A 228,086-nucleotide genomic window follows, 5' to 3' on the forward strand; every position below is an offset into this window, starting at 1 on the left:
CCGGCGGCGCGCCAGAAGCGCGACGGCATGTTCATGATCGGGCAGGTGGCGACGCTGCGCGACGAGGTGGTGTCGGTCGCCGACATCCATCACGCGGTCAGCGAGGGCGCCCACGCGCTGCTGGAAGGCGCGCCGGTGCGCGCCTCGGTCACCGAGCGGGCGAAGCCGAAGCCGGTCGACATCGCCATCATCGGCCTCGGCGGCGTGTTCCCCAAGGCGGGGAGCGTGCGCGACTACTGGGAGAACATCCTCGAGCGCGTCGACGCCATCACCGAGATTCCGCCGCACCGCTGGGATTGGCGGCTCTATTTCGACGAGGATCGCAGCGCGCCGGACAAGATCTATTCGCGCTGGGGCGGCTTCCTCGACGACGTCCTGTTCGATCCGATGCGCTACGGCATCCCGCCCAAGGCGATCACCTCGCTCGACCCGCTCCAGCTCATGACGCTGGAGGTGGTGCGCGCCTGCCTGAACGACGCGGGACTTGAGGGCATCGACGCCTCGCGCGAGCGCGTCTCGCTGATCCTCGGCGCCTCGGGCGGCGCCGGCGACGTCGGCGCTCAATATGCGGTGCGCTCGGAGATGCCGCGCTTCCTCGGCGAGCTCGACGGCGACGCGGCCGCGCGCCTGCCGAGCTGGACCGAGGACACCTTCGCCGGCATCCTGCTCAACGTCGCCGCCGGCCGCGCGGCGAACCGCTTCGACATGGGCGGCGTCAACTTCACCGTGGACGCCGCCTGCGCTTCGTCGCTCGCCGCCGTCTATCAGGCGGTGCTGGAGCTGGAGACCGGCCGCTCCGACCTCGTGCTGGCCGGCGGCGTCGACACCGTGCAGGGGCCGTTCGGCTATCTCTGCTTCTCCAAGACGCAGGCGCTCTCCCCGCGCGGGCGCTGCTCGACCTTCGATACCTCAGCGGACGGCATCGTCATCTCCGAGGGCATCGCCATGGTGGCGCTGAAGCGCCTTGCCGATGCCGAGCGCGACGGCGACCGCGTCTATGCGGTGCTCAAGGGCGCCGGCGGGTCGAGCGACGGCCATGCCCGCTCAATGACCGCCCCGCACCCGGACGGCCAGATCCGCGCCATGCGCCGCGCCTATGAGATGGCCGGCTATTCGCCCGCCACCGTCGGCCTGTTCGAGGCGCACGGCACCGGCACGGTGGCCGGCGACGCCGCCGAGCTCGAGACCGTCACCCGGCTGCTCGGCGAGGCAGGCGGCGGCCCGCGCCAGAGCGCCATCGGCTCGGTGAAGACGCTGATCGGCCACACCAAGGCGTGCGCCGGCGTCGCCGGCCTCATCAAGGCGACGCTCGCCACCCATTACGGCGTGCTGCCGCCGCATGGCCGGGTGAAAACGCCGAACGCCAAGTTCACCGACCCGAACTCGCCGCTCTATCTGCTCAGCGAGCCCGAGCCGTGGGTCACTCAAGGAGAGACCCCGCGCCGCGCTTCGGTGAGCGCCTTCGGCTTCGGCGGCACCAATTTCCACCTGACGCTGGAAGCCTATGACGAGGCGCCGCAGGAGGCCGCGCAGCAGCGCTGGCCGCACGAGCTGCTCGTCTGGCGCGGCGCCGACCGCGCGGCACTCGCGGGCGCCATCCGCGCCACCGCCGAGAAGCTCGCGGCAGGCGACGCGCCCGAGCTGCGCGACCTCGCCTTCACGCTGGCCGAGAGCGCGCCGGCGCAGGGCATCGCCGCGACGCTGGTGGTCTCGCGCGCCGATCAGGTGGCCGAGCGCGTCGCCGCATTGGCCGCGCATGTGGAAGGCGCCGGCGCGCTGCCGCCCGGCGCCGCCTTCTCGCCCGAGCCGCTGCTGGCCGGCGGGGGCAAGCTCGCCTTCGTCTTCCCCGGCCAGGGCTCGCAATATCCCGGCATGCTGCGCCAGACCGCGATGATCTTCCCGGAGATGCGCGACGTTCTCGGCCATGCCGACACGCTGCTCGCCGCCGAGATGGGCGCGGCGGGCGTTCCGGCCGGCCGCATCACCCGCGCCATCTTCCCGGCCGGCGCCTATGACGAGGCGGCTCAGGCGGCCGCGCTGAAGGAGCTGACCCGCACCGACATCGCCCAGCCGGCGCTCGGCGCGGTGGAGGCCGGCCTGCTGCGCGTCCTGCAGGGCTTCGGCGTGAGGCCCGACATGGCCGCCGGCCATTCCTATGGCGAGTTGGTGGCGCTCCACGCCGCCGGCGCCTTCGATCTCGACGGCCTCCTGAAGGCGTCGGCCGCGCGCGGGCGCTGCATGGTCGAGGCCGCCGCCGGCGGCGATCTCGGTACCATGCTGGCGGTGCGCGACGAGCGCGGGCGCACCGAGGCGGCGGTCGCCGGCATTGCCGATCTCGTGGTCGCCAACCACAACGCGCCGCAGCAGACCATCCTCTCCGGCACCCGCGAGGCGATCGCGGCGGCGCATGCGAAGCTCGACGAGGCCGGCATAAAGAACCAGCCGATCGCGGTCGGCGCCGCCTTCCACTCGCCCATCGTCGCCCCGGCGCGCGACGGGCTGGCGGCCTTCCTCGAAACCGTGCCCTTCGCCGCGCCCGGCCTGCCGGTCTTCGCCAATTCCACCGCCGGGCAATATCCGGACGATGTTGCGGCAGCTAAAGGCGTGCTGGCCGAGCAGCTTGTGCGCAGCGTCGAGTTCGTCGCCGAGGTCGAGGCGATGTATGCGGAAGGCGCGCGCGTCTTCCTCACCGTCGGACCGAAGGGCGTGCACGCCACCATGGTGCGCCAGATCCTCGACGGCCGCCCGCACCGGGCCATCGCGACCGACGACGAGGCCGGCGGCCTGCAGGGCCTGCTGATGGCGCTCGGCGGCCTGATCGCCGAGGGCGCCGCCCTCGATCTCGCCCGCCTCTGGGAAGGGCGCGATGCCCGCCGGCTCGACGCGAAGACGCTGGCGCCCGCCGCCCGCGCGCCCGAACCGGGCAAGCACATGTGGTGGCTGAACGGCTCCGGCGTCCGCCGGGTCGGCCAGCCCCTCGCCAAGCCTCTGACGGTCGAGGACGTCGCTGCCCGCGCCGCCGCCCCCGCCGTCCTGTACGAGCCGTCGGCACTCATGCCGGCGCCCGCCTCACCGCCGCAGGCCGCCGTGAATGGCGACGCGCGGCGGCCAACCATGGGACCCCGCAAGATGGATACGGGAGGACGAAGGACCGTGAGCGACGCCGATACACCTCCAGGAGAGGGCTATCACGAGGTGCCGGCGAACGGCGACGTGATGAGCGAATTCCAGATCACCATGCAGCGCTTCCTGCAGACGCAGGAAAGCGTGCTGCTGGCCTATCTCGGTGCCGGAGCCCCGGCGCAGGCCCGCGCCGCGCGCCCCGCCCCGGTGCTGGTGCCGGCCCGCGCCCCGGCGCCGCTGCCGCGCCCGCTCGCGCGTCCGGCGCCGGCGCCCGCCCGGCCCGAAGTAAACGGCTCGGCGCCGATCACCGTGCCGGCCTCGGTGGTGGCGCCGCCCGCGCCGGTACCGGCACCGGTCGCCGCCAAGGGCAACGGCAACGGCCACGCCGTGACCGCCGCCCCGGCCCCGGCTCCCGCTCCCGCGCCGGCTGCAGCCGTTCCCACGCTCGGCCGCGAGGCGCTGCTCGACATGCTGCTCGGCATGGTGGAGGAGCGCACCGGCTATCCCCGCGACATGCTCGGCCTCGACCAGAAGCTCGAAGCCGATCTCGGCATCGACTCGATCAAGCGGGTCGAGATCGTCGGCGCGCTGGTGAAGACGCTGCCGGCCGGCGCCGTCGCCTCGACCGACGGCCTCGGCGAGAAGCTCAACGCCTGCAAGACGCTGAGCGGGATGATCGAGTGCCTCGAAGGCGCGGTCCTTGCCAATGGCGCGCCGGCATCGGGCGCCGAGGGGAGCGCGCCGCGCCCTTTTGATCGTGCCGGGACGGACACCAGCGCCACCAATGTGGCAAGCGCCCGTCCGCCCCGGTTCGTCGTCAAGGCGCATGCTGAAGAACTCGGGGCCGTGCCGGCTGATCTGCCGGCCGGCCTCTATCTGATAACGAAGGACGGCACCGGCCTCGCCGAAGTGCTTGCCGCGCGCATTGCGGCGGCTGGCGGCGAGCCGGCCCTCATCGACCCCGCCGCCGGCGCCGATGCGCCGGTGCCGGAGGGCAAGCCGGTGCGCGGCCTTGTCCATCTCGCTCCGCTTGCCAGCCCGGTATTGCCGGCCGGCGAGGCGCTGGCCCGCTGGCGCGATGAGATCGCCCGCAACGAGGCGCTGCCGCACCGCCTGCTGAAGCGCTTCGGCGCCGAGCTTTCCGACGGCGGCCGGGTGCTGATCGTCTCCGGCCTTGGCGGCGCTTTCGGGCGCGGCGCTTCCCAAGGCACCGCAACTCTCGGAATCGCGCTGCAGGGCGGCGGTCCCGGCCTCGCCAAGTCGGCGCAGGAGGAATGGCCCGCCGCCATGGTGAAGGCGGTCGACCTCGATCCGGCGCTGGCAACTGAAGTGAACGCCACGCTGCTGTTCGGCGAGCTCGCCGCCAATGCCGGACGCCGCGAGGTCGGCTATCCGGCCGGCCGCCGCACCGTGTTCCGCACCGAGGCGGTCGAGCTGTCCGGCCCGTCGCTTCGCCCGATCGAGGACGGGGCCGTCATCCTCGCCACTGGCGGGGCGCGCGGCATCACCGCCGAGACGCTGCGCCCGCTGGCGAAGCCCGGCGTGACACTGGTGCTGGTCGGCCGCACGCCGCTGCCCGGCCCGGAGGACGCCGCCTTTGCGGGCGCGAAGACCCCGGCCGAGCTGCGCGGCGTCTTGATCGCCCGCGCCCGTGCGGCGGGCACCCTGCCCAGGCCCGCCGAGCTGGAGCGCGAGGTGCAGGCGCTGCTGCGCGACCGCGAGATCCGCGCCAACCTTTCGGACCTGACCGCCGCCGGCGCCAAGGTCTCCTACCGCATCTGCGACGTCAGCGATCCGAAGGCCGCCGGCGATCTGGTCTCGGGCCTCCTCAAGGAGTTCGGCCGGCTCGACGGCGTGCTGCACGGCGCCGGCGTCATCGAGGACAAGCTGATCGTCGACAAGGATCCGGCGAGCTGGAACCGCGTGGTCGAGACCAAGGCGCTGAGCGCCCTCGCGCTGGCCGCCGCGCTCGATCCGGACAAGCTGCGCTTCTTCGTGCTGTTCGGCTCGGTCGCCGGCCGCTACGGCAATTCCGGCCAGAGCGACTACGCCGCCGCCAATGAATTACTGAACCGCCTCGCCGCCCAGCTCCGCGCGCTGTGGCCGGCCTCGGTGAAGCTCGCCGTGCTGAACTGGGGCCCCTGGCTCGGCACCCGGCACGGACCGGGCATGGTCTCCGAGGAGACCCGCCGCAAGTTCGAGGCGAAGGGCGTCGGGCTGGTGCCGCCGGAAGGCGGCGCGCTCGCCTGCGCCGCCGAGATCCTGAAAGGTCCGCTGGGCGACGTCGAGATCGTCATCGGCGAGGGGCCGTGGGAGCGCCACGAGCAGGATATGGCCCGGCAGCAGGTCGCCCGGCAGCAGGTCGCGCCTGCAACGCCGGTTGCAACAGCCGATGCAACGAAGTCAAAAAACTTTACCAGCGCCCCGATCGACCTCGCCGGCCCGTTGGCGCATCTGGCTTTGCTGGCCGGGGCAAGCATGGGCGCCGGCGAGCGCGGTGGCCGGCTGTTCCGCCGCACCCTCTCTGTCGCGCATGATCTCTATCTCGACCAGCACCGCATCGACGGCGTGCCGGTGCTGCCCGCCGCCGTGGCGCTGGAGATCGCCGCCGAGGCCGCGGCCGCCACCTGGCCGGGCTGGCAGGTCGCCGAGGTTTCCGAGCTGCGCCTGCTCTCCGGGCTGAAATTCGAGGACGACGCGGCGCGCGACCTCGAGATCCACGTGCTCGGCAGCGAGCATGGCGACGCCGCCGGGTTCCAGGCTTCCGTCGAGCTGCGCTCGCCGAACGGCCGCCCGCATTACCGCGTCGCGCTCAAGATCGCCGACGCCCTGCCCGCCGCCGAGCCGCTCGGCTGGTCGCTGACGCCTGCGACCGCTGCGATCGGCGCCCGCGAGGCCTACCGCGACCTCTTGTTCCACGGCCCCTGCTTCCAGGCGATGACGGTGCTGGCCGGGCTCGACGGCAGCGGCATCCTCGCCGACATCCGCGGCAGCGCGCCGGCCGATTTCGTCGCAGGTGCCGCGCCGGGCGCGCAATGGCTGTTCGACCCGGCCCTCGTCGACACCGCCGCCCAGCTCGCCTGGGTGTGGTCCTGCGTCGCCCGCGATGCCGCCGCTTTGCCGAACCGCTTCGGCCGGGTGCGTCGCTTCAGCGGCGCCGGCGCCCCCCGGCGGATGCTGTTCGCCCTGCAGCCGGACCTGCCCGAGCATCAGGTCGCCGCCGATGTCGCGGTGCTGGATGCCGACGGCCTGCCGCTGTTCGTCATCGAGGAGCTGGAGAGCACCGCCAATGCGGCGCTGAACCGGCTGCGCGGCTATGCCGGCGAGATCCGGCTCTGAACGGACGACTTCCATGCTGATGCAACCGCCGAAATCGGACCGCGAACCGGATGCCGGGGACATCGCCATCGTCGGCGTCGCCTGCGCCTTTCCGGGCTCCGAGGGGCCGGACGCCTTCTTCCGCGCGATCCTCGCCGGTGAGGAGAAAATCCGCCAGCCTGAGGCCGACTGGGATGCCGCGCGCTATCTCGCCAGCGCCGGCACCACCCGCATCACCACCGCCGCCGGCGGCTATCTCGGCGACCTGTTCCGCTTCGATCCGGCCGAGCTCGGCCTCATGCCGTCCTCGGTGGATGGCAGCGAGCCGGACCAGTTCCTAGCGCTGAAGGCGGCGCGCGACGCGCTCGCCGATGCCGGCTATCTCGGCGAGGGGCATGATCATACCAATAGCGGCATCATCCTCGGCCACTCGACCTATCTGCACCGCGGCAACGCCAATGTCGTGCAGCACGGCATCGTCGTCGACCAGACGCTGGCGCTCATCCGCGAGCTGATCCCGGAAGCCGGCGACGCGGCGGTCGAGACGCTGAAGCAGGCGCTGCTGGCGAAACTGCCGCCCTTCAACGCCGACATCGCGCCCGGCCTCGTGCCCAACGTGATGACCGGGCGCATCGCCAACAAGCTCGATCTGCGCGGGCCGAACTACATCATCGACGCCGCCTGCGCCTCGTCCCTGCTCGCGGTGAACATCGCCATGGAGGAGCTGCGTTCGGGCCGTTCCGACCTGATGCTGGCCGGCGGCGTGAACGCCTCGATCCCGGCCGAGGTGTACATGGTGTTCACCCAGCTCGGCGCCCTGTCGAAGCGCTCGCACGTGCGTACCTTCGACGCCGAGGCCGACGGCACGCTGCTCGGCGAGGGCCTCGGCATCGTCGTGCTGAAGCGGCTGTCCGACGCGCTCGCCTCCGGCGACAAGATCTATGCGGTGATCAAGGCGGTCGGCCAGTCCAGCGACGGCAAGGGCTCGGGCCTGCTGGCGCCGCGCCTCGAAGGCGAGATCCTCGCCATCCGTCGCGCGCTGGAGGATGCAGGCGTGGCGCCGTCCACCATCGGCCTCGTCGAGGCGCACGGCACCGGAATACCACTCGGCGACCGCACCGAGATCTCGGCGCTGCGCGAGGTGTTCGGCGCCCGCCTCGAAGGCCTGCCGCGCACCGCGCTCGGCGCGGTTAAGTCGATGATCGGCCATTGCATTCCGGCGGCCGGCATGGCCGGGCTGATCAAGACGGCGATGGCGCTGCGCCACAAGGTGCTGCCGCCGACCCTGTGCAAGAACGTCAATCCCGAGCTCGGCATCGAGACCACCCGGCTCTACGTGAATACCGCCGCCCGGCCGTGGATCCAGCCGATGGGCACGCCGCGCCGCGCCGCTGTGAACGCCTTCGGCTTCGGTGGCATCAACTCGCACGCCATCCTTGAAGAGGCGCCGGCCACCGGCCCCGCGCCGCGTCCGCATCATTTGCCGGCTGAGCTCATCGTGCTCGCCGCCGACACCACCGCCGCGCTGGCCGGCGCGATCGATGCGCTGCTCGCCGGCCTCGAAGGCCCGCTGGCGGATGCCTCGCTCGCCTCCATCGGCGCGGCGCTTGCCGAGCGCGCGGTCGGCGCCGGTCCGGCGCGACTTGCCCTCGTCGCCGCCGACAAGGCGGAGCTGCGCGATCGCCTGAGCAAGGCCCGCGATCGCATCGCGAGCGGGCGCGTCAGCCTCAACGGCCGCTCCGGCTATTTCTCGGCCGATGCGCCGGTGGAGGGCAAGCTCGCCTTCGTCTTCCCCGGCGAGGGCGCGCAATATCAGGGCATGCTCGCCGAGGCGCTGGCCGCCTTCCCCGAGGCGCGCGAATGGTTCGACTTCTGGGACGGGCTGTTCGGCGATGCGCGCGGCTTCCGGCCGAGCGACTGCGTGTTCCCGCCGCCGACCACGCTCGACCCCGCCTGGTCCGAGCGGCTGCGCCACGAGCTCTTCGGTATCGAGCTCGGCTCGGAATCGGTTTTCCTCGCCAGCCAGGCGATGTTCGACGTCACCCGCCTCCTCGGGCTGGAGCCCGACGCCATGCTCGGCCATTCCAGCGGCGAGCACAGTGCCCTGCGCGCGGCCGGCGTGCTCGGGGCCGGGGGCTGGCTGGAGCTCGAACACAACATCCGCGACCTGAACCGCCTCTACAAGGAAATGGCCGGGGCGGGCGACATTGAGGGCGGCGCGCTGCTCACCGTCGGGGCGGTGCCGCGTGAGCGCACGCTGGCGCTGGCGGATGGCGAGGCGGTGCATCTCGCGCTCGACAATTGCCACCAGCAGACCGTGCTCTATGGCGAGCGTCCGAAGCTGGAGGCGATCGCCGGGGAGCTCGGCCGCGAGGGTGGGCTGTGCGCCTTCCTGCCCTTCGACCGGCCCTATCATACCCCGCTGTTCGGCCCGGTCGCCGAGGTGGTGGAGAACGCCTATCAGGGCATGGAGTTCAAGCCGGCGAGCGTGCCGCTCTATTCCTGCGCCACCGCCGCGCCGATGCCGGAGACGCCCGAGGCGATCCGTGCGCTCGCCGCCGAGCAGTGGCGCTCGCGGGTGCGCTTCACCGAGACCATCGAGCGCATGTATGCGGACGGCTTCCGCATCTTCGTGGAGGTCGGCCCGTCGGCGAACCTCACCGGCTTCATCGACAACATCCTACAGGGCATGCCGGACAAGGGCGCGAGCGCCATGGCGGTCGCGCTCGACAGCCGGCGCCGCCCACATCTGTCCACCATGCTCGGCGCCTTCGGCCGGCTCTGGGCGGCGGGCCGCGGCATCGATATCGGCGCGCTCTATGCCCGGCGCGGCATCATGCCGGCCGATCTCGACGCCGCCCGCGCCCCGGCGAAGCGCCAGCGGGTGTTCCCCAACACGCTGGCGATGATCCGCTTTTCGCCCGAGGAGGCGGCGGATCTGCGCGCTGCGCTGCGCCCCGGCGGGGGTGTGCCTGAGGCACTGAAGGATACAGCGCCCGGAGCCGTCGCGCCGGAACCCGTTCCCGCCGCTCCGACCCATGCCGTTGTCGAAGCCGAGGTTCCGCCCGTCGCCACGCCGGCCGAATCTGTGCCGTCGGCCGATGTCGACGCGGTGATGTTCAATCACTTCGCGCTGATGCAGCAGTTCCTCGATACGCAGGCGCAGGTGATGTCCGCCGTCGCCGGAGGTTCGCCTGCGGGCGCTGCGCAGTTCGGCCCCACTTCAGCGACCTATGCGGAGCCGTCGGCGCCGCAGCCCTTCCCCTTCCTGCACCATGTGCTCTCCGAGGAGCCGGGACGGCTGATCGCCGGCTGCGATCTCGACGCCGCGCAGGACATCTTCCTGCAGCACCACATCCTCTATTCGCCGCACGTCTCCGATCTCGACCCGGAGCTCACCGCTCTGCCGGTGGTCCCGCTGGCGGTGAGCCTCGAAATGCTGGCCGAGGTCGCCGCCGCGCTCGACGGCGCCGGCGCCGTCCCGGTGCGGCTCGAAAAGGTGCGTGCGCACAACTGGATAGCGCTCGACGACGGCGTCCGCAGCCTCGTCATGACCGCGACGGCGTTGCCGGACGCCGAGCCCGGCGAGCGCCGCTATGCCGCCAGCGTCGCCGATCCCGATGGTGCGCCGCTGATCGACGCGGAGGTGATCTTCGCCGACGCGCCCGCCGCCATCGCCGGCCTCGCGCCGCTGGTCGAGCGTCGCGTGCCGAGCCGGCGCGACGACGAGCTCTACGCCACCGGCATGTTCCATGGTCCGCTCTTCCAGAGCATGAGCGGGCTTCTCGCCTGGGACGACAGCGGCATCGACGCCCGCCTTGCCGGAACGCCGCTGCACGGCTTCTTCCGTGAGGGCGAGCCCTCCGGGCTGCTGATCAACCCGGTGCTGCTGGACGCCATCGGCCAGCTCACCGCCTATTGGATCGACCAGGGGCCGGGCAGCGACTTCTCGTCCTTCCCCTCGCGCATCGAGCGCATCGATCTCGTCGACGCCGGCTGCGAGGATACGGAAGGCGGGCGCATCAGCGGCCGGCTCGCCTTCGAGCCGGGCGAGGGCGGCACCCGCTATCTCACCGGCGATTTCGTCGCCTATGGACCGGATGGAGCGCCGCTGTTCCGCGCCACCGGCTGGCGCGACCGCTTCTTCGACGTGCCGCCGCGCTTCTATGTGGCGCGCTGGCAGCCGCGCGAGGTCTTCTACGGCGACGAGGTGAGCGGGCTGTTCGCGCCCGGTGCCCTACCGGAGGGCGCGGTGCTCTGGCATGTGCCGGCCTTTCCGGCAGGCTTCCTCGACGATGCCGGCGGCATATGGCGGCGTGTGCTCGCCTACACCGTGCTCTCCGCCGAGGAGCGGGAACACTTCGCCACCCTGCCGCCCAATCCGCGCCGCCGCGACGACTGGCTGGTCGGCCGCCTCGCGCTGAAGGAGGCGGTGCGTGCCTTCCTCGAACGCGAGACCGGCACGCTGCTGCTGCCGGCCGACATCGTCATCCGCACGACGGAGGACGGCCGTCCCTTCGTGGCGATGGAGGGACTGGAACTGTTCGGCGCGGCGCCGGAGGTCTCGCTCGCCCATGTCGCCGGCCGTGCACTCGCCATCGCCGCGCCGGCCGGCACCGCCGTGGGCGTCGATCTGGAGCTTGCCGGGCGCGTCGAGCCGGCCGATCTCGCCGCCGGTGGCTTCTCGCCGGGCGAGCGCGCGCTGTTGGCCGAGGGCGATCTGCTGCGCGCCTGGTGCGCCAAGGAGGCGGCTGCGAAATGCCTCGGCACCGGGCTCGATGGCGCGCCGCAAGCCTTCACCGTCACCGCCCTGTCGAACGGTGTCGCGCTGGTCGACGGTCCCGGCGCTGCCGGCGGCATGCCGGTCGCGCTGACGGAGATGGACGACGCGGTTCTGGCGGTGGCGTGCCTCTGATCGGGCAGGTGATTCCACCTGATCGGAAAGGGTTCTAGCGTGCGCCGAGCAGGACCTCGAACCCCCGGCGGTCCGGCAGGTCGAGCTTCCGGTCGCGCAGCCGCGCCATGATGGTCAGCAACTGCATCTGGTTGCAGGTCCCGAGCAGCAGGCCCTGCGAGGTCGAGACCAGCGTGCGCAGGCCGACATCGGCGGGATTGCCGCCGCCGTCCTCCAGCACCAGCGTCCACTGTTCGCCGTCCTCGCTCGCCCAGAGCTGATAGCCGCCGAAGATGTCCTCCGCGCCGATCTCGATCGCGCGGAACGCCTCCCACTGGTGCGTGCCGAGATAGAGCACGCCGTCATGGACGGCGAGGCTCCACACCATGGCGTTGAACGGATCGTCGAGGCCCGCCCCGAGCATGGAGAGCGGCACTTTCAGCCCCTGCGGGGTGAAGCGCGGCCGGCCGGCGACAAGATCCCAGCTTCCGTCTGGCCAGATGCGGATCAGTTCGCACGCGGCGGGACCGATGTCGTAGACGCGGTCGTGCCCGAAGCCGGTGACGCCGCAGCCGACATAGAGCGCGCCCTCGAACTCGGCCATGGCCGAGGCGGCGAGGTTCTGGTTGTAGCCATAGGCGCCATTGTCGACGACGCGGGTCCATTCGAACGGCGCCTCGCCTTCCGCTTTGGTGCGCCAGACTTCGAAGCCGCGCTCGGGATTGACGGTGCCGGCATAGAGATAGCCGTGCGCCGGGCAGAGCGTCGCGACTGCAACATTTGCAACATCGCCGAAACCCGGCAGCGCGGCGGGCGTCCATGTGCCGGAGGCTGGATCGTCCGACACATAGAGCGCCGCCTCGGGGGGCACGTTGCGGTCGATCGTGCCCTCGCTCACCCGGCCGGCGGCGGCCGCGAAGAGCCGCCCGCTATGTACGGTCAGCGCCTGGAAGGAATAGACCGCCGGGTTGCCCATGCCGGGCTCGGTCACGGGTGCGAAGCTCTCGCCGTCCTCCGAGCGCAGCACCGTGCCACCCGAGAGCGACATTGTCGCCACATAGAGCGCCGGCTCGGCGTCGCTCGCGCCCTGGAAGATGGCCATCGAGCGATAGCCGGTCTCCGTCGGCCGCGGCCCCGGAGCTTCCTCCTTCTCGCCGCCCCGCTTGAGCAGGCGCGCGAATTCCTGCGGGAACTGCACGTCGGTCGGTGCGCTGCCATCCCCGGCGGCGAGCGGCGATTCATGCACGACCCGCCATTCGCCGTCCTGCAGCCGCAGGACGCGCGGAGCATCATCGGGGCTACGCGCATTCGCGCTCGACGTGCCGAGATAGAGATGGCCGCGGAACTCGGCCATGGCATAGGCCATGTTGAGGCCGGGCCGGCCGAGCCCGCCGCGCGCGATGCGCCTGAAATTGCCGGCCTGAAGCATGGGCATGTTCAGGCGTATCCGAGCTGCTTGGCGAGCCGGATGGTCTTCGGCCGGAACCCGTCGCCGGTGCGCCAGGACAGTTCGCCCACCAGGCTCGGCTCCTTGAGCCGGGCGAGGCGGGCCATGTCGACCTTGGGGTCCTGCAGGAAGTTCGGATCATTGCCGCCCGGTGCGTTCGCCGGTCCCAGCCGGGCATAGGGCGAATCCTCGGGATGCATCATCGCCGCGATGGCCTCGGCGTCGCTCCGTATGCCGAGCCACTCGCAGAGCTGCGGCAGGAAAACGTCGAGCTGGGACATCATCAGCTCGCCCTTCACCCGCATGCACTGGCCGAGCGGCAGCGGGTCGGTGAGCGCCACCGCCATCTCATGGCTGTTCCGCCACATCCGCTCGGGGTCCAGCCGCTGGGCGTCGGTGACGAGCTGATCGAAGAATTTCAGGCTCTTGTCGGTCTTGCGCAGGGTGATCAGCGATTCCCCCATGCCGCGCGGATGCCGGATCAGATGCAGAATGTTGGCGTTCGGGTACACCCGCAGCAGCCGTTCGAGGTGATCCCGGCGGAACAGCGTGCTCGGGCTCTTGTCGATCAGGATGCGGTCGCCGACGAGCTCTTGGATGTGATCGAACAGCCGGCGCACCGGCCAGCTCGGCCGCGCGGTGATCCATTCCTTGGCAAGGATGACGGCCTCTTCCGTCTGCTCGCCGCTGTGGAGCTGCGCCAGCGTCCGGCAGATGCCGTGGAAGCCTGAGCTGCGGAAGAAGGTCGAGCCGTACCAGATCTCGCCGATCGTGTCGGCGAGGAACAGGTTCAGCTCCGGCAGCCCGTAGCATTGCGGGTGCTGGCCGAGCATGCCGCAGACGATGGAGGAATAGGACCGGGGCGGGCAGAGGATGAACAGCGGCTCCGGCATCGTCTCCCCCCGGCTGACGCGGTCGGCGGCAGCCCATCCGCAGCGTCGCGCGACGAACCCCGATCTCCGCATGAAGGGGGCCTTGCGTGGCGCGGCAGAATGCTTATCACCGCCCGCGCGGCAAGGACAATAGGTTGTCCCGCGCCGCCCTCACCACCGCGAGGGCTGTCCGGCGCGCGCTCTACACGCTGCGGATGTTGCACTGCATTGCGTTCGGTTATATTGCCCCGTTGGGCGGAAGAACACGGTACGAGCGGAATGAGCATCCCGATAGCGGTCGGGCCTGAGCTGTTGCGGTTGGCGGAGCTGTCGATCCGGGCCGGCGAGGTCATTCTCGACATATATGCCTCCGATTTTACCGTTACCCGCAAGGCGGACTGCTCGCCGGTGACGGAGGCCGACCAGCGGGCCGAAGCTATCATCCTCGAAGGGTTGCGCGAGATTGCGCCCGATCTGCCGGTGATCGCCGAGGAGGAGGCCGCCGCCGGGCGCCTCCCCGAGATCGGTTCGCGCTTCTTCCTCGTCGATCCACTCGACGGCACGCGGGAATTCCTCGCCCGCAACGGCGAGTTCACCGTCAACATCGCGCGGATCGAGGACGGCGTCGCGGTGGCGGGCGTGGTCTATGCCCCCGCCCTCGGCGTGCTCTATGCGGGCGCCGCCGGCACGGCCTTCAAGGCGCGGATCGCGGATGGGGCGCTAACGGATATCCGCCCGATTGCCGTGCGACACGCGCCGGAGGCGATCGTGGCCATAGGAAGCCGCTCGCACGGCTCCTCGGAAACCGCCGCGTGGCTCGCCCGCTACGGCGAGGTGTCCTTCACCTCGGCGGGCTCGTCGCTGAAGTTCTGCCTCGTCGCCGAGGGCGCCGCGGACATCTATCCGCGGCTCGGCCGCACGATGGAGTGGGACACGGCGGCGGGCGATGCGGTGCTGAGGGCGGCGGGTGGCATCGTCACCCGTCTCGACGGCCGCCCGCTCCTCTATGGAAAGAGCGTCCAGAGCGAGGACGCGCCCTTCGCCAATCCGCATTTCGTGGCGTTCGGCGATCGGCGCCTTCTCGCCGCGGCTTCCGGCGCGCTCAGCACGGCGCCGGCATGACCTTGCGGACCCCGAACTAGGAAATTACCTGCGAACGGCTTCTCCCGCCCCGCGGCGGGACGGAGCCGGGTGTTTCGCCGAGCAAGAGGTGACGGCGTGTCGGCTGATCGTATGACCCACTTAAGGCGGCTCGAGGCCGAGTCGATCCACATCATCCGCGAGGTCGCGGCGGAATTCTCCAAGCCGGTGATGCTCTATTCCATCGGCAAGGACTCGGCGGTGATGCTGCACCTCGCGGTGAAGGCGTTCTATCCGTCCAAGCCGCCCTTCCCGCTGATGCACATCGACACCACCTGGAAGTTCCGCGAGATGATCGCCTTCCGCGACCGGATGGCGAAGGACCTCGGCTTCGAGCTGCTGGTGCACACCAATCAGGCCGGCGTCGCGCAGGGCATCAACCCCTTCGACCACGGCTCCTCGCTCTACACCAACGTGATGAAGACCGAGGCTCTGAAGGAGGCGCTGACGCTGCACGGCTTCGATGCGGCGTTCGGCGGGGCGCGGCGCGACGAGGAAAAGAGCCGCGCCAAGGAGCGCGTCTTCTCCTTCCGCACGCAGAACCATGCCTGGGACCCGAAGAGCCAGCGCCCGGAGCTGTGGAACCTCTACAACACGCGGGTGAAGCCGGGCGAGTCGATCCGCGTCTTCCCGCTGTCCAACTGGACCGAGCTCGACATCTGGCAGTACATCCTCGCTGAGCGCATTCCCATCGTGCCGCTCTATTTCGCGGCGAAGCGCCCGGTGGTCTGGCGCGGCGGCCAGATGATCATGGTCGACGACGGGCGGCTGAAGCTGGAGCCGGGCGAGGTGCCGGAGGAGCGCATGGTGCGCTTTCGCACGCTCGGCTGCTATCCGCTCACCGCCGCCATCGACAGCGACGCCGATACGCTGGAAGCCATCGTGCGCGAGATGCTGATCGCCCGCACCTCCGAGCGCGCCGGCCGTCTCATCGACCATGACGAGGCCGCCTCGATGGAGAAGAAGAAGCGCGAGGGATATTTCTGATGACCATGCCCGCGGAAGCCGAAGCCTTCGCCGACTATCTCGTCGCGCATGAGCACAAGAGCCTGCTGCGCTTCCTCACCTGCGGCAGCGTCGACGACGGCAAGTCGACCCTGATCGGCCGGCTGCTCTACGACACCAAGCTCCTGTTCGAGGACCAGCTCGCCACGCTCTCGAACGATTCGCGCAAGCACGGCACGGTCGGTGACGATCTCGATTTCGCACTGCTGGTCGACGGCCTCGCTGCCGAGCGCGAGCAGGGCATCACCATCGACGTCGCCTATCGCTTCTTCGCCACCGACAAGCGCAAGTTCATCGTCGCCGACACGCCCGGCCACGAGCAGTACACGCGCAACATGGCGACCGGCGCCTCGAATTCCGATCTGGCCGTCATCCTCGTCGACGCCCGGCAAGGCATCCTGACTCAGACCCGCCGGCACTCCTTCATCGTCTCGCTGCTGGGCATCCGCCATGTGGTGCTGGCGGTGAACAAGATCGACCTCGTCGGCTATTCGCAGGAGCGTTTCGAAGAGATCGTCCGCGACTATCAGGCCTTCGCCAAGGATTTCGGCTTCGAGAGCTTCCTCGCCGTGCCGCTCTCCGCGCGCTATGGCGACAACGTGCTGGAGCCGAGCCCGCACACGCCGTGGTATGGCGGGCCGACGCTGGTCGAGTATCTGGAGAGCGTGCCGGTCGAGGACGACGCGCTGGCGCGCCCCTTCCGCATGCCGGTGCAGTGGGTGAACCGCCCCAACCTCGATTTCCGCGGCTTTGCCGGCACCATCGTGAGCGGCTCGGTGCGCCCCGGCGACATCGTCGCGGTGGCGAATTCCGGTCGCACCACCCGCGTCAAGGCGATCGTCACCAAGGACGGCAATCTGCGCGAGGCCGGCGCCGGCGAGGCGGTGACCCTGACCCTTGAGGACGAGGTCGACATCTCGCGCGGCGACATCCTCGCCGCCGCCGAAGCCCGCCCCGAGGTCTCCGACCAGTTCGCCGCGCATCTCATCTGGATGCATGACGATCACCTGTTGCCGGGCCGGCCCTATCTCATCAAGATCGGCACCCGCACGGTCAGCGCCAGCGTCACCGAGATCAAACACAAGGTCGACGTCAACAGCTTCCAGAAGCTGGCGGCCAAGCAGCTCGAGCTGAACGAGGTCGGCGTCGTCAACCTCGCCACCCAGCAGCCGATCGCCTTCGATCCGTTCGCGCAGGTGCCGCAGACCGGCGCCTTCATCGTCATCGACCGGATGAGCAACCTCACTGTCGGCGCCGGCATGATCGATTTCGGCCTGCGCCGCGCGACCAACGTGCACTGGCAGGCGCTGGAGGTGTCGAAGGCCTCGCGCGCCGCGATGAAGTTCCAGAAGCCGGTCATCCTGTGGTTCACCGGCCTGTCGGGCTCCGGCAAGTCGACCGTCGCCAATCTCGTTGAGAAGAAGCTCAACGCGACCGGCAAGCACACCTACATGCTGGACGGCGACAATGTGCGCCACGGCCTCAACAAGGACCTCGGCTTCACCGAGGCCGATCGCGTGGAGAACATCCGCCGCGTCGCCGAGACCGCCAAGCTGTTCGTCGATGCCGGGCTGATCGTGCTCACCTCTTTCATCTCGCCCTTCCGCGCCGAGCGGCGCCTTGCTCGCGAATTGATGGAGGACGGCGAATTCATCGAGGTGTTCGTCGACACGCCGCTGGAGATCGCCGAGCAGCGCGACCCGAAGGGGCTCTACAAGCGTGCCCGTGCCGGCCAGATCAAGAACTTCACCGGCATCGACAGCCCCTATGAGCCGCCGGAGCACGCCGAGATCCACCTCGACGCCGGTCATCGCGCGGCCGAGGAGCTGGCCGACGAAATCGTCGGCTATCTCTCGGCGCGCGGCTATCTCGGCTGAGCCGGGCGGGCCGGCGTCAGGCCGGCCCGAAGGTCCCGTCGGGCTTCAGGCGTTCCAGCACGCCGGTCGCCACCGCGAAATAGGCGCCGGCGAGTTCGAGGCGGCCGTCCTCGGTCCGCTCCCGGATCCACGGGAAGGTCTCGAGGTTCTTCAGCGACAGCTTCACGCAGCCATATTCGGCGATGCTGCGCTGCTCCTCGGGATCGTCGCTGAGGTTGCGGGCGATGCTGCGCACCGGATCGGCGAGATGGATCCAGTCGGCGAGGAAATCCTGCGCGGCGCTCGGTACGCCGTCGATCAGCGCGCGGGCGCCGCCGCACAGCGCGTGGCCCATGACCACGATCCGTTTCACCTCCAGCACCCGCACGGCGAATTCGATCGCCGCGCTGGTGCCGTGATGCGCGTGGTCCGGCGAGGTGTAGGGCGGCACGAGGTTGGCGACGTTGCGCACGACGAACAGCTCGCCGGGGCCGGCGTCGAAGATCATGGACGGATCGACGCGGCTGTCCGAGCAGGCGATGATGAGTGTCTGCGGCTTCTGTCCGCGCGCGGCGAGCTTCTCGAACAGCGCCTTGCGTTCCGGCCACGAGGTCTCGCGAAACCGGCGATAGCCGTCCAGCAACGTATCCATGTGTTCTCCCGGCACTCCCTTGAGCCGCAGAAGCGCTCCAACTCCTGCGGAACATGCTGGCGCAGCATTGCCTCGGGCAACGCTGCGCTGCAACCATGATCGGCTCGACGGCGCCGAACGGGTAGGCTAGAGCCCACCTATGGCCGACGACATTCCCTTCGACCGCCAGTTCGACGCGACCCCCGGCGTGGCCGAGCGGGTGAGGGCAGGGGTGCGCCGCGTGCTCGCGGACAATCCCGGCCCGTTCACCTTCACCGGCACCTGCAGCTACATACTCGGTGAAGGCGAGGTCGCCATCATCGATCCGGGCCCGGACGACGCGCGGCATGTCGCCGCTCTGCTTGATGCGGTGCGCGGCGAGACGGTGACCCACATCTTCGTCACCCATACCCACCGCGACCATGTCGGCGCGCTCGAAGCGCTGCGCGCGGCGACCGACGCGCCGGTCCATGCCGAAGGCCCGCACCGTCCGGCACGGCCGCTGCGCATGGGCGAGGTCAATCCGCTCGACGCCAGCGGCGATCGCGATTTCCGTCCCGATGTCCGTCTCGCCGACGGCGATGTGGTGGAGGGGCGTGGCTGGGCGCTGCGCGCGGTGGCGACGCCGGGCCACACCGCCAATCACATGGCCTTCGCCATCGAAGGCACCGACACGCTGTTCGTCGGCGATCACGTGATGGCCTGGTCGACCAGCATCGTCGCCCCGCCGGACGGTGCGATGAGCGACTACATGGACTCGCTGCGCAAGCTGCGCGCGCGCCCCGAGACGCTCTATCTGCCTGGCCACGGTGGGCCGGTGCGCGATGCCCACGCCTTCGTCGAGCGCTATCTGCGCCATCGCGAGGCGCGGGAGACGGCGATCCTGCGCGCCCTGTCGCGCGGGCCGATGCACATCCCGGAGATCGTGCGCTCGATCTATATCGGCCTCGACCCCCGCCTCGCCGGCGCGGCCGGCCTGTCGACGCTGGCGCATCTCGAGGACTTGGTGGCGCGGGGGGCGGTGGTGACGGAAGGCGGCGTGGCGGCGCTCGACGGCGAGTTCGCGCTGGGCTGAGGCGACGGGAGGGAGCTTAGCGCCGCGGCCGGCCGCGCTCCTCGGCGAGGTCGGCGAGCAGCGAGTCGATGCGCCGCGCATTCGAGCCGAAATCCCGCTCGCCATGCCGCGAGACCGAGCGCATGTCGACCCGCACGCCGCTCTCGGTCGGCCGCACGCGGATCACGATGTCCTCGCGCAGCCCGAAGGGCAGGCCGCGCGCCACCGCCTCGATGCGGCCCTCCCTCAGCCCGCCGCGCGGCGGCGTGGCGCCGATGACGTGCCATTTGCGGCGGGTGACCAGCGAGACCAGCGAGTTGTAGATCTCGTCCGGGGTCGCATCGAACTCGATCGGCTTGATGCCCGGATAGGCGTCCTGCTGCTGCCGGGTGACCTCGCCGCCGGCATAGTCGAGCGGGTTGGCCGCGCGCGAGCGGGCGAAGCCCAGCGCCCGGAAGGTGGGCGGGTCCTCGACGTCGGTGGTGACGTCATGGATGGCCGGCAGCCGCAGGCCGAGCGCCGCGATCGCCGCCGGCGGCGCCAGCATGAAGGCGGCGAGCACCGCCGCGCCGATCACCCGGCCGAGGCCCTTGAGCCCGACGTTCCAGATCACGATGAAGGCGGCCAGCGCCAGCAGCAGCGCCAGCGCGGAGAGCCCGAGCCCCGCCAGCACCGTGCGGATCGCCGCCTCGAAGTCGAGTGTCTCGGTCCAGTACAGCGCGACGCCGAGCACCGTCACGGGGATGGCGAAGACGGCTGTGCGCAGGCTCCACACCGCGAGCTGCGACATGCGCTCCTCGATATAGAGGCGGCGGCGTATCACGGCACCGCCTCCGTGTGTTCGGCGTCGATGACCAGCCGCGCCAGCGCCTCGACATCGTCGACCACGAGGTCGGCCTCGTCGATGAGATGGTCGATCGGAGCGACGCCCGTGCGCACCAGGATCGCCCTCGCCCCCGCCGCCCTGGCGCAGGCGAGGTCGTGGTCGGTGTCGCCGACCAGCCCGATCTCGCCGGGGGCAAAGCCCGTCTGCCGCGCGAAGGCCTCGACCATGCCGGGGCTGGGCTTCGGCCCATGGCCCGAGTCATAGCCGTAGATCGCGTCGAGAAACGGCGTGATTCCAAGTAGTTCGGCCTGCAGCCGGCCGTTCGCCTCGACATCGTTGGTGGCCATGCCGAGCCTCAGGCCACTCGCATGCAGCCGGGCCAGCGTCTGCGCCGGCCGGCCGATGGGGGTGAGGAAGCGCCTGCCCTCCTCAAGGAAAAGGAGGTCGATCTCGGCCAGCAGTTCGCCGTCCACCGGGCGGCCCAGCACCTCACCCCAGATCGGCGCATATTGCGCCGACGAGCCCGCAAGCAGCGGCGAGGTCGGCAGGAAACGCCGCTCCTCGCGCAGATAGTGGCAGGCCAGGTCCAGTCGCCGCTGCGCCTGCACGTCGCCCCGGCAGATGCGCCGGATAACCTCGCCCGCCGCCGGTCCCCATGTGCGGTCGAAATCGACGAGCGTGCCGTCCTTGTCGAACAGAAGGGCGCGAAGCGCGTTCACGATGGGGTCGGTCCGGGTTGGGAGCGGCGTCGAGGGCCTGATAGCATGAAATGAAGGGCGCTCCCATCGTCGCATTTATCGGCGTCGGAGAGGTGCCCGTCGGGGAGGAGCAAGCCTTTGGCAGGAAGGCATATTTCCGCGGCGTCGCGGATCGGTTCGAAAGCCTTTCCGGTACGGGTGATTCTCGCCTCGATGCTGGTTGCCGGCCTCCTATTGCCGCTACGGTCGATCCCGGCGTCGGCGCAGTCGGGCGCCGCGGGCGTGGCACGCCAGCTCGACAAGGCGGGCGAGGCGGTAAATAGGAACCTCAACGAGCTGTTCGGCACGACGCCGGCAAAGCCCGCCAAGCCGAAGACGAAACCGCGCACCCGATCGTCAGCCGCCAAGCCCGATCCGGCAAAGTCCGATCCGGCCAAACCCGATCCGGCCAAGCCGAAGGCGGCTTCCGCATCGACGCCCGTTCCGACCCCGCCGCCGCGCACGACTGATCAGGCTGATGTGGTGGACGATCAGGCCGGTCAGCCTGGTCACAGCGATGCCAAGGCCAACGCAGCGGCACCTCCGGCATCGCCCTCGTCTCCGCCCCTGCCGCCGCCGCGACCCGAACCCCGGCTGGCGGCGGTGCCCCCGCCGGCATCACCGGCAACCGGTGTGACTGCGGCCCCGGCCTCGCCCGAAGCCGCCGCCGAGCCCGAGGAGCCGGAAGCCGGGAACGATTCCGCCCCGGCGCCTCCCTCGGCACGGATGCCGGCACGGGCACCCGTGCCGCCGGCCTCGCCCTGGCGCGCGACCAAGCGGCCGGAGAAGCCCATGGAGATGACGGCGCCCCGCCTCGCTCTGGCGCCCAGCCCCGGCGCGGTCCCTCTCCCGCCGCCGCGTCCCGGCCCCGGCCAGTCCGCCGCGCTGACGCCTGGGTCGCGAGATGCCGCGCCCGCCGCCGGCGAAGAGCGGGAGGCGGCAATCGTGGCGACGGCGCCTCCACCGGCCTCCTCCGCTCCAGCATCACCGCCCGCGGGCGCGGCGCTCGGCGCCTGCCCGGCGCTGGCGGCCGGCGATCTTGCGGTGTTCGAGGCGGCGAGCGTGGAGGCGAAGGGCGGTTGCGGTATCGAGAATCCCGTTCGCCTCTCTGCCGTGCGCATGGCCAGCGGCCGGCTGGTGCCGCTGGAGCCGGCGGCCGTGCTCCGCTGCGACATGGCGGCGGCGGTGGTGCAATGGCTCCGCGAGGACATCGATCCGCTGGTGGCGACCCTCGGCTCGCCGCTCGACAAGGTGCTGGTCGCCGATTCCTATAGCTGCCGCCCGCGCAACCGCGTCGCCGGCGCCAAGCTGAGTGAGCACGGGCGCGGCAACGCCATCGACACGCGCGGCTACCGGCTGGAGAACGGGCGCGAATACGTCGTCGGCGGCAAGGGCGCGCAGGCGATGCCGGTGGCTTTCCAGGAGAAGCTGAAGACCAGCGCCTGCACCCACTTCACCACCATTCTCGGCCCCGGCTCGGACGGCTACCACGAGCTGCATCTGCATGTGGACCGCACGGTGCGGCGCACCAGCGCCGCACTCTGCCGCTGGACGGTGAAGGCGGCGACACCCTGACGCGGCAAAGGCCGCGCGTCCGACCAAGGGCCTGCTTCCGGCCCGGGCGCGTCCGCATTAGGCTGGGAGCGATCCTGGATCGCACCGGCCGCATCATGCCGCCGGTCGCCCTTTGCCGGAGCAGGCCATGCTGACGAATCTTCAGATGCGCGACGTCGAGACCGTGGTTCACCCCTACACGAATCTCGTGGCGATCCGCGAGGCGGGGCCGCTGATCCTCGAACGCGGACAGGGCGTGTGGGTGCACGACGTCGACGGCAAGCCCTATCTGGAGGGCATGGCCGGCCTGTGGTGCACGGCGCTCGGCTACGGCAACGAGGAACTGGTGGAGGCCGCGAGCGCGCAGATGCGCAAGCTGCCCTTCACCCACATCTTCGGCGGCAAGAGCCACGACCCGGCGATCGAGCTCGCCGAGAAGCTGAAGGAGATGGCCCCGGTGCCGATCTCCAAGGTGTTCTTCACCTGCTCCGGCTCCGAGGCCAACGACACCCAGATGAAGCTCGTCTGGTACATGAACAACGCGCTCGGCCGGCCGAACAAGAAGAAGATCATCTCGCGCATGCGCGCCTATCACGGCGTCACCATCGCCTCGGCCTCGCTCACGGGCCTGCCGGGCAACCACAACGATTTCGACCTGCCGATCGCGGGCGTGCGGCACACCACCTGCCCGCACTACTACCGGCTCGCGGAAGCCGGCGAGAGCGAGGAGGATTTCGCCTCCCGCCTCGCCGCCGATCTCGAGGCGCTGATCCTCGCCGAGGGGCCGGACACGGTCGCCGCCTTCATCGCCGAGCCTGTGCTGGGCGCCGGCGGCGTCATTGTGCCGCCGAACACCTATTACCCGAAGATCCAGGCGGTGCTGGAGAAGTACGACGTCTTCTTCATCGGCGACGAGGTCATCACCGGCTTCGGCCGCCTCGGCACGGCCTTCGGCTGCACCGCGCTGGACATGAAGCCGAACTCCATCTCCATCGCCAAGGCGCTGTCCTCCGCCTATCAGCCGATCGGCGGCGTGATGATCCCCGAGGACATGTATCAGGCGATGCTGGAGGAGAGCCGCAAGTTAGGCAGCTTCGGCCACGGCTACACCTATTCGGCCCATCCGGTGGCCGCCGCGGTGGCGTTGAAGACGCTGGAGATCTACGACCGCGAGAACGTGTTCGAGCGGGTGCGCGCCAAGATCCCGCAATTCGACGCCCGCCGCGCCGCGCTGGAGGACCACCCGCTGGTCGGCGAGGCGCGCGGCATGGGGCTGGTCGCCGGCATCGAGATCGTCGCCGACAAGAAGAGCAAGGCGCAGTTCGACCCGAAGCTCGGCGTCGCCGCCAAATGCGTCGCCTTCGCGCAGGCCGAGGGGCTGATCGTGCGCAACGTGTTCGGCGACGCGGTCACCATCTGCCCGCCGCTGGTCATCTCGCCGGCCGAGATCGACGAATTGTTCGACCGCCTGACCCGCGCGCTCGACAAGACGCTCGACTGGGCGACCCGCGAGAAGCTGCTGGCGGCGTGAGGGCGGCGCGAGCTGCTCCCATCCTGTGAAAGCCTCATCCCGGACGGCTGACAGGCCGATCCGGGAGCGTCGCGTGACATATGTGGTCCGGGGCCGCGAATCACCCTGAGCATCGTCATGTCTGGCTTCGGGGAGCAGATCGGCGCCCTCAACATGACGTAACGTCAATTCGCCGCCTTGAGAAAGTCATAGCGGTCGGTTCTTAAGCGGTTTCCCCGCTTGCCGGCCGTTGCGCGCCGGCTCCGCTCGCGACGAAAGGGCTGCCCTTCTCATGGCGCGTCTCTTGGCCCGGCCCATCAGCCGCCGCATGTTGCTCGCCGGCACCGTGACCACGCTGACCGGTGGCGCCGCGATGGCCGGCTATGCCGGCTTCGTCGAGCCGGCCGTCCGCCTTGTCGTCACCACCTATCGCCCGCGCCCGGCGACATGGCCGGCGGACTACCCGCTCTCCGTCGCGGTGATCACCGACCTGCATGTCGGCGAGCCGATCATGGGCCTCGGGCGGATCGAGGAGATCGTCGCGCGCACCAATGCGCTCGCCCCCGACCTCGTCGTGCTGCTCGGCGACTACACGCCGACCCAGCGCCTCGTCACGCGCCCCGTCCCGCTCGACGAGGCGGCCCGTGCTCTCGCCGCGCTGAAGGCGCCGCTCGGGGTGTGGAGCATCATGGGCAATCACGACTGGTGGGACGACCCGGTGGCGCAGGCGAACCGGCGCGGCCCCACCGCCTCGGCCCGGGCAATGGAGGCGGCGGGCATCCCGGTCCTCGAGAACAAGACGGTCAGGATCGCCCATGGCGGCCGCCATTTTTGGCTCGCCGGCCTCGGCGATACCATCGCCTTCCGCACCGGCGAGCACAATTCGTTCAAGGGCGTCGACGACCTGCCCGGCACGCTCGCCCAGATCGAAGACGATGCGCCGGCCATCCTGCTCGCCCACGAGCCCGACGTGTTCGTCGACGTGCCGGACCGCATCGCGCTCACCCTCAGCGGCCACACCCATGGCGGGCAGGTGCGCATCGCCGGCTGGTCGCCGATCGTGCCCTCGACCTACGGCAACCGATTCGCCTATGGCCATGTGGTCGAGGACGGGCGCCACCTCATCGTCTCGGGTGGGCTCGGCTGCACCAGCCTGCCGGTGCGGATCGGCGTGCCGCCGGAGGTGGTGCGGGTCGAGCTCGGCGGCGCGGTGGGCGCCTGAACAAAGTAAACGACAAGTAAAAAGGGCGCCGCCCGGCAGGCGACGCCCTTCTCAAATCGCGCGAGGCCGGTCAGGCGGTCAGAGGACCACCACTTCCGTGCCCTGCGGCACCCGGTTGTAGAGGTCGATCACGTCCTCGTTGAGCATGCGGATGCAGCCCGAGGAAATCGCCTGCCCGATATATTCCGGCTGGTTGGTGCCGTGGATGCGGAACAGCGTGTCCTTGTTGCCCTGGTAGAGGTAGAGCGCACGCGCGCCCATCGGGTTGTGCGGGCCGGGACCGACGAAGTTCGGCACGCCGGCGATGCGCTCCTTGATCTCCGGGGTGGGCGTCCAGGTGGGCCACTCGGTCTTGCGACCGACCTTGGCCTCGCCCTTGAAGGCCAGGCCTTCCTCGCCGACGGTCACGCCGTAGCGGATCGCCTTGCCGCCATCCTCGACGAAGTAGAGGAACTTCTTGTCGGTATCGACGACGATGGTGCCGGGCTTCTGCGCACCGGTGTAGTCCACGATATGCCGCTGATACATCTCCGGCGGCAGCACCTTCTGGTACGGCGCGTTGGCGAGCAGCTTCTTGTCGCGCGGCTTCATCGCGGCGTCCGAAGCCAACTCCTTGGTTGAGTTGACGCACGCACCCAGACACAGCGCCAGCAGCACTGCGCTCATAATCCGCAAGGTCATCGCCCGCTTCTCCAGAATCGTTCAAATGCGGCCATTTGCCCCCGGCCGCGAGGCTGTATCCTTCGATTAGCTCAACTCGGGTGCGCCTTGAAGAGGCCACATCGGCGCCAAATACGTGTCGCGGCAGTATGTTGCCGAAAAGCCGCACTCCTTACGTCAACTGAAAGCCGGCCCGGTTTTGCCTCAATCAGACCTTGGTAGGCCTTATACTCTTCCCCGGATTTGCTTATTTTTGTCGCAGTCGCTGCCCATCTGTATAGCAACCTGCCCAGTATGGCAGCGACTTTAATGGAGGAAGACATGTCTGCCGAGGAGTCCCGGGACGTCGAACCGGGGAGTGGACGTTGGGAGAGTTCCGAGCAACGCCAGCATTGGCGCGAGATCGGGATTTCGGCCGTTGCCGCGGCCGCCCGTTATGCCGTTGACAAGACGCCGGCCGCTGCCCCCGCCACGGGTGAGGCGCAGGCCGATGGAGCGAAAGTGGTAACCCTTCGCGACGCCGAGTATTTCGCGGTCTGATCCGCACGGGGCCTCCCTTGAAGGCCGCCGCGTCGCCTGCAGCACCCTGAAACCCGAGCGATCCGCCTGAAGACTGCGCGATGCGATCCGCATCGGCGCGGGGAAGGTTTCGTCGTCTCCGAGGACTCCGCCTAGACACCGGCGTCCTGACGGCGAAGGTCGGCTCGGCTGGAATGCGCAGGCAGAATGGCGCCGGTTTGTCCCGCCGCCCGCCGGAGCGTATAGGCTGGCTCGTCCAACGGAGGTCGGGTTCATGCTGTTCGCCTATCGCCTGCGCGAGGGCACGCTGGAGCGCAGCGAGGTGCCGCCCGGCGGGCCGGTGCCGGACGACGCGGTCTGGCTCGATCTGTTCGATCCCCGGCCCGGCGAGGACGCGCTGGTCGAGCGCGCGCTCGGCATCGCCGTCCCCACCCGGGAGGAGATGGTCGAGATCGAGCCGTCGAGCCGTCTCTACACCGAGAACGGCGCCACCTTCATGACCGGCAGCATCGTCTGCAACGCCGACAGCGAGCGTCCGACGCTCGCCGCGGTGTCCTTCATCCTCGCCGGGCGGCGGCTGGTCACCGTGCGCTATGACGAGCCGAAGCCGTTCCGCCTCGTCACCTTCAAATTGGGCAAGACCTGTTCCGCCCAGATCGCCGGCGACCAGCTCCTCATGGAGCTTCTCGACGCCATCATCGACCGCGCCGCCGACATCATCGAGCATCTCGGCGCCGAGATCGACGGCGTCTCCCAGCGCATTTTCGAGCGCAATGGCGGGCGCAGCGACCAGAACCAGCGCTACCGGGCGCTGCTGCGGATCATCGCGCGCAAGGGCGACCTCGCCTCCAAGGTGCGCGAGAGCCTCGTCTCCATGGCGCGGCTCGTAACCTTCCTCGCCGCCGAGAACGGCGAGAAGCGCGTCTCCAAGGAACAGCGCGCCACGCTGAAGAGCATGCAGCGCGACGTTTCCTCGCTGACCGACCACGTCAGCTATCTCGCCAACAAGATCACCTTCCTGCTCGACGCCACGCTCGGTATGGTGTCGATCGAGCAGAACAACATCATCAAGATCTTCGCGGTGCTCTCGGTGGTGCTGATGCCCCCCACCCTGATCGCCTCGATCTACGGCATGAACTTCCAGTACATGCCGGAGTTGGGGGATCGCCTGGGCTACCCGCTGGCGCTGCTCGCCATGCTGGTGGCGGCGATCCTGCCCTACTGGTTCTTCAAGTGGAAACGTTGGCTGTGAAGGCAGCAAGGCTGCCGGCACGTCATCCTGAGGTGCGAGCGCGGCGAGCCTCGAAGGATGCTCGCTCCACCGTTCGGCCGCGCGCCCTTACACGTGCTGGCCGCCATTGATGTGGATCTCGGCCCCGTTCAGGTAGGACGAGGTTTCCGTGCACAGCACGTAGATGATCTTCGCCACCTCGTCCGGCGTGCCGAGCCGGCGCATCGGGATCTGCTCGACCAGCTTCTCGGTGCCCGGTGAGAGGATCGAGGTGTCGATCTCGCCCGGCGCGATGGCGTTCACCCGGATGCCGAGCGGGCCGAAATCGGCGGCCATCTCGCGGGTCAGCCCCGCGAGCGCAGATTTCGAGGTGCCGTAGGCGGCGCCCGCGAAGGGATGCACCCGCGAGCCGGCGATGGAGGTGACGTTCACCACCGCGCCATGGGTGCGCTTGAGCTCGTCGAGCAGGCCGCGCGCCAGCAGGATGGGGGCGAAGAAGTTCACCTGGAACACGCGGTGCCAGTCTTCCTGGGGCGTGTTGATGGTGTTCAGCCGCGATCCTCCCGCTCCCTTGGGCGAGATGCCGGCATTGTTCACCAGCGCGTGCAGCTCGCCGTCGGGAAGCCGCAGCTTGATCTCCTCGACGGCGCGCAGCGTGTCGGCGGGATCGGAGAGGTCGACCTGGATGTGGTCCTCGGGCCCCATCTCCCACGGGCAGTTCTCCGGGAAGGCGTGGCGTGAGCAGGTGATCACCCGCCAGCCCGCCGCGGAGAAGCGCTTCACCGTGGCGTGGCCGATGCCACGCGAGGCGCCCGTCAGCAGCAGGATCCGGCGAGGCTGGTTCGTGGCCTGTGTCATGGGCTTCCAATAGCTCAGGGATGACGGCGTGTCAGGGGTAGAGGCGCGTCTTGGTCCAGCCGCCGCTGTCGGGGTCGGCGCGGCGGAACACGATGCGGTCGTGCAGCCGGAACGGCCGGTCGTGCCAGAACTCGATCTGCACCGGGCGGATACGGAAGCCGGTCCAGTGCGGCGGCCGCGGCACCTCGCCGAGCGCGTATTGCGCGGTCACTTTCGCCACCGCCGCCTCCAACGCGAAGCGCCCTTCGAGCGGGCGCGACTGCTGGCTCGCCCAGGAGCCGATCTGCGACAGGCGCGGGCGGGTGGCGAAATAGGCGTCCGCCTCGGCCTCGCTCACCCGCTGCACCGGCCCGCGCACCCGCACCTGGCGGCGCAGCGACTTCCAGTGGAACACCACCGCCGCCTTCGGATTGGCGGTGAGCTCTTCGCCCTTGGCGCTGCCGGTGTTGGTGAAGAAGGTGAAGCCGCGCTCGTCGCGGGCATTCAGCAGCACCATGCGCACGTCCGGCAGCCCGTCGGCGTCGACGGTAGCGAGCGCCATGGCGTTCGGATCGTTCGGTTCGCTCGTCTTCGCCTCGGCAAACCATTCCTCGAAAAGGCGAAATGGTTCGGAAGCCGCGGTGAAATCACCGGAAATTAACTGTTCTTGCTGTTCCATGGGTCATCGAAGCGTTCAGACCGGGGTGATCTCCCCGGCGGTGGTGCGGGCGGACGGCAGTGGCGGCGATATCTTCGGACAAGCGTTATCCGACCTCGCGGATTTCGGCCATGCCCGCACGGAACGAATCTGCCGCCGCGGCGAACTGTCCCTCACCATATAGGCGGCATGTGAGATTTCTGCTGTGGGGCTCGGCGCTCGGTGCCGGGTTGCTCTCGGGCGGCTGCGCGGGCCTGCCGCTGCCGGGCGACGTGGCGGTGACCGGCTCGATCGCGCCGCGTGCCGTCTCCGCGCAGGTCGGCGAGCCGGCCCCGGGCGGCGTCGCCTCGGAGGACTGGGCATTCGCCCGCCTCGCCCTCAACGAGGCACTATCGCAGAAGTCGGCGGCGCCGAGCGTGCCGTGGGAGAACCCGGTCAGCGCCACCCGCGGCACCGCGACCCCGGTCGGCGAGCCGGCTCCCCGCGAAGGCGCGAGCTGCCGCGAGTTCCTCGTCTCCTTCGTGCGGCCGGGCGGCGAGCAATGGCTGCAGGGCGAGGCCTGCCGCACCAGCACCACCGCCGCCTGGAAGGTCGATCAGGCCCGGCTGCTGCAGCGCACCTGAAAGGCTCGCGCGCCCGTTGCGTCCATGCAACACTGTCCCCACATGAGCGGGCAGAGCGTGTTCCGCGAAAGTTGAACGACTTTCGCGAAAGAAGACATGCTCCAAACGTGCCTCAAGTCCGGAACCGCCGGCCCGAGATGAACATCCATGCGCGACCCCTATGACGTGCTCGGCGTTGCCCGCACCGCCGATCAGAACGAGATCAAGCGTGCCTTCCGCAAGCTCGCCAAGAAGCTGCATCCGGACGCCAACAAGGCGGACCCGAAGGCGCAGGAGAAGTTCGCCGAGCTGAATTCCGCGCACGAGATCCTGTCGGACCCGGAGAAGCGCGGCCAGTTCGACCGCGGCGAGATCGACGCCGAGGGCAAGCCGCGCGGCTTTGAGGGCTTCGGGCCCGGCGGGCCGGGCGGCGGCGGTTTCGGTGGCTTCCGGCGCGGCGCGGGCGGCTTTCGCGGCGACCCGAACGACGAGACCATCTTCGAGAGCTTCTCCTTCGGCCCGGAGGGCATGCGCCGCGGGCGCGGCGGCGCCGGCCCGCAGGGCGGTGGCGGCGGCTTCGAGGACGTGATCTCCGACATCCTCGGCGGCGGCTTCCGGCGTGGCGGCTCGGCCGGTGCCGGCGCCCATCCCTCGCGCGGCAGCGACATCGAGCTCAAGGTGCCGGTGCCGCTGGAACGTGTCGTCGAGGGCGGCCCGGTCAAGGTGCACCTGCCCAACGGGCGCACCGTCGAAGTCAAGATTCCCGCCGACGTCGCCGAGGGCCATCGCCTGCGCCTCAAGGGGCAGGGCGAGGAGAGCCCGTTTGGCGGGGCGCCGGGCGACGCCTATGTCGTCGTCGCCTATGCGCCGCACCACCAGTTCCGCGTCGACGGCGCGGATCTGAGGCTCGACCTCCCGGTGCCGCTGGCCGACGCCGTGCTCGGCGCCAAGCTGCGTGTGCCGACGCTGTCGGGCGCGGTCGAGCTGTCGATTCCCGCCTGGACCAATTCGGGCCGCACCTTCCGCCTGCGCGGCAAAGGCCTGCCCAAGGGCGAGGGTGCGCGTGGCGACCTGCTCGCCACCGCGCGCGTCACCCTGCCGGATACGCCCGACCCCGAGCTCGAGGCGCTGATGCGCCAGCGCCGCGAGGCGGCTTCCTGAGCCGGGCTGCCCTGCGACGCTGCTCGCTTGAGCGCGTCATGCCGCTGTGCGATAGGAACGCGTCCCGAAGCGCGGGACGCGTATTTCGGCGACGGAGCAGGGCGTGACGGAGCAGGGCAAGGCATCGGCCGGTCTGATGAGCGGCAAGCGCGGCCTGGTGATGGGTGTGGCGAACAACCGATCCATCGCCTGGGGCATCGCCAAGGCGGCCCATGCCCAGGGCGCGCGCCTCGCCTTCACCTATCAGGGCGAGCCCTTGAAGAAGCGCGTCGAGCCGCTCGCCGCCGAGCTCGACGCGGCCCTCGTCGGCCATTGCGACGTAACCGAGCCGGCGACCATCGACGCCGTCTTCGCCGAGACCGAGCGCGCGCTCGGCGGCCTCGACTTCCTCGTCCACGCCATCGCCTTCTCCGACAAGAACGAGCTGGACGGCCGCTATCTCGACACCACGGTGGAGAACTTCAGCAAGACCATGCTGATCTCCTGCTACAGCTTCACCGCGGTTGCCCAGCGCGCCGAGAAGCTGATGACGAATGGCGGCTCGATGCTGACGCTGACCTATTACGGCGCCGAGAAATGGATGCCGCACTACAACGTCATGGGTGTCGCGAAAGCCGCGCTGGAGGCGAGCGTGCGCTATCTCGCCGCCGACCTCGGCCCGAAGAACATCCGCGTCAACGCCATCTCGGCGGGGCCCATCAAGACGCTCGCCGCTTCCGGCATCGGCGATTTCCGCTATATCCTGAAGTGGAACGAGCTGAACGCGCCGCTGCGTCGCACCGTCACCATCGACGAGGTCGGCGACACCGGCATGTATCTCTTGTCCGATCTCGGCCGTGGCGTGACGGGTGAGATCCACCACGTCGATGCCGGCTATCACATCGTCGGAATGAAGAATCCCGAAGCGCCGGACCTCACGCTCGAGCGCGAGTGAGGCCGTCGCATCGGCACCGGGAAAGCGGAGGGCTGGATGCGGGGAATGTGGAAGATGCCGGGCAAGGTCGCGTTGGCCTTCGGCTTCGGGGCGGCGGCGGTGCTGTGCATGCTGGCCGCGCCGGTTGAGGCGCAGGTGCCGGCCATCACCATCAATCCGCCGCCCGGCTCGGGCCTCGCGCCCCCGCCCGGCACCGGTCCCGGGCTCGATCGCGGCCCGCCGCCTACCTTCCAGCAATATCCGCTGGTGAACCGCATCTTCGGCTTCGGCGGCGCCATCTTCCCGAATTATGTGAGCCCCGACGACGGCAACCAGAGCGGCATGCCGGGCGGCCAGCTCGCCTATGTCACCGGCGGCGGCCAGGGCGCGATGCAGTTTGCCGCCGGCACCGTCGACAAGCTCTGCCAGATGGGGCAGGTGCCGGTCGTGACTGTGCTGCAGGGTCCCTCCGTCGGCCGCGTGAGCTTCGACATCGGCGGCTTCACCGCGACCGGCACCGATGCCGGCTCGCGCCGCTGCGTCGGCCAGCAGGTCGAGGGCGTGCGCATGTTCTACAAGGGCCGCCTGCCGCCCGGGGGAACCTCCGTGACGCTGCGCGTGAAATATCCGCTGAACGGGCCGAGCTACACGCACGTCGTGCAGATTCCCTGAAGGCGACGCGATCGTGCTGCTGTCCAGGCGCCGCATCTTCCTCGTCCGGCATGGCGAGACCGACTGGAATCTTGCCGGCCGTCTCCAGGGCGGGCAGGACATTCCGCTGAACGACCTCGGCCGCGAGCAGGCGGCGCGCGCGGCGCGCGTGGTCGAGCGGCTGAGCGGCAATCCGTCCGGGCTCGCCTATGTCGCGAGCCCGCTGGGGCGCACCACCCAGACCATGGGAATCCTGCGCGCGCAGCTCGGCCTGCCGCCGGACGATTTCCGCCGCGACGACCGGCTGAAGGAGATCACCTTCGGCCGCTGGGAAGGGTTCTCCTGGCCGGAACTGCGTCGGCGCGATCCGGTGGGCATGCTCACCCGCGATGCCGACCCGTGGCACTTCGTGCCGCCGGGCGGCGAGAACTACGTCATGCTCACCTCGCGGGTGATGGAGGCGGTCGGCGACATCGTCGAGGACAGCGTCGTGGTCACCCATGGCGGCGTGGTCCGGGCCATGCTGCACGCCTTCGCCGGCATGCCGCAGGCCGAGGCCGCCGACCTGCCAGTCCGGCAGGGCGCGGTCTACCTCATCGAGGACGGCGCGTTCGAGCTGGCGGTGGCCTGAGCGACCGATCGACAGTGGTGCGATCTTTATCCTGAGGCGCTCTGGTAGAGAGCGTTCCCGGTCAGGACTCGAAGCTAGTAATCCGCGCCGGGGAGGGCGGCGACTTGGTCGGCCGGCTGCGCCGGCGCATAGGCCTGCGCCTGCGTGGAGACCGGCAGGGGCTGCTCCGAAGCGAGGGCCGGATTCGGTCGCGCGGCGCTTCCCGCGACCGTCGTCGTGCCCTTCGGGGCGCTGGCGGCGAGCCGGCGCAGATTGTCGATGCTCGCCTGTGCCTCCGCCGGCGGCAGGTCGGCCCGGGCGAGCTTCTCGGCCTCGCCGAGGCGGCCCTGCAGGCTCAGCACCAGAGCGAGGTTCTGGCGCACCCGCGAATCCGCCTTCGGGTTCGCCGCCGCCTCGCGCAGCGTCGCCTCGGCGCGCGGCAGGTCCTTCGCGAAGGCATAGGACAGGCCGAGATTGGAGAGCACGGTCGGCTCGCCGGGGACGATCTTCAGGGCGGTGCGGTAATAGTCCTGCGCCTCGGTGTTGCGGCCCATCTGATCGAGAACCGCGCCCTGCACGTTGAGGACGCGCCAGTCCGGCCGGTCCGGCGTATGGGCGTGCGCCAGCACGTCGAAGGCCTGCTGCAACTGGCCGTTCTCGGCCAGCGCCCGGCCATAGGCGCCGGCGACCTGCGGGTTGCGCGGGTTGCGGATGGTCACCTGCTGCAGCACGGCGGTCGCCTGTGCGCGCTGGCCGGCGAGGCGCAGCGCATTGCCATAGGCGATGCCGGTGGCGGCGTCGGCGGGGTTCGTCTCATAGCGCTTCTGGAGATCCGCGAGCTTCGCGCGCGCCGCGTCCGGCGTCGCCGGGCTGGTGATCGCGGCCGTCACGTCCGGCCGGTTGCTGCCGGTCGTGCAGGCCCCGAGCCCGAGACTCCCGACCGCCACCAGCGCGATGTGAAGGGCATATCGTGGCGAGCAGCGGGTGGAGAACGGCGCGGCGGGCGGCAGGGAAGGCATGATGGTCTCCGGCGGCCCGCCTCGTCCTCGTGCGACGACGCATCGGCGTGACCTGTGCCTTGATTCATGTCCCATTAACCCTAACGGCCGGTTAAGATCGCGCCGCTTTCCCGCCCCCGCTCAGCATGCTAGGCGGCTTCTGTCGCCATCCGGAGCCGTCCCCCATGAATGACTGTCTTGTTCCGCCCGGCGAGGCCGGGAACGCCCGTCCTGTCTGGTGCGTCACGCGCGGCGCGTGGCACGAGACCGAGGGCCTTTCCCCCGCCATGCTGGCCTTCGGGCAGGCGAGCGGCTACCGCGCCGATCCGGGTGCGACGCTGGTGCTGCCGGATCCCGAGGGCGGCATCGCCGGCGCGCTGTTCGGGGTGGAGGAGAACGGCGGCGATCCGCTGCTGTTCGGTAAGCTCGCGACTGGCCTGCCGGCCGGCGACTGGCGCATCGCCCGCGCCCCAGCCGACAGCCGGCTCGCCGCCCTCGGCTTCCTGCTCGGCGCCTATCGCTTCGAGCGCTACAAGACGCGCGAGCACGTCGCGCGCCGCATCGTGGTGCCGGAGGGCGTGGACGGCGGCTGGCTCACCCGCACGGCGGAGGCGGTGTGGTCGACGCGCGACCTCGTCAACACGCCCTCGAACGATCTCGGCCCGGCCGAGCTGGAGGCCGCGGCACGCGCACTCGCCGCGCGCTTCGGGGCCGAGATCAGGGTGATCGCGGGCGCTGACCTGCTCGCCGCCAATTTCCCGCTGATCCACGCGGTGGGGCGCGCCAGCCCGCGCGCGCCGCGCCTCATCGATCTCACCTGGGGCGATCCCGCGGCGCCCAAGGTGACGCTGGTCGGCAAGGGCGTGTGCTTCGACACCGGCGGGCTCGACATCAAGCCGTCGAGCGGCATGTTGCTGATGAAGAAGGACATGGGCGGCGCGGCCAATGCGCTCGGCCTCGCCCATATGGTGATGGCGCGGGGGCTGCCCGTGCGGCTGCGCCTGCTGATCCCCGCGGTGGAGAATTCCATCGACGGTTCGGCCTTCCGTCCCGGCGACATCCTGCCCTCGCGCAAGGGGCTCACCGTCGAGATCGGCAACACCGACGCCGAGGGCCGGCTGATCCTCGCCGACGCGCTGGCGCTGGCCGACGAGGAGGTGCCCGAATTGCTGATCGACTTCGCGACGCTGACCGGCGCCGCCCGCGTCGCGCTCGGCCCGCAGCTTCCGCCGGCCTATACGGACGACGACGCGCTCGCCGCCGACCTCGCCCGCCACTCGGCCGCCGAGGCCGATCCGCTCTGGCGCCTGCCGCTCTGGAAGCCCTACGCCTCGATGCTCGACAGCCCGTTCGCCGACATCAACAATTCGCCCGGCAGCGGCTTCGCCGGCTCCATCACCGCCGCGCTGTTCCTGAAGCGCTTCGTGGCGAACGCGACGTCCTGGCTGCATCTCGACATCTATGCGTGGAACCCGTCGAACCGCCCCGCCCGGCCGGAAGGCGGCGAGGCCCAGACCATCCGCGCGATCGATGCGCTGCTGGCGGAGCGGTATGGCGGGTAGTCACGCCCGCCCTGCCCATATCAACGTCATCCTGAGGTTCTCGACCGCAGGTCGAGCCTCGAAGGATGCTCGCGCGGTGCACCCGGACGACCGTCCTTCGAGGCGCGCTGGCGCGCACCTCAGGATGACGGCGTCTTTGGAGGTGCCGTCACCTCGGGGCGGTTTTCGGTCAGCCGCATCGCAAAGCCTTAAGCCTGTCGCTTAAGGCTTTCTTGCCGGATCGCGGCCACAGTGGGAGAACAATACGCAACCGTAACGATCGGGTCGGAAGCCGCCCATGGCCGTCGAGATGCGCCCGTCCCAGGCGCTGCGCCTGCTCCACGAGCTGGCGCTGGCGCAGGTGCGCGACGACGCTCCCGATCTCTCCCAGCGCCAGCTCGCCATCCTGCTCACCGTCTATCTCGAATCCCCGCCCCACACCGTGCGCGGGCTTGCCGCCCGGCTCGGCGTCACCAAGCCGGTGATCACCCGCGCGCTCGACACCATGGGCGAGCTCGGCCTCGTCTCGCGCCGGCGCGACGAGGCGGACCGGCGCAACGTGATCATCCAGCGCACCGTCGAGGGTTCGCTGTATCTTGAGCGCCTGGCCGACCTGGTGGTCGCCAAGGCAAGGGAACTACCACGATGAGTTGCCACGATGAGGCGTGCGACGGGTTGTCCGCCGGGCTGTCCGATGATTGAGTTGCCGCGATGAGCTCGTTCGATCCCCGCCTCACCCCGGCCCGGCCGGATCTCGCCGCCGATTTCCTGCGCGGTAAGGTCGAGGCCGAGCGTTTCGTGCCCGGCACGCCGATGCGCGTGGTGGCGCCGAGCGCGCCGGTGCGCAAGATCCCGGCGCCGGACGCCAGCCTCGTTACCGAGGCGCTGTGCGGCGAGACGGTCACCATCTATGAGCGTACGCTGGAGGGCTGGTCCTGGGGCCAGCTCGACGCCGACGGCTATGTCGGCTGGCTGCCGGACGAGGCACTCGGCTTGCCGGCCGCCGCGCCGAACGCCCGCGTCGTCGCGCTGCGCACGCCGGTCTTCCCGGGCCCCAGCATCAAGCTGCCGGTGGCGGCGATGCTGTCGATGGGAAGCCGGCTCGCCATCGTCGATGAGCGCGAGGGCTTCGCCGTCACCGATGGCGGCGGCTTCGTCTTCGCCGGCCATCTCGCGGCGCTCGACGCCATCGAGCCCGATTTCGTTAAGGTGGCCGCGCGCTTCCTCGGCACGCCCTATGTGTGGGGCGGGCGCTCCAGCCTCGGGCTCGACTGCTCCGGCCTCGTGCAGGTGGCGCTCGCGGGTGCCGGCATCGCCGCGCCGCGCGACAGCGACATGCAGGAGGCGACGCTCGGCGAAAAAGTGCCGTTCGACGGCGACCTCGCGACGCTGCGCCATGGCGACCTCGTCTTCTGGCCCGGCCATGTCGGCATCGTCGAGATCGTCGGGAAAAGCGAGGTGCTGCTGCATGCCACCGCCGCCTATATGGCGGTGGTGCGCGAGCCTCTCGGCGCTGCGCTGGCGCGCATTGCGGCGGCCGGCGCGCCGGTGCGCACCGTCCGGCGGCTGAACCCCGCTCAGTAGCCGGTCGCGCGGTCGACCACGTTGGTGAGGCCGCGCCCGGCCTCGAAGGCGATCATCTGCTCGTGGATGTAGCGCGCCAGCGCCTGCGGATCGCTGTCGGCGGCGACATGCGAGGTGACGATCACCTTCTCATGGTCCCAGAACGGGCTGTCCTGCGGCAGCGGCTCGGTCACGAACACGTCGAGCGAGGCGCTCGCGAGCGTTCCGTCGTCGAGCGCCGAGAGGATGTCCGCCTCGTTCTGCAGCCCGCCGCGCCCGGCATTGATCAGCACCGGCCCGCCGAGCACGCCGTCCTGCGCCAAGCCGGCGAACAGGCTGCGGTTCAATATGCCCCGCGTCGCCGGAGTGAGGGGCAGCAGCACGACGAGGATGTCGGTGCGCGCGAGGAACGGCGCCAGCCCGTCCTCTCCGGCGAAGGTCTCGATGCCCGGCAGGCTGCGGGGTGAGCGGCTCCAGCCGGCGACTTGGAAGCCCATCATGCGCAGCTTCACCGCCGAATCCTGGCCGAGCTGGCCGATGCCCATGATGCCGACCCGCACCGAGGAGGCAGCCGGCTGGTCGTGCTGGAGCCAGCGATGCGCCCGCTGGTCGGCAAAGGCGCGCAGCATGCGCCGGTGATGCAGCAGCACGTTGAGCACGACGAATTCGGCCATCCGGGCGGTCATGTCGGGATCGACGATGCGCACCAGCGGCACGTTGGGCAGGTCGGGATCGCCGATCAGCGCATCGACGCCCGCGCCCAGCGAGAACAGCACCTTGAGATTATCCAGCCCCTTCAGCGCACCGGCCTTCGGCTTCCAGGCGCAGGCATAGGCGATATCGGCCGGGTTGCCGATATCCGGCCATATGCGCACCTCGCGCGTCGGGTCGAGCGCCCTGAAGCGTTCCGCCCAGGCGGCGGAGTCCATTCCGGTCATGGCGAGCAATATGGCGGTCATGCGGTCCTCAGGAAGTGCTCGGCGCGCGCCCGGTTGAGCGCGAACCATTGCAGGGCGGCGATCAGGAACAGGTTCTGCGCGGCGCCGCGCTCCAGCGCGCCGAGCGCCTCGTCGATGGGAATGGTGAAGGGCTCGGTCAGCTCGGTCTCCACCGCGGCGCCGGCCTTCGCCGGCACGCGGGCCGAATCGACGCGGCCGAGATAGACGGCGGCCTGCTCGTCGGTGACGCCCGGCGTCGGCATGAAGGAGAGGATCGGCATCAGCCGGTCCGGCGCGACGCCGATCTCCTCGACGCATTCGCGCCGCGCCGCCGCCTCGGGCTCTTCGCCCGCGTCGACGCAGCCGGCGACCAGCTCGACGATGTCGCCGCGCCCGGTGGCGAGATGAGCAGCGAGGCGGAACTGCCGGATCAGCACGAAGCAGCCCGCATTCGGATCGGCGGCGAGCACGCCGACTACCGGCCCGACCCGCAATATGTCGCGGCGCTGGTGGAGACGCGCGCCATGGGCGCCCCTCAGCTCGAGATCGAACCGGTGATAGGGGCGGAAGCCCTCGCCCAGCGGCTGCGGACCTTCAAGCGCCACATCCGCGGCGCGGTCGGCGATGACGCCGCGCCCGGCCGGCGCGAAACCCCCGCCGCTCACTGCGAAACCGCCCCGGCCGGCGTCGTCTCGAGATTGAAGGCGGCGGCGAACAGCGCGCGCGTGTAGTCGGTCTTCGGCGCCTTGAAGATCTCGGCGGCCTCGCCTTCCTCCACGACCCGCCCGTTCTTCATCACCAGGATGCGCGAGGCGAGCGCGGCGACGACGCGCAGATCGTGGCTGATGAACATGTAGGTGAGACCCCTGCGCTGCTGCAGGTCGCGCAGCAGGTCGACGATCTGCGCCTGCACGATCATGTCGAGCGCGCTGGTCGGCTCGTCCAGCACGATGAAGGAGGGCTCCAGCGCCACCGCGCGGGCGATGGCGACGCGCTGGCGCTGGCCGCCGGAGAATTCGTGCGGATAGCGGTGCGCGCTCGCCGGATCGAGCCCGACATCGACGAGCGCCGCCGTCACCTTTGCCTCGCGCTCGGCCGCGGAGAGATGCGGCTGGTGCACGCGCAGCCCTTCGCCGACGACGTCCATGATCGACATGCGCGGGGAGAGCGAGCCGAACGGGTCCTGAAACACCACCTGCATCTCGCTGCGCTGCGGGCGCATCGCCTTGAAGCCGAGCCCATCCACCGGCTTGCCCATGAAGATGATCGGCCCCTCGCTCGATATGAGGCGCAGCAAGGCGAGGCCGAGCGTGGTCTTGCCCGAGCCCGACTCGCCGACCACGCCGAGCGTCTCGCCGCGCCGGATCCCGACCGACACGCCGTCCACCGCCTTGATGTGGCCGACCACCCGGCGCAGCACGCCGCGCTTGATCGGGAACCACACCTTGAGGTCCTTGGATTCGATCACCACCGGCTGGTCCGGCCGGGCGGGGGCGGGGTTGCCCTTGGGCTGGGCGGCGATCAGCTCGCGCGTATAGGGATGCTGCGGCGCGCCGAACACCTCGCCGACCGTGCCCTGCTCGACGATGCGCCCGTGGTTCATCACGCAGACCCGATCGGCGATCTTGCGCACGATGCCGAGATCATGGGTGATGAACAGCATGGTCATGCCGAGCCGGGCCTGCAGCTCCTTCAAGAGCTTGAGGATCTGTGCCTGCACGGTGACGTCGAGCGCGGTGGTCGGCTCGTCGGCGATCAGCAGCTGCGGCTCGTTGGCGAGCGCCATGGCGATCATCACGCGCTGGCGCTGGCCGCCGGAGAGCTGGTGCGGGTAGCTGGCGAGCCGGGTCTCGGGCTCGGGGATGCCGACCTCGGCGAGCAGCTCGATCACCCTTTTGCGCGCCGGCGCGCCGGTAATGCCGCGATGCAGGCTCAAGATCTCGGCGACCTGCTGCTCCACCGTGTGCAGCGGGTTGAGCGAGGTCATCGGCTCCTGGAACACCATGGTGATGTCGTTGCCGCGCACCTTGCGCAACTGCGGCTCGCTCATGGCGGTGAGGTCCGCGCCCTTGAACAGCACCCGTCCGGAGGGGTGCGAGGCCGGCGGATAGGGCAGCAGCTTCAGCACAGAGAGGGCGGTGACCGACTTGCCCGAGCCGGACTCGCCGACCAGCGCCATGGTCTCCCCGCGCCGCACGTCGAAGGAGACGTGGTCCACCGCGACCGTCGTCCGATCGCCCTGGGTGAAAGCGACGGACAGGTCCTGGACCGAGAGGAGGGGGGCGTCCGTCATTGTGCTCACCGGAACGTCTTGCGCGGGTCGAAGGCGTCGCGCACGGCTTCGCCGATGAAGATGAGCAGGCTCAGCATGATGGCGACGGTGAAGAAGCCGGTCAGTCCGAGCCAGGGCGCCTGGATGTTGGCTTTGCCTTGAGCCAGCAACTCGCCGAGCGAGGGCGAGCCGGGCGGCAGGCCGAAGCCGAGGAAGTCCAGCGCCGTCAGCGTCATCACCGATGAGGAGACGATGAAGGGCAGCATGGTCAGCGTCGCCACCATCGCGTTGGGCAGCATGTGCCGCCACATGATCACCGGGTTGGAGACGCCGAGGGCGCGGGCCGCCTGCACATATTCGAAGTTGCGCGCGCGCAGGAACTCGGCGCGCACCAGCCCGACCAGCGACACCCAGGAGAACAGCAGCAAGATGCCGAGCAGCACCCAGAAGCCCGGCACCAGCACCGAGGAGATGATCAGCAGCAGATAGAGTGCCGGGATCGAGGTCCAGATCTCGATGAAGCGCTGGAAGATCAGGTCCGTCCACCCACCGAAATAGCCCTGCACCGCGCCGGCCGCGACGCCCACGACGGACGAGATGACAGTGAGGATCAGGCCGAACAGCACCGAGATGCGGAAGCCGTAGATGAGGCGGGCCAGCACGTCGCGCCCCTGGTCGTCGGTGCCGAGCCAGTTCCATTCGAGTGCGGCGCAGCCCGTCCCGCCCTTCTTCTCGGCAACCGGCTGGCACTGCGCGTCGGTGAGCATCCAGGTCGGCGGCGAGGGAGCCGGGGTGGGCAGGTCGAGATTGTGCGTGTCGTAGCTGTAGCGGATCGGCGGCCAGATCATCCAGCCGCCCGACTCAGTGATCAGCTTCTGCAGATAGGGATCGCGATAGTCCGCCTCGGTCTCGAAGTCGCCGCCGAAGGTGGTCTCGGGATAGCTGACCAGCCCCGGCCAGTAGTAGCCACCGTCATATTTGACGAGGAAGGGCTTGTCGTTGGCGATGAACTCGGCGCCGAGGCTGAGCACGAAGAGCACAAGGAAGATCCAGAAGCTCCAATAGCCGCGCCGGTTGTGCCGGAAATTGGCGAGCCGGCGCGCATTGATCGGCGACAGGCCGGAGGGTCGTACGTCGAGCGTCGCGGTGGGCAGCGGAGCCTCCACTCACACCTCCCGCGTCTCGAAGTCGATGCGCGGATCGACCCAGGTGTAGGTGAGGTCGGAGATGAGGTTCACCACGAGGCCGACCAGCGAGAATACGTAGAGCGTGCCGAACACCACCGGATAGTCGCGGTTGAGCACGCTCTCGAAGCCGAGCAGGCCGAGCCCGTCGAGCGAGAAGATGGTCTCGATCAGCAGCGAGCCGCCGAAGAAGGCGCCGACGAAGGCGCCCGGGAAGCCGGCGATGATGATCAGCATCGCGTTGCGGAACACGTGCCGGTAGAGCACCGCGTTCTCCGACAGCCCCTTCATCCGCGCGGTGACGACATACTGCTTCCTGATCTCGTCGAGGAACGAGTTCTTGGTCAGCAGCGCCATGGTGGCGAAGGCGCCGAGCGCCATCGAGGTGATCGGCAGCACCAGATGCCAGAAATAGTCGAGGATGCGCGCCGGCCAGGACATCTGCGCCCAGTTGTCGGAGGTCAGCCCGCGCAAGGGGAACCAGTCGAGGAAGGAGCCGCCGGCGAACAGCACGATCAATAGGATGGCGAACAGGAAGCCCGGCACCGCATAGCCGACGATGATCACCGCCGAGGTCCACATGTCGAAGCGCGAGCCGTCGCGCATTGCCTTGGCGATGCCGAGCGGGATGGAGATCATGTAGGTGATCAGCATCATCCACAGGCCAAGCGAGATCGACACCGGCATCTTCTCGATGATGAGGTCGACCACCGAGATGTCGCGGAAATAGGAGCGGCCGAAGTCGAACCGCGCATAGTTCCACATCATCAGCAGGAAGCGCTCATGCGCCGGCTTGTCGAAGCCGAACTGGCGCTCCAGCTCCTCGATGAACTTCGGGTCGAGCCCCTGCGCGCCGCGATATTTGGAGGCGGTGGGGTCGCCGCGCGGCGCGCCCTGCTGCATGCCGCCGAAGTCGCCGCCCGATCCGGAGATGCGCGCCGTCGCATCGGTGCCCTCGCCGGTGAGCTGGGCGATCACCCGCTCCACCGGGCCGCCGGGGGCGAACTGCACGACGACGAAGGATATGAGCATGATGCCGATCACGGTCGGCACCATCAGCAGCAGGCGTCGGACGATATAAGCGAGCATTCGGTCGGGCTTCCTCCCGAGGAGGTGACAAGGTGGCGGTGCCGGGCTGCGCCGTCAACTTAACGAGTGGTCAGGTCCAAACCGGTCGCCCGCCGTCACGTTCCCCTCGCCCACCAGGTGAGCGGTATGGCGCGGTCGTAGCGCGGCGCCGGCGCCTTGGGACGCTCGAACACATCCCAATAGGCGATGCGATGCGCGCCCGAATACCATTGCGGCACCCAGTAGCGCCCGGCGCGCAGCACCCGGTCGAGCACGCGGCAGGCGGTGCGCAGCTCGTCGCGGCTGCCCGCCGCGATCACCTCCTCGATCAGCGTGTCGACCGCCGGGCTCGCAATGCCGGAGAGGTTGTTCGAGCCGGGCGTGCGGGCGGCGCGCGAGCCGAAGAAGGCGCGCAGCGATTCGCCGGGCACCGTCGAGACCGAGAAGCGCCGCACCGTCGCGTCGAAATCGAAGTCGTTCAGCCGGCGCTGATATTGCGGCGGGTCGACGAGGCGGAACGAGGCGTCGATGCCGAGCACCTTCAGGTTCTTGATGAAAGGAGCGGTGTGCCGTTCGAGGCTGCCCTCGTCGTCGAGGAACTCGATGGTGAAGCGCTGGCCCTTGGCGTTGACGAGGCTACCGTCCTTGATCGTCCAGCCGGCCTCGCGCAGCAGCGCCGCCGCCTTGCGCAGCAGGGTGCGGTCCTGTCCCGAGCCGTCCGAGGCCGGCGGCGACCACGGCTCGCCCGTCAGCTCAGCCAGCGTCTCGGGGGTGAGGCGGCCCTTGATGCGTTCGATCAGCGCCAGCTCCTCGGGACCCGGGGGGCCTTCAGCCTTGAGATCGGAATTCTCGAAGAACGAGGTCGTCCGCTTATAGGCGTCGAACATCAGGTTCTTGTTGGTCCACTCGAAGTCGAAGGCGCAGGAGAGCGCCTCGCGCACGCGCGGATCGGAAAATTGCGGGCGGCGGATGTTGAGGAACCAGCCCTGCGCGCCGGAGGGATTGTCGTCCGGCGTGATCTCCTGCTTCACCCGGCCGTCCTTCAGCGCCGGGAAGTCGTACTGGGTCGCCCAGGTGCGCGAGGTGAACTCCTCGCGGAACAGATAGGTCCTGGCCTTGAACCCCTCGAAGCCGACCTCGCGGTCGCGGAAATATTCGAAGCGCACCACGTCGAAATTGTTGGTGCCGCGGTTCACCGGCAGGTCGGCGCCCCAATAGTCCGGCACCCGCTCATAGGCGATGTAGCGCCCCACCTCGAAGCGGCCGATCTTGTAGGGTCCCGAGCCGAGCGGCGGATCGAGCGAGCTCTCGTCGAAGGGCTTGGCCGTGTAATAGGCCTTGGAGAAGATCGGCAGCGACGCCGCGAACAGCGGCACGTCGCGCGCCCGCTTGGCGGCGAAGCGCAGCACCACCGCGTCCTCGCCCTCGGCGGTCACGCTGGTCATGTCGCGCAGATTCTGCGCGATGATCGGGTGGCCCTTGAGCTTGAGCATCAGCAGGCTGAAGGCGACGTCGGCGCTGGTGAGCTTCGAGCCGTCGTGGAAGCGCGCCTCCGGCCGCAGCCTGAAGCGGTAGAGCGTGCCGTCCTCGGAGACCGCGACGCTCTTCGCGACGAGCCCGTAGACCGCGTCCGGCTCGTCGAAGGCGCGCGTCATCAGCGCGTCGAAGATCAGGTCGACGCCCTGCGCGCCGTCTCCCTTCAATATGTAGCCGTTCAGCGAGTTGAAGGTCTGGAACGACTGGTTGTAGGCGGCGGTGGGGCCGATCTGCGAGAAGTCGCCGCCCTTCGGCGCCTGTGGGTCGACATAGTCGAAATGCGGGAAGTCGGCCGGATATTTGAGGTCGCCGAAGGTCGAGAGGCCATGGCGCTCCGGCCCGGTCGGCGGCGCCGGCGTCTGCGCGAAGGGCCGGCGCGGCAGCAAAGCGAGGCCGCCGGCACCGGCGGCGAGGGCGAGCAGGGTCCGCCGGGTGGTCGCGAAGCTCACGGCGCCTTCCCCGTGGCGCCGGCCTTCTCCGCATCCCACCACCAGATGGTGGGGAAGGAGCCGATCCCGTATTCGGGGAGCTTGTCGGGATGGCCGAAGCGGTTCCAGCGCGCGGTGCGGATGTTGGGGTAGTTCCAGCTCGGCACCACATAGTCGTGGGCGAGCAGCACGCGGTCGAGCGCCCGTGTGGCGGCGACGAGGTCCTCGCGGTTCTTGGCGTAGATCACCTTCTCGATCAGCGCGTCGATGCCGGGGTCCTTGATGCCCGCGTAGTTGGCCGAGCCCTCGCGGTCGGCGGCTTCCGAGCCCCAGAAGTTGCGCTGCTCGTTGCCCGGCGAGAGCGACTGCCCCCAGCCGGTGATGATGATGTCGAAGTCGCGCCCGCGTACGCGGTTGATGTATTGCGAGGTGTCGACCTGGCGCACGTTCACGGTGATGCCGAGCCGCTCCAGCGTCGGCTTGTAGAACAGCACCACGCGCTCGAAGGCCGGGTTGGCGATCAGGAACTCGATGGTGAAGGGCTCGCCCTTGGCGTTGACCAGCTTACCGCCCTTCACCTCGTAGCCCGCTTCCTTGAGGAGCCGCGCCGCCTCGCGCAGATTGGCGCGGCGCACGTCCTCGCCGCCGTCCGGCGGATTGGCATAAGCGGTGGTGAAGACGCTGGCGGGCACCTTGTCCTTCACACTCTCCAGAATCTCGAGCTCGCGGCCTTGTGGCAGGCCGGAGGAGGCGAGCTCGGTGTTCTGGAAGTAGCTCGCCGTGCGCTTGTACTGGCCGAAGAACAGCGTGCGGTTCATGCCATCGAAGTCGAGCGCGTAGTTCAGTGCGCGGCGCACCCGCTGGTCCTGGAACTTCTCGCGCCGCAGATTCGGGATGAAGGCCTGCATCGAGCCGGAGACGCGGTTGGCGAACTCCTCCAGCACCACCTTGCCCTGCTTGACCGCCGGGAAGTCGTAGGCGGTCGCCCAGTTCTTGGCCGAGGTCTCGACGCGATAGTCGTACTGGTCGCCCTTGAAGGCCTCGAGCTCGACCGTCTCGTCGCGGAAATACTCGTAGCGCTGCTCGTCGAAATTGTCGGTGCCGACATGCACCGGCAGGTCCTTGCCCCAGTAGTCCGGCACCCGCTCATAGGAGATGGAGCGGCCCGGCACCACCTGCTTGATCCGGTAGGCGCCCGAGCCGAGCGGCGGCTCCAGCGTGCCCTGGCCGACGTCGCGCGGCTTGCCGGATGGGTCGGTGCCGGTCCACCAGTGCTTCGGCATCACCCGCACCTGCCCGACGATCTGCGGCAGCTCGCGATTGCCCGACTGGTCGAAGGTGAAGGTCACCTCGCGCTCGCCGGTCTTCTCGGCCTTCTTCACATGGCTGTAGTAATAGGCCTGCTGCGGGCTGTTCTTGATCAGCGTCTCGAACGACCAGACGACGTCGTCGGCGGTGATCGGCTGGCCGTCGTGCCATTTCGCCTCCGGGCGCAGCCGGTAGGTGACGGAGGAGAAGTCCGCCGGATAGCGCACGGCCTCCGCGATCAGCCCGTATTCGCTCGCCACCTCGTCCTGCGACGCGCTCATCAGCGTGTCGTAGATCAGGCCGAGTCCGTCGGCCGGATTGCCGCGCGGGATGGTGTCGTTGAGCGAATCGAACGTTCCGGTGGAGGAGAGCCGCAGCAGCCCGCCCTTCGGCGCGTTCGGGTTCACATAGTCGAAATGTTTGAAGTCCGGCGGGTATTTGAGCTCGCCGAGCAGCGACAGCCCATGGCGCCATTCGCCGGCGGCAGCCCCGCCCGGCGCCTCGCTCTGCGCCAGCGCCGGGGCGAGGGGAGCGGCGAGCGCCAGAGCGAGGATCACGCCGGCCAGCGTGCGCCGGCCGCGCGGGCTTCGGGCCGTGACGACCGGGGCGCCTCGGTGGGCGTGGCGGCTGCTCATGCGGCATGCATCCTTGCGTTCGGTGGAGGCGGCACGCCGACGCGGCCCCCTCGCGGGCATTATGGCGCTTTACCTTCGGAAAAGAATAAGGCCGGGGCGCGAAGCGCCACCGGCCTGACGTGATCGTGAAACCTTGCCGCCGCATTATGGCGGCCGCGCTCCGGTCCGCTCAGGGGGCCGGCTTCGGCGCCTCGGCCGGCGGCGCACCAGCGGCCGGGGCCTCGCCGCCCGCGGGCGCGGCGCCGGGCTGCGGCAGCGGCTGCGGGCTGTGCGACAGCGTGTTCAGATAGACCAGCAGGTCGGCGCGGTCAGTTTCCTTGGCCAGGCCGGCGAAGCCCATGGCGGTGCCGGGGATGTCGGCCTTCGGGTTCTTGATGAAGTCGCTGAGGTCCTGGAAGGTCCAGGTGCCGCCATGCGCCTTCATCGCCGCCGAATAGGCGAAGCCCGGCGCGCTGGCAACTGCACGGCCGACGATGCCGTAGAGATCCGGGCCGACCTTGGCTCCAGCGCCCTCCTGGAAGTTGTGGCAGGCGGCGCACTTCTTGGCGACCGCCTCGCCCTTCTCGGCGCTGGCCTTGCCGAGCAGGTCGGCGATCGGCACGTCGGCGGCGGGCGCCTGCGCCTCACCGCCGCTAGCCGCTTCCTTCACCGCGATCTCGAAGCCGGGCTTGGCGGGCGGATTCTGGTGGAACAGCGCCTCGGCGAAAATGCTCAGACCGAGCGTGAAGGTGAGCGTGCCAAGGACCGCTCCCGCGATCTTGTTCACCTCGAAACTGTCCATCCGAACGGCCATCGAAAATCGGCTCCCTCGATTCAGTGCGGCGCAGGCGCCCGGCACGCCCGCGTGCAAATGCTAGCAGCCCTCCGGCAGGGCCGCCAACGGCGCGCGGGAACTAATCATTTTGACGGTTGGCGTGCAACCCGTATAAGCCGGCCGCGGATGCTACGTTTCGCCCCGGCGCGGTGCTGCGGCGTCCGCACGAAGGCTGCAAGACGGCAGGCAAATGCCCATCGACGACACGCTTATACTTGTTCCGGCGCGGATGAGCTCGACGCGTCTTCCCGGAAAGCCCCTCGCCGATGTCGGCGGCCGCCCGATGATCGTGGAAGTGGCGCGGCGTTCGGCCGCGGCCGGCATCGGCCGCGTGGTGGTGGCGACCGACGACGAAGGCGTTCGCGCGGCCGTGGCCGCGGCGGGATTCGACGTGGTGATGACACGGGCCGACCACCCCTCCGGCTCCGACCGCATCTTCGAGGCGCTGAACGTGGTCGATCCGGACCGCCGCGCGCGCCATGTGGTGAACGTTCAGGGCGACCTGCCGACCATCGACCCGGCGCTGATTCGCGCCAGCCTCGCTCTCCTCGACGACCCCCTCGTCGACATCGGCACGCTGGCCGCGCAGATCGTCGTCGAGGCCGAGCGCACCAATCCGAACGTGGTCAAGGCGGTGGGCAGCCCGATCACGCCGCGCCGCCTGCGCGCGCTCTACTTCACCCGCGCCACCGCCCCCTACGGCGAGGGGCCGCTCTACCATCACATCGGCCTCTACGCCTATCGCCGCGCCGCGCTGGAGCGCTTCGTCGGGCTGCCGCCGTCCGCGCTGGAGCAGCGCGAGAAGCTGGAGCAGTTGCGCGCGCTGGAGGCCGGCATGCGCATCGATGTCGCGGTGGTGGACACCGTGCCGCTCGGCGTCGATACCCCGCACGATCTTGAGAAGGCGCGGGCGATGCTCGCGCGTGAGGAAGGCAAGTCCTGATGACCAAGCGCAGCACCGTCGTGTTCCAGGGGGAACCGGGCGCCAATTCCCACATCGCCTGCCGCGAGGTCTTCCCGGACCACGAGGCGGTGCCCTGCGCGACCTTCGAGGACGCCTTCGCCGCCCTGCAGAACGGCGAGGCCGATCTCGGCATGATCCCGATCGAGAATTCGGTCGCCGGCCGCGTCGCCGACATCCATCACCTGATGCCGACCTCCGGGCTTACCATCGTCGGCGAGTTCTTCCTGCCGCTCAGCCACCAGCTCATGGCGGTGAAGGGGGCGAGCCTCGCCACCGTGAAGAGCGTGACCAGCCACGTCATGGCGCTCGGCCAGTGCCGCAACATCATCCGCAAGCTCGGCCTGAAGGCGGTGGTCGGCGCCGACACCGCCGGCGCGGCGCGCCACGTCGCCGAGGTCGGCGACCCGACGCAGGCGGCCATCGCTTCGCGGCTTGCGGCGGAGATCTACGGGCTCGACATCATCGCCGAGAATATCGAGGACGAGGCGCACAACACCACGCGCTTCATCATCCTCGCCCGCGAGGGCGAGTGGGCGCCGGCCGACAACGGGCCGACCGTGACCACCTTCGTGTTCCGCGTGCGCAACGTGCCGGCGGCGCTCTACAAGGCGCTGGGGGGCTTTGCCACCAACGGCGTGAACATGACGAAGCTGGAATCCTACCAGCTCGACGGCGAGTTCTTCGCCACCCAGTTCTACGCCGATGTCGACGGCCATCCAGACGACCGCGCGCTCAAGCTCGCCTTGGAGGAACTCGCCTTCTTCTCAAAGGAGCTGCGCATCCTCGGCGTCTATCCGGCGCATTCCTATCGCATCGCGCTCCGCGCCAAGGACTGAGGGGCGGGAGGGGCCGTCGCCGCCGGCTGAGGGGCGTCGCGGCCGCTATTCGGCGGCGGCCTCGCCGGCCTCCACCGCGTCCTCGATGGTCTTCAGCGCCTCGGGGTGCGGCATGGAGATGATGTTGTAGCCGGAATCGACGAAGTGCACTTCGCCGGTCACCCCGCTCGACAGTTCGGAGAGCAGATAGAGCGCGGAGCCTCCCACCTCGTCGATGGTGACGGTGCGGCGCAGCGGCGCGTGGCGCTTCTGGTAGTTGAACATCAGCCGCGCATCGGCGATGCCGGCTCCCGCCAGCGTGCGGATCGGGCCGGCCGAGATCGCGTTCACCCGCACGCCCTGCGGGCCGTAATCGGCCGCGAGGTAGCGCACGCTCGCTTCCAGCGCCGCCTTGGCGACGCCCATCACATTGTAGTTCGGCATCACCCGCGTCGAGCCGCCATAGGTCAGCGTCAGCAGCGAGCCGCCATTCGGCATCAGCGCCGCCGCGCGCTTGGCGATCTCGGTGAAGGAGAAGCAGGAGATCACCATGGTGCGGGTAAAGTTGGCCCGCGTGGTGTCGGCGTAGCGGCCCTTCAGCTCGTTCTTGTCGGAGAAGCCGATGGCGTGCACCACGAAATCGAGCGTGCCCCATTTGTCGGCGAGCGCCGCGAAGGCGGCATCGACCGAGGCGAGGTCCTCGACGTCGCAGGTGATGAGGGTGTCGGAGCCGAGGCTCTCAGCCAGCGGGCGCACCCGGCGGCCGAGAGCCTCGCCCTGATAGGCGAAGGCGAGCTCGGCGCCCTGCGCGGCCAGCGCCTTGGCGATGCCCCAGGCAATGGAATGGTCGTTCGCGACACCCATGATCAGGCCGCGCTTGCCCTGCATCAGGCCCATGACGTGGATTCCCTTGCCGCCGTTGCCGTCTGCTTACGCGTCCGGATGCTGGAGCACCAGCACCGCGTTCGTCCCGCCGAAGCCGAAGCCGTTCGAGACGATGCGGCCGAGATGTACGTTGTCGATCCGCTCGCGGGCGATCGGCATGTCGGCGAAGGCCGGGTCGAGCTCCTCGATATGCGCGCTGGCGGCGATGAAGCCGTTCTGCATCATAAGGATCGAGTAGATCGCCTCGTGCACGCCGGTGGCGCCCTGCGAGTGGCCGGTCAGCGACTTGGTCGCCGAGATCGGCGGGCACGCATCGCCGAACACCGCGCGGATCGCCTCGATCTCCTTGAGGTCGCCGATCGGCGTCGAGGTGGCGTGCGGGTTGATGTAGTCGATCGGCCCCTTCACGTCGGCGAGCGCGATCTTCATCGCCCGTGCCGCGCCTTCGCCCGAGGGGGCGACCATGTCGGCGCCGTCCGAGGAGGTGCCGTAGCCGACGATCTCGGCATAGATGCGCGCGCCGCGCGCCTTGGCGTGTTCCAGCTCTTCCAGCACCAATACGCCGGCGCCGCCGGAGATGACGAAGCCGTCGCGGTTCTTGTCATAGGGCCGCGAGGCCACCGCCGGGCGGTCATTGTAGTCCGACGACATGGCGCCCATCGCGTCGAACAGGCAGGACAGCGTCCAGTCGAGGTCCTCGCAACCGCCGGCGAACATGATGTCCTGCTTGCCGTACATGATCTGCTCGGCGGCGTTGCCGATGCAGATGTTGGTGGTGGCGCAGGCGGCCGAGATCGAATAGCTCGGCCCCTTGATCTTGAACCAGGTGGAGAGCGTCGCCGAGGCGGTGGAGCCCATCGCCTTGGGCACCGCGAACGGTCCGATCTTCTTCGGGCCTTTCTCGCGGGTGATGTCGGCGGCCTCGACGATGGTGCGGGTGGAGGAGCCGCCCGAGCCCATGATCAGGCCGGTGCGCTCGTTGGAGATCTCGTGCTCCTCGAGCCCGGCGTCGCGGATCGCCTGGTCCATCGCCACATGGTTCCAGGCGGTGCCGCCGCCGTGGAAGCGCATGGCGCGCCGGTCGACGATCTGGCTGGCGTCGAGCTGCGGGGCGCCGAACACCTGGCTGCGGAAGCCGAGCTGCGCATATTGGTCGGCGCGGACGATGCCGCTCTTCGATTCGTGCAGCGACGCCAGCACCTCCTGGGTGGAGTTGCCGATCGACGAGACGATGCCCATACCGGTAACGACGACGCGGCGCATAGGCTACCTTTCCTTGAACCTCGGTGCGGGCGAAATGGCGCTCGCGGCGCCCGCCCGCAACCCCCGCATGGGCCTCACGCCGTCTGGAACAGGCCGACCTTGAGGTCGCTGGCGCGATAGATGACCTCGCCGTCGGCTTCCAGCCAGCCATCGGCGACGCCGAGCACCAGCTTCGAGCGCATGACGCGCTTGAAGTCGATGCCGTAGACCACCTTCTTCATGGTCGGCAGCACCTGGCCGGAGAACTTCAGCTCGCCGAGGCCGAGCGCCCGCCCGCGCCCCGGTGCGCCGAGCCAGCCGAGATAGAAGCCGACAAGCTGCCACATGGCGTCGAGGCCGAGGCAGCCGGGCATCACCGGGTCGCCCTTGAAGTGGCAGGGGAAGAACCAGAGGTTCGGATGCACGTCGAGCTCGGCGCGCACCAGGCCCTTGCCGTTGGCGCCGCCCTCTTCCGAGATCTCGGTGATGCGATCGAACATCAGCATCGGCGGCAGCGGAAGCTGCGCATTGCCTTCGCCGAAAAGTTCGCCTCGCCCGCAGGCGAGAAGGTCCTCGTAATCAAAGCTCGTCCGACGTTCGACCATCGCGTCTGTATCACCGTCTATTTGTCCGTTCGGCCTTCCCGGGCGCCGCGCGGGCGGACCCGGCCTCCCAGCCGTTGGCCGCTTCCTAACACAGCGTCCACCGCGCTCAAAGCCGTCAGAGTACGGTGGCGCGCGACGGCGCAGAGGCAATGTGACACGCCGGTGAAGGTTTCGGCGCCGGTAATCGGGTCACAGTTTGGAACGGTTACTGTTTAGAATCGATCGCTTGCCGCTGATGGAATGCTCCTTGTATAATAAATTTCGATCAAGCTTGGAGCGGCCGGCGATCAGCCGCCGCCCGGCACTATGAACATAGGAGGATGTGACGTCGGCAGCGCCAAGCGATGTGCCGAGACGCGCCCATCCATGACCGACGTCGGAAGTTGAGAGAATGAGCGAGCCTATCCGCACGGTGCATATGGCGATGCCGCGCGTCGTCGTCGAAGACGGTGAGCCGGTGCTCCCGGTCGCGAAGCTGCGCGATTCCGCCTCGGCCAGCCGGACCGGCTGCCCCTTCCACGACGTGCGCCACATGCTGCGCGAGGTGGGGCTGCGGCCGACCCGGCAGCGCCTGGCGCTGGGCTGGCTGCTGTTCGCCAAGGGCGACCGCCACGTCTCCGCGGAAATCCTGCACGAGGAGGCGATCAAGGCGCGCTTCCCGGTCTCGCTCGCCACCGTCTACAACACGCTGCACCAGTTCACCGAGGTGGGGCTGCTGCGCGAGCTCGCGGTCGACGGCTCGAAGACCTATTTCGACACCAATCCGACCGACCATCATCACTTCTTCGTCGAGGGCGAGAACAACCTCGTCGACATTCCGAGCGCCTCGGTCGAGGTCGAGCGCGTGCCCGAACCGCCGGAAGGCTACGAGGTCGCCCGCATCGACGTGGTGGTGCGCCTGCGCCCCAAGCGGCGCTCCTGAGCGCCGTGGCCGCGGTGCGGCTTTCTTCAGGCTGAGCCGATGCCGAGCTGCGCGACGCCGCGCCTGATGTCCTCCGGCGTGACGTCGTCAAGCACCGCCGCCTCCACCACATAGCCGAGGATCAGCGCCAGCAGCGCCTTTGCGGCCGCCTGCTCGTCGAGGGTCGCGGGGAGCTTCCCCTCCTGCTTCCAGACGATTGTCGCCGCCGCCAGTTGCTCGCGGAAGGCACGGTAGAAGCCGGCCATGGTGCCGCGGACCGTCTCGTTGCGCTGTGATTCGCTCCAGCCCAGCAGGGCGATGCGCTTGAGGTCGAAACCCTCGCGTTCCGTGAAGGCCGCGATCTCCCCCAGCACCGCGCCGACCAGCTCGGCCGGCGCCGGCAGTGGGCGTGTCGTCACCAGCGGCACCAGCCGCTCGCGCAGGCCCGCCAGCGATGTGGTGAGCGCCGCAAGGATCAGATCGTCCTTGTTGCGGAAATAGCCATAGACCGCGCCGGCGGAGAGGCCGGAAGCGCGGATGATGTCGTCCATGGTGGTGACATGCAGTCCCTCGCGCGCAAAGCACCGCCACGCGGCGTCGAGGATCTGCTGGCGGCGGGCGAGGCGGCGTTCGTCGGATATCTTCGGCATGACTCCAAATAAAACGAACGACCGTTCTTTACAACCGTCGTGGCCTGCGTCATAAAAAGAACGATTATTCGTTTTTTATGGAGGCGAGCGTGATCCGCATCACCGCGATCGAAACCGGCAAGGCGCGGATGAAGACCGCCCAGCGCACCGGCGGCGACGGGCGCAGCGGTCTTCAGCGGAAGATCGACATCTTTCGCGACACCCATTGGGTCGAGCCTCTGCCGATCCTCTGCTTCCTGATCGAGCATCCCGAGGGCCGCTTCCTCGTCGATACCGGCGACACCTGGCGCAATTCGGTGCCGGGATATCTGCCGCGCTGGAACCCCTTCTTCACGCGGGAGGTGTCGATCCGCGTCGCGCCGCACGAGGAGGTCGGGTCGCGCCTGCTCGCCATGGGGCTCGATCCGGCCCGCGACATCGGCACGGTCATCCTCACCCATCTACATCACGACCACACCGGCGGCCTGGACCATTTCCCGTCCGCCCGCGTGCTGGTGCCGCGCGCCAACCTGCCGGTGTCGACCGGCCTCAGGGGCCGCCTGATGGGATGTCTGCCACAGCGCTGGCCGATCTGGTTCCGCCCGGAAGCGGTTGACATGGACGGGCCGGCGGTCGGGCCCTTCGCCGGCTCGCATCCCGTGACCCGTGACGGGCGCATCTTCCTGGTGCCGACGCCGGGGCATGTCGACGGCCACGTATCCGTGGTCGTCCGCGACGAGGGGATCACCTATTTCCTCGCCGGCGATGCCACCTATGACGAGGCCAATCTGCGGGCCGAGAAGGCCGACGGCGTGACCAACGACCCCGCACAGTCCATCGCGACGCTGCGTGCCATCAAGGCGTTCGCCGCCGGCGAACCGACGGTCATCCTGCCGGCGCACGACCCCGAAAGCGCCGAACGTCTCGCGGCGCGGCGGATATTCGTCTGAGCGCTCAGGCCGGCCCCGGCGCTACTCGAACTTCTCGTTCGGGTAGACGCCCCAGAGCTTCACCTGCTCGACGAAGCCGTCGAAGCCGTCGCCGAAGAAGCGGCACCAACTGCCGTCGCAATCCTTCACGCTGCCCAGCACGCCGGGCTCGATCCGTGCCTTGACCGCGGCCTCGCCGGAGCGCCCGGAATAGAGCGCGACGGGTCCGTCCTTCTTCAGCCAGGGCCCGACCAGCGCGGTACGGCGGCCGGAGAGCATGGAGTGGTAGACCCAGCCCTCGGCGCCCTCCGAATCACGGATGCGGCGCCATGTCTCGAACTCGGCGGTGATCTCGACGGGAAGGCCGGCGCGGGTGAATACCCAGGCGACCTGGTGGTCCTTGGTCGGGCCGGAGCGCACATTCACCTTGTCGGCCTTGAGGCTGACGAAGCGCGGCACCGGCAGCCCGCTCACCCGCCCGGTCGCCTCCGGCGACTGCGCCATGGCGGCGCCGTGGCCGAGCACCATCGCCAATGCCAGCGCGGCCCAAAACCTTGACGCACCAACCCTCGACGCCGCCTTCGCCAGCGCCGTCACCCACGTCGTCTCTCGCATGATCGCGAACACCATAGCTCCGTCCCGCCGGGCCGCGAAAGGAGACCCGCCGCGCCTGTCCCGTCAAGCCGGGCAAAACGACGCCGGGCGATTTCGGCTCGCGCCCACCCGGCTTTTGTCTTTCGCCCACCTGTCTGATAATGAACGCGCCACCCCGGCGACGCCCGCTTTCACGCCTGATTGTGAAGGCTTAGCGTTAACGGGAGTTTGATCGCCGACGGGGATGGAAATGGCCCGCAAGAAGCCGCTGGTCGTGGTCACGCGCAAGCTGCCGGACAAGATCGAAACGCGCATGCGCGAACTGTTCGACGCGCGGCTCAATATGGATGACAGGCCGAGGACGCAGGCCGAGCTGGTCGAGGCGGCGGCGAGCGCCGACGTGCTGGTGCCGACCATCACGGACCGCATCGATTCGGCCGTGCTCTCGCAGGCCGGGCCGAACCTCAAGCTGATCGCCAATTTCGGCAACGGCGTCGACCATATCGACGTCGCCACCGCCACCGCGCGCGGCATCACGGTCACCAACACCCCCGGCGTCCTCACCGAGGATACGGCGGACATGACCATGGCGCTCATCCTCGCGGTGCCGCGCCGGCTCACCGAAGGCGCCTCCGTGCTCACCGCCGAGGACGGCGTGTGGCCAGGCTGGTCGCCGACCTGGATGCTCGGCCACCGCATCTGGGGCAAGCGGCTCGGCATCATCGGCATGGGCCGCATCGGCCAGGCGGTGGCGCGCCGCGCCCGCGCCTTCGGCCTGCAGATCCACTACCACAACCGACGTCCGCTGCCGGCGGCGATCGAGGAGGAGCTCGAGGCGACCTATTGGGACAGCCTCGACCAGATGCTGGCGCGGATGGACATCCTCTCGGTCAACTGCCCGCACACCCCGGCGACCTATCACCTGCTCTCGGCGCGACGGCTGAAGCTGGTGCGGCGCGACGCCTACATCGTCAACACCGCGCGCGGCGAGGTGATCGACGAGAACGCGCTCGCCCGCATGATCGAGACCGGCGAGCTCGCCGGCGCCGGGCTTGACGTGTTCGAGCAGGAGCCGGCGGTGAGCCCGAAGCTGCTCAAGCTCGCCCGCCAGGGCAAGGTGGTGCTGCTGCCGCATATGGGCTCGGCCACCGTCGAGGCCCGCGTCGACACCGGCGAGAAGGTCATCGTCAACATCAAGACCTTCATGGACGGCCACCGTCCGCCGGACCGCGTCCTGCCCTCCATGCTCTGAGCGCCGCGCGGCTCACGAAGCGCCCCGCCTGTGGCGGCGGCGCCACGCCGCGCCTTGCCCATGCGTGCTAGCCTCCGCTCCACCTCGGCGCTGTTGGGGGGCGTGGGGTTCGATGCGTATGCCTGTGCTGTTCCGCGCCGCGCGCCTGTGCGGTGTCCTCCTCGCCCTTGCGCTGGCCGCCGGCTGCGCCACCCTGCCGCGCACGCCCTACACGGCGGCGGATGCCTCCATGGGCGCGCCGATGGGCATACCGGGCGTGCGCATCTGGGCGGATGCCTCGATCGCCGAGCTGATGCCGCTGCTGGCCCGCTTCCGGGCCGCGCGCGACAGGGCCCATTTCGAGCATTACAGCATCCTCGCCATCTCCGGCGGCGGTCAGGACGGGGCCTATGGCGCCGGCGTATTGAACGGCTGGAGCGAGACCGGCACGCGGCCCGAATTCTCGGTGGTCACCGGCGTGTCGACCGGGGCGCTGATCGCCCCTTTCGCCTTCCTCGGCCCCGCCTATGACGACCGGCTGCGGCGCGTCTACACCGAGACCTCGACCAGCGACATCGTCTCCGGCAACCCGATCGCCGGCCTCCTGCGCGACGGTGTGTTCAGCACCGATCCGCTGCGCGAAATGGTGGCGCGCTATGTCGATGCCGACATGCTGGCGGAGATCGCCGCCCAGCACCGTGCCGGGCGCCGGCTCTACGTGCTGACCACCAATCTCGACGCGCAGCGCCCGGTGATGTGGGACATGGGCGCTATCGCCGACAGCGGCAATCCGCGCGCCGTCGAGCTGTTCCGCGCCGTGCTGGTCGGCTCGGCCAGCATCCCCGGTGCCTTCCAGCCGATGATGATCGAGGCCGAGCAGGACGGGCGCCGCTTCGAGGAGATGCATGTGGACGGCGGCACCACCATGCAGGTGCTCGCCGTGCCGACCAAGGTCGCCGCCGCCTCCGGCGATTTCCTCACCAACGCCAGGCGCCGCAGCTTCTTCGTGCTGCTGAACAAGAAGTTCGAGCCGGACTTCGACATGACCAAGCGCTCGACCTTCGCCATCGCCGCGCGCGGCTTCGACACGCTGATGAAGAGCGACACCTATGGCACGGTGCTCGACACCTACCGCTTCGCGCAGAAGTTCAAATACGATTTCCGCCTCGCCTTCATTCCGGCGAGCTTCGACATGAAGCCGAACGCCGTGTTCGACCGGGCCTATATGAACGCGCTGTTCGCGCTCGGCCGCGAGGCCGGCCGGCGCGGCGACTGGTACAAGGTGCCGCCGGGCCTCTACAACTGATCGGCACGTCCTCGATGCGCATAGAAGGCCGTGCGATCGCCGGTCCATGTCATCGTCTCAGTCTCGCCGATGAGACGGCATGATTCGCGCAGCCCGCCCGCCGGCGGGCGCATTCCGGCCGGTTGACGCAGGGGATATGCGGTCCGGCGAGGCATCTGCCGCCGGCGAACACGGGTTGTCGGCGGGCGGCGCCAGCCGTGCAGCGCCGAAAATCGCTGGCATGGCGCTTGCCGATCCCTTCCCGGCACAACCGGGAGGGTCCAATGCCGTCATCCGTCTCTCTGCTGGGGCTCGGCTCCATGGGCAGCTCTCTGGCGCGTGCCCTGATTGCCGCGGGAATCCGGCCGACGCTCTGGAACCGGAGCCCCGCGCGTGCCGCGCCTTTCGCCGATACGGCCGACCTCGCCGGCAGTATCGTCGAGGCGGCCGGGCGCTCCGATCTCGTCATCGCCTGCCTCATCAACTACGCGGCGACATGGGAGAGCCTCGACCGCCCGGAGGTGATCGAGGCGCTGAAGGGCCGCACGCTGGTGCAACTCGCCACCGGGCTGCCGGCCGAGGCGACGGAGCTCGCCGCGTGGGCGGAGCGCCACGGCATCTTCTATCTCGATGGCCGCATCTGCTGCTTTCCCGCGACCATCGGGCGCCCCGACGCGGTCATCTATTACGGCGGCGACGCGGCGATCTTCGAAGCGCATCGCGACACGCTGGTCGCGCTGGCCGGCCAGTCGATCTATGCGGGGGCCGACGTCACCAACCCGACGAAGCTCGACAGCGCCTTCCTCAGCTACTGCTTCGCGGCGCCGATGGCCATGCTGTACGGGGCGGCGATCTGCGAGGCGGCGGGGCTCGATCCCGACCTGTTCTTCACCGCGCTGCCGTCCTTCTCCGGCGACGTGAACCGGCGCGCCGTGTCGTTCCGCGAAGCCATACGCGCGCGGGACTACACCAATGTGCAGTCGGCGCTGCAGACCGATCTGGCGGGTGCCCGGATGTGGCTCACCTGCGCCTCCGAGCTCGGGGTCGATCCGCGCTTCGCCCAGGCTCTGCTGGACCTCATGAAGGTGCCGGTCGACCAGGGCAAGGGGGCGCTCGACACCGCCTATCTGGTCGAGGTCTTCAAGGGCGCGAAGGCCGGCTGATCAGCCTTCGACCGGCGCGCGTCGGTGGTGCGACAGGTCGCGGATGGTCGGTGACTTGCCGGTGAGCGGGTTGTCCGGATCCCAGCCATAGGTCAGCGTCTCGAAGCGCATGGCGCGCGCGTCGATCATCAGCAAGCGACCCACCAGCCCCTCGCCGAAAGGCACCACGGCGCGGATCGCTTCCAGCGCCACCAGCGATCCGGCCACCCCGGCCAGCGCGCCGAGGATGCCGGCTTCGGCGCAGGTCGGCACCGTGCCGGGCGGCGGCGGCTCGGGGAACAGGCAGCGATAGGTCGGGTTCGGCTCGCCGTCCGGCCCCGTCTCGAACGGGCGCAGCGTCGTCACCGTGGCGTCGAAACGCCCGAGCGCCGCCGTCACCAGCGGCTTGCCCGCCAGCGCGCAGGCATCGGCGACCAGATAGCGGGTGGCGAAATTGTCCGAGCCGTCGACCACCACGTCGACCGCGCCGACGCGCTCCAGCGCGTTGTCGGGCGTGATGCGCTCATTGAGCCCGACGACCTCGACATGCGGGTTCAGCGCATGGATCGCCCGCGCCGCGCTCGTCGTCTTCGGCTCGCCGATCCCATCGGTGGTGTGCAGCACCTGCCGCTGCAGGTTCGACAGCGAGACCACGTCGTCGTCCATCACCACGAGCCGGCCGACGCCGGCGGCGGCGAGATAGAGCAGGGCCGGGGCGCCGAGCCCGCCGGCGCCGACGACGAGCATGCTCGCCTTCTTCAGCTTCTGCTGGCCGGGCCCGCCGATCTCGCTCAGCACAATGTGGCGGGCATAGCGCTCGACCTCGTCGGCCGAGAACACCGGCGTGCGGGTGGGGTTAAAGGTCGCGTCTGTGGCGTCGCTCGGCATGATGGCGTCTATATAGAGAAGCGTTTCGCCGGCCGCCATGGTTTGCGTCTGGAGCTGCGTTGAGGGCGCTCAAGGCCGCCGGCCTGGCGGCGGGCGAGGATGCGCACCACCGGAAGACGGCGGGAGAAGGGGAGGCGCGGTGTCGGGCGACGGGCGGAGCGAAGGCGGGGACCGCGACGGACAGGCCGGGACGCTGGCCTTCCTCGCGTCGACGCCGGATTTCGGTGAGGAGCCTGCGGGCGCGCCGATCCTCACCCATATCTCGGCGGTGCTGCTCCGCGGGAAACGCGCGATCAAGCTCAAGCGCGCGGTGCATCTGCCCTATGTCGACTTCTCGACGCCCGGGCGGCGCCTTGCCGCCTGCGAGCGCGAGCTCGAGCTCAATCGGCGCACCGCGCCGGCGCTCTACCGCGCGGTGCGCCGGGTGACGCGCCACGCCGATGGCGGGCTCGAACTGGACGGAGACGGTGCGCTGGTCGACGCGGTGGTCGAGATGCGCCGCTTTCCCGACGATGCGCTGTTCGACCGGCTGCCCAAGGCCGCGCTGACGCCGCCGGTGATGACGAGGCTCGCCCGCAACATCGCTGCCTTCCATCGCACCGCGCCGGTTGACCCGAGCACCGAAGGCGCGGCGCGCATGGCCGCCGTGCTCGACGGCAATCGCCGGGCGCTGGCGGACACGCTCGCGGGAGCCGGCATCGCGTCGCCGGCCGACGTCGCCCGCTATGCCGATGCGGCCGACGCCGCGCTCGAAGCCCATGCCGGGCTGATGGACGCCCGGGCGAGCGCCGGCAAGGTCCGCCGCTGCCATGGCGACCTGCATCTGCGCAACATCTGCCTGCTCGACGGCGAGCCGACGCTGTTCGACTGCCTGGAGTTCGACGAGGAGCTCGCCACCACCGATGTGCTCTACGACCTCGCCTTCCTGCTGATGGATCTGTGGCATCGGGGCCTGAGGCGGCAGGCCAACCTGGTGCTCAACCGCTATCTCGATGCGGCCGACGAGGCGGACGGCCTGCCGCTGCTGCCGCTCTTCATGTCGGTGCGGGCGGCGGTGCGCGCCCATGTCGCCGCCGCGCGGGGCGGGGACGCCGGCGAGGAGGCCGGCTCCTATTTCGCCCTCGCCGCCGCGCTGCTGGAGCCGCGCCCGGCGCGGCTGGTGGCGATCGGTGGCTTCTCCGGCTCCGGCAAGTCGACCGTGGCGGCGGCGGTGGCGCCCGTGCTCGGTCCCGCGCCCGGCGCCCGCATCCTCGCCAGCGACCGCATCCGCAAGGCGTCCTTCGGCGTCGCCGCCGAGACACGCCTGCCGCCAGAGGCCTACGAGGGCGCGGTGTCGCAGCGCGTCTATGCGCGCCTCGCGGCGCAGGCGGCGGCGATCGCCGGGGCCGGGCACGCCGTCGTCGCCGATGCGGTGTTCGACCGGGCGGAGGAGCGCGCCCGCATCGCGCAGGCGGCCTCGGAGGCCGATGTGCCGTTTGAAGGTCTCTGGCTCGACGTACCGCTCGAACGCCTCGTCGCCCGCGTCGCCGCGCGCCGTGGCGATGCCTCGGACGCCACGCCCGAGGTGGTGCGCGCTCAGGTCGCACATTCGCTGGAAGGGCTCGACTGGGCGCGGCTCCCGGCGGATCGCGGCCCGGAGGAAGTGAGCGCCGCCGCGCGCGCCCGGCTTGCCGGCGATGGCGGGCGCGACCAGCCTGCGCTACCGTTGCGTCCGGCGGGCGAGGCGCACGGGATGGCGCCGCCGGGGGAGACGTGATGGACGGCGAGACCCATGGCGACCGGCCGCTCGATGTGGCGTCGCATCGCGAGGTCGAGCTCAAGCTGCTCGCTCCGCCCGGTACGCTGGAGCAGATCCGCATGGCGCCGGCGGTGGCGCGCGACGCGCGCAGCCAGGGCGTCGTCCGGCGGCTGGAGACGGTCTATTACGACACGCCGGACCACCTGCTGTTCCGCCATCAGGCTTCGCTGCGGGTCCGCCGCATTGGCACGCGCTTCGTCGAGACGCTGAAGCTGCCCGCCGATGACGATCCGCTGAGCCGCCCCGAATTCGAGGCGCCGCTCGCCTCCGCGGCCCCCGACCTGACCGTGCTGCCGCTCGCCGGCGCGGCGCTGCCCTTCGAACTGCCGGACAGTGGCGCTCTGGTGCCGGTCTTCGCCGCCCGCATCCGCCGGCGCCTGGTGGTGATGGAGCGCCCCGACGCCCGCATCGAGCTGGCGCTGGACGAGGGCGAGATCGCCGCCGGCGCGGAGCGGACGCCGGTCTGCGAGATCGAGCTCGAGCTCAAATCCGGCGAGGCCGCCACGCTCTACGAGCTCGGCCTCGCCCTGCTCGACGTGGCGCCGCTGCGCTTCGGCACGCTGAGCAAGGCGGAGCGCGGCTATCGCCTCGCCTTCGCCGAGCCGCCGGTCGCGGAGAAGGCCGGTCCGCTCGCTCTCGGCGAGGACGCCGCGGTGGACGATGCGCTCGCCGCCATGCTGGCGAGCTGCCATCGCCAGCTCCTCGGCAATCTCGCCGCCGCCGAGGCCGGGCGGGCGGAGGGCGTCCACCAACTGCGCGTCGCGCTCAGGCGGCTGCGCTCCGCCCTCGCGCTCTTCGCCCATCTGCTGCCGTCGGCCGCCTTCCGCGCGCTGAACGCCGAGGCGCGGCTGATGGGGCGGGCGCTCGGTCCGGCGCGGGGCTGGGACGTGTTCGTCGGCGAGACGCTGGCCGGCATCGCCCGCACCGGTCTGGAGCCGGAAGGTTTCGCCCGCCTGCGCGAGGCCGCCGAGCCGCTGCGCCGCGCTGCCCACTCGGGCGTGCGCGACCAGCTCGCCGATCCGCGCACCACCCGCTTCCTGCTCGGCCTCGGCCATCTGATCGAGCGGCGGGGCTGGCGCAACGACGTATCGTCCGAGGCGCTCGGCTTCCTCGCCGAGCCGGCCGTCGCGCTGGCGCAGCGCATGCTCGATCGTGCCCGCCGGGGCGTGCTGAAGCGCGGCCGGCATTTCCGGGGCCTCGCGCCGGAGGAACGCCACGAGCTGCGCCTGAAGCTGAAGCGGCTGCGCTACACGGTGGATTTCGTCCTGCCGCTCTATCCCGGCGACGCCAGGGCCCAGACCTATCTGCGCCGCCTGTCGAAGCTGCAGGACGTGCTCGGCGCGGACAATGACGCCGCGACAACGGGCCCGCTGCTGCGCGAGCTGCAGGCGGCGGGCACAGCGCCCGCTTTGCACCGCGCCATCGGCATCATCGCCGGCTGGCAGGAGAGCGAGCGCCAGCACACCGCTCCCGCCATTCACGACAAATGGCGGCGGTTCCGTGATACCGAACCGTTCTGGGAGCGTTGAGCCTCGTTGCGGCGGGGTCATTTCCTCGCCATCCTTTATCGCTTATCCCTCACGAGCCGGGTCTTCATTGATCGGCTCGATCGCCCTTCCCGCTGTCAACTGTGAGACTGCCGATGTTCTCTTTGCCGCGCGCCGATCTCGTACCGAACACCTATGCCTATGAGACCGAGCCGCTGGTGAAGCCGACAGGTTTTCGCGAGTATGACGCGCGCTGGCTGTTCGGCACCGAGTTGAACCTCATGGGCGTCCAGGCGCTCGGCCTCGGCCTCGGCACGCTGATCCACGAGCTCGGCGTGCGCCCGGAGATCGTCACCGGCCATGATTTCCGCAGCTATTCCTCCTCGATCAAGCTGGCGCTGGCCAACGGCCTGATGGCGGCCGGCGTCACGGTGCACGATATCGGCCTCGCGCTCTCGCCCATGGCCTATTTCGCGCAGTTCGCGCTCGACCTGCCCTGCGTCGCCATGGTCACCGCCTCGCACAACGACAATGGCTGGACCGGCGTGAAGATGGGCGTGAACCGCCCGCTCACCTTCGGGCCGGACGAGATGAGTCGCCTCAAGGAGATCGTGCTCGGCGGCCTCGGCAAGGAGCGGCCCGGCGGCGGCTACCGCTTCGTGAAGGACTTCCCCGAGGTCTATATCCGCGACCTCACCGACCGGCCGAAGCTGAAGCACCCGGTCAAGGCGATCGTCGCCTGCGGCAACGGCACGGCGGGCGCCTTCGCCCCGCGCGTCCTGGAGGCGCTCGGCGTCGAGGTGGTGCCGCTCGATTGCGAGCTCGACCACTCCTTCCCGAAATACAACCCGAACCCCGAGGACATGGAGATGCTCCATGCCATGCGCGACGCTGTGCTCGCCCACAAGGCGGATGTCGCACTCGGCTTCGACGGCGACGGCGACCGCTGCGGCGTGGTGGACGACACCGGCGAGGAGATCTTCGCCGACAAGGTCGGCGTGATGCTGGCGCGCGACCTCTCGACGCTGCATCCCGGCGCCACCTTCGTGGTCGACGTGAAGTCCACCGGCCTGTTCATGACCGACCCGGTGCTGATCGCCAACGGCGTGAAGGCCGACTACTGGAAGACCGGCCACTCCTACATGAAGCGCCGGGTGAACGAGAGCGGCGCCCTCGTCGGCTTCGAGAAGTCCGGCCACTACTTCTTCAACGCGCCGGTCGGGCGCGGCTATGACGACGGCCTCGTCTCGGCCATCGCCGTGCTCGACATGCTCGACCGCAATCCCGGCCGCAAGCTCTCCGAACTCCGGGACGCGCTGCCCAAGACCTGGTCCTCGCCCACCATGTCGCCGCACTGCCCGGACGAGCAGAAATACGGCGTGGTCGGCGCGGTGGTGAAGCATTTCGAGGACCTCGCCGCGCGCGGCGAGAGCGTTGCCGGCCAGCCGATCCGCGATCTCGTCACGGTGAACGGCGTGCGCGTCACGGTGGAGGACGGCTCATGGGCGCTGGTGCGCGCCTCCTCCAACAAGCCCGAGCTGGTGGTGGTGGTCGAGAGCCCGGTCTCCAAAGAGCGCATGCACGACATGTTCGCGCTGGTGAACGAGGTACTCGGCAAGCACCCCGAGGTCGGCGCCTACAACCAGACGCTCTGAGGACTCGGAGCCCGTCTCACGGCCAGGTGTCAGGGTTCCTGGTGCGCGCGGGCGAAGGTGTAGAAGCGGTGGCCGAAATAGCTGGCCACCGCCGGCGCCATGACGCCGATGAAATGCGCGACGTCCTCGGCGTGCCAGGTGAAGCCGGCCGCCGGGAAGAACACGCGCGCGAGGAACACGCTGATGCACCACACCAGCACCAGCGAGAACAGGTTCACGATGGTGAAGCGCTTGAACTCCGAGCCGACCGAGCGTCCCGACCGATCGAACACGAAGGCCCTCGCCAGCACATAGGCGGTGACCATGCCGATGAGATAGGCGAGCGCCACCGCGATCTCGAAGCTCATCACCTCGTTGAGCAAGTAACGGCTGCCGAGATTGACCAGCGCGGCTATGCCGCCGGTCAGCAGGAATTTGAGGAACTGGCGGGACATTCAGTGTGCGCCCTTCCACACGGCGGGATCGTTCACCGCGCGGGCCATCAGCTCGCCATAGCGCACGCTTTCCGAGATACCGCGGTCTTCCGGGTAGTAGAAGCAGGTGTCGGCGATCTGCAGCCCGGCGATCTCGGTCGCGACCGGCGGGATCATCGCCGCAAATCCCGGCGGGCACACCGGCTGGGCATGGGCGAGGCGGCCGACGCGCGCGTCGATGCGGTCGGCGTCGGTCAGCGCCGGATTGACCATCTTGAGATAGGAGAACGCCTCGTCCAGCAGCTCGGCGTCCGGGCGCGCCCAGTTCCGGTTGGTGACCGGCATGTAATAGGGCACGTAGACGATGGTGTCGCCGGTCGGCCGCAGGTTCGAGAACTCGACGAAGCCCGGAATGCCCATGCGGGCATCCATCGTGTTCACCCAGAAATGCGGCGTCACCGAGCGCTTCAGCTTGAAGATGAGGCAGGCGACGCCGATGTTCTCGATCTTCGCGTAGGCCTCCCTGGCGGCGTCGGAGAAGCCGGGCACCAGCTTCGGGATCAGCGGCGTCGGCACGGTGGCGATCACCGCGTCATAGGGCTCGAACGCCCCGTTCGCCTTCACCCCGGTCACGCGCCCGCCTTCCGAGACGATCTCCTCCACCTTGGCGCCGAGCCGGATGTCGCCGCCCTTCGCGCGGATCGCCTTCGACAGCGCCTCGACGAGGGTGAGCGTGCCGCCGTCGATATAGCCGAGCTCCTCCTGCATCAGCGAGCGGCGCGAGGTGCCGATCCGCTTGATGCGGGTCCAGATCCAGGCCGCCGAGATGTTGTCGGCATATTCGTAGAACTTCAGGTCGAACAGCGGGCGCCACAGCCGCTGATAGACCGACGGTCCGCACCAGCTCTCGATCCATTCGCGGGCCGAGCGCTTTTCGAGGTCGCCCGCTTCGGCCCGCTTGGTGGAGAGGAACATCATCAGCCCGTAGCGCAGCTTCTCGACGAAGCTGAGCCCGGGGAATTTGAGCAGCGCCACCGGGTTGCCCCAGTCGTGCAGCCGGCCGTCGATGAAATAGCCCATCGAGGTCGGCACCCAGCGCATCTTGTCGCCGATGCCGAGCTCGTCCATCAGCGCGAAGGTCGGGCGGTCCGACTTGCAGACGAAATGGTAGTAGCGCTCGATCGACAGGCCGCCGAAATCGAAATGCGCCGCCATGCCGCCCGGCACGCTGTCGGCCTCGTAGACCGTCACCTCGTGTCCGGCCTTCAGCGCGTGATAGGCCGCCGCGAGACCCATGGCTCCGGCGCCGATGACTGCAACGCGCGCCATGATCAGAACTCCAGCACGACCTTGGAATAGACGGGATCCTGGAAGGTTTCCTTCAGCGCCTCCGGCAGCGGCGTCGCGCGCACCCCGAAGATGCCCGGCCAGTCGATGACCTCGAACACGTCCGGCGTCACCAGCGCCTTGAGCTGGCTGGTGGTGAAGGGCGGGTCGCGGTCGACGAGCGCGTAGGTCTTGAGCAGCGTCCAGAACAGCGCGTAGGGGATGCGCACGATGGGTGCCCTGGCGCCGGAGGCCGCCTTCACCTCGCGGATCAGGTCGATATAGTCGATCTTCGACTGCCCCGAGATGTTGAACGCCTCGCCGGGGCGCGGCGTCTCGATGCAGGCCATGATGACCCCGCAGAAATCGCCGACATAGAGCGGCTGGCGCAGATAGCGCCCGCTGCCCGGCACCGGGAACACCGGCGCGCGCTGCATGAAGCGGGCGAGCCAGCCGAGATGCTTGCGATCGAACCAGCCGAACATCAGCGTCGGGCGCAGCACCGTCACCGACAGGCCGCTGCCGACCACCAGCGCCTCCTGCGCCTTCTTTGTCTCGGTGTAGTAATCGTGGGCAAGAGAATTTACCACCGATGAGGAGATGTGCACGACATGCGGCACGGCGTGCTTTTTCGCCGCCGCCACGACCTGCTCGCTCGCGGTGATGTTGTTGTCGATGAAGGGCTTTTCCTCTAGCGCGCCGATCTGCGCGTGGTTCAGCACCAGCGTGTCGGCGCCGGCGAAGGCGTCGGCCCAGGCACCGGGAACGGCGAGGTCGGCCTCGATCACCATGATGTCGGGATGAAGCTCCCTCAGTATCTTCGTGTTGGCCGGGTGCTTGTCGATGGCGACAATCGGCCCGAAGCCCCGCGCCTTGAGGCGGGGGATGAGGTTCTGGCCGACCAGTCCGGCGGCGCCGGTGACGACGATCTTGGCGGGTGTCTGCACGAAGGATCCGTTCGGGTTCGAAGCCTGATGGTCAGAGCTTGGTCTTGTGGAAGATCGCGGCCGGCACGTTGCGCACGATCAGCATGATGAGCCGCCAGAAGCCGGGCGCGTAGACCACCGGCCGGCCCTTCTGCGCCGCCCGCGCGATGATGGCGCCGACTGCCTCGGGCTTCGCCCAGAGCGCGCCCTTGTTGGGGATGGCCGCCGTCATCGGCGTGTCGACGAAGCCCGGCTTGATCAGCACCGCCCGCGCGCCGGTCGGAGCAAGACGATGCGCGATGCCCTCGACGAGGGCCGCGAGGCCCGCTTTCGTCGCACCATAGATGAAGTTCGACTGCCGCCCGCGGTCGCCCGCCACCGAGCCGATCACCAGCAGCGCGCCGGATTTCTGCGCCTCGAAGCGGTTGGCGGCGGCGATGCACCAGGCGCTAGCGCTGGTGAAGTTGGTCTCGATCAGCGCCCGGGCCGCAGTGGGGTCGGTCTCCAGGGTCTTCTGGTCGCCGAGCGCGCCATAGGCGAGCAGCACGATGTCGAGCCCGCCGAGCTTCGCCACCATGGCGTCGAGCTCGGCCGCTGCGTCCGCCTTCGCGAGGTCGAGGGCCACCACATCGGCCTCTTCCGCCCCGCGCACCTTGAGGTCGGCAGCGATTGCCTCGGCGCGTGCGCCGTCACGCGCCACCAGCACCAGCCGGCCGCCCTGCGCCGCCCAGATGCGGGCGGTGGCTTCCGCGATGCCGGAGGTGGCACCGAGGATGATGATGCGTGTTCCACTGCCCTTGTCGGCGCTCATGCCGCCATCCTTCGCCAGAAATCGGAGTTCATCTTCGGGTCCTTCGCCTGCGCGAATTCCTCCCAGCGCGGGAAGGAGAGACGGAACATCTCACGGCTCATCCGCCCGTCCTTGGCGGGATAGAGCGCGCCGCCCGCCTCGCGGGTGATGGCATCGAGCCGGCCCATCAGCGCCAGCGTCTCCTCGCCACGATTAGGAAAGTCGAGCGCCAGCGTCGCACCGGGGCGCGGGAAGGACATCAGGCCGGGCGAGGCGATGTCGCCGAAGGTCTTTAGCACGGTGAGAAACGAGGCCTGCCCCGACTGCGCGATGGCCGCCATCAGCGCGTCCATGGCAGGGCGCGCCGAGGCCCACGGCACCACGCACTGGAACTGCAGCATGCCGCGCTTGCCGTAGAGCCGGTTCCAGTTGTGGATGGCGTCGAGTGGATAGAAGAACACCGAATAATGCTGGCGCACCCGCCCCGCCTTCCAGCGATGGGCACGGAAATAGAATTCGTTGAAGGCGCTGACCGACAGCTTGTTCAGCGTGAAGCCGGGCAGGTCCACCGGCATGTTCTTCCAGGCCCGGTCGCCATGCGCCTTGTAGTCGCCTTCATAGGTCCAGTTGGCGCGCGAGAACACGCCGCGCCCACGACCTGCTGGCATGCAGTCCGCCCAGGCGACGGTGTGCTCGAAGCGCTCCGTGCTCTCCTCGGCGAGCGCCCAGAACTCGTCGAGCGAGCCATAAGGGATGATCTCGACATCGAGGAAGGCGCTGCCGATCTTGGCGAGCTTCAGCTCGACCCATTCGATCACGCCGGTGAGCCCGAGCCCGCCTATGGTGGCGGCGAACAGTCCGGCATTCTCCTCCGGGCTCAGCTCCAGCCGCTCGCCGTCCCCGCGCAGCAGGCCGAGCCGCGTCACGTGGCAGCCCATGCTGCCGGCGCGGTGGTGGTTCTTGCCGTGCACGTCGTTGGCGACCGCGCCGCCCAGCGTCACGAAGCGCGTGCCCGGCGTGGTCGGCAGGAACCAGCCCTTGGGCACGACGAGCTGCAACACTTGCGAAAGGCTCACTCCCGCCTCGGCGCGCAGCAGGCCGGTCCCGGCGTCGAAGGCGATGAAATGGTCGAGCCCGGTCATGTCGATGACCGCGCCCTCGCTGTTGAGCCCGCTGTCGCCATAGGAACGGCGCAGGCCGATGGCGAGCAGGCTGTCGGTCGCCGCCGGATCGTCCAGTAAAGCGGGCAGCTCGTCCGCGAAATGCGGGCGCGCGAGACGCTGCGGGCGGCGCACCACGCGCCCCCACGACAGGACGTCGCCGCGCTCGACGAAGCGGGAGGCCGCGTTCATCCCGCTCACACGATCGCCGCGAGGAACAGCGCGACCATGATGCCGCCATAGGCGATGCTCATGCGGTCGCGGATCGCGAAGGCGACCGGGTCGTCGTCGAGCTCGCCGCGATGGCACAACAGCCAGATGCGCGCGAGGAACAGGAAGATGACGACCGGGAAGCCCCACAGGAAGTCCGGGCGGGTGTAGAGCCCGGTCGGGAAGGCGTCCTCGATCAGATAGAGCACCATGATCAGCACCGTCGCCATCATGGTGCCGACCCCGAGCGCCAGCACCAGCGGCGCGTCGCCGGCCCGGTAGCCGCGCCCGAGCGTGCGCTCGCGCCCGTGCTCGATCATGCGGATGATCTCGGTCTGGCGCTTGGCCAGCGAGAGGGAGAGGAACACGAACATCGAGAAGATGATCAGCCACGGCGAGAAGATCGCGCCGGTGACCACCATGCCGAGCGCCAGCCTTATGCTGAACAGCGTGGCGAGGAACAGCACGTCGATGATCGGCTCGCGCTTGAAGCGGAACGAATAGGAGAGCGAGACGAGGAGATAGAGCGTCAGCGTCTCCAGCGCGCCCGGCCCGAGGATGACGGCAAGCGCCAGAGCCAGCAGCCCTGCTATGGCGACGAGGCCGATGCCGGAGGCGATGGAGAGCCGGCCGCTGGCGAGCGGGCGGTTCTTCTTCGACCAGTGCTGGCGGTCCTCCTGGATGTCCCAGAGATCGTTCAGCACATAGGTGGCCGAAGCCAGCAGCCCGATGGCGATGAAGCCGAGCAGCGCCGCGCCCCAGGCGGCCGGGTCGAAGAACTTGCCGCCCAGGATGACCGGGACGAAGACCAGCGCGTTCTTCGCCCATTGATGCAGGCGCAGGCTGCGCACGGCTTCGCGCAGACGGCTGCCGTCGCGGCGGAAGCTGGTCAGGATGTCGGTGGTGCCGCGCACCCGGTTCTCAAGGCGCGGCGAGCCGCCCACCACGATGGCGCCGAGCGCCCGGCTCCAGATGTGCAGGTCGGCCGGCGCGTCGCCGGCATAGATGAAGCCGTTGGGGAAGTGCTCGGTCAGCTTTTCCGCCTTGGCGGGACCCTTGAGGTTGGCCTGCCCGTCCGAGGCGAACACGTCGGTGATGAAGGGGAAGCGCGCCGCCACCTTCTCCGCCACCGCGCGGTCGGCGGCGGTGGCGAGGATCACCGGCCGGCCGCGCGCCGCCTCGCGCTCGGCGAACTCCACGAGATCCGGCACGACGGGAAAATGCGCGACGTCCTCCTCGGTGAGGGCGGCGGAGAGCTGCCGCTTCACCGTCGCCTTGCCGGCGACCAGCCAGCCGGGGATGCGCCAGGCATGCGCGCCCTTCCGGCGCAGGAAGCGCACCAAGGCCTCGTGCAGCGTATCGGTGGACAGCAGCGTGTGGTCGAGGTCGATGACGAGCGGCACCGACAGGTCGAACGCCAGCTCCGCCGCGCCCCCGACCGGGATGGGCGTGGCCTCGGCGGTATGGTCGATGGCGTTCGCCTGCATGCTTGATCCCGAGCCCTGCCTTGCGGGTTACTGATAGCCTTCGGCGGTGCAAAATTGAAGCGAACTCGTCCGCGAAGATGAATGAGGCCTTGTCGGAATCGTCGACGCGGCGGTGCTGTGCCATGCTGGCCGCCTGTTCGGAAGCTGCGGGGGCGGCGGGGGGAACAGGCCGGGGCGTGAGCCCCGCGCGACGGTGCGGGACGAGGTGCGGGCGTGCGGAATGTGGCGGGCTGGGTCGCCGGATGGGGCGATCCAAGGATCGAGGGAGCGTTGCGTCGCGCGCTGCCACTGGTCGCGCTGGCCTGCGCCCTGATCATCGCCGGGCTGATGTTCCGTGCGATGTTCGCGGTCTACATCCCGATGCCCTTCTGGGACCAATGGGACCATTTCGCCACGCGCGATCATTGGGCGAGGCTGTTCGAGCAGCACAACGAGCACCGCCTGGTGCTGTTCCGCCTCATCGCCATCGTCGACAATCTGCTCGCCAGCGGCACCTATGTGGTGCAGTTCGCCGCCACCGTTGGCCTCCAGCTCGCGCATGTGCTGTTGCTGGCCGTCCTGGCCGCGCGGGCCGGCCTGAGGGCGCCGGGCGATCGCCTGTGGGCGTTGGCCATCGCCTTCGGCTACCTGTTCTGGCGGGTGCAGGAGGAGAACTTCCTCTGGGGTTTCCAAAGCCAGTTCGTCGGCGTCTATATCTGCGCCTCGGCCGGCTTCGCCGCCCTCGCGCTGGTGCCGGGCTGGGCCGGGGTGGTGCTCGGCGCGCTCGGGGCCGCGCTCGCCGCCGGCTTCATGTCGAACGGCGTGATGGCGCCGGCGATGCTGGTGGTGCAGGCGGTCTGGCTACGCCGGCCGCCGGTGCAGGTGCTGGCGCTGGTGCTGGTCGCCGGGGCGCTGCCGGTGGCCTACTTCACCGGCTACTACATGCCCCGCCACCACGCCGACCCCATCCAGTCGCTGCAGCGGCCGCTGGAGCTGATCGGCTACGTCGCCGCCTATCTCGGGCATCCGGTGGCGGTCATGCTGCGCGGCGGCGAGACGCTGTCGGTGCTGATGGGCCTCGTCGGCCTGACCGCACTGACCGTTGTTTTCGTTGCACTGATCATTCGCCGGAATCTGGCGACCCCGGCGCGTCTCGCGCTGCTCCACATCGCCGGCTTCACCGTGGCGACGGCCCTGCTGACGGGGCTCGGCCGCCTGAATTTCGGGCTCGAGCAGGCGCTTTCCAGCCGCTACGCGACGCCCGCCATGGTGTTCTGGACGGCTCTCGACTTCCTCGTCTGGAGCCTGCTGGCCGGCGGGCGCTGGCGGCTGCTGGTCCCGCTTGCGGCGACCGGCGCCCTGATACTGATGGCGATCAACAGCCGCTCTGCCGTCGACGGCACCATCCGCTCCTGGCGCGAGCTGCGCGACGGCGCCGCCACCGCCATGCTTTCGGACGTGCGGGACGAGCCGGTGCTGGGCAAGGTCTATTTCAATCCCAAGCACTTGCCGGAAAAGATCGCAATGTTGAAGGCGGAGCGGCTCGCCGTCTTCGCCGAGCCCTGGGCGCACTGGCTCGGCAGAACGCTGGCGGAACACGTCAGCGTTCTGCCGGAAGGTACCTGCCGCGGCAATTTCGAGCGTGCCGACCCGGTCGTCGAGGAGGCCGGGGGAGAGGGCGCAGCCTACCGCGTCTCCGGCTGGGGCTGGGACGAGGCCGAGGCGCGCGCGCCGCGCTGGCTCGTGCTCACCGACACATCCGGCCGCATCGTCGGCTATGCCTATACCGACCTCGCCCGCCCCGACGTGCGCAAAGCGATTCCCACGATCACCGACCCCGATACCGGCTGGCGCGGCCACATGCGCCTCACCGCGCCGGGCGCCGCGACCGCCTACGCCATTGACCCGGAAGCGGGAACCGCCTGCCGCGTCGGCACGCGCAAGGTCCCGTAGAGCGTGTTCGAGCGAAGCCGGAGCCCGCTCGGGTGAAAAACAAGAGGTAAAATAGTAATCTAGCCGTTGGTTTTCGAACGGGTTGTCTTCGGCGCCAGCGGCACCACGTCGACCTCGACCGACAGCTTCTGCCGTCCCGAGCCGAGCAGTACCCCGCCCACCGGCGCGACATCGGAATAATCCCGGCCGATGGCGAGCACGACATGGTCGGTCGAGACGCGCAGCGCGTTGGTCGGGTCGAGGCCCTGCCAGCCAAGCTCCGGCCCGCACCAGACGGTGACCCAGGCATGGGTGGCGTCGGCGCCCTGCAGCCGCTCCTGCCCCGGCGGCGGCTCGGTACGCAGGAAGCCGCTCACATAGCTCGCCGGCAGGCCGAGCCCGCGCAGCCCGGCGATCATCACATGCGCGAAATCCTGGCAGACGCCGCGCTTGATCGCGAAGGATTCGGCCGGCGGCGTCGAGACGTCGGTCGCCTTGGGATCATAGGTGAACTCGCCATGCAGCCGCATCATCAGGTCGAGCGCACCGGCGAGCATCGGCCGCCCGGCCGGGAAGCTTGCGGCGGCCCACGCGGTGATGGCCGGGCTCTGCGCCGCCGCCGGGCTCGGGAACAGATGATGCGCCGGAGAGCCGGCGGAAAGGTCGCAGCAGGCGGCGGCCATCTCGCGGATCGCTTCCCAGCTCGGGCCGGCCTCGGGATCGGCGTGATCGGCCGCCTCCACCTCGACACGCGCATTGGTCCGCACGACGAAGCGCGTATGGGCGCGCTCGATGCGGACATGGGCGACGCGATTGCCGAAGAAGTCGGTCGTCTCGACCCATTCGACCGGATCGGGATCGATGCTGAAATGGCTGGCGATGACGCGCTGGCGCGGCCGGTCGACCGGCACCATCCGCAATACGTGCCGGGCCACCGGCACCGGATACGCATAGGTATAGGCGGTCTTCTGGTGGATCTCGTAGATCACGCGAGCTGTTCCCACGGCGTCTCCGCCGGCGAGCGGTGGATGAAGTAACGCTCGGCCACCTCGTTCGACAGCTCCATGAGCTGGTTCTCGATGATGAGCAGGCGCTCCTCGTCGAACTCGTCCGCCTCGAAGGACTTCATCGCCGCGGCGAGCCGCGCTGCGAGCCGCTCCTCCTGGAGCGGCGGCTCGTCGTCGTGATGGCCCGGCAGATCGTCGAGATGCTCGGCAATGCGGTCGATCTGGAAGGCGAGCGAGCGCGGATTGGCCGGGTCGAGCAAGATGAGGTCGAGCACCGGCGCCCGCGCCTCCACCATGACGTAGCGCGAGCGGTAGCTGATCTGGCTGTCGCACAACTCCAGCAGCACGTCGAGCGCGCCGGCCGTCACCTCGCCGCCGCTGACCAGCGCGCGGGCGAAGCGGCAGATCGCGATGCTGCGCTCGATGCGGCGGCCGAGATCGAGGAAGGCCCAACCGGCCAGCCGGTTCATGTTCTCCGAGGCGAGGCCGGAAAAGGCCGCGAGCCCGCGCAGTGCCCGGTCGGCGCGTTCATAGGCGTCCGGTTCCGCGCTGCCGGACGACACCGGCTCGGCGGCCAGCGTCGAAAGGTCCGCCAGCGTCCGCCACGCATCCGGCGAGAGCCGGTCGCGGATCACCGACGCGGTCGCGCGGGCGGATTCGACGAGGCTCGGCAGGCCGCCCGGCAGATCGGGCCGGGTGAGGGCGGCCAGCACGTGGCGCGCCGGCCGCGCGCGGGCGAGCTCGCCCGGCACCGCGCCCCAGGCGTCGAGCAACCGCAGCATCTTGCCGACCGCCGAGCCGCCGCCTTCCGCCGAGGCGGAAAGCCGTCCGACCAGCGTGCGCACCAGTCTGAGCATCGCCTCGGCGCGTTCGACATAGCGCCCGAGCCAGAAGAAATTGTCGGCCGCGCGGCTCGGCAGCGGCCCGGTCTGGCGGCGTATCTCGACATCGCCCGGCGCCGGCAGCAGGGTGATGTGGTCGACCGGCCCCTCGTCCAGAACCCAGACATCGGCCGAACGCCCGCCACTCTGCATGGTGACCGCGCGGGCGTCGAGCCGGTCGGACACCCGGCAGAAGCCGCCCGGCATGACCTTCCAGCCATCCTCGGTGGCGGCGAGGAAGATGCGCAGGATAAAGGGGCGCGGCTCCAGCTTGCCACTGCGCCACACCGGCATTGTGGAGAGATGCACCGTCTCCTGCGCGACGATGTCGACGCCGCGGGTGTTGATGGCGCTGATCAGCCGTTCGCGCTGCGGCGCTTCGAGATCGGCGCCGATGACCGGGCCGTTCTCCATCAGCCCCGGCAGAGGGCGCTGGAAGGCGGGAGCGAACACATAGTCGTCGAAGCCGGCCAGCACTTCCTCGCGCTCGGCCGGCTGGCCGCACCACCAGGTGGCGATGTTCGGCAGCATCGGCGTCTCGCCGATCATCTGCGCGCCGATCTTCGGCAGGAAGCTCATCAGGGCGGGAGCCTCCACGAGGCCCGAGCCGAGCGCATTGGCGATCGCGACGCCGCCGGCCCGCACCGCCTGGACGAGGCCGGGCACGCCGAGCCGCGAGCCGGAATTGAGCTCCAGCGGATCGGCGAAATCGGCGTCGAGGCGCCGCAGCAGCACGTCGGCCCGCTTCAGCCCGGCGACGGTGCGCACATAGACGGCGTTGTCGCGCACGGTGAGGTCCTCGCCCTCGACCAGCAGGAAGCCGAGATAGCGGGCGAGATAGGCGTGCTCGAAATAGGTCTCGTTGAGGGGGCCGGGGGTCAGCAGGCCGACGCGCCCCTCGCCGGAACGGTCGAGCCTGGTAAGGCTGGCACGTAGCGCCTGGAAGAAACCGGCGAGCCGCACGACGTTCAGCGAGCGGGCGAGGTCCGGCAGCGCCCTCGCGATGGCGATGCGATTCTCCAGCGCATAGCCGGCGCCGGAGGGCGACTGGGTGCGATCGGTGAGCACCCACCAGCGACCGTCCGGGCCGCGCCCGAGATCGGCGGCGTAGACCTTCAGGAAGCTGCCGCCATGCGGGTCGACGCCGACCAGCGGGCGCAGGAATTCCGGGCTGCCGGCCACCGCGGCGGCGGGCAGGGCGCCGGAGCGCACCAGCTCCGCCGTGCCGTAGAGGTCGGCGAGCACACCTTCCATGATCTGCGCGCGCTGGATGAGCCCGCGCGCCAGCCCGCGCCATTCCTGCGCGCTGATGACGAGCGGCAGATGCGATAGCGGCCAGGGCCGCTCGCCGCCCTTGGGGTCGTCATAGACGCGGTAGAACACGCCGGAGCGGTGCAGATAGCGGTCGGCCGCCTTGAAGCGCTTGCCGACCTCCTCGGCGCCCATCTCGGCGAGCGCAGCCAGCATCGGCGTCCAGTGCGGGCGCGGCTGGCCGTCCGCGTCCATCATCTCGTCGTGGACGCCGGGCAGCGGGCGATAGCCGGCCAGCAGCGCTTCGACGGCTTCCGCCTCGAAACGCTGGGACAAGGCCTGCGGCTCTCTCCCTCTCGCCATGCTGCTCCCGGCACGCCCGGCTGGACGCTTCACTCCTGGTTCGAATGATCAGGGTAACTGCCGCATCGGCCGGCGCGAAGCGTCGACCGGGCAGCCGCCCACCGAAAATCGCCGAATGTCGCGGCGCGGGGGATATATCAAATGCCCGGCGGGCGTCTCAGGTCGAGCGTGGTGGGGAATTCCGCCGTCGGCTCCTCGGGCGGAACGAACAGATAGCCCGGCGTATGTCCGTGCGCCTGGAAGCGTGCCAGCCGGCGGGCCTGCGCCTCGTAGGAATTGACCGGGAAGGTCTCGTAGTTCCGCCCGCCCGGATGGGCGACGTGGTAGACGCAGCCGCCCAGCGAGCGGTTCGACCACAGGTCCACCACGTCGAAGGTCAGCGGCGCGTGCACGGGAATGGTCGGGTGCAGGCCGGAAGCGGGCTGCCACGCCTTGTAGCGCACGCCGGCGACATATTCGCCGAAGCGGCCGGTGGGCACCAGCGGCAGCCGCCGCCCGTTGCAGGCGACGACATGGCGGGTCGGGTTCAGGCCCTCGGCCCGGATCTGCAGCCGCTCGACCGACGAATCGACGAAGCGCACCGTGCCGCCGGCCGCGCCTTCCTCGCCGAGCACGTGCCACGGTTCCAGCGCCTGCCGGATCTCCAGCGTGACGCCGGCATGCTCCACCTGCCCGTAATAGGGGAAGCGGAACTCGCGCTGCGCCTCGAACCACATCGGATCGATGCGATAGCCGGCCCGCCCGAGGTCGTGCAGCACGTCCATGAAGTCGGCCCAGACGAAATGCGGCAGCATGAAGCGGTCGGCCAGCGCCGTGCCCCAGCGGGTGAGCCGGCCTTCCTGCGGCTCGCGCCAGAACCAGGCGATGAGCGCACGCAGCAGCAATTGCTGGGCGAGGCTCATGCGCCAGTCCGGCGGCATCTCGAAGGAACGGAACTCGACGAGCCCCAGCCGCCCCGTTGGGCCGTCCGGCGAGAACAGCTTGTCGATGCAGATCTCGGAGCGGTGCGTGTTGCCGGTGACGTCGGTGAGCAGGTTGCGGAACAGCCGGTCGACCAGCCAGGGCGGCGGCGCCATGCCCTTGCCGGGCGAGGGCACGTTGGCCATGGCGATCTCGAGCTCGTAGAGCCCGTCATGGCGCGCCTCGTCGACGCGCGGCGCCTGGCTGGTCGGGCCGATGAACAGGCCCGAGAACAGGTAGGACAGCGAGGGATGGCGCTGCCAGTAGAGGATCAGGCTCTTCAGCAGGTCAGGGCGGCGCAGGAAGGGGCTATCCGGCGGCGTGGCGCCGCCGACCACCACATGGTTGCCGCCGCCCGTGCCGGTGTGGCGGCCGTCGACCATGAACTTCTCGGTGCCCAGCCGGGAAAGCCGCGCCTCCTCGTAGAGGTCGCGGGTGATCTCGACGCAGGTCTTCCAGTTCGAGGCCGGATGGACGTTGACCTCGATGACGCCGGGGTCCGGGGCGACGCGGATGACGTTCAGCCGCGGATCGACCGGCGGCGTGTAGCCCTCGATATGCACCGGCAGTTTGAGCTCGGCCGCCGTCACTTCGATAGCGGCCAAGAGCTCCAAATAATCCTCAAGCCGCTCGGTCGGCGGCATGAACACGCAGAGCCGCCCGTCGCGCGGCTCGATGGACAGCGCCGTGCGAACCGCGCCGGTGCCGGTGAGCACCTGGTCGACCTGTTCCTGCGCATTGTCGTCGGTCGCGGTGCGGCGATAGAGCTGGTGCAGTGTCTCGACATCCGGCAGTTCGCCGCTGATCGTCATCGGATCGGCCGGATTGACGTAAGGATAGGCCGAGGGCGGCACCCACGGCAGCGTCGCCAGCGGCAGGCGGTAGCCGACCGGGCTGTCGCCCGGTACCAGGAACAGCTTGCCGCGCCGGAACCACCACTTCTCGCTGACCCAGCCGCGCTTGGCGCGCGCCTGCCAGCGCTGCACCGGCAGCACGAAGCCACTCGGCTTGCCGAGCCCCCGCTCGAACACGCGGGCGATGCGCGCGCGTGCTTCCGGGTCCTCGAGCTTGGAATCGAGCGGATCGACGTTCTCGGGGAGGTCGGCCTCCTTGAGGATCCAGTGCGCCGGGTCCTCGAAGGCGGCCTGGACGAACTCCTCGCCGACCCCCAGCCGTTCAGCGAGGTTGTCGGCGAAGCTCTCGGCCTGCTCGACGGTCGCGCCGCCGAAGTTCTCGCGCGCGACCAGCTCCGGATCGCGCCAGATCGGCTTGCCGTCCTTGCGCCAATAAAGCGAGAAGGTCCAGCGCGGCAGGCTCTCGCCGGGATACCATTTGCCCTGCCCGTAATGCAGCATGCCACCCGGCGCGAAGCGCCGCCGCAGCCGGCGGATCAGGTCGTCCGCCCGCATCCGCTTGGTGGGGCCGACCGCCGAGGTGTTCCATTCGGCGCTCTGGTAGTCGTCGATGGAGATGAAGGTCGGCTCGCCGCCCATGGTGAGGCGCACGTCCTGCGCCGCGAGGTCGGCATCCACCCGGTCGCCGAGCGCGTCGAGCGCCGCCCAGGCCTCGTCGGAGAAGGGCAGGGTCACGCGCGGCTTCTCGGCGACGCGGGTGACCTCCATCACGAAGTCGAACGAGGTCTTCGTGCCCTCGTCGGCGGTGAAGCCGCCGGTGATGGCGGCGGCCGAGGCGTAGTTCGGCGTCGCGCAGAGCGGCAGGTGACTCTCACCGCACAGCAGGCCGGAGGTCGGGTCGAGGCCGATCCATCCGGCGCCGGGCAGATAGACCTCGCACCAGGCATGCAGGTCGGTGAAGTCCACGTCGGTGCCGGTCGGGCCGTCGAGCGCCTTCACATCGGGCTTGAGCTGGATGAGATAGCCCGAGACGAAGCGGGCGGCGAGGCCGAGCCGGCGCAGCACCTGCACCAGCAGCCAGCCGGAATCCCGGCACGAGCCGGCGGCGAGCGAGAGCGTCTGGTCCGGCGTCTGGACGCCGGGCTCCATGCGGATCAGATAGTTGACCTCGCGCTGGACGCGCTGGTTGAGCTCCACCAGGTAATCGACGGTCTGGACCGACCCCTTCGGCCGCGCGGATTCGACGAAGGCCTCCAGCAGAGGGCCGCCATCCTCGAGCTCGAGATAGGGGACGAGCTCCTTCGCGAGTTCGGGCGTGTAGCTGAACGGCAGTTGCTCGGCATATTCCTCGATGAAGAAGTCGAACGGGTTGTAGACCGTCATGTCCGCGATGAGGTCGACCTCCACGCGGAACTCCGTCGTCTTCTCCGGGAAGACGTAGCGCGCCATCCAGTTGCCGAACGGGTCCTGCTGCCAGTTCACGAAGTGGTTCGAGGGCGTGACCTTGAGCGAATAGCTCTTCACCGGCGTGCGGCAGTGCGGTGCCGGGCGCAGCCGGATGATCTGCGGGCCAAGGCTGACCGGCCGATCGTAGCGATAGGAGGTCACATGATGGAGGCTGGCAAAAATGGTCATCGGCACCAACTGAACTTCGGGACTGCGCACGCGAAGGCGGATTTATGCGGTCGCCGCGCATAGAGAGGAAGCCCTGGCGCGGCCCGCAGATCGAACGCACGAATCGTGCCGCCCGCCGCACCGCCCCGGCCCCGGTAGGGTGGGGATGGTCCGGCGTCCCGCATCGTCGTGCCGGCCCCATCGCGCTCAGGCATGTGACGCCCGCAAAAGCAGCGGCTTGTGCCGCTTTTGCGGGCGCTCGCCACGGCGGGGCGCCGTCCGGCCGCTAGGTCGGCCGGGCCTCGCCGCCCGCCTCGGGCGCCGTGCCGGACTTTGCCTGTTTCCTGTTCGCGCGCCATTCCTCGAAACGCTGCAGCACCGTGTAGAAGGATGGCACGAACAGCACCGCGAGGCAGGTCGAGGCCAGCATGCCCGAGAACACCGCGATGCCGATCGACTTGCGCGAATTGGCGCCGGCGCCGGTCGCCAGCACCAGCGGCAGCACGCCGAGGATGAAGGCGAAGGAGGTCATCAGGATCGGACGGAAGCGCAGCCGCGCCGCCTCCACCGCCGCTTCCATGATCTCCATGCCTTCCGCCCTCTTCTCGCGGGCGAACTCGACGATCAGGATGGCGTTCTTCGCCGACAGCGCGATCAGCAGGATCAGGCCGATCTGGGTATAGAGGTTGTTGGCGACGCCGAGGCCGGTCAGCGCCGCCACTGTGCCGAGCAGGGCGAGCGGCACCGCGAGCAGCACCGAGAGCGGCTGGATCCAGCTCTCATACTGGCCGGCGAGCACGAAATAGACCAGCAGGATGGCGAGGCCGAACACGTAGTAGATCTCGTTGCCGACCACCTTCTCCTGATAGGACATCGCCGACCACTCGAAGCCGGCGCCGGGCGGCAGCACGCTGTTCGCCGTCTGCTCCATGATGTCCAGCGCCTGTCCCGAGCTGAAGCCGGTAGCGGCGCCGCCGACGATGGTCGCCGCCGGGTAGAGATTGTAGAGGGTGATCAGCGAGGGGCCGAGCACCGGCTTGATGTCGGCGAGCGTGCCGATCGGCACCATGTCGCCTTTCGGCGTGCGGATCTTCAGGTTGAGGATCTCCGCCGGCGTCGTGCGGAAGCCGGGCTCGGCCTGCACATAGGCCTGGAAGGTCTGGCCGAACTTGTTGAACTGGGTGACGTAGGTGGAGCCGACATAGCCCTGGATGGCGCCGAACACCTGGCCGACCGTGACGCCCAGCGTCTCGGCCTTGATGCGGTCGACGCTGACGAACAGTTGGGGCACGTTGGCGCGGAACGAGGTGGACAGGTGCTGCAGCGCCGACTGCGTGCCGGCATTCTGCACGATGGCCTGCGTCATGCTCTGCAGCGCCGGGAAGTCGAAGCTGCCATCCTTCGATTCCACCATCATGGTGAAGCCGCTGGCATTGCCGATGCCCTGGATCGGCGGCGGCACCAGCACGAAGGTCGCGGCATCCTGCACCTGCGCGAGTTGCCTGTTGAGCGAGGTGTAGATCTCCAGGAGGCCCTCGCCGGCCTTGTCGCGCACATCCCAATCCTTGAGCATCACATAGGCGACCCCGGCATTGGCGAGCGAGGCGCTGTTGTCGAGCACCGAGATGCCGGTGATCGAAATGACGTTCTCGACCCCCGGCAGCTTCGAGGCTATGTCGCTGATCTGCTGCATCACCCGTTCGGTGCGCTCGAGCGAGGCGGCATCGGGGAGCTGGGCGCCGACCAGCACATAGCCCTGATCCTCGGTCGGCAGGAAGCCGGTCGGTACGCGGGTGATCCCCCAGATGGCGACGCCGATGAGCACCAGCGCCACCGTGACGGTGAGATAGCTGACATGCACCATTCGCCGGATGAGACCGGCATACCAGTGCTCCGCCCGGTCATAGACCCAGTTGAAGCCGCGATAGAACGCGTTGCGCTTCTCCGGCGGCACCGGCGGACGCAGCCAGAGCGCGCATTGCGTCGGCTTCAGCGTCATCGCGTTGATCGCCGAGATGAAGGCGGTGGCGGCGATCACGAGGGCGAATTGCTGGTAGAGCTGCCCGGTCAGGCCGGGCATGAAGGCGGCCGGGATGAACACCGACATCAGCACCAGCGTGATGCCGATGATCGGCCCGAACAGTTCGTCCATCGCCTTCTCGGCGGCGAGCCGGCCGGGCAGGCCCTTCTCGATGTGGCGCGCCACCCCCTCGACGATGACGATGGCGTCGTCGACCACGATGCCGATGGCGAGCACGATAGCGAACAGCGTCGAGAGGTTGACGGTGAAACCCATCGCCGCCATGGCGGCGAAGCTGCCGATGATGGTGACCGGAACGGTGGTCGCCGGCACTAGCGTCGCCCGCCAGTCCTGCAGGAACACCAGGATGACGATGAGCACCAGCAGGCCCGCCTCGAACAGCGTCCGGTAGACCTCGTTCACCGAGGCGGTGACGAATTTGGTGGTGTCGAACGGCACCGCATAGGCGAGCCCAGGCGGGAAGTTCTTGGCGAGCTCGGTCATCTTGGCGCGCACCTCCCCGGCGACCTGCAGCGAGTTCGCCTCGGGGAGCTGGTAGATGCCGAGCGCGGCCGCCGGCTTGCCGTTGAAGGTGAAGATCTGGCTGTAGGTCTGCGAGCCGAGCTCGACGCGGGCGACGTCGCGCAGGCGGGTGATGCGCCCGCCATTCTCGTTGTCGACCTTGACGATGATGTTCTCGTAGTCGGCCACGTCGTTCAGCCGGCCGGCTATGTTCAGCGTGTACTGGAAGTTCTGGCCCTTCGGCACCGGCGGCATGCCCACCACGCCGGAGGCGACCTCCTGGCTCTGCTGCTGGATGGCGGAGATCACCTGATCCGGCGTCAGCTTGCGCGCCTGGAGCTGGTCGGCATCCATCCACACGCGCATCGCATACTGGCCGGCGCCGAACACGCTGACGCTGCCAACGCCCGGCAGGCGGGCAAGTTCGTCCTGCAGGTTGATGATGCCGTAATTGGACAGGAACAGGCTGTCATAGCGCCCGTCGGGCGAGTAGAGCGCGACGAACTGCAGGATGGCCGTCGACTTCTTCTGCGTGGTGACACCCTGCACCTGCACGGCCTGCGGCAGCGACGACATGGCGATGGCCACGCGGTTCTGCACCAGCACCTGCGCGAAGTCGGGGTCGGTGCCGATGGCGAAGGTGATGGTCAGCGTATAGGTGCCGTCGCTGGCGCTGCTCGACTGCATGTAGAGCATGCCCTCGACGCCGTTCACCTGCTGCTCGATCGGCAGCGCAACGGTGTTGATGAGCGTCTGCGCGCTGGCGCCCGGATAGCGGGTCGTCACCTGCACGGTCGGCGGCACGACATTCGGATATTGCGCGACCGGCAGCTTCAGAAGCGCAACCAGGCCGATCAGCACGAAGACCAGCGCGAGCACATTCGACAGCACGGGCCGTTCGATGAAGAAGCGGGAGATCATGCGTCGGCCCTCGGGTTCGAACTGGTCTTCGTTCGGATGCCCGGTGGCCGTTCGGCCGCCGGATCGGCACGGCTCTGGTCAGGGCTTGGCGGGTGTCGCGGCGCCCGCAGGAGCCGCAGGGCTTGCGCCGGTCGCAGGCGTTGCTGCGGGAGAGGCCGTCGCGGCGGGGGTGGCAGGCGCCTGTTCGGGCTCGACCTTGGCGCCGGGAATCGCGCGCTGGATGCCGCCGACCACGACCTTGTCGGTGATGGAGAGTCCGGACTCGATGACCCGGTATTGGCCGACGAGCTGGCCGGTCTTCACCACCTGCTGGGTCACGGTGTTGTCGGCGCCGACGGTCAGCACATAGCTGCCCTGCTGGCTGGTGCCGATGGCGGTGTCGTCGACCAGCAGCGCGTCGGGGATCTTCTGCACCGGCACGCGCACCCGCACGAACAGGCCCGGCAGCAAAGCGAGGTCCTTGTTCTCGAAGAGGGCGCGCACCTGCAGGGTGCCGGTCGAGGCGTCGACCTGCGGGGCGACGTAATCGAGGCGGCCCTTGTGCGGGTAGCCGTCCTCGGTCTGCAGCCCGATGTCGACCTCGATCTCCTGGATGTTGATCAGCGTCTTGCCGCGGCGGGCGAGCGCCTCCTTGATGCGCAGCACCTGCGTCTCGTTGATGTTGAAGTAGACGTAGATGGGGTCCATCTGCACGATGGTGGCGAGCGTCGTCGGCGCGGCGTGTCCGACGAGCTGTCCCACATCGGCGAGGTGCCGCGTCACGATGCCGTCGAACGGCGCGGTGACCTCGGTGTAGCCGAGGTTGATCTCGGCGATCTCGACATTGGCCTTGGCGGATTCCACGCCGGCCTCCGCCTGGTCCATGTTCGCCTTGGCCTTGTCGACCACCGCCTGGGAAGAGAAGTCCTGCTGCCCGAGAGTCGCCTGGCGGCCATATTCCGTCTTGGCGTTGAGATAGGCCGCCGCGGCGGAGGCCTGCGCGGCCTTCGCGCCGTCGAGATTGGCCTGATAGGTGTTCTGCTGGATCAGGAACAGACGGTCGCCCTTCTTCACGACCGAGCCGTCCTTGTAGTCGATCGAGGTCAGGAACCCCTCGACGCGAGCGACGAGATCGACCGTGTTGATCGCATCGGTGTTGCCGGTGAAGTCGAGATAGCGCGTCACCTCCTGCTTGAGGGGCGCTGCGACGGTCACCTTGGGCGGAGGCGGAGCGACATATTCGTTCTTTTCCGAGCAGCCGGCGAGAAGAAACGCCAGCCCGCATGCCATCGGGAAGCCGTTCCGTCCGAGCCGGACCGGCAGACATGCGCCTTTCGCCATTGCAACCCCCATGCGTCGGCGTGACCCGCCGCATGGGAATATCGCATGGGGTGGAGGCTGTCCAGCCGAGCGGGTGCTGAATATTCACGCAAGTGGCTGAAAACAAGGATATTTTCGAAGAGGTGGACGACATGCCGCGGACGCGGGCCGGCGCGCCGTTGCGCTGGTGACGGCAGGAAAGAGGGAGATGCAATCCTGTTCGCGCACGCAGATTCCATCGCCGTGGCGGGGGGCGATGGGCAAGCGCCGGCGCCTGTGGGCGCTGACATAGGCGCGCCATCGGATTCGAGGTTGCGCGCTAGGCTTCCGAAGCCCCCGTATTCCAGGGCCGGCGAGTGGGGGACGTGCGGGCTGTGAAGCGGGAGTCACGTATGCCCGCATCCTCGCTTGCCTGCGCGCCCGGCTTCGCTATATTCCGCGCCTCTCCGAAGGACGTGTCGCCGTTTCGTGCCGCGCCGCGTTCGTCGGAGGCGCGGGCTTGAAGTCCGTCGCGGAGGGGTGGCCGAGTGGTTGAAGGCGCACGCCTGGAAAGTGTGTATACGGGAAACCGTATCGCGGGTTCGAATCCCGCTCCCTCCGCCAAGCTCATATCCACTGCAATTGCTGACGACGATTCGAGCTCAGCAATCGCTTGATTTTACGCCCCGATACGTCGACCGATGACCGTTGACGACTGCCCGCAGCGACCGCATGGTGTTGGGGTGATAGGGTGTTGGGGCGGCCTGCGAAGTCAACAAGCTGACAGCACGCAGCGTCACAGCGATCAAGACGCCGGGCCGGCATTCGGACGGTGGCGGTCTCTACCTCATCGTTGACAAGGGGGGCCGCGAAGCGCTGGGCGTTTATCTTCCGATGGCAGGGCAAGCTTAAGGAAATGGGCCTCGGGGGTGTGTCGGCCGTCACATTGGCCGACGCTCGCGAGCTGGCCGCCGACGCGCGCAAGGTGGTCGCGGCCGGCAGGAACCCTATCGAGGAAAGGAAGGCGGCATCAGCCGCGAAGGCCCAGACGCTGACGTTCGGTGTGTTCTCCTCAAGCCTGATCGACGATATCGAGGGCGGCTTTCGGAACGCCAAGCATCGCCAGCAGTGGCGCAACACGCTCACGACCTATGCGGCCAAGCTGACCTCGTTGCCTGTCGGCAGCGTAACGACGGCTCATGTGCTGGAGGCACTGCAGCCGATCTGGCTGACCAAGCCCGAGACGGCGAGCCGGGTGCGCGGGCGGATCGAGCGCGTTCTGGACGCGGCGAAGGCGAAGGGCTTGCGGTCAGGTGAGAACCCGGCCCGGTGGCGCGGCCATCTCGACAAGCTGCTACCTCGCCAGCAGAGGAAAGCCCAAGAGCACCATGCGGTGCTGCCCTATGATCAGGTGCCGGCTTTCGTCGCCGAGCTGCGCGCCCGTGAGGCGGTGTCGGCGCTCATGCTGGAATTCGTGATCCTGACAGCATCGCGGACGGGTGAAGTCATTGGCGCCCGATGGCCCGAGGTTGATGCCAAGGCCAAGGTTTGGATTGTGCCGGCGGACAGGATGAAGGCGGGGAAGGAGCATCGCGTACCGCTTGGGCCTCGCGCGCTCGAAATTCTCGAGATTGTCGAGGTGTTGCGTACCAAGGGCGACTACATTTTTCCGGCCGCTCGCAAGGGGCACCCCATGTCGAACATGGCGATGCTGAAGCTGATGCAGAGCAGGATGGAGCGGCCGGACGTGACGGTGCACGGATTCCGCTCATCGTGCCGCGATTGGGCCGGCGAATGCACCACGTTCCCGCGCGAGGTCGCCGAGGCCGCGCTGGCGCACACGGTCAGGAATGCGGTCGAACAGGCCTATCGCCGTGGTGACGCGCTGGAGAAGCGGCGCCAGCTCTTGCTCGCGTGGGAGAGCTTCATAGAACTGGGTTCAGCTTAGGTGGACCAAGAGAATTTTCTGCCAACCTCTGCAAGAAGGTTCGAATTCTCCAGAATTTCAATCGGCCTTTTCGGTGTCCAGCGGAGTTGCAGCCAACAAACACCGGTGTGATGGCCTGTCGAATTCGCTGTCTAAGGCGTCGATTCGCCAGCGAACGTTTTGATCATTGGCAAACTTGGGGCCTCGCTGCATTCATCCGCAAACGCTCGGCAGTTTTGGCCGGGCGCTTCGGCAGAATTCGGCTTAGTCTCTCACGTGGCATGGTCTGGGCTGCGGAGATGTTTGCCATGAACATACGCCAGCTACGGTACTTTATCGGCGTGCTAGAAGCCGGGAACATGACGCGCGCGGCATCCCGACTCCACGTCGCACAGACTGCGCTCGGAATGCAAATTCGACTTCTTGAGGAGGACGTCGGTGTAGATTTGCTGGTCCGGCACTCGCGCGGTGTTTCGCCGACTCCGGCCGGCACGCTGCTCCATGCACGGGCGCTCGAGATTCTGAGCCTCGTGGAGCACACCAGGCGGGAGGTTGCCGAGGCCGGCGGCGAGCAGACCGAACCGATCAGGTTTGGCACCACGCCAGCTTTGATGCCTATCGTCGGGCCGGAAATCGCCCTCGTCGTGCGTAAGGACCTTCCGAAGGTGTCCCTCAGTATGGTCGAGGCAATGAGCCACATACTGTTCGCCCAGCTTGTTGGTGGCGAGATCGACTTCATGCTCGGATACGACGTGCCGGAGCAGGCTGGCGTCTCCCGCACCGCGTTGCTGCAAGACGAACTCGTGTTGGTGACGCCCCCTGGCGCAACTCGCGGCGAACCGATCACCTTCGCGAGTGCGCTCAAAGAGGTGTTGGCCATGCCCGAGCCTGGCGACACCGTGCGCGCGGTGGTTGTGAGACAGGCTGAGGATCTGGGCATTGAACTGAAGGTTACCTACGAGGTCCGTTCTGTCTCGGCCATGAAGAACCTCGTTGGTCGGGGCGTAGCGTGCAGTGTGCTACCCTATTTCGCGGTGGCGGATGAAGTGCGCGACGGGCGCCTTAATGCTCGACCGATCATGCAGCCGGCCATCCGCCGTACGTTGTTTCTGGCCTATTCGAGCCACCGGCTACGCTTTCGAAACGAAGCGGGTCTGACGGTGGCCGTCCGGGCCTCCATTAAGGGCCTACTCGATGTGCTTGGCCCGCTCGGTCATCCGGTCTAGACGCCTCAAGCGGAGAAACCGCGACCAGCGCGCGCGAAATTGGAGTGGACCGTACAGCCGGGGCCAGTTGAACTCAGCCCAGCGATACTGTGGATCGCCGGAGTAGCCGAATAGTCCGAGGCGAATAATGGCACACGTCCGAAGCGATCCGATTTGGCGAATTCGGCAGGCTGGGATCGCGCTTGCCCTGACCATGGCCGCCGGAATGGCTAACGCCGCGGAGTATCCGGAGCGCCCGGTAAGAATGATCGTGCCCTTCATAGCCGGCGGCCCCGTGGATGCCGTTGCCCGCTTGGTCGCACAGGACCTTTCCCTGCGCCTTGGCCAAGCTTTCGTCGTCGAGAACCTGTCTGGCGCCGGCGGCAGCGTTGGCACCGAGACTGCCGCTCACGCGGCGCCGGATGGCTACACACTGCTGCTCGCCCTCAATTCGCAGACATTCGGTCTCTATTCGCACGAGCTGGACCTTCAAAAGTCATTTACTCCTGTCGCCACCATCGCCAAATGGTCGCACGTGCTGGTCGTGCGTCCGGACCTGCCGATCCGAACGTTAGGCGAGCTGATCGCTTATGCAAAGGAACATCCAGGTGCCCTGACATTGGGGTATGGGACAAACACTCCGCCCCAACTGCTCGGCGAAACTCTCAAGAAGGCGGCCGAGATCGACCTGAGCAGTATTCCCTACCGCGGCGGCGGCCAAGCGGTCGTAGACATGCTTGGAGGGCGCATCGACATCAACTTTGGCTCTACGGCAACACTCTTGCCACTAATCCGCGACGGCAAGCTACGCCCGATTGCGTACACAGGTGAACAGCGAGCCGACGATCTGCCGGATGTACCGACGGTTACGGAAGCGGGGCTGGGGCAGCTCGCTTTCCGTCCTGATGCTTGGGCGATGCTGCTGGCGCCCAAGGGCACCCCGCCGGTGATATTGGACGGGCTCAATGCTGCTGTGAATTCCGGGCTAAAGACCCCCGAAATGCCAGCGCATCTTGCGCGGCTTGGCTACACGGCACAGATCGGCACACGGGAGGAGACAGCACGCTTCCTAGCCGATGAAATTGTTAAATGGCCCCCGATCGTGCGAGCCGCGGGCCTGAAGAGAGAGTGATGCATCAGGGCCGCGCAGAAAATCTGCGACCTGACCGCGCGCAATACTATTGGAGCGGGACCCGGAACACTCGGCACACTGAAGGCCTACTGATGCGGTGAGGCGATGCGGCCGCCCGTCCGGGCTTGTCTCCGTTTCTCCGTTCCAAGAGCCAGAGTGATGACAATGACATCTTTAAATGTCGTCTCGGTGTTCAGCCTAGTCATCCTGCTGCTGAACCCCGCAACCGGCTGGGCCGAATCCGCGAGCATCTTTCAGGCGACGCTCGCTGAAGCAGGCGCCAAAACGCCAGAGATTAGCACGGACGACCTGCGGCACATCCTCGCCAACGACAAAGCACTTCTGATCGACACTCGAACAACGGCCGAGTTCCAGGCAGGTCACATTCCGGGCGCGCGGACGCTCGAAGCGCCGCAGGTGGCAGCGGCGGAGCGCCTTGCCGAAGGTGATCGCGCCAAACCCCTGATCCTCTACTGCAATGGCCCCTATTGTCAGGCCAGCCGCCGGCTTGGTGACGAACTCGCCGCTGCAGGCTTTACGAATGTGCGCCGCTACCAGCTCGGCATACCGGTCTGGCGCGCGCTTGGTGGGCCTGTTGAAATTACTACCGCCGGCGTAGCGCGGGTATTCAACGTCGACCGCACTGCTGTTCTGATCGACGTGCGTTCACCGACCGAGTTTGGTCAGGGCAGTATCCCGGGCGCGCTCAACGCCTCGGCAGAAGCGCTTGCAGTCGGCTCGCTCAAGAAAATCCCTTTACCTGAGGATGATTTCAACAGGCGAGTTATTCTCTTTGGCCGGAACGGCGCGCAAGCACGCCAGGTCGCCGACTTACTGTCCAAACGACCTTGGCATAATGTGTCGTATTACCAAGGCACATACGGTGAACTCGCAAGTGCTTTGGAGTCCAAATAAGTGCCGAATCGAAGCGGATCAAGCGACTCCGACTTGTACGGTGTCCTTGTTGACGAAATGTGTAGTCGGCATTGAGGGCTCAGATCCGAGTCAACTACCAGGCCGCTACCGTGCGCCCGCATACGGGCATGTAATCGTGTCGCATTGACTTAGCGTTGAAGTTAAGAGCTATATTTACCTAGCGTAGACGCCAGATTGTCAAGAATTTTAGTTCGACTAATGCGTTCCAAAAAGTGCCAATAATTGAGTACAATTGTAGTAGTTACTTATATATGTGCGACCACGATGGAGCAAAAGCTGGCAGGTAACAATAATATTGTTAATGACAGTGCCTGTATAGTCTCCGAAAATTATGGCGCCATTCTATTATTGAGATGAAGAGCGCACTGTTCCGTCCAGAGGGCCGGGATGGCTTCCGGTGCGCGAAGGATATCGAGCGTTAGATAGGCCGGAGCTTGCCCTGCGATGATCCGGGCGATGATGCTCGGATCGAGGAAGGCGAGGCGCAGCACGCGAGTGGCCCAGGATTCGGTGACGCCGTGAGCGGCCGCGAGGCCCGCCACGCTGAGCGCCGGAGTGTCGGTGACCGTCATCGGACCTGCTGCTGCCTTAATCTACCGGCCGGGGACGGCGTCCTTGTCGATGGCAACGAAGGTGAAGATCGCCTCCGTGACCCTATTATTCGTCGTTTCATCCTCGCGCGGGCGGCGCCGAGCTTCCGCGCGGATGCGCGTCGAGCGAGAGCACCTCGCCATAAAAGCTCACCTCGTAGCCAACAAGGACGGGACTGAGGACGCTCATCGCCTCGACCGCCACGGTCGCCACCCGGCTCCTGGCGTGACGAGTTGCTACGTTGCCGGCAGCGAGGTCCATATCGGCCATGAGCCAGCCGCCGAAGATATCCTCGGAGGGGTTGGCGTCCCCCGGCATGGCGATGGTGCGGATGACCGGGCCGCGCGCGGGCGGGCTAGGGGCGGGATCAGGGGATCCGCCGTTCATCTCTTCGCCCTTCTTCCCGCGCTCACACGCACAGATTTAAAGTCTAGATGGTTGCCGATGCGGCAAACTCGGCGACCCGTTCGGCGAATGCCCGGGTGCCCAGGGGGCCACCGAGATCGGCGGTGCGGCCTTCTGGCTTCGCCACTGCCTTCGCAAGGCCCGCGTCGATCGCAGCACCGGCGGCGACCAGACGAGAATCGTCCCGCCGCCCGCCGAGCCATTTGAGCAGCATGGCGAGGGAGCCGATCAGCGAAGCCGGGTTGGCGATATCCTTGCCCGCGATGTCGGGGGCCGAGCCGTGCTGGGCCTGCGCCACCGCATGATCGGCGCCCGAATTGAGCGAGGCGGCGAGACCGAGGCTGCCGGACAGTTCCGACGCTTCGTCGGAGAGAATGTCGCCGAACATGTTGGTGGTGACGATCACGTCGTAGACGGCGGGATCGCGGATGAGCAGCGCTGTCATGGCGTCGATCAGCTTCTCTTCATAGGCGACGCCCGGATACTCCGCTGCCACCTCCCGTACGCAGTCGAGGAAAAGACCGTCGGAGATGCGCAGCACGTTTGCCTTGTGGACCGCGGTCACCTTGCTGCGGCGTGCCGCCGCCAGTGCGAAGGCCGTGCGGGCGATGCGCAGCGATCCTTGCCGGGTCACCTTGCGGAACGCCATGGCGAGGTCGGGAGTCGGCATCACTTCGCCGGTGCCGGCGAACATGGTGCGGTCGGCATAGAAGCCTTCCGTGTTCTCGCGCACGATGACGAGGTCGAGCGGCTTGCCGCAACGCGGGGGCAAGCCGGGCAAAGAGAGGGCCGGGCGAATGTTGGCGAACAGATCGAGCCTCTTGCGTAACTCGCCGGAGGGGTTCTTCCCGCCTTCGGTGACGGGGGGATATTCGTTGTGCGACACGGGCCCGAGAAGGATGCCGTCGACCGTCCGAGCCACTTCGAGAACGCGATCAGGGAACGTCGTGCCCGTAGCGGCGAGCGCCGCGAAGCCGATCTCCTCGGTGAGGATGTCGAAGCCGATCCCGTGCGCCGCACCGACGGCCTCCAGCACGCCGAGTGTCGCCCGGCAGATCTCAGGCCCGATGCCATCTCCTTCCATGACGAGAAGCGAGACGCGGTCGGTATCGTTGCGCAAGGCGGTCATGAGCGTCTGATCCGTCGGGAGAGCAATGGGGTCGGCGCCTGTCGGCTGCCCAACTCATATTGCATATCAAGTCCATCATATGCAATATTTAGTCAAGCGGCAGCCTTGCCCGACTCTCGTTCGAGATCGCCAACGTCCCGCGCAGTTTGCCTAGATTCGCGATCACGCTCGTCAGATGCATGCGCATGGCGACGGCGGCGGCCGCGTTGTCGCCCCGCTCCAGGCATTCCAGAATTCCCAGATGCTCTCTCGACTGGCCATAATAGCGGCGCCGGTCGACCATAGCGCGATAGGCCAGCAGACGGCGAACCTGGTTCACCCGTCGTAGCGTCTCCAGGAAGAACGGGTTGCCGGATGCTTCCATCAACGTTTCATGGAATTCCACGCCGGTCTCGTAGAGCTCCTGGACAGACATGGTCTCGATGGCGCCGGCCAGCAGGCTACGCTCGACCTGCTGGCAGTGTTTCAGCGTCTTGAGCGGCAGATGAAAGCCCGGTTCGATCAGCCCAGCCGGCTCGATAGCAAGTCGCACGCGATAGGTCTGCTGCAGCGCTTCGGGCGTGCGCAGCACCGGCGACAGCGACCAGCCGTAACCGGGACGGCGCTGTGCCCAACCCTCGCTGACGATACGGGAGAGAAGCTCGGACAACTGGCCGCGTGAAAGAGCGTAGCGCTCGCGCAGGAAGCTGCCGGATACCCGGTCCGGCAACCGGCCGTCGAGGTGATCCTCCGCAAGGCGCATATATGCGTCGCCAACCAAGCGCTCATCCGGCTTCGCCGGATCGCCCTGAACGGGTGTTACCTCGGTGACGAAGAAGCCCCGGTTGGGTTCGTGCCGGACCAGCCCTCTGGCCTGAAGCAGCTTCAGCGCTTCGGTAACCGGAAAGCGGGATACTTGAAACCGATCGGCCAGGTCCTGCGCACGCAGATGCGTGCCGGGCTTCGCTGAGGTGGCCCGGATCAGGGCGCTGATCCGATCGGCGAGATCGTGGGCAATCTGTTGCCGCCGCACGCCTGTGAAAGCCATCCGATCCGAATCCCTCACTCCCGCCGGCGGCCATATCGCCGGATTTGCCGCTCCAGCGCCGTCACCTCACGCGATCTATGCCGCAGGCATCGCACATTGTCAGCGGTCACGGCGGATCGCCATCTCGCTAGCACGATACGTCTGGCGCGAGGGATATGAGCTCGGTGCATTTGGATATTGCAGAAGTGGATATAATTATGCAATCAATGCGCTCAGAGTTCCAACGCCGCCACAGAAGCGGTGATCGCGAGCATGCGGGGCCTCGTTGCCATCTCCCGCCCCGCAACAGGTGGCGACGGCTGCCGGTCACGGCGCAATCCACGGCTTCCCGGCGCGCGGACGGATAACCGCGACAGGCTCAAACGGAGGGAATCATGATCGACATCAGGCGGTCCAGGTCGGACCGGACATTTGGCACGCTGGCACGACGCATCGGCGCTACGCTGCTCGGCGCAACTCTCATGGCCGCCACCTATGGCGAGGCCGAGGCGCAGAATTATCCCCAGCGCGCCATCACCATCGTCGTCCCGTTCGCCGCCGGTGGCGGCACCGATAGCATCGCCCGTGAGGTCGCTGCGCATCTGCAGACCTCGCTTGGCCAGCCGGTTGTGGTTGAGAACGCCGGCGGTGGAGGTGGCTCGATCGGTTCCTCGCGCGTGGCCAATGCGGATCCTGACGGCTACACGCTGCTGTTCGTGACCTCGACCTTCGTGACCCATGCCGCTGTCGAGAGCGGACTGCCCTATGATGTGGTGAAGAGCTTCACGCCAATCGCCCAGCTCGGTCGCGGCCCGCTGATCGTTGTCACCAACAAGGACGTGCCGGTCGGCTCCATCGGCGAGCTCGTCAGCAAAGCCAAGGCCGACCCTGAGGCATTCAACTACGCTTCAGCCGGCCCCGGCAGTATCAATCATCTTTCCGGGGCGCTGTTCAACCAGCTCGCCGGCACCACCATGACCCATGTGCCCTATAAGGGCAGCGGCCCGGCGACCTTTGACCTGCTTTCGGGCGCGGTTCAAGTCTTCTTCGCGACAACGCCGACCATGTTGGGGCAGGTCAAGGCGAAGGAGGTGAAGCTGCTCGCCACCACCGGCGCGGAACGCAGCCCGCTCTTCCCGGACACTCCGACTGTCAAGGAAGCCGGCATCGAGGGCTTTGAGGTCTACACTTGGTGGGGAATCGTCGGCCCCAGCAACCTGCCGCGGCCGATCGTGGAACAGCTCAACAAAGCCATCAACGATGTGGTGGCGCTCGACAGCGTGCGCGGTCGCCTCATCGGCGAGGGTGCGGAGATCGTCCGCGGGACGCCCGACCAGCTCGCCCAGACCATTTCCAGCGAGCTCACCCACTGGCGCAAGCTCGTGGCGGATGCCGGAATCGCCAAGAAGTGACCTCGATATGACCTCACGCGCCTGAAGCGTCTCCCGCTCACGCGCGAGCGGGAGACGTGCCGAAAGGCGGCGGGGACATTCTCCTGCCGCTCTTCGCGTCGGTGGGCAGAAGTTGGGACGAGAGACAATGATGCAAGACAACGCGCCGCTGGCGAGGACGGATCGCCGCGATCCGACCGCGCTCTATAGCGGCCTCCTGTTCATCGCCTTCGGCATCGGCTTCCTGGTCATCGGCTCCGGCTATGAATTCGGCACCGCCCGACAGATGGGTCCGGGTTATTTTCCCCGCGTGCTTTCGATCCTGCTGATCGCGCTCGGCGCGATAGTGCTGCTGTTCGAGCGGCATGCCGGCGAGCACAAGGAGACGCCGGTCTCCTATCGCGCGCTGCTGCTTATTCCTCTCGCGGCAGTGGTGTTCGCATTCTCGATACGTGGCGCGGGCATCGTGCCGGCCGTGTTCGTCTCGGCGCTCATCTGCTCTTGCGCGTCGCCGGAGCTGAAGGCCCGCATCGTGGTGCTCGTGGCGGCGACCCTCGCGGTGTTCAGCGGGGCGGTGTTCGTTAAGGGCCTCGGACTACCCATTCCGCTGGTCGGCCCCTGGCTGGGTATGTGATCGGGAGCCGATAATGGAATTTCTCGACCATCTGCAACTCGGCATCGAGACGGCGTTCAGCCTGTCGAACCTGTTCTATTGCCTTGTCGGCGTCGTGCTCGGCACGCTGATCGGCGTGCTGCCTGGCCTCGGGCCGGTGCCGACCATCGCTATGCTGCTGCCGCTGACCTTCGGCCTGCCGCCGGTCTCCGCGCTGATCATGCTATCGGGCATCTATTACGGCGCGCAGTATGGCGGCTCCACCACTTCGATCCTGCTGAACCTGCCGGGTGAATCGGCGTCGGTCGTCACCGTCCTCGACGGCTACCAGATGGCGCGGCGCGGACGCGCCGGCGTCGCCCTTGCGACAGCAGCTATCGGTTCCTTCGTCGCCGGCACGGTGGCGACGCTGGTGCTTGCCATGTTCGCTCCACCCCTCGCGCGTGTGGCGCTCAATTTCGGGCCGGCAGAGTATTTCTCGCTCATGGTACTGGGCCTCATCGCCTCGGTCATCCTCGCCCATGGCCCGCTGGTGCGTGCGCTGGCGATGATCGTGCTCGGGCTGCTGCTGGGCCTGATCGGCACGGACGTGACGTCGGGTACGTTGCGCTACACCTTCGGCCGGGCCGAGATGGCGGACGGGATCAATTTCGTGATCGTCGCCATGGGCATGTTCGGGCTCGGTGAGATCATGCGCAATCTGGAGAGCTCGGGAGCCCGCGGGATGGTGGTCGAGAAGATCACCCGGCTGATGCCGACGCGCGAGGATTTCCGTCGTATGGCCGCACCGATTCTGCGCGGCACGGTGCTCGGATCGGCGCTCGGTATCCTGCCCGGAGGCGGCGCGATGCTCTCCTCCTTCGCTTCCTACTCGCTCGAGAAGAAGCTCTCCAAGCATCCCGATGAATTCGGCCGGGGCGCCATCGAGGGCGTCGCCGCTCCGGAATCGGCCAACAATGCCGGAGCGCAGACCTCCTATATCCCGATGCTGACGCTCGGCATTCCCTCGAACCCGGTCATGGCGTTGATGATCGGTGCGCTGATCATCCAGGGCATCCAGCCGGGACCAGGCATGATCACCGAACAGGCGCCGCTGTTCTGGGGCATCGTGGTGTCGATGTGGATCGGCAACCTGCTGCTTCTGGTGCTGAACCTGCCCATGGTCGGGCTGTGGGTGCGGCTGTTGACTATTCCGTACTATATGTTGTTTCCGGTGGTCCTGGTGATCTCGGCGATCGGCGTCTATAGCCTCAACAACTCCGCCTTCGACGTCTATCTCATGGCCGCGTTCTGCGTCCTCGGCTATGTGTTCTCGCGGTTGCGATGCGAGCCGGCACCGCTGCTGCTCGGCTTCGTGTTGGGGCCGATGATGGAGGAGTATCTTCGCCGCACCATGCTGCTGTCGCGTGGCGACCCGCTGGTGCTGATCACCCGGCCGATCAGCGCCGCGCTACTCGCCGTCGCCACGCTTGGATTGCTGATGGTGCTGCTGCCCGCCTTCCGCCGAAAGCGCGAGCAAATCTTCGTCGAGGACGACTGACGGGCATCGTATTATTAAAACCCGCCGATGGCCGCAAAACGCGAAATATCTGACTATCTGTCAGATGATTATGGCGATCCCGGAGTTCTCATCTGCGTCGGGAGCCTCGGTCGCCTTAGTGCAAGTAGTTGTTGTCACTTATATTTTGTCTTCTGAGGGTGCACGGAATGGCGGCTTTCCGGCTCGCCATCTTCTCCGGGATCCGGAATTGCCAGGTCTTCCGCGAGGCCGGCGACGCTTTCTCCGCGCTCCAGTCGGGCGCGCGCGATGAAGCCGATCTGGGCAAGAGCTTCTTCGCGCTCCAGTGACGTTGTGCGGCGGCTGCGTCGTTCCAGCTCTGCCAGAATGCCCCGCTTGGTATAATGGCGGACGCAAACGATGAACGGAAAGCCGTGCCGCGCAAGATAGGCGGCGTTTAGTTGGCGCATTTCCTCGAACTCGTCGGGCGCCAGGTGCTTCAGGCCGGCACTTGCCTGTTCGAGTTCCGAGGCGGGTGTGAGGTCGCCAGCCTGCGCCTCTCGTCCTGCCAGTTCGGGATGGGCACGCAGCAGGCTCATCTGCTCGCCCTCGGATGCCGCGGCGACCACTGCCATCATCGTGTCGAGCATGGTGGTGTAACTGTCGAAGCCCTCCGGGCGCCAGGCGCGGGCGGCCACCCAGGGCGAATGCTCGAACAGGTCGGCATACATCGCTATGAAGGTGGCCTGGTCTGTGGCGCCGAGCGCGGTGGTCTTTTCCATGGATATCCCCTCTTCAGAGCCGGTTCGGCGCGAGGCGTGGCGTCGCCCGGCCGGCGCAGCGGTTTCGGGCCGGTCAGTTGCCGGGCAGTGCCGCGCTCGCCCAGCTCGCCATCTGCGGAAAGTGGATCAGCAGGGCGGTCATCAGCATCATCGCCGCGACGAACGGAATGGTGCCCGCGAAAACCGCGCCGATATTGCCTTCCTTGCGGACGGTCTGGATGACGTACAGCGTCATGCCGACCGGCGGGCTCAACAGTGACATCTCGCACATCAGCACGATGAAGACGCCGAACCAGACGGGATCTATGCCCACGGCCACGATGATCGGGAACAGGATCGGCACCGTGCCGACCATCATCGGCAACGTTTCGAAGAACACACCGAGCAGCAGATAGAAGAAGGCGAGGACCCATTTCAGGGTCATCGGCTCGGTGCCGAGGCCGGCCACCCAGGTGCTGAGCGTCTGGGTGATGCCGAGCAGGCCCAGCGCGTAGTTCAGATAGAACGCCACGGCGAGGATCAGCATGGTGATCGCCGTGAGGCTTGCCGTCGCCACGAAGGCTTCATGCAGCATGCCGACGTTCAGCCGGCGCTGGCACGCCGCGATGATCATGGTGGCGACGACGGCGAGCGCCGCCGATTCCGTCACGGTCGCCCAGCCGGTGTAGACCGAGCCCATGATGATGGCGAACACGACGAGCGGGCCGGTGAGATCGACCAGGCGGCGCAGGCGTTCGCCAAGCGGCACGCTCTCTTCCCTCGCGCCGGCGAGATCGGGGCGCAGCAGGCACAACACGGCGATGACTGCCATGAACAGCCCGGTGAGGATGAGGCTCGGCAGCATGGCCGCGGCATAGAGCTGCCCGACCGAGGTGTTGGTCAGCGAGGCGTAGATGATGAAGGCGATGCCCGGCGGTATGAGATTGCCGAGCGAGGCGCCCGCCGCGATGGATCCCAGCACCAGCCGCTCGTCATATCGGCGCTTCTTGAAGGAGGGCAGCGCGACGGTGGTGATGGTCGCCGCGGTGGATACCGACGAACCTGAGACGGCCGAGAAGATCGCCGAGGCGCCGATATTGGTGTGCAGGAGGCCGCCCGGCAGCCTGTTGAGCCACGGTGCGAGCGCGCCATACATCTTGTCGGTCATGCCGCTGCGCACGAGTATCTCGCCGAGCAGGATGTAGAGCGGGATCGACAGGAGGATGTAGTCCTCCATCGAGCTCCAGAGCTGGCTGCCATACATGCGCAGATGCACGCCGTCGAAATAGACCACGACGGCGGTGACGGCGGTGAGGAACAGGGCGGTGGCGACGTGAAGCCCCAGAAACAGCAGGGCGATCATCACCAGGAAGCCGAGGACGACGATGGTAATGCTGATCATCAGAGTACCGCCCGGCCATCGCTCGGAAGCGCGCCTTGCGTCTCGATCTCGATCTGCTCCTTGAGCGAGGGGGGCCCGTAGAAGCGGTCGAGCCTGCGTCGGTCGACGAACAAAAGAATGAGGGAATGGACCGCGAAGGCCGCCGCCATGCCGGCGAAGATGACGAGCCCGGCCAGCCAGAGCGATTGCGGGATCCAAAGCGGCGTCTGCAGCGGGGTGGCGGCATGCGCCTGCCAGCGCAGCGTGTCGGACAGCACACGCCAGCCCTGCCAGGCCGAGAAGACGGCGAGGCCGGCGAGCGACACGCTGGCCAGCATGTTCAGCCCCGACTGCATGGCCGGGGGAAAATACTGGAACAGGAAATCGACCCGCGAATGGGCGCGCTGCAGCAGCGCCGCCGAGAAGCCCCAGGTGCTGGCGATCGCCAGCAGATAGGCCCCCACCTCGTTCACCCCCTGGATCGAGGAGCCGAACAGGCGCCGGGCCAGGATTTCGTATGTCGTGGCAAGACAGATGCCTATGAGGCACCAGCCCATGGCGATCTGCATCCAGCGAACCGGCGGCTCGAGCCGCCGGGCCAGCGGATTGCCCTCGGGCTGCGGTACCGGGGCGGCACGTTCCTTGTCCGTCATGGTCGAACCACTCATAGGAGAAGGGAAGGGGGCCGTGCCTCATGAAATGCGAGGCACGGGCGAGGCTTCCGGCTCACTGGCCGGCGATCTTCATGCCCAGCGCGGCCCCGATGGAGGCGTTCCACACCTTGGCGCAGTCGGCATAGGTGGCCTTGCAGCGACCGGCCCACTCGCCGAGGATCTTGTCGGCCGCGATCTGTTGGACCTTGGCCTTGTCCGCGTCGGTCACCGGCACCAGCGTCATCTTGTAGGCGGTGTAGAGGCCGGGCTCGCAGGTGCCGCCGGTGCTGCACGCCAGTGCCTTCTCATTGGTGGTGACGGCGAGGTTCCAAAGCCCGTCCTCCAGCGCCTTGAACTGCGCCTCCAGCGCCGCGCGGCGATCGGCCGGCAGCGAATCCCACCATTCGAGATTGACCAGATGCGCCTGCACCGAGCCGGACACCGAAAGCGGGAGCAGGTGGGTGGTCACTTCCGGCCATTTGCCGGTATTGGCGGAGGTCGGCGAGGTGACGCCGCAGGAGGCGACGCCGCGCTCCAGTGCCGGATAAACCTCCGGGAAGCTCAGCGTTACCGGCGTCGCGCCGAGCTGGGTGAGAAGGCTGGACATGGACGCGGTGAAGGAGCGCACCTTGAGGCCCTTCAGGTCGTCCAGCGACTTGATCGGCTGGTTGCAGAAGAACACCTGCGGACCGAACGGCCAGATCGCCACTGCCTTGACGCCGAAGCGCTCGCCGAGCCGGGCGTTGAACACCTCGCGATAGGCGTCGACCCCCTTGCGCAGCTCGCTCATGTCGGTGGCGACACCGATGAGGTCGATGCCTTCGAGGAAGGGATCGTCCTTCGCGGCGCTGCCGATCTGGGTGGTGACGACCTGAAAGGCGCCGGAGCTGGCGGTGCGCAACGCATCGGCCAGATTGAGGCCGAGCATCTGGAATTCGTTGCGCTGAATGTCGAAGCCGCTTGACTTCAGCTTGTCGATGACGCCGATCTCGACCGGATACTGGGCGTTCTGCTGCTGGGTCTGGGTGAGCCAGCGGATCGTCTCGGCATGGGCGAGCTGCGAGCTGGCGATGAGCGCCAGGACGACGAGCGGGCGGACAAGGCGTTTCATGACGGGCTCCTGCATGAAGGCGGCGATGCGGTGCCGTCATGCAAGCAAGGCGCGGACCTTTGCCTATTAGCCCCTTTGAATAGTGATTATTCGATTTTTCGAATAATGCGACGTCGCGTGGGGAAGAGGTCGGCAAGTCTTTCCGCTTTCGATGAAAAACCCGGAGGGCTGTCAGTCGCGGAATTGCCGGGCGGCTTTCACGAGGGTCGGAATGCGCGACTTTCGTGTCGATAGCGCTAGGTGTTTCAAGCCGCCGCCCATTGTTGGCGCCGGAAGCGCTGATTGAATTTCAACCTCCATGGTGCCGTTTTGTGCAGCTCGGCGATCGAGAATGAGATCGTCATTTCGGGCATCGCCATTGCGTGTGGGTGGTACATGCATGGGGATAGGTATTCGCAAATTCGAATGCGCGTCTCGTCGGCTGATGTATGGTTCGCCCATGATGGAGCCCGTTGTCGATGCGCATTCCGGACAATCCGCTTAGCGCCTTTCATCTACGGGTGCTCGGCACGCTGCTGGAGGAGCGGAGCGTGACGCGCGCGGCGCGGCGCCTCGGCCTATCCCAGCCGGCCGCCAGCCTCGTCCTGAAGCAGTTGCGCGAGATGTTCGGCGATCCGCTGCTGGTGCGCAACCAGGGCGGCATGGTGCTGACCGAACGTGCCGCCATGCTGCAGGCCGCTTCCGCCAAGGCGCTGGAAGAGCTGGACGGCCTGCTGGTCGATCCCGACCGTTTCGACCCGTCCTCGTCGCGGCAGACATTCACCATCGCACTGCCGGACCACATTTTGCCGCTGATGTTCAACGGGATCATGCAGGAATTCCGGCGCCGGGCGCCGATGGCGCGGCTGGTGATGCGGGCGCTGGGGCCGGATTATGACTTCGAAGGGGCGCTGGCCTCCGGGAGCGCCGATCTCGTCATCAGCAACTGGCCGACGCCGCCAACCTATTTGCGCCGCTCGGTGCTGTTCGAGGACGAGTTCGTCTGTCTTGTCGACAGGGATCACGAATTTACCCGGCGGCTCCCATCGGCGGAGGAATATCTGGCCGCCAACCACGTCGCACCGGCCGACTACGCCATCGCCCATCGTGGGGTGGTGGAAACCCATTTGAGCGCCATTCACGTGGTGCGCGAGCGTCGAGTCGTGATTTCCTATTTTTCGATGGCGCCGTATCTGCTGGTCGGCACGGACCTGATCTTCACCGTCACCCGGCATTTCGCCGAGTATTTTGCCAACGTGCTGCCATTGACGATCATCCCATCGCCGATCGCCTATCCGCACATCCAATTCTACCAGCTTTGGCATGAGCGCATGCAGCACTCACCGACCCATCGCTGGCTACGCATGCTGATCAACGAGATGCGTTCGCATTCCGTGCGGCAGCAATATCTAAGTTTGCACAGGTAGAGGGAATAGGCTCTTCGCAAAGCAGCGCGCGTGATGCTGGCTCAGGCGGCGCGCGCGAAGGGCAGGTTTGGTTGGCGCGTGACAGCGGGAGCGGCTTCGACGGCTTCAGCCGCCTGCCGGGCGAGGGCCGGAATGTCGGGGCGGCTGAGGCCGAGATCGGCCAGCTCGCGGTCCGTATAGGCGGAAAGCTCGTCGGCGATCTTGTTGTACACGCGGCGACGCGCGAAAGCCGTCCGCAAGGTGATGCCGATCTGTTCGATCTGCATGACATGTTCTCCTCAATTGGCCATGCTGCAAAGCAGCAAGAGCAAGGAGAACATAGTGTGCGATGCAGCATCGCAGTAGCGCGAAATCTGCGTCGGAGCTATGCGTTCCGATCAGGCGAGGGAAACGGGATAAAAAGTCCGCCGACCCGCTGGGCGCGAGCGGGTCGGCGGCACGACGCGGGTCCGGCGGGAGACGGCCCGCGATCTCGGGAGCCCGGCCCTTTCCAGCCCGGCCTGCGGCCGGAGCGGAAAGGGAGACAGACTCAATCGGTTGCGACATGCTCCGTGTGCGAGGGGCTGCGCCCTCTACGGAGCCTGTCCCGAAACCCCTTGCGTTCGGATGGACCATCCGGGTGATGGGAAGGCGCTCCAGCTTCGATGAGCCGAGCATTGCCCTCCGATCGGATGATCCCTCCGTCCAGGAGGCTCGCTAGGCCGCCAGCTCCTCCGCCGGGGATTTGGCGCCGGTCATGAAGGCCACCGCGTCGGACATGGTGTGGTCCTTCGGGTCGATGACGCAGAGCCGCCGGCCCAGCCGGTGAATGTGGATGCGGTCGGCGATCTCGAACACATGCGGCATGTTGTGGCTGATCAGCACGATCGGCAGGCCACGCGAGCGCACGTCGAGGATCAGCTCCAGCACCCGGCGCGATTCCTTCACGCCCAGCGCCGCGGTCGGCTCGTCCATGATGACCACGCGCGAGCCGAAGGCGGCCGCGCGCGCCACCGCCACGCCCTGCCGCTGGCCGCCCGAGAGCGTCTCCACCGGCTGGTTGATGTTCTGCACCGTCATCAGCCCGAGCTCCGAGAGCTTGTCGCGGGCGATCTTCTGCATCGCCGGCCGGTCGAGCATGCGGAACACCGAGCCGAGCACGCCCGGCCGGCGCATCTCGCGGCCGAGGAACATGTTGTCGGCGATGGACAGGCTGGGTGAGAGCGCCAGCGACTGGTGCACCGTCTCGATGCCCGCTCTCTGGGCGTCCATCGGCGAGGCGAACCTCGTCACCTCGCCGTCGAGCCGGATCTCGCCGTCGTCGGGGATCAGGGCGCCGGACAGCGCCTTGATGAGCGAGGATTTGCCGGCGCCGTTGTCGCCGATCACCGCTAGGATCTCGCCGGGATAGAGGTCGAAATCGGCGTGGTCCATGGCGGTCACCCGCCCGTAGCGCTTGACGAGGCCGCGCGCGGACAGCACCGGGGTGACGGGAGCGGAAGCGGGCTTCAGTCCGGTGAGCGTGGATTGAGTACTCATGCCGACACCTTGCGGATCCACTGGTCGAGGGCGACCGCGACGATGATGAGGATGCCGACGGTGAATTCCTGCCACAGCACGTCGACGCCGGAGAGCGCGAGGCCGTTGCGGAACACGCCGACGATGAGCGCGCCGATGAGCGTACCGATGATCGAGCCGCGTCCGCCGAAAAGGCTGGCGCCGCCGATCACCACCGCGGTGATGCTGTCGAGATTGGCCGTCTGGCCGGCCTGCGGGCTCACCGAGCCGATGCGCCCGATCAGCGCCCAGGCGCCGAGCGCGCAGATGACGCCCGCCGCCACATAGACGGTGAACAGCACCTTGCGGGTGCGGATGCCGGCGAGCTCGGCGGCGGCGGGGTCGTCGCCGACCGCGTAGAGATGCCGGCCGAAGGCGGTGCGGTTGAGCACGTACCAGACGAGGGCGATCAGCCCCAGCATGAAGAAGGAGCCATAGGTGAAGCGCGCGCCGAGCACGTCGACCGGCGTCCCGAGGAACTGCAGGAACGGCGCCGCCTTGGCGACGTCCTGCGAGCGGATGGTCTCGGAGCCCGAGTACCACAGGTTCAGCGCGAAGAAGATCGACCAGGTGCCCAGCGTGACGATGAAGGGCGGCAGCTTCAGCCGCGTCACCAGCACGCCGTTGACGGCGCCGCAGCCGCCGCCCACGGCTATGCCGGCCAGGAAAGCGAGCGGCGCCGGCAGGCCCATCGTCACCGCCAGCTTGCCCATCACCACCGAGCACAACACCATGATGGCGCCTACCGACAGGTCGATGCCGGCGGTGATGACGATCAGCGTCTGGGCGATGCCGATGATGCCGATGATCGTCACCTGCTGGATGATCAGCGACAGGTTGAAGGACGACAGGAAGCGGCCGCCCACGATGAGGCTGAAGCCGATGATGCCGAGCAGCAGCACAATGGCGGGTACCGCCGTCGGGTTGGCGTGCAGGAAATGCTGCACGCGCTGCAGGGGCGACTTGGGGGTAACGTCGAACTCGGCGACGCGACTGTCGCGCTTTTCGAGCACCTGCTCGAAGGCCTGTCTCGCCGGGCGACCCGGAGGGGGCGCGCCGGAACTGCTCAAATCGGTCATCGCCATATCCTCCCGCAGACCGGCTCCGCGCTGGCGCGGCGCAGGGCCGGGAGAGACGCTCGGCGCCTCTCTGTTGATTCACATGGACGATCCGTGCCGCCCGGATGCGGCGCGGAAGCGGGTCAGCCCCAGCACTTCTTCAGTGCTTCGGCGGAGGGGGTCGACTTCAGTCCATCGACCGGCTTGTCGGTGATCAGCTCGACGCCGGTGTTCACAAAGTCGAGGCCGGGGGTGACCTGCGGCTTGGCGCCGGTCTTCGCGTATTCGAACACCGCCTCGACGCCCTTCGAGGCCATCAGCAGCGGGAACTGCATCGAGGTGGCACCGATGACGCCGTCGGCGACGTTGCGCACGCCGGGGCAGCCGCCGTCGACCGAGACGATCAGCACGTCCTTGTCGCGGCCGACCGACTTGAGCGCCTCATAGGCGCCGGCCGCCGCCGGCTCGTTGATGGTGTAGACGACGGAGATCTCTGGGTCCTTCTGGAGCAGATTCTCCATCGCCTTGCGGCCGCCCTCCTCGTTGCCGAGCGTGGTGTCGTGGCCGACGATGCGCTTGTCCTTCTCGTCGCCGATCACCGCCGGATTGGCGAGATCGACGCCGAAGCCCTTGAGGAAGCCCTGGTCGCGGGCGACGTCGACCGAGACCTGATTCACGTTGAGGTCGAGCAGCGCGATCTTGGCGGTGCCCGCCTTCTCGCCCAGCACCTTGGCCGCCCACTGGCCGACATACTGACCGGCGAGGAAATTGTCGGTGGCGAAGGTGGCGTCGGCCGCGTTCGCCGGGTCGAGCGGCGTATCGAGTGCGATCACCAGGATGCCAGCCGCACGGGCCTTGTCGATCGAGGGCACGATGGCGCGGCTGTCACTGGGCGTGATCAGGATGCCCTTGGCGCCGGCGGCGATCAGGTTCTCCACCGCCGCGACCTGCGAGTCGTTGTCGCCATCGACCTTGCCGGCGAAGGAGCGCAGTTCCATGCCGAGCTCGTTGGCCTTGGCCTGCGCGCCCTCCTTCATCTTCACGAAGAAGGGGTTGGTGTTGGTCTTGGTGATGATGCCGACGATCGGCTTGTCGGCAGCGGCGGCTCCTCCGAGCGAGGCGGTGGCGAGCGCGATCGCGGAAGCGGCCGAGAAAATGAGATGATGCCGGAATGAGCGGCGCATTCTTCCCTCCCATGGGACGATGATGTGACGCACGGGTTCGGCCCGCGACCTGTTGTTTGACGTTTCCATGAAGCCGCAGCGCCGGGCATCTGTCAATAAATAAATCACGCGGATTTAATTATTGACTCGGTGGACTTGTCTGCCGCATGTTCGCAGCGATAAGCCAGCCCGATCAAAGCGGCGGCGCGACAACAAGACGGCGAGGAGCACGAGGAGCATGGACGACACCGCGGCCTTTCCGATTCCGGAGAGTGCCCCGCCGCCGACCTCCCCCGCCGGCCGCGGCACGAACCAGACCGGCGTGCGGCTCTACAACGAGCGGCTGATCCTCTCGCTGATCCGGCACCACCGGGCGCTCGGCAAGGTGGATATCGCCCGCCTCACCGGACTCTCCATTCAGACCACCACAGTGATCATGAATCGGCTACAGGCGGACGGCCTGCTGCTGGCCGGCGAACGCCAGCGCGGGCGGATCGGCCAGCCCTCGGTCCCGTTCTCGCTCAATCCCGACGGCGCCTTCGGCCTCGGGCTCATGATCGGCCGGCGCTCCTCCGATCTGGTGCTGATGGACTTCACCGCCGGCATCCGCGCCCGCGCCCGCCTTACCTACGCCTATCCGCTACCGCGGATGCTGATGGACTTTGCGGAAAGGGAGATTCCCCGGCTGACTGCCGTGCTCTCCGAGGAGCAGCGCGCACGCGTCACCGGCATCGGCGTCGCCATGCCCTTCGAGCTGTGGAATTGGGAAGCCGACCTCGAGACCCCGCCCGGCGCGCTCGCGATCTGGCGAACCTTCGACGTCACCCGGGAGTTGAAGCAGTTGTTCCCGGATTGGCCGGTGCGGATGTGCAACGACGCCACCTCCGCCTGCGCGGCCGAGCTCACCTTCGGCCGCGGTGCGGCGTTCCACGACTTCGCCTATCTCTATATCGGCACCTTCATCGGCGGCGGCGTCGTGCTGAATGGCAGCCTGTTCCCCGGCCGCTCGGGCAATGCCGGCGCGCTCGGCTCGATGCCGATCCTGCGGCGTGAGGCGGACGGCACCGCGAGCCTGCAGCAACTGATCCGCATAGCCTCCATCTACCGGCTGGAACGCCGGCTGATCGCCCGTGGCCTGCCCGGCACCGACATCTGGCTGTCGCCCGACGACTGGTCGAAATTCGCCGAGCCCCTGGAGGAGTGGATGGACGAGGCTGCGGACGGCCTCGCCCAGGCGATCGCCGCCATGCTGTCGGTGATCGATTTCGAGGCCGTCGTCATTGACGGCGCCTTTCCCGCCGACGTGCGGACCCGCCTCGTCGAACGCACCCGCCGGCGCTTTGCCTCCATCGACCGGCAGGGCCTCACCGACACCGTGGTGGTGGAGGGCTCGGTCGGACGCGACGCCCGCGCCATTGGCGGCGCTGCGCTGCCGCTGCTCGCCACCTTCGCCCGCGATTTCGACGTGCTCTTCAAGGACTAGACCATGCTCAAGGGTATCGACCCGCTGATCGGCCCGGATCTGCTGATGACACTCCGGGCCATGGGCCATGGCGACGAGATCGCCATCGTCGATGCCAACTACCCGGCCGACGCCCATGCCCGGCGCCTTGTCCGCATGGACGGGCACTCTGCGCCGGCGATCCTCGACGCGGTGCTCTCGCTGATGCCGCTCGATGCCGTGGTCGAGGAGGCCGCTTTTCGCCCCTGCGCCCATGGCGATTGCGGGCGGCTGGAGAAGGTGTTCGTCGAGTTCGCCGAGGTGATCGCCCGTCGCGAGCCGGGCTTCCGGCTGGTGCCGATTCCCGGCGAGCCGTTCTACGACCGGGTGCGCGCCGCCTACGCCATCATAGCCTCGGGCGAGCGGCGGCTCTACGGCAACATCATCCTGCGCAAGGGCGTCATCCAGCCGGAAGGAGCCTCGGCATGATCCTCGTCTGCGGGGAGGCGCTGATCGACCTGTTCGTCGGCCCGCCGGAAGGCACCGAGATGCCGGCCCGCGCGGTTGCCGGCGGCTCGCCCTTCAACGTCGCCATCGGCCTCGCCCGGCAGGGCGCGCGCTCGGCCTTCCTCGGCGGCATCTCGCGCGACCGCTTCGGCGTGCTGCTCGCCGACATCCTCGCGCGCGAGGGGGTCGATACGCGCTTCATCGTGCGCACCGACCGGCTCTCCACGCTCTCGGCTATCGCCACCGCCCCGGACGGCCAGCCGAGCTATTCCTTCCACGGTGAACTGGCCGCCGACCGCTCGCTGGCCGCGGAGGACCTGCCGGCCCGGCTGCCGGACGAGGTGCGCGCTCTCACCTTCGGCTCCTACACCATGGTGGTGGAGCCGGTCGGCTCCGCCTACGCCATGCTGGCCGAGCGCGAGAAGGGCCGCCGGGTGATCAGCGTCGATCCCAATGTGCGACCGACCGTGATCTCCGACATGAAGCGCTGGGGTGCCGCCGCCGAACGCTTCTACCGCTGCGCCACCCTGGTGAAGGCGAGCGACGAGGACGTGCGCGCCGCCTTCGGGCCGGGGACCGCACTGGCGGACGCTGCCGCCTATTGGCGCGGCTACGGCGCCAAGCTCGTCGTCATCACCCGCGGCGCCGAGGGTGCGATCGCCTTCGGCGCGGCCGGCACGCTGGAAGTGCCGGGCCGCAAGGTGAGCGTGCGCGACACGGTCGGCGCCGGCGACACCTTCCACGCCGCGCTGCTCGCCCGCCTTGCCGCCACCGGACGGCTCGACGAGGCCGCCATCGCCGGGCTCGACCGCGAGGCGCTCGGCGACCTGCTCGCCTACGCGACTGCGGCGGCCTCGGTGACCATCACCCGCCGCGGCGCCGACCTGCCGCACCGCACCGATGTCGAGGCGGTGCTCGCGCAGGACGCCGCCTCTCCCTGCGCGGTCAATTGCGGTCTTGCGTGACCCGGGACGTTCCGAAGATCGATAGGTCTTGGCTATTTTGCGGCACGCACCGCGTTAGCTGTCTTCGGCTTCCTGCACGGCCTCGGCCCGTGCATCCTGCACTACAAATGCTGCTCGACCTTCGTTTCGCGGCCCGTAACACCGATCCAGTGGCGCGTCATGCGGTATGGGCCGTGATCGTGTAGCCAAACGGATCACGGAACGCGAAATACCGGCCGAACGGCCCGTCCTTCGGCGGAAAGGCGATGGCTATTCCTGCCGCCTTCAATTCCCCATGCAGCGCATCTGCGTCATCGCAGCCGAACCACAGGGCAACGCCCCAGCCCAGCCTTCCCTGTGCTGCGTCCAGGTCCACCAAGGGCTTTCTGACCGCGAAGGGAGCGGGCTTGCTGTCGAACACGATCGCTTCAGGGCCCTCCTGAAGCACAGCCAGGCCCAGCCTGTCGCCATAGAAGGCCCTGGCTGCCTGCAGGTCGTCTGTCTGGATGCCGATGAAGTCGGGGCCGATCAGTCGGGGCATGGTTGTCTCCTTGGCATGGGGTGATAATATCAGGGGCCTGATATAATATAAGGTGCCTGATATTGCAATGACCAAGGATATGACCCCGCTGCTGGGATACCGGCTCAAGCTTGCCCAGCATGCCCTGCACCGGCGCATGGAGGAGGCGCTGAAGCCGCTTGGGCTCAATCCTGCTCAATATGCGGTGCTGGCCGAACTGAATGCGAGACCGGACCAGACCAATGCCGACCTGGCCGAGCGAGCCTTCATCACCCCGCAATCGATGCAGGGCGTTCTGGCGAAACTGGAGGGATTGAGGCTGGTCGAGCGTCGGCAGGATGTTCGCCACGGTCGTCGCCAGCTCGCACGTTTGACACCCGATGGGTATGCGAAGGCCGAGGCCGCGAATGCCGAGATGATGCGGGTCGAGGAAGTGCTCGAGGCCGCGGTCCATCCGGATACCGTTCAAGGTGCCGTTGATCTGATGGACCGGCTACACGGCGCCATGTGCAAGTAGGACAGGAGCGGCGGCCGCCGACCCGATGAATCCCGCCGCGCACCCTCTATCGCCGCCCGATGCGGAACATCTGCATAGTCATCGAATGGTTATGACGATCTCGCAGTGCTCGTCTTCGTCGGGAGCTGCGGAATCATCCTCTCGTTTGCCTGGCGCGGCCTGAAACGCTTATTGTCGAAACTGTCGATCGCTCATTGTCGAGGTCGCTTTGTGGGTGAAGGCATGCCAAATCCCATGGCATCTCCCGAGGGCTTCGTTCAAGCGCTGCTGAGTGAGCAAGCCAGCCCGGATCTCTCCAACGAAACCCGCATCTTCGAGCCCTTCATCGGCAGTTGGCAGCTTGTCGTGCGCTGGTTCGACGCCAGCGGTCGGATTGTGCGCGAACAGCCAGGCGAATGGCATTTCGCGCGGGTGCTCGAAGGTCGCGGCATTCAGGACGTTTGGATAGTGCCGCCGCGCGGCAGCCGTAGCGGCGAAAACGACTACGAATATGGCACCAGCATCCGCTTCTATGACCCGAAGCTTGACGCATGGCAGTCGACCTGGATTGGGCCGATGCATCAGGTCGTACGCACGTTCACGGCGCGCGGCGTCGATGGTCGAGTTGTCTTGGAGACAACTCCTGACGTCGTACCCCAAATGCGCTGGTCGTTCTCTGAGGTCAGTCCGCGCGGTTTTCGATGGACCAACGAGGTGAATGAAGGGGGGGCGTGGAGGGTTCAGCAAACGTTCGAGGCGACGCGGTAAGGCATGAACGCCTGGCGAGAGACCGCAGAAAATCCAGAGCAGACGCCTCTGGCTCCGCTCGATGGAGCGGCTATCCGAACTCCGTCATCGCGTCGTGGCGTGCGTCCACGGACGCGAAACGCTCGCGTGCCTCCGGGCCGAGATGCTGGATCAAGCCCTCGATCAGCGCATGTGCCAGCACGAAGGCCGATGCGTGGTCGTCGGTGGCACCGCGCGAGCGGGATTGGCAGCGCAGCACGAACTCCGCGTCGAGCGTGTCGGTCATGCCGGTATCGGTGATCATGGCGACGCGCACGCCGATCTCCCGCAGCGCCTTTGCGAGCCGGGCCGTGGCCGGCACGCGGCGGCGCATGGCGAAGAGGATGGCGAGGTCGCCGGGCCGCGCATCGACGAGGCTTTCGCCGAAGGTCTCGCCGGGTCCGGGAATCAGGAAGACGTTGCCACGTACGTGAGCGAGCGACCATTTGAGATAGCCGGCGAGGTGGAAGCCGTGCCGGAAGCCGTTGATCCAGACCCGCGGCGCCGCGGCCGCCGCCTCGATCAATCTAGTCCAAGCCGCCGGGTCTATTGCGGCGACCGTCCTCTGCAGGTTGTTGGTCACGGTTTCGACATGGCGCGCGAGGTCGTGGGGTTGCGCGCTCGCGGGCTGACCCTGCTGGCGCATCAGCGCGACCGGTGAGCCGTTCTCGCTCTCCTGCCGGGCCAGCAGGCGCATCTCCTCGAAATTTCCAAAACCGAGCCGGCGTACGAAGCGGCTCACCGCTGCGTTCGAGGTTTTTGCCAGCCGGGCCAGTTCCGAGGCCGAGTAGCCATGCAACTCACCCGGAAAATACAGGATCAGGTCGGCGACGCGGCGTTCCGCCGGCGCCATGTCCTCGTAGAGGGCCCGCACCCGCCCGTTCAGCGAGCCGCTGGTGTCGCCGTCGTCGCGAACGGTCCCGTTGCTCACGCGCAAACCTGCCTCTTTCCTAGCCATGACCTGCCGATAAAATAATCTTTTCATAAAAATACATTTATGAAATCATTTTTTCAACCTCAGTCTCCTACCGGTGCCGCATGTCATTCGAAGTGGATTTGAACGGGAAGACAACTCTTCCCCTCAAAAGCGTACAGAACACCGTCATCCCTCCACAGAAGGGCTGGGCGGGGCTGGTGAAGGCCGGACAGTACATCCGGCTGACCGATCCGCGCGGCCGGCAGTGCGGGGACTTCTGGGCCTTCAACGCGGACGATCTCGACGAGCACCTGTCCGCGATGCACACGCGGGTCTGGGTCAACAAGCTCTGCCCGGTGCCGGGCGAGAGCTTTCACTCCAATCACCGCCGCCCGATCCTCCAGATGATCGCCGACACCTGCGGCGTGCACGACCTGCTCACCGCCGCCTGCGACGAGCACCGCTACCGGCTGTACGGCCTGCAGCAGGAACACCGCTCCTGCGCCGGGAATCTGCGCGAGGTCATGTCGCCCTATTTCGGCATGTCGCGCTTCTATGTGCCCCAGCCCTTCAACGTCTTCGCCAACGTGCCGATCGGCGAGGACGGCTCGGTGCTGAACGGGCCGGCTCCCTCCAAGCCCGGCGACTACATCGTTCTGAAGGCGTGGATCGACGTGATCGTCGCCATCTCCGCCTGCCCGCAGGAGTTCAACCCGATTACCGGGTGGTACCCGACCGAACTCCTCGTCGACATCATGGAGCCGGAGACGGTGGATGCCTGACGCGATCCTCACGGTCGCCGGCGGCCATGGCGGCGCCTTCGCGGTCAAGGCGGGGGACCTGTTCGCCCTGATCGACCTCGAAGGGCAGCAGGCGATCGACTTCGTCGCCTTCAACGCCGCCGATCTCGCCGAGACCCTGTCGAGCGTCGAGACGCGGCGGGCGACTGGCTCCCTCTACATCACGACCGGCGCGGTTCTCATCTCCAGCCGCGGCCGGCCGATGATCGAGATGGTCGAGGACACCATCGGCACCCACGACTACACCGTGCCGGCCTGTGATCCGAGCCGCTTCGCGGTGGACTTCGACGCCGCCGGCCACCGCAACTGCCTCGAGAACATGTACGAGCCGCTGCGCGTCTTCGGCGTCACCACGCCGCTGGCGCTGCCCGAGCCGTTCAATTTCTTCCAGAACAGCCCGGTGGTCGAGGACGGCCGCACGGCGGTGGTCGACCCGCCGAGCCGGGCGGGGGACCGCATCGTGCTGCGGGCGCTCATGGATCTCGTCTGCGCGGTCTCCTCCTGCCCACAGGACATCATTCCCGGCAACGGGCTGCGCCCGACGCCGGTCGAGGTCCGCTATCCGGGAGGAGCCGCCTGATGCCGCTCCTGATGATCGATGCCGAAGCCGGCCCGCTCCCGCCCGAAAGCGACGTCGAGGTTCCCGGCGGCGAGGTCCGCGCCGTCAAGGTGGCGCGCGGCCAGATGCTGTCCGTTACCGATATCGAGGGCGGTCAGCCGGCCGCCCTGTTCGCCGTCGCCGACGCCGACCCCGGACTGTTCCTTTCGCCGCACCACACGCGGGTGTTCTCCAACTCCTTTGCGCTGCGGCTCGGCATGCGGCTCGTCACCAACAAGCGCCGGCCGCTGATGGTGCTCGGCATCTCCGCGTCTCATCTCGCGCACGACCTGCTGATGCCGATGACCGAGGGCGAGAGCGCGGGCGCCGATGCGCTCAAGGCGCGCGTCGCGGCCGAATTGAAAGCCGCGGGCGCCAGGCTGGAGACGGTGGCGGACCCCGTGAACCTCTTCCTTTCCGTCGCCATCGGCCGCGACGGCAGCCTGACGCCGGCGGGCGTGTCGTCGACTGCCGGAGACATCGTCGCCTTCCGCGTCGTGCGCGACATCACCATCGCCGTCGCCGCGCCGAAGGCCGACCCCCGCCTGTGGCAGCGTCCCGAACCGGGACCGCTGCGCCTGCAAGTGCGTAATGAACTCGACGGAATCGTCGGCCTTCCAAACAGGGGATAGTCATGAATCTCAAGTCTCTGGGAATTCTCGCGCTTGCCGCCGTCCTCGGCACGGGCGCCGCGGTGCCGGCGGGAGCCGCCTCGCTGAAGGACGTCAAGGCGAAGGGTACGCTGGTGGTGGGCATCGACCCGACCTTCTCGCCCTTCGAATTCACGGATTCGGCCGGCAAGATCGTCGGCTACGACCCCGAGATCATCGAGGCGGTGGCGAAGAACCTCGGCCTCAAGGTCGAGTACAAGGTGATGCCGTTCAGCGGCATCCTGCCTGCGCTGATCGCCGGCGGCTTCGACGTCACCCCCACGCTCAACGTCACCGCCGAGCGCGCCAAGCGCATCGACTACGTGATCCCGACCGCCACCTCGACCAACGCCGTGCTGGCGATCAAGGGCGGCAAGGTCGCGTCCTCGGATATCGGCGCGCTGTCCGGCCTCACCTGCGCGGTGAAGCAGACCACCCAGCCCGAGCAGATGATGCAGAAGCTCAACAAGGAGCTGGAGGCCGCTGGCAAGAAGCCGGTCGAACTGCTCGGATTCGAGACCATCGACCAGACCATCGTCGCGCTGGCCGACGGGCGTGCCCAATGCGTGGTGGATGACAAGTCGGTCCTCGTCGAGGCTGTCGGCAAGCGTAAAGACCTTGCGCTCGTCGTGATCGGCGACATCGGTGGCTCGACCCCGATCGGCTGGGGCGTCAACAAGGCCGATGCCGACCTGACCGCCGCGCTTTCCGCCGAGGTCGCCAAGCTGAAGGCGGACGGCACGGTCAAGAAGCTGCAGGACAAGTATTTCGGCTACACCATGGAACTGCCGGAGAAGGACTTCATCCCGGCGCAGTGAGGCGAACCCGGCCGCCGGACGTGCGGCGCAGCGGAAGGATCGGGCATGTTCAAGGGCGACCTCTTCCTTGAGGCCATCGGACCCGTCGCAAGCGCCGCGCTCGTCACCGTCCAGCTTACGCTCGCCGCCGGCGTCGTCAGCCTCGTCGCCGGCGCGCTCGCCGCGTCGGCGCAGGTCGGCGGCGGACCCATCGGCGCTTTCATAAGCCGCGCCTATGTGAGCCTCATGCGCGGCACGCCGCTCTATGTCCAGCTCCTCGTCGTCTATTTCGGCCTCGCCTTCGCCGGCCTGTCCGGCCAGGCGTTCCTGGCGGCGGCGCTCGCCATCGGCATCAATTCGGGGGCCTATTCCGCCGAGATCCTGCGCGGCGCCATCGCCGCTATTCCGCCCGGCCAGATCGAGGCGGCGCAGGCCATCGGCATGAGCCGCTGGCGCATCTGGCAGCGCGTGATGCTGCCGCAAGCCTTCATCGCCAGCCTGCCGCCGCTCACGGCGGAACTGACGATCGTGCTGAAATCAACGCCGCTCGCCTCGGTCGTTGCGGTGACCGAGATGACCTATACGGGCGTCCTGATCCAGTCGCGCAATTTCTCGGCGATCGAGGTCTTCGCCGTGGTGGCGATCGGCTACATCGTGCTGGCGCAGGTTCTGCTGCGCGGCTCGCGTTCGCTGGAGCGCCGCTTTCGCCTGCTGCGGGCGTGATCCGATGGAGGATACGCTCGCCGTCTTCATCGAATATGGTCCGCAGTTCCTGGACGGTCTCGCGCAGACCGTTTGGCTGACGCTGCTCGGGGCGCTTTGCGCGCTCGCCGCCGCGGTGGTCCTGCAGGCCGCCGCGGCGAGCCCCTGGCGGCCGCTGCGCGGCCTGGTCCGGCTCTATACCGAGCTGATCCTCGGCCTGCCGATCCTGGTGCTGCTCTACTGCATCTATTTCGTCGCGCCGAGCTTCGGGCTGCGGCTCTCGGCGGTCGCCGCAGGCATCCTGACGCTGACGCTCTATTATTCGCCCTACATGGCCGAGGCGATCCGGGCCGCGGTCGCGGCCATACCGGCCGGGCAGATCGAGGCCGGGAACGCCATCGGCTTCGGACGCTTCGCGGTCGCCCGGCGCATCGTGCTGCCGCAGGCCGCGGCGATCGCGCTGCCGGCGCTGGTCGGCCTGCTGATCGGCCTCGCCAAGGACACCGCCATCCTGTCCATCATCTCGGTGAAGGAGCTTTCCTACATCACCAAGCAGGTGGTCTCGCGCACCTTCATGCCCTTCGAGGTCTGGGCCGGCGTGGCACTCATCTACTGGGTCTGCCTGACCGCGCTCGAATTCGCCATGCGCCGGCTCGAGCACCATCTGACACGCTACCGGAGGGCCGTATCGTGACCGGCAATGCAGGCGCGGCCACGCCGCTGATCCGCGTCGACGCCATCTCGAAGATGTTCGCCGACCGCTGGGTGGTGGACCGGGTGTCCTTCGAGGTGGCGCGCGGCGAGGTGGTGTGCGTGCTCGGGCCGTCGGGCTCGGGCAAGTCCACCATGCTGCGCTGCCTCAACTGGCTGGCGCCGCCGACCACCGGCGCGATCTATCTCGCGGGCGAGCGGCTGGGCGTCCATGACGTGGCCGGCGTCGAGAGGGCGCTTCCGGCGAGACTCGTGCGTGCCCAGCGGGCTCGCTTCGGCATGGTGTTCCAGCAGTTCAACCTCTGGCCGCACCGCACCGCGCTCCAGAACGTCATGGAGGGCCTCACCATAGTGCGGGGCCTCGCGCGCGGCGAGGCCAAGGCCAAGGCCGAGGCGATGCTGTCGCGCGTCGGCCTCGCGGCCCGGCAGGACGCCTATCCCGCCCAGCTATCAGGCGGACAGCAGCAGCGTGTCGCGATCGCCCGCGCGCTCGCGATGGAGCCTGAGATCCTGTTGTTCGACGAGCCGACCTCGGCGCTCGATCCCGAACTGGTCGGCGAGGTGCTGGCGGTGATGCGCGACCTCGCCGCGCGCGACGTGACCATGATCGTCGTGACCCATGAGATGGGCTTCGCGCGCGAGGTCGCCGACCGCATCCTGTTCATGGACGAGGGGCGGCTCGTCGAGGAGGCGCCCCCCGAACAGTTCTTCTCCGCGCCAAGCTCAGCCCGCGCGCAGCGCTTTCTGGATCGATTGCTGACGTAGAACAGCAGATGATGATCGGCAGCATCTGCTCCCCGGTCGCCTTCGGCGCGTCCGCTCTCGGGCTGCCAGCCGCAGCCAAGCTGACAGTGCGCTCCGGTCCGCCGGGTCCTCGGCCTTTCTCCAGAGAGCTATGCGAGAGCGATTGCTCAAGCAATGGGTATATGATCTATATTAAAGGTTAGCCCCGTGCCCGCTCAAAACTCTGAGCGACGGCGGCTGTTTCGCGATTCCGGCAAGGCTCTCCTGGGCGACATGAGCTTCGACCTCGTCATTTTCGATTGCGACGGCGTGCTGGTCGACAGTGAGCTCATTAGCTGCCGTTGCCTGATCGATACGTTGCGGGGCTACGGCATCGAGACGACGTTCGAAGAGGTGTTCGCCACATTCCTGGGCCGCAGCACGACGACGATCGCCGAGCATTATCGCGCCGCTGGGCTCAGGATCCCGGACAATTTCCAGGCCGAGCTCAAGACGCGCGTGCGGCAGGCTTTCGCCGCCGAGCTGCGCCCCATCGCCAATATCGAGACGGTGCTGCGTCGCCTCGCCGCCGTCTATTGCGTCGCCTCGTCGAGCGATCTCGACCGCGTCGAATTCTCGCTGGAGCTGACGGGCCTGTCTGATCTCTTCTCCGGGCGAATCTTCACCGCCCAGATGGTCGCGAACGGCAAGCCGGCGCCGGACCTGTTCCTCTATGCCGCCGCGCGCATGGGCGCGGCGCAGGATCGGACCCTGGTGATCGAGGACAGCGTCAGCGGCGTGCAAGCGGCAAAGGCCGCTGGTATGACGGCATGGGGGTTCGTCGGCGGCAGCCATTACGCGGCGCGTGACGGGCGGGCGCTGCTGATCGAGGCCGGCGCGGATCGGGTGTTCGAGCGGATGAGCGATTTCAGGCGACAGCAGGCGGCCGGCTGATGGCCGCATCCGACACCGAGCCCTCGCGCCTCGACGCCGCCGCCCGCGCCGGCTGGCTCTATTTCATCGCCGGCAACACCCAGGACGAGATCGCCCGCAAGCTGAACGTCTCGCGCGCCACCGCGCAGCGCCTGGTCTCGCTGTGCCTGTCGGAGCGGCTGATCACCTTCCGCCTCGAGCATCCGATCGCCGCCTGCATGGAGCTGGCGGCACGGGTGAAGGAGGCTTTCGGCCTGCAATATTGCGAGATCGTGCCGACCGACCCGGCCGCGCCACATGCGCTCACCGGCATTGCCGAACGCACAGCGGCACTGCTCGAATCCGTGCTCGGCGCCACCAAGCCGGCGATCGTGGCTCTCGGTACCGGGCGCGCCATGCGCGCGGCGGTCGAGCAGGTGCGCTCGATGGATTGCCCGAACCATCAGATCGTCTCGCTGGTCGGCAACATCTCGCCCGACGGCTCGGCGAGCGTCTTCGATTCGGTCGCCCGGCTCGCCGACATCACCAAGGCGCGGCATTATCCGATGCCGCTGCCGGTGTTCGTTTCTTCCTCGAGCGAGCGGGAGCAATTGCTGCAGATCCACTCGGTCGCACGCATCCGCGCCATCGCCGAGAAGGCGGATCTGCGGCTGATGGGCATCGGCCAGATCGACCAGGGCGCGCAGCTCCATGTCGACGGCTTCATCAGCCGCGAGGAACTGCTCGAGCTGATGCGGTTCGGCGCGGTCGGCGAATTGACCGGCTGGGCCTATGATGCCCAGGGCCGCATCATCGAGGGCGGCTCGAATGAGCGCGTCACCAGCATCCCGCACCCGGTGCCGGCCGAAGCACTGGCCGTTGGCGCCGCCATTGGTGGCGCCAAGGTGCCGGCGATCCGCGCCGCGCTCACGGGCGGCGCGCTCAACGGCTTCATCACCGACGAGGCGACGGCCAAGGCGCTGCTCGGGCGCTGACGACTCATTCGCCGTCCCGAACGGCCGTCGGGCCGATCCCGATCGCGCACTGAACGTGCGCCTCCTTCCCGTGATCCTGACTCTCCCCTTCAGCGACCGGAATGACGCTCCCGCATTCCGCCACCCGGCCCTCCCGATTGGCCGTTGACAACTTGCCGCAGCGGTGTGAGCATATTCTCAACAATAGAGCATATGCTCATATCTCTGGGAGGAGATGATGAAGACGATGATCGGCACCCTTCTGGGTGCCTCATTCCTTGCCGCTCTCGCCTCGACGCCTGTCGCCGCCCAGCAGACCACGCTGACCATCGCCACCGTGAACAATGGCGACATGATCCGCATGCAGGCGCTGACCAGCGACTTCACCGCCAAGAACCCCGACATCAATGTGAAATGGGTGACGCTCGAGGAGAACGTGCTGCGCCAGCGCGTCACCACCGACATCGCCACCAAGGGCGGGCAGTTCGACGTGCTGACCATCGGCACCTATGAGGTGCCGATCTGGGCCAAGAAGAATTGGCTCGTCCCGCTCGACAAGCTGAGCGCCGACTACGACGCCAAGGACATACTGCCGAAGATCGCCGACGCCGTCTCCGTCAAGGGCACGCTCTATGCCGCGCCCTTCTACGGCGAAAGCTCGATGACCATGTACCGCACCGACCTGTTCCAGAAGGCCGGGCTGACCATGCCGGAGAGCCCGAGCTGGGAGTTCGTGATCGACGCGGCGAAGAAACTCACCGACAAGTCCGCCGGCGTCTATGGCATTTGCCTGCGCGGTAAGGCCGGCTGGGGCGAGAACATGGCCTTCCTCACCGCCATGGCGAACTCCTATGGCGCGCGCTGGTTCGACGAAAAGTGGCAGCCGCAGTTCAACGGTCCCGAGTGGAAGGCGACGCTGACCGACTATGTGAACCTGATGAGGGAAGCCGGCCCGCCCGGCGCCTCCTCCAACGGCTTCAACGAGAACCTCGCGCTGTTCAATGCCGGCAAATGCGCCATGTGGATCGACGCCACGGTGGCGGCGTCCTTCGTGACGAACCCCAAGGATTCCAAGGTCGCCGACAAGGTCGGCTTCGCCCTGGCGCCGAACAAGGGTCTGGGTAAGAACGCCAACTGGCTGTGGGCCTGGAACCTCGCCATTCCCGCCGGCTCCAAGAAGGTCGAGGCCGCGTCCAAGTTCATCGAATGGGCGACCGGCAAGGGCTATACCGATCTCGTCGCCTCCAAGGAGGGCTGGGCGAACGTGCCGCCGGGCACCCGCACCTCGCTCTATCGGAACGAGGCCTATATCAAGGCCGCGCCTTTCGCCAAGCTGACGCTGGCTTCGATCGACAGCGCCGATCCCAACCATCCGACGGTGAAGCCGGTGCCCTATGTCGGCGTGCAATACGCCGCCATTCCCGAGTTCCAGGGCATCGGCACCCAGGTCGGCCAGCAGTTTTCCGCCGCGCTTTCCGGCGCCGCCAAGATCGACGCCGCGCTCATCGCGGCCCAGGCCGCGACCGAGCGCGAGATGAAGCGCGCCGGCTACATAAAATAGTTCCTCTCCTCCCTGAGACGCCGCGGCCTTGGCCTATCGCAGGCCGCGGAACCTGAGCCATCCGGACCCGCATCCGGATGGCTCCCCTTCCGAGGACGTCGAGGACGACCATGGCAACCCAGCAGACGCAGACGCTCGGCCGCATGCTGCTTGCGCCGGCCGTAGTGCTGCTCCTCATCTGGATGATCGTCCCGCTGGCGATGACGATCTACTTCTCCCTGTTGAGCTACAACCTGCTCAATCCGGGAATGGAGCGCTTCGTCGGGCTCGAGAATTTCGAGTATTTCCTCACCGACCCGGCCTTCCTCGCCTCGCTGCGCAACACGCTGGTCCTCGTCGGCTCGGTGCTCGTCATCACCATCGTGCTCGGCGTTCTGGTCGCCCTTCTGCTCGATCAGGCCATTGTCGGGCGCAGCATCGTCCGGCTGATGGTGATCGCGCCCTTCTTCGTCATGCCGACGGTGAGCGCGCTGGTCTGGAAGAACCTGCTCATGCATCCGGTCTCGGGTCTGTTCGCCTGGATCATGAGTTCGCTCGGCATGCAGCCGATCGACTGGTTCGCCGAATACCCGCTGTTCTCCATCATCCTCATCGTGGCGTGGCAGTGGCTGCCATTCGCCGCGCTGATCCTGCTGACCGCGCTGCAGTCGCTCGACGAGGAGCAGAAGGAAGCGGCGCTGATGGACGGGGCGGGAGCCTTCTCGACCTTCTTCTATATCACCCTGCCGCACCTCGCGCGGCCGATCACCGTGGTGATCCTGATCGAGACCATCTTTCTGCTCACGGTTTTCGCCGAGATCTTCGTCACCACCGGCGGCGGGCCGGGCCTGCAGACCACCAACATCGCCTTCCTGATCTACTCGCAGGCGCTGATCCAGTACGACGTCGGCAGCGCCTCGGCAGGCGGCCTCGTCGCGGTGGTGATCGCCAATATCCTGGCGTTCTTCCTGGTCCGCATCGTCGGCCGGAACCTGGAGGCCTGAGCGATGGCACGCAGGACCTCCACCACCCGCACCCTTGTCACCACGCTGGCCGCCTGGCTGGTCGGCTTCGTGATCTTCTTCCCCATCCTCTGGATGATCCTGGCGAGCTTCAAGACTGAGCTGGAGGCGTTCTCGACGCCGCCTTCCTTCCTGTTCTTCCACTGGACGCTGGAGAACTACGCGACGGTGCAGGAGCGCAGCGACTATCTGCACCATGCGATGAACTCCCTGCTCATCGCCGGCGGCTCGACCCTGATCGCGCTTCTCATCGCCGTCCCGGCCGCCTGGTCGATGGCGTTCGCGCCGACCAGGCGCACCAAGGACCTGCTCCTGTGGATGCTCTCCACCAAGATGCTGCCGCCGGTCGGCGTGCTGGTACCGATCTATCTGATCTTCCGCGATTTCGGCCTGCTCGACAGCCGCTTCGGGCTGATCGCGGTGCTCTGCCTCGGCAACCTGCCGATCGTGGTGTGGATGCTCTTCACCTATTTCAAGGAAATCCCGAAGGACATCCTGGAGGCCGCCCGCATGGACGGCGCCACCATCGGGAAGGAGCTGATCCACGTGCTCACGCCGATGGCGGTGCCGGGCATCGCCTCGACGCTGCTGCTCAATTTCATCCTCGCCTGGAACGAGGCGTTCTGGACGCTGAACCTCTCCACCTCGGAGGCGGCGCCGCTCACCGTCTTCATCGCCTCCTATTCCTCTCCGGAGGGGCTGTTCTGGGCGAAGCTCTCAGCCGCCTCCACCCTCGCCATCGCCCCGATCCTCATCCTCGGCTGGTTCAGCCAGCGGCAGCTCGTCCGCGGCCTGACCTTCGGTGCGGTCAAATAGCAGGAAGGCAGTTATGGGCCGCATCACACTCGAAGGCGTGAAGAAGTCCTTCGGCGCTCACGACATCATCAAGGGCGCCGATCTCGAAATCGCCGACGGCTCTTTCGTGGTCTTCGTCGGCCCGTCCGGCTGCGGCAAGACCACGCTGCTGCGCCTCATCGCCGGGCTGGAGGACGTCACCGGCGGGCGCATCCTGATCGACGGCGCGGACGTCACCGCCGTGCCGCCGGCCAAGCGCGGCCTTTCCATGGTGTTCCAGTCCTACGCGCTCTATCCGCACATGAGCGTGCGCGGCAACATCGCCTTCGGCCTGAAGATGGCCGGCCGGCCGCGCGAGGAGATCGCGCGCAAGGTGGAGGGCGCCGCCGCCATCCTCAACCTCACACCCTATCTCGACCGCAAGCCGCGCGAGCTCTCCGGCGGCCAGCGCCAGCGCGTCGCCATCGGCCGCGCCATCGTCCGCGAGCCCAAGGCCTTCCTGTTCGACGAGCCGCTCTCGAACCTCGACGCCGCCCTGCGCGTACAGATGCGCCTCGAAGTCACCCGTCTGCAGCGCCAGCTCGACACGACGGCGATCTATGTCACCCACGACCAGGTCGAAGCGATGACCATGGCCGACCGCATCGTGGTGCTGAACGCCGGCCGCATCGAGCAGTACGGCACGCCGCTGGAGCTCTACGAGCACCCGGCCAACCTGTTCGTTGCCGGCTTCATCGGCTCGCCCAAGATGAACTTCGTCGGCGGCAGGACCGCCGCGGCGCTCGACGCCACCACCATCGGCGTGCGGCCCGAGCATGTCGCCGTCAACCCCGGCGGGGCGGATGGCGCCACCGGCCTCGACTGGGTCGGCACCGTCTCCGTCGCCGAGCATCTCGGCAGTGACACCTTCCTTTATGTCGAGGTGCCGGAGATCGGCACCATCACCGCGCGCGGCGCGGGCGAACTCGGGATCAAGGCCGGCGACAGCGTCCGGCTCCGGCCCGATGCGGCGCGCATCCACCGCTTCGACGCCAACGGCAACACGATTTCCGCCTAACCGGAGAGTCCCGCCATGTACCTCGAAAAGTTCAAGCTCACCGGTCGCACGGCGCTGGTCACCGGCGGCGGCCGTGCCATCGGCCTTGGCTGCGTGGAAGCGCTGGCGGAGGCCGGCGCGAAAGTGGTGATCGCGGATTTCGACGCCAAGGTCGCCGAGGAAGGCCGCGCCGCAATGCAGGCCAAGGGCTACGACCCGGAGGTGGTGATCATGGACGTCACCAATTCGGCGCGCGTCACCGAGGTCGCCGACGAGGTGGTGAAGAAACACGGCAGGATCGACATCCTGGTCAACAATGCCGGCATCGCCCGTAGCGAGACGCCGGCCGAGACGGTGACCGACGAGCATTGGCTGAACGTTATCGACGTCAATCTCAACGGCACCTTCTGGTGCTGCCGCGCCGTCGGACGGCACATGCTGGCCGCGAAATCCGGTTCGATCGTCAATATCGGCTCGATGTCCGGCTTCATCGTGAACAAGCCGCAGGAGCAGAGCTACTACAACGCCTCCAAGGCGGGGGTGCACCACCTCACCAAGTCGCTGGCGGCGGAATGGGGCGCGCGCGGCGTCCGGGTCAATGCGGTGGCCCCGACCTATATCGCCACGCCCTTGAACGAATTCGTGAAATCGAATCCGAAAATGTACGACGCCTGGATCGGCGGCACGCCGATGGGCCGGCTCGGCGAGGTCGAGGAGATCGCCTCCGTCGTGCTCTTCCTCGCCTCGGATGCCGCAAGCCTCATGACCGGCAGCATCGTTCTCGCGGACGGTGGCTATACCTGCTGGTAGAGTCCGTACCCGGAGCGGCGAGGCAAGCGGACCATGCAGCAGGCATTCATCGGGGTCGATGTCGGCACGGCAAGCGCCCGGGCCGGCATATTCGACGTGCATGGCACGCTGCTCGCCACCGCGCGCCATCCCATCGCGGTCTGGCACGAGGCCGGCGATGTGGTCGAGCAATCCTCCACCGATATCTGGAACGCCTGCGCCCAAGCCGTCCGGGAGGCGATGAAGATCGCCGGATTGCCGGCATCGGCCATCGGTGGCATCGGCTTCGATGCGACCTGCTCGCTGGTGCTGCTCGATGCTGGGGCGAATCCCGTCTCGGTCAGCAGCTCGGGAGATCCCGCGCGCAATGTCATCGTCTGGATGGATCATCGGGCGACCGGTCAGGCTCAACGCATCAACCAGACCGGCGACGATGTGCTGCGCTATGTCGGCGGCATCATCTCGCCCGAGATGCAGACGCCGAAACTGCTGTGGCTGAAGGAGAACCTGCCGGCGTCCTACGCTGGCGCCGCTCACTTCCTCGACCTTGCCGATTTCCTCAGTTTTCGCGCCACCGGCAGCACGGCGCGCTCGATTTGCACCGTCACCTGCAAATGGACCTATCTGAGCCACGAGCGCCGCTGGAGCGACACCTATTTCGAGCGGATCGGCCTCGCGGAACTCGTGGCGGATCGGCACGCGAGGATCGGCGCGGAGATCGTCGAGCCCGGCACTCCGCTCGCGAGGGGCCTGAGCGAGACGGCGGCGGCCGAGCTCGGCCTGCTGCCCGGGACGCCGGTCGGGGCCTCGCTGATCGACGCGCATGCCGGCGGCGTGGGGACGATCGGCGGGCGCGGGCGCGACGGCGAGCCGGTCCGGCTGCAGGACCGCCTCGCCTACATCATGGGAACCTCCGCCTGCATCATGGCGACGACGGTGGAGCCGGCTTTCCTGACGGGGATCTGGGGGCCGTATTTTTCCGCCATGGTTCCCGGCTTCTGGCTGAACGAAGGCGGCCAGTCCGCCGCTGGCGCGGGCATCGACCACCTCGTCCGCTCGCATCCCGCCTTCGCCGAAGCGACCGCTGCGGCAAAGGCCGAGGGGCTCGGCCTTCTCGATTTCCTTGAACAGCGCGCCACCGGCCGCTTCGCCCGAACCGCTGACGCCGCCCGGCTCGCGCGCGATATCCATGTGCTCCCGGAATTCCTCGGCAACCGCTCGCCCTATGCCGATCCGCAGGCGCGCGCCGTCATTGCCGGGCTCGATCTGGACGACGGCATCGACAGCCTGGAACGGCTCTTCGTCGCCGGCCTGTGCGGCCTCGCCTATGGCGTGGCCGACATCCTCGACGTCATGCGCTCGCGCGGCCTGAGCTGCGAGATGATGGTGATGAGCGGGGGCGCGAGCCGCAGCAGGCTGGCGCGCCAGATCATGGCCGACACGACGGGGCTCGTGGTTGCCCTGCCGGCGACGCCGGAGCCGGTCCTGCTCGGCGCCGCCATGCTCGGTGCCGTCGCGGGCAAGGCATATCCGTCCATCGCCGACGCGATGGGCGCGATGTCCGGCATTGGTGAACTCGCGATGCCGACGGCCTCGGAGATGGCCGATCTTCACGCCGCGAAACGCCGCGTCTCCACCTTGCTGCGGACCATGGATCGGGAGAGCCGCACGATCATGCGCAATGTTGCCGGTGGCCATGGCGGACGCTGACATGCGAGGGGCGATGGCGCACATGCCGAGCAGTCCGTGCAGAGGGGCCGACCCATGATTCTCGTGTGCGGCGAGGCACTGATCGATCTGTTCGTCGGTCCGCCCGAGGGCACCGAGATGCCGGCCCGTGCCGTCGCCGGAGGTTCGCCCTTCAACGTGGCCATCGGCCTCGCGCGGCTCGGGGTCGAGGCCGCCTTCTTCGGCGGCATCTCGCGTGACCGCTTCGGCGCGCTGCTCGCCGAGACGCTGGTCCGGGAAGGCGTCGACAGCCGCTTCCTGGTGCGGACCGACCGGCTGTCCACCATCTCGGCCGTCGCGACCTCCCGCGACGGCCAGCCGAGCTACAGCTTCCACGGCGAGGGAGCGGCCGACCGCTCGCTCGAGCTCGCCGATCTGCCGCCGGAGCTGCCGCCGGAGATCGAGGCCCTGACCTTCGGCTCCTACACCATGGTGGTCGAGCCCGTCGGCTCCACCTTCGCCGCGCTGGCCGAGCGCGAGAAAGGCCGGCGCGTCATCAGCGTCGATCCCAATCTGCGCCCGACCGTGGTCGGCGACATGGCACGCTGGGCGGTCGCCGCCGAGCGCTTCTACCGGACTGCGACGCTGATCAAGGCCAGCGACGAGGATGTGCGCATCGCCTGGGGTGGCCGGATCTCGGTCGCCGAGGCCGCCGCCTACTGGCTCGGCTGCGGCGCCCGGCTGGTCGTTGTCACCGAGGGGGAGAGGGGAGCGGTGGCCTTCTCAGCAGCCGGCAGCATTGCCGTGCCCGGCCGCACGGTCGCCGTTCGGGATACGGTCGGGGCCGGCGACACGTTCCACGCGGCGCTGCTCGCCCGCCTCGCGAAGACCGGGCGACTCCACCCGGAGGCGATCGCTTCACTCGACATGCCGGCGATCGCCGATCTGCTCGCTTATGCGACGGCGGCCGCCGCCATCACCGTCACCCGTCGGGGCGCCGACCTGCCGACCGCGGCGGAAGTCGAGGCGAGCCGGGCGTCATCGGCCTCGAATGAGCGTGCATAGCCACGACCTGGCCGGAACGGCAATTTTCCTCTTGTGATCCAGGGCGTCTCTCGCCTCGGAGCGTGCCGCTTCAGGATCGCGAGCGCCGCCCGCCCACCAGCCGCGAGCGGCCCGCGGCTGATCGCGGGCTTGCACGAAGAAAGAAGAAGGCTCGTCCCTCCATCAGGAACGCGATACCCAGCCGGGCGCCGAGCACCATGCCCGCCACCGCGAGCGGGAAGGACAAGGCGAGCAGCGATCCGGCCGTGATCCCCTGGCCGATGGTGCAGCCGCCGCAGAGCACGCCGCCCACGCCCATCAGCACGGCTCCCAACAGATGCCGTCTCATCTCGCGGGCGTCGTCGAAGGCCTCCCAGCGGAACTCGTCGCCCACATGCGCGGCGGCGAAGGCGCCGACGATCACGCCGATGATCGAAGCGGTTCCAAAATTCACCAGCATGGTGCCGTCGAGCAGCAGTCCGTAGAGCGTGATCGCCGCCGGTGCCACGAAGGTGAGGCTTTGGGGGCGGGCCGCGTGCACAAACTCGTCGACCAGATGTTCGGTCGCCAGCCAGCCCGCGACCACGCCGAGGCCGAGCACAATGCCGGCCGCCAGCAGGCGCCGCGCCTTCCGCAGGCGCATATCCATCACGGCGAGGGCGATGAGAACGGCGGCGACGCCTGCCGCCGCAACGGCGCGGCTGGACAGGCCGAGGATCGGGTCGATCAGGCCCGGCAGGTCCGCCTGTGCGGAGAGCGGCATCGTGAGCGCCATGGCCTCGCCGAAGGTGATGCGGTAGGCCGCCAGCGTGCCCCGCAGCATGGCGTAGGCGGTCGCCGAGAAGACCAGCAGCACGACGAGGCTGCGCAGATCACCCGAGCCGAGCCGCACGCAGCTCCCGAATGCGCAGGTGCCGACCAGCGCCATGCCGAGGCCGAACATGACGCCGCCAAGCGCGACGCCGATCCAAGGCAGCGCCTCGGGAACATAGGATGTCGCTCGCGGATCGAGGAGGCCCGCCACGACGAGGAACTGCGTGCCGGCGATGGCGATGCCGAGTGCGAGGCCGAAAACGCGCAGCCGGCGGGTATCGAATCCCACCAGCGCATCCTCGATGGCGCCGAAGCTGCACAGGCGCGCGCGCCGGGTGGTGAAACCCACGGCGGCGCCGATGGCGAGGCCGGCGAGGGCCGCCCACCACGCATTGAGGTCGTCCATTGCGCCCGGTCCTCCCGTAACCTGGCTCCCGCGGGCATTCTTGCCCGTCTTGGCCGGCGCGTATGTGGCTCAGTCGTCCTTGCTTCCGCAGAAGATGTCGTAGATCACCCCGATCAGCCGGCGCACATCCTCGTCGGCGAGGCTGTAATAGACGGTCTTGCCGTCCCGGCGCGTGGTGACGAGGTCGTCGAGCCTCAGCCTTGCGAGCTGCTGCGACACCGTCGGCTGGCGCAGCGACAGGATGTTCTCCAGCTCCGTGACGGAGCGCTCGCGTTCCGCCAGCAGGCATAGGAGAAGCAGCCGGTTTTCGTGCGAGACCGCCTTGAGAAAGTCGCTCGCCTCCCGCGCATTGCGCATGAGGCGGTCGAGCTCGGGGGAGACCTCCGGCCCGTCGCGCAGCTCGTCCTCTATACGTTTCGAAACGATTTCCGCCATTATCACGTCGCTTTCAACTCCAGCCTATCGAACTCGCCACGTCTGCAAAAGCATCACGGGTCCGCAGGCAATTTCTTTGTCAGATCGGCCAGCAGGCCCCAGAAGGCTTCCTCCCCCGCATAGCCGAGGATGCGCCCCACTTCGCGTCCCTCCTCGACCAGCACGAAGGTCGGCGCATAGCGCACCGGCGCGGTAAGCGCGACACCCGAGGCGTCGCCCTCATCGATGTCGAGCCGGCGCAGCGGCGCGAGGCGGCCCTCCTCGGTCTTCGGGTAGATCGGCGCGATCTCGCGGTCGAAGCGCAGGCACCAGGCGCAGCCCGGACGCTCAAAGACCAGCAGCTCGGCCGCGCCCGCAGGCCCGGTGCCGACCAGGGCGCCGAGGACGCCCAGAGCCGCGAGGCCGCGCCTCGCGCTCATCTTGTTGTGAAGTCGACCTTGCATGGCCTCGGCTGGATGACGTTACGCTGCTTTCATTATATATACGCATTCGAATATGAATACGACTGTCAATCCGCCGCAGAGCGGGAACGCCGGTCATGGGGAAATGCCGTGTCGTTGGACATCACGCTGCCGGGGGCCTTCGGGGCGGGCCTTCTCTCCTTCGCATCGCCCTGCGTGCTGCCGCTCGTGCCGGCCTATCTCGGCTTTCTCGGCGGCGCGGGACGCGGACTGACGCAGGAGTCCGGATCCGGCACGACGCGCCGACGGCTCATCGCGCTCTCCGCGGCTTTCGTCGGCGGTTTTTCGAGCGTCTTCATCCTGCTCGGCGCCACGGCCTCGCAGATCGGCCAGTGGCTCGCCGTGCATGCGCCGGCGCTTACCATGGTCGCCGGGGCGGTCCTCGTCCTGTTCGGCCTGCATTTCCTCGGCCTGCTGCGCATTCCCTTGCTCTACCGGCGAGCTTCGCCCGATATCGCGCGCGCCCCGGCCGGGTTGGCGGGAGCGTATCTCGTCGGACTTGCGTTCGGCTTCGGCTGGACGCCGTGCGTCGGGCCGATCCTCTCGATGATCCTCATCATCGCGGGAACCGAGGACTCGCTCGGCAAGGGCGTCGTTCTGCTCGCCGCCTATGCCGCGGGCATCGGCCTTCCCTTCATCGCGGCGGCGGCCTTCTCCACCGGCTTCCTGCGCTGGTCGGCGGCTCTGCGCTCGCGCCTAGGGCTGATCGAGAAGCTGTCCGGCGTTCTGCTGGTGGCCACCGGCATCGTCTTCATCGGGGGGTGGATGCCGCAACTTGGCGCCTGGCTACTCGACGCCTTCCCGGTGCTGGGCGCGATCGGATGAGGCGCCCCTCGATGGCCTTGAAACCCCGGAGATGGAGCCGGTCATGGATATGCGCCTGACCCGCCGTTCGCTCGCGCTCGGCGCGGGAGCGGCTCTGCTGCCCGTTGCGCGCGCCCGCGCGACCGCCCGCCTCGGAGATGACGGGCTCTACGTACAGGACTGGTATGTGGAGAGCTTCCTCGACCTCGCCGAGGACCAGGCGGCGGCGCGGGCGAAGGGAAAGGGGTTCGCCCTGCAATGGAGCCAGCGCGGCTGCCCGCTCTGCAAGCGGCTGCACACCGACTATTTCGCCGATCCGGCCATCGAGACTTATGTGCGCGACCATTTCGACGTCGTGCATCTCGACATCTACGGATCGCGCGAGGTGACGGATTTCGACGCCGAGACGCTGTCGGAGAAGACGCTGGCGGGCCGGTACGCGGTGCGCGCGACGCCGACCTTCCAGTTCTTCGCCCTGCGTGACGGCAAGGTGGCCGAGGTCGCCCGCATGCCCGGCCTGCTGCCGAAGCCCGAATTCCTGGGCATGTTCCGCTATGTCGAAGCCGGGGCCTATGGCAGCACCGGCTTCGAGGCCTGGATGGCGGCGCGCAAGGCGCTGTAGAGGTCTATTTGTTCACCGGCGATTCCGGATCGAACAGATAGGCCACGACGTCCCTGATCTGCTGCTCGGATAGCACGCCGTTGACGCCGAAGCGCGGCATGCTGGAGCAGGCGAGGGACGCCTGGGCATCGTAGATCTTTGCATAGGCGGCCTTGGCGTCCTCGGGAGCGAATTTGCGGTCACGGCCATAGCCGGAAAGGCTGGGGCCGAGCGTGCCGTAGCTCACTTCCTTCGGATCGAGCTGATGGCAGGCATAGCAATTGCCGCCGCTGATCGTGCCCGGCGGATCGCTGAACTGCCCGCCGCGACCGTTCTGGGCGATCTTGGCGCCTTCCTTCCAGTCGCCCATCACTGGGCCTTCAGGAAGCTTAATGCGCGCCTCTTCCGCCTTCATGATCGCCGCGGCCTGTTCGGCCGAAGGATCGTTGCGCGTCAATGAGCAGATGCGTTGCGTCTCATCCTGCTGCAGGCGCGGGCCCCAGCCCTCCGGCAGCTTGGTGAAGCCGGTCTTGACCACCGCGTCGACGCGGGCCGGATCGACGCCCGACGCCTGCTGGGCGATGGCGGCGATGGGCAGGAGCGCCAGGATTCCGACCTGGGTGGCGCGTTTGATGAACGGTTTGAACGGCATGTGCGCCTCCCTCAGCGTTTGATCGACGGGACTTTGAGCTCGCCACCCTCGGCCTGCTTGGTCAGGTAGAGGGTGAGCGCGGTCACGAGGTCCGATCCGTAGTCGGGAGGCGGCATACGCATCTGCCGGTAGCAGTCCCACATGCGGTGCTGCATGGTCCGCAGCGCGCTCTGGGAGACGCGGTAGGTCGGCCAGGTGCTCATGGTGAGCTGGGCGTCCTTGCCGGGCACGTTGAGCTGCGGCAGGGCCTGCAGGCGGATGCGCTTGCCTTCGGCGCCGTGGCAGGTGGAGCAGGAGAAGTCGTTGATCGAAGAGCGCCGGAAGAACAGGGCCTCGCCGATCGCGTACATCTCCTTCTCCTGCGGCGCCGCGAGCTCGACGTGGAGTTTCATGCCGTCGGACTTGTTGGCGATGAAGGCAACGAGATCCTCCATGTCCGAGGTCCGGCCCGGGCCGGAGAAGGGCTTGGCGACGATGGGCTTGATGTCGAGGCCCTGGATTTTCTCCATGCACCAGAGCAGGCGCTGCTCGAGGTCCATCACCCGGTCGGCATCGGCGAAGTAACGCGGCAGATGGGCATAGGCGCCCTCGAGCTTGCCGGGACCCTCGCCGAGGTCGCAGGTTTCGAGCGAGACGTTCTTCGAGCCGCGCGGCTCGCTCCACAGGGCTTCGCCGCGATCGACATTGAGGTAGCCCGGATTGGCCATCGGGTCCTCGATCATCTGCCGGTAGCGCTCGATCTCCTTCTCGCTTTCATCCTCGGCACCGTGCGCCGAACTCAGGACAAGGGGGAGGGCGATGAGCGCGAACGCCAGCAAAGCAGCGATGAATCGCCGCGTCGGGTGGTTGGTTTCGGGTCGGATAGGGTCCTTGGGCATGTGTTTCCCCGGCTTTGAAACGGCGGCTTTCCATTCTCGCGATGGGATTGGCCGCGGTCGGCAGTGACAGCGATAGGTTTTCTCTATCGTCTGACGGAGCACTTTACATTCAAAAAATTTAATATCACGATATGTGAGTTCGTCACCAGAAAAGGATGCGCTGACGAACAAAAATCCAATCAAGAACAATATGTTGGCGCCCGTCGCCGACAGGAGGACGCTTAATGCAACTGCGCAGTTGGACCCCGTCGAGGCGGGAAATCATGGAAGTCGGCCTGGCTTCCGTGCTGGCGGCGGCGCTCGCTCCGCGCCTCGCCATGGCGACCGAGGAGACGGTCGCGGCCGAGCTCAAGAAGCTCTATGGCGACAAGCCGATGGCGGGTGGCAAGATCAAGCTGGATCTGCCCGAGATCGCCGAGAACGGCCTTGTCGTGCCGCTGAACGTCGACGTCGAAAGCCCCATGACCGAGCAGGACTATGTCAAGGCGGTTCACGTCTTCGCCGACGGCAATCCGCTGCCGCAGGTCGTGACGTACAGATTTACCCCACAATCCGGCAAGGCGGCGGCCTCCGTCCGCATGCGCCTCGCGCAGACGCAGAACGTGATCGCCGTGGCCGAGATGTCGAACGGCGCGCTTCACACGGCCAAGGCGCAGGTGAAAGTCACCATCGGCGGCTGCGGCGGCTGAGCGCCACGTCCGGTCCTCAGGGCCGCACGCAACGACAACCGGGGAAACGACAAGGAAACGCCATCATGGCCATCAAGTCCAAGCCACGCATCAAGGCGCCGTCCGAGGCCAAGGCCGGCGAGATTATCGAGATCAAGACACTCATCTCGCACGAGATGGAGAGCGGCCAGCGCAAGGATTCAACGGGCAAGACCATTCCGCGTGCCATCATCAATACCTTCACCGCCAGCTTCAACGGCAAGCCTTTCTTCGAGGCCAACTGGTTCACCGCCGTTTCGGCCAATCCATACCAGGCGTTCTTCTACAAGGCATCCGAATCGGGAGAGTTCACCTTCACCTGGAAGGACGACGACGGCTCCGAGCAGACCGCGACCGCCAAGCTCACCGTCGCCTGACCCGTCCGCACCGGCGTCGCGCCGGCGTCCAACAGGGATGCTCCCTCCGATGATTTCACGCCGCGATTTTGTGATCGCCGCCATGGCCGCCGGCGCGCTTGCGTCAGGCGACCGCGGCGCCTTCGCCCAGGCCGCCCGCTTGGGAAAGATGATGCAGGACGACATACTGCGCTTCGATCCGGTGGGCACGCTGACCATCCTGCACACCACCGACCTGCATGCGCAGCTCGAACCGATCTATTTCCGCGAGCCGTCCCTCAATATTGGGGTGGGCGAAGCGCGCGGACTGCCGCCGCACCTCGTCGACGAGGCTTTCCTGGCCTATTTCAAGGTTCCCGCCGGCGGGGCCGATGCCTATTCGCTGACCAGCCTCGACTTCGACGCGCTGGCCAGGACCTATGGGCGCATGGGCGGCGTCGACCGGCTCGCCACGCTGGTGAAGGCGATCCGCGCATCGCGCGGTGCCGGCAACGTCCTGCTGCTCGATGGCGGCGATGGCCTGCAGGGAAGCTGGAGTTCGCTGCAGTCCCGCGGCGGCGACATGGCACGCGTCTTCGCCGCGCTCGGTGCCGACGCGATGGTCGGCCATTTCGAGTTCACCTACGGCGCCGACCGCGTCAAGGAGATCATGGACGCCGCGCCCTACGCCTTTCTGGCGCAGAACATACGCAGCCTCGAATGGCAGGAGCCGGTCTTCGAAGGCCGCAAGATGTTCGAGAGGGGCGGCGCGAAGGTGACGGTGATCGGCCAGGCCTTCCCGCGCACCCCGATCTCCAATCCGCGCTGGATGATCCCGGACTGGGAGTTCGGCCTGCGCGAGGAGGACATGCAGAAGCAGGTCGAGGCCGCGCGCGCCGAGGGTGCCGATGTGGTGGTCCTGCTCTCGCACAACGGCTTCGACGTCGACCGCAAGCTCGCCGCGCGGGTGAAGGGCATCGACGTGATCCTCACCGGGCACACGCACGACGCCATGCCGAAGCCGATCCTCGTCGGTTCGACGATCCTGATCGCCACGGGTTCGCACGGCAAGTTCCTGTCGCGGCTCGATCTGGAGATCAAGGACAGGAAGGTCGCCGGCTTCCGCTACGGGCTGCTCCCCGTGCTCTCCGACGCCATCGCGCCGGACCCGGAGATGGCGGCGCTGGTGCGGGAACTGCGCGCTCCTTACGCCGCCGATCTTGCGCGCGTGGCTGGGCATGCGGAGAGCCTTCTGTACCGGCGCGGCAATTTCAACGGCACCTTCGACGACATGATCTGCCAGGCCATGCTCGCCGAGCGCGATGCGGAAATCGCGCTTTCTCCCGGCTTCCGCTGGGGCGGCACCCTGCTGCCGGGCGACCCCATCACCTTCGAGGCGATCGCGAACGCCACCGCGATCACCTATCCGGCCTGTTACCGCAACACGATGACGGGCCAGCAGCTCAAGGACGTGCTGGAAGATGTCGCCGACAACATCTTCAATCCCGACCCCTATTTCCAGGGCGGCGGCGACATGGTGCGCGTCGGCGGCATGGGCTACGCGATCGACGTGAGCCAGCCTGTCGGCAGGCGCATATCGGACATGGTGCATCTCAAATCCGGCAAGCCGATTGAGGCCAGCAAGAGCTATGCCGTGGCCGGCTGGGCTAGCGTGAACCAGGGAGTGGAAGGCCCGCCGATCTGGGAACTGGTCGAGAAGCATGTCGCCGCCACCAAGGCGGTGAAGATCGAGCCGACCAGTTTCGTGAAGGTGACGGGTGCCTGAGGCTGCACGCATGCGCGAATTTCCATCTATCATATTCATAAATACGAATTCAAATATCCATCCGGGAGGATGCGATGAGTGAAGCCAAGCCGGGAGCCCGGATCGATCGCCGCCGCTTTCTCAATCTCGCGGGCCTTGCCGGCGCGGGAGCGGGGGTGGTTGCCGCCGGCGTGCGGCCGGCCGCAGCCGGCTCGACCCCCGATCCCGACATCGTCAACATTCCGAACTGGACGCAGGCGCTCGGCGCGGGCGTGAACAACCATCCCTATGGCGTGCCTTCGCCCTTCGAGAAGGACATCGTGCGCCGTGAGGTCACCTGGCTGACGGCGAGCAGCGAGAGCTCAGTGAGCTTCACCCCGCTCTATGCGCTCGACGGCATCATCACGCCGAACGGCCTGTGCTTTGTGCGCCACCATGGCGGCGAGGCGGAGATCGATCCCGCCCGACACCGTCTCATGATCCATGGCATGGTCGACCGGCCGCTGGTGTTCACCATGGAGGACATCAAGCGCATGCCGGGCCGGACCAACCGCGCCTATTTCCTGGAATGCGCCGCCAATAGCGGCATGGAGTGGCGCGGCGCGCAATTGAACGGCTGCCAGTACACCCACGGCATGATCCACAACGTCGTCTATACGGGCGTGCCGCTGCGCGCTTTCCTGGAGGCGGCCGGCGTGAAGCCCAAAGGCAAGTGGCTGCTGGCCGAGGGGGCCGACGCCTCGGCCATGACGCGCTCGATTCCGATCGAGAAGGCGATGGACGATTGCCTCGTGGCCTGGGCGATGAACGGCGAGGCGCTGCGACCCGAGCAGGGCTATCCGCTGCGTCTCGTCGTGCCGGGCTGGGAAGGCAATATGTGGATCAAATGGCTGCGCCGCGTCGAGATCGGTGACCAGCCCTGGGGTCAGCGCGAGGAGACTTCCAAATACACCGACCTCCTGGCGGACGGCCGCTCGCGCCGCTTCACCTTCGTCATGGACGCTAAGTCGGTGGTGACGAACCCGAGCCCGCAGGCGCCGCTGCGCGCCAGGGGACCGAATGTGGTCTCCGGCATCGCCTGGTCCGGGCGTGGCACGATCACCCGCGTCGACGTCTCGCTGGACGGCGGCAAGAACTGGACGACCGCCCGCATCGAAGGGCCGGCGCTGCCGCGCTCCATGACGCGCTTCTATCTCGATTTCGACTGGAACGGCGAGGAACTGCTGGTCCAGTCCCGCGCCATGGACGACACGGGCTATGTGCAGCCGACCAAGGCGGAACTGCGCGCCGTGCGCGGCTCGAATTCGATCTACCACAACAACGGCATCCAGACCTGGCTGGTGCGGAGCAACGGGGAGGCCGAGAATGTCGAGGTCAGCTAGGCTCGGTTTCGTCGCGGCGACCTTGTTCGCGGCTTGTGCAGCGGGGCTCGGTGCCGCTTCGGCCGACACGATCAGGCTCGGCCGCCCCGCGCTGCCCGAGGAGATCAAGGCCTGGGACATCGACGTACGGCCCGACGGCATGGGCCTGCCCGAAGGCAAGGGTTCCGTCGCGCAAGGCGAGGAACTGTTCCAGAACAACTGCGCCATGTGCCACGGCGAGTTCGGCGAAGGCGTCGGGCGGTGGCCGGTGCTGGCCGGTGGACAGGGAACGCTGAAATCGGAGCGGCCGGAGAAGACGATCGGCTCGTTCTGGCCCTATGCCTCCACGGTCTACGACTACGTGCATCGCGCCATGCCCTTCGGCGCCGCGCAGACCCTTCAGCCGGACGAGGTTTATGCCATCGTCGCCTATCTGCTCTATCTCAACGACGTCGTTCCGGAAGACTATGTCCTGTCGAAGGAGAACTTCCCGAAGGTCGAGCTGCCCAACCAGGGCAAGTTCTACGACGATGACCGGGAGACGACGGAGAAGGCCTTCTGGAAGAAGAATCCCTGCATGAAGGACTGCAAGGGCAAAGTCGAGATCACCAACCATGCCGCCATTCTCGACGTCACGCCTGATGAGGCCGGCGAGGAGGGCGACAAGCCGGCCGGCGCCGTCGAGTGACCGGTAGACGGCAGGAACAAGCGGCGGTCGACGATACGGTCGGAACAACAATGACCGATGAGGAGGAAGACATGCCCGAACTTAACCGCCGGTCTTTGGTGGCCGGCCTTGCCGCCGGCGGCGTCGCACTCGCCGCGGCGGAGCGTGCGAGAGCGGCACCGGCACAGATCGAGCTCGACGACATCAAGAAGGATGCCGAGGTCGCCTGCCTCTATCATTGCGACTACGGCGACACCGAGCGTTTCGCCCAGACCCTCAACAACATCGGCAACCACTACTCGGTCTATGGGGCGGATCCCTTTGCCCTGCAGATCGTGCTGGTGGTGCATGCCGGCGGCATCAAGTTCTTCCTCGAGAATCTGGATGGCACGATGTGGGCGGACGAGAAGCTGCCGCCCGAGCTTTTCGCCCGCGCCGAGGCGATCGCCAAGAACGGGCTCAAGGTCTATCTCTGCGAAATCACCTTCAAGCGGAACAAGCTCGACCTGTCGCGCGCGAAGCAGGCCGACTTCATTTCCTTCGTACCCTCGGGCGTGGCCACCTGCGCGGCTCTCCAGGGCAAGGGCTTCGCTTATATGAAGGTCGGATGAGCGATGGCGGCGGCCCTCAGCCGTCGCGCCCTGCTGGGCGGGCTCGCGCTGGGCGCGCTCGCCATGCCGGCAGTGGCGCGGGCGGCGACGCCGAGGGTGGCGATCGTCGGGGCCGGCTTCGGTGGCGCGGCGCTCGCGAGTGAGCTGGCGTCGGGATCAGGCGGCGTGCTCGATGTCGTGCTGGTCGAGCCGGAGCCGGGATATGTCGCCCTCTGCCGCTCTAATCTGGTGCTGGGGGGCATCGCCGCCGCGGACTCGATCCGGTTCGGCTATGACGAACTCGCCCGCCGCGCCGGCATCCGGCTCGTGCGGGCCCGCGCCGCGCGGATCGACGCGGATCGCCGCGCGGTCCGGCTGGAGGACGGGACGGCGTTGCCCTACGACGCGGCGGCGATGGCGCCGGGTATCGCCCTCGACTATGCGAGCGTTCCCGGGTGGGGCCGCGCGGCGAGCGAACGGATGCCGCACGGCTGGATCGGCCGTGCGCAGTTCGAGCTGCTCGATCGGCAGCTTGCCGCCGTGCCGGATGGCGGCCTGATCGTCATCCTGCCGCCGCCCGATCCCTCGCGCTGCCCGCCGGCGCCCTATGAGCGGGCCTCGATGATGGCGCATCGGCTGCGCGCCACCGGACGCGGCGACTGCCGGATCGTGATCCTCGATTCGAAGGAGCGCTTCGCCAAGATGGCGCTTTTTCTCGAAGGCTGGGAGCGCTACTATCCCGGCATGATCGAGTGGCTGCCGCCATCGATCCATGAAGGGATCGAGGAGGTCGATCCCGCCACCATGACGGTGCGGACCGGTTTCGGCGTTTATCGCAACTGCGCGCTGGTAAACGTGATCCCCGCCCAGACCGCCGGCATCGTCGCCCTCGAATCCGGGCTCACCGACCAGACCGGCTTCTGCCCGGTCCGGCCCGAGGACATGGGGTCGGTCCTCGCCCGCGACGTTCTTGTCCTCGGCGATGCGGCACAAGTGAGCCCGATGCCGAAATCGGCTTCCGCTGCGGCGAGCCAGTCGGCCGTCGTGGCAGCCGCGCTGCGCTCCCGCCTGCTCGGCGCGGACCTCGTCATCGCCTCCTATTCGAGCACCTGCTGGAGCCTGCTCGCTCCCGGCGACAGCGTCACCACCACCGGCGACTACGCAGTGGAAATGGCCAGGATGACCGAGGTCAGAAGTTATATTTCAAGCCTGACGGATACGCCCTTGCTGCGTCACAATAACGCTGATGATTATGACGCATGGTTTAGCGAAATTACAGGTCGTATATTCAGCCAATAATGCGAGGCGTATGATAGATAAGTCCTCATGAGGCGCATTTATGAGTGAATTTAACCTGTATTCGAGAGATGTAAGGCCGACGATAACGGTCCCGGAATGCGCGACGATTGAACAGACCGCGTCGCTGATGAGTTTCGCGGGCCTTCCGGCTGTTGTCCTCGCAGGGGCCGATGGTCATCCGATCGGAGTGCTGGGACGGACGGAACTCGTCGCAGCCATCGCCGCCGGAGCGCACCACCCGACCGCGCTCGCAGAGGCGAGCCTCAGCCTGAACGCGTATCCGCAGATCGACTGCGACGCATCGCCCGGCGCTGTCCTGCGCCTCGCGCTCGGCCGCGGCTGTGAAACGGTGATGTTCACCAAGGCAGGCAAAATCGTCGGTTTTCTCGATCTGGTCGACATCCTCGCGGCGGTGGGGAGCGCGCCGCCGTACTAGCCATAGACGCGGGCTATCTCATATCGAGAGGCCGCGTTTTTCCGATTCCGGAGCTTTCCGGGATCCGCCTTGTTGGGGACAAGGCGGTATTGGGCGCGGCCTTGGCCGCGCCCATTTTTATGCCGCTCGCCCGTTGCCGCGACGAACGGCCGGGCCGCACCTTGTCGCCGACCTCCCTCACCCCTGCTGGTCCAGGCCGAATGCCGGGTGATGGATCAGTTCCCCGCGCGGCTCGATGCCGTCGAAGGGCAAGGCCTGAACCACCTCGGGAGGACAGCCGGCTACGTGAAGGCCGGGGAAAGCTCGGAAACCGAACCGGCCGTAATAGGCAGGGTCGCCTACCAGCGCCGCGCCACGGCTGGTCGCCCGCAGTCGGCGGAGGGCCTCTGCCATCAGGGCCGTGCCGATGCCCTGCCTATGCCTCGACGGCAAAACGACGAGCGGGCCGATCAGCCCCCAGCCGCCCTGCGTCCCGATCCGTGCCGCCGAGGCGGCAAGATAGCCGATCACTTCGCCCTTCTCCTCGGCCACGAGTGAGAGGACAAGCGCGCCCTCTTCCCGTAGCGCCTCGACGATGCGCGCCTCGGTTCCGGTGGATTGCGGAAGCAGCAGGAGGGCTTCGGTGACAAGCCGGCTGATCGCCGGGATGTCGTCGGCCGTTTCATCGCGGATCAGCATGCCATGCCCCCCTGATTGTCGAGCTGCGCGCGGACGACAATGCGGCCGCGTTTCGAAATCCGATATGGGCAGCCCGACCGGGATTCGATCAGCCGTTTCCGCCGCAATCGGTTGAAGACGGTCAGGTCGAAGTCCGCAAGGATCATCGCCTCGCGCGTGACGCATGTGACCGACGTGATTTTGGGGCCGTCGCCACGTTCGTGGAGAATGCGGCCACCAAGAGCCAGAACGTGCAGCGCACGTTGCTCATCTCGTGAGATGTTCATGGAATGCTCGTATGACAGACGTGAAAAAACACCCCGGATGCGCTGCACCCGGCGGCTCTGAATTCACGAGGCTCTCTGAGATTCAGAGAGCCTTGTCACACAAGCTCTGACATCCAGTCTCCAGTCGGCACGCGGCGAGCATTGTCGCCGCGCACCTTGCCAATAGAGGGGGCGCGTGCCCCTGACAATCGGAAAAGCGGCCACGGGCGGCTGGCCTCGGGCGCCGGTCTGATGCGCTATCTACCAGTCCAGTGGCGCGACGCTGCATCATCATTACGATGGCGTCATCGATCCGTCGTCCGGCAATCTTGCCTTCCCCTATGCGCCCTCCGATCGCGATGTCGGCCCTGTCCACGAGCCCCCTCACGGAAAGCGAGCCATCATGGAAACGCCCGCCCGCGTCCTGCCCGAAGGCGCCCTTTCGGACCTCAAGGTGATCGAGCTCGGCTCGATGCTGGCCGGCCCTTTCGTCGGCTCGATGCTGGCGGATTTCGGCGCCTGCGTCGTCAAGATCGAGAAGCCGGGCAAGCCTGATCCCCTGCGCGAATGGCCGCCGCACAAGGACGGCGTCGCGCTCTGGTGGAAGACGACGGCGCGCAACAAGCACGCCGTCACGCTCGACATCTCGCGGCCCGAGGCGCGGGAGCTGGCGTTGCGCCTGATCGGCGAGAGCGACATCGTCATCGAGAATTTCCGTCCCGGCACGCTGGAGCGCTGGGGTCTGGATCCGGCTGAGCTCGCCAAGAGCTTTCCGCGCATCGTCTGGGTGCGCGTCAGCGGCTGGGGCCAGACCGGTCCCAATCGCGAGCAGGGCGGCTATGCCACCATCGCCGAGGCCTTCTCGGGCCTCGCCTCCTTCACCGGCTACCCCGACAAGGGGCCGACCGTCTCCGCCTTTCCGATGGGCGACTACCTCGCGGGTGTCTTCGGCGCCTTCGGCGCGCTGGCGGCGATCCACCGGCGCGAGCGCAGCGGCCGCGGCCAGATGGTCGATCTCGCCCTGTACGAGCCGCTCCTGCGCATCATCGAATCGGTCGTCGTCCGCTACGACCAGACCGGGCAGAAGAAGCCGCTGCTCGGCAACCAGATGGAAGAGGACGTGCCGCGCAACGTCTACGCCACGGCCGATGGCGGTGCGATCGCGATCAGTTGTGGTTCGCAGCACATCTATGAGGGCCTGGTCGACGCCATGGAGCGGCCCGACCTGAAGACGGATCCGCGCTTCGCCACCATGGCCGACCGCGTCATGCACCGAGACGCGATCGACGGTGAGGTGGCGGCATGGCTCAGAACCCAGCCTACCGCGCTCGCGCTGGAGAAGCTCGTCGCCAACAAGGTGGTCGCGGGCAAGATCAACGACATCGCCGACGTGATGGGTGACGCCCATGTCGCTGCGCGCGAGGCCATCCGCACCCTGGTCGACGAGACGCTCGGCCCGATCCGGATGCCCGCGCCCGCGCCGAAGCTCAGCGATACGCCCGGCGACATCCGCTGGGCGGGCCGCGACCCCGGCGCATCCAATGACGAGGTGTTCGGTGGCTGGCTGGGTCTCTCGCCGGACGAGATCGCGGATCTGAAACGCATCCGGATCATTTGAGCGGTAGGTGGCAAGCTCCACGCTGCCCGCAAAGGCCCGTGGAAGGGCGCCTTGCGGGAGACCGCCTTGCGGAATGACCGGGCCCCACGAGTAAAAGCGTGAGCCCGCCTGTGGTATGACTATCGGCCACAGGAGTGGCCCATGCGTGCCGGTCTTCCGTTTCTGAAGGGGTTTGCCGGGTTCAGGGCGGCGTGGATACGAAGCGACATTCCGGCGGGTCTGGCCATCGCCACCGTCGCGGTGCCGAGCGCGATCGCCTATCCCGCGATCGCCGGCCTTCCCGCGGAAGTCGGCATCTATTCGAGCCTGTTCCCGCTGATCGGTTATGCCCTTTTCGGGCCGTCGCGGCAGCTCATCGTCGGACCGGATGCGGCAACGATGACGGTGCTCGCCGCGGTGCTCACCACGATGTCCGCCACGGGCGGGCCGGAGCGGGTGGTCGGCGCCTCGCTGCTCGCACTCGCCGTCGGCATCATGTGCCTGCTCGCCGGCAGGCTCCGCTTCGGAGTGGTCGCCGCCTTCCTGTCGAAGCCGATCCTGCTCGGCTTCATCAGCGGCGTCTCCATCTCGATCCTGGTCGGCCAGATCGGCCGCTTCACCGGGCTGAAGATCGAGGCCGAAGGCCTCCTCACGCCGATTATCGAGCTGGTCGCCAAGGCCGGGGCCATCCACTGGCCCTCCGTCGCCCTCGGCGGTGCGCTGCTCGCCCTGCTGCTGCTGCTCGGACGCTGGAAATCGCCCATCCCGGGACCGCTGGTGGTCGTCACCGTCGCGGTGCTCGCCTCATGGGCCTTCGGCTTCGAGGCGATGGGCATCAAGGTGGTGGGACCGATACCCGAGGGGTTTCCGGTGCCCTCTTTTCCCTTCGACGCCAATCTGTCGATCCGGGAGACGCTGCTCGGAGCCGCCGCCGTGTGGCTGGTCAGCTTCGGCTCGGGCATCGTGGCCGCGCGCAGCTTCGGCGCCCGCGGCAAGTTCGACGTGGATCCCGATGCCGAGCTCGCCGGGCTTGGCGCGGCGAACATCGCTTCGAGCCTGTTCAGCGGCTTTCCGGTGACGGTCTCGGATTCCCGCACCGCCGTGAACCTTTCCGTGGGCGGGCGCTCGCAGCTCGCCGGCATCGTCGCCGCGCTCAGCCTGGCGGCCATGCTGCTCTACCTCAACGACGCGCTGCGCATCCTGCCGGTCCCGGCGCTCGGCGCGATCCTCGTCGCCGCCGCGCTGAGCCTCATCGACCTGCGCGGCTTCGCCGAGCTCTGGCGCATCAGCCGGATGGAGTTCGCCTTCGCGCTGATCGCCATGTGGGGCGCGCTCAGCCTCGGCGTGCTGAACGGTGTGATCGTGGCGGTCGCCGCCACCCTCGCTTATGTGCTGCTGAAGGAGATGCGCCCGCGTGACGCGCTGCTCGGGCGCATCCCGGGACGGCGCGGCTTCTACAAGCTGCACCGGGCGCCGGCGGCACGGCCGCTGCCGGGCGTCGCGGTGTGCATGATCCAGGGCAGCCTGCTGTTCTTCAACGTCGACTATGTGCGCGAGCGGCTGAGGACGATCGCGACCGAGCTTCCCGCCGGCACCAGATGGTTCATCCTCGATGCCAGCGCCATCGCACAGGTGGATTCCACGGCCGCCACCATGCTGGACGAAGCGCGCGAGGACCTCGCCGAGCGCGGCATCAGGCTCGGCATAGCGGAACTTCACAAGGAGCCGACGGAAATCCTCCAACGCTCCGGCGTGCTCGGGAAGATTGGCGGGTCGATGATATTCGAGGATCTGGAAGATATCGTTCCCGCCCTTGAGCGGAGCGGCGGCCCGTAGCCGGGGAGACCCTTCCGAGCCGCGGCAGCCATTAGAAAAGGCGCGGGTCCCCTATTAGATTTTGTCATTTCCGTCGCCAGGGAACTCCCCGTCTAATCGCGCGTCGGGAGGAACGGAAAATGACGCATATCAGTGTCAACTCGGCCGGGCGGCCTCCGGCCGCGCGAACGCAGGGTGCGCATCGCGCGCTCAGGGGCGAGTACCTGTTTCGGCTCACCGACATCAATCACATACTCGGCGGCCCCGACTATTCGTCGGCCAACGGCTCCTGCGTCGAAGGCGACCGGATGATGGTGGCGCTGATGACCATGCCCAGCGGCACCGGCGCCGAGCCGCATTCGCATCCCAACGAGCAGTGGATCTATGTGCTGCAGGGGCTGATGCGCATGACCATCGACGGCGTGCAGGTCGACGCCGGGCCCGGCATGGCGGTCTACATCCCCTCGAACGCGCTGCATGAGGCGCAGGCCGCCGGCGAGACGGACGCGGTCTTCTTCACCGTCAAGGACACGACCCACTCGCTGCACGGCATCAAGGCCTGACGGCCCGATCGCGCACACCTGTGCGAAGCGGAATCGGAGCTCATGAAGCATCTGACGGAAGACCCGCAGCATCGCGTCGAGGATCGCGACGGGATGCGGGTGGAATGGAACGCCCCGATCCGCGCGCGCGACGGGCTGATCCTCCGTGCCGACATATTCCGCCCGCTGGCGGATGGCGCGTTTCCCGTGCTGCTGTCCTACGGACCCTACGGCAAGGGTCTCGCCTTTCAGGAGGGCTACCCGTCCGCCTGGAACGCGATGGCGGCCAAGCATCCCGACGTGGTGGCGGGCTCCTCGAACCTCTACCAGAACTGGGAGGTCGCCGACCCGGAGAAATGGGTGCCGGACGGCTATGTCCTCGTGCGGGTCGACAGCCGCGGCTGCGGGCGCTCGCCGGGCTACGTCTCGCATTTCTCGCCGGAGGAGACCGACGACCTCTACGACTGCATCGAATGGGCGGCGAGCCAGCCCTGGAGCAGCGGCAAGGTCGGGCTGTCGGGTGTCAGCTATTACGGCATCAACCAGTGGCACGTCGCCTCGCTGCGGCCGCCCTCGCTGGCGGCGATGTGTGTCTGGGAAGGCGCCGCCGACAGCTACCGCGACATGACCCACCATGGCGGCATACTCTCCACCTTCTGGGCCAACTGGTACGACATCCAGGTGAAGTCGGTGCAGCACGGGCTCGGCGAACGCGGCCCGCGCTCGCGCGTCACCGGCGAGACCGTCTGCGGCCCCGAGACGCTCGATGAGGCCGAACTGGCGCGCAACCGCTGCGACTATGGCGGCGATATCCGCTCCCATCCGCTCGACGACGACTATCACCGCGTCCGCACCGGCCGGTTCGACGAGATCACCGTGCCGTTGCTCTCGGCCGGCAATTGGGGCGGGCAGGGGCTGCATCTGCGCGGCAATGTCGAGGGCTATATCCGCTCGGAATCGACGCAGAAATGGCTGGAGCTGCACGGGCTCGAACACTGGACAGAATACTACACCGACTATGGCGTGCGCCTGCAGAAGCAGTTCTTCGGGCATTTCCTGAAAGGCGAGGACACCGGCTGGACGGCGCGCAAGCCGGTGATCCTCAAGGTGCGCCATGTCGACGGCTTCGAGGAGCGCGAGGAAGCCGCCTGGCCGCTGCCCTCGACCGAGTGGACGCGGCTGTATCTCGACTTCGCAGGAAGGTACCTGTCAGCCGATCCGGTGCCGAACGCCGAGCCGCTGTCGTTTGACGCGCTCGGCGAGGGCGTAACCTTCCTCTCCGCGCCCTTTGAGCGTGACACCGAGTTCACCGGCCCCAGCGCCGCCGGGCTACGGGTCTCGTCCTCGACCAGCGACGCCGACCTGTTCCTCGTCCTCCGGCTCTACGACCCGTCGGGCGAGGAGAAGGTGTTCATGGGCGCCATCGATCCGCATGCACCATTGACCATGGGCTGGCTGCGCGCCTCGCACCGCAGGCTCGATCCGGCGCTCAGCACGCCGTGGCGGCCCTATCATACCCATGACGAGGAATGGAAGCTCACGTCGGGCGAGGCGGTCGATCTCGACGTCGAACTCTGGCCGACCTCGATCGTCGTTCCCGCCGGCTGGCGCATCGGCCTGACGGTGAAGGGCTGCGACTATGTCACGTCGCGTCCGACCGGCGCCCGGCTCGGCCATTTCCGCAACGAGATGACCGGCTGCGGGCCGTTCCTGCACGACGATCCGGATAACCGCCCGGCCGATGTGTTCGGCGGCACCACGACGCTGCACGGCGCCGCCTCGATATTGCTGCCGCGCATTCCGCGGTGAGGCTGCGGCGCGCCGCTCTGGAGGCGAGCGGCGCGCGATGCCGTCAGGAGGCCTTCAGCCCCTCGAAATAGGCGGCGTCTGCCGGCCGCTGCTTCCAGTGCGGGTTGCCGCGCCAGTCTATATGGCGGGAGACCATGTCCTCGCCGTAGCGGATACGGAAAAGCAGCGTGCGCTGCGGCCCGTTCTCATATTCGTGCAGCTCGCCGGGCGGATGCACCACGAAGGCGCCGGGCACGATATCCACGGTGCGCTCCGGGGTCTTCATCACGCCGCCGCCGGAGAAGCAGAAATAGATCTCGGTCGCCTGCGGGTGGCAATGATAGGGGCTGATCTGTCCGGCTTCCCAGCAGGCGACGGTGTAATCGCCGCCGCCGATATGGCCGAGGATCTTCTCGACATGCTCGGTCGTGCTGAAGCGCTGTTCCTCGACCAGGTTGAAGACGTCCATCGTCAGTTCTCCGTTGGGCATTGATATGGGTCAGGCGAAGAGCTTGTCCTCGAACCAGCTCCACATGGTCGCGGCGCCAAAGGCGAGATAGTCGCGCTGGCAGTGCTGGGCGCCGCCCTCCTCGCCGGTGAAGACGCGCAGGGTCTTGTCGGAGGAGCCGCAGGCCTCGTAGAGCGCCACCGCGTCGGCCAGCGGCACCTGCTCGTCGTCTTCGCCATGGGTGACGAGGAACGGGCAGCGCATCTGCTGCACCACGCCGTCGAGTCGGTAGGGCTCGAGGCTGCGCAACGCCTCGTCGAGGCTGTCGACGCCGAGGATCCACATGATGTGATGCCCCGGCACCGACATCGAGGCGTTGAAATGCGCCTCGATGCGGCGCTTCCACACGGCGTGATAGTCCCAGATCGCACCCCAGGCGACGCAGGCGGCGAAGCGCGGCTCCATCGAGGCGCAGCGCGGCGCGTAATAGCCGCCGAGGCTGATGGCGACCACGCCGATGCGCTTCGGGTCGACGTCGGCGCGGGTCTCCAGATAGTCGATGCAGGCGCTGCCGGCGGCCTCGTAATCGTGGCGCAGATGATAGCCGCGGAAACGGATCGCCTCGCCGGTGCCGGGGCCGTCCATCACCAGCACGGAAATGCCGCGCTTGATCAGGTCCGGCACGCCGCAGACGAACTGGATCTCCTTGGTGACGTCGAGCCCGTCGAAGAACACCACGCAGGGCGTGCGCGGTCCGCGCGCGTTCTGGGCGGGCACGAAATAGCCGGGCAGGCTGCCGCCCTCGAACGGCACCTCGACGATCTCGATGCCGAGATCCCCGAGCTCGGCGAAGCGGTGGAAGCAGTCGACCCCGGCGCGGTAGGCGTCGAGCGCGGCCTCGTCCTTCGGCGCGCGGAAGCGCTCGCCCATCTGGTAGTACTGGCAGGCCCGGAGATAAAAGGCGGCGGCCGAGACCTTGTGGCCGGTCGTCTCGAAGCTCTGCCCGCGCGCCCGCACCTCGTCGCCGAGATCGCGAAACGCCTCGAACCACGCCTCGTCGTCGCTGGCCGCCTTACCCTGCAGCCGGCGGCCGGCCTTGTGCAATTCACTGATGTCGGTGCCGCCATAGGGCGTTCGGCCCAGCATGTTGATGAAGGCGGCCGACCAGCGGTAGTTGCCGGGGAAATACATGAAATATCGAGGTGCATCGGACATCGCGGTTCCTAGTTCTCGTCGCGGTCGAAAGGGCCGAGGGCGGGGACGCCGAGGCGGGCGCCGAGCGCGTTCAGTCGCTCCAGCAGACCCGGTTCGATCGGCACCCCGTGCGCCAGATGATCGGCGCGCAGCGCCGCGCGCCGCTCGCCCGGCCAGCGGACCCGTGCGCCGCGCGCAAGCGGCTTCGCGGCGGCGACGTCGGCGAGATGTCGGGCGACGGCGGCCTCGAAGAGGTCACGCGGCATGAAGCGGGCCGGATCGACGGCGATGACCGTCTGTCCGGCATTGGCGGGCGCGGTGGCCGCTTCATCGAAGCGGCGCACCTCCCGCCCGAAGGCGGCGCCGTTCATGACGCCTGCGAGCAGCCCGATCGCCATGGCGAGGCCGCTGCCCTTGTGGTCCCCGATCGGCGCCAGCAGCCCCTCGGCGATACGGGCGGGATCGGTCAGCGGCGCGCCGTCGCGCCGGTCGATCATCCAGCCGGCCGGAATGGCTTCGCCGCGCAGCGCCCTGGCCTTGATCGCGCCGAACGACCCGACCGAGGTGGCGATGTCGATCAGGAACGGCGCATCGTCGCCGGCGGGAATGCCGATCGCCAGCGGGTTGGTGCCGAGCAGCGGCTCGGCGGCGCCCCAGGGCGCCATGTGGTTGGCGCCCGAGACGGCCGCATAGATTCCGACCATGCCCTGCGCCGGCGGCAGCGCGGCATAGACCGAGCCGGCCCCCGCATGGTTGGAGTGGTGGGTGCCAACCCAGCCGACGCCGGTCTCGCGGGCGATCGTGATCGCCGCGCGGGCGGCTTCCGCGACGGCGAGATGGCCGAGGCCGTTGTCGCCGTCGACATGGGCGACCGCGCCGTGCCGCTCGACCCTGATCGACGGGTTCGGGTTGACCAGCCCCTTTTCGAAGGCGACGACATATTCCGGTAGTCTAAATACGCCGTGTGTCGGCACTCCGGTGAAATCGGCCTCGACGATCAGCGCGGCGGCGGCGCCGGCGTCGTGCGCCGGCAGCCCGCAGGCCGCCAGCACGCCCGACGCGAAATCGGCGAGGGTGGATGCCGCGACCCGCGTCGCGGTCCGCCCCCGCATGTCGGCGGCCAGCCCCATCAGGGCTGCTCCTGGAACGCTTCGTTGCGCCCGCGCTTGATCTGCGGGGACAGCACCACCGCCAGTATGACCGCGGCGGTGATCAGCATGGCGCAGCTCAGCGGGCGCTCGAAGAACACCAGCGGATCGCCGCGCGAGAGCAGCATGGCGCGGCGCAGCGTCTCCTCCAGCATCGGGCCGAGCACGAAGCCGAGCGCGAGCGGCGCCGGCTCGCAGCCGATCTTGGCGAAGACATAGCCGAGGACGCCGAAGCCGGCGGCGAGCACCACGTCGAAGGTGCTGTTGTTGACGCTGTAGACGCCGATGCTGCTGAACAGGAGGATGGCGGGGAAGAGCAGCCGGTAGGGCACCTTGAGCAGCTTCACCCAGATGCCGATCAGCGGCAGGTTGATGACGATCAGCATCAGGTTGCCGATCCACATCGAGGCGATCATGCCCCAGAACAGGTCAGGGCGCTGCTCCAGCACCTGCGGGCCGGGGCGCACGCCGTGGATCATCAAAGCCCCGACCATGACGGCCATAACCGGGTTCGGCGGTATGCCCAGCGTCAGCATCGGAATGAAGGAGGTCTGCGCGCCGGCGTTGTTGGCCGATTCCGGCGCGGCGACGCCCTCCACCGCGCCCTTGCCGAAGCGGGACGGGTCGCGGGCAAGCTTGCGCTCGATCGCATAGGCGGTGAACGACGACAGGATCGCCCCGCCGCCCGGCAGCACGCCGAGCACGCAGCCGAGCCCGGTGCCGCGCAGCACGGCCGGCCAGGCACGGCGGAAATCGTCGCGGCTCGGCCAGAGCCGGGTGATCTTCTGGTTCAGCACCGAGACGGTCTGTGCGTCCTCGCCGGCTTCGAGGCTGGCGATGATGCTGCCGAGGCCGAATACCCCGACCGCGATGGTGACGAAGTCGAGCCCCTCATAGAGCTCGGGCGAACCGAAGGTGAAGCGCTGGATGCCGGTCGGCACGTCGGTGCCGACGAGGCCGAGCAGCAGGCCGATGATGGTCATCGCCAGCGCCTTGAAGATGGCGCCGCGCGCCATCACCACGGCGGCGATCAGGCCGAGCACCATCAGCGAGAAATATTCGGCGGCGCCGAATGTGAGCGCCAGCCGCGTCAGCGGCAGGATCATCGCCGCGATGACCAGCGTCGCCACCGTGCCGGCGAAGAAGGAGCCGAGCCCGGCAATGGCGAGCGCGGCTCCCGCGCGCCCCTGACGCGCCATCTGGTGACCGTCGAGGCAGGTCACCACGGCCGAGCTTTCGCCCGGCAGGTTGACGAGGATCGCGGTGGTCGAGCCGCCATACTGTGCGCCGTAATAGATGCCGGCGAGCATGATAAGCGCGGTCACCGGCTCGAGGTGGAAGGTGATCGGCAGCAGCATGGAGAGGGTGGCGAGCGGCCCGAGGCCGGGCAGCACGCCGATCAGCGTCCCGATCAGGCAGCCGAGCAATGCGAAGGCCAGGTTTTCGGGCTGAGCCGCGACCGACAGTCCGAAGCCGATGTGGGAAAGCAGCTCCACGGCCTAGAACTCCGGCCAGACCGGTATGAGCAGCCCGATGCCCCAGATGAACAGGGCGACGGTGCCGGCGGCGAGCACCGCGGCGGCGACCAGCGTCTCGCGCCAGCGCATCTGCGGGCTGGCGAGGCTGCCGACCACCACGATCGCAAAGGCCGCCACGACAAGGCCGAGGCTGCGGATCGAGAGGGCGAAGAGCAGCACCGCGAGTGGGACGAGGAGCACCGGACGCAGTCCGATCCTCTCGATCGCCTCGCCCTCGACGGTCAGCGAACGCAGCACCGCATAGACGCCGATGACGCCGAGCAGCAGGCACAGCGTGCGTGGGAAATAGCCCGCGCTCATGCGCACCGCCGTGCCCATCGGGTAGTCCATCGCGACGATGAAGCCGCCGACGGCGATGGCAAGAAACAGCACACCGCAGGCGAAGTCCTGCTGGTTGCGCAAGCGAACACGCATGGCGAGCCTGCCGACAGTTGGAGCAAGGACATGTCCGGCGCGCGTCGATGGCCAAGTGGCGAGACCACGCGCCGGAGTGATTCCCGTGGCGTGTCAGGGCTTGGCGAGCTGCTTGGCCTCGGTGACGACCGGTTCCCACGCTACGCGCTCGCTCTGCAGCCATTTGGCGGCGCCGGCCGGCGAGTCGCTCAGCGTGATCGTCATCGTGACGTCGGCGAACTTCTTCTTCGCGTCGTCGGAGATCATGATCTCCTTCACGGTCGCGAAGATCTTGTCGACGATGGGTTGTGGCGTGCCGGCCGGGGCGAACAAGGCCTGCCAGGCATTGGTTCCCCAGCCCTCGAAGCCTGCTTCCTTGGTGGTCGGCACGTCCGGCAGGCCCGCCAGACGCTTGTCGCCGGTGACGGCGAGCGCCTTGAGCTTGCCGGACTGCACCAGCGGCAGAACCGTCGCCGCGTTCTGGATCGCGACGTGCACCTCACCGTTGATGAGGTCTATCTGGCCGCCGCCTGCGCCCGCCTTCAGCGGGATCAGCGTCATCTCGATGCCGGTGCGCTTCTGCAACTGGATGAAGTCGAGATGGGAATAGGCGAGGTAGCCCGCGCTGTTGAAGTTCACCGCGCCCGGATTGGCCTTGGCATAGGCGACGACCTCCTGGATTGTACTGGGCGGGAAATTGACCTTGGTCGCGAGGAAGATCGCCGGCACCTCGATCAGCTTGGTGATCGGCACCAGCTCCTTGAACGGGTCGACCGGCATTTCCTTGCCGACGATGATCGGATTGAGCGTGTTCGTCGTCACGTTGCCGATCAGCAGCGTATAGCCGTCGGGCTTCGAGCGGACGACGTCCTGAATGGCCACGACGCCGTTGCCGCCGGCTTTGTTCTCGACCACGACGGGCTGGCCGAGCAGCGTGGTCATGCGCTCCCCGAGGATGCGGGCGACGATGTCGGTGGCTCCCCCCGGACCGTAGGGGACGACGATGCGGATGGGCTGGTTCGGATACGGCTGTGCGGTCTGCGAATAAGCGGCACTCACCCACGCGAAGGCGAGGGCGGCCACCAGGACTCTGGTGAGCCTCATCGGTATTTCCTCCCACGCAACGACCTTGTTGGAGGGAGCCGAGGCGCCCTACTCGGTCTTTGGGATCATGGTAGGAGCCGGGGTCATCAACGCAAATTATGAATGATGATGAAAAGGATCATCGGACATGATGGAGAGACGTGCGTCGACAGGATGCCCATCAGCATTCCTAATTCGGAGGATTACATCTTATCATTGGAAAACATGACCCCCAGTCCGCACGTTTGATCGGCCGGCGACACGCCGGTGATCTGCTGACCTCCGGGGACACGGGGCAGCCAGGGAAACGCCACTGCCATCCGCCGCCGGAAGCGAGACGATGGCGGCCCTCGGACCCACCTCTTTGCATGGCGCAAGGCAGGCATGAGGGCTGCGCAGGTGGTTTCGTCCGGCTCGCGGTGCTGGCCTGGGAGGTCGTGCCGTGAAGCATATCCGAACGCTCCTGTGCGGCCTCGTCGCCGCCACGTTCGCCGTCGGTGCGGCGTTCGCCGACACCTATCCGTCGAAGCCCGTGAAGATCCTCGTGCCCTACGCGCCGGGCGGGGCCACCGACATCGTCGCCCGCCTGCTGGCCGACCGGCTGCGCGAGGCGCTCGGGCAGTCCTTCGTGGTCGACAACAAGCAGGGCGCCTTCGGCATCCTCGCCATCGAGGAGATGGCCCGCTCCAAGCCCGACGGCTACACGCTGATGGTCGGCAACGTCTCCACCAACGCCATCACGCCCGTCATCTATTCCAAGAAGTTCAAGATCGACTATCAGAAGGACGTGGTGGCCGTGGCGCGGCTCGCCGTGATCCCCGCCGTGGTCGTCTCCACCACCGCCGGCGGCTTCGATGCCAAGACGCTGGGCGACCTCATCGCCTATGCCAAGGCCAATCCCGGCAAGCTGCGCTACACCAGCGCCGGCGTCGGCAGCTACCCGCATTTCGACATGGCGGTGTTCGCCAAGAAGGCGGGGTTCGAGGCGGTGCACGTACCGACCAAGGCCGGCGCCGCGGGCATGATCAACGACCTGATCACCGGCGACGTGCAGACGGCCTTCATCAATGCGGCGAGCTCGCTCGGCGTCGTGAAGTCCGGCGACCTGCGCCCGCTCGCGGTGATCACCAAGACCCGGATGAAGGAATATCCGGACGTCCCGACCATGACGGAGCTCGGCTTCGCCGGCGTCGGCACCTTCAACTGGCAGGGCCTGTTCGCCCCGGCCGGAACTCCGAAGGAGGTGCTCGCCACGCTGCACAAGGCGGTGGCCGAGGCGCTGGCTCACCCGGCGATGGTCGAGGCCTTCCAGAAGCAGATCATCACCGCCGATCCCAGCAAATCGCCCGAGGATGCGCAGGCCTGGCTCGCCAGCGAGATCGAGCTTTGGCGCAAGACGGTCGCCGAGGCCAACGTCTCGCTCGAATGAGGAAGGGGCCCGCGCCGCCTCGCATGCCCTGCATCCGTTGCTGAAGGTTTCGTCGATGAACGCTCCTACTTCTTCGCTCGTCCCCTCCACCCGCATCGTCGTCGAGAAGGATGTCGACATCCCCATGCGCGACGGCGTCCGCCTGAAGGCCGACGTCTTTCGGCCGGAGGGCGAGGGTCCATTTCCGGTGATCATGAATCTCGGCCCCTACCAGAAGGACAAGGTCTGGGTGCCGCCGGACGATCTGGCCGAGAAGGCCAATCCGCTGATGAACTGGGAGACCGTCAATCCGGAATGGTGGGTGCCGCGCGGCTATGCGCTGGTGCGGGTGGACGCCCGCGGCACCGGCAAGTCGCCCGGCCAGGGCGAGCCCTGGTCCTATCAGGAGGCGATCGATTTCTACGACGCCATCGAATGGGCCGGCCACCAGCCGTGGAGCTCCGGCAAGGTAGGCCTGTGCGGCATCTCCTATTTCGCCATCAACCAGTGGTTCGTCGCCAATCTGCAGCCGCCCTCGCTCAAGGCCATGGTGCCGTGGGAGGGCTTCGCCGACCTCTACCGCGACGCGCTGTTCCACGGCGGGCTCTTGAACCTGTTCATGACCAACTGGTTCGTCACCCATCTGATGCACCATCTGCTCGGGCGCGCCTATCGGCACAACCCGGACACGTTCCAGACCAACACGCTGTGGAAATGGGTGCGCAACAGCCTCGACAGCGGCGCCTTTCGCGGCGAGCAGGCGCAATGGGACAGGATCACCGTGCCGTTCCTCACCGTCGGCAACTGGTCCGGCATGGGGCTGCACCTGCGCGGCAACACCGAGGCCTATCTGCGCGCCGCCTCCAAGAACAAGAAGCTGCGCATCCATGCCGGCAACCATGTGCACCCCTTCTATACGGAGGACGGGCGCACCGATCAGCTCCGCTTCCTCGACCATTGGCTGAAGGGCGTCGACAACGGGGTGATGGACGAACCGCCGGTCAAGCTGTGGATCCGCAAGGGCAACAGCGAGGGCTTCTGGCGCCACGAGCAGGAATGGCCGTTGGCGCGCACGCAGTGGACGAAGTTCTATTTCGACCTGTCGCCGCCGTCCGCCGACCAGCCGAAGAACAGTGGCCGCCTCACCCGCGAGGCGCCTGCCGAAGCACATGCGCGGACCTATTTCGCCAGCGGCGCCGGCAAGGCGGGGCAGGCCTCCGCCTCCTCCACCTTCCTCGCCGCCGGGGCGATGATGGCCGGCATGGGCATCGCGCTGGAGACGCCTCCGCTCGATGAGGACGTCGAGGTGACCGGGCCGGTGATGGCGCGGTTCTGGGTGTCGAGCTCGACCGAGGACATGGACCTGTTCCTCACCCTGCGCAATCTCGACCCGGACGGCAACGACGTGTTCGAGGTCGGCCAGCAGGGCCAGCAGGTGCCGGTCGCCAAGGGCTGGCTGCGGGTGTCGCACCGCGAGCTCGATCCGGAGCTGACGCGGCCCTACCGGCCCTATCACGCGCATAAGCGCCGGCTCTGGCTGGAGCCCGGCGAGCCGGTCGAGGTGCAGGTCGAGGTGTGGCCGACCAGCATGGTGTTCAGGAAGGGTCACCGCATCCGGCTCGACATCCAGCCGCGCGACGGCCTCGGCAGCATCCACTACACGCATTATCACGCGGATTATAATACCGGACAGAACACCATCCATTCTGGCGGCGGGCACGAATCCTACCTCCTGCTGCCGATCATTCCGGCGAGCGGCGCCGATGGCTGAGCGCCCCGCCCCGCAACCGGCCGACGGCGCGCAGCCGACCGGACGGCCGGACCTGCTGGCAGGCCTGATGTTCGCGGCGATCGCGCTGTTCGGCCTCTATCTGGTGCGCGACTACGACATGGGCACCGCCGCCCGCATGGGCACCGGCTATGTGCCACGCCTCGTGTGCTGGATCATGCTGGCGCTCGGGGCGGCGATCGCCGTGCGGGGCTTTCAGGCCGAACGCGAGCCGGAAGAGCCGCTGGCGTGGCGCCCGCTGCTGATGGTGCCGCTCGCCATCGTCGCCTTCGGCCTGCTGGTCGATCGCGCCGGGCTGGTGGCTGCGGCGACCGCGCTGATCGTCATCGGTGCCTTTGCGAGCCGTGGCGTGCGCCCGCTGGAGACACTGGCGTTGGGGCTGGTGCTCATCGCCGGCTCGGTGCTCGTCTTCGTCTGGGGCCTTGGCCTCTCCATGGACATCTGGCCGGAATTCTAGATGCAGGATCTCATCGCCCATCTTGCGCTTGGCTTCGACGTCGCGATGACGCCGGCCAATGTCGGCTTTGCGCTGGTGGGCTGCCTGGTCGGTACGCTGATCGGCGTACTGCCGGGTATCGGGCCGGTGGCGACGGTGGCGATGCTGCTGCCGCTGACCTTCTATCTGACGCCGGTGTCCGGGCTGATCATGCTGTCCGGCATCTTCTACGGCGCGCAATATGGCGGCTCGACCACCGCGATCCTGGTCAATCTGCCGGGCGAGACATCGGCCGTGGTCACCTGCCTCGACGGCTACCAGATGGCGCGGCGCGGGCGCGCCGGGCCGGCTCTGGCGGCCGCCGCGCTCGGCTCGTTCTTCGCCGGCACGGTGGCGACGCTGCTGATCGCGCTGGCCGCGCCGCCGCTGGCGAGCATCGCCCGCTCCTTCGGCGCACCGGAATATTTCACGCTGATGATGTTCGGCCTGCTGGCCGCCGTGGTGCTCGCCAACGGCTCGGTGCCGAAGGCGGTCGCCATGATCTTCCTCGGCATCCTGCTCGGCATGGTCGGCACCGACGTCAACACCGGCAATGCGCGGTTCGACTTCGACATTCCGAACCTCGCCGACGGCATCGGCTTCGTGCCGCTGTCGATCGGACTGTTCGGGCTGAGCGAGATCATCGCCACGCTCGCGCATGGCTCGCAGGACCGCACGGTGCTCAGCGGGCGGGTATCCAATCTCTGGCCGAGCCGGGACGACTTCCGCCGCGGCTTCCCGGCGGTGCTGCGCGGCACCGGCATCGGCTCGCTGCTCGGCGTGCTGCCGGGCGGCGGTGCCATCCTCTCCTCCTTCGCGGCCTATATGTTCGAGAAGAAGCTGTCGCGCGAGCCGGGGCGCTTCGGGCAGGGCGCGATCGAAGGGGTCGCCGCTCCGGAGGCGGCCAACAATGCCGGCGCGCAGACCTCGTTCATCCCGATGCTGACGCTCGGCATCCCCGGCAATGCGACCATGGCGCTGATCGTCGGCGCGCTGACCATCCACGGCATCCAGCCTGGCCCGATGGTGATGACCGAGCGCCCGGAGCTGTTCTGGGGGCTGGTGGCGAGCATGTGGATCGGCAACCTCATGCTGGTCGTCATCAACTTGCCGCTGATCAGCGTTTGGGTATGGCTGCTGCGCATCCCCTATCGTCTGCTCTATCTGGCGATCATGCTGTTCTGCGCGATCGGGGTCTACACGGTGAACAACAGCGCCTTCGACGTCCTGATGACTGCCGGCTTCGGCGTGCTGGGCTACGTCTTCATCCGGCTGCGCTGCGAGCCGGCGCCGCTGCTGCTCGGCTTCGTGCTCGGCCCGCTGATGGAGGAGAATCTGCGCCGCTCCATGGTGATCTCCGGCGGCGACCCGATGATCTTCCTGACGCGCCCGATCTGCCTTGGCCTTGTCATCGCCTCGCTGGTGTTGCTGGCGCTGATCGTGCTGCCCGCGGTGCGTCAGACCCGGCAGGTCGCCTTCCAGGAGCCGGAAGGGGCATGAGCGGGATAGCGCCGGAGCTGGTCCGGTTCACCGTGAACGGGCGGCCGGTCGCGGTGGACGGCTCCGGCGATGTCCCGCTGCTCGCGGTGCTGCGCGGCGAACTGGGGCTGACCGGCTCGCGCTTCGGCTGCGGGCTGGAGCAATGCGGCGCCTGCACCGTGCTGGTCGATGATGAGCCGGTTTATGCGTGCTCCCGCCCGGCCTGGAGTGTGGCCGACCGGTCCGTCACCACCATCGAGCATGCCGCGCACGACCCCGTGCTGGCGGCGCTGCGCGCGGCCTTCATCACCGAGCAGGCGGGCCAGTGCGGCTATTGCCTTTCGGGCATCGTGATGAGCGCCCGGGTGCTGCTGGTGCGCGAACCGTGTCCGGATCGCGCCGCCGTGGTGGCGGCGCTCGACCGGCATTTGTGCCGCTGCGGCGCCCATAACCGGATCATCCGCGCGGTGCAGCGCGCCGCCGCCAACCTCGCCGCCGGCGAGGTGACATGATTGCCGGCCCGCTGCCCCGCGGCCTCGCCGACAACCCGCGGCTCGACACCTGGATCGGCTTCGAGACGCCGGGACGGGTGCGCATCGCGACCGGCAAGGTCGAACTCGGCCAAGGCGTGCTCACCGCCATAGCCCAGATCGCCGCCGAGGAGCTCGACGTCGATCACCAGCGGCTGGACCTCGTCTCCGGCGTGACCGGCGACGGGCCGAACGAGGGCTATACGGCCGGCAGTCTGTCGGTCGAGGGATCGGGCGGCGCCGTCCGCATCGTCTGCGCCGAGGTGCGGGCGCGGTTCCTCGCCGTCGCCGCCGCACGGTTCGGCTGCGGGGTGGAGGAGCTGAGCGTCGAGGACGGCGCCTTCCGCCGCGACGGGCAGCCGACGGGTTTCGACTACTGGCGGCTCGCGGGCGACATCGATCTCGCCCGCGACATCACCGGCGGCGCGCGCGCCAAGTCACCGGAGGCCTACCGCCTCGTCGGCCACTCGGTGCCGCGCCTCGACCTGCCGGAAAAGATCGGCGGCGGCGCCTTCATCCACGACCTGACCGGGCCCGATCTGCTGCATGCGCGGGTGCTGCGCCAGCCCTGGCGGGGCGCGGTACTCGGCCCGCTCGACGAGGGGCCGCTCCGCCGCGCGGCACGCCGACCGATCGACATCCTGCGCGAAGGCGGCTTCCTCGCTCTCATGGGCGAGGACGAGGCCAGCGTCGAGGCGGCCGCCGCGGTCGCGCGCGACAAGGCGACGTGGAGCGGTGGCGAGCAGGTGCCGGACGAGGTGACCACCGGCGGCTGGCTCCGGCGGCAGCCGACGACCGACCGCGTCATCGCCGAGGGTGGCCCGGCGGCGCAGCGCGAGCATGTCGAGGCGGCCTATTCGCGCGGCTTCATCTCACATGGCTCGATCGGGCCGAGCTGTGCGCTCGCCCGCTGGGACGGCAGGCAGCTCACCGTCACCACGCACTCGCAGGGCGTCTACCCGCTGCGGCAGGCGCTGGCGCGCGCATTCCGCCTCGCCCCCGAAGCCATCTCCGTCCAGCACCGGCAGTCGGCCGGCTGCTACGGACACAACGGCGCCGATGACGTCGCCTTCGACGCCGCGCTGCTGGCGCTGCGCCGGCCGGGCCAGACGGTGCGCGCGCAATGGACCCGCGCCGACGAATTGACGGCTTCCCCCTTCGGCGCGCCGATGGCGGTCGAGCTGCGCGCGGCGCTTAATGCCGACGGATTGCCGGCGGACTGGAGCATCGAGATCTGGTCCGGCCCGCACGGCCAGCGTCCCGGCATGAGCGGGGCGATCAATCTGATCGGCGCCGAGGCTCTGCCGGGTGCGCCGCCGCGCACCCTGCCGGCCGACGTGCCGGACGCTAACGGCTTCGGCTCCGCCCGCAACGCCCTGGCGCTCTACGACCTGCCCGCGCAGCGCATTGTCACCCATTTCGCGGCGGCTCATCCGGTGCGGACGTCGTCGCTGCGTGGGCTCGGTGCCTTCGCCAACATTTTCGCCATCGAATGCTTCATCGACGAGCTGGCGGAAGCGGCGGGCCGCGATCCGGTCGCCTATCGGCTCGCGCTGCTCACCGACCCGCGGGCGCGCGCGGTGGTCGAAACGGCGGCGGCGATGGCCGGCTGGTCGTCGGACGAGCCGCGCGGCGAAGGCATCGCCAGGGGCATGGGCTTCGGCCGCTACAAGAACAAGGCCGCCTATTTCGCTGCCGTCGCCGAGGTGGAGCTCGACGAGGATGTCCGGCTGCGCAAGGTCTGGTGCGCCGTCGACGCCGGGCTGGTGATCAATCCGGACGGCGCGGCGAACCAGGTCGAGGGCGGGGTGATCCAATCCGCGAGCTGGACGCTGAAGGAGAGCGTGCGCTTTGAAGACGGCCGCCCGGTGTGCGCGCAATGGGACGACTACCCGATCCTGCGCTTCTCCGAGGTGCCGGAGGTTGAAATCCAATTCTTGGACAGGCGGAGCGAGGCGCCGCTCGGCCTCGGCGAGGTGGCGCAGGGGCCGACGGCGGCAGCGATCGGCAATGCGGTGGCGCGGGCGCTCGGCGCGCGCATCCGCGACCTTCCCTTGAGCCGCGAGCGCATCATGAACGCGCTGCTTTAGAGCGCTTTTGAGCGAAGCGGGCGCCGGTTCGCGTGAAGAAAACGCGACAAAACAAGAACCTAGAGCCGTTCAGTGTTTCCATCAAACACTGAACGGCTCTAGAGGGCCCGCCCGCTCACCGGATGGCCGCCCATGCCGCGGTGCTGCCGCGCAGCACGAGTTCCACAGGCAGGATCGTGTCCTCGGCGCCGTCGTCGCCGCCGATGCGATCCAAAAGGCGCTGCGCCGCCCGGCGGCCGATCGCCTCGCGCGGCTGGCGGATGGTGGAGAGCGGCGGCGTCATGTGCGCGACGAGCTCGATGTCGTCGAAGCCGATGACGGAGACGTCGCGCGGCACCGCGACACCATGGTGCTGCACCTCGCCGATGAAGCCGCAGGCCATCTCGTCGCTGGCGAGGAACACGGCGGTCGGCCGCTCGCGCGCCGGCAGCGCCAGCCAGGCCTCGCCGGCGCGCCGGCCGGAGGCCAGAGTGAAATCGCCGGGCAGCACCAGCGGCGCCGGCATCCCCCGTTCGGCCAATGCCTGCTCGGTGCCCGCGAGCCGGGCCTGCGTGAGCACGTTGCCGGGTGGCCCGGCCACATGAGCGATCCGCCGGTGGCCGAGCCCGATGAGATGCTCGACCGCCATCATCGCCGCCGCGCGGTTGTCGATCTTCACGCGCGGGGCGGCGAGACCCGGTATCCACTCGCAGGCGAGCACCACCGGCACGCGCCGCGCCAGCGCCTCGGCGGGCAGCGAGCCGTCGAGCACGATCAGCCCGTCGGCCCGGCTCGGCTCGGCATAGTTCAGGATCGATGCGCCGCCCTCCGCGCGGGTATCGGCCACCAGCAGGTTGAAGCCGGCGGGAGCCAGCACCGAGGCGATGCCGGACAGGATCTGCGAGAAGAACGGATTGGCGAGATTGGGCACCAGCGCGACGATGCCGCCGGTCCGCCGGTGCCGGAGGTTGCGCGCCGCCTGATTGAGTCGGTAGCCGGTCTCGCGGATCGCCTCCTCGACGAGGCGTCGCGTCTCGGCGCTGACGATCTGCGGATTGGAGAGCACACGGCTGACGGTGGCGGTGGAGACCCCCGCCATCCGTGCGACATCCCCGATCTTCGGCCTTTCCTGCATCTGGCATGCTCCGCGCGAGTCGCGCCTGCCTCGCGTCCGCCTGTCATCTAAATAGCTGATAAAGGTTATTGCAATCGATTACATACGTCGGTTACGCTGTCTGCAACCGATTACAAAAACAAACGGTTGGTCGGCAAAGCCCGATCGGGAGGAAAGATGCGCACCATCAAGGGGCCCGGCCTCTTCCTGGCGCAGTTCATCGGCGCCGAGGCTCCGTTCGACGGCTGGGAATCGATCGCGCGCTGGGCCGCCGGCTGCGGCTATCTCGGCGTGCAGGTGCCGACCGGCGATGCGCGCATCCTCGATCTCGATTCGGCGGCGGCCTCACGCGGCTGGTGCGAGGACTGGGTAGGGCAGGGCGCTGCCAGCGGCGTCGCCGTGACGGAACTGTCGGCGCATCTGCAGGGGCAGCTCGTCGCCGTGCATCCGGCCTATGACGCGCTGTTCGATGCCTTCGCCCCTGAGGCCGTGCGCGGCCGGCCGGCGGCGCGGCAGGAATGGGCCGTCGCGCAGGTGAGGAAGGCGCTGACCGCCTCGAAGAACCTCGGCCTCACCGCGCTGGCGAGCTTCTCCGGCGCGCTCGCCTGGCCCTATCTCTATCCGTGGCCGCAGCGGCCGGCCGGGCTGGTCGAACAGGCCTTCGACGAGCTGGCGCGCCGCTGGCGGCCGATCCTGGACCACGCCGAGGCATGCGGCGTCGACATCTGCTTCGAGATCCACCCTGGCGAGGACCTGCACGACGGCGACAGCTTCGAGATGTTCCTCGACCGCGTGGGCCACCATCCGCGCGCGAAGATGCTCTACGACCCGTCGCACTATGTGCTGCAGCAGCTCGACTATCTCGACCATCTCGACATCTATGCCGAGCGGATCGGCATGTTCCACGTCAAGGATGCCGAGTTCAATCCGACCGGCCGCAAGGGCGTCTATGGCGGCTACCAGCCCTGGCTCAACCGGGCCGGGCGCTTCCGCAGCCCCGGCGACGGGCAGGTCGATTTCGGCGCCATCTTCTCGAAGCTCGCCGCGATGGATTTCGACGGATGGGCGGTGGTCGAGTGGGAGTGCTGCCTGAAGAACCCGGAGGATGGCGCGCGCGAGGGCGCGGCCTTCGTGAAGAGCCACATCATCCGCGTCACCGAGCGGGCCTTCGACGATTTCGCCGCCGCCGGTACCGACCATGCCGCCAACCGGCGCCTGCTGGGGCTGGAGCGATGAGCGCCCCGATGTTTCATGCTCCCATCCGGCTCGGCATGGTGGGGGGTGGCGCGGGCGCCTTCATCGGCGCCGTGCACCGCATCGCCGCGCGGCTCGACGGCGCGTTCGATCTCGTCGCCGGCGCGCTCTCCTCCACGCCCGAGAAGGCGCGCGCCTCCGCCGAGGCGCTCGGCATTCCCCGCGCCTATGATGACTTCGCCACCATGGCCCGCGCCGAGGCCGAGCGCGCCGACGGCATCGAGGCCGTGGCAATCGTCACGCCGAACCACATGCATGCGGCGCCCGCTATCGCATTCCTCGAACGCGGCATCCACGTCATCTGCGACAAGCCGCTGACCGCGACCATGGAGGAGGCTACGGCGCTCGCTGACGTGGCGCGCCGCTCGAACGCGCTGTTCGTCCTCACCCACAATTACACCGGCTACCCGATGGTGCGGCAGGCGCGCGCCATGGTGGCGTCCGGCGCGCTCGGGCGCATCCGCCTCGTGCAGGTGGAATATGCGCAGGAATGGCTCACCGGGCCGGCGGAGGCGCAGGGCTCGAAGCAGGCCGAGTGGCGCACCGACCCGGCGCGTTCCGGCGCCGGCGGCGCGCTCGGCGACATCGGCACCCATGCCTACAATCTCGCATGCTTCGTCTCCGGCCTGACGCCGGAAGCGCTGGCGGCGGACCTCTCCAGCTTCGGGCCGGGCCGGGCGCTCGACGACAACGCCCATGTGCTGCTGCGCTTTGCCGGCGGCGCGCGCGGAATGCTGTGGGCGAGCCAGGTGGCGCCGGGCAGCGAGAACGGTCTACGCCTGCGCCTCTATGGCGAAACGGGCGGGCTCGATTGGGCGCAGGAGGACCCGAACCGCCTGTGGTTCACCCGCTTCGGCGAGCCGAAGCAGTTGCTCACCCGCAACGGCGCCGGGGTCGGGTCGGAGGCGACGCGCGTCTCGCGCATCCCGCCCGGCCATCCGGAGGGCTATCTGGAGGCCTTCGCCAACATCTATGCGGAGGCGGCCCGAGCGATCCGCGCGCATCAGGCGGGCGAGGGGCCGCCGCCCGGCACCACCTATCCGACGCTGGAGGACGGCCTCGCCGGCATGCGCTTCATCGCGGCCTGCGTCGAATCCTCCCGGCGCGACGCGGCGTGGGTGACGCCGTGAGCGCCCCCGCCCCGATCCTCGAACTGCGGGAAGTCCGCAAGAGCTTCGGGCCGATCGAGGTGCTGCACGGCATCGACTTCGCGCTCCGCCCCGGCGAGGTGCACGCGCTGATCGGCGAGAACGGCGCCGGCAAGTCGACCATCATGAAGATTCTCGGCGGGTTCCTGCCGCCGAGCTCGGGCGAGGTGCTGCTGGACGGCCGCCCCGCGCCCTATGCCTCCGGTGCCGCCGCCGAGGCGGCGGGCGTGGTGGTGATCCATCAGGAATTCAATCTCGCCCCAGACCTCACCGTCACCGAGAATGTCTTTCTCGGGCGTGAGCTCGGGCGCTTGTTCCTCGACCACCGCGCCATGCGCGCGGGTACGCAGAAGCTGCTCGACGAGCTCGGCAGCCGCATCAGCCCGGACGCCCGCATCCGCGACCTGCCGGTCTCCGACCGCCAGATGGTCGAGATCGCCAAGGCGCTGTCGCGCAATGCGCGCGTGCTGATCATGGACGAGCCCTCGGCGGTGCTGACCAGCCGCGAGGTCGAGGTGCTGTTCCGGCAGATCGACCGGCTGCGGGCGCAGGGCGTGGCCCTGCTCTACACCTCGCACCGGCTGGAGGAGGTCAGCCGCCTCGCCGACCGCATCACCGTGCTGCGCGACGGAACGGTGGTGCGCCGCGCGTTGCGCGGGGAGCTGACCGAGGACGGCATGGCGACCGCCATGGTCGGTCGCGACCTTGAGGACATCTATCCGCCGCGCCGGCACGTGGCGGGCAGCGTGGCGCTCGAGGTGACCGGATTCTCCGTGCCGCCGCTGGTGCACGACGTCTCCTTCACGCTGAGGCGCGGCGAGGTGCTCGGCATATCGGGGCTGGTCGGCTCCGGCCGCACCGAGCTCGCCGAGGGACTGGTCGGGCTGCGTCCCGCCAGCGGCGAGATCCGCCGTGCCGGCATGCCCGTGCATATCCGCTCGGTGCGCGAGGCCGCCGCCCACGGCATGGCCTATCTGACCGAGGACCGGAAGGAGCGCGGCCTGCTGCTCGACAAGTCGCTGCGCGAGAACCTCACTTTGTCCAACCTGCCGGATTTCGGAACACCCTTCCTCTCCGCGGCGCGCGAGGAGGGGGCGCTGAGCCGCGCGATCGCCGATTTCGACATCCGGGCGCCACGCCGCGACATGGCGGTCGGCAACCTCTCCGGCGGCAACCAGCAGAAGCTGCTGCTCGCCAAGACCCTGCTGTCCGATCCCGAGATCGTCATCATCGACGAGCCGACGCGCGGCATCGACGTCGGTACGCGCAGCCAGATCTACGCCTTCATCGACCGGCTGGCCTGTGAAGGGCGCAGCGTCATCGTCATCTCATCCGACATGCCGGAGATCCTCGGCCTGTCCGACCGCGTGCTGGTGATGCGCCACGGTCGGCTCGCCGGCGAGCTTGCAGGCGAGCGCATCTCCGAGACCGCTGTGGTGCGGCTGGTGATGGGAACGGCCGAGGAAGCGCCCGGAGAAACCGAGGAGACCTCCCATGTCTGACGCGGCGCTGCGCACCGCCTCGTTCCGGCTGCCCGGCCTCTCGGCGCTCGGGCCGCTGCTGGCGCTGATCCTGCTCGTCGTGCTCGGCGCCTTCCTTAACGACAATTTCCTCTCGGCCGGCAACGTCACCAACGTGCTGGCCCGCTCCGCCTTCATCGGCATGATCGCGGTGGGGATGACCTTCGTCATCACCTCCGGCGGCCTCGACCTGTCGGTCGGCTCGATGGCCGCCTTCATCGCCGGGGTGATGATCCTCGCCATGAACGCCCTGCTGCCCGCTATGGGCGTCGGGGTGCCGCTGATCCTAGCAGGCATGGCCATCGCGCTGGCCATCGGCCTCTTGGCGGGGCTGACCAACGGCCTCCTGGTCACCCAAGCTCGGATCGAACCCTTCATCGTCACGCTCGGCACGATGGGGATCTTCCGCTCGCTCGTCACCTGGCTGGCCGACGGCGGCACCATCAGCCTCGACTTCGCGGTGCGCCAATTCTATCGGCCGGTCTACTATTCCGGCCTGTTCGGCGTCGCCTGGCCGATCCTCGTCTTCGCGCTGGTCGCCGTCGCCGGCCAGATCGCCATGCGCCACACCCGCTTCGGGCGTTACTGCGAGGCGATCGGCTCCAATGACCGGGTGGCGCGCTACTCGGCGGTGAGCGTCGACCGCGTGCGGCTGATGACCTATGTGCTGCTCGGGCTGCTCGTGGGCCTCGCCACCATCATGTACGTGCCGCGCCTCGGCTCGGCCTCCGGTTCCACTGGCATGCTGTGGGAGCTCGAGGCGATCGCCGCCGTCATCATCGGTGGCACCGCGCTCAAGGGCGGCTATGGCCGTGTCTGGGGCACGGTGGTCGGCGTTCTGATCCTCAGCCTGATCGACAACATCCTGAACCTGGCCGACCTGGTCTCGCCTTATCTCAACGGGGCGATCCAGGGGGTCATCATCGTGCTCGCGGTGGTTCTCCAGCGCGGGAAATCATCCGCCTGAGAGCGGAACAACGGGAGGAAACACGAAATGGAACGCAGGACATTCCTCGCCACCACGGCGCTTGCAGCCGCCGCGGCCGCCGCCGGCCTCTCCGTGCCCGCGGCGGCGCAGGGCAAGAAGGTGACGATCGGCGTCTCGATCCCCTCGGCGACGCACGGCTTCATGGGCGGCCTCAACTGGCACGCGCAGGAGACCATCAAGCGGCTGAAGGCGACCTACCCGAACCTCGATTTCGTGCTGGCCACCGCCGGCGCGGTGGGCAAGCAGGTGAACGACATCGAGGACATGATGGCGACGCGCAACATCGATGCGCTGGTCGTGCTGCCCTTCGAATCCGAGCCGCTCACCAGCCCGGTCAAGGCGGTGAAGGATGCCGGAAAATGGGTCACGGTGGTCGACCGCGGTCTGTCGCAGGCCGGTATCGAGGATCTCTATGTCGCCGGCGACAACACCGCCTTCGGTCGCGTCGCGGGCGAGTATTTCCGCGCCAATCTCAAGTCGGGCGCCAAGATCGTGGTGCTGCGCGGGATCCCGACCACGCTCGACAATGAGCGTGTCGATGCCTTCAGAAAGGCCATCGACGGCTCGGGCATCGAAATTCTGGACGCGCAGCACGGCAACTGGAACCGCGACAAGGCCTTCTCGGTGATGCAGGACTATCTGTCCAAGCACAAGAAGATCGACGCGGTGTGGGCGGCGGACGACGACATGGCGATCGGCGTGCTCGAAGCCATCGCCCAGTCGGGCCGCCAGAAGGAGATGTGGGTGGTCGGCGGCGCCGGCATGAAGGAGATCGTGAAGCGGATCATGGACAAGGACCCGCAGCTTCCGGTCGACGTCACCTATCCGCCCGCGCTCATCTCCACCGCGCTGGAGATCACCGCGCTGCGCTTCGTCTCCGACACGCCGGTCTATGGCCGCTTCATCATCGGCTCGACGCTGATCACGCCGGACAACGCCAAGCAGTTCTACTTCCCCGACAGCCCGTTCTGAGCCCGCGCGGCACAGTTCGCCGGATCGCGTGGCAGATATTCCATGGTGCCGGGCAGGCTCCCGGCACCTCAGCCGGGCGACCCGGCACGCGGCTCCCGCGGGCGTTCAGATTTCGCCGAGGATGGTGTCGGCGAGGCCGGCGACCGTCTCGACATGCGCGAGGCTCGCATCATAGGCGGCGGCGCCGTCGCGCCGCCGGATCGCGTCGTGGAGCCGGCGCATCTCGCCGATCGCAGTCTCATGGCGTCCGGAGGTCGCGATGGTCATGCCGCGCAGATGGTTGATGCGGGCGTGCAGCGAGCGCACCACGTCCCACGCGACCACCTTGCCGGCGGACAGGAAGAGCTTCTCGTAGAATTCGGTGGTCGCCTTCAGCACGTCGCGCGGGCTGCCCTCGCGAAACGCCGCGTCGATGCGGTCGATCGCCTCGCCGAGGGCGTCGATGTCGCGCTCGCTGGCATGAAGCGCGCAGGCACGGGCTGCCTCGCTCTCCAGAAGACCCCGGATTTCATAGATCTGCGCCGCCTGGGCGGGGTCGGGCTTGGTCACGGCTGGGCCCTGATGCGGGATGGTCTCGACCAGCCCCTCCGCCTCCAGATGGCGCAACACCTCGCGCACCACGCTGCGGCTCACGCCGAGTCGCTCGCATAGAGTCCGCTCGACCAGCCGCTCGCCGGGCCGGAAGCGGAAATCGAGGATGGCGTCCCGCATCTTCTCGAGCGTCAGGCTGCGCAGCGTGGCGACGCTGCGCTCCACCTTCATGCCTTCGGAATCCTCCACGGCCGCTCCTGCCGCCTGCACGTCCATGCGTTCGCCCGCTCGCATCGTCCCCGAAACCGCCGCGCCCATCGTGGTCCATTCTCCGCGTCTTGTCGCCCGGCTTCGTCGCAGAACGGCAATTGACGCGATCATATTATGGTATACCATCATATGGAATAGCTCATCCAGCAACAGAGCGATCTGCCATGCCGCTGCACCTTCGGAAGCTCGTCACCTATTCGGAAACTACGCTGATCGAAGGTGGCCGCGCCGCTCCCAAGCCGTTGCATCTGTTCGCTGTCGCGGCCGTTCTGCGCAATCCGTGGGCGGGGCGGGGCTTTGTCGAGGACCTGAAGCCGGAGATCCACGCCATAGCGCCGGGTCTCGGCGAGACGCTGACCGCCGAGATCATCCGCATGGCGGGCTCGGGCGAGGCCGTGGAGGGCTATGGCAAGGCCGCCGTGGTCGGCACCTCCGGTGAGGTGGAGCACGCCTCGGCCCTCATCCACACGCTGCGGTTCGGCAACCATTTCCGCAAGGCGGTTGGGGCCAAGAGCTATCTGTCCTTCACCAATACGCGCGGCGGTCCGAACGCCCCGGTCGTCATCCCGCTGATGCACAAGCTCGACGAGGGCATGCGGTCCCACTACCTCACCATCCAGTTCTCGATCCTCGACGCGCCGGCGCCGGACGAGATCGTGGTGGCGCTCGGCGCCTCGATCGGTGGGCGGCCCCATCACCGCATCGGCGACCGCTATCAGGACCTGAAGGACCTCGGCAGCACGCAGGAACTCGGCGCCGGCCAGGACGCCGCGACCCATGCCTGAGCCGCGCATCGCCGCCTATATCGGCCGCGACGGCCGGCCGGGCCGCATCCGCTACCGGCGCGAGGGCGTCGCCGGCGGCGTGCCGGTGGTGCTGATCCATGGCGTCGGCATGGCGATCGAGGCCTGGGAGCCGCAGATCGCGGCGCTGGCGGCGCGCTACGACGTGATCGCGCTGGACATGCTGGGCCATGGCGGCTCCAGCCTGCCACCGGAGGATGCGCGGCTGTCCGACTACAGCGACGCGGTGATCGCCCTGCTCGACACGCTGGGCCTTCCCGCCGCGGCGGTGGTCGGCCATTCGATGGGCGCGCTGGTGGCGCTCGAGGTCGCGCTCTCTCATCCCGCGCGTGTCATCGGCGTCGCCGCGCTGAACGCCGTGTTCTGCCGCACGCCGGAGCAGCGCGCCGCCGTGCTTGCCCGCGCCGCCTCGCTCGCCGAGGAGGGCAGCGTCGCCTCGCATGAGGCCGCCGTCGCCCGCTGGTTCGGCGAGCCGGTGCCGCCGGAGCTGGACGCCGCCGCGCGCGGCGTCGCCGAGCTGCTCGGAAACTGCGATCCGGTCGGCTATGCCCGCACCTATGCGCTCTTTGCCGCCTCCGACGAGGCGCATCGCGACCGTCTGCGCGATCTTGCCGTGCCGGCGCTGTTCATGACCGCCGACGGCGACGCGAACTCCACGCCCGCCATGTCGGAGGCGATGGGCCGCCTCGCCCCGCGCGGGCGCGCCGAGGTGATCGCCGGCGAGCGGCACATGATGAACCTCACCGCCCCGGAGACGGTGAACGAGAGGCTCCTCGCCTTCCTGGCCGAGATCGCGCCGGTGCCGTTCGACCCGAAGGCGTTCCGGCAGGCGCTCGGCGCCTTCCTCACCGGCGTCACCGTGGTGACGACCCGCACGCCCGCCGGCGAATTGCGCGGCTTCACCGCCAACTCCTTCACCTCGGTCTCGCTCGATCCGCCGCTGATCCTCGTCTGCATCGCCAGGACGGCGTCCAGCTTCCCGGTGTTCGGTGCGGCGGAACATTTCGCCGTCTCCATCCTCGCGGCGGCGCAGAAGGATGTTTCGGCGCTGTTCGCCTCGAAGACCGCCGACAAGTTTGCCGGCATCGGCTGGCACACGGGCCCGACCGGCAGCCCGGTGATCGCCGGCGCCAGCGCCTGGTTCGACTGCACCCGCCACGAGGTGGTGGAGGCTGGTGACCACATCATCCTGATCGGTAGGGTGGCCGGCTTCGGCGCGTCGGCGGCCGCGCCGCTCGGCTATTGCCGCGGCGCCTATGTCGACTTCGCGCTCGGCCAGGAGGCGCTGGCGCGGCGCGATGAGCCGGCCCGCGTCGGCGCCATTCTGGAGCAGGGCGGCGCGGTGCTGCTGGTCGAGGACGGCAAGGGCGGCCTCGACCTGCCCGCCGGCACCTGCCTCGAACCGGCGGGCAATCCGCGCAGCCTCAAGGGCGTGCTGGGCAAGCTCGGTGTCGAGGGACGGCTCGGCTTCCTGTTCGCGGTGTTCGAGACGCCCGCCAACGGGGCGGGGGGCGGCGAGGCCACCGTGTCGATCTATTACCGCGGCAGCTTTGAGGGTGCGCCGCGCCCCGGCAGCGGCGCCCGGCTCGTGGCGTTCGACGACATTCCCTGGGCGCGCCTGCCGGACGAGGCGATCCGCACCATGCTCCGTCGCTTCGTGCGCGAGCGCACCGAGGACGCATTCGGCATCTATGTGGGCGACCACGAGCGCGGCACCGTCCATCCGCTCGCGGCGCACGCCTGAGGCACATCGGGGATCACGGACATGAAATTCTCCCTCTTCCTTCATATGGAGCGTTCCGACCCGTCGATCCCGCACCGCCGGCTGTTCGACGAGCTGGAGGAGCTCGCGTTGACCGCCGAGGCCGCCGGCTTCGAGACGGCGTGGATCGGCGAGCATCACGCGATGGAGTTCACCATCGCGCCCAACCCCTTCATCCAGCTCGCCCATCTCGCCGCGCGCACCTCGACCATCCGGCTCGGCACCGGCAATGTCGTCGCCCCGTTCTGGAATCCGATCCGCCTCGCCGGAGAGGCGGCGATGATGGACGTCGCCTGCAATGGCCGGCTCGATCTCGGCATCGCCCGCGGCGCCTACAGCTTCGAATATGAGCGGATGCTGCCGGGCCTCGATGCCATGGGCGCCGGCCTCAGGATGCGCGAGCTGGTGCCGGCGGTGAAGAAGCTGTGGGAGGGCGACTACGCCCATGAGGGCCAGTTCTGGTCCTTCCCCACCTCCACCGCCTCGCCGAAGCCCGTCCAGAGTGGCGGCCCGCCGATCTGGATCGCCGCGCGCGACCCGAATAGCCACGACTTCGCCGTCGCCAATGGCTGCAACGTGCAGGTGACGCCGCTCGCCTCGGGCGACGGCGAGGTGGTGAGCCTGATGGAGCGCTTCCAGGCCGCGCTCGCCAACCATCCGGAGGTGCCGCGCCCGCAGATCATGCTGCTGCAGCACACCTTCGTCACCGACTCGGAGGCGGAGACGCAGGCGCTCGCCGACGACCTCTCCGCCTTCTACTGCCTGTTCGGTGCCTGGTTCGCCAACAAGCGGCCGATCCGCCAGGCCATCATGGCGCCGCTCTCGCCCGAGGAGCGGGCGGCCTATCCGCAATACGCCCCGGACATCGTGCGCAGGAACCTCGTGCTCGGCCAGCCCGACGAGGTGATCGCGCGGATCAAATCCTACGAGGCGCTCGGCTTCGATCAGTTCTCGCTCTGGATCGACGGCGACCTCAGCCATGCCCGCAAGAAGAAGTCGCTCGACCTCTTCATCCGTCACGTCATGCCGGCCTTCGCGCCGGTCTACGCGTGAGGGAGGCGGCGATGGCGGCATCGGATTTCCGGCTCTATATCGACGGCGCCTTCGTGGCGGGCGGCGCCAGCTTCGAAAGCCTCGATCCGGCGACCGGGCAGGCCTGGGCGAGAATGCCCGCCGCCACCGCCGCTGACGTCGAACGCGCTGTCGAGGCCGCCCATCGGGCGCTTCACGATCCCGCCTGGGCCGATCTCACCGCCACCCAGCGCGGCAGGCTGCTGATGAAGCTCGGCGATCTCGTTGCCGCCCATGCGCCCGAACTTGCCGAGCTGGAGACCCGCGACACCGGCAAGATTGTCCGCGAGACGCGCGCGCAGATCGGCTATGTCGCCGACTATTATCGCTATTTCGGTGGCCTCGCCGACAAGCTCGAAGGCGTGCACCTGCCGGTCGACAAGCCCGACATGGAGGCCTATCTGCGCCGCGAGCCGATCGGCGTGGTGGCCGCGGTGGTGCCGTGGAATTCCCAGCTCCTGCTCGCGGCAGTGAAGCTCGGCCCGGCGCTCGCCGCCGGCTGCACGGTGGTGCTGAAGGCCTCCGAGGAGGGGCCGGCGCCGCTGCTCGCCTTCGCGAAGCTGGTGCACGAGGCCGGTTTCCCGAAGGGAGTCGTCAACGTCCTCACCGGCTTCGGCGAGGAGTGCGGCAGGACGCTGACCGCCCATCCGCTGGTGGCGCGCGTCGCCTTCACCGGCGGCCCGTCGACGGCCCGCCATGTGGTGCGCAACACCGCCGAGAACCTCGCCTATACGACGCTCGAACTGGGCGGCAAGTCGCCGGTTCTGGTGTTCGCGGACGCAGACCTCGAAAGCGCCGCCAACGCCGTCGTCGCCGGCATCTTCGCCGCGAGCGGCCAGAGCTGCGTCGCCGGCTCGCGCCTGTTCGTCGAGGCGTCGGTCCGCGACCGGCTCGTCGACATGCTGGTCGAGAAGGCGAGGCGCATCCGCATCGGCGATCCGCAGGACCCGGCGACCGAGATGGGGCCGCTCGCCACCGCCCGCCAGTTCGCCCATATCGAGGCGACCGTCGCCGCGAGCCTCGATGCCGGCGCCGTCCTCGTCACCGGCGGCAAGCGGCCGGCGGCCTTCCCGGCCGGCAACTATTACGAGCCGACCATCCTTGCCTGTTCGGGCAATGCGGTTCCCTGCGCCGCCGAGGAGCTGTTCGGTCCGGTGCTCAGCGTCATCGCCTTCAATGACGAGGCCGAGGCGCTCGCGCTCGCCAACGACACGCCCTTCGGCCTCGCCTCCGGTGTCTTCACCGGCAGCCTCACCCGCGCCCACCGGCTGATCCGCAGGCTGCACGCCGGCATCGTCTGGGTGAACACCTATCGCGCGGTCTCGCCCATCGTCCCCTTCGGCGGCTACGGCCAGTCTGGCCTCGGGCGCGAGGGCGGCGCCGAGTCCATCCGCGACTACACCCGCACCAAATCGGTCTGGATCCGCACCTCGGACGAGCCGATCGCCGATCCGTTCGTGATGCGCTGAGGGAGGCGGCGATGCTCTACGAGTTGCGCACCTATCGGCTGAAGACCGGATCCGTGCCGGCCTATGTGAAGCTGGTCGCTGACGAGGGGATCGCCATCCAGCAGGGCCATCTCGGCCGGCTTGTCGGCTATTTCAGCAGCGACATCGGCCCGCTGAACGAGATCGTCCACATCTGGGCCTATGAGAGCCTCGACGACCGCACCGCGCGCCGCGCGCGGCTCGCCGCCGATCCGGCATGGCAGGCCTTCATTCCGAAGATCCAGGCGCTGATCGAGGTGATGGAGAACAAGATTCTCCTGCCGACCTCCTTCTCGCCGCTGGGCTGAAACAGGCCATGCCCGAACGGGGCTGGAACCCGGTGTCGTCCGAGGAAGATAAGACAGAACAATAACTTAAAGGCGCAAAAAGCGCCGCGTGCCGAAACCAACCAGAGAACCACAGGGGAATGACATGTCTCGCACTGCCAAGGGAATGAGCTGGATCAAGGGTCTCGCGCTCGGCGCGCTGGTGGTCGGCGCCGGCCTCGGCGTCGCCGCCGCGCAGTCGAACTCCATCGTCTTCACGAGCTGGGGCGGCACCACGCAGGACGCCCAGAAAAAGGACTGGGCGGCGCCCTTCACCAAGAAGACCGGCATCGCCGTGAAGCAGGACGGGCCGACCGACTACGGCAAGCTGAAGGCCATGGTGGAAAGCGGCAACGTCTCGTGGGACGTGGTGGACGTCGACGGCGACTTCGCCGCCGCGGCCGCCAAGGACGGCCTGCTGGAGCCGATCGACTTCAACATCGTCAAGCGCGCCGACCTCGACCCGCGCTTCGTGACCGATCACGCCGTCGGCAGCTTCTATTATTCCTTCGTGCTCGGCTTCAACCCGGCGAGCTTCGGCGAGAAGGCCCCGAAGAGCTGGGCGGACGTGTTCGACACCAAGACCTTCCCCGGCAAGCGCACCTTCTACAAATGGTCGACCCCGGGCGTCCTCGAGATCGCTCTGCTCGCCGACGGCGTGCCGGCCGACAAGCTCTATCCGCTCGATCTCGACCGCGCCTTCAAGAAGCTCGACACCATCAAGAAGGACATCGTGTGGTGGGGCACCGGAGCGCAGTCGCAGCAACTGCTCGCCTCCGGCGAGGCGCCGATCGGCCAGTTCTGGAACGGGCGCCTGTTCGCGCTGGAGCAGGGCGGCACCAAGGTCGGCATCTCCTGGGAGCAGAACCTCACCGCCGCCGACATGCTCGTCGTGCCGAAGGGCTCGAAGAACAAGGAAGCGGCCATGAAGTTCCTGGCCGAGGCGACCAGCGCCGAGGGTCAGGCCAGCTTCGCCACGGACAGCGGCTACGCGCCGATCAACGTCAAGTCGGCGGCGCTGATGCCGAAGGACCTCGCCGCCAGCCTGCCCGACCGACACACCGCCTCGCAGATCAATCTCGACATGGCCTACTGGGCCGCGCATCGCGACGAGATCGGCAAGCGCTGGTACGCTTGGCAGGCGCAGTGACGGGATCGACGCCCGCGCCCGGCCGGTGCGGGCGTCGCCCTCCTTTTCGACGGCCTGATCGGTCCGATCGGCCCGACCATGCATCCGACCGCACTCATCGACCATTCTCCGACGAGCGCTCATGACCGTGATCGACGCCGCGACCAGCACACCTCCGCATGCGCCTTCCGCGTCCTCGCGCAGGGCTGCCCGTGGCTTGGCCGCGGTGATGCCGGCCTTCGCGCTGGTGAGCGTGGTGTTCGTCCTGCCGGTGCTGGCACTGCTGCTGCGCAGCGTGCTGGAGCCACAGCCGGGGCTGCAGAACTACGAGGCGTTCTTCGCCTCCACCACCTATCTGAAGGTGCTCGCCAACACCTTCCTGGTCGCCGGCACGGTGACGGTGGTGACCGTGCTGCTCGGCTTCCCGGTCGCCTGGTTCCTCGCCATCGCGCCCGCCTTCTGGTCGCGGCTGCTCTTCGCGATCGTCATTTTGTCCATGTGGACCAACCTCCTGGCCCGGACCTATGCGTGGATGGTGCTGCTGCAGCGCACTGGCGTGGTCAACCGGACGCTGATGGGGCTCGGCCTGATCTCCGAGCCGCTGCCGCTGATCAACAATCTGGTCGGCGTCACCATCGGCATGACCTACATCATGCTGCCCTTCATGATCCTGCCGCTGCACGCCACCATTCGCGCGATCGATCCGTCGGTGTTCCAGGCGGCCGCTTTGTGCGGGGCGAGCCGCTGGCATGCGCTGACCCGGGTCTTCCTGCCGCTCACCGCCTCGGGCATCGCCGCTGGCGCGCTGATGGTGTTCGTCATGTCGCTCGGCTACTTCATCACGCCGGCGCTGCTGGGCGGTACCTCCAACATGATGCTGGCCGAGCTTATCGCGCAGCTCGTGCAGTCGCTCCTCGACTGGGGCCTCGCCGGCGCCGCGGCCGTGGTGCTGCTGACGGTGACGCTGGCCATCTACGCGGTGCAACTGCGCTTTTTCGGCTTCGGCCGGGCGGCGGGGTGAGGCGGCCATGCTGCTCGACTTCGCCCGCCTCGGTTCCTGGCGCCTTCTCCTCGGCCTGATCGCGGCGCTGGTCGGCGCCTTCCTGCTGCTGCCCATCGCGCTGATCGTCGCCCTGTCCTTCGGTTCCTCGCAATGGCTCCAGTTCCCGCCACCGGGCTGGACGTTGCGCTGGTATGAGGAGCTGTTCGCCGATCCGGAATGGCTCGGCTCCTTCCTCACCAGCTTCCAGATCGCCGTCGTCGTCACGGTCCTGTCCGTCGGCATCGGCGCGATGGCGTCGTTCGGCCTGACGCGCGGCGAATTCCGCGGGCGCGAGCTGCTGCGGGCGCTGTTCCTCACCCCGATGATACTGCCGGTGGTGGTGCTCGCGGTGGCGCTCTACGCCTTCTTCCTGCGCCTGCATCTCAACGGCACCTTCATCGGCTTCGTTCTTGCGCATCTCGTCATCGCGCTGCCCTTCTCGATCATCGCGATCTCCAACGCGCTGGAGCGTTTCGACCGCGACATCGAGACCGCCGCCATCGTGTGCGGCGCCAGCCCGCTCGAGGCCAAGATCCGCATCACCTTGCCCGGCATCCGCCTTGGGCTGATGAGCGCGGCGATCTTCTCCTTCCTCGCCTCCTGGGACGAGGTAGTCATCGCCATCTTCATGGCGAGCCCGGACCTCCAGACCCTGCCGGTGCGCATCTTCGGTACCCTGCGGCAGGATCTCTCGCCCGTCATCGCCGCCATATCGACGGTGCTCATCGCCCTCACCGCCGGCCTCATGGCGCTCGCCGCGCTCCTCCGCAAGGACGCCCGCTCATGACCTTTCTCGATATCCGTAACGTTTCCAAGCATTTCGGCTCCGTTGCCGCGGTGAGCAACGTCTCGCTCGAGATCGCCAGGGGCGAGTTCGTGACCTTTCTCGGACCCTCGGGCTCGGGAAAGAGCACGACGCTCTACATGATCGCCGGCTTCTTCGAGCCGAGCGCGGGGGATATCCGCATCGACGGCGCCGGCATTCTCGGCCTGCCGTCGAACAAGCGGAACATCGGCATGGTGTTCCAGCGCTACACGCTGTTCCCGCATCTCACCGTCGCCGAGAACGTCGCCTTTCCGTTGCGCGTGCGGCGCCGCCCGCAGGCGGAGGTAGCGCGCAAGGTGGAGGAAATGCTGGCGCTGGTCCGCCTCGACCGCTTCGCCGACCGCATGCCGGCGCAGCTCTCCGGCGGACAGCAGCAGCGCGTCGCGCTCGCCCGCGCGCTCGCCTATGATCCGCCTCTGCTGCTGATGGACGAGCCGCTCTCGGCGCTCGACAAGAAATTGCGCGAGGAGATCCAGGCGGAGATACGCCGCATCCATCGCGAGACCGGCGTGACCATTCTCTATGTCACGCACGATCAGGAGGAGGCGCTGAGCCTTTCCGACCGGGTGGCGCTGTTCAATCACGGCCGCATCGAGCAGGTCGGCAAGGGGCGCGAGCTCTATGAGCAGCCGAGCACGCGTTTCGTCGCCGGCTTCGTCGGCCACTCCAACTTCCTCGACTGCACGGTTGCCGCCCGCAACGACCATCGAGCCGACGTCGTCTTCCCTGATGGCAGCCGCCTCCCTGGCACGCCGGTCCATCGCGGCGCCCATGCCGGCGCGGCGGCGGGGCTGATGATACGGCCGGACCGGGTGCGCATCGGAGCGCGGGGCGCGGCGGCGACGTCAGCCGGCGTCGACGCGGTGCTGTCCGACGCCACCTTCATCGGCGACACCTTCCATTTCGTCGCCACGACTGCCTGGGGGGCGCCGGTGAGCATCCGTGTGCCCGCCAGCGCGCCCATGCCTCACCAGCACGCCGTGGGCGACCGCGTGCGGTTGAGCTGGGACCCCGGACAGGCACGCCTTTTCGACAACTGATCGCGGCATTCTGCCGGCCCGAACCCGTTGGGCGGGGTGGCTCTCGCGCCGCACTGCACGATCGCCTCGCCATGCGCTCGGGCCGGCGCCATTTGATGCCTGGCTGTTCCGGCAATCGGTGACCTTGGAACAGGTTGGGGTGGCGTCCGGCCTTCCGGTCCGGTCTGAACCGGAATTCTCCGATCCCTGCCGGCCGGCATTCGGGACACCCACGACGGCTATAAGCTCACGCTCTGGCTTGGGTCCGAATCATTATTGGACCGGTTGCAGGCGCCATGAAATCCTTTCGGCAGTTATCATTGGTGCGGTGAAGTACATCATCGTCACCGGATGATATCCAAAACAAACCAGAGGGACTTCAGATGAAATTGTCGGTACGACGGTGCTGTACCGTTGGGATTTCGCTGGCAGTGTTGCTTGCTGCCGTGCAGTTGTCTGCCGTTCGGGCCGACGAAATCAGCCTCACCAAGAGCGAGGCGATCTATAATGCACTGCCCGAGAAGGTTCGCAAGGCGGGCGTGATCAATGCCGCGACGGCGGCCGACTATCCTCCCTTCGAATTTCTCGACGAGAACAACAAGCTCGTCGGCGCGGATATCGATCTTGCCGCGGCTCTGAGCAAGGTGCTCGGCGTTACCGTGAAGAACAATCAGACCGAATTCTCGAACATCATGCCCGGCATTCAGGCCGGCCGGTTCGATATCGGCATGTCCTCCATGGGCGACTATTTCAGCCGGCAGAAGACCGTCGACTTCGTCGACTACTTCCGCGGCGGCACGTCCTTCCTCGTGCGCGCCGGCGCGAAGGAGCCGGCGGCCATCGCGGATGTCTGCGGCACCGCCGTCGGGGCGCTGAAGGGCACGTCCTCGGAGACGCAGGCCGAGGATACCAGCAAGAAATGCGTGGAGGCCGGCAAGCCGGCGGTGAAGGTCAATGCCTTCCCGACGCAGAACGCGGCGGTGCTGGCGCTCACCTCGGGGCGCATTGATTCGGTGTCAGGTGATTCCGCGACCAACGGCTATTCGGCGAACCAGATCGGCGGCGCGATCAAGAATGTAGGCCTGACCGTCTATAATGATCGCCCCTATTACGGCATCGCCGTTCCCAAGGATTCCCCGCTCTATCAGCCGCTCTTCGATGCCATGGGCGTGGTGATGAAGTCGGGCGCCTATGCCGCCATCCTCAAGAAGTGGGGTCTGGAATCCGGCGCCATCGCCGAGCCCATGAAGAATCAGGGATCCGACGGCTGAGCCCGGGCCAGTGTATTCCTTGCAAGTGAACCGTCCGGCCTGGAGACAGCCATTGGCCGTCTCCAGGCCGGTGCTCGACCTTTAGGAGGCCGGCGCTGTTCCGCTTTTCCGGCGGTGACCGTCCGTCTCCGGCTACGAAAGCGATGTTTGCAATGTCTCTCCTGGCGCAGTCCTCGACCATGCAGGCCCCGACCAACGCCTATCGTCCGCACCTCTCTCCGGCTTTGGTTCAGGCGACACCCCTCGTCGTCGACTGGGCGCAGGGATGCCGGCTGTTCGACAAGGACGGCAAGGCCTATCTCGATTTCACCTCGGGCATCGGCGTCACCTCGACGGGGCATTGCCATCCGCGCGTGGTCGAGGCGGCGCAGCGGCAGGTCGGCAGGCTGATCCACGGCCAGTACGGCGTGGTGATGCATCAGCCGATGCGCGATCTCATCGAGCGGCTGGGCGGCCTGACCCCGGACGGGCTGAACGCCTTCTTCTTCGCCAATTCCGGCGCCGAGGCGGTGGAATCGGCGATACGGCTCGCCCGCAACTACACCCGCCGCCAGAACATCATCGTGTTCCAGGGGTCCTTCCACGGCCGCACCTACGGCGCCTCGTCGCTGACCACGTCCGGCGCCCGCTTCCGGTCGGCGCAGTCCGGTGCGCTGCCGCCGGGCGTCGTGGTGGCGCCTTTTCCGACACCGTTCCGCTATGGCTGGGATCAGGAGAGCGCCGAGCGGTTCTGCATCCGCGAGCTCGACCACATCTTCGCCACCCTGACCGCGCCGGCCGACACCGCCGCGATCATCGTCGAGCCGGTCCAGGGCGAGGCCGGCTACCAGCCGGGCTCCCGCGCCTTCTTCGCGGCGCTGCGCGAGCGGGCCGACCAGCACGGCATCGTGCTGATCACCGACGAGGTCCAGTCCGGCGTCGGGCGGACCGGCCGTTTCTGGGCGGGCGAGCATTTCGGACTGGAGCCCGATATCCTGGTCTTCGCCAAGGGCATCGCCAGTGGCTTTCCGCTCTCCGGCATCGCCGCGCGCGAGGAGATCATGGCCGCCGCGCTGCCCGGCTCGCAGGGTGGAACCTTCAGCGGCAACGTCGTCGCCTGCGCCGCTGCACTGGCGACGCTGGACGTCATCGAGGAGGAAGGGCTGGTCGGGAACGCGGAGCGGCGCGGCGCGCAGTTGCGTGCCGGCCTCGAAGCGACAGCCGCACGGCACACGGCGATCGGCGACGTGCGCGGGATCGGCCTCATGCAGGCCAGCGAATTCGTAATGCCGGACGGCGATCCCGCCCCGCATCTCGCCAAGGCCGTGCTGAAGGCGGCCTTTGAGCGCGACCTCATCGTTCTCACCTGCGGCCCCTATGGGCATATCGTGCGCATGATTCCGCCGCTGGTCATTTCCGCCGAGGAAGTGACCGAAGCTCTCGACATATGGAATGCTGCGGTCGATGAAGCGCTGGGAGCGAGGTGAGGTGACGGATGTGATGGAGCGGACAGGGGCGCGAGCGGAACGGGACCCCGGGACGACCACCGACATCATTGTCCCGGCCCGGCATCCGGGCCGCTGGCTCGCCGCGGCGGTCATCATCGTCCTGTGCGCCAGCTTCGCCCATTCGGTCGCCTCCAATCCCGGCTATCAATGGAATGTCGTCTGGCAGTATCTGACCTATCACACCGTGCTCATGGGCCTCGGCTGGACGCTGGCGCTGACCGCGTCCTCGATGTTCATCGGCATCGGTCTCGGCATCGTCGCCGCGCTGATGCGGCAATCGAGCAACCCGATCCTCTCGGTGGTGGCGGCCGCCTATATCTGGCTGTTCCGCGGCGCTCCGCTGATGGTCCAGCTCATCTTCTGGTACAACCTCGCCGCGCTCTATCCGACCATCGACATCGGCCTGCCTTTCCTGCCGCCATTGGTCTCGCTGTCGACCAATGAGGTGATCACGCCTCTCGTCGCGGCCCTCCTCGGGCTCGGGCTGAACGAGGGAGCCTATATGGCCGAGATCGTCCGCAGCGGCCTTCTGTCGGTCGATTCCGGCCAGCGCGAGGCGGCCCAGTCGCTCGGCATGTCGCCGGCCTACACGCTGCGGCGGATCATCCTGCCGCAAGCGCTGCGGGTGATCGTGCCGCCGACCGGCAACGAGGTCATCGGCATGCTGAAGGCGACCTCGCTGGTCAGCATCCTGGCCTTTTCCGACCTGCTCTACTCGGTGCAGGGCATCTATGGACGGACCTTCCAGACCATCCCGCTGCTGATCGTGGCGACGATCTGGTATCTCGTCGCCTCCACCCTGCTTTCCCTCGTGCAGCAATATCTCGAACGGCGCTATGGCCGCGGCCATGTCCGCAGTCCGAATGACGGGCTGAGCCTGCTGCTCGCTCCGCTGCGTTCCGCCCTGTTCCGCGGAGGCTTGGGCAAATGACCTTCCTCGCCCCGCCCATGGTCGAGATTCACAACCTGTCCAAGCGCTTCGGCGACATCGAGGTGCTGAGCGACATCAATCTCAAGGTCGGGACCGGCGAGGTCTGCTGCCTCATCGGCCCCTCGGGCGCGGGCAAAAGCACGCTGATCCGCTGCATCAACTATCTCGAGAAGGTCAATGCCGGCACGATCCACGTCAACGGACATCTCGTCGGCTACAGGCGCAAGAACGGGCGGCTGCACGAACTGACCGGCCGCGAGGCGGCGCGCTCGCGCGAGGACACCGCGATGGTGTTCCAGCATTTCAACCTGTTCCCGCACATGACGGTGCTGGAGAACATCACCGACGCACCGATCCATGTGAAGCGCGAGCGCCGGGCGAGCGCCGAAGCCCACGCCCAAGCATTGCTGGAGCGCGTGGGCCTGACGAGCAAGGCTTCGGCCTATCCCCGCGAGCTCTCGGGAGGGCAGAAGCAGCGCGTCGCCATCGCCCGGGCGCTGGCCGTGCGCCCCAAGCTGCTACTGTTCGACGAGCCCACCTCCGCGCTCGATCCCGAGCTGGTCAGCGAGGTGCTGGAGGTGATGCGCGACCTTGCGCGCGAAGGGCAGACCATGATCGTGGTGACGCACGAAATGGGCTTCGCGCGGGAAGTCGCCGACAAGGTCGCCTTCATGGATCAGGGCCGCATCGTCGAATATGGTTCGGCCGCCGAGGTCCTCACCCGCCCGCGTTTCGACCGCACGCGCGACTTCCTGGCGCGTGTGCTCCGCTCGCACGTGCCCGAGGCGGTCGGAATCGGGCATCATCCCGCCTGAAGCGTTGTCGCCGGCGGCATCGCCGCACGCGAAAGATTATCCATGTCTCCTGAATTCCTGCTCGCCCGCCTCGTCTCGTTCCCTTCGGTGGTCGGGCGGCCCAACGACGCGATCGTCGGCTTCGTGCGGGACCATCTGGCGGAACACGGCCTTCGTGCGCATGTGATCGCCGGCCCCGAGGGCGATCGCAGCAATCTCTTCGCCACCATCGGGCCGGCCGACATGCCGGGCTTCATCCTCTCGGGCCATCTCGACGTGGTTCCTGCCGACGAGCCGCAATGGCTGGGCGACCCGTTCGAGATGCGCGAGCAGGACGGCAAGCTGATCGGGCGCGGCACCTGCGACATGAAGGGCTTCGTCGCGGCGGTCCTGTCGGCCGTTCCCGATCTGGTGGCGATGGATCTGCCGGTGCCGATCCATCTGGCGCTGTCCTATGACGAGGAGGCCGGCTGCAGGGGCGTGCCGCATTTGCTCCGGCAACTGCCCACATTGTGCGCGCCTGCGCTGGGATGCATCGTGGGCGAGCCCAGCAATCTCACGCCGGTCCTGCGCCACAAGGGCAAGGCCGCCATCCGGCTGTCGGCCAAGGGCCTGTCGGGCCACAGCTCGCGCCCCGACCTCGGAAGCAATGCGATCCACAAGCTCGCGGCGCCCCTGAGTGCCGCCGTCGCTGCGGCGGCGGAACTCCAGGATGGCGCGCAGGATGCGCGTTTCGCGCCGCCCTATTCGACGCTGCAGGTGGGCATCATGCGGGGCGGACAAGCCGTCAACATCATTCCCGAAAGCGCCGAGATCGAGATCGAGGCCCGCGCGATTCCGGGCGTCGAGCCGGAGCGGCTGCTCGACCCCATACGGATGGCAGCCGGCGCGGATGTCGAGATCGAGCTGCTGTCGTCCTACCCGCCGCTATCGTTGCCCGACGACCATCTGCTCGTGCCGCTCCTCGCCGAGCTGACCGGCCGGCAACCGCTCGGCGCCGTGAGCTATGGCACCGAAGCGGGGCTTTTCCAGCAGGCGGGCGTGCCGTCCATCATCTGCGGGCCGGGCGACATCGCGCGCGCCCACAAGCCGGAGGAGTTCCTGACCCGGGAAGAACTGCACGCAGCCCGTGACTTCGTCCTCGCGCTGGGTCGGAAACTCGTCCGTGCCTGACGTGGAGCCGCACCCGGCGGCGCACTTCGTGCCGTTCACTGGACGGCATCTGGAGGATGCGCTCCGTCTGTCGCGGGAGGCCGGTTGGCCCCATCGGCTGGAGGACTGGGCGCTGGTGGCGGCAGTCTCAAAAGGTGTGGTGGCGGAGGCGGAGGGGAAGGTCGTCGCGACGGGCTTCTGCACGCCTTATGGCGATCACATGCGGTTCAACATGGTGATCGTCGACGCGAGGCTGCGCGGACAGGGCATCGGCCGCCGCCTCATGACGGAGCTCATGATCCTGGCGGATGGGCACCCCATATCCCTGGTCGCGACGGCGGACGGACAGCCGCTCTATGAAAAGCTGGGCTTCGCGCCAGCCGGCCGGATCGTCCAGTTTCAGGGTGGCGTCCGAGCCTCGTCGGAGCCGGAGGCCCGGCTGGTCCGTGCCGGCACGGCCGGCGACATCGACATGGTGGCCGCGATGGACCGCGCGGCGACCGGTGTGGACCGTTCCGTGCTGCTGGACAGGCTCGTCGCCACCGGCACGCTGCTGATGGCCGGAGATGGCTTCGCCGTGCTGCGCGACTTCGGTCGCGGCCGGGTTCTGGGGCCGGTCGTGGCGCGGGACGAGGAGACGGCCGGCGCGCTGATCCTCGCGGCGGCACGGCGATCCGACGGACAGTTCCTGCGCATCGACACGCCGCTCGGCGCGGAGCTCGGGGCCTTGCTGGAATCCCTCGGGCTGATGCCCGCCGGCGGCGGAACCATCATGCAGAAGGGAGCAGCCGCGTCCGCGTCCGACGCCTTCACGCTCTACGCCCTGACCTCTCAGGCTCTGGGCTGAGCCTCGATCAGGCGGCGCGGCGGAAGCGGTCGATTCCGAAATCGTCGAGCGGCGTCTCACAGCGGCCGGTGGTGATGAGCTCGGCCATGGCGTCGCCGACACCCGGCCCGAGCTGGAAACCGTGTCCGCTGAAGCCGAAGGCGTGGAACAGGCCGGGCGTGGTGGCCGAAGGCCCCATCACCGGCAGCATGTCCCGCACATAGCCCTCGCAGCCCGACCATGTGCGGATGACGGCGACTTTGGCGATGGCCGGCAGCAGCCGGGCGATTGCCCGAAGCTGTCCGGGCAGCCGGGCGGGATCGGCGGCGGCATGACCGGGTTCCAGTTCCACCGCGACCCTCTCGGTCGCGCCTCCGAAGACGATGTTCCCGCGCTCGACCTGACGCAGATAGGCGCCGTATTCCTTGGTGCGCGTCCAGATGCCGACCACCGGCAGGATCCGGTGCGGGAGCGGCTCGGTCACGCCCATCTGAGGGCCGCGTGCCTCGATCGGAACCTCCTCGCCGAACCGCGCGGCGATGCGCGCGCCCCAGGCGCCGGCGACGTTGAGCAGCCGTTCGGCGGCAAATGCGCCCTTCGAGGTCACGACCCTGAAACCGGCGCGGGTGTGCTCGATCTCCTCGACCGCGGCCTCCTCGACGATTTCCGCACCGAGCCTGCGGGCGGCATCGGCGAAGGCCGGTGCGATCAGCCGGGGATTGCCGCTGCCATCGTGCGGCGAGAGGGACGCGGCGATCGCGCCGGGACCGAGACCGGGAAAGCGGGCGCGGATGTCTTCCGGGCCGAGCTCCTCCAGATCGAGGCCCCACGGCTTCGCCGCCTCGGCATAGGCCCGCATGTCGGCGAGGCTGTCCGGGTCGAAGATGAGGCGGATATGGCCGGTGGCGCGGAATTCCACGTCACGGCCGAGCATCTTCTCGGCCTCGCCCCAGAGCGCGCGGGAGCGGTGCGCCAGAGGCAGTTGGGACAGATGGCGCCCGGTGCGGCGAATATTGCCGAAGGAAGCGACGGTGGCGCCGGTTCCCACCCGGTTGCGCTCGATCAGCGTCACGCGCACGCCGCGCCGGGCGAGGAAATAGGCCGACGCCGTTCCCATCAGCCCGCCGCCGACGACGATCACATCCATGGCCATCCCTCCGGGACGAGCGCCCCATCATCGAGGCCAGCGATCTTGTTGGCGGCGCAGCATTGCGTCAAAGATAGCTTTGGATCGGAGCTATAAGCTGTACCTATGGAGGCGTGATGCGGGCCCGGCAGCTCGAAGTGTTCATCGCGGTCATGCGCGCGGGAACCGTGACCGCCGCGGCGCGGATGCTGAACATTTCCCAGCCCGCCCTGAGCCAGATCGTGCTCCACACCGAGGACGAGCTGGGCTTCACGCTGTTCGAGCGGGTCAAGGGACGCCTGCGGCCGACCCCCGAGGCGCTGGAAATCTTCCCCGATGCCGAAAGGCTGTCGGTCGGGCTCGAAGGATTGCGCCGGAAGACCGCCGATCTGCGCCTGGGACGGGCGGGGCTGGTGCGGGTTGCCGCCTCGCCGCCGCCGGCCATGGCGATACTCCCGCGCGCCTTCACCGAATTCCGGGCCCACCATCCCAATATCCTGCTGCGCTCGCACATCGCCCCGATCGCCGCGATCATCGACATGCTGCGCGCGGGCGACGCGAGCCTCGGCGTGGCGATGGACGACCGCCTGCCGCCCGACATCGAGGCCGAGGTGATCGGCAGCGTCGGCTTCGTCTGCCTGCTGCCGGCCGGGCATGCATTGAGCGAGAAGGCCGAGCTGGCGCTGACGGATCTCGTCGGCGAGGAGCTGATCTCCTATCGCGGAAACACCCGCCCGGCCGACGAACTGGCCCACGCCGCCCGCGCGCAGGGAGTGACGCTCTCGCCCTCGCTGGAGATCGATGTATCGATCTCGGCGGTCGGCTTTGTTCAGGCGGGCCTGGGGGTTGCTCTCGTCGATGCGCTTCTGCCCTGGAAGCAGTTCGCCGGGCTCGCCATCCGGCCGCTGGTGGCCAGCCCGCAATTTCCGCTCTCGCTCCTGACCTCTCGCACGCGGGCGCTTTCCCGCGCCGACGAGATCATGCGCGACCAGATCCGGACGGTCTGTTCCGCCGTTCTCGGCGAGTGTGACGCCGCCGCATAAGCATGACTTATGTTCTTGCTCCTTATGCATCTTGGACCGGTCTGACCCCGCCATGGCAGCTTCCCGTCGACAGACAGGAAGGGACGCATCATGGACGGTGCCATCGCTCGCGAGGCGGTTGAGCGGCAGGAGGCCGACTGGAAGATCGGCGTCGACATCGGTGGGACATTCATCGATTTCTGTGCGCTCGAGGCCCGTTCCGGACGGGTCGCCTCGCTGAAGGTGCTGACCACGCCGGACGACCCGGGCGCCGAGCTCATGACTGGCATCACCCTTCTGGCGGAACGCGAAGGCGTCGACCCGGCGCATGTGACGCGCTTCGTGCATGGCACCACCGTCGGCATCAACACGATCATCCAGCGCAAGGGTGCGCCGCTGGCGCTGTTCACCAATGCCGGCTTCGAGGACGTGATCGAGCTCGCCCGCCTGCGCATGCCCGAGATGTACTCGCTGTTCTGCTCGCGCCCCGATCCGCTCGTCTCGCGCGACATGGTCTTCGGCATCCCGGCCCGCCTGCGCGCCGACGGCCGCGAGACCAGGGCGCCGGACATGGCTGCCGTGGCGCAGGCGGTGGCGACGGCGAAGTCGATGGGCGCGGAGGGGATCATCGTGTCCTTCCTCCATTCCTGGCGCAATTCCGACCAGGAGGCATCCGTCAGGGCCGAGATCGCGCGTCTGGCCCCCGAGCTGTTCCTCTTCACCTCGGCTGAGGTCTGGCCAGTCATCCGCGAATATGAGCGGACATCCACCGCCATTCTCAACGGCTATGTTCACCCGCGCGTCTCGGGTTATCTGACGGCGCTGGAAGACAGGCTGAAGAGCCGCGGCGTGCCGGCGCGTCCCATGCTCACCAAGTCGAACGGTGGGCTGATGAACGCCGCCGAGGGCAAGCGCTCCTGCGTGAACATGCTTCTGTCGGGAACCGCTTCGGGGGTCATCGGGGCCTCCTGGCTGGCCCGCCAGTCAGGGGAGGACAGGATCCTCACGCTCGACATCGGCGGGACCTCGGCCGATTTCGCCCTCATCATCGATGGCGAGGCCCAGTTCGGCACCGGCGAGCTGATCGGCGAATTCCCGCTCTATATTCCCTCCGTTTCGGTCAGCTCGATCGGCGTCGGTGGCGGCTCGATCGCCAGCGTCGACGCGCAGGGTGTGCTGCGGGTCGGCCCGGAATCGGCCGGCTCCTCGCCGGGGCCGGCCTGCTACGGCCGGGGCGGGGAGCGGGCGACGGTGACCGACGCCATGGTGGTCTGCGGATGGCTCGGCCACAGCCAGATGGCCTATGGCCAGCTCCGGATCGATACCGCGCTCGCCCATCGCGCTGTCGGCGATCTCGCCGCCGGCCTCGGCCGCCCGGTCGAGGAAACCGCGCAGGCGATCCTCGACATCGCGGTCTCCGAAATGTTCGTCGAGGTCGAGAAGCTGGCCTCGCGCTCGGGCGTCGACCTGCGCGATTTCACGCTCATGCCGTTCGGCGGCGGAGGACCGATGCTCGGCGCCTTCCTCGCGCGCGAGCTTGGAATGAAGCGGGTCCTGGCGCCGCGCCGGCCCGGCGTGGTGTCGGCGCTGGGCGGATTGGTGGCGGATCTGCGGGGCGATTTCATCCGCACCGTCTTCACCGTGCTGTCGGAGGCCTCGCTTTCCAGGATTCGCGAAACCTTCGAGGTCCTTGCGCGTGAGGGACGCGACTGGCTGGCGGCACAGGGCCATGTGGGCGCGGCTGATCTGCGGCTGTCATGCGACATGCGCTATGCCGGCCAGAGCTACGAGATCGAGGTGGCGTTGATGCCGGACTGGGTGGCGGCGGCCGATGCCGGGGCCATCGAACGCGCCTTCCACGAGACGCACGAGCGCATCTACGACTTCCACGATCCCGACGGCGATATCGAGGTGGTGAATGTCCGGCTCTCGGCCGTCGGTGCGGGTCCGGCGTTGTCCCTGCCGGAGATCGAGGAGACGACCGATGCGCCGGCCACCCCGGCGCGCCGGCTGTCCGTCTATACGGGCAGAAGCGTCGAGACCATCGATCTCCACGACCGGCAGGATCTGAACCCCGGCTGCACCTTCCAGGGACCGGCCGTGGTCGTCCAGGAGGACACCACCTTCGCTATTCCCGCAGGAACGCAGGCCCGGGTCGACCGGCACCTCAACCTTCTGCTGACCTTTCCGGAGTGACCTGTGTTTGACCGGACGAATCTCCAGGTTCTGGCGAACCACGCCCGCGCGGCGGCCGAGAACATGGCCCATACCCTGCACCGCACCGCGCACTCGGCCTTCGTCAAGGAGACGCAGGATTTCACCGTGATGCTGATGGACCGTTCGGGGGCGACCTTCGCCGTACCGATGGAGCTCGGCGCCACCTGGTATCCGGGGCTTTCCTATGCGCGCGCCATCGCGATGGTCGACGACTACCGGCCGGGCGACGTCGCCTTCACCAACGATCCCTATTCCGGCCACGTCGCCACCCACGCGCCGGACACGCATCTGTGGAAGCCGGTCTTCGTCGACGGCGAGATCGTCGCCTGGACCGGCGGGCACATCCACAACACCGACATGGGCGGCGCGGTGCCGGCCTCGCTGAGCCGCGCGCTGACCGAGATCCACCAGGAAGGCATCCGCTTTCCGCCGATGAAGCTCGTGAACGAAGGTGTGTTCGACGAGCAGATCCTGCGGATCATGAGCACCAATGTCCGCAAGCCCGACCTCAACATCGGCGACATCAAGGCGCTGGTCGGCGCGCTGAACACGGGCGAGCGGAAGATACAGGCCATGGTGAGGAAGTTCGGCAAGGCCGCCTTCCTGGAAGGCGTCGCCGCCCTCATCGACCATGCGGAGGCGCAGGCGCGCGATGTGCTGCGTTCCATGCCCGACGGCACGTGGGAATTCGCCGACTATGCCGACGAGGATTCGGTCGAGGCCAATCCCTGCCGCCTCAAGCTGGTGCTGACGATCAGGGGCGACGAGGCGGTGCTGGACTTCACCGGCTCCGACCCGCAGCTCGGCTCCTCGCTCAACGTGCCCTCGGGCGGCGACCCGCGCCACACCATGCTGCTCGTCGGCGTCTACTACGTGCTTTACACGCTCAATCCCAAGATCCTGCTCAATACCGGGCTCACCCGCCCCTTCACCTGCATCACCCCGCAGGGTTCCGTGCTGAACCCGGTCCACCCGGCGGCGGTGGGCATGCGTTCCCTCACCTGTGCCCGGCTGCGGTCGGTCATCTTCGGCGCCTTCTCGCAGGCGGTGCCCGAGCGCCTGCCCGCGGCGCCGGCCGGCAACAACTGCATCGTCAACGTCATGACCACCGATGAGCGTACCAGCCGCACCGTGATCGCGGCGGTGAATCCGGTGGTGGGCGGCGGCGGGGGGATGCCGCATCGCGACGGCACCAACGGATCGGGCGCCGACGCCGCCTATCTCAAGAACACGCCCATCGAGATCACCGAGACCGAGACCCCCGTCGAGTTCCTGAAATACGGTCTCGCGCAGGACAGCGGTGGTGCCGGCCGCTGGCGCGGAGGCCTCGCGACCGAGATGGCGTTCCGCGTCTTCGCGCCGGATTCGAAGATCACCGCCCGCAATCGCGACCGCAGCTTCTTCCGCCCCTGGGGCGTGCTGGGTGGCAAGGCGGCCGGCCTGTCGGACATGGTCGTCAATCCGGGAACGGACCGCGAGCGGCGGCTTGGAAACATCGATACGGCGGTCCTGCAGCCGGGCGACGTTCTCGAAATCCGCTCCGCCGGCGGCGGCGGGCGTGGCGATCCCTATCAGCGCGAGCCCTGGCGCGTCGCGCTGGACGTGCAGCGCGGCTATGTCTCCCCCGCCGCGGCTGAGCGCGACTACGGCGTCGTCATCCGTGACGGAGAGCTCGACGGGCAGGCGACCGCGTGGCTGCGCGCGCGGCATGAGCACCCCGCCGGCCATTTCGATTTCGGCCCCGAGCGCGAGGGCTACGAGGCCCAGTGGACCGCAGCGGCCTATGACCGGCTGAACGCCATTCTGGACGCCCTGCCGATCCACTGGCGGTTCTTCACCAAGACGGAGGTCTTCCGCCGGATGAAGGGACGCGCGGGCGCGAAGGGGGTGGAGGCCGCCTTTGACGCGGTATGCGAGCGCTTTCCGGAGCTGCCGCGACCCGGCTTCGTGCGCGAGGCGGCGGAATGAACGCGGCCGGTCGTCTCGTGCGGCTGGCCGAGCATGACCGGGCGCCGGTGCGCTTCTCGCTCGACGGCCATGCATCGGATGCACTGGAAGGCGACACGGTGCTGACCGCGATCCTCCTGTCGGCGGGTGCCGTGCGCGCTCCGGAGTTCGGAACCGAGCCGCGGGCCGGCTTCTGCCTGATGGGCGCGTGCCAGGATTGCTGGGTCTGGCAGGAGGATGGCCCGCGCCTGCGCGCCTGTTCGACGCCGATCGCCGAGGGCCTGCGCCTTCTGACCGCCCCGCCGGAGAACTGGCCGTGAGCGAGACGCCGCCGCGCGTGGTGATCGTGGGCGCCGGCCCCGCCGGTATCCGCGCCGCCGAGGTATTGGTGGCCGCCGGTCTGCGCCCGACCGTAATCGACGAGGGAGCACGTGCCGGCGGCCAGATCTATCGCCGCCCTCCCGTCGGATTCACGCGCACCCCGAAGCAGCTCTACGGCTCGGAGGCCGCCAAGGCTAAGGCGCTTCATGACATCTTCGACCGGGTGAGCGCCGAGGGGCGCCTGATCCATCGCCCGCGCAGCTCCGTCATCGCCGTGCGCGACGGCGTCCTGCATGTGCTTGAGGACGCGGCGCTGCGCCAGCTTCCCTATGATCGCCTGATCCTCGCCACCGGCGCCTCGGACCGCGTCGCCCCGATACCGGGCTGGCAGAATCCCGGCGTCTACAGCCTCGGGGCGGCGCAGATCGCGCTCAAGGCCCAGGGCGTCGCGCTCGGGCGCCGTGTTCTCCTCGCCGGATCGGGGCCGTTGCTGACGCTCGTCGGCACGCAGCTCCTCAAGGCGGGAGCCGATGTGGCGGCCGTGCTGGACACGTCCGCCTGGCGCCGGCAGATGAGTGGGATTTCGGGACTGGCCGCCCGGCCGGTCTTCGCGCTGCGCGGATTGGCGATGCGGGCAAGGCTGGGCGGGCGCTACCGCGCGGGAGTGGTGCTGGAGGGGATCGAGGCCGATGCATCCGGCCCCGTCGCGGTCCACTGGCGGGATGCCGGCGGCCGGAACCGCCGCACCGAATGCGACACGGTCGCGCTGGGCTGGCATCTCCGGGCGGAGACGCATCTCGCCGATCTGGCCGGATGCAGCTTCGCCTACGATCCCGACTGGAGCCAGTGGCTGCCACGAACCGACCCGATGGGCCGCGCCGGCAACGGCGTCTATCTTGCCGGTGATGGCCTGCGCCTGCTCGGCTCGGACGGCGCCGAACGCGCCGGACGTCTCGCCGCCGCCGCATGCCTCACCGATCTCGGTCTGCCGACCGTGTCCGTCGCGGCCGATCTGCGCAGGCTCGCACGGCTCGATCGCTTCGCCCGCGGCCTGGCGCGGGCCTTCCCCTGGCCGGCGGCGATGGTGCGGGCCCTGCCCGACGAAACTGTCCTGTGCCGATGCGAAGGCGTGTCGGTCGGCGAATTGCGCCAGAGCGTCGCCTTCGGCGGCGCCGAGGCCAACCGGGCGAAATCATTGTCGCGCGTCGGCATGGGGCGATGCCAGGGGCGCTATTGCCAACTGGCCGGTGCCGAGCTCATCGCGGCGCAGGCCGGATGCGCGCCGGGCGAGGTCGGTCGGCTGCGCGGCCAGGCGCCCGTCCGGCCGCTGCCGGTCGGTGCCTGCCTGCATGAGGGCTGACGCCATGTCGCGAACCGCGCTTGTCGGCTCGGGCCGCGGCGCCGCACTTGTCACACGAAGCATGGATGCCGGCGCACTGCGCGCCGCATCGTGAAAGGGTCTGCCATGTCGCTGTCGTTCGATCCGAAATCCGTCGCCCTGCCGACCGGCCACTTCATCGGCGGCACCTATGTCTCCGGGCCGGCCGAGATCGACGTCGTCGCGCCCTCGGATGGCCGCGGGCTTGCAGCCATACCGACGGCAGATGTCGGTGTGGTCGATCAGGCGGTCCAGGCCGCCAAGGCTGCGCTCGTCACCTCGGGCTGGGCTTCGGTGCGCCCGCGCGAGCGGGTGCGCGCCCTGCACGCCTGGGCCGACCTCATCGAGGCCGAGGCGCAGACCCTTGCCCGCATTGAGGCGGTCGCCTCGTCCCGTCCCATTGCCGAGGCTTTGCCCGGCGATGTCATGATCGCGGCCGAGCAGATCCGCTTCTTCGCCGAATTCGCCGACAAGGAATGCGGCGATCTGGTGCCCACCTCCGACGGCCAGATGGGCTTCATCGCCTCCGAGCCCTATGGCGTCGTCGGCGCCATCACAGCCTGGAACGTTCCCCTCGCGCTGGCCGGCTGGAAGCTCGGGCCGGCGCTCGCCGCCGGCAACGCCGTGGTGCTGAAGCCGTCGGAGATGACGCCGTTCTCGACGCTGTATCTGGCCGAGCTCTCGGTGCGCGCCGGCCTGCCGGCCGGGCTGATCAACATCGTCCTCGGCGACGGCCCGACCACCGGCGCGGCCCTCGTCGCGCATCCCGAGATCGGCAAGATCTCGTTTACCGGCTCGACCCGTGCCGGAGCGGCGATCATGGAGAACATCGCCCGCACGGGAATCAAGCCGATGACGCTGGAACTCGGGGGCAAGTCACCGCAGCTCGTCTTCGCCGATGCGGATCTCGATCTCGCCGCCCAGTGCATCGCCCGCGGCATCCTCGGCAATGCCGGGCAGGGATGCGTGGCCGGGTCCCGCGTAATCGCGGCTCGCGAGATCGCCGACGAGCTGTCGGATCGCATAGCGGCGCGGATGCAGGCCATCGCGCCGGGACCGACCTGGGAGGAAACCTCCACCTATTCGCCGATCATTTCGGAAAGGCAGCTTCAGCGGATCGACGGCATCGTCGATGCCGCCCGCGCTGGCGGAGCTGACGTGCTGTGCGGCGGTGCCCGCATCGAGCGCGAAGGCACCTTCTATCAGCCGACGATCCTTGCGCGGGTCGCCGGGGGATCGGTTGCGCTGGCCGAGGAGATATTCGGCCCGGTGCTGACGCTTCAGCCGTTCGACACGGAAGAGGAAGCCCTCGAGCTGTCCCGCCACCCGACCTATGGCCTGTGCTCGGGCCTTTTCACCCGCGACTTGTCACGGACGATGCGTATGGTGAGGAAGCTCGAGGCCGGGGCGGTCTGGGTCAATCGCTATGGTCGCTCGCGGGACCACATCCTGCCGACGGGCGGCTGGAAGGCCTCGGGCCTCGGCAAGGACCTCGGGCGCGAAGCCTACCTCGCCAACCGGCGTACCAAATCCGTGCTGATCGATCTCTAGCAGGACGCCTGCGAATGATGCCGGCCACGTGTCTTTCGGTGAAGGGCGTCAGCATTCCACAGATCGGTCTGGGCACCTGGCAGCTCGACGGAGATTTGCTCGCGCGCGCCGTGCATGCGGCGGCTGAGGCGGGGTATCGTCATTTCGATACGGCGCCGCGTTACGAGAACGAAGCCGTCCTGGGAGCGGCGCTGCGGGACACCGGGCTGGATCGCGGCAGCTACTTCGTGACCACGAAGGTCTGGTACACGGAGTTGTCCGCGTCCGCGCTGCTGCGATCGGCGCGCGCCAGCGTCGAGCGGCTGGGCATCGGTCCGGTCGATCTCCTGCTGATCCACTGGCCCAGCGCGGATGTGTGCCTCGAAGAAACCATTGAAGCGCTCTGCGAGGCGCGACGGAGGGGGCTGGCGCGGAATATCGGCGTCTCCAACTTCCCGCTGCCGCTGCTCGAAAAGGCGATCGCTCTTTCCGGCCGGTCCTTGCTGGCGAACCAGTGCGAATACCATCCTCGCCTCGACCAGTCGGCGCTGATCCAGCGATGCCGGCGGGAGGGCATGGCCTTCATCGCCTATGCGCCGATCGGCAGCGGCCGGTTGCTCGAAGACCCGATGGTGAACGCGATCGCGCGCTCCCATGGCCGCAGCCCGGCTCAGATCATTCTGCGCTGGCATGTGCAGCAGGGGATCGTGGCTATTCCCCGCTCGAGCCGTCCGCAACGCATCGCCGAGAACATCGCCGTCACCGACTTCGCGCTGAGCGATGCCGAGATGGCCCGTCTGCATGCCCTGGCTTCGCCCGACGGCCGGATATTCGATCCGGAGTGGGCGCCGGCATGGGACTAGCCGATAGGGGATAGTTGCGTCGTCGCTGCGCTGCGCGACTTACGCCGAAGAAAGCTGCGTTTGCGAGACGTCCCCTCCACCCTCGCAGCCGGTCAGGGGGAATTCGAGGCGCTGCTCGAGGCCTCCTCCGGGCAGGTTCCGCAAGGCCAGAGAGCCGCCGTGATTCACGATGATCTCCCGCGCGATGGCAAGGCCGAGGCCGGCGCCCGGAATGGGCGCGCCGCGTGCCGGATCGATGCGGAAGAACGGCTCGAAGACCCGGGCCAGCATGTGCTCCGGTATGCCGGGCCCGCGATCCTCGATCCGGATCACCGCGCGTCCGTTTTCCATGTCCAGGCGAAGGCGCCCCTCGCGGCCATGCGTGGCGGCGTTGATGGTCAGGTTGCGTATCGCCCGTTTCAGGGCGAGCGGACGGCCGAGAACGGTGAGCGGCCGGGCGGCGCCGAGCGCGACGTTCATGCCGATTTCCTTGAGCTCGGCGACGACCTCCCGGACCAGCTCATCGATGCGCACGGGCGAGCGGGAACTGGCATCGACCTCCTCGCGAACCAGGCGGATGGCGCTGTCGGCGATACGGTCGAGCTCGTCGAGATCGGCGATCCAGGTCTCCCGCTCGCCATCCTCCAGGAACTCGGCGCGCAGGCGCATGCGCGTCATCGGCGTTCGCAGATCGTGCCCGGCCGCCGCGACGATGCGGATGCGGCTCTCCATGGCGCTTTTCAGCCGCGACGAGAGCAGGTTGATCGCCCGCGCCGCGGCGCGCACCTCGGTGGGACCCTGCTCGGGGAGCGGGGGCAACTCGCCGTCCGGCCCGATGGCGGCGACCGTGCGTTCCAGCAGGGCAAGCGGTGCCGTGAGGCGCCGGACCGCGAATATCATCACCCCCGTGGTGCCCAGCGCGATCAGCACCGCCCATCCCGCGAGGGCGCGGCTGTTGTCCGGGGGCGGCATCAGCGCAAAGGGCAGGATGATCCAGCGCCCGTCGGATAGCTGGACGGAGATCACCGGCTGGCTCGCCCCGCTGGGGTGGGTCACCCGCACGCTCTCGGTTCGTCCCTTCCGCGCCAGCGCCGCCGTCAGCCCGCGCGTCGCTTCTTCCGCGACCGGTCCGCCCACCGGCGCGCGCGCGATGCCGGCGAAGCCGTCGACCGCAATCTCGGTCGAGCTCGGCGCGCGGTCGAGGAGATCCGCAATCAGGACGATCTGCGCCGCGGCGGCATCCTCCGCCGTCTGGAAGCGGGGCGGCGACAGGAGCAGGAAGGACAGTCCCGTCGCCAGCAGGACGACCAGCAGGACTGCGGCGACCAGCAGGACGGTCAGCTTGGCGCGCAGCGTGCTCATGGCGCGCCGCCCTGCCGGCCGGCGGCGATGTCCGCGCTTTCGACCTCCACGGAAAGCTGATAGCCGCCATTGCGCTGGGTCTTGAACATCTGGAAGCTGCCCGCATCGCCGAGCTTGCGCCGCAGGCGGCTCATCAGCACGTCGATGGAGCGGTCGAACGCTCCCGCATTCCGCCCCTGCGTAATGTCGAGCAACTGGTCGCGCGAGAGCACGCGGCCGGGCCGTTCGAGAAAGGCCATCAGGAGGTCGAACTCGGCGGCCGTCAACGGCACTTCCCGTCCCTTGGCGTCGACGACGGCCCGCAGGGCGGGCCGGGCTACGAAGCCGCTGAAGCGAAAGCTCTGCTGGGGCCCTGCGCCCGTCGTTTCCGGCCCGGACATGCGGCGCATCACGGCGCGGATCCGCGCGACCAGCTCGCGCGGGTTGAACGGCTTTCCGAGATAGTCGTCCGCGCCGATCTCGAGGCCGATGATGCGGTCGACGTCCTCCTTCAGCGCGGTGAGCAGGATGATCGGCACTCGCGAGCGCGCCCGGAGCGAACGGCACAGATCGAGCCCCGAGACGTCCGGCAGCATCAGGTCGAGCACGACGAAGTCTATGCGTGCGTCGGCGAGGCAGCGCTCGGCGCTGCGCCCGTCCTCCGCCAGCGATACCCGGAAGCCCTGTGCCTGCAGGTAGCGTCCGAGCAGCTTGCGGATTTCCTGATCGTCGTCGACGACGAGAATGTGCGGATTGGAATCCAACGGCGTTTTCCTGGCGGCTGATCGAAAATCCCTAGCTGACGTCCCGCGCTGTCGTCGAAAAGAATGGCAATCGAGTGTTGCTGCAAGCCTCAGGGAAATATTGGGAAACAAAAGGACGGCCGCCGGGAAACGCCGGGAAATATGCAGACCTCGGCGGGAAACTAAGCTCCATCAGGCTGCGCTGCGTTCGACAACGGACACAGGAGTTGGAGTTGAAACCCATCCTTATTGCTCTGGCGGCATCGCTGCTGGGAGCCGCGCTCGTCTCCGCGAGCAATGCTTCCGACCGGCAGGATCCCTCCGGGATGCAGAGCCGTCCTGGGCTTTCCGACCCGGCGGCGCCGATCCGCCTCGCCGAGGCCGCGCCATGCCCGCCCGGTCCCGCCTGCGGTCCTTCGCCGGCGCATCAGCCGGATGATCGCCGCGGGCCGCCGCCCGGGCCGCATCAGGCCGGGCGCCTGCCGCCCCCGCCGCGGCCGGACCCGCTCATGCTGGCCGCGCGTCTGAGCGCCGTCGAGACCTTCATCGGCATATCGGCCGATCAGCTCGACGCCTGGCGGGGCTATACCAATGCCCTGCAGTCCATGCTTCAGCCTCCGGTTCCGCCGAAGGAGACTGCCGGGGCACCTTCCGATGCCCTCGAATTCTCCGCGGGGCTCGCACGCGAGGCGATCGATCGCGGCGACCGGGCCCGGAAGCTGGTCGTGGCGATCGAGGCGCTGCGCGGCAAGCTTGCTCCCGACCAGATCGAGCGGCTGAAGCAGGCCGGTCCCATCCTGCCGCCGCCTCCGGGCCCCGGCTTCGCGCCGCCGCCCGCACCTTTCCCGGGTTCCTTCGGTCCGAAGGGGCCGGAGGGACCGGGAGCCGGTCTCATTCCGCCCCCCTGACCGCTCCCGGGAGCGGGCGCGTCTGTGCCGCGGCGGCGCGCCCGCTTAGCCTTTCATCTTCATCAACGGCGCGCGACGCCATTGATGAAGATGTGGATGCATCGCTTCACGTGGTTTCGGCGCGGCTCGCCGATAGCCCAGACGACGTCGTCGCCACGATGCAGCACCATCGGCCCGAAGACCATGTCCATCAATATCCTGGCATCGTCCTGAGGGTGTTGGACATCGATGCGGCCCAGCCGGTGCTGGTGCGCGAGCCAGTCGCCGAGCAGGGCGACGGAGGCGTCGCGACCATGTGCGATGGCGATCTCGTCGAGCTCGGGATGGCGCACCGCTTCCAGCATGATCAGCCGCAGAAAGGTCAGGCGCTCGAGATCCTCCGCCTCGTCGATGTCGTTCCTGAAGATGCGATCGAGGGCGGCGGCAAGGGGCAGATCGTCATAGTCGCCGGGAAGATCCAGCATCCGCTGGCGGTGGGCGCTGATGACAGCGGCGAAGAGCGCGGATTTGCCCGGGAACAGCCGATAGAGCGTCCGCTTCGAGATCCGGCAGCGCGCGGCAACGGCCTCGGTGGTCGCGCCTCCATATCCGGCTTCGCGGAAGAGCGCATAGGCCTGCGCCACGATCTCCTCGCGCTGCAACTCGTCGGGCCTCTGCTTGGGACGGCCTCTCGGACGAGGCGGGCGCGTCGCTGGGTCCGTCTGGGCGTGTGGCATGAGGGAGACTCCCATGGGCAGAGGTCGTTGCCGAAGCGCAGGACAATTGACAGATCGGCACCGCCGATAATATGGGTACGTTATAGTACCGTAAATAGAGGAATGCCGTGACCATCATCCAGACACGAGGGCGGGGCCTGTTGCCGGCGCTGTGCGCTCTCGTCCTGCTGGCCGGCTGCGACGAGCGCGACGCAGGCGGTCCTCCCGGCGGCACGCAGCCGCGGCCGCAGGTGGGGGTGGTCACGGTGCATCCGCAGTCCGTCGCCATCACCGCGGAGATGCCCGGCCGGACGACCGCCTCCCTGATCGCGGAAGTGCGCCCGCAGGTCGGGGGGCTCATCAAGGAGCGGCTTTTCCAGGAGGGCGGCGAGGTCAAGGCCGGCGACTCGCTCTACCAGATCGATCCGGCGAGCTATCAGGCGTCCTACGACAATGCCGTCGCCACGCAGCAGAAGGCGGAGGCCGCCGTGCCGAGCGCGGCGGCGAAGGTCGAGCGCTATCAGGGCCTCATCAAGCAGAACGCGGTCAGCAAGCAGGACTATGACGACGCCGTCGCCTCGCTTGCGCAGGCGCGGGCGGAAGTCGCGGTCGCCAGGGCCAGCGTCGAGACGGCGCGGATCAACCTCGACCGCACGCACATCACCGCCCCCATCGGCGGGCGCATCGACAAGTCGTCGCTGACCCCCGGCGCGCTGGTGACCGCGAGCCAGGACACCGCCCTGACCACCATCCGCACCCTCGATCCGATCAATGTCGACGTCACCCAGTCGAGCACGAACCTCCTGAACCTGCGTCAGGCGATCCGCGAAGGCCGCATCAGGATCAGCGGCGACAACGTGCAGGTGAAGCTGAAGCTCGACAACGGGACGATGTATCCCCATGCCGGCACGCTGGAATTCTCGTCGGCCTATGTCGACGAGGCGACCGGCACCTATGCGGTGCGGGCGCAGTTCCCCAATCCGGATCGGCTGCTGCTGCCGGGCATGTATGTCCGCGCCATCGTCGAGGAAGGCGTCGCGCCGAACAGCTTCCTCGCGCCCCAGCGGGCGGTCACGCGCAACACCAAGGGCGAGCCGGTCGCGCTCATCGTCAATGGCGACGGCAAGATCGAGCAGCGTGTGCTCGCCATCGGCCGCAGCGTCGGCAATAGCTGGCTGGTCGAAAGCGGGCTGAAGGACGGCGACCGGGTCGTCGTCGAAGGCAGCCAGTTCGCCAGGCCGGCTCAGGACGTGACGGCGGTGGACGTCGTCGTCGACGAAACGACCGGCGAGGTGCGCGAGCGGGGCCAGCAGAGTGCGGCGCCGCCCTCGGGCGGCAGCGTCGCTGCGGCGGACGCGCCCGGCGTGTCGGCGTCGGCGCGGAACTGAGGTCGGCCATGTCGCGCTTTTTCATCGACCGCCCGGTCTTCGCCTGGGTTATCGCGATCCTCGTCATGCTGGGCGGTCTGCTCGCCCTGCGCAGCCTGCCGATCGCGCAATATCCGCAGATCGCGCCGACCACCGTGCGCATCACCGCAAACTATCCCGGCGCGGATGCCCAGACGGTCGAGAACTCGGTGACCAAGATCATCGAGCAGGGCATGACAGGCATCGACAATCTCGACTACATGTCGGCCACCTCGACCTCGACCGGGCAGGCGAGCATCACGCTCACCTTCACCAGCGCCGCCGATCCCGACGTCGCGCAGATGCAGGTGCAGAACAAGCTGCAGCTTGTCACCTCGCAGCTTCCGACCATCGTGCAGACCAACGGCATCGAGGTCGACAAGGCGTCCGACGGCTTCCTGATGGTGATCGGCTTCGTCTCCGGCGACGGCAAGATGGCGTCGGTGGACCTCGCCGATTACGTGGACTCGACGCTCAACGACACGCTGAGGCGCGTCGAGGGCGTCGGCTCGACCCAGCTCTTCGGCTCCGGCTATGCGATGCGGATCTGGCTCGATCCCGACAGACTGGCCAAGTACCAGCTCATGCCGAGCGACGTCGCTTCCGCGCTCGAGGCGCAGAACACGCAGGTCTCGGCCGGCCAGCTCGGCGGCCTGCCACAGAGAGAGGGCCAGCAGCTCAATGCCACGGTGACGGCGCGCGGCCGTCTGCAAACCCCCGAGCAGTTCCGCAACATCATCCTCAAGAGCGAGACGGACGGGTCGCTGGTGCGGCTGAACGACGTCGCCACCGTCGAGCTCGGGGCTGAGAGCTACACGACCGCCTCGCGCTACAACGGCAAGCCCGCCGCCGGCCTCGCGATCAACCTCGCCACCGGTGCCAACGCCATCGCGACGGCGGAAGCGGTGAAGGCGACCATCGAGCGTCTCTCCGGCACCTTCCCGGAGGGCGTGGAGGTCGTCTACCCCTACGACACCACGCCCTTTGTGGTTTTGTCGATCGAGGAGGTGGTGCGCACGCTGATCGAGGCCATCGTGCTCGTGTTCATCGTGATGCTGGTCTTCCTGCAGAACATCCGCGCCACCATCATCCCGACGCTGGCTGTACCGGTCGTGCTGCTCGGCACGTTCGGCGTGCTCGCCGTGCTCGGCTATTCGATCAACACGCTCACCATGTTCGCCATGGTGCTGGCGATCGGCCTGCTCGTCGACGATGCCATCGTGGTGGTCGAGAATGCCGAGCGCGTCATGGAGGAGGAGGGGCTTCCGCCTCTCGAGGCGACCCGCAAGTCGATGGGCGAGATCACCGGCGCCCTCGTCGGCATCGCCACTGTGCTGTCGGCCGTCTTCGTGCCGATGGCCTTCTTCGGCGGCTCGGTCGGCATCATCTACCGCCAGTTCTCCGTCACCATCGTCACGGCGATGGCGCTGTCGGTGGCGGTGGCGCTGATCCTCACGCCGGCGCTGTGCGCCACCATCCTGCGCGCGCCGAAGGAGCACGGCCGGCAGCGCGGTTTCGCCGGCTGGTTCAACCGCAATTTCGATCGCGGCGCCAATGCCTATCGGCGCGGCACGGCCGGTATCGTCGCCCGCTCCGCGCGCTTCCTCGCCGTGTTTCTGGCGATCTCCGTCGCGATGGGCTGGATGTTCGTGCGGCTGCCGTCCTCGTTCCTGCCGGAGGAGGATCAGGGCATCCTCATCACCAGCGTCCAGCTTCCTGTCGGCGCCACCTCCGACCGCACCCAGAGGGTGCTCGACGAGGTGACCCGCCATTACCTCGAAAACGAGAAGGAGGCGGTCGAGGGCGTCATGACCGTGAGCGGCTTCGGCTTTGGCGGCCAGGGTCAGAATGTCGGCATCGCCTTCCTGCGCATGCGCCCGTTCGACGAGCGCAAATCGTCGGAGCTTTCGGCCCGCGCCGTCGCCGGGCGGGCCATGATGGCATTCTCGAAGTTCCGCGACGCCATGGTGTTCGCGCTGGCGCCCCCGGCCATCCAGGGCATGGGCAACACGAACGGCTTCAGCTTCTATCTGCAGGACGTCAACGGCGCCGGTCACGAGAAGCTCATCGCCACACGCGACGAATTGCTGGCCAAGGCCGGCGCCGATGCCCGTCTCGCCAATACCCGTCCCAACGGCCAGGAGGACGAGCCGCAATTCGTCGTCGACATCGATCAGGAAAAGGCGAGCGCCCTCGGCGTGTCGCTCGGCGACATCAACGACACGCTCTCCACCGCCTGGGGCAGCGACTATGTCAACGACTTCCTCGATCGCGGCCGGGTGAAGAAGGTCTATCTGCAGTCCGCCGCCGATTTCCGCATGCAGCCGGAGGACCTCGCCAAGTGGCATGTGCGCAATTCGGCGGGGAACATGGTGCCCTTCTCGTCCTTCGCCTCGTCGCGCTGGGTCTACGGCTCGCCGCGCCTCGAACGCTTCAACGGCTCGTCGGCGGTGGAGATCCAGGGGCAGGCGGCGCAGGGGGTGAGCTCGGGCGACGCGATGGCGGCGATCGACGAGATCGTCGCCGCCCTGCCGACCGGTTACGGCCACGAATGGACCGGCCTTTCCAATCAGGAGCGGCTCTCCGCCAATCAGGCGACGGCGCTCTATGCGATCTCCGGGCTGGTCGTCTTCCTGTGCCTCGCAGCGCTCTATGAAAGCTGGTCGATCCCCTTCGCCGTGATGCTCTCGGTGCCGATCGGCATCTTCGGTGCGCTGCTCGGCGCGCATCTCTTCGGGCAAAGCAACGACGTCTATTTCAAGGTGGGGCTGCTGACCACGATCGGGCTCGCCGCGAAGAACGCGATCCTGATCGTCGAGTTCGCCATCGAGCGGCAGGCACACGGGCTGGGTCTGGTGGAGGCGACGCTGGACGCCGCGCGCCAGCGGCTGCGCCCCATCCTGATGACCTCCTTCGCCTTCATCCTCGGCGTGACCCCGCTCGCCGTCGCCAGCGGGGCGGGTTCGGGCGCGCAGAACGCCATCGGCATCGGCGTGATGGGCGGAATGATCGCCGCGACGGTGCTCGGCATCTTCTTCGTACCGCTGCTGTTCGTCGTCGTGCGGCGTGTCTTTCCGGCCAAGGCCGGGGAGCCGTCCCCGGCCGATCCGAAGCAACCTCCCGCGGTGGAGAGCGCCCATGCCCCCTAGCCGTGGGAGATACCTTTCCATGCCTGTCCGATTGAGCCCGATGACGACCTCCCCCGCTTCCGCTTCGTCTGTCGGCCGTGTCCGGCGGCTTGCGGGCGTGGCGCTGATCGCCAGCCTGCTCGGCGGCTGCGCCGTCGGCCCCGACTATCAGGCGCCGAAGCTGCAGCTTCCCGCCAAATGGGGTTCGGCGCATGCGTCGGTCGCGGTCGACGGCACCGAGACGAATAACCGCCCGCCGGATCTCGCCCGGTGGTGGGAACGTCTCAACGACAGGACGTTGAACCAGCTTGTCGAGGAGGCCGTCGCGGGCAACCTCGATGTCGCCAGCGCGAAGGCCCGCGTGCGGCAGGCCCGCGCGACCCGCAAGCAGGCGCTGGCGGCGCTCGCGCCGGTGCTCACCGGCAACGGCAGCTACACCCGCGCCGACAACGGGGGCAACGTCTCGGCGAGTTCAGGCGACGTGACCGTGGCCGGCCCGTTCGATTCCTACCAGGCGGGTCTGGACGCGAGCTGGGAACTCGATCTGTTCGGCGAGAACCGGCGGACCGCCGAGGCCGCGAAATACGGGCTCGACGCTGCGGAAGAGGATCTTCGCAACACGCTGCTCACGCTCATCGGCGACGTCGCCACGAACTATATCGAGGCGCGCGGCTATCAGGCACGGATCGCGCTCGCGCAGCGCACCGCCCGTTCGCAGCGCGAGACGGCGGCGCTGACCCGCACGAAGCTTCAGGCCGGCTCCACATCGGCCGTCGACGTCGCCAATGCCGAAGGCCAGGCCGCCAGCACGGAAGCCAACATCCCCGAGCTGAAGGCGTCCTATCAGCAGACATTGCATCAGCTCAGCATCCTGCTCGGACAGCCGCCGGCGACGCTCGACGGGCGCATGGCGCGCGGCGGTGGCGTTCCTGCCCCGGTCCGCTCCATTCCAGCCGGCGTGCCCGCCAACGTGCTGCTCTCGCGGCCCGACGTCAGGCTCGCCGAACGTCAGCTTGCGCAATACACGGCCAGGATCGGCGCCGCGGAGGCGGCCCGCTATCCGGATGTCAGCCTCACCGGCGACATCTCGACCTCGGCGGCCAAGGTGGGCGATCTCGGCAAGAGCTCCAGCATTAGCTGGAGCTTCGGGCCTTCCGTCACGGTGCCGATCTTCAACGCCGGTTCGTTGCGGGCGGCCGTGGAATACGCCCAGGCCCAGCGCGACGAATATTTCATCGCCTATCGCGTGGCGGTGCTCACGGCGCTGCAGGACGTGGAGAACGCGTCCGTCGCGCTGCGGCAGGAGCGCGTCAAGAGTGGCAGCCTCGCCGCATCGGCGAATTCCTACAGCCAGGCCGCCTCGCTCGCGCGAACGCTCTATCAGTCCGGCTCCTCCAGCTTCCTCGATGTTCTCGACGCCGAGCGCTCGCTCTATTCGGCCGAGGATTCCCACATCGTCAGCCGGGTGGCGATCGCGACGGACTATGTGGCCCTCAACAAGGCTTTGGGAGGCGGCTGGACGGGGACGGTCGACACCCGCAGGCAGGAGCAGGCGGACGAGATGGGTCCGCGCTTCGTCCGGGCCAACTGGGTGCGCGATTTCGCGGCGGACGAGTAGAGCCTTCGACACGGATATGCGCGCGGGCCAGGGATAGGGCCGGATCTGTCTGGATGACAGCACCGAGCCCTTGGCGGTCCTCACTATGAAAGCCTCCACCCGCACGTGGCGGCTTGCTCCATCGTTCTTAGAGGCGGAGAACAAATCCGCCTATCCAACAGCCTGCATGTCAGCGCTATCATGGGCGCCGGCAGGGTGAAGGATTCGAGCATGCGCAAGAGACGAAACGGCGGGCGTCCGACCATAGCGGATGTCGCGGCGCGCGCCGGCGTGAGCTCGATCACGGTGTCCCGGGCGCTGCGCGATCCGGCGCGGGTCTCGGAAGAGCTGCGGCGGCAGATCGACGAGGCGGTGAGGGCGCTCGACTATGTGCCGGACCAGCATGCCCGGGCGCTCGCCTCGGCCCGCACCAACATCATCGGCGTCATCATTCCCTCGCTCACCAACAACGTCTTCGCCGACGTGCTGCGCGGCATCTACGACAATGTGGCGGAGAGCCCCTTCCAGGTGCAGCTCGGCAACAGCCGCTATTCGCCGATCGAGGAGGAGCGCCTGCTCGGAACCTTTCTGAGCCAGCGTCCGGCGGCCCTCATCGTCGCCGGCATCGACCAGACCGAGCGGGGCAGGGCGCTGCTCAACGCCGCCGGCTGCCCGGTGGTCCAAATCATGGACCTGAGCGACGAACCGGTCGACATGATGGTCGGCTTCTCCCACAAGGCGGGCGGGCATCTCGTCACCAGCCATCTGGTGGCGGCCGGCTATCGGCGGATCGGCTTCCTCGGCGCCCGCATGGACCCGCGCACGCAGCGCCGCCTGGAAGGCTATCGCGCGGCGCTGGTGGAGGCCGATCTCTATGATCCGCGCCGCATCACCACGACGCCGGCGTCCTCCAGCGTCTCGCTCGGGCGCGATCTGCTGCGCGACCTGCTGGCGCGCATGCCGGATACCGACGCCATCTTCTGCAACAATGACGACCTCGCGGTCGGCGCATTGTTCGAATGCCAGCGGGCGGCGCTCGCGGTCCCGGCCGACATGGGCATCGCCGGGTTCAACGACCTCGAGATGATGGAGGCGGCCTATCCGCCGCTGACCAGCGTCCGCACCCCGCGCTACGAGATCGGCCGGCGCGCCATCGAGATGGTGCGCGCCTCGCTCGCCGGGCAGCGGCCGGCGCAGACGCGGATCGACGTTGGCTTCGAACTGAAGGTCCGCGCCAGCACCATGCGCGGCGATTGAGCCGGGGCATCCTTCGGGATGCGAGCCGCTTTACAGCTTGCGATGACAGCGCTACCATTAGTCATCACAAGATCATGAGCAGAGTGAATCTGCCGGTTTTGGCCATTGGCCGTGGGAGGATCGATATGCCGGATAGCGCTAACCATCGCGTGGATGGAAATCCGTGACGTCCGCCTCGTCAGCGGCGCCGCCGTCGTCGGTCGTCGTCGTCATGGGCGTTGCCGGCAGCGGCAAGTCCAGCATCGGCGCGGCCCTCGCCGCCCGGCTCGGCTGGGCGTTCCTCGAAGGCGATAGCCTGCACCCGCCCGCCAATGTCGCGCGCATGGCGAGCGGCCTGCCGCTCACCGACGAGGACCGGCGCGGCTGGCTCGCCACCATCGGCGGGCACATCGCCGAGGCGGACCGCGTGGGGAAGGGACTCGTCGTCGCCTGCTCGGCGCTCAAGCGCGCCTATCGCGACCAGCTCGCCGCGTCCGGGCCGCGCGTCGTGTTCCTGCATCTGTCGGGCGAGCGCGCGCTCATCGAGCAGCGCATGGCCGCCCGCGCCGGGCATTTCATGCCGCTCAGCCTCATCGACAGCCAGTTCGCGACGCTGGAGCCCCCCGGCGCCGATGAGCGGGCCATCACCCTTCCCATAGACATGCCGCCCGAGGCGCTGGTCGACGAAGCCGCCCGGCGCCTCGCCGAGCTCGAGGCGTGGGAGCCGGTGCAATGACCACGCTGCTCAACCGCATCCAGACCCTCATCGAATGGTTGATAGGCCTGCTGCTGGCGCTCATGGTGGTGCTGGTGTTCGCCAATGCCGCCGGCCGCTATCTGCTCGGCGCCGGCGTCGCCGCATCCGAGGAGATCGCCCGCCTCGCCTTCGTCTGGATCATCTTCCTCGGCGGCATCCTCGCTGTGCGCGAGCGCTCGCATGTCGGTGTCGACATGCTGGTCAAGCGGCTTCCCGTCGCCGGGCGCAAGCTCTGCTTCGCCGTCACCAACCTGCTCATCCTCTATGCCCTCTGGCTCTTCGCCGAGGGGAGCTGGCAGCAGGTCATCGTCGGCTTCAACAGCCGCCTGCCCGTCACCGACATTTCGCTCGCCGCCTTCGCGGCCGCCGGGCTGGTCTCGTCCGTCGCCATGGGCGCGCTGGTTGTCATCGACCTCATCCGTCTGTTCACCGGCCGGGTCGGCGAGGGCGAGCTCGTGCAGGTGCGGGAGGAGACCGATGGCGCCGAGCTTGAGGAATATGAGCGCGAATTCGCCGGTGCCCCGCACGCGGCCCGTCCGGGGAAGACGCCATGACCATCGCCATCTTCCTCGGTTCGCTCCTCGGTCTCATGGCCATCGGCATGCCGATCGCCTTCGCGCTGATGCTCACCGGCATCGTGCTGATGTACCATCTCGACTTCTTCGACGCCCAGCTCCTTGCCCAGAACATGCTGGGCGGAGCGGACAGCTTCCCGCTGATGGCGGTGCCGTTCTTCCTGCTCGCCGGCGAATTGATGAATGCCGGCGGCCTGTCGAAGCGTATCGTCGACCTCGCCGTCACTCTGTTCGGCCACATACGCGGCGGGCTCGGCTATGTCGCGATCGGCACCTCTGTCGTGCTGGCGAGCCTGTCGGGATCGGCCATCGCCGATACGGCGGCGATCGCCGCCCTGCTCATCCCGATGATGCGCAACAATGGTTACAATCTGGAGCGCTCCTCCGGCCTCATCGCTGCCGGCGGCATCATCGCCCCGATCATCCCGCCGAGCATGTCCTTCATCATCTACGGCGTGGCGACCAACCTCTCCATCACCAAGCTTTTCATGGCCGGCATCGTGCCGGGCCTGCTGATGGGCGTCACGCTGGTTCTCGTCTGGTCGCTGGTCGCGCGCAAGGAAAACGTGCCCGTCCAGCCTCGCCAGCCCCTGTCGGTGCGCCTGCGGGCGCTGGCACGCAGCATCTGGGCGCTGTTCCTGCCGGTCATCATCATCGGCGGTCTGCGCTTCGGCGTGTTCACACCGACTGAGGCGGCAGTGGTGGCGGCGGTCTACGCGCTGTTCGTCGGTCTGTTCATCTATCGCGAGATTGGCCTTTCGGACCTGCCGCGTCTTTTCATTGCCGCGGCCAAGACGACCGCGGTGGTGATGTTCCTCGTCGCTGCGGCGATGGTCACCGCCTACATGATCACGCTCGCCGAGCTGCCGGGCCAGGTCATCTCCGTGCTCGAGCCGATGCTCGATCACCCCAAATGGCTGATGGCGGCCATCGTGATCCTGCTCACCCTCGTCGGCACGGCGATGGACCTTACCCCGACCATCCTGATCCTCGGCCCGGTGCTGGTGCCGCTGATCACCAAGGCGGGCATCGACCCGGTCTATTTCGGGGTGATGTTCGTGATGGTCGGCGCCGTCGGCCTGCTCACCCCGCCGGTCGGCACGGTGCTCAACGTCGTTTGCGGCGTCGGGCGGGTGAGCATGGAAGGCATCATCCGCGGCGTCTGGCCCTACGTGGTCGCCTACACCGCGCTGATCGGCCTGTTCGTCATCTTCCCGGAAATCATCACCGTGCCGGCGAGCCTGCTGCATTGAGGCCTGCCGGCCTGAACGAGACTCAAAGGAGGAAATGCGCATGAAGAAACTGATGCTCACCGCCGCCGCCGCGGCACTGACTCTCTCGTTCGGCGTCGCCCAGTCCTGGGCCCAGAACATCCAGCCGCGGCTCATCCGCTTCGGCTACGGACTCAACGAGGACAGCAACCAGGGCCGCGCCGTACGCTTCTTCGCCGAGGAGGTCGGCAAGCGCTCGGGCGGCAAGCTGAAGGTGCGCACCTTCGGTGCCGCCACCCTCGGCCCCGACCCGCAGATGCAGAACGCCCTCATCGGCGGCGCGCAGGAGATGATGGTCGGTTCCACCGCCACCCTCGTCGGCACGGTGAAGGAATTCGCCATCTGGGACGTGCCCTTCATGTTCGCCAACGAGAAGCAGGCGGACGCGGTGCTCGACGGGCCGGTCGGGCAGAAGCTGCTCGACAAGCTGCAGGAGAAGGGGCTGGTCGGCCTCGTCTACTGGGAGAACGGCTTCCGCAACCTCACCAACAGCCGCCACAAGATCGAGAAGGCAGAGGATCTGCAGGGCGTGAAGCTTCGCGTCATGCAGAACCCGGTCTTCATCGACACCTTCAAGGCCGCCGGCGCCAACGCCGTGCCGCTCGCCTTCGCCGAGCTGTTCACCGCGCTGGAGACCAAGGCGGTCGACGGCCAGGAGAACCCCTACACCACCATCGTGTCCTCCAAGTTCTACGAGGTGCAGAAGTACCTCACCGTCACCAACCACGTGTACAGCCCGTGGATCGTGACCGCCTCCAAGGTGTGGTGGGACAAGCTCTCCCCCGACGAGCAGAAGATCCTGCTCGAGTCCGCTGCCGCCGCCCGCGATTTCGAGCGCGCCGACACCCGCGCCCAGGCGCAGAAGGCGCTCGACCAACTGAAGGCCGCCGGCATGGAAGTGACGGTGATGCCGGAGGAGGAGGTCGCCAAGCTGCGCGAGAAGGCCGCGCCGGTGACCAAGACCGTGATCGAGAGCGTCGGCCAGCCGCTCTGGGATGAGGTTCAGGCCGGAATCAAGAAGGCCGGCGGCACCAACTGACTGCCTTCAGGAGGCGGCCGCGAGGCCGCTTCCCACCAGGGGCCTCCCATAAAGTACCAGCCCGCCACGGGAACCCTTCCCGTGGCGGTGCGCGTTTTGGGGCCTGGCCTCTCACGAACTGCGACCTGCGTGGCCGACGGTCCTTCCGCCGTTCTGGGTCCGGGCGGCTATGCGCACGCGGAAGCGGCGGATCGGGCACGTCGAGGTCCCCCCACCTGGCGTTCCGCGTCGGGCACGCGATGCGCCACCCCCGTTTTCCAACATATCGTTCAATCCAGTAGGATGAGCCTGGCTCTGGGCGCCGGGCGGGGCCCATGGCGCCGTTGGCGCTGGCCCGCTGGCGCGCAGGGAGCCCGCTCGCGGCCCTTCGGCGCCGTCTGCGCCGGCGTGTGGAAGGCAGCGCAGAGCCTTGGCGGCATCCCTACGAATTGTCTACTATCCCGCAATGTGGGCAAATTGTTTCTCTGTACGCCGATATTGATGTGCGCCACGTAAAAAGGAATTCTACCTCGAAGCCCACATTGCGGGATTGACCCTCCCGATTTTCTCGGCTACCGCTTTGTCCAACGAGACAAATAATGTGGGAGGTCAGAATGCGCTTTCTCCGGATCTTCGCGGCCGGCTTGGCCACGGTGCTCGCTCCGCTAACCGCCATGGCGGGCTTTCCGGAGCGTCCGCTCACCATCATCGTGCCGGCTGGCGCGGGCGGCGGTGGCGACACGACCACCCGATTCCTCGCGCGTGAGCTCGAGACCATCTTCAAGCAGCCGATCACGATCATCAATCAGGGTCAGGGCGGCGGCGTCGTCGGGCTCACCTCGATCAAGAACGCCAAGCCCGACGGCTACACGGTCGGCCTGCTGTTTCCCTATGCCGGATACAAGTCGAGCGGCGCGGCGAGCTTCACGGTTGCCGATTTCACGCCGATCGCGAACTTCAACGGCGATTCCTCGGCCCTGCTGGTCGGGCAGAACTCGACGTTCAAGGACCTGAAGACGGCGCTCGACGCCATCAAGGCCGATCCTTCGAAGTTCAAGGTCCATTGCAGCGGCGGTTGCGGCAGCGTGTGGGACATTCCGGTCGCCGGCATGATGCTCGACTATGGCATCGACGTCGCCAAGGTGAACTGGATCCCCGGCCAGGGCGCCGCCACCGGCCTCACCGAGCTCGCCGCGGGCGGCGTCGATTTCCAGACCGCCTCGCTGCCCGAGGCGGCGGCGCTGATGGGGGCGGGGCGCGTGCGTGCGCTCGGCGTCCTCAGCCCCGAGCCGGTGGCCGGCTTCGAGAGCGTTCCGACGACCAAGCAGGCGATCGGCGTCAGCATCGACGGCGGCACCTGGCGCGCGCTCGGCGGACCGGCCAACATGCCGGCCGAGGCGACCAAGGCCTGGGAGGCCGCCATGAGCCAGGCGGTGCAGAGCGCGGCCTTCCGCGAGGCGATGGCGAAGGCGAAGTTCGGCGTGAAGTGGCTCGATACGGCCGAGCTCACCGCGCTGATGAAGAAGCACGAGGTCGACACCGATCGCGTGATGAAGGCGCTCGGCCGCGCGGGCTCGAACTGACCCCTCGCGCATCAAGAAGGGCGGCGGGCTCATGCTGTCCGCCGCCGGTGGAGGAACCATGAAGGTCCAGGACACCATCACCGGCGGCGTCTTCGCGCTGCTCGGCGTGTTCATGCTCGTCTATGCGGCGAGCCTGCAGGCTCCGCGTCATCTCGCTTACGGCGCCGGCTTCTTTCCTTCGCTTATCGGCGGCGGGCTCGTGCTGGTCGGTGCGGCCATTGCCTGGCAGGGCGTGCGGGCCGGCCGAGGCGGGCCGCTGATCGAGCTTCCTGAGGTGCTCGCGGCCAATGCCTGGCTGCGTTTCGCGGCGATCCCGGCGGCGATCCTCTTCTATCTGCTCGCGGCGGATCTGCTCGGTTTCCTGCTGACCTCCACGATCATCCTCGCCTTCCTGTTCGCCGTGGCGGGCCTGTCGTTGCGGATCGGTATTCCGGTCGCGATCGCGGTGGCGGTCGTGTTCACCGCCTTCTTCGCCTCGATCCTCCATATGCCCCTGCCCTGGGGGCCCCTGCGCGACGTTTCGGGGTGGCTGATATGGTGACCATGTCCAGCGTTTTTTCCCTGCTCGCCGATGGCCAGCTCTGGCTGGTGCTGCTGGCCTCCGCCGTGTTCGGGCTGTTCATGGGAGCCATCCCGGGGCTGACCGCGCTGATGGCGACGGCGCTGATGGTGCCGATCGTGATGTTCATGGAGCCGGTGCCGGCGATCGGCGCGATCATCACGGCGTCCGCCATGGCGATCTTCGCCGGCGATATTCCGGGTGCGCTCATGCGCATGCCCGGCACGCCCGCCTCGGCCGCCTATACCGACGACGCCTATTCGCTGACCATGGCCGGCAAGGCGGGCCTGTCGCTCGGCGCCGGCCTGTTCTCCTCGGTCATCGGCGGACTGCTCAGCGCCGTGGTGCTGACATTCGCTGCCCCCTCGCTCGCCGAGATCGCGCTGCACTTCTCCAGCGTCGAATATTTCTGGCTGGGCGTGCTCGGCATTTCCTGCGCCATCGTGATCGGCGGCTCGTCCATCCTGAAGGGCCTCGCCTCGCTGCTCTTCGGGCTCGCCCTCGCCATGATCGGCATGGACCCGATCGGCGGCACGCCGCGCTTCACCTTCGGCCTGCCCGACCTGCTCGGCGGGCTCGGCCTCATCCCGATGCTGATCGGCCTGTTCGCCATTTCCGAACTGCTGCGCGGCGCCTTCTTCCCCATCTCGACATCGGCGAAGCGGCCGGCGCTGGGGCAGATCTTCACCGGCATGGGCACGACGCTCTGGAACCACCGTTGGGGCCTCCTGCGCGGCAGCGGCATCGGCACGCTGATCGGCGCGCTGCCCGGCGCCGGCGCCGACGTGGCGGCCTGGGTCTCCTATGCCGCCGAGCGTCGCGTGCAGATGCGCCGGTCGCAGCACGACAAGGAGTTCGAGAAGGTCGAGCGCATCATGTCGTCCGGCGCGGCGAACAACGCGGCGCTCGGCGGCGCCTATATCCCGGCGACGGTGTTCGGCATTCCGGGCGATGCCATCACCGCCATCGTGATCAGCGTGATGTTCCTGAAAGGGGTCAATCCCGGCCCGACCATCTTCATCAACAATCCGGGCGTGATCTACGCGATCTTCAGCATGTTCTTCATCGCCAACCTGCTGATGATCCCGCTCGGCGTGCTCTGCATCCGCGCCTATGGGGCGATCCTGCGCGTGCCGGCCGTCTATATCTCGCCGGTGATCCTGCTGTTCTGCATCGTCGGCGCCTTCTCGGCCGACAACGTCATGTTCGGCGTCGTCATCATGCTGGTCTTCGGCCTGATCGGCTACCTGATGGAATCCAACGAGATTCCGCTGGCGCCGGCGATCCTCGGGCTGATCCTCGGTCCGATGCTGGAGCAGAACTTCATGACGACCATGATGAAGGGCAATGGCAGCGTCATCGCCTTCTTCGACCGCCCCATCGGCGGAACGCTCGGCGTGATCACCATCGGCGCCTGGGTGCTGGTCGCGGTGCTGCGGCTGGTGCGCGGCGGCCGGCGCGACGACGAAGCGCTGTCCGCGCCGCATGCCTGATCCGACGGCGTTGCCGGAAGCTTGAGCGTCAGATGGCCGGTGCCGGCGTGCGTGTGGACCGCGCCCGGCGCCGGGGCTTCTCCTCCGCGTCGTCCCGCCGCCAGCCGAGCCGCCAGGAGATGGAATCGGCATGGTTGACGACGATCGGTGCGAGCTCCTCCAGCCGTTCGGGCGGCATCCGGCCGGCCGGACCGGTGCAGCTCATGGCGGCGAAGACCTTGCCGCTGCTGTCGCGGATGGGGGCGGCGACGCAGTTGCGGTCGATCTCGATCTCGCCGCGGTCGAAGGCATAGCCCCGTTCGCGGATCGTCGCGAGTTCGGCCCGCAGGCGGTCCGGATCGGTGATGGTGTTGCGCGTATAGGCGCTCAGCCCTAGGGCGATCACCCGCTCGATCACGATAGGCGGCTGGAACGCCAGCGCCGCCTTGCCGACGCCGGTGCAGTGGCAGGGCGAGGCTTCCATGGTGATGGTCGCGTTGTTCTCGCCGCTGCGCCCGCCGGTCGAGCGCTCGACGAACACCATGCGCAGCCCGTCGAACACGCACAGATGCACGGATTCGCGCGTCGCCGCCGTCAGCGCGTCGATGAAGGGCGGCGCCTCGCGGTGCAGGTCCATGTTGTTGAGGACGATGGAGCCGAGCTCGAACAGCTTGATGCCGAGCCGGTATTCGTCGCGCGAGCGGTCCTGCTCGAGGAAGCCGATCTCCTTGAGCGCCATGATGAGGCGGTGCGCGGTGCTGCGCGGCAGGTCGGTGCGGCGTGCGATCTCTCCGACCGAGAGCCGCTTGTCGACGCTGGAAAAGCATTCCAGCACGGCGAGCAGCTTGCCGGCGGATTTGACGTTCTTGGTTTCCAAGACAGTGTCCGTCTTTGCGCGCATCCCGTCCGCGCGACATGCGCCGACTATAGGAAGTCGCCCCGCCCCGCGTAAACCCTTGCCGCCCATGACGCAAAAAGGCGGCTCGCGCATGGCGGCCGCCTTTCTGCGGGGGGCGTGGCGCCTACTCGGCTGCGGTGCGCAGGCCTTCGGTGTCGAACTTCAGGACGCCCGGCAGGGCTGCCTCGATCCGCGCCTTCTGCTCAGCCGAGGGGGCGGGCATCGGCATGCGCGGCAGGCCGCCGTCGCAGCCCTGCAGCGTCAGCGCATATTTCACGCAGGCCGGCAGGTTGTCGTTGTTGATCGTGTTCCAGAAGGTCAGCAGGGCGCGGTGGATCTCCAGCCCGCGGGCATGGTCGCCGGCCTGGACCGCGTTCCACAGATTGACGGTCACGCCGGGCACGGCCGCCGGGTTGGCGGCGATGGTGCCGTGCGCGCCGAGCGCGAAGGAGGGGTAGAGCAGGGCGTCGACCGCGGTCAGCACGATCTTGCCGGGGAGCTTGGCGTTGAGCAGGTCCGCCATGAGCTTGAGATCGCCCGCGCTCTGCTTGACGCCGACGACCCCGTCGATCCCCTTCATGATGCGCACCAGCAGCGCCGGGGAGAGATAGTTCCAGGGCACGACGTTGTAGATGATGATCGGCACGTCGGTCGCCGCCGCCAGCGCCTCGAAATGCGCGTAGGTCGCATCCTCAGTCGGTTTGAAGACGTAGTGCACCGGCGTGATCTGCAGGCCGGCCAGCGGCAGGTGGGCGAGCGCGCGCACCTTGGCGATGGCTTCGCGGGTGGAATTGACGATGACGCCGGCGACGACCGGCACCTTGCCCGCGGCTTCCTCGCAGCCGATCTCGTTCAGCCGGACCAGTTCCTCGGTCGTGTAGGTGTGACCCTCGCCGGTGCTGCCGCCGATGCACAGGCCGTGCACGCCCTTCGACAGCATGAACCGTACCACGCCGCGGAAGGCCGCCTCGTCGATCTCCCCGTCGGCGCGGAACGGTGTCGGAATGGGCGGGATGATACCTGTCAATTGCGTGCCCATGCGGATGTCCTCCCTTATGCATGAATCCCGTATTACGGGAATGTAAGCGGGATCGGAAAATCTTTGTCAAGAATGGATGCAATTCATTTTTACCGGATCTCGCCTCACGTCCTGATTGACATAAATCCCACAATACGGAATTTGTTGATCCCAAGCGTCGATGCAGGCGCACATTGGGAGGTCTGGCGATGGATACCAGCAGGTGGTCGGGTCGACGTGATGTGAATGCGAGAGCCTGCCGGCTCCGCAACGCCGCCCTTGCGGCGGTGATGCTTGCCATCGGTGCATTCGCGCCGGCCGGCGCCCGGGCGGAGTGGCCTGAGCGGCCGGTGACGCTGATCGTCATCGCGGGAGCGGGCGGAGGCAGCGATTTCACCATGCGCCTGCTCGCGCGCGAGCTCGAATCCGGGCTGAAGCAGCCCTTCACCGTGGTGAACCAGCCGCAGGCGTCGGGCGTGGTCGGCATGACCAATTACACGCGTGCCGCACCGGACGGCTACACGCTCGGCCAGATCGCCCCCTTCGCGCAGTACCGGCTCTCCGGGCAGGCGAATTTCGCCCCGGCGAGCTTCACGCCCATCGCCCAGTTCAACGCCGATCCGGCGGCGATCCATGTGGGCCGGGATTCGCCGCTGAAGTCGGTCGGCGACGTGATCGCGAAGCTGAAGCAGGATCCGGCCAGCCTGAAGATCTCCTGCGGCGGCACCTGCAACGCGAGCTGGGACATTCCCTTTCTCTCGCTGCTGATCGACCAGGGCGTCGACGTGGCCAAGGTCAATCTCATTCCCGCCCAGGGTTCCGCCGCCGGCCTGCAGGAACTCGCCTCCGGCGGCGTCGACATCGTGCTGTGCTCGCTGCCGGAGACCGACGCGCTCGCCTCCGCCGGCAAGGTGCGCTCGATCGGCGTGATGAGCGAGAAGCGTCTCGATCGCTATCCGGGTGTCGCGACCATCGGCGAGCAGATCGGCAAGGCCTATGTCGGCGGCACATGGCGCGGCATCGCCGGGCCGCCGGGCATCGATCCGCAGGTCGCCGCCCGGATAGAGGCGGCGGTGAAGCGGGCCTTCGACAGCGAGGCCTTCCAGAAGGGCATGAAGGAGCGCGGCTTCGGCGCCGTGTGGCGCGGCCGGGAGGAACTGGCGGCCTTCATGGTCGAGCACGACGCGATGACCACGCGGGTCATGCAGGCGGTCGCGCCCAAGAACTGATCCCAGACATCAATCGCCGCGCGAGGGCGCACGCCCTTCCGACCATCGCACAGGAATGCCCATGAAGAAGTTCATGAACCGGCCGGCGGACTATGTCGACGAGATGCTCGACGGTCTGGTGGCGGCCCATCCGTCGCTGGAGCGCTGCGGCGCCTCGCGGCGCGTCATCCGCCGGGCCGGCGGCGCGCGGCCGGGCAAGGTCGGCATCGCGTCGGGCGGCGGCTCGGGGCACCTGCCGCTGTTCACCGGCTATGTCGGGCACGGCCTGCTGGACAGTTGCTCCATCGGCAACGTCTTCGAGGGGCCGAATCTCGAAAGCTGCATGGAGGCGATCCAGTTCGCCGACGGCGGCCGCGGCGTCCTCTGCCTCTATGGCAATTACGGCGGCGACCGTATGAATTTCGACATGGCCGGCGAGATGCTGGAGGCCGAGGGCATCGTCACCCGTACCGTGCTGGGCACGGACGACATCGCAAGTGCGGGCCCCGACGAGGCGGCCAAGCGGCGCGGCGTCGCGGGGCTGATCCTCGCCTACAAGACCGCCGGCGCCGCCGCCGAGGCGGGTGCCGACCTCGACGACGTCACCCGCATCGCCGCGAAGACGGTCGCGGCGACGCGCACCATCGGCGTCGCACTCGCCCCCTGCCAGGTGCCGACGGCCTCCGCGCCGACCTTCTCGCTCGGTCCCGACGAGATCGAGATGGGCATGGGCATCCATGGCGAGCCGGGCATCTGGCGGGATCGGCTCAAGCCGGCCGACGCGCTCGTCGACGAGATGCTGGAGCGCCTGATCGCGGATGCGCCGGCCGGGGCATCGGACCGCGTCGTGGTGCTGGTCAACGGCCTCGGCGCCACACCGCTCGAGGAGCTCTTCATCCTCTATCGCCGGGTGGCGAGCGGGCTCGGCGAGCGCGGAATCTCGGTCGCCCGGCCGCTCGTCGGCGCCTTCGTCACATCGATGGAGATGGCTGGCGCGTCGATCAGCCTGTGCTTCGTTGATGACGAGCTCGAACGGCTGATCGGCGCCCCGGCGAGCTGCCCGTTCTGGATCGTCCCATGAGCACCACGACCACCAATGCGGCGATCACCGTCGAGCTCCTGCGCAATGCGGCGTGCCGTGCCCACGACGCGATGCGCCGCAACGAGCAGCGTCTCAACGAGGCCGACGGAAAGCTGGGGGACGGCGATACCGGCAGCATGCTGGCGCGCCTGACCGAGGCGCTGTCGCGTGCCGACATAGCGCAGGCGGAGGATCTCGGCGCGGCTTTCGCGCTCTATGCGCGCGCCGGCAGCGCCGCCACGGGCTCGAGCCTTGGAACGCTGCTGGTGACCGCCCTGCTGGCGGCGTCGAAGGCGACCAAAGGGAAGACCGCGATCGGCTGGAACGAGCTGTCGCCGCTGGTCGGGGCCGCCCTGGAGGCGATGATACGTCGTGGCGGCGCCTCGCTCGGCGACAAGACGATCCTCGACGCGGTTCACGCCGTGGCGGAAGCGCTGCGCGAGGTGTCGGACCAGGCCACGGCCCGGCGCCTCGCCGCAGAGGCGGCGCGCCGCACCCTGGACGACTTCAGGGACAAGCCCAACCGCATCGGCCGCGCGCGCATGTTCGCGGAGCGCAGCATCGGCCAGGATGATCCCGGCATGCTGGCGCTGTGCATCCTCCTCTCCGACGGTCCGTAGGAGATCGGGGCAGACAACCCGTCTGCCGCGCTCGAAGGTGCGAAGAGCCCATGATGCGCGGCGTGCCGGCAGGGGTGCACGGGCGATGTCTCGAGCCCGGCATTGGAGCCCGCCGTCACTTTGACATTGATCATTGGCCGCTCGCTGGGCAGGCTTCCCGCCATCGAAGACACCCGTCCGGGAACGGACACGGTTGGGAGATGGCATGGGACTCGACAATCTGCGCCGTGAGCCGCCTTTCGCCGAGCTGTGCGAGACGCTGAAACGCATCTGCGCCGGAAAGCGCGTGATCTATGCGCCCAATGTCGGAAACTGGGGCGACGGCCTGATCCATACGGGAACGTTGCAGTTTCTCGAGAGCATGGGGATCGATGCCGAGCTGCGCACGCAGGCGACGCTGCTCAAGATCGCCGAAGGCCTGCGGGCGATCGAATATCGGATGCCCGACGTCGTCGTCCTGGCCGGCGGTGGCGGTGCCTGGTGCAAGAACTGGTCGGGCTCGCGCAATTTCGTCGCGAAGATGCGGCTGATGGTCGATCATGTCGTCGTTTTGCCGACGACCTATGAACTCGATCCGCTCGACGATGCCGATGGGCGCGTGACCTATTTTGCGCGCGACGCGCACGAAAGCCTGAAGGTCTGCCCTGAGGCGACGTTCTGCCACGACATGGCTTTCTTCCTCGACTTCGATATCGCGCCGCCGCCAGCGAGAGGTGAGACCGGATATTTCTTCCGCCAGGACAAGGAGCGCCACCCCAGCCAGAAGATCGTCGGTGACGGCTATGACCTGAGCGGGCTCGGGGGCGAGATGAAGACCGTCGTCCCGCTGTTCAAGATTCTGCGCGGCTACGGCAAGATCGTCACCGACCGCCTGCATGTCGGGATCGCGGCCTCGTTGCTGGGCATCGAGACCGAGCTCTATCCCGGCAACTATGCCAAGATCGAGGGCGTGCACCAGAGTTCAATTGCCGGCTATTATTCGAAGACTCGGCTCATGCCCTGGCAGTGACGAGCCCTTGCCGGAAGGCTGCACCCACGATGAGCTCGCCGGTCTTACGGAAGCTCATGGCAGGTAAAGGTGTCGCCGGCGCCGACGGTGTCTGCCGCCCGCGCCGGCATATGCTTATCCTCGGGCGCATCGACGAAGAAGTCGATCAGCGCCTCGCCGCAGGCGAGGATCATCGCGTGGCTCCTCCCCGCGGGCGCGCGTCGCCGGACCGGATTCAGACGACGCCGAGGCGGCGCTCGAGCTGCTTCAGGCTCGTCTCGCAGCGTTCGGCGATCTCGTCCACCTCCGCCTCGTTGACAATGAGCGGCGGCGAGAAGCCGAGCACGTCGCCCATGCAGCGGGCGATCAGGCCGTTCTCATAGGCGATCAGGTCGAAGGTCGGGCCGGCCTGCAGATGCGGATCCAGCGGCGTGCGCTTCTCCTTGTCGGCGACCAGCTCGATGCCCAGCATCAGCCCCGCGCCGCGCACCTGCCCGACGATGGGCGAGGCCGCGCCGATGCGCTCGAAATGGCCGCGCAGGCGCGCGCCCATTTTGCGCACATGCTCGACGAGGCCCATCTCCTCGTAGATCTGGATCGCCTCCAGCGCGACCGCGACGCCGACCGGGTGCCCCGAATTGGTGAAGCCGTGGCCGAAATTGCCGCCGGCCTTGTTGAACTCCTTCACCGCCTCATAGACCGCCGGGGCTACCACCACGGCGGAGATCGGGAAATAGGAGGAGGACAGTCCCTTGGCGAGCGCCATCATGTCGGGGCTGGCGTCGACCGTCTCCTTGCCGAACCAGTTGCCGGTGCGCCCGAAGCCGCAGACGATCTCGTCGTCGAGGAACAGGATGTCGTACTTCTTCAGCACCTCCTGGATGCGCGCGAAATAGCCCTTCGGCGGCAGGATGATGCCGCCGCCGGCGTTGATCGGCTCGGCGATGAAGGCGGCGATGGTGTCGGGACCCTCGCGCAGGATGAGCTTCTCCAGCTCGGAGGCGAGGCGCTCGACGAAGGCCGCCTCGTCCTCGCCCTCCAGCATGCCGCGATAGGGATCGGGGCACAGCGTGTGCAGGAAGCCCGGCAGCGGCAGGCCGAACTCGCGATGCATGAAGGTGAGCCCGCACATCGAGGCGGCGGCGATGGTGGAGCCATGGAACGCCCGTTCGCGGGCGATCACCTTGCGCTTGGTCGGCTTGCCACGCACCGTGTGATAGACCCAGGCGAGCTTGACCATGGTCTCGTTCGCCTCCGAGCCGGAGGTGGCGAAATAGGCCTTGCCACCCTCCATGCCGGTCAGGTCGACCAGCTTCTCGGCGAGCCGCGCCACCCCTTCCATCGTCCGCTGGAAGAAGGTGTGGTAGAAGCCGAGCTGCGCATATTGCCGGCCCGCCGCCGCGGCGAGGCGTTCGTTCGAGAAGCCGAGCGACGCGCACCAAAGCCCGGCCATGGCGTCGATATAGGGCTTGCCGGCCTCGTCGTAGATCCGCACCCCTTCGCCGCGCGCGACCACGAGAGGACCCCGTTCCTCGATCAGTTGCGGGTTGGTCTGCGAGTGCAGATGGAAAGCGATATCCCGCGCCTCCACGGAGTTCGGCAGAACGGGCTTGTTCATGGGATCACCTATTCGGGTTGGCACAGCGAAAGCGACCGCTGCGGCTAGAGCCGCAGGCCGGTCTCCTGGTCGAAGACGAGCACGTCACGAGGGTCGATCCCGGCGGTGACGGTCTCGCCGGGCCGAAGCCGGCTGAAGCCGGGCAGGGTGGTGGTCAGCGAGCCACCGTCCCAATCGAGGACGACATGGGTCGCCGGCCCGACCGGCTGCACCAGCCGGACGGTGGCGGAAAGGCTTTCGCCGCCGAGCCGCACATGCTCGGGGCGCACGCCGACCTCGACCCTCTGCCCCGGCCGCACGCCGGCCTCCTCGGGGAGGGTGAGGCGCGCCGAGCCGAGCGGCACGGTGGGGCGGCCGTCCCGGACCTCCACCACGCCGGACATCAGCTCGATCTGCGGGCTGCCGATGAAGGAGGCGACGTAGCGCGTCGCCGGCCGGGCATAGATCTCCTCGGGCGTTCCGAACTGCTCGACACGGCCGCGATTCATCACCGCGATCCGATCGGAGATCGACATCGCCTCCTCCTGATCGTGAGTGACGAACAGCGAGGTGACGCCGAGCCGCTGGTGGAGCTGCTTCACCTCCGCCCGCATCTTCACGCGCAGCGCCGCGTCGAGGTTGGAGAAGGGCTCGTCGAACAGGAAGATGCGCGGCTCGCGCACCAGCGCGCGGCCGATGGCGACGCGCTGCTGCTGGCCGCCGGAAAGCTGCGCCGGCAGCCGGCCGAGCACATGGGATAGCTCCAGCGAGGCGGCGATCGCCGCGACGCGGGCCTCGATCTCTGCGCGGGGCACCCGGCGCATGCGCAGCGTGAAGCCGATGTTCTCGGCCACCGTCATGTGCGGGTAGAGCGCATAGTTCTGGAACACCATGGCGACGTCGCGCTCGACCGGCGAGAGCTCGTTGACCCGGCGCCCCGCCAGCAGGATGTCGCCGTCGGTGCAGTCCTCGAGGCCGGCGACCATGTTGAGCGTCGTCGTCTTGCCGCAGCCGGAGGGGCCGAGCAGAGTGACGAACTCGCCCTGCCGGATCGCCAGATCGACGTCCCGGCAGACCTGCACGGTGCCGAAGCTCTTGGCGACGCGGCGCAGCTCGATGGCAGGCACGGATCGGTTCGGCTCGGCTCGGTGCGGCACGGAGGTCATCCTTTCATCATCCCGTCGGCGAAGCCGCGCACGATCCAGTCGCGGAACACGATCGCCAGCACGATCACCGGCACCACGCTGATGAGCGCGGCGGCCATCATCTGGCCGAACACGGTCTGGTACTGGCCGGCGAAGGCGGCGATCACCAGCGGCACGGTCTGCGCCGACTGGCGCGTGAGGATCAGTGCGAAGAAGAATTCGTTCCAGGCCTCGACGAAGGCGAACACGGCGGCGGCGCCGAGCGGCGGGATCGAGATCGGCAGCACGATGTGCCAGAAGGTGCGCAGCACGCCGGCCCCGTCGATCGCCGCGGCCTTTTCGAGGCCGGCCGGGATGCCGAGGAAGAAACCGCGCAGGATCCAGATCACGATCGGCAGGTTGAAGGACAGGTAGACGACGCCGAGCGTGAGCACGTTGTCGATCAGCCCGAGCCGGCTGATGACGAGGAACAGCGGGATGGCGATGGCGATGCTCGGCAGCATCTGGGTCGCCAGCACCAGGAAGGCGATGGCGTCGGCGCGCGGCACCGAGAGCCGCGCCAGCGCATAGGCGGCCGGCGCGCCGAGCGCGAGCGCCACCGCGGTCGAGAACAGCGCCACCACCAGCGAGTTCAGGATGCCGCGCCCGAGCGCCGCCGCCGATCCCACCACGATGATGAAGTTGTCGAGCGTCAGGTTCTGTGGCGAGAGATCGGGCGGGCGGGCGATCAGCGCCTTCTGCTGGAGCAGGCTCGACAGCACGAGCCACACGACGGGCGCTGCCGACCAGACGACGAACAGCGCGAGCCCGGCATAGGTCGCCAGCCGCAGGCCCGGTCCGCCATGGCGATAGAGGGCATAGCTCATCGCGCGGCCCCTTCCGCCGGCCGGACCAGCCGGATGTAGAGGATCGCCAGCAGCAGGGTCAGGATGAAGATGACATTGGCGATCGCCGCGCCATAGCCGATGTCGAGGAAGTTGAAGGTCACGCGGTAGGCGAGGAAGTTCATCAGCACGGTGGCGTCCGCCGGCCCGCCCCGCGTCAGCACGAAGACGAGGTCGAACACCCTGAGCGACCAGATTGTCTGCAGCACGACCGCGATGGCGATGGCGCCGCGCATCGAGGGCAGGGTGACATGCCGGAACGCCTGGAAGCGGCTGGCGCCGTCCATATAGGCCGCGCGGTAGAGGATCGAGGGCACGCGCTGCAGCCCGGCAAGCAGCAGCAGGGCGACGAAGGGAACGGACTTCCAGACGTCGACCAGCAGCAGGAAGTTCAGCGCCGAGGCCGGGGTGCCGAGCCACACCTGGTAAGTGTCGATCACGCCGAGCGCCTGCAGAAGCCCGTTCAGCACGCCGTAATTGGCGTTCAGGATCCACTTCCACAGCACCGCATTGGCTACCGGGGCGATCGCCCACGGCACCACCAGCAGGATGCGGAACAGCCCCGGGCGCCCGAGCGGATGGTTGAGCAGGAGCGCGATGGCGAAGCTCAGCACCACCACCAGCACCACCTCGGCCACCGAGAAATAGAGCGTGTTCAGCGCCGCCCGGCGGAACGTTTCGTCCGCCAGCAGCCGTTCGAAATTGCCGAGCCCGATGAAGCTGCGCTGGATGGCGCCGGCGCTGAGCTGCACCTTGTGCAGCGCCAGCATCAGCGATTCCACGATCGGGTAGCCGAGGATCGCCACCAGCACGAGGATGGCCGGCGCGACGAGGAACAGGCCGGCATAGCGCCGGCGCTGTTCGAAGGTGGCCGTGGACGCCATCGGACGGATCAGCCGCGGCGCTTCACGATCGCGGTGACGAGATCGGAGGCGTCGGCGATCGCCTGCGCCGCCGTCTTCTGGCCCTGCAGCGCCTTCTGCACCTCCGTGCCGACCGCCTGCGTCACTTGGTTGAAATCGGGCGTGACGAAGCTGTTATAGGGGTGCTTGGCCTGCTCCAGCACCACCGCGGCGTTGGGCAGCTTCTGCTGGACTTCGGGATCGGCCAGCACCGAGAGGCGGATCGGCAGCCAGCCGGTGTCGAGCGCCTGGCGCTTCTGGATCTCGGCGTCGAGATAGAACTCGACGAGCTGGCGGGCGAGCGCCGGGTTCTTGCTGGACTTGCTGACCGTCCACGCATCGGTGCCGTCGATCGAGGCGCTGCCGGCCGGCCCGGCGGGAAGGATGGCGCTGCCGAGCTTGCCGACGATCTGCGACTGGGCCGGGTCCTGCGCCGCGTTCCACATGAAGGGCCAGTTCATCATCATCGAGGCGCGGCCGGACATCAGCACATTGGTCGCGTCGTTGATGCCGGCATAGGAGATGGAACCGGGGTCGGTACCGGCCGCCATCAGGTCCATCATCATCTGCAGCGCCGCGACGCCGGCCTCGCTCTTGAAGGCGGGCAGGCCGTCCTCGCCATACATCTTGCCGCCGGCCTGCTGCAGGAAGGCCATCCAGTAGCTCGCCGTGCCGCCGATGCCGGCCGGATCGCCATAATTGGCGACGAAGCCGTAGCGTCCGTCCCGCGTCAGCTCCTTGGTGGCGCGCTTGAACTCGTCCCAGTTCTTGGGCGCCTCGGAGAAGCCGATCGAGGCAAGATGCTCCTTGTTGAAGAACAGCGTGAGCAGCGAGAGCGTGAATATCGCGCCGTAGCGCTTGCCCTGCCACGTCACCGTCTCGAAGCTCGATGCCGGCAGGTCGTCGACCAGCGCCTTCGGCAGCTCGTCCGCGAAGGGGGTGAGGAAGGAGACGAATTCCGGCACCCAGCCGCACATATAGGTCACGTCCCACGGCGCCGAGCCGGAGGCGAAGGCGGTGGCCATGCGGTCGTGAAGCTGCGGCCACGCCAAGAGGTCGTAGCTGACCGTGGCGTTGTGGGCCTTCTGCCAGGCCTCGAAGGCGGCCTCGGCGAACTTCGCCGCGCCGGGCGGCGCGGGGTCCGGCGGCAGCGGGCCGAACACGCTGAGCGCTTCCGCGGCGGAGGCGCGGGAGGAGAAGCCGGCGGGCAGGGCGGCGAGCGCGCCGGCGGAGGCGGCCGCACGCAGGACGCCCCGGCGGGACAGTTCGATGGACATGGATGGACCCCTTCTGGCTTTTGAATTACGCCTTGCCGCGCAGAGTGCGGGGTGCCTCGGACTGTGTCAATAATTAATCCGTCAACTTGACTTATTAACTCCGAGAGTGCCGGCATGCTGCGCGCGACGAATGCGGTCAAGTCCAAGCTCGTCAATCTGTGGGTGGTGTTCGAGGCGGTCCGCATCCATGGGCCGCTGCCGCGCGTCGTCATCGCCGACATCACCGGCCTGTCCAAGCAGGCGACGTCGGACCTCGTCGACGAACTGCTCGCGCTCGGCTTCGTACGCGAGGAGAAGCTGGAGGAGCGGCGCGTGGGCAAGCCGCCCAAGCCGGTCGCCATCCATCCGGACGGCGCCTTCACCATCGGCTTCCACGTCGATTTCGGGCGGGCCTCCGCCGTCGTCATGAATCTCGGCGGCGAGGTGCTCCACCGCGAGACGCACCCGCTCAGCAGCGTGGACGCCACCAAGGTCGCGCAGGATCTGGCGGCGAGCGTCGACGGCCTGCTGGCCCGCGCGCGCGGCGACGCCGGCCGCTTCCTCGGTATCGGGCTCGCCACGCCCGGCCCCTTCGGCGTGCCGCATATGAGCCCGCCGCGCCTGCCCGGCTGGGACGGGCTGATCCTGCGCCAGGCGCTGCAGAAGGCGACGGGGCTGCCGGTCGCGCTCGCCAATGACGGGCAATGCGCGGTGACGGCGGAATGGCGCTTCGGCGCCGCCGCCCGCACGCTGCGCCATTTCGTCTATCTCTATCTCGGCAACGGCCTCGGCACCGGCATCATGACCGACGGCTCCGCCTTTGGTGGCGCGCACGGCAATGCCGGCGAGCTCGGGCACACCATCGCGGTGCCGGGCGGGCACGGCTGCATCTGCGGCAAGCGCGGATGCCTGGAGACCTATGTCTCGGTCGATTCGCTGGTCCGCTATCTCGCCGCGCGGGGGTTGGAGGTGCAGGACGCCCACCAGCTCGAGAACGAGCTCGCGGCCGACCATCCGCTCGTCGCGGGCTGGATCGCCGAGGCGATCGATCCGCTGCGCAGCGGCATCAACACCCTCGAGAACCTGTTCGATCCGCAGACGATCATGTTCGGCGGCGATGCACCGGCATGGCTGATCGAGGCGCTGATCGAGCGGGTGGAACCGCTGCACGTCTCCATCTCCCTCACCGAGCGCACGCTGCCGCGGCTGATGAAGGCCGATCTCGGCGCCGACGCGGTGGCGCGCGGAGCGGCGACGCTGCCGGTGCTCGCCATGCTCAACCCGCACTACCGGCATCTGAGCGGGTTCGACGTCGAGACGGAAGCGTAACCGCGCCGTCCATTCGCCGGCTATCGAGAGGAGAGGGCGGAGGCCACCGTCGCCGCGACGCTGCGGCCCTGCCGCGCGCAGGAGCCGCTCGCCTTCAGCGGATGCCGCATGTTTCCGGCGGCGAACACGCCGGCCAGATCGGTACGTCCGTTCTCGTCCGTGGCGACACCGCCCGTCGTCCGGTCGATGCCGATCGGCCCGGTGGCGATGGCGGCGACCTCGGGAATCCAGCCGGCGGTGAACACGACGCCGTCGCAGGCGAGCGTCTCGCGCCGCCCTCCCGTCTCGATCTCGACCGCCGCCACCCGGTTGTCGCGCGCGCGGATCGCCGCGACCCGGCTGCTCAGCCGGATGTCGATGCCGAATGCCCGCGCCATCCATCCGGCCGGCGCGAAGGAGGCGACGGCGGCGCGCTCGTCGACCATCGCCCGCACCCTCAGTCCGGCGTGCCGCGCCGTCCAGATGGCTGAGAAGGAAACGTGCTCGGTGCCGACCACCACCAGCTCCTTCATGCCGGCCGGGAAGGGAACCTTGCGCGCCACCGTCTGCTGGAGCAGCCCGGTGGTCAGCACGCCGACGGCGGGCCGCTCGCCGGGCACCAGCCGGTTGCCGCGATTGGCCTCACGGATGCCGGTGGCGAGGATCACCGCCTTGGGCCGCAGCACGCGATGGCCGAGCTCCGGCCCGGTGACGGTGACGGTGGGGCCCGCGTCGAGCGAGACCATGGTGGTGCCGCACAATAGGCGCACGCCCGATCCCTCCAGCGCGTGCAGCAGGCTGGCGGCGAAGCCCGGTCCCGAGCGCGGCACCGCGAGATAGCCGATGCCGAAGCCGGGATGGGCGCAGAAGCGCGGCAGGCCGCCGGCGGCATCGTCGCGGTCGATGACGAGGATGTCGCCGACGCCGCGGCGCGTGAGCTCGGCGGCGGCGGCGAGGCCGGCCGGGCCGGCGCCGACGATCAGGACGTCCGGATCACGCATCGCGCCTGTCTCCGCACGCGGCGGCTTCGCAGCCGGAGCGCTCCGCCTGCGCCGCGTCGAACATCGCCTGCACCCGCGCCCCGCAATAGAAGCCCTGGCAGCGCCCGAACATGGCACGCGTGCGCCGCTTCAGCGCCTTGATGCTGGCCGGCGGCACGGGCGAGGCGAGTGCGTCGCGCACCTCGCCGACGCTGATGCGCTCGCAATGGCAGATCATCTCGGCATAGGCCGGGTCGGCGGCGATACGATCCGCATCGGCCCAGGGACGCAGGCTGGTCTCCGCGAGGTCCGGCACGGTGACGCCGCGCAGCGGCTTGGTCGGCTTCAGGTCGAACACGACCGGGAAGACCAGCGACATGACGTATTCGGCGATGCCGAGCGCCCCGGAGAAGCCGGTCGAGCGGATGCCGGCGACGGTGAGCCAGTTCTCCGCGAAGCGCGGAATGATCTGGTATTCGCTGTGGTCGGTCGCCGGGCGCATGCCGGCATAGATCGTGTTCACCGGCATGTCCCGCAGCACCGGCACCATCTCGTCGATGGCGCGCTTCAGCGCGGCGAGCCCGTCCTCGGTGACCGAGCGGTCGTCGCGGTCCTCCACCTCCTCCGCGGTCGGGCCGACCAGCACATTGCCGAAGATGGTCGGGGCGATGAGGATGCCCCGCGTCGTCGGGGTCGGGGTGGGATAGGCGATGATGTCGTGGATCGCGCGCGCCGGCTTGTCGAGCAGGATGTACTGCCCGCGCCGCGGCTTCATGCGGAAGTCGGCATAGCCGGCAAGCCCCTCGACGATGTCCGCCCGCAGCCCGCCGGCATTGATGACGAGGCGGGCCTCGATCGTCTCGCCCTGCGGGTTGGCCAGCCGCCAGCCATCGGCGAGGCGTTCCGCCCGGCTCACCCGCCAGGGCCGCAGGAAAATGACGCCGTTGGTCACCGCGTCGAGCACATAGGCATAGGGCGTGGAGAAGGGATCGGCGATCACCTCGTCCGGCATATAGGCGGCGGCGAGCACGCCGGGACGGAACTGCGGCCAGCGGCGCAGCACCTCTTCCCCCTCCATGAGGGAGAGACGGGGGAAGCCGTCGGCATGCGCCTCCTCGACGACGTGCTCGACGGTCGCGCGCTGCTCGTCCGTCCACGCCAGCATCAGAGCGCCGGTCCTGCGCATCGGCAGTCCGAGCGTCGGCGCCTCCGCCATGTAGCGCTGATAGCCGCGTACCACGAGGTCGCGCTCCAGCGTGCCGGCCGGGGTATCATGGCCCTCGGTCATCAGCGCCGAATTGCCCTTGCTCGACTCGTCGCCGAAGTCCGGATTGGCCTCGATGAGCGCGACCCTGAGCTCGTAGCGCGACAGGTCGCGGGCGATGGCGGCGCCGACGACGCCGGCGCCCACCACCGCGATATCGAAACGGACACTCATGGATGCGCTCATGGAAACTCTTGCGACATCCGCGCGATGCAGAGCTGCGTATAGGCGACGAGGTCGCCCTCCGGCGGGCCGCTGAACCGCGTCTGGGTGAGGCACCACAGCGCCTCGCGGATCACCAGCGCCACGCGCTGGCGCTCCACCAGCGCGGCGTCGTGGGGACCGTAGGCGGCGCACAGCAGCGCCGCCTCTGCGGGCGTCAGGTCGGCATTGGCGATGACCGAGGCGAGATCGACCTCGGGCACGCCGACGCCGGCATATTCCCAGTCGATGAGCTGCAGCCCGTCGGCGGTGCGGATCAGGTTCTCGGGGATGATGTCGCTGTGGACGAGGTGGTCGCCCGCCGGGGCCGGCTCGCCGAGCCGCTCCAGCATCAAATCGCGGGCGATCGGCAGGTCGCTATCCGGCAGGTGCTTCAGATAGGCGTGCGAGGCGCGGACGCCGCAGCGCTGTTCGAGCGCGGGTTCGGCGACCGGTTCCGCGTGCAGCCGCCGCAGCACCTCGGCGGTCTGGCGCAGCGTCGCCGCGTCGTGCATCCCGGCGGGCTTCAGCGTCTCGCCCTCGATGAACACGGTGACGAGCGCGCCTTCCCCCGCATAGTGCACGCGCGGCGAGACGCCCCGCGCGGCGGCAAGCTCGGCGCAGAGCCGTTCCTGAAGGCGTGAGATGCCGTGATGCGGCAGGTCGACGCCAACCCGGCCGAAATAGGTGCCCGAGGCGTCACGGATGATGAAGTTGCGGTTGGTCCGCCCTTCCTCGAGCCGCGTCAGCTCGGGTGTACCCTGCCACACCGGCAGGCCCGCCAGCACCGCCTCGGGGCTCATCCCTTCACCGCTCCGAAGGTGAGGCCGCGCGCCATGTAGCGCGACAGCGCAAAGGTGAGCGCCAGCACCGGCAGCAGCACCACGACGCCGAGCGCCAGCGCCGGCCCCCACAATATGCCGCGATGGGTGAGCGCCAGCCCGACGATCGGCGGCAGCGGGCGCAGGTCGCCGCCCACCAGCGTGTTGGCGATCATGAATTCGTTCCAACTGAAGATGAACACGAATACCGCGCAGCAGATCAGCCCCGGCACCGAGAGCGGCAGGATGGCCCGCCACAGCACGCCGAACGAGCCGCAGCCGTCGACGCGCGCCGCCTCGTCGATCTCGCTCGGAATCTCCTCGACGAAGGACTTCAGCACCAGGATCGCGAAGGGAAGCTGGAAAGCGGTGTTGAGCAGGACGAGCACGGTGAGGGTGTTGTAGAGCCCGACCTGCCGGGTGAGCACGAAGAGCGGCACCACCGCGGCGATCGGCGGGATCATCTTCAGGCTCAGGATCTCGAAGGTGATCGCATCCTTGCCGGCGATCGGGAAGCGGGCGAGGCCATAGGCGGCCGGCAGGCCGAGCGCCAGAGTCAGCAGCGTCGTCAGCACGCTGACGATCACGCTGTTCACCATGTGCCGCTCGACGTTCCAGTTCTCGAAGATGAACTGCCAGTGCTCCAGCGTCGGGGTGAAGAACCACACCGGCGTCGGCGACAGGAGGTCGCCCTGCGCCTTGAACGCGCCGAGGAACATCCAGGCCAGCGGGAACAGGAACAGCGCCACGATCATCATGTTGGCGACGACGTGCGCACCTTCGCGCCAGCCCTTGCGGCGCCGCTCAGCCATTGGCGAGGACCTTCTTGAAGGTGAACGCGCTGAACACGGTGACCATCAGCAGCACCAGGAACGACATGGCGGAAGCAAGCGCGACATTGAGGTTCACCAGCCCCTCGCGCTGGATCAGCAGGGTGATCAGGTCGGTGGCGCGCGCCGGACCGCCCTTGGTCAGCACGAACACCGTGTCGAAGGTCGCGATGGCGAACATCACGCGGAAGGCGAGCGCGATGACGATGATGCGCGACATCAGCGGCAGGGTGACATGCAGGAGTTGGTCCAACGCCCCCGAGCCGTCCACCTCCGCCGCCTCGAACACGTCCTCCGGCAATCCCTCGAGCCCGGCGAGCAGGATGAGGAACATGAAGGGCGTCCACTGCCACACATCCATGGCGATGACCGACACCATCGAGAAGAACGGATCGGCGAGCCAGAGGATGTTGCCGAAGCCGAGCTGCTGGCCGGCATAGGCGACGATGCCGAAATCCGAGTTCAGCATCAGCTTCCAGACGAGGCCGACGCTCACCGGCGTCGCCATCAGCGGCAGCATCAGAAGTGCGCGCATCACCGGATGCGTGTGGCGCATCGCCCGGAACGACAAGGCGAGGCCGAAGCCGATCAGGAATTCGAGGGTGATGGCGCAGCTCAGGAAGACGACGGTGATCCACACCGAGGAACGGAACAGCTCGCTCGACAGCACCAGCGCATAGGTGTCGAGCCCGACGAAACGGGTGATCGGGCTGGTCAGCCGCATATTG

General features: G+C 68.0%; 202 protein-coding genes, 1 tRNA gene and 2 pseudogenes (2 of these 205 running past the window's edge). 125 read left to right on the forward strand and 80 right to left on the reverse strand.

What is annotated here, in order from left to right:
* Positions 1 to 6,462, forward strand: partial view of a type I polyketide synthase gene (locus tag U742_RS0103115; RefSeq protein WP_029349950.1) — the 3' portion only. It extends 1,857 nt beyond the left edge of the window; 6,462 of the gene's 8,319 nt are visible here — the last part of the coding sequence; its start codon lies off the left edge, out of view; it ends in the stop codon at positions 6,460 to 6,462.
* A 13-nt stretch (positions 6,463 to 6,475) separates the two neighbouring features.
* Positions 6,476 to 11,356, forward strand: coding sequence for a type I polyketide synthase (locus tag U742_RS0103120; RefSeq protein WP_029349951.1), 4,881 nt, complete (start codon positions 6,476 to 6,478; stop codon positions 11,354 to 11,356).
* A 34-nt stretch (positions 11,357 to 11,390) separates the two neighbouring features.
* On the opposite strand, the gene U742_RS0103125 is transcribed toward U742_RS0103120, so the two are convergent.
* Positions 11,391 to 12,770, reverse strand: a complete 1,380-nt coding sequence (locus tag U742_RS0103125) for a hypothetical protein (RefSeq protein ID WP_051660809.1) — start codon at positions 12,768 to 12,770, stop codon at positions 11,391 to 11,393.
* A gap of 2 nt (positions 12,771 to 12,772) precedes the next feature.
* Complete coding sequence (locus U742_RS0103130; protein ID WP_051660810.1) at positions 12,773 to 13,675, reverse strand: sulfotransferase family protein; 903 nt, start codon at positions 13,673 to 13,675, stop codon at positions 12,773 to 12,775.
* Positions 13,676 to 13,933: 258 nt separating this feature from the next.
* Here U742_RS0103130 and cysQ point away from each other — a divergent pair, with 258 nt between their 5' ends.
* The 3 genes from cysQ to cysN all read left to right on the forward strand — a co-directional run bounded on the left by cysQ (position 13,934) and on the right by cysN (position 17,676).
* Positions 13,934 to 14,776 carry a 3'(2'),5'-bisphosphate nucleotidase CysQ gene (gene cysQ, locus U742_RS0103135; RefSeq protein WP_051660811.1) on the forward strand — a complete coding sequence of 281 codons (843 nt, stop codon included), beginning with the start codon at positions 13,934 to 13,936 and terminating at the stop codon, positions 14,774 to 14,776.
* A gap of 96 nt (positions 14,777 to 14,872) precedes the next feature.
* Positions 14,873 to 15,781: a sulfate adenylyltransferase subunit CysD gene (cysD, locus tag U742_RS0103140; RefSeq protein WP_081852792.1), complete on the forward strand. Its 909-nt coding sequence runs from the start codon at positions 14,873 to 14,875 to the stop codon at positions 15,779 to 15,781.
* The gene (cysN, locus tag U742_RS0103145) at positions 15,781 to 17,676 is read left to right on the forward strand and encodes a sulfate adenylyltransferase subunit CysN (RefSeq protein WP_029349962.1); all 1,896 of its coding nucleotides are present in this window, start codon (positions 15,781 to 15,783) and stop codon (positions 17,674 to 17,676) included. Before cysD ends, cysN begins: the two co-directional genes overlap by 1 nt.
* A 16-nt stretch (positions 17,677 to 17,692) precedes the next feature.
* Here the strand turns inward: cysN and U742_RS0103150 are convergent, their stop codons facing one another.
* Entirely contained in the window at positions 17,693 to 18,307 is a 615-nt protein-coding gene (locus tag U742_RS0103150; protein WP_029349964.1) for a carbonic anhydrase, read from the reverse strand.
* Positions 18,308 to 18,446: 139 nt separating this feature from the next.
* On the opposite strand from U742_RS0103150, the gene U742_RS0103155 reads away from it, so the two are divergent.
* Positions 18,447 to 19,361, forward strand: coding sequence for an MBL fold metallo-hydrolase (locus U742_RS0103155; protein WP_029349966.1), 915 nt, complete (start codon positions 18,447 to 18,449; stop codon positions 19,359 to 19,361).
* Positions 19,362 to 19,377: 16 nt separating this feature from the next.
* On the opposite strand, the gene U742_RS0103160 is transcribed toward U742_RS0103155, so the two are convergent.
* Together U742_RS0103160 and U742_RS0103165 are read right to left on the reverse strand one after the other, a co-directional pair.
* Positions 19,378 to 20,163 carry a DUF1499 domain-containing protein gene (locus U742_RS0103160; protein WP_029349968.1) on the reverse strand — a complete coding sequence of 262 codons (786 nt, stop codon included), beginning with the start codon at positions 20,161 to 20,163 and terminating at the stop codon, positions 19,378 to 19,380.
* On the reverse strand, positions 20,160 to 20,885 hold the full coding sequence (locus tag U742_RS0103165; RefSeq protein WP_029349970.1) for an HAD family hydrolase: 726 nt from the start codon (positions 20,883 to 20,885) through the stop codon (positions 20,160 to 20,162). Before U742_RS0103165 ends, U742_RS0103160 begins: the two co-directional genes overlap by 4 nt.
* A 651-nt stretch (positions 20,886 to 21,536) precedes the next feature.
* Here U742_RS0103165 and U742_RS23110 point away from each other — a divergent pair.
* The 3 genes from U742_RS23110 to U742_RS0103180 all read left to right on the forward strand — a co-directional run bounded on the left by U742_RS23110 (position 21,537) and on the right by U742_RS0103180 (position 25,189).
* A complete protein-coding gene (locus U742_RS23110) occupies positions 21,537 to 22,478 on the forward strand; it encodes an extensin-like domain-containing protein (protein WP_197028158.1) in 942 nt (313 codons plus the stop codon).
* Between the two features lie 127 nt (positions 22,479 to 22,605).
* Positions 22,606 to 23,988: an aminotransferase gene (locus U742_RS0103175; protein ID WP_029349973.1), complete on the forward strand. Its 1,383-nt coding sequence runs from the start codon at positions 22,606 to 22,608 to the stop codon at positions 23,986 to 23,988.
* Positions 23,989 to 24,259: 271 nt separating this feature from the next.
* Positions 24,260 to 25,189, forward strand: coding sequence for a metallophosphoesterase (locus U742_RS0103180; RefSeq protein ID WP_029349974.1), 930 nt, complete (start codon positions 24,260 to 24,262; stop codon positions 25,187 to 25,189).
* Between the two features lie 78 nt (positions 25,190 to 25,267).
* Here the strand turns inward: U742_RS0103180 and U742_RS0103185 are convergent, their stop codons facing one another.
* Positions 25,268 to 25,870: a L,D-transpeptidase gene (locus U742_RS0103185; RefSeq protein ID WP_029349975.1), complete on the reverse strand. Its 603-nt coding sequence runs from the start codon at positions 25,868 to 25,870 to the stop codon at positions 25,268 to 25,270.
* A 300-nt stretch (positions 25,871 to 26,170) separates the two neighbouring features.
* Between U742_RS0103185 and U742_RS0103190 the strand changes: the two genes are divergently transcribed.
* Both U742_RS0103190 and corA read left to right on the forward strand, forming a co-directional pair.
* A complete protein-coding gene (locus U742_RS0103190) occupies positions 26,171 to 26,389 on the forward strand; it encodes a hypothetical protein (protein WP_248310241.1) in 219 nt (72 codons plus the stop codon).
* 253 nt (positions 26,390 to 26,642) lie between these two features.
* The gene (corA, locus tag U742_RS0103195) at positions 26,643 to 27,620 is read left to right on the forward strand and encodes a magnesium/cobalt transporter CorA (RefSeq protein ID WP_029349977.1); all 978 of its coding nucleotides are present in this window, start codon (positions 26,643 to 26,645) and stop codon (positions 27,618 to 27,620) included.
* 87 nt (positions 27,621 to 27,707) lie between these two features.
* Here the strand turns inward: corA and U742_RS0103200 are convergent, their stop codons facing one another.
* Together U742_RS0103200 and pdxH are read right to left on the reverse strand one after the other, a co-directional pair.
* The gene (locus U742_RS0103200; RefSeq protein ID WP_029349978.1) at positions 27,708 to 28,457 is read right to left on the reverse strand and encodes an SDR family NAD(P)-dependent oxidoreductase; all 750 of its coding nucleotides are present in this window, start codon (positions 28,455 to 28,457) and stop codon (positions 27,708 to 27,710) included.
* Positions 28,458 to 28,488: 31 nt separating this feature from the next.
* A complete protein-coding gene (gene pdxH / locus U742_RS0103205) occupies positions 28,489 to 29,115 on the reverse strand; it encodes a pyridoxamine 5'-phosphate oxidase (protein ID WP_029349981.1) in 627 nt (208 codons plus the stop codon).
* Here pdxH and U742_RS23350 point away from each other — a divergent pair.
* From U742_RS23350 to U742_RS0103235, 6 genes are all read left to right on the forward strand, one after another.
* Entirely contained in the window at positions 28,997 to 29,278 is a 282-nt protein-coding gene (locus U742_RS23350; protein WP_197028206.1) for a hypothetical protein, read from the forward strand. The genes pdxH and U742_RS23350 overlap by 119 nt on opposite strands.
* A gap of 7 nt (positions 29,279 to 29,285) precedes the next feature.
* Complete coding sequence (locus tag U742_RS0103215) at positions 29,286 to 29,717, forward strand: RT0821/Lpp0805 family surface protein (RefSeq protein WP_248310242.1); 432 nt, start codon at positions 29,286 to 29,288, stop codon at positions 29,715 to 29,717.
* A 147-nt stretch (positions 29,718 to 29,864) separates the two neighbouring features.
* Positions 29,865 to 30,857: a DnaJ C-terminal domain-containing protein gene (locus U742_RS0103220; RefSeq protein ID WP_029349985.1), complete on the forward strand. Its 993-nt coding sequence runs from the start codon at positions 29,865 to 29,867 to the stop codon at positions 30,855 to 30,857.
* Between the two features lie 136 nt (positions 30,858 to 30,993).
* Positions 30,994 to 31,791 carry an enoyl-ACP reductase FabI gene (gene fabI / locus U742_RS0103225; RefSeq protein WP_029349988.1) on the forward strand — a complete coding sequence of 266 codons (798 nt, stop codon included), beginning with the start codon at positions 30,994 to 30,996 and terminating at the stop codon, positions 31,789 to 31,791.
* A 45-nt stretch (positions 31,792 to 31,836) separates the two neighbouring features.
* Positions 31,837 to 32,442 (forward strand): hypothetical protein, encoded by a 606-nt coding sequence (locus tag U742_RS0103230; protein ID WP_156034118.1) that lies wholly within the window; start codon positions 31,837 to 31,839, stop codon positions 32,440 to 32,442.
* A gap of 13 nt (positions 32,443 to 32,455) precedes the next feature.
* The gene (locus U742_RS0103235) at positions 32,456 to 33,052 is read left to right on the forward strand and encodes a histidine phosphatase family protein (protein ID WP_248310243.1); all 597 of its coding nucleotides are present in this window, start codon (positions 32,456 to 32,458) and stop codon (positions 33,050 to 33,052) included.
* Between the two features lie 74 nt (positions 33,053 to 33,126).
* Here U742_RS0103235 and U742_RS0103240 read toward each other — a convergent pair whose 3' ends face one another.
* The gene (locus tag U742_RS0103240) at positions 33,127 to 34,050 is read right to left on the reverse strand and encodes a tetratricopeptide repeat protein (protein ID WP_081852794.1); all 924 of its coding nucleotides are present in this window, start codon (positions 34,048 to 34,050) and stop codon (positions 33,127 to 33,129) included.
* Between the two features lie 164 nt (positions 34,051 to 34,214).
* Between U742_RS0103240 and U742_RS0103245 the strand changes: the two genes are divergently transcribed.
* From U742_RS0103245 to U742_RS0103255, 3 genes are all read left to right on the forward strand, one after another.
* On the forward strand, positions 34,215 to 35,591 hold the full coding sequence (locus U742_RS0103245) for a leucyl aminopeptidase family protein (protein WP_029349996.1): 1,377 nt from the start codon (positions 34,215 to 34,217) through the stop codon (positions 35,589 to 35,591).
* A 277-nt stretch (positions 35,592 to 35,868) separates the two neighbouring features.
* On the forward strand, positions 35,869 to 36,219 hold the full coding sequence (locus U742_RS0103250) for a MarR family transcriptional regulator (protein ID WP_029349999.1): 351 nt from the start codon (positions 35,869 to 35,871) through the stop codon (positions 36,217 to 36,219).
* A gap of 62 nt (positions 36,220 to 36,281) precedes the next feature.
* Positions 36,282 to 37,154, forward strand: coding sequence for a C40 family peptidase (locus U742_RS0103255; protein ID WP_029350001.1), 873 nt, complete (start codon positions 36,282 to 36,284; stop codon positions 37,152 to 37,154).
* On the opposite strand, the gene U742_RS0103260 is transcribed toward U742_RS0103255, so the two are convergent.
* The 8 genes from U742_RS0103260 to U742_RS0103295 form a co-directional block, all read right to left on the reverse strand.
* Complete coding sequence (locus U742_RS0103260) at positions 37,148 to 38,092, reverse strand: 2-hydroxyacid dehydrogenase (protein WP_029350003.1); 945 nt, start codon at positions 38,090 to 38,092, stop codon at positions 37,148 to 37,150. The genes U742_RS0103255 and U742_RS0103260 overlap by 7 nt on opposite strands.
* Positions 38,089 to 38,736, reverse strand: a complete 648-nt coding sequence (locus U742_RS0103265; protein ID WP_051660815.1) for an NUDIX domain-containing protein — start codon at positions 38,734 to 38,736, stop codon at positions 38,089 to 38,091. Before U742_RS0103265 ends, U742_RS0103260 begins: the two co-directional genes overlap by 4 nt.
* The gene (locus U742_RS0103270; protein WP_029350006.1) at positions 38,733 to 40,364 is read right to left on the reverse strand and encodes an ABC transporter ATP-binding protein; all 1,632 of its coding nucleotides are present in this window, start codon (positions 40,362 to 40,364) and stop codon (positions 38,733 to 38,735) included. Before U742_RS0103270 ends, U742_RS0103265 begins: the two co-directional genes overlap by 4 nt.
* Before the next feature lie 5 nt (positions 40,365 to 40,369).
* Positions 40,370 to 41,509 (reverse strand): ABC transporter permease, encoded by a 1,140-nt coding sequence (locus U742_RS0103275; RefSeq protein WP_051660816.1) that lies wholly within the window; start codon positions 41,507 to 41,509, stop codon positions 40,370 to 40,372.
* Positions 41,510 to 42,616, reverse strand: coding sequence for a microcin C ABC transporter permease YejB (locus tag U742_RS0103280; RefSeq protein ID WP_029350011.1), 1,107 nt, complete (start codon positions 42,614 to 42,616; stop codon positions 41,510 to 41,512).
* A gap of 95 nt (positions 42,617 to 42,711) precedes the next feature.
* Positions 42,712 to 44,517 (reverse strand): extracellular solute-binding protein, encoded by a 1,806-nt coding sequence (locus tag U742_RS0103285; RefSeq protein WP_248310280.1) that lies wholly within the window; start codon positions 44,515 to 44,517, stop codon positions 42,712 to 42,714.
* Positions 44,518 to 44,576: 59 nt separating this feature from the next.
* Positions 44,577 to 46,502, reverse strand: coding sequence for an extracellular solute-binding protein (locus U742_RS0103290; RefSeq protein WP_051660817.1), 1,926 nt, complete (start codon positions 46,500 to 46,502; stop codon positions 44,577 to 44,579).
* A gap of 169 nt (positions 46,503 to 46,671) precedes the next feature.
* Entirely contained in the window at positions 46,672 to 47,283 is a 612-nt protein-coding gene (locus U742_RS0103295; protein ID WP_029350018.1) for a c-type cytochrome, read from the reverse strand.
* A gap of 223 nt (positions 47,284 to 47,506) precedes the next feature.
* On the opposite strand from U742_RS0103295, the gene U742_RS0103300 reads away from it, so the two are divergent.
* Positions 47,507 to 48,259: a 3-deoxy-manno-octulosonate cytidylyltransferase gene (locus U742_RS0103300; protein WP_029350020.1), complete on the forward strand. Its 753-nt coding sequence runs from the start codon at positions 47,507 to 47,509 to the stop codon at positions 48,257 to 48,259.
* On the forward strand, positions 48,259 to 49,116 hold the full coding sequence (locus tag U742_RS0103305; protein WP_029350022.1) for a prephenate dehydratase: 858 nt from the start codon (positions 48,259 to 48,261) through the stop codon (positions 49,114 to 49,116). The genes U742_RS0103300 and U742_RS0103305 overlap by 1 nt, the downstream gene beginning before the upstream one ends.
* Positions 49,117 to 49,161: 45 nt before the next feature.
* Here U742_RS0103305 and fabI (U742_RS0103310) read toward each other — a convergent pair whose 3' ends face one another.
* The 3 genes from fabI (U742_RS0103310) to fabA all read right to left on the reverse strand — a co-directional run bounded on the left by fabI (U742_RS0103310) (position 49,162) and on the right by fabA (position 51,827).
* Entirely contained in the window at positions 49,162 to 49,992 is an 831-nt protein-coding gene (gene fabI / locus U742_RS0103310; protein ID WP_029350024.1) for an enoyl-ACP reductase FabI, read from the reverse strand.
* A gap of 33 nt (positions 49,993 to 50,025) precedes the next feature.
* Positions 50,026 to 51,243, reverse strand: coding sequence for a beta-ketoacyl-ACP synthase I (gene fabB / locus U742_RS0103315; RefSeq protein WP_029350026.1), 1,218 nt, complete (start codon positions 51,241 to 51,243; stop codon positions 50,026 to 50,028).
* Positions 51,244 to 51,317: 74 nt separating this feature from the next.
* Positions 51,318 to 51,827, reverse strand: a complete 510-nt coding sequence (gene fabA / locus U742_RS0103320) for a 3-hydroxyacyl-[acyl-carrier-protein] dehydratase FabA (protein WP_029350028.1) — start codon at positions 51,825 to 51,827, stop codon at positions 51,318 to 51,320.
* A 391-nt stretch (positions 51,828 to 52,218) separates the two neighbouring features.
* Between fabA and irrA the strand changes: the two genes are divergently transcribed.
* A complete protein-coding gene (gene irrA / locus U742_RS0103325) occupies positions 52,219 to 52,749 on the forward strand; it encodes an iron response transcriptional regulator IrrA (RefSeq protein WP_029350031.1) in 531 nt (176 codons plus the stop codon).
* A 26-nt stretch (positions 52,750 to 52,775) separates the two neighbouring features.
* Here the strand turns inward: irrA and U742_RS0103330 are convergent, their stop codons facing one another.
* Positions 52,776 to 53,378, reverse strand: a complete 603-nt coding sequence (locus U742_RS0103330; RefSeq protein ID WP_029350033.1) for a TetR/AcrR family transcriptional regulator — start codon at positions 53,376 to 53,378, stop codon at positions 52,776 to 52,778.
* Between the two features lie 89 nt (positions 53,379 to 53,467).
* On the opposite strand from U742_RS0103330, the gene U742_RS0103335 reads away from it, so the two are divergent.
* On the forward strand, positions 53,468 to 54,307 hold the full coding sequence (locus U742_RS0103335) for an N-acyl homoserine lactonase family protein (RefSeq protein ID WP_029350035.1): 840 nt from the start codon (positions 53,468 to 53,470) through the stop codon (positions 54,305 to 54,307).
* A gap of 21 nt (positions 54,308 to 54,328) precedes the next feature.
* On the opposite strand, the gene U742_RS0103340 is transcribed toward U742_RS0103335, so the two are convergent.
* Positions 54,329 to 54,814: an SH3 domain-containing protein gene (locus tag U742_RS0103340; RefSeq protein ID WP_197028196.1), complete on the reverse strand. Its 486-nt coding sequence runs from the start codon at positions 54,812 to 54,814 to the stop codon at positions 54,329 to 54,331.
* Between the two features lie 316 nt (positions 54,815 to 55,130).
* Here U742_RS0103340 and U742_RS0103345 point away from each other — a divergent pair, with 316 nt between their 5' ends.
* From U742_RS0103345 to U742_RS22420, 3 genes are all read left to right on the forward strand, one after another.
* A complete protein-coding gene (locus tag U742_RS0103345) occupies positions 55,131 to 56,132 on the forward strand; it encodes a 2-hydroxyacid dehydrogenase (RefSeq protein ID WP_029350040.1) in 1,002 nt (333 codons plus the stop codon).
* Positions 56,133 to 56,244: 112 nt separating this feature from the next.
* Positions 56,245 to 57,417, forward strand: a complete 1,173-nt coding sequence (locus U742_RS0103350; protein WP_029350042.1) for a patatin-like phospholipase family protein — start codon at positions 56,245 to 56,247, stop codon at positions 57,415 to 57,417.
* Positions 57,418 to 57,680: 263 nt separating this feature from the next.
* On the forward strand, positions 57,681 to 58,559 hold the full coding sequence (locus U742_RS22420; protein WP_051660818.1) for an NAD(P)-dependent oxidoreductase: 879 nt from the start codon (positions 57,681 to 57,683) through the stop codon (positions 58,557 to 58,559).
* Here U742_RS22420 and moeB read toward each other — a convergent pair whose 3' ends face one another.
* The gene (gene moeB, locus U742_RS0103360; RefSeq protein ID WP_029350046.1) at positions 58,560 to 59,378 is read right to left on the reverse strand and encodes a HesA/MoeB/ThiF family protein; all 819 of its coding nucleotides are present in this window, start codon (positions 59,376 to 59,378) and stop codon (positions 58,560 to 58,562) included.
* 187 nt (positions 59,379 to 59,565) lie between these two features.
* Between moeB and U742_RS0103365 the strand changes: the two genes are divergently transcribed.
* The 3 genes from U742_RS0103365 (at position 59,566) to U742_RS0103375 (ending at position 64,366) form a co-directional block, all read left to right on the forward strand.
* Positions 59,566 to 61,182 (forward strand): bifunctional aminoglycoside phosphotransferase/ATP-binding protein, encoded by a 1,617-nt coding sequence (locus U742_RS0103365; RefSeq protein WP_248310245.1) that lies wholly within the window; start codon positions 59,566 to 59,568, stop codon positions 61,180 to 61,182.
* Positions 61,182 to 62,753, forward strand: coding sequence for a CYTH and CHAD domain-containing protein (locus tag U742_RS0103370; protein ID WP_051660819.1), 1,572 nt, complete (start codon positions 61,182 to 61,184; stop codon positions 62,751 to 62,753). Before U742_RS0103365 ends, U742_RS0103370 begins: the two co-directional genes overlap by 1 nt.
* A gap of 113 nt (positions 62,754 to 62,866) precedes the next feature.
* Complete coding sequence (locus U742_RS0103375) at positions 62,867 to 64,366, forward strand: phosphomannomutase/phosphoglucomutase (protein ID WP_029350050.1); 1,500 nt, start codon at positions 62,867 to 62,869, stop codon at positions 64,364 to 64,366.
* Positions 64,367 to 64,395: 29 nt separating this feature from the next.
* Here U742_RS0103375 and U742_RS0103380 read toward each other — a convergent pair whose 3' ends face one another.
* Genes U742_RS0103380 through U742_RS0103405 form a run of 6 tightly spaced genes read right to left on the reverse strand, consistent with a single transcriptional unit; the run spans position 64,396 to position 70,678 of the window.
* Positions 64,396 to 64,800, reverse strand: coding sequence for a GtrA family protein (locus U742_RS0103380; protein WP_029350052.1), 405 nt, complete (start codon positions 64,798 to 64,800; stop codon positions 64,396 to 64,398).
* Entirely contained in the window at positions 64,801 to 66,108 is a 1,308-nt protein-coding gene (locus tag U742_RS0103385) for an NAD(P)/FAD-dependent oxidoreductase (RefSeq protein ID WP_029350054.1), read from the reverse strand. It abuts the gene before it with no gap.
* A gap of 2 nt (positions 66,109 to 66,110) precedes the next feature.
* Complete coding sequence (locus U742_RS0103390) at positions 66,111 to 67,052, reverse strand: NAD-dependent epimerase/dehydratase family protein (RefSeq protein ID WP_029350055.1); 942 nt, start codon at positions 67,050 to 67,052, stop codon at positions 66,111 to 66,113.
* A gap of 31 nt (positions 67,053 to 67,083) precedes the next feature.
* Positions 67,084 to 67,842: an SDR family oxidoreductase gene (locus U742_RS0103395; protein WP_029350058.1), complete on the reverse strand. Its 759-nt coding sequence runs from the start codon at positions 67,840 to 67,842 to the stop codon at positions 67,084 to 67,086.
* Entirely contained in the window at positions 67,839 to 69,173 is a 1,335-nt protein-coding gene (locus U742_RS0103400) for an FAD-binding oxidoreductase (RefSeq protein ID WP_029350060.1), read from the reverse strand. Before U742_RS0103400 ends, U742_RS0103395 begins: the two co-directional genes overlap by 4 nt.
* A 5-nt stretch (positions 69,174 to 69,178) precedes the next feature.
* Entirely contained in the window at positions 69,179 to 70,678 is a 1,500-nt protein-coding gene (locus U742_RS0103405; protein WP_051660820.1) for a UbiA family prenyltransferase, read from the reverse strand.
* 270 nt (positions 70,679 to 70,948) lie between these two features.
* Between U742_RS0103405 and U742_RS0103410 the strand changes: the two genes are divergently transcribed.
* Complete coding sequence (locus U742_RS0103410; RefSeq protein ID WP_029350064.1) at positions 70,949 to 72,610, forward strand: hypothetical protein; 1,662 nt, start codon at positions 70,949 to 70,951, stop codon at positions 72,608 to 72,610.
* A gap of 59 nt (positions 72,611 to 72,669) precedes the next feature.
* On the opposite strand, the gene U742_RS0103415 is transcribed toward U742_RS0103410, so the two are convergent.
* The 5 genes from U742_RS0103415 to U742_RS0103435 form a co-directional block, all read right to left on the reverse strand.
* Positions 72,670 to 73,578 (reverse strand): transglutaminase family protein, encoded by a 909-nt coding sequence (locus U742_RS0103415; protein WP_029350065.1) that lies wholly within the window; start codon positions 73,576 to 73,578, stop codon positions 72,670 to 72,672.
* Complete coding sequence (locus U742_RS0103420) at positions 73,575 to 76,091, reverse strand: circularly permuted type 2 ATP-grasp protein (RefSeq protein ID WP_029350066.1); 2,517 nt, start codon at positions 76,089 to 76,091, stop codon at positions 73,575 to 73,577. Before U742_RS0103420 ends, U742_RS0103415 begins: the two co-directional genes overlap by 4 nt.
* A 137-nt stretch (positions 76,092 to 76,228) precedes the next feature.
* Entirely contained in the window at positions 76,229 to 79,540 is a 3,312-nt protein-coding gene (locus U742_RS0103425) for a transglutaminase family protein (RefSeq protein ID WP_029350069.1), read from the reverse strand.
* Between the two features lie 265 nt (positions 79,541 to 79,805).
* The gene (locus tag U742_RS0103430; RefSeq protein ID WP_029350071.1) at positions 79,806 to 82,982 is read right to left on the reverse strand and encodes an efflux RND transporter permease subunit; all 3,177 of its coding nucleotides are present in this window, start codon (positions 82,980 to 82,982) and stop codon (positions 79,806 to 79,808) included.
* Between the two features lie 78 nt (positions 82,983 to 83,060).
* Positions 83,061 to 84,251: an efflux RND transporter periplasmic adaptor subunit gene (locus U742_RS0103435; protein ID WP_029350073.1), complete on the reverse strand. Its 1,191-nt coding sequence runs from the start codon at positions 84,249 to 84,251 to the stop codon at positions 83,061 to 83,063.
* Between the two features lie 543 nt (positions 84,252 to 84,794).
* Here U742_RS0103435 and U742_RS0103440 point away from each other — a divergent pair.
* The 5 genes from U742_RS0103440 (at position 84,795) to U742_RS21890 (ending at position 89,439) form a co-directional block, all read left to right on the forward strand.
* Positions 84,795 to 84,884: transfer RNA gene (locus U742_RS0103440), tRNA-Ser, on the forward strand.
* A 208-nt stretch (positions 84,885 to 85,092) separates the two neighbouring features.
* A complete protein-coding gene (locus U742_RS0103445; RefSeq protein ID WP_348981007.1) occupies positions 85,093 to 86,208 on the forward strand; it encodes a tyrosine-type recombinase/integrase in 1,116 nt (371 codons plus the stop codon).
* 287 nt (positions 86,209 to 86,495) lie between these two features.
* Complete coding sequence (locus tag U742_RS0103450; protein WP_038360594.1) at positions 86,496 to 87,413, forward strand: LysR family transcriptional regulator; 918 nt, start codon at positions 86,496 to 86,498, stop codon at positions 87,411 to 87,413.
* 244 nt (positions 87,414 to 87,657) lie between these two features.
* On the forward strand, positions 87,658 to 88,524 hold the full coding sequence (locus tag U742_RS0103455) for a Bug family tripartite tricarboxylate transporter substrate binding protein (RefSeq protein ID WP_197028159.1): 867 nt from the start codon (positions 87,658 to 87,660) through the stop codon (positions 88,522 to 88,524).
* A 159-nt stretch (positions 88,525 to 88,683) separates the two neighbouring features.
* Entirely contained in the window at positions 88,684 to 89,439 is a 756-nt protein-coding gene (locus tag U742_RS21890) for a rhodanese-like domain-containing protein (protein WP_197028160.1), read from the forward strand.
* A 350-nt stretch (positions 89,440 to 89,789) separates the two neighbouring features.
* Here U742_RS21890 and U742_RS0103460 read toward each other — a convergent pair whose 3' ends face one another.
* The 4 genes and pseudogenes from U742_RS0103460 to U742_RS0103475 all read right to left on the reverse strand — a co-directional run bounded on the left by U742_RS0103460 (position 89,790) and on the right by U742_RS0103475 (position 92,612).
* The gene (locus U742_RS0103460; protein WP_029350081.1) at positions 89,790 to 90,032 is read right to left on the reverse strand and encodes a hypothetical protein; all 243 of its coding nucleotides are present in this window, start codon (positions 90,030 to 90,032) and stop codon (positions 89,790 to 89,792) included.
* 21 nt (positions 90,033 to 90,053) lie between these two features.
* A pseudogene (locus U742_RS21895) lies at positions 90,054 to 90,438 on the reverse strand (hotdog domain-containing protein).
* A gap of 43 nt (positions 90,439 to 90,481) precedes the next feature.
* Positions 90,482 to 91,585 carry an isocitrate/isopropylmalate dehydrogenase family protein gene (locus tag U742_RS0103470; RefSeq protein ID WP_029350083.1) on the reverse strand — a complete coding sequence of 368 codons (1,104 nt, stop codon included), beginning with the start codon at positions 91,583 to 91,585 and terminating at the stop codon, positions 90,482 to 90,484.
* 88 nt (positions 91,586 to 91,673) lie between these two features.
* Entirely contained in the window at positions 91,674 to 92,612 is a 939-nt protein-coding gene (locus U742_RS0103475; RefSeq protein WP_051660823.1) for a GntR family transcriptional regulator, read from the reverse strand.
* Between the two features lie 374 nt (positions 92,613 to 92,986).
* On the opposite strand from U742_RS0103475, the gene U742_RS0103480 reads away from it, so the two are divergent.
* From U742_RS0103480 to U742_RS0103490, 3 genes are all read left to right on the forward strand, one after another.
* Entirely contained in the window at positions 92,987 to 94,003 is a 1,017-nt protein-coding gene (locus U742_RS0103480; protein ID WP_051660824.1) for a Bug family tripartite tricarboxylate transporter substrate binding protein, read from the forward strand.
* 127 nt (positions 94,004 to 94,130) lie between these two features.
* Positions 94,131 to 94,616 carry a tripartite tricarboxylate transporter TctB family protein gene (locus tag U742_RS0103485; protein WP_051660825.1) on the forward strand — a complete coding sequence of 162 codons (486 nt, stop codon included), beginning with the start codon at positions 94,131 to 94,133 and terminating at the stop codon, positions 94,614 to 94,616.
* A gap of 13 nt (positions 94,617 to 94,629) precedes the next feature.
* Entirely contained in the window at positions 94,630 to 96,135 is a 1,506-nt protein-coding gene (locus tag U742_RS0103490) for a tripartite tricarboxylate transporter permease (protein WP_029350092.1), read from the forward strand.
* A 134-nt stretch (positions 96,136 to 96,269) separates the two neighbouring features.
* Here the strand turns inward: U742_RS0103490 and uraD are convergent, their stop codons facing one another.
* From uraD to U742_RS0103510, 4 genes are all read right to left on the reverse strand, one after another.
* The gene (gene uraD, locus U742_RS0103495; RefSeq protein ID WP_081852800.1) at positions 96,270 to 96,875 is read right to left on the reverse strand and encodes a 2-oxo-4-hydroxy-4-carboxy-5-ureidoimidazoline decarboxylase; all 606 of its coding nucleotides are present in this window, start codon (positions 96,873 to 96,875) and stop codon (positions 96,270 to 96,272) included.
* Positions 96,876 to 96,948: 73 nt separating this feature from the next.
* Positions 96,949 to 98,256 (reverse strand): TRAP transporter large permease, encoded by a 1,308-nt coding sequence (locus U742_RS0103500; RefSeq protein WP_029350096.1) that lies wholly within the window; start codon positions 98,254 to 98,256, stop codon positions 96,949 to 96,951.
* A complete protein-coding gene (locus U742_RS0103505) occupies positions 98,256 to 98,888 on the reverse strand; it encodes a TRAP transporter small permease subunit (protein WP_051660826.1) in 633 nt (210 codons plus the stop codon). The genes U742_RS0103500 and U742_RS0103505 overlap by 1 nt, the downstream gene beginning before the upstream one ends.
* A 73-nt stretch (positions 98,889 to 98,961) precedes the next feature.
* Positions 98,962 to 99,999 (reverse strand): TRAP transporter substrate-binding protein, encoded by a 1,038-nt coding sequence (locus U742_RS0103510; RefSeq protein WP_029350100.1) that lies wholly within the window; start codon positions 99,997 to 99,999, stop codon positions 98,962 to 98,964.
* 458 nt (positions 100,000 to 100,457) lie between these two features.
* Here U742_RS0103510 and U742_RS0103515 point away from each other — a divergent pair, with 458 nt between their 5' ends.
* Positions 100,458 to 101,405 (forward strand): LysR family transcriptional regulator, encoded by a 948-nt coding sequence (locus tag U742_RS0103515; protein WP_197028162.1) that lies wholly within the window; start codon positions 100,458 to 100,460, stop codon positions 101,403 to 101,405.
* Between the two features lie 104 nt (positions 101,406 to 101,509).
* Here the strand turns inward: U742_RS0103515 and U742_RS0103520 are convergent.
* The 4 genes and pseudogenes from U742_RS0103520 to U742_RS0103535 form a co-directional block, all read right to left on the reverse strand.
* Positions 101,510 to 101,671, reverse strand: a pseudogene (locus U742_RS0103520) (DUF1127 domain-containing protein); the annotation flags it as partial.
* 430 nt (positions 101,672 to 102,101) lie between these two features.
* A complete protein-coding gene (locus tag U742_RS0103525; RefSeq protein ID WP_051660828.1) occupies positions 102,102 to 102,923 on the reverse strand; it encodes an ATP-binding cassette domain-containing protein in 822 nt (273 codons plus the stop codon).
* Entirely contained in the window at positions 102,920 to 104,020 is a 1,101-nt protein-coding gene (locus U742_RS0103530; protein ID WP_051660829.1) for an ABC transporter permease, read from the reverse strand. The genes U742_RS0103525 and U742_RS0103530 overlap by 4 nt, the downstream gene beginning before the upstream one ends.
* A 122-nt stretch (positions 104,021 to 104,142) precedes the next feature.
* Positions 104,143 to 105,183, reverse strand: coding sequence for a sugar ABC transporter substrate-binding protein (locus U742_RS0103535; RefSeq protein WP_029350112.1), 1,041 nt, complete (start codon positions 105,181 to 105,183; stop codon positions 104,143 to 104,145).
* 217 nt (positions 105,184 to 105,400) lie between these two features.
* On the opposite strand from U742_RS0103535, the gene U742_RS0103540 reads away from it, so the two are divergent.
* The 3 genes from U742_RS0103540 to U742_RS0103550 are packed head-to-tail and all read left to right on the forward strand — an operon-like array spanning position 105,401 to position 108,075.
* Entirely contained in the window at positions 105,401 to 106,645 is a 1,245-nt protein-coding gene (locus tag U742_RS0103540; protein ID WP_051660830.1) for an ROK family transcriptional regulator, read from the forward strand.
* Between the two features lie 3 nt (positions 106,646 to 106,648).
* Entirely contained in the window at positions 106,649 to 107,092 is a 444-nt protein-coding gene (locus tag U742_RS0103545) for an RbsD/FucU family protein (RefSeq protein WP_029350115.1), read from the forward strand.
* Positions 107,089 to 108,075, forward strand: coding sequence for a carbohydrate kinase family protein (locus U742_RS0103550; RefSeq protein WP_038360409.1), 987 nt, complete (start codon positions 107,089 to 107,091; stop codon positions 108,073 to 108,075). Before U742_RS0103545 ends, U742_RS0103550 begins: the two co-directional genes overlap by 4 nt.
* Before the next feature lie 157 nt (positions 108,076 to 108,232).
* Here the strand turns inward: U742_RS0103550 and U742_RS0103555 are convergent, their stop codons facing one another.
* Positions 108,233 to 108,595, reverse strand: a complete 363-nt coding sequence (locus U742_RS0103555) for a VOC family protein (RefSeq protein WP_029350117.1) — start codon at positions 108,593 to 108,595, stop codon at positions 108,233 to 108,235.
* A 67-nt stretch (positions 108,596 to 108,662) separates the two neighbouring features.
* Here U742_RS0103555 and U742_RS0103560 point away from each other — a divergent pair, with 67 nt between their 5' ends.
* Entirely contained in the window at positions 108,663 to 109,091 is a 429-nt protein-coding gene (locus U742_RS0103560; RefSeq protein ID WP_051660831.1) for a MarR family winged helix-turn-helix transcriptional regulator, read from the forward strand.
* A 105-nt stretch (positions 109,092 to 109,196) separates the two neighbouring features.
* Positions 109,197 to 109,838, forward strand: a complete 642-nt coding sequence (locus tag U742_RS0103565; protein WP_156034119.1) for a hypothetical protein — start codon at positions 109,197 to 109,199, stop codon at positions 109,836 to 109,838.
* Between the two features lie 70 nt (positions 109,839 to 109,908).
* Here the strand turns inward: U742_RS0103565 and U742_RS0103570 are convergent, their stop codons facing one another.
* Positions 109,909 to 110,787 (reverse strand): MurR/RpiR family transcriptional regulator, encoded by an 879-nt coding sequence (locus U742_RS0103570; protein WP_248310282.1) that lies wholly within the window; start codon positions 110,785 to 110,787, stop codon positions 109,909 to 109,911.
* 125 nt (positions 110,788 to 110,912) lie between these two features.
* Between U742_RS0103570 and U742_RS0103575 the strand changes: the two genes are divergently transcribed.
* From U742_RS0103575 to U742_RS0103650, 16 genes are all read left to right on the forward strand, one after another.
* Positions 110,913 to 111,554 carry a DUF1989 domain-containing protein gene (locus U742_RS0103575; protein ID WP_038360617.1) on the forward strand — a complete coding sequence of 214 codons (642 nt, stop codon included), beginning with the start codon at positions 110,913 to 110,915 and terminating at the stop codon, positions 111,552 to 111,554.
* A complete protein-coding gene (locus U742_RS0103580; protein ID WP_029350126.1) occupies positions 111,547 to 112,152 on the forward strand; it encodes a DUF1989 domain-containing protein in 606 nt (201 codons plus the stop codon). Before U742_RS0103575 ends, U742_RS0103580 begins: the two co-directional genes overlap by 8 nt.
* 11 nt (positions 112,153 to 112,163) lie before the next feature.
* Positions 112,164 to 112,802, forward strand: coding sequence for a DUF1989 domain-containing protein (locus U742_RS0103585; RefSeq protein ID WP_197028163.1), 639 nt, complete (start codon positions 112,164 to 112,166; stop codon positions 112,800 to 112,802).
* Between the two features lie 2 nt (positions 112,803 to 112,804).
* Positions 112,805 to 113,638 (forward strand): transporter substrate-binding domain-containing protein, encoded by an 834-nt coding sequence (locus U742_RS0103590; protein WP_029350131.1) that lies wholly within the window; start codon positions 112,805 to 112,807, stop codon positions 113,636 to 113,638.
* Between the two features lie 45 nt (positions 113,639 to 113,683).
* Positions 113,684 to 114,340: an amino acid ABC transporter permease gene (locus U742_RS0103595; RefSeq protein WP_029350133.1), complete on the forward strand. Its 657-nt coding sequence runs from the start codon at positions 113,684 to 113,686 to the stop codon at positions 114,338 to 114,340.
* A 4-nt stretch (positions 114,341 to 114,344) separates the two neighbouring features.
* Complete coding sequence (locus tag U742_RS0103600) at positions 114,345 to 115,013, forward strand: amino acid ABC transporter permease (RefSeq protein ID WP_029350135.1); 669 nt, start codon at positions 114,345 to 114,347, stop codon at positions 115,011 to 115,013.
* The gene (locus U742_RS0103605) at positions 115,010 to 115,795 is read left to right on the forward strand and encodes an amino acid ABC transporter ATP-binding protein (protein WP_029350137.1); all 786 of its coding nucleotides are present in this window, start codon (positions 115,010 to 115,012) and stop codon (positions 115,793 to 115,795) included. Before U742_RS0103600 ends, U742_RS0103605 begins: the two co-directional genes overlap by 4 nt.
* 252 nt (positions 115,796 to 116,047) lie before the next feature.
* Positions 116,048 to 116,707, forward strand: a complete 660-nt coding sequence (locus U742_RS0103610) for an HAD family hydrolase (RefSeq protein WP_029350139.1) — start codon at positions 116,048 to 116,050, stop codon at positions 116,705 to 116,707.
* Positions 116,707 to 117,660: a sugar-binding transcriptional regulator gene (locus U742_RS0103615; protein WP_029350141.1), complete on the forward strand. Its 954-nt coding sequence runs from the start codon at positions 116,707 to 116,709 to the stop codon at positions 117,658 to 117,660. Before U742_RS0103610 ends, U742_RS0103615 begins: the two co-directional genes overlap by 1 nt.
* Before the next feature lie 217 nt (positions 117,661 to 117,877).
* Entirely contained in the window at positions 117,878 to 119,200 is a 1,323-nt protein-coding gene (locus U742_RS0103620; RefSeq protein WP_029350143.1) for an ABC transporter substrate-binding protein, read from the forward strand.
* A 110-nt stretch (positions 119,201 to 119,310) separates the two neighbouring features.
* Entirely contained in the window at positions 119,311 to 120,183 is an 873-nt protein-coding gene (locus tag U742_RS0103625) for a carbohydrate ABC transporter permease (RefSeq protein WP_029350145.1), read from the forward strand.
* Positions 120,184 to 120,186: 3 nt separating this feature from the next.
* Positions 120,187 to 121,017, forward strand: coding sequence for a carbohydrate ABC transporter permease (locus U742_RS0103630; protein WP_029350146.1), 831 nt, complete (start codon positions 120,187 to 120,189; stop codon positions 121,015 to 121,017).
* Positions 121,018 to 121,030: 13 nt separating this feature from the next.
* Positions 121,031 to 122,053, forward strand: coding sequence for an ABC transporter ATP-binding protein (locus tag U742_RS0103635; RefSeq protein WP_029350147.1), 1,023 nt, complete (start codon positions 121,031 to 121,033; stop codon positions 122,051 to 122,053).
* 15 nt (positions 122,054 to 122,068) lie between these two features.
* Entirely contained in the window at positions 122,069 to 122,842 is a 774-nt protein-coding gene (locus tag U742_RS0103640) for an SDR family NAD(P)-dependent oxidoreductase (protein ID WP_029350148.1), read from the forward strand.
* Between the two features lie 33 nt (positions 122,843 to 122,875).
* On the forward strand, positions 122,876 to 124,531 hold the full coding sequence (locus U742_RS0103645; protein ID WP_029350149.1) for an FGGY-family carbohydrate kinase: 1,656 nt from the start codon (positions 122,876 to 122,878) through the stop codon (positions 124,529 to 124,531).
* 54 nt (positions 124,532 to 124,585) lie between these two features.
* Entirely contained in the window at positions 124,586 to 125,554 is a 969-nt protein-coding gene (locus tag U742_RS0103650; RefSeq protein ID WP_029350150.1) for a carbohydrate kinase family protein, read from the forward strand.
* Positions 125,555 to 125,624: 70 nt separating this feature from the next.
* On the opposite strand, the gene U742_RS0103655 is transcribed toward U742_RS0103650, so the two are convergent.
* The 3 genes from U742_RS0103655 to U742_RS0103665 all read right to left on the reverse strand — a co-directional run bounded on the left by U742_RS0103655 (position 125,625) and on the right by U742_RS0103665 (position 127,606).
* A complete protein-coding gene (locus tag U742_RS0103655) occupies positions 125,625 to 126,752 on the reverse strand; it encodes a YeeE/YedE family protein (protein ID WP_029350151.1) in 1,128 nt (375 codons plus the stop codon).
* Positions 126,753 to 126,821: 69 nt separating this feature from the next.
* Positions 126,822 to 127,187, reverse strand: a complete 366-nt coding sequence (locus U742_RS0103660; protein ID WP_029350153.1) for an ArsR/SmtB family transcription factor — start codon at positions 127,185 to 127,187, stop codon at positions 126,822 to 126,824.
* A 53-nt stretch (positions 127,188 to 127,240) separates the two neighbouring features.
* Positions 127,241 to 127,606, reverse strand: a complete 366-nt coding sequence (locus U742_RS0103665) for a thioredoxin family protein (protein WP_248310246.1) — start codon at positions 127,604 to 127,606, stop codon at positions 127,241 to 127,243.
* 132 nt (positions 127,607 to 127,738) lie between these two features.
* Between U742_RS0103665 and U742_RS0103670 the strand changes: the two genes are divergently transcribed.
* Both U742_RS0103670 and U742_RS0103675 read left to right on the forward strand, forming a co-directional pair.
* Positions 127,739 to 128,473 carry a cytochrome c biogenesis CcdA family protein gene (locus tag U742_RS0103670; protein WP_029350157.1) on the forward strand — a complete coding sequence of 245 codons (735 nt, stop codon included), beginning with the start codon at positions 127,739 to 127,741 and terminating at the stop codon, positions 128,471 to 128,473.
* 43 nt (positions 128,474 to 128,516) lie between these two features.
* Complete coding sequence (locus U742_RS0103675) at positions 128,517 to 129,074, forward strand: SoxW family protein (protein WP_029350159.1); 558 nt, start codon at positions 128,517 to 128,519, stop codon at positions 129,072 to 129,074.
* A 4-nt stretch (positions 129,075 to 129,078) separates the two neighbouring features.
* Here the strand turns inward: U742_RS0103675 and soxX are convergent, their stop codons facing one another.
* On the reverse strand, positions 129,079 to 129,705 hold the full coding sequence (gene soxX / locus U742_RS0103680; protein ID WP_029350161.1) for a sulfur oxidation c-type cytochrome SoxX: 627 nt from the start codon (positions 129,703 to 129,705) through the stop codon (positions 129,079 to 129,081).
* A gap of 11 nt (positions 129,706 to 129,716) precedes the next feature.
* Positions 129,717 to 130,583 carry a sulfur oxidation c-type cytochrome SoxA gene (gene soxA / locus U742_RS0103685; RefSeq protein WP_051660836.1) on the reverse strand — a complete coding sequence of 289 codons (867 nt, stop codon included), beginning with the start codon at positions 130,581 to 130,583 and terminating at the stop codon, positions 129,717 to 129,719.
* A gap of 224 nt (positions 130,584 to 130,807) precedes the next feature.
* On the opposite strand from soxA, the gene soxY reads away from it, so the two are divergent.
* From soxY to U742_RS0103725, 8 genes are all read left to right on the forward strand, one after another.
* Entirely contained in the window at positions 130,808 to 131,272 is a 465-nt protein-coding gene (gene soxY / locus U742_RS0103690) for a thiosulfate oxidation carrier protein SoxY (RefSeq protein ID WP_029350165.1), read from the forward strand.
* A gap of 65 nt (positions 131,273 to 131,337) precedes the next feature.
* A complete protein-coding gene (soxZ, locus tag U742_RS0103695; RefSeq protein WP_029350167.1) occupies positions 131,338 to 131,667 on the forward strand; it encodes a thiosulfate oxidation carrier complex protein SoxZ in 330 nt (109 codons plus the stop codon).
* Between the two features lie 49 nt (positions 131,668 to 131,716).
* Positions 131,717 to 133,411 carry a thiosulfohydrolase SoxB gene (gene soxB, locus U742_RS0103700; protein ID WP_029350169.1) on the forward strand — a complete coding sequence of 565 codons (1,695 nt, stop codon included), beginning with the start codon at positions 131,717 to 131,719 and terminating at the stop codon, positions 133,409 to 133,411.
* Positions 133,412 to 133,485: 74 nt separating this feature from the next.
* Positions 133,486 to 134,772, forward strand: a complete 1,287-nt coding sequence (soxC, locus tag U742_RS0103705) for a sulfite dehydrogenase (protein WP_029350171.1) — start codon at positions 133,486 to 133,488, stop codon at positions 134,770 to 134,772.
* Positions 134,756 to 135,439 (forward strand): c-type cytochrome, encoded by a 684-nt coding sequence (locus U742_RS0103710; RefSeq protein ID WP_029350173.1) that lies wholly within the window; start codon positions 134,756 to 134,758, stop codon positions 135,437 to 135,439. Before soxC ends, U742_RS0103710 begins: the two co-directional genes overlap by 17 nt.
* Positions 135,440 to 135,510: 71 nt before the next feature.
* Positions 135,511 to 136,029 carry a DsrE family protein gene (locus U742_RS0103715; RefSeq protein ID WP_156034120.1) on the forward strand — a complete coding sequence of 173 codons (519 nt, stop codon included), beginning with the start codon at positions 135,511 to 135,513 and terminating at the stop codon, positions 136,027 to 136,029.
* Between the two features lie 3 nt (positions 136,030 to 136,032).
* Positions 136,033 to 137,307: an FCSD flavin-binding domain-containing protein gene (locus U742_RS0103720; RefSeq protein WP_029350176.1), complete on the forward strand. Its 1,275-nt coding sequence runs from the start codon at positions 136,033 to 136,035 to the stop codon at positions 137,305 to 137,307.
* Between the two features lie 40 nt (positions 137,308 to 137,347).
* A complete protein-coding gene (locus tag U742_RS0103725) occupies positions 137,348 to 137,743 on the forward strand; it encodes a CBS domain-containing protein (protein ID WP_156034121.1) in 396 nt (131 codons plus the stop codon).
* Positions 137,744 to 137,920: 177 nt separating this feature from the next.
* Here the strand turns inward: U742_RS0103725 and U742_RS0103730 are convergent, their stop codons facing one another.
* Both U742_RS0103730 and U742_RS0103735 read right to left on the reverse strand, forming a co-directional pair.
* Complete coding sequence (locus U742_RS0103730; protein WP_029350180.1) at positions 137,921 to 138,421, reverse strand: GNAT family N-acetyltransferase; 501 nt, start codon at positions 138,419 to 138,421, stop codon at positions 137,921 to 137,923.
* Entirely contained in the window at positions 138,415 to 138,687 is a 273-nt protein-coding gene (locus tag U742_RS0103735) for a YjhX family toxin (protein ID WP_029350183.1), read from the reverse strand. The genes U742_RS0103730 and U742_RS0103735 overlap by 7 nt, the downstream gene beginning before the upstream one ends.
* 382 nt (positions 138,688 to 139,069) lie before the next feature.
* Between U742_RS0103735 and U742_RS0103740 the strand changes: the two genes are divergently transcribed.
* The 4 genes from U742_RS0103740 to U742_RS0103755 all read left to right on the forward strand — a co-directional run bounded on the left by U742_RS0103740 (position 139,070) and on the right by U742_RS0103755 (position 144,429).
* Entirely contained in the window at positions 139,070 to 140,284 is a 1,215-nt protein-coding gene (locus U742_RS0103740; RefSeq protein WP_029350185.1) for a CaiB/BaiF CoA transferase family protein, read from the forward strand.
* A 141-nt stretch (positions 140,285 to 140,425) separates the two neighbouring features.
* Positions 140,426 to 142,099, forward strand: coding sequence for a SulP family inorganic anion transporter (locus tag U742_RS0103745; protein WP_029350186.1), 1,674 nt, complete (start codon positions 140,426 to 140,428; stop codon positions 142,097 to 142,099).
* A 119-nt stretch (positions 142,100 to 142,218) separates the two neighbouring features.
* Positions 142,219 to 142,641: a cupin domain-containing protein gene (locus tag U742_RS22425; RefSeq protein WP_051660837.1), complete on the forward strand. Its 423-nt coding sequence runs from the start codon at positions 142,219 to 142,221 to the stop codon at positions 142,639 to 142,641.
* 42 nt (positions 142,642 to 142,683) lie between these two features.
* Entirely contained in the window at positions 142,684 to 144,429 is a 1,746-nt protein-coding gene (locus U742_RS0103755; protein ID WP_038360411.1) for a CocE/NonD family hydrolase, read from the forward strand.
* A gap of 43 nt (positions 144,430 to 144,472) precedes the next feature.
* On the opposite strand, the gene U742_RS0103760 is transcribed toward U742_RS0103755, so the two are convergent.
* The 6 genes from U742_RS0103760 to U742_RS0103785 all read right to left on the reverse strand — a co-directional run bounded on the left by U742_RS0103760 (position 144,473) and on the right by U742_RS0103785 (position 150,233).
* Entirely contained in the window at positions 144,473 to 144,877 is a 405-nt protein-coding gene (locus U742_RS0103760; RefSeq protein WP_029350192.1) for a cupin domain-containing protein, read from the reverse strand.
* A gap of 30 nt (positions 144,878 to 144,907) precedes the next feature.
* Positions 144,908 to 146,071, reverse strand: a complete 1,164-nt coding sequence (locus U742_RS0103765; protein WP_029350193.1) for an alpha/beta hydrolase family protein — start codon at positions 146,069 to 146,071, stop codon at positions 144,908 to 144,910.
* Between the two features lie 8 nt (positions 146,072 to 146,079).
* Complete coding sequence (locus tag U742_RS0103770; RefSeq protein WP_051660839.1) at positions 146,080 to 147,180, reverse strand: Ldh family oxidoreductase; 1,101 nt, start codon at positions 147,178 to 147,180, stop codon at positions 146,080 to 146,082.
* A complete protein-coding gene (locus U742_RS0103775; RefSeq protein ID WP_029350197.1) occupies positions 147,180 to 148,694 on the reverse strand; it encodes a tripartite tricarboxylate transporter permease in 1,515 nt (504 codons plus the stop codon). Before U742_RS0103775 ends, U742_RS0103770 begins: the two co-directional genes overlap by 1 nt.
* 3 nt (positions 148,695 to 148,697) lie before the next feature.
* Positions 148,698 to 149,150: a tripartite tricarboxylate transporter TctB family protein gene (locus U742_RS0103780; protein ID WP_029350199.1), complete on the reverse strand. Its 453-nt coding sequence runs from the start codon at positions 149,148 to 149,150 to the stop codon at positions 148,698 to 148,700.
* Between the two features lie 93 nt (positions 149,151 to 149,243).
* On the reverse strand, positions 149,244 to 150,233 hold the full coding sequence (locus U742_RS0103785) for a Bug family tripartite tricarboxylate transporter substrate binding protein (protein ID WP_029350201.1): 990 nt from the start codon (positions 150,231 to 150,233) through the stop codon (positions 149,244 to 149,246).
* Positions 150,234 to 150,654: 421 nt separating this feature from the next.
* On the opposite strand from U742_RS0103785, the gene U742_RS0103790 reads away from it, so the two are divergent.
* The 6 genes from U742_RS0103790 to U742_RS0103815 are packed head-to-tail and all read left to right on the forward strand — an operon-like array spanning position 150,655 to position 157,983.
* Positions 150,655 to 151,641, forward strand: a complete 987-nt coding sequence (locus tag U742_RS0103790; RefSeq protein WP_029350202.1) for a Bug family tripartite tricarboxylate transporter substrate binding protein — start codon at positions 150,655 to 150,657, stop codon at positions 151,639 to 151,641.
* 55 nt (positions 151,642 to 151,696) lie between these two features.
* Entirely contained in the window at positions 151,697 to 153,391 is a 1,695-nt protein-coding gene (locus U742_RS0103795) for a CocE/NonD family hydrolase (RefSeq protein WP_029350203.1), read from the forward strand.
* Positions 153,384 to 153,866: a tripartite tricarboxylate transporter TctB family protein gene (locus U742_RS0103800; protein WP_029350204.1), complete on the forward strand. Its 483-nt coding sequence runs from the start codon at positions 153,384 to 153,386 to the stop codon at positions 153,864 to 153,866. The genes U742_RS0103795 and U742_RS0103800 overlap by 8 nt, the downstream gene beginning before the upstream one ends.
* Positions 153,867 to 155,384, forward strand: a complete 1,518-nt coding sequence (locus tag U742_RS0103805; protein ID WP_029350206.1) for a tripartite tricarboxylate transporter permease — start codon at positions 153,867 to 153,869, stop codon at positions 155,382 to 155,384.
* Positions 155,381 to 155,875, forward strand: a complete 495-nt coding sequence (locus tag U742_RS0103810; protein ID WP_029350208.1) for a (2Fe-2S)-binding protein — start codon at positions 155,381 to 155,383, stop codon at positions 155,873 to 155,875. The genes U742_RS0103805 and U742_RS0103810 overlap by 4 nt, the downstream gene beginning before the upstream one ends.
* Positions 155,872 to 157,983 (forward strand): xanthine dehydrogenase family protein molybdopterin-binding subunit, encoded by a 2,112-nt coding sequence (locus U742_RS0103815; protein ID WP_029350209.1) that lies wholly within the window; start codon positions 155,872 to 155,874, stop codon positions 157,981 to 157,983. Before U742_RS0103810 ends, U742_RS0103815 begins: the two co-directional genes overlap by 4 nt.
* A 115-nt stretch (positions 157,984 to 158,098) precedes the next feature.
* Here the strand turns inward: U742_RS0103815 and U742_RS0103820 are convergent, their stop codons facing one another.
* Positions 158,099 to 159,097, reverse strand: coding sequence for a LacI family DNA-binding transcriptional regulator (locus tag U742_RS0103820; protein WP_029350211.1), 999 nt, complete (start codon positions 159,095 to 159,097; stop codon positions 158,099 to 158,101).
* Between the two features lie 156 nt (positions 159,098 to 159,253).
* Between U742_RS0103820 and U742_RS0103825 the strand changes: the two genes are divergently transcribed.
* Genes U742_RS0103825 through U742_RS0103845 form a run of 5 tightly spaced genes read left to right on the forward strand, consistent with a single transcriptional unit; the run spans position 159,254 to position 164,958 of the window.
* Positions 159,254 to 160,312 carry a sugar phosphate isomerase/epimerase family protein gene (locus U742_RS0103825; protein ID WP_029350212.1) on the forward strand — a complete coding sequence of 353 codons (1,059 nt, stop codon included), beginning with the start codon at positions 159,254 to 159,256 and terminating at the stop codon, positions 160,310 to 160,312.
* Between the two features lie 8 nt (positions 160,313 to 160,320).
* Positions 160,321 to 161,460 carry a Gfo/Idh/MocA family protein gene (locus tag U742_RS0103830; RefSeq protein WP_248310247.1) on the forward strand — a complete coding sequence of 380 codons (1,140 nt, stop codon included), beginning with the start codon at positions 160,321 to 160,323 and terminating at the stop codon, positions 161,458 to 161,460.
* A complete protein-coding gene (locus tag U742_RS0103835; protein WP_038360414.1) occupies positions 161,457 to 162,980 on the forward strand; it encodes a sugar ABC transporter ATP-binding protein in 1,524 nt (507 codons plus the stop codon). The genes U742_RS0103830 and U742_RS0103835 overlap by 4 nt, the downstream gene beginning before the upstream one ends.
* Positions 162,973 to 163,965: an ABC transporter permease gene (locus U742_RS0103840; protein WP_029350217.1), complete on the forward strand. Its 993-nt coding sequence runs from the start codon at positions 162,973 to 162,975 to the stop codon at positions 163,963 to 163,965. Before U742_RS0103835 ends, U742_RS0103840 begins: the two co-directional genes overlap by 8 nt.
* A gap of 27 nt (positions 163,966 to 163,992) precedes the next feature.
* Complete coding sequence (locus U742_RS0103845) at positions 163,993 to 164,958, forward strand: ABC transporter substrate-binding protein (protein WP_029350219.1); 966 nt, start codon at positions 163,993 to 163,995, stop codon at positions 164,956 to 164,958.
* A gap of 105 nt (positions 164,959 to 165,063) precedes the next feature.
* On the opposite strand, the gene U742_RS0103850 is transcribed toward U742_RS0103845, so the two are convergent.
* Positions 165,064 to 165,738, reverse strand: a complete 675-nt coding sequence (locus U742_RS0103850; RefSeq protein WP_038360635.1) for a GntR family transcriptional regulator — start codon at positions 165,736 to 165,738, stop codon at positions 165,064 to 165,066.
* A gap of 185 nt (positions 165,739 to 165,923) precedes the next feature.
* Here U742_RS0103850 and U742_RS0103855 point away from each other — a divergent pair, with 185 nt between their 5' ends.
* From U742_RS0103855 to U742_RS0103925, 15 genes are all read left to right on the forward strand, one after another.
* Positions 165,924 to 166,544, forward strand: coding sequence for an amino acid synthesis family protein (locus U742_RS0103855; protein WP_029350223.1), 621 nt, complete (start codon positions 165,924 to 165,926; stop codon positions 166,542 to 166,544).
* Positions 166,537 to 168,306 (forward strand): alpha/beta fold hydrolase, encoded by a 1,770-nt coding sequence (locus tag U742_RS0103860; protein WP_029350225.1) that lies wholly within the window; start codon positions 166,537 to 166,539, stop codon positions 168,304 to 168,306. Before U742_RS0103855 ends, U742_RS0103860 begins: the two co-directional genes overlap by 8 nt.
* A 21-nt stretch (positions 168,307 to 168,327) precedes the next feature.
* Positions 168,328 to 169,377: an LLM class flavin-dependent oxidoreductase gene (locus U742_RS0103865; RefSeq protein WP_029350226.1), complete on the forward strand. Its 1,050-nt coding sequence runs from the start codon at positions 168,328 to 168,330 to the stop codon at positions 169,375 to 169,377.
* Between the two features lie 11 nt (positions 169,378 to 169,388).
* Positions 169,389 to 170,864, forward strand: a complete 1,476-nt coding sequence (locus U742_RS0103870; protein ID WP_029350228.1) for an aldehyde dehydrogenase — start codon at positions 169,389 to 169,391, stop codon at positions 170,862 to 170,864.
* An 11-nt stretch (positions 170,865 to 170,875) separates the two neighbouring features.
* Complete coding sequence (locus U742_RS0103875) at positions 170,876 to 171,190, forward strand: NIPSNAP family protein (protein ID WP_029350229.1); 315 nt, start codon at positions 170,876 to 170,878, stop codon at positions 171,188 to 171,190.
* Between the two features lie 124 nt (positions 171,191 to 171,314).
* Positions 171,315 to 172,358: an ABC transporter substrate-binding protein gene (locus U742_RS0103880; RefSeq protein ID WP_029350231.1), complete on the forward strand. Its 1,044-nt coding sequence runs from the start codon at positions 171,315 to 171,317 to the stop codon at positions 172,356 to 172,358.
* Positions 172,359 to 172,479: 121 nt separating this feature from the next.
* Positions 172,480 to 173,358, forward strand: a complete 879-nt coding sequence (locus tag U742_RS0103885) for an ABC transporter permease (RefSeq protein ID WP_029350233.1) — start codon at positions 172,480 to 172,482, stop codon at positions 173,356 to 173,358.
* 7 nt (positions 173,359 to 173,365) lie between these two features.
* Positions 173,366 to 174,166, forward strand: a complete 801-nt coding sequence (locus U742_RS0103890; RefSeq protein ID WP_029350235.1) for an ABC transporter permease — start codon at positions 173,366 to 173,368, stop codon at positions 174,164 to 174,166.
* Positions 174,163 to 175,245, forward strand: coding sequence for an ABC transporter ATP-binding protein (locus U742_RS0103895; protein WP_029350238.1), 1,083 nt, complete (start codon positions 174,163 to 174,165; stop codon positions 175,243 to 175,245). Before U742_RS0103890 ends, U742_RS0103895 begins: the two co-directional genes overlap by 4 nt.
* Before the next feature lie 410 nt (positions 175,246 to 175,655).
* Positions 175,656 to 176,495 carry an ABC transporter substrate-binding protein gene (locus U742_RS0103900; protein ID WP_197028164.1) on the forward strand — a complete coding sequence of 280 codons (840 nt, stop codon included), beginning with the start codon at positions 175,656 to 175,658 and terminating at the stop codon, positions 176,493 to 176,495.
* Between the two features lie 152 nt (positions 176,496 to 176,647).
* Positions 176,648 to 177,961, forward strand: a complete 1,314-nt coding sequence (locus tag U742_RS0103905) for an aspartate aminotransferase family protein (protein ID WP_197028165.1) — start codon at positions 176,648 to 176,650, stop codon at positions 177,959 to 177,961.
* Between the two features lies 1 nt (position 177,962).
* Positions 177,963 to 178,913 carry an amino acid ABC transporter permease gene (locus U742_RS0103910; RefSeq protein ID WP_248310248.1) on the forward strand — a complete coding sequence of 317 codons (951 nt, stop codon included), beginning with the start codon at positions 177,963 to 177,965 and terminating at the stop codon, positions 178,911 to 178,913.
* Positions 178,910 to 179,728, forward strand: a complete 819-nt coding sequence (locus tag U742_RS0103915) for an amino acid ABC transporter ATP-binding protein (RefSeq protein WP_051660842.1) — start codon at positions 178,910 to 178,912, stop codon at positions 179,726 to 179,728. Before U742_RS0103910 ends, U742_RS0103915 begins: the two co-directional genes overlap by 4 nt.
* 42 nt (positions 179,729 to 179,770) lie before the next feature.
* A complete protein-coding gene (argE, locus tag U742_RS0103920) occupies positions 179,771 to 180,880 on the forward strand; it encodes an acetylornithine deacetylase (protein WP_029350247.1) in 1,110 nt (369 codons plus the stop codon).
* Positions 180,873 to 181,706 (forward strand): GNAT family N-acetyltransferase, encoded by an 834-nt coding sequence (locus tag U742_RS0103925; RefSeq protein WP_051660843.1) that lies wholly within the window; start codon positions 180,873 to 180,875, stop codon positions 181,704 to 181,706. The genes argE and U742_RS0103925 overlap by 8 nt, the downstream gene beginning before the upstream one ends.
* Before the next feature lie 7 nt (positions 181,707 to 181,713).
* Here the strand turns inward: U742_RS0103925 and U742_RS0103930 are convergent, their stop codons facing one another.
* On the reverse strand, positions 181,714 to 182,832 hold the full coding sequence (locus U742_RS0103930; RefSeq protein WP_029350249.1) for an NAD(P)/FAD-dependent oxidoreductase: 1,119 nt from the start codon (positions 182,830 to 182,832) through the stop codon (positions 181,714 to 181,716).
* 116 nt (positions 182,833 to 182,948) lie between these two features.
* Here U742_RS0103930 and U742_RS0103935 point away from each other — a divergent pair, with 116 nt between their 5' ends.
* The 7 genes from U742_RS0103935 to U742_RS0103965 all read left to right on the forward strand — a co-directional run bounded on the left by U742_RS0103935 (position 182,949) and on the right by U742_RS0103965 (position 192,089).
* Positions 182,949 to 183,854 carry a LysR family transcriptional regulator gene (locus U742_RS0103935; protein ID WP_029350251.1) on the forward strand — a complete coding sequence of 302 codons (906 nt, stop codon included), beginning with the start codon at positions 182,949 to 182,951 and terminating at the stop codon, positions 183,852 to 183,854.
* 90 nt (positions 183,855 to 183,944) lie between these two features.
* A complete protein-coding gene (locus U742_RS0103940) occupies positions 183,945 to 186,029 on the forward strand; it encodes a hydantoinase/oxoprolinase family protein (RefSeq protein ID WP_029350253.1) in 2,085 nt (694 codons plus the stop codon).
* Positions 186,030 to 186,032: 3 nt separating this feature from the next.
* Complete coding sequence (locus tag U742_RS0103945) at positions 186,033 to 188,018, forward strand: hydantoinase B/oxoprolinase family protein (RefSeq protein ID WP_029350255.1); 1,986 nt, start codon at positions 186,033 to 186,035, stop codon at positions 188,016 to 188,018.
* Positions 188,015 to 188,317 (forward strand): (2Fe-2S)-binding protein, encoded by a 303-nt coding sequence (locus U742_RS0103950; protein ID WP_029350257.1) that lies wholly within the window; start codon positions 188,015 to 188,017, stop codon positions 188,315 to 188,317. The genes U742_RS0103945 and U742_RS0103950 overlap by 4 nt, the downstream gene beginning before the upstream one ends.
* Entirely contained in the window at positions 188,314 to 189,678 is a 1,365-nt protein-coding gene (locus U742_RS0103955; protein ID WP_029350259.1) for an FAD/NAD(P)-dependent oxidoreductase, read from the forward strand. The genes U742_RS0103950 and U742_RS0103955 overlap by 4 nt, the downstream gene beginning before the upstream one ends.
* Before the next feature lie 105 nt (positions 189,679 to 189,783).
* Positions 189,784 to 191,247, forward strand: coding sequence for an aldehyde dehydrogenase family protein (locus U742_RS0103960; RefSeq protein WP_029350261.1), 1,464 nt, complete (start codon positions 189,784 to 189,786; stop codon positions 191,245 to 191,247).
* Positions 191,248 to 191,261: 14 nt separating this feature from the next.
* Entirely contained in the window at positions 191,262 to 192,089 is an 828-nt protein-coding gene (locus U742_RS0103965; RefSeq protein ID WP_248310249.1) for an aldo/keto reductase, read from the forward strand.
* A 39-nt stretch (positions 192,090 to 192,128) separates the two neighbouring features.
* On the opposite strand, the gene U742_RS0103970 is transcribed toward U742_RS0103965, so the two are convergent.
* Both U742_RS0103970 and U742_RS0103975 read right to left on the reverse strand, forming a co-directional pair.
* Positions 192,129 to 193,430: an ATP-binding protein gene (locus U742_RS0103970; protein WP_051660844.1), complete on the reverse strand. Its 1,302-nt coding sequence runs from the start codon at positions 193,428 to 193,430 to the stop codon at positions 192,129 to 192,131.
* Entirely contained in the window at positions 193,427 to 194,173 is a 747-nt protein-coding gene (locus tag U742_RS0103975; protein ID WP_029350267.1) for a response regulator, read from the reverse strand. The genes U742_RS0103970 and U742_RS0103975 overlap by 4 nt, the downstream gene beginning before the upstream one ends.
* Before the next feature lie 305 nt (positions 194,174 to 194,478).
* Between U742_RS0103975 and U742_RS21905 the strand changes: the two genes are divergently transcribed.
* Positions 194,479 to 195,060 (forward strand): hypothetical protein, encoded by a 582-nt coding sequence (locus tag U742_RS21905; protein WP_051660845.1) that lies wholly within the window; start codon positions 194,479 to 194,481, stop codon positions 195,058 to 195,060.
* 62 nt (positions 195,061 to 195,122) lie between these two features.
* Here U742_RS21905 and U742_RS0103985 read toward each other — a convergent pair whose 3' ends face one another.
* Positions 195,123 to 195,683: a TetR/AcrR family transcriptional regulator gene (locus U742_RS0103985; RefSeq protein ID WP_029350271.1), complete on the reverse strand. Its 561-nt coding sequence runs from the start codon at positions 195,681 to 195,683 to the stop codon at positions 195,123 to 195,125.
* Between the two features lie 257 nt (positions 195,684 to 195,940).
* Here U742_RS0103985 and U742_RS0103990 point away from each other — a divergent pair, with 257 nt between their 5' ends.
* The 11 genes from U742_RS0103990 (at position 195,941) to U742_RS0104040 (ending at position 210,378) form a co-directional block, all read left to right on the forward strand.
* A complete protein-coding gene (locus U742_RS0103990; protein ID WP_248310283.1) occupies positions 195,941 to 197,143 on the forward strand; it encodes an efflux RND transporter periplasmic adaptor subunit in 1,203 nt (400 codons plus the stop codon).
* A gap of 8 nt (positions 197,144 to 197,151) precedes the next feature.
* On the forward strand, positions 197,152 to 200,310 hold the full coding sequence (locus U742_RS0103995; protein WP_029350274.1) for an efflux RND transporter permease subunit: 3,159 nt from the start codon (positions 197,152 to 197,154) through the stop codon (positions 200,308 to 200,310).
* Between the two features lie 19 nt (positions 200,311 to 200,329).
* Positions 200,330 to 201,907, forward strand: a complete 1,578-nt coding sequence (locus U742_RS0104000; RefSeq protein WP_248310250.1) for an efflux transporter outer membrane subunit — start codon at positions 200,330 to 200,332, stop codon at positions 201,905 to 201,907.
* Positions 201,908 to 202,117: 210 nt separating this feature from the next.
* Positions 202,118 to 203,143, forward strand: a complete 1,026-nt coding sequence (locus tag U742_RS0104005; protein ID WP_029350278.1) for an HTH-type transcriptional regulator GntR — start codon at positions 202,118 to 202,120, stop codon at positions 203,141 to 203,143.
* 163 nt (positions 203,144 to 203,306) lie between these two features.
* Entirely contained in the window at positions 203,307 to 203,858 is a 552-nt protein-coding gene (locus U742_RS0104010; RefSeq protein ID WP_348981008.1) for a gluconokinase, read from the forward strand.
* The gene (locus tag U742_RS0104015; RefSeq protein ID WP_029350282.1) at positions 203,855 to 204,433 is read left to right on the forward strand and encodes a TRAP transporter small permease; all 579 of its coding nucleotides are present in this window, start codon (positions 203,855 to 203,857) and stop codon (positions 204,431 to 204,433) included. The genes U742_RS0104010 and U742_RS0104015 overlap by 4 nt, the downstream gene beginning before the upstream one ends.
* Complete coding sequence (locus tag U742_RS0104020) at positions 204,430 to 205,707, forward strand: TRAP transporter large permease subunit (RefSeq protein ID WP_029350283.1); 1,278 nt, start codon at positions 204,430 to 204,432, stop codon at positions 205,705 to 205,707. The genes U742_RS0104015 and U742_RS0104020 overlap by 4 nt, the downstream gene beginning before the upstream one ends.
* A gap of 40 nt (positions 205,708 to 205,747) precedes the next feature.
* Entirely contained in the window at positions 205,748 to 206,764 is a 1,017-nt protein-coding gene (locus U742_RS0104025) for a TRAP transporter substrate-binding protein (RefSeq protein WP_029350284.1), read from the forward strand.
* A 593-nt stretch (positions 206,765 to 207,357) separates the two neighbouring features.
* On the forward strand, positions 207,358 to 208,326 hold the full coding sequence (locus U742_RS0104030) for a tripartite tricarboxylate transporter substrate binding protein (RefSeq protein WP_051660846.1): 969 nt from the start codon (positions 207,358 to 207,360) through the stop codon (positions 208,324 to 208,326).
* 58 nt (positions 208,327 to 208,384) lie between these two features.
* Positions 208,385 to 208,867: a tripartite tricarboxylate transporter TctB family protein gene (locus U742_RS22430; protein WP_051660847.1), complete on the forward strand. Its 483-nt coding sequence runs from the start codon at positions 208,385 to 208,387 to the stop codon at positions 208,865 to 208,867.
* Between the two features lie 2 nt (positions 208,868 to 208,869).
* Complete coding sequence (locus U742_RS0104040; protein ID WP_248310251.1) at positions 208,870 to 210,378, forward strand: tripartite tricarboxylate transporter permease; 1,509 nt, start codon at positions 208,870 to 208,872, stop codon at positions 210,376 to 210,378.
* A 28-nt stretch (positions 210,379 to 210,406) separates the two neighbouring features.
* On the opposite strand, the gene U742_RS0104045 is transcribed toward U742_RS0104040, so the two are convergent.
* Both U742_RS0104045 and U742_RS0104050 read right to left on the reverse strand, forming a co-directional pair.
* Positions 210,407 to 211,234, reverse strand: a complete 828-nt coding sequence (locus U742_RS0104045) for an IclR family transcriptional regulator (protein WP_081852809.1) — start codon at positions 211,232 to 211,234, stop codon at positions 210,407 to 210,409.
* Between the two features lie 145 nt (positions 211,235 to 211,379).
* Positions 211,380 to 212,294, reverse strand: coding sequence for a dihydrodipicolinate synthase family protein (locus U742_RS0104050; protein ID WP_029350291.1), 915 nt, complete (start codon positions 212,292 to 212,294; stop codon positions 211,380 to 211,382).
* Positions 212,295 to 212,623: 329 nt separating this feature from the next.
* Between U742_RS0104050 and U742_RS0104055 the strand changes: the two genes are divergently transcribed.
* The 4 genes from U742_RS0104055 (at position 212,624) to U742_RS0104070 (ending at position 216,191) form a co-directional block, all read left to right on the forward strand.
* Positions 212,624 to 213,502: a tripartite tricarboxylate transporter substrate binding protein gene (locus tag U742_RS0104055; protein ID WP_197028166.1), complete on the forward strand. Its 879-nt coding sequence runs from the start codon at positions 212,624 to 212,626 to the stop codon at positions 213,500 to 213,502.
* A gap of 61 nt (positions 213,503 to 213,563) precedes the next feature.
* On the forward strand, positions 213,564 to 214,562 hold the full coding sequence (locus tag U742_RS0104060; RefSeq protein ID WP_029350295.1) for a dihydroxyacetone kinase subunit DhaK: 999 nt from the start codon (positions 213,564 to 213,566) through the stop codon (positions 214,560 to 214,562).
* Positions 214,559 to 215,182 carry a dihydroxyacetone kinase subunit L gene (locus U742_RS0104065; protein ID WP_029350296.1) on the forward strand — a complete coding sequence of 208 codons (624 nt, stop codon included), beginning with the start codon at positions 214,559 to 214,561 and terminating at the stop codon, positions 215,180 to 215,182. Before U742_RS0104060 ends, U742_RS0104065 begins: the two co-directional genes overlap by 4 nt.
* A gap of 205 nt (positions 215,183 to 215,387) precedes the next feature.
* Positions 215,388 to 216,191, forward strand: coding sequence for a polysaccharide pyruvyl transferase family protein (locus U742_RS0104070; RefSeq protein WP_029350298.1), 804 nt, complete (start codon positions 215,388 to 215,390; stop codon positions 216,189 to 216,191).
* Positions 216,192 to 216,235: 44 nt separating this feature from the next.
* Here the strand turns inward: U742_RS0104070 and U742_RS23685 are convergent, their stop codons facing one another.
* Genes U742_RS23685 through U742_RS0104100 form a run of 6 tightly spaced genes read right to left on the reverse strand, consistent with a single transcriptional unit; the run spans position 216,236 to position 221,975 of the window.
* Positions 216,236 to 216,364 carry a hypothetical protein gene (locus tag U742_RS23685; RefSeq protein ID WP_282568312.1) on the reverse strand — a complete coding sequence of 43 codons (129 nt, stop codon included), beginning with the start codon at positions 216,362 to 216,364 and terminating at the stop codon, positions 216,236 to 216,238.
* 41 nt (positions 216,365 to 216,405) lie between these two features.
* A complete protein-coding gene (locus U742_RS0104080; RefSeq protein ID WP_029350299.1) occupies positions 216,406 to 217,788 on the reverse strand; it encodes an aminotransferase in 1,383 nt (460 codons plus the stop codon).
* A 44-nt stretch (positions 217,789 to 217,832) separates the two neighbouring features.
* Entirely contained in the window at positions 217,833 to 218,894 is a 1,062-nt protein-coding gene (gene ugpC, locus U742_RS0104085; RefSeq protein ID WP_029350301.1) for an ABC transporter ATP-binding protein, read from the reverse strand.
* Positions 218,895 to 218,929: 35 nt separating this feature from the next.
* Positions 218,930 to 219,778 carry a carbohydrate ABC transporter permease gene (locus U742_RS0104090; protein ID WP_029350303.1) on the reverse strand — a complete coding sequence of 283 codons (849 nt, stop codon included), beginning with the start codon at positions 219,776 to 219,778 and terminating at the stop codon, positions 218,930 to 218,932.
* A complete protein-coding gene (locus tag U742_RS0104095) occupies positions 219,775 to 220,680 on the reverse strand; it encodes a carbohydrate ABC transporter permease (RefSeq protein WP_029350305.1) in 906 nt (301 codons plus the stop codon). The genes U742_RS0104090 and U742_RS0104095 overlap by 4 nt, the downstream gene beginning before the upstream one ends.
* Before the next feature lie 8 nt (positions 220,681 to 220,688).
* Complete coding sequence (locus U742_RS0104100; protein WP_029350307.1) at positions 220,689 to 221,975, reverse strand: extracellular solute-binding protein; 1,287 nt, start codon at positions 221,973 to 221,975, stop codon at positions 220,689 to 220,691.
* A 114-nt stretch (positions 221,976 to 222,089) separates the two neighbouring features.
* Between U742_RS0104100 and U742_RS0104105 the strand changes: the two genes are divergently transcribed.
* Entirely contained in the window at positions 222,090 to 223,283 is a 1,194-nt protein-coding gene (locus tag U742_RS0104105) for an ROK family transcriptional regulator (RefSeq protein ID WP_029350309.1), read from the forward strand.
* A gap of 20 nt (positions 223,284 to 223,303) precedes the next feature.
* On the opposite strand, the gene U742_RS0104110 is transcribed toward U742_RS0104105, so the two are convergent.
* The 5 genes in view from U742_RS0104110 to U742_RS0104130 are tightly spaced (at most 8 nt apart) and all read right to left on the reverse strand, a layout consistent with a single transcriptional unit that may run on beyond the window.
* Positions 223,304 to 224,263 carry an FAD-dependent oxidoreductase gene (locus U742_RS0104110; RefSeq protein WP_051660849.1) on the reverse strand — a complete coding sequence of 320 codons (960 nt, stop codon included), beginning with the start codon at positions 224,261 to 224,263 and terminating at the stop codon, positions 223,304 to 223,306.
* The gene (locus tag U742_RS0104115; RefSeq protein WP_051660850.1) at positions 224,256 to 225,680 is read right to left on the reverse strand and encodes an NAD(P)/FAD-dependent oxidoreductase; all 1,425 of its coding nucleotides are present in this window, start codon (positions 225,678 to 225,680) and stop codon (positions 224,256 to 224,258) included. Before U742_RS0104115 ends, U742_RS0104110 begins: the two co-directional genes overlap by 8 nt.
* An 8-nt stretch (positions 225,681 to 225,688) precedes the next feature.
* Positions 225,689 to 226,510 carry a choline/ethanolamine kinase family protein gene (locus U742_RS22435; RefSeq protein WP_029350314.1) on the reverse strand — a complete coding sequence of 274 codons (822 nt, stop codon included), beginning with the start codon at positions 226,508 to 226,510 and terminating at the stop codon, positions 225,689 to 225,691.
* Positions 226,507 to 227,340, reverse strand: coding sequence for a carbohydrate ABC transporter permease (locus U742_RS0104125; protein WP_029350316.1), 834 nt, complete (start codon positions 227,338 to 227,340; stop codon positions 226,507 to 226,509). The genes U742_RS22435 and U742_RS0104125 overlap by 4 nt, the downstream gene beginning before the upstream one ends.
* A protein-coding gene (locus U742_RS0104130; RefSeq protein ID WP_029350318.1) for a carbohydrate ABC transporter permease crosses the window boundary here: on the reverse strand, positions 227,333 to 228,086 show its 3' portion. 119 nt of this gene lie beyond the right edge of the window; only the last 754 of its 873 coding nucleotides appear in the window; the start codon falls outside the window, past its right edge — the gene reads right to left on this strand; the stop codon is at positions 227,333 to 227,335. The genes U742_RS0104125 and U742_RS0104130 overlap by 8 nt, the downstream gene beginning before the upstream one ends.

It is taken from the genome of Allobosea sp. 117, from assembly GCF_000702305.1.
Taxonomy (GTDB): domain Bacteria; phylum Pseudomonadota; class Alphaproteobacteria; order Rhizobiales; family Xanthobacteraceae; genus Ancylobacter.

What these genes read in the sequence shown, in the direction of transcription:
- U742_RS0104060 (WP_029350295.1), top strand. Translation starts at nt 213,564, where the DNA reads ATGAAGAAGTTCATGAACCGGCCGGCGGACTATGTCGACGAGATGCTC.
- U742_RS0103810 (WP_029350208.1), top strand. Translation starts at nt 155,381, where the DNA reads ATGAGCGGGATAGCGCCGGAGCTGGTCCGGTTCACCGTGAACGGGCGG.
- U742_RS0104065 (WP_029350296.1), top strand. Translation starts at nt 214,559, where the DNA reads ATGAGCACCACGACCACCAATGCGGCGATCACCGTCGAGCTCCTGCGC.
- U742_RS0103330 (WP_029350033.1), bottom strand. Translation starts at nt 53,378, where the DNA reads ATGCCGAAGATATCCGACGAACGCCGCCTCGCCCGCCGCCAGCAGATC.
- U742_RS0104105 (WP_029350309.1), top strand. Translation starts at nt 222,090, where the DNA reads ATGCTGCGCGCGACGAATGCGGTCAAGTCCAAGCTCGTCAATCTGTGG.
- U742_RS0103190 (WP_248310241.1), top strand. Translation starts at nt 26,171, where the DNA reads ATGTCTGCCGAGGAGTCCCGGGACGTCGAACCGGGGAGTGGACGTTGG.
- U742_RS0103765 (WP_029350193.1), bottom strand. Translation starts at nt 146,071, where the DNA reads ATGTCCGATGCACCTCGATATTTCATGTATTTCCCCGGCAACTACCGC.
- cysQ (WP_051660811.1), top strand. Translation starts at nt 13,934, where the DNA reads ATGAGCATCCCGATAGCGGTCGGGCCTGAGCTGTTGCGGTTGGCGGAG.
- U742_RS0103735 (WP_029350183.1), bottom strand. Translation starts at nt 138,687, where the DNA reads ATGAACATCTCACGAGATGAGCAACGTGCGCTGCACGTTCTGGCTCTT.
- U742_RS0103510 (WP_029350100.1), bottom strand. Translation starts at nt 99,999, where the DNA reads ATGAAACGCCTTGTCCGCCCGCTCGTCGTCCTGGCGCTCATCGCCAGC.
- U742_RS0103505 (WP_051660826.1), bottom strand. Translation starts at nt 98,888, where the DNA reads ATGACGGACAAGGAACGTGCCGCCCCGGTACCGCAGCCCGAGGGCAAT.
- U742_RS0103650 (WP_029350150.1), top strand. Translation starts at nt 124,586, where the DNA reads ATGATTCTCGTGTGCGGCGAGGCACTGATCGATCTGTTCGTCGGTCCG.
- U742_RS0103755 (WP_038360411.1), top strand. Translation starts at nt 142,684, where the DNA reads ATGAAGCATCTGACGGAAGACCCGCAGCATCGCGTCGAGGATCGCGAC.
- argE (WP_029350247.1), top strand. Translation starts at nt 179,771, where the DNA reads ATGTCTCCTGAATTCCTGCTCGCCCGCCTCGTCTCGTTCCCTTCGGTG.
- U742_RS0103620 (WP_029350143.1), top strand. Translation starts at nt 117,878, where the DNA reads ATGAAGACGATGATCGGCACCCTTCTGGGTGCCTCATTCCTTGCCGCT.
- U742_RS0103470 (WP_029350083.1), bottom strand. Translation starts at nt 91,585, where the DNA reads ATGACCGCCTTGCGCAACGATACCGACCGCGTCTCGCTTCTCGTCATG.
- U742_RS0103490 (WP_029350092.1), top strand. Translation starts at nt 94,630, where the DNA reads ATGGAATTTCTCGACCATCTGCAACTCGGCATCGAGACGGCGTTCAGC.
- U742_RS0103800 (WP_029350204.1), top strand. Translation starts at nt 153,384, where the DNA reads ATGGCTGAGCGCCCCGCCCCGCAACCGGCCGACGGCGCGCAGCCGACC.
- U742_RS0103950 (WP_029350257.1), top strand. Translation starts at nt 188,015, where the DNA reads ATGAACGCGGCCGGTCGTCTCGTGCGGCTGGCCGAGCATGACCGGGCG.
- U742_RS0103830 (WP_248310247.1), top strand. Translation starts at nt 160,321, where the DNA reads ATGTTTCATGCTCCCATCCGGCTCGGCATGGTGGGGGGTGGCGCGGGC.
- U742_RS0103545 (WP_029350115.1), top strand. Translation starts at nt 106,649, where the DNA reads ATGCTCAAGGGTATCGACCCGCTGATCGGCCCGGATCTGCTGATGACA.
- U742_RS0103935 (WP_029350251.1), top strand. Translation starts at nt 182,949, where the DNA reads ATGCGGGCCCGGCAGCTCGAAGTGTTCATCGCGGTCATGCGCGCGGGA.
- U742_RS0103855 (WP_029350223.1), top strand. Translation starts at nt 165,924, where the DNA reads ATGCCGCTGCACCTTCGGAAGCTCGTCACCTATTCGGAAACTACGCTG.
- U742_RS22435 (WP_029350314.1), bottom strand. Translation starts at nt 226,510, where the DNA reads ATGAGCCCCGAGGCGGTGCTGGCGGGCCTGCCGGTGTGGCAGGGTACA.
- U742_RS0103560 (WP_051660831.1), top strand. Translation starts at nt 108,663, where the DNA reads ATGACCAAGGATATGACCCCGCTGCTGGGATACCGGCTCAAGCTTGCC.
- irrA (WP_029350031.1), top strand. Translation starts at nt 52,219, where the DNA reads ATGAGCGAGCCTATCCGCACGGTGCATATGGCGATGCCGCGCGTCGTC.
- U742_RS0103130 (WP_051660810.1), bottom strand. Translation starts at nt 13,675, where the DNA reads ATGCCGGAGCCGCTGTTCATCCTCTGCCCGCCCCGGTCCTATTCCTCC.
- U742_RS0103630 (WP_029350146.1), top strand. Translation starts at nt 120,187, where the DNA reads ATGGCACGCAGGACCTCCACCACCCGCACCCTTGTCACCACGCTGGCC.
- U742_RS0103125 (WP_051660809.1), bottom strand. Translation starts at nt 12,770, where the DNA reads ATGCCCATGCTTCAGGCCGGCAATTTCAGGCGCATCGCGCGCGGCGGG.
- U742_RS0103380 (WP_029350052.1), bottom strand. Translation starts at nt 64,800, where the DNA reads ATGTCCCGCCAGTTCCTCAAATTCCTGCTGACCGGCGGCATAGCCGCG.
- U742_RS0104025 (WP_029350284.1), top strand. Translation starts at nt 205,748, where the DNA reads ATGAAGAAACTGATGCTCACCGCCGCCGCCGCGGCACTGACTCTCTCG.
- U742_RS21905 (WP_051660845.1), top strand. Translation starts at nt 194,479, where the DNA reads ATGCAGAGCCGTCCTGGGCTTTCCGACCCGGCGGCGCCGATCCGCCTC.
- cysN (WP_029349962.1), top strand. Translation starts at nt 15,781, where the DNA reads ATGACCATGCCCGCGGAAGCCGAAGCCTTCGCCGACTATCTCGTCGCG.
- U742_RS0103295 (WP_029350018.1), bottom strand. Translation starts at nt 47,283, where the DNA reads ATGGACAGTTTCGAGGTGAACAAGATCGCGGGAGCGGTCCTTGGCACG.
- U742_RS0103865 (WP_029350226.1), top strand. Translation starts at nt 168,328, where the DNA reads ATGAAATTCTCCCTCTTCCTTCATATGGAGCGTTCCGACCCGTCGATC.
- U742_RS0103665 (WP_248310246.1), bottom strand. Translation starts at nt 127,606, where the DNA reads ATGAGCGCGAGGCGCGGCCTCGCGGCTCTGGGCGTCCTCGGCGCCCTG.
- U742_RS0103300 (WP_029350020.1), top strand. Translation starts at nt 47,507, where the DNA reads ATGCCCATCGACGACACGCTTATACTTGTTCCGGCGCGGATGAGCTCG.
- U742_RS0103405 (WP_051660820.1), bottom strand. Translation starts at nt 70,678, where the DNA reads ATGCAGGCGAACGCCATCGACCATACCGCCGAGGCCACGCCCATCCCG.
- U742_RS0103240 (WP_081852794.1), bottom strand. Translation starts at nt 34,050, where the DNA reads ATGCCTTCCCTGCCGCCCGCCGCGCCGTTCTCCACCCGCTGCTCGCCA.
- U742_RS0103290 (WP_051660817.1), bottom strand. Translation starts at nt 46,502, where the DNA reads ATGAGCAGCCGCCACGCCCACCGAGGCGCCCCGGTCGTCACGGCCCGA.
- U742_RS0103525 (WP_051660828.1), bottom strand. Translation starts at nt 102,923, where the DNA reads ATGAGTACTCAATCCACGCTCACCGGACTGAAGCCCGCTTCCGCTCCC.
- U742_RS0103375 (WP_029350050.1), top strand. Translation starts at nt 62,867, where the DNA reads ATGTTCTCTTTGCCGCGCGCCGATCTCGTACCGAACACCTATGCCTAT.
- U742_RS0103245 (WP_029349996.1), top strand. Translation starts at nt 34,215, where the DNA reads ATGAATGACTGTCTTGTTCCGCCCGGCGAGGCCGGGAACGCCCGTCCT.
- U742_RS0104050 (WP_029350291.1), bottom strand. Translation starts at nt 212,294, where the DNA reads ATGGGCACGCAATTGACAGGTATCATCCCGCCCATTCCGACACCGTTC.
- U742_RS0104000 (WP_248310250.1), top strand. Translation starts at nt 200,330, where the DNA reads ATGCCTGTCCGATTGAGCCCGATGACGACCTCCCCCGCTTCCGCTTCG.
- U742_RS0103780 (WP_029350199.1), bottom strand. Translation starts at nt 149,150, where the DNA reads ATGCGTGTTCGCTTGCGCAACCAGCAGGACTTCGCCTGCGGTGTGCTG.
- U742_RS0104005 (WP_029350278.1), top strand. Translation starts at nt 202,118, where the DNA reads ATGCGCAAGAGACGAAACGGCGGGCGTCCGACCATAGCGGATGTCGCG.
- U742_RS0103270 (WP_029350006.1), bottom strand. Translation starts at nt 40,364, where the DNA reads ATGACGGACGCCCCCCTCCTCTCGGTCCAGGACCTGTCCGTCGCTTTC.
- U742_RS0103745 (WP_029350186.1), top strand. Translation starts at nt 140,426, where the DNA reads ATGCGTGCCGGTCTTCCGTTTCTGAAGGGGTTTGCCGGGTTCAGGGCG.
- U742_RS0103970 (WP_051660844.1), bottom strand. Translation starts at nt 193,430, where the DNA reads ATGAGCACGCTGCGCGCCAAGCTGACCGTCCTGCTGGTCGCCGCAGTC.
- U742_RS0103345 (WP_029350040.1), top strand. Translation starts at nt 55,131, where the DNA reads ATGGCCCGCAAGAAGCCGCTGGTCGTGGTCACGCGCAAGCTGCCGGAC.
- U742_RS0103400 (WP_029350060.1), bottom strand. Translation starts at nt 69,173, where the DNA reads ATGAACGCGGCCTCCCGCTTCGTCGAGCGCGGCGACGTCCTGTCGTGG.
- soxB (WP_029350169.1), top strand. Translation starts at nt 131,717, where the DNA reads ATGATTTCACGCCGCGATTTTGTGATCGCCGCCATGGCCGCCGGCGCG.
- U742_RS0103155 (WP_029349966.1), top strand. Translation starts at nt 18,447, where the DNA reads ATGGCCGACGACATTCCCTTCGACCGCCAGTTCGACGCGACCCCCGGC.
- U742_RS0103120 (WP_029349951.1), top strand. Translation starts at nt 6,476, where the DNA reads ATGCTGATGCAACCGCCGAAATCGGACCGCGAACCGGATGCCGGGGAC.
- U742_RS0103180 (WP_029349974.1), top strand. Translation starts at nt 24,260, where the DNA reads ATGGCGCGTCTCTTGGCCCGGCCCATCAGCCGCCGCATGTTGCTCGCC.
- pdxH (WP_029349981.1), bottom strand. Translation starts at nt 29,115, where the DNA reads ATGGAACAGCAAGAACAGTTAATTTCCGGTGATTTCACCGCGGCTTCC.
- U742_RS0103305 (WP_029350022.1), top strand. Translation starts at nt 48,259, where the DNA reads ATGACCAAGCGCAGCACCGTCGTGTTCCAGGGGGAACCGGGCGCCAAT.
- U742_RS0103385 (WP_029350054.1), bottom strand. Translation starts at nt 66,108, where the DNA reads ATGGCGCGCGTTGCAGTCATCGGCGCCGGAGCCATGGGTCTCGCGGCG.
- U742_RS0103475 (WP_051660823.1), bottom strand. Translation starts at nt 92,612, where the DNA reads ATGGCTTTCACAGGCGTGCGGCGGCAACAGATTGCCCACGATCTCGCC.
- U742_RS0103825 (WP_029350212.1), top strand. Translation starts at nt 159,254, where the DNA reads ATGCGCACCATCAAGGGGCCCGGCCTCTTCCTGGCGCAGTTCATCGGC.
- U742_RS0103785 (WP_029350201.1), bottom strand. Translation starts at nt 150,233, where the DNA reads ATGAGGCTCACCAGAGTCCTGGTGGCCGCCCTCGCCTTCGCGTGGGTG.
- U742_RS0103540 (WP_051660830.1), top strand. Translation starts at nt 105,401, where the DNA reads ATGGACGACACCGCGGCCTTTCCGATTCCGGAGAGTGCCCCGCCGCCG.
- U742_RS0103730 (WP_029350180.1), bottom strand. Translation starts at nt 138,421, where the DNA reads ATGCTGATCCGCGATGAAACGGCCGACGACATCCCGGCGATCAGCCGG.
- U742_RS0103460 (WP_029350081.1), bottom strand. Translation starts at nt 90,032, where the DNA reads ATGACGGTCACCGACACTCCGGCGCTCAGCGTGGCGGGCCTCGCGGCC.
- U742_RS22430 (WP_051660847.1), top strand. Translation starts at nt 208,385, where the DNA reads ATGAAGGTCCAGGACACCATCACCGGCGGCGTCTTCGCGCTGCTCGGC.
- U742_RS0103875 (WP_029350229.1), top strand. Translation starts at nt 170,876, where the DNA reads ATGCTCTACGAGTTGCGCACCTATCGGCTGAAGACCGGATCCGTGCCG.
- U742_RS0103640 (WP_029350148.1), top strand. Translation starts at nt 122,069, where the DNA reads ATGTACCTCGAAAAGTTCAAGCTCACCGGTCGCACGGCGCTGGTCACC.
- U742_RS0103740 (WP_029350185.1), top strand. Translation starts at nt 139,070, where the DNA reads ATGGAAACGCCCGCCCGCGTCCTGCCCGAAGGCGCCCTTTCGGACCTC.
- U742_RS0103255 (WP_029350001.1), top strand. Translation starts at nt 36,282, where the DNA reads ATGAGCTCGTTCGATCCCCGCCTCACCCCGGCCCGGCCGGATCTCGCC.
- fabI (WP_029349988.1), top strand. Translation starts at nt 30,994, where the DNA reads ATGAGCGGCAAGCGCGGCCTGGTGATGGGTGTGGCGAACAACCGATCC.
- U742_RS0103230 (WP_156034118.1), top strand. Translation starts at nt 31,837, where the DNA reads ATGTGGAAGATGCCGGGCAAGGTCGCGTTGGCCTTCGGCTTCGGGGCG.
- U742_RS0103515 (WP_197028162.1), top strand. Translation starts at nt 100,458, where the DNA reads ATGCGCATTCCGGACAATCCGCTTAGCGCCTTTCATCTACGGGTGCTC.
- U742_RS0104095 (WP_029350305.1), bottom strand. Translation starts at nt 220,680, where the DNA reads ATGGCGTCCACGGCCACCTTCGAACAGCGCCGGCGCTATGCCGGCCTG.
- U742_RS0103760 (WP_029350192.1), bottom strand. Translation starts at nt 144,877, where the DNA reads ATGGACGTCTTCAACCTGGTCGAGGAACAGCGCTTCAGCACGACCGAG.
- U742_RS0103840 (WP_029350217.1), top strand. Translation starts at nt 162,973, where the DNA reads ATGTCTGACGCGGCGCTGCGCACCGCCTCGTTCCGGCTGCCCGGCCTC.
- U742_RS0103815 (WP_029350209.1), top strand. Translation starts at nt 155,872, where the DNA reads ATGATTGCCGGCCCGCTGCCCCGCGGCCTCGCCGACAACCCGCGGCTC.
- U742_RS0103615 (WP_029350141.1), top strand. Translation starts at nt 116,707, where the DNA reads ATGGCCGCATCCGACACCGAGCCCTCGCGCCTCGACGCCGCCGCCCGC.
- fabI (WP_029350024.1), bottom strand. Translation starts at nt 49,992, where the DNA reads ATGGGCCTGATGCAGGGCAAGCGCGGCCTGATCATGGGTGTCGCGAAC.
- U742_RS21890 (WP_197028160.1), top strand. Translation starts at nt 88,684, where the DNA reads ATGACAATGACATCTTTAAATGTCGTCTCGGTGTTCAGCCTAGTCATC.
- U742_RS0103430 (WP_029350071.1), bottom strand. Translation starts at nt 82,982, where the DNA reads ATGATCTCCCGCTTCTTCATCGAACGGCCCGTGCTGTCGAATGTGCTC.
- U742_RS0103585 (WP_197028163.1), top strand. Translation starts at nt 112,164, where the DNA reads ATGATCGATGCCGAAGCCGGCCCGCTCCCGCCCGAAAGCGACGTCGAG.
- U742_RS0103885 (WP_029350233.1), top strand. Translation starts at nt 172,480, where the DNA reads ATGACCGTGATCGACGCCGCGACCAGCACACCTCCGCATGCGCCTTCC.
- corA (WP_029349977.1), top strand. Translation starts at nt 26,643, where the DNA reads ATGCTGTTCGCCTATCGCCTGCGCGAGGGCACGCTGGAGCGCAGCGAG.
- uraD (WP_081852800.1), bottom strand. Translation starts at nt 96,875, where the DNA reads ATGGAAAAGACCACCGCGCTCGGCGCCACAGACCAGGCCACCTTCATA.
- U742_RS0103890 (WP_029350235.1), top strand. Translation starts at nt 173,366, where the DNA reads ATGCTGCTCGACTTCGCCCGCCTCGGTTCCTGGCGCCTTCTCCTCGGC.
- U742_RS0104115 (WP_051660850.1), bottom strand. Translation starts at nt 225,680, where the DNA reads ATGAGTGTCCGTTTCGATATCGCGGTGGTGGGCGCCGGCGTCGTCGGC.
- U742_RS23350 (WP_197028206.1), top strand. Translation starts at nt 28,997, where the DNA reads ATGGCGTTCGGATCGTTCGGTTCGCTCGTCTTCGCCTCGGCAAACCAT.
- soxZ (WP_029350167.1), top strand. Translation starts at nt 131,338, where the DNA reads ATGGCCATCAAGTCCAAGCCACGCATCAAGGCGCCGTCCGAGGCCAAG.
- U742_RS0103555 (WP_029350117.1), bottom strand. Translation starts at nt 108,595, where the DNA reads ATGCCCCGACTGATCGGCCCCGACTTCATCGGCATCCAGACAGACGAC.
- U742_RS0103905 (WP_197028165.1), top strand. Translation starts at nt 176,648, where the DNA reads ATGTCTCTCCTGGCGCAGTCCTCGACCATGCAGGCCCCGACCAACGCC.
- U742_RS0103425 (WP_029350069.1), bottom strand. Translation starts at nt 79,540, where the DNA reads ATGACCATTTTTGCCAGCCTCCATCATGTGACCTCCTATCGCTACGAT.
- U742_RS0103395 (WP_029350058.1), bottom strand. Translation starts at nt 67,842, where the DNA reads ATGAGCGCCGACAAGGGCAGTGGAACACGCATCATCATCCTCGGTGCC.
- U742_RS0103610 (WP_029350139.1), top strand. Translation starts at nt 116,048, where the DNA reads ATGAGCTTCGACCTCGTCATTTTCGATTGCGACGGCGTGCTGGTCGAC.
- U742_RS0104125 (WP_029350316.1), bottom strand. Translation starts at nt 227,340, where the DNA reads ATGGCTGAGCGGCGCCGCAAGGGCTGGCGCGAAGGTGCGCACGTCGTC.
- U742_RS0103200 (WP_029349978.1), bottom strand. Translation starts at nt 28,457, where the DNA reads ATGACACAGGCCACGAACCAGCCTCGCCGGATCCTGCTGCTGACGGGC.
- U742_RS0103655 (WP_029350151.1), bottom strand. Translation starts at nt 126,752, where the DNA reads ATGGACGACCTCAATGCGTGGTGGGCGGCCCTCGCCGGCCTCGCCATC.
- U742_RS0103660 (WP_029350153.1), bottom strand. Translation starts at nt 127,187, where the DNA reads ATGGCGGAAATCGTTTCGAAACGTATAGAGGACGAGCTGCGCGACGGG.
- U742_RS0103915 (WP_051660842.1), top strand. Translation starts at nt 178,910, where the DNA reads ATGACCTTCCTCGCCCCGCCCATGGTCGAGATTCACAACCTGTCCAAG.
- U742_RS0103995 (WP_029350274.1), top strand. Translation starts at nt 197,152, where the DNA reads ATGTCGCGCTTTTTCATCGACCGCCCGGTCTTCGCCTGGGTTATCGCG.
- soxX (WP_029350161.1), bottom strand. Translation starts at nt 129,705, where the DNA reads ATGCCGTTCAAACCGTTCATCAAACGCGCCACCCAGGTCGGAATCCTG.
- U742_RS0103175 (WP_029349973.1), top strand. Translation starts at nt 22,606, where the DNA reads ATGCTGACGAATCTTCAGATGCGCGACGTCGAGACCGTGGTTCACCCC.
- soxY (WP_029350165.1), top strand. Translation starts at nt 130,808, where the DNA reads ATGCAACTGCGCAGTTGGACCCCGTCGAGGCGGGAAATCATGGAAGTC.
- U742_RS0104110 (WP_051660849.1), bottom strand. Translation starts at nt 224,263, where the DNA reads ATGCGTGATCCGGACGTCCTGATCGTCGGCGCCGGCCCGGCCGGCCTC.
- U742_RS0104090 (WP_029350303.1), bottom strand. Translation starts at nt 219,778, where the DNA reads ATGAGCTATGCCCTCTATCGCCATGGCGGACCGGGCCTGCGGCTGGCG.
- U742_RS0103250 (WP_029349999.1), top strand. Translation starts at nt 35,869, where the DNA reads ATGGCCGTCGAGATGCGCCCGTCCCAGGCGCTGCGCCTGCTCCACGAG.
- U742_RS0104015 (WP_029350282.1), top strand. Translation starts at nt 203,855, where the DNA reads ATGACCACGCTGCTCAACCGCATCCAGACCCTCATCGAATGGTTGATA.
- U742_RS23685 (WP_282568312.1), bottom strand. Translation starts at nt 216,364, where the DNA reads ATGATCCTCGCCTGCGGCGAGGCGCTGATCGACTTCTTCGTCGATGCG.
- U742_RS0103450 (WP_038360594.1), top strand. Translation starts at nt 86,496, where the DNA reads ATGAACATACGCCAGCTACGGTACTTTATCGGCGTGCTAGAAGCCGGG.
- U742_RS0103805 (WP_029350206.1), top strand. Translation starts at nt 153,867, where the DNA reads ATGCAGGATCTCATCGCCCATCTTGCGCTTGGCTTCGACGTCGCGATG.
- U742_RS0103435 (WP_029350073.1), bottom strand. Translation starts at nt 84,251, where the DNA reads ATGGCATGCGGGCTGGCGTTTCTTCTCGCCGGCTGCTCGGAAAAGAAC.
- U742_RS0103480 (WP_051660824.1), top strand. Translation starts at nt 92,987, where the DNA reads ATGATCGACATCAGGCGGTCCAGGTCGGACCGGACATTTGGCACGCTG.
- U742_RS0103150 (WP_029349964.1), bottom strand. Translation starts at nt 18,307, where the DNA reads ATGGATACGTTGCTGGACGGCTATCGCCGGTTTCGCGAGACCTCGTGG.
- U742_RS0104030 (WP_051660846.1), top strand. Translation starts at nt 207,358, where the DNA reads ATGCGCTTTCTCCGGATCTTCGCGGCCGGCTTGGCCACGGTGCTCGCT.
- U742_RS0103580 (WP_029350126.1), top strand. Translation starts at nt 111,547, where the DNA reads ATGCCTGACGCGATCCTCACGGTCGCCGGCGGCCATGGCGGCGCCTTC.
- U742_RS0103260 (WP_029350003.1), bottom strand. Translation starts at nt 38,092, where the DNA reads ATGACCGCCATATTGCTCGCCATGACCGGAATGGACTCCGCCGCCTGG.
- U742_RS0103715 (WP_156034120.1), top strand. Translation starts at nt 135,511, where the DNA reads ATGCCCGAACTTAACCGCCGGTCTTTGGTGGCCGGCCTTGCCGCCGGC.
- U742_RS0103710 (WP_029350173.1), top strand. Translation starts at nt 134,756, where the DNA reads ATGTCGAGGTCAGCTAGGCTCGGTTTCGTCGCGGCGACCTTGTTCGCG.
- U742_RS0103350 (WP_029350042.1), top strand. Translation starts at nt 56,245, where the DNA reads ATGCGTATGCCTGTGCTGTTCCGCGCCGCGCGCCTGTGCGGTGTCCTC.
- U742_RS0103965 (WP_248310249.1), top strand. Translation starts at nt 191,262, where the DNA reads ATGATGCCGGCCACGTGTCTTTCGGTGAAGGGCGTCAGCATTCCACAG.
- U742_RS0103485 (WP_051660825.1), top strand. Translation starts at nt 94,131, where the DNA reads ATGATGCAAGACAACGCGCCGCTGGCGAGGACGGATCGCCGCGATCCG.
- U742_RS0103960 (WP_029350261.1), top strand. Translation starts at nt 189,784, where the DNA reads ATGTCGCTGTCGTTCGATCCGAAATCCGTCGCCCTGCCGACCGGCCAC.
- soxA (WP_051660836.1), bottom strand. Translation starts at nt 130,583, where the DNA reads ATGCCCAAGGACCCTATCCGACCCGAAACCAACCACCCGACGCGGCGA.
- U742_RS0103845 (WP_029350219.1), top strand. Translation starts at nt 163,993, where the DNA reads ATGGAACGCAGGACATTCCTCGCCACCACGGCGCTTGCAGCCGCCGCG.
- U742_RS0103420 (WP_029350066.1), bottom strand. Translation starts at nt 76,091, where the DNA reads ATGGCGAGAGGGAGAGAGCCGCAGGCCTTGTCCCAGCGTTTCGAGGCG.
- U742_RS0103550 (WP_038360409.1), top strand. Translation starts at nt 107,089, where the DNA reads ATGATCCTCGTCTGCGGGGAGGCGCTGATCGACCTGTTCGTCGGCCCG.
- U742_RS0104080 (WP_029350299.1), bottom strand. Translation starts at nt 217,788, where the DNA reads ATGAACAAGCCCGTTCTGCCGAACTCCGTGGAGGCGCGGGATATCGCT.
- U742_RS0103455 (WP_197028159.1), top strand. Translation starts at nt 87,658, where the DNA reads ATGATCGTGCCCTTCATAGCCGGCGGCCCCGTGGATGCCGTTGCCCGC.
- U742_RS0104070 (WP_029350298.1), top strand. Translation starts at nt 215,388, where the DNA reads ATGGGACTCGACAATCTGCGCCGTGAGCCGCCTTTCGCCGAGCTGTGC.
- U742_RS0103880 (WP_029350231.1), top strand. Translation starts at nt 171,315, where the DNA reads ATGTCTCGCACTGCCAAGGGAATGAGCTGGATCAAGGGTCTCGCGCTC.
- U742_RS0103820 (WP_029350211.1), bottom strand. Translation starts at nt 159,097, where the DNA reads ATGCAGGAAAGGCCGAAGATCGGGGATGTCGCACGGATGGCGGGGGTC.
- U742_RS0103220 (WP_029349985.1), top strand. Translation starts at nt 29,865, where the DNA reads ATGCGCGACCCCTATGACGTGCTCGGCGTTGCCCGCACCGCCGATCAG.
- U742_RS22420 (WP_051660818.1), top strand. Translation starts at nt 57,681, where the DNA reads ATGCCGTCATCCGTCTCTCTGCTGGGGCTCGGCTCCATGGGCAGCTCT.
- U742_RS0104100 (WP_029350307.1), bottom strand. Translation starts at nt 221,975, where the DNA reads ATGTCCATCGAACTGTCCCGCCGGGGCGTCCTGCGTGCGGCCGCCTCC.
- U742_RS0103340 (WP_197028196.1), bottom strand. Translation starts at nt 54,814, where the DNA reads ATGGTGCTCGGCCACGGCGCCGCCATGGCGCAGTCGCCGGAGGCGACC.
- U742_RS0103930 (WP_029350249.1), bottom strand. Translation starts at nt 182,832, where the DNA reads ATGGATGTGATCGTCGTCGGCGGCGGGCTGATGGGAACGGCGTCGGCC.
- U742_RS0103535 (WP_029350112.1), bottom strand. Translation starts at nt 105,183, where the DNA reads ATGCGCCGCTCATTCCGGCATCATCTCATTTTCTCGGCCGCTTCCGCG.
- U742_RS0103860 (WP_029350225.1), top strand. Translation starts at nt 166,537, where the DNA reads ATGCCTGAGCCGCGCATCGCCGCCTATATCGGCCGCGACGGCCGGCCG.
- U742_RS0103185 (WP_029349975.1), bottom strand. Translation starts at nt 25,870, where the DNA reads ATGACCTTGCGGATTATGAGCGCAGTGCTGCTGGCGCTGTGTCTGGGT.
- U742_RS0103675 (WP_029350159.1), top strand. Translation starts at nt 128,517, where the DNA reads ATGGATATGCGCCTGACCCGCCGTTCGCTCGCGCTCGGCGCGGGAGCG.
- fabA (WP_029350028.1), bottom strand. Translation starts at nt 51,827, where the DNA reads ATGGTCGAACGTCGGACGAGCTTTGATTACGAGGACCTTCTCGCCTGC.
- U742_RS0103500 (WP_029350096.1), bottom strand. Translation starts at nt 98,256, where the DNA reads ATGATCAGCATTACCATCGTCGTCCTCGGCTTCCTGGTGATGATCGCC.
- U742_RS22425 (WP_051660837.1), top strand. Translation starts at nt 142,219, where the DNA reads ATGACGCATATCAGTGTCAACTCGGCCGGGCGGCCTCCGGCCGCGCGA.
- U742_RS0103370 (WP_051660819.1), top strand. Translation starts at nt 61,182, where the DNA reads ATGGACGGCGAGACCCATGGCGACCGGCCGCTCGATGTGGCGTCGCAT.
- U742_RS0103940 (WP_029350253.1), top strand. Translation starts at nt 183,945, where the DNA reads ATGGACGGTGCCATCGCTCGCGAGGCGGTTGAGCGGCAGGAGGCCGAC.
- U742_RS0103635 (WP_029350147.1), top strand. Translation starts at nt 121,031, where the DNA reads ATGGGCCGCATCACACTCGAAGGCGTGAAGAAGTCCTTCGGCGCTCAC.
- U742_RS0103530 (WP_051660829.1), bottom strand. Translation starts at nt 104,020, where the DNA reads ATGACCGATTTGAGCAGTTCCGGCGCGCCCCCTCCGGGTCGCCCGGCG.
- U742_RS0104020 (WP_029350283.1), top strand. Translation starts at nt 204,430, where the DNA reads ATGACCATCGCCATCTTCCTCGGTTCGCTCCTCGGTCTCATGGCCATC.
- U742_RS0103725 (WP_156034121.1), top strand. Translation starts at nt 137,348, where the DNA reads ATGAGTGAATTTAACCTGTATTCGAGAGATGTAAGGCCGACGATAACG.
- U742_RS0103870 (WP_029350228.1), top strand. Translation starts at nt 169,389, where the DNA reads ATGGCGGCATCGGATTTCCGGCTCTATATCGACGGCGCCTTCGTGGCG.
- U742_RS0103895 (WP_029350238.1), top strand. Translation starts at nt 174,163, where the DNA reads ATGACCTTTCTCGATATCCGTAACGTTTCCAAGCATTTCGGCTCCGTT.
- U742_RS0103600 (WP_029350135.1), top strand. Translation starts at nt 114,345, where the DNA reads ATGGAGGATACGCTCGCCGTCTTCATCGAATATGGTCCGCAGTTCCTG.
- fabB (WP_029350026.1), bottom strand. Translation starts at nt 51,243, where the DNA reads ATGCGCCGCGTCGTCGTTACCGGTATGGGCATCGTCTCGTCGATCGGC.
- U742_RS0103720 (WP_029350176.1), top strand. Translation starts at nt 136,033, where the DNA reads ATGGCGGCGGCCCTCAGCCGTCGCGCCCTGCTGGGCGGGCTCGCGCTG.
- U742_RS0103280 (WP_029350011.1), bottom strand. Translation starts at nt 42,616, where the DNA reads ATGCTCGCTTATATCGTCCGACGCCTGCTGCTGATGGTGCCGACCGTG.
- U742_RS0104040 (WP_248310251.1), top strand. Translation starts at nt 208,870, where the DNA reads ATGTCCAGCGTTTTTTCCCTGCTCGCCGATGGCCAGCTCTGGCTGGTG.
- U742_RS0103595 (WP_029350133.1), top strand. Translation starts at nt 113,684, where the DNA reads ATGTTCAAGGGCGACCTCTTCCTTGAGGCCATCGGACCCGTCGCAAGC.
- soxC (WP_029350171.1), top strand. Translation starts at nt 133,486, where the DNA reads ATGAGTGAAGCCAAGCCGGGAGCCCGGATCGATCGCCGCCGCTTTCTC.
- U742_RS0103645 (WP_029350149.1), top strand. Translation starts at nt 122,876, where the DNA reads ATGCAGCAGGCATTCATCGGGGTCGATGTCGGCACGGCAAGCGCCCGG.
- U742_RS0103770 (WP_051660839.1), bottom strand. Translation starts at nt 147,180, where the DNA reads ATGGGGCTGGCCGCCGACATGCGGGGGCGGACCGCGACGCGGGTCGCG.
- U742_RS0103795 (WP_029350203.1), top strand. Translation starts at nt 151,697, where the DNA reads ATGAACGCTCCTACTTCTTCGCTCGTCCCCTCCACCCGCATCGTCGTC.
- U742_RS0103625 (WP_029350145.1), top strand. Translation starts at nt 119,311, where the DNA reads ATGGCAACCCAGCAGACGCAGACGCTCGGCCGCATGCTGCTTGCGCCG.
- U742_RS0103590 (WP_029350131.1), top strand. Translation starts at nt 112,805, where the DNA reads ATGAATCTCAAGTCTCTGGGAATTCTCGCGCTTGCCGCCGTCCTCGGC.